Source organism: Dorea longicatena (genome assembly GCF_025150085.1).
Classification (GTDB): Bacteria; Bacillota; Clostridia; order Lachnospirales; family Lachnospiraceae; genus Dorea_A; species Dorea_A longicatena.
On record NZ_CP102280.1, the window covers coordinates 1,295,686 to 1,526,371 of the forward strand.

A 230,686-nucleotide genomic window follows, 5' to 3' on the forward strand; every position below is an offset into this window, starting at 1 on the left:
ATTATTCGGTGATGAAGAATATTACAGATGCGCCGATCAAAGTGCAGAAGCGTAAGAAAGAAGAGGTTTATAAAGAAGCAAGAGAGCTTTTAAAGAAGATGGGACTTTCCGATAAGGAAAATGCATATCCATGTCAGTTATCGGGCGGACAACAGCAGCGTGTATCGATTGCGAGAGCACTTGCGCTGAATCCGGACATTCTGTTCTTTGATGAGCCGACGTCGGCATTAGATCCGGAACTTACTGCAGAGATTCTGAAGGTCATTCGTGAACTTGCAATGGAACATATGACGATGGTAATTGTCACCCATGAGATGAATTTTGCGAGAAATGTATCTGATCATGTGATTTTTATGGACGGGGGAGTGATCGCAGTGGAAGGAACTCCGGAGGAAGTATTTGATTCATCGAATGAAAGAATGAAAGAATTTCTGGGGAAATTCAATGATTAATCGTCATGCGTTCAAAAGAGATTGTATGTTAAAATTCTAATGAATAAAACACGATTATAAGTAGAACTTATTAAAAGACGCGCTATAAATAATGTATCGGTACGAGTACAAGGCAGGTGGAAATATTGCTTTTCCTTCTGCCTTGTATTATACTAATATAGCAAAATGCTTTTTAAAGACAGTTTTGACAAATGAAAAATTTGAAAAGAATGGAGTCTGCATTTATGAGTGAATTTGAAAAAGTAACAACAGGACTGGGTGAAGAATGCGGTGTGTTTGGAGCCTATGATATGGATGGCGGAGATGTTGCACCATCCGTTTATTATGGACTTTTTGCATTGCAGCACAGAGGACAGGAAAGCTGTGGTATTGCGGTGACGGATACATATGGAGAGAGAAAAGTACATTCCAAGAAAGGCCTTGGACTGGTAAATGAAGTATTCGATGAAGAGTCGCTTCAGGAACTGAAGGGAAATCTTGGTGTCGGACATGTCAGATATTCGACGGCGGGCGGTTCCAGAGCAGAAAATGCGATGCCGCTGGTTATTAATTATGTGAAAGGAATTCTTGCGATCGCACATAATGGTAACCTGACCAATGCAATCGAGCTTCGCCATGAACTGGAGTACACAGGCGCAATTTTCCAGACAACGATTGATTCTGAAGTGATTGCATATCATATTGCCAGAGAACGTCTGAATGTAAAGAAGGCAGAAGACGCGGTGAAAAATGCGATGAAGAAGATCAAAGGTGCATATGCGCTGGTTGTTACCTCGCCGAGAAAATTGATCGGAGCAAGAGATCCGTTCGGACTGAAACCGCTCTGTATCGGAAAGAGAGATAATACATATTTCCTTGCTTCCGAAAGCTGTGCGATTGCTGCCGTTGGCGGAGAATTCGTAAGAGATGTAGAGCCTGGAGAAATTGTAAGCTTCACAAAACATGGAATGAAATCGGATAAATCCATGGCGATCGATCCGAAGAAGCAGGCAAGATGTATTTTTGAATATATATATTTCGCAAGAATGGACAGTGTGATTGATAATGTTAATGTCTATCATGCAAGAATTGTTGCGGGAAAGGCACTGGCAGAGTCGTATCCGGTAGATGCTGATCTGGTTGTTGGCGTGCCGGATTCCGGACTGGTTGCGGCAAAAGGATATTCGGAACAGTCTGGTATCCCGTATGGAATGGCATTCCATAAGAACAGTTACGTCGGAAGAACATTTATTAAGCCAAAACAAAGCCAGAGAGAAAGCAGTGTAAAGATTAAGCTGAATGTAATTGAAGAGGTTGTAAAAGGAAAACGTATTGTTATGGTGGATGATTCTATTGTACGTGGAACAACCTGTGCGAATATCATTAAGATGCTCAAGAAGGCCGGAGCAAAGGAAGTGCATGTAAGAATCAGTTCCCCACCGTTCTTACATCCATGTTATTTCGGAACAGATGTGCCTTCAAATGAACAGTTGATCGCACATTCTCATACAACGGAACAGATCCGTGAGATGATCGGGGCAGATTCGCTTGGATATATGGAAGTTGAAAAGCTGAAAGATATGGTTGGAGATCTGGCATTCTGTGATGCATGCTTCACGGGAAATTACCCGATGGAAGTACCGGGAAGAGATATTTCACTGGCGTTTGAATAAAAAACAGGTTAAAATAGTCAGGTAGAAGAATTGATGAAGGAGATTATGAGTATGAGTAACGACAGATATACAAGTCCACTTTCAGAAAGATATGCAAGTAAAGAGATGCAGTACATTTTTTCGCCGGATAAGAAGTTCCGCACATGGAGAAAACTCTGGATCGCTCTTGCGGAGACGGAAAAAGAACTGGGACTTGATATTACAGATGAACAGATTGAGGAATTAAAAGCACATGCAGATGACATCAATTATGATGTGGCAAAAGAAAGAGAAAAAGTAGTCCGCCATGATGTAATGTCTCATGTATACGCATATGGAAAACAGTGTCCGAAGGCAAAAGGAATCATCCATCTTGGAGCAACTTCCTGCTATGTAGGTGATAATACAGATATCATCCTGATGTCAGAAGCACTGGAAATCGTCAGAAAGAAACTGATCAATGTGATCGCCGAACTTGCAAAGTTCGCAGATGAACACAAGAATCTTCCGACACTGGCATTCACACATTTCCAGCCTGCACAGCCTACTACAGTAGGTAAGAGAGCAACGCTTTGGATGCAGGAATTTATGATGGATCTTGAAGATCTGGAATATGTGAAGGGAAGCTTAAAACTTCTTGGATCTAAGGGAACGACAGGAACACAGGCAAGTTTCCTGGAACTCTTTGACGGAGATCAGGAGACGATCGATAAGATTGATCCGATGATCGCCAAGAAGATGGGATTTGAGACCTGCTATCCGGTATCAGGACAGACTTATTCACGTAAGGTGGATACCAGGGTTGTGAATGTACTTGCAGGTATCGCAGCAAGTGCCCATAAGATGTCCAATGATATCCGTCTCCTTCAGCATCTGAAAGAGATTGAAGAACCGTTTGAGAAGACACAGATTGGATCTTCTGCAATGGCATATAAGAGAAACCCAATGAGAAGTGAAAGAATTGCTTCACTTTCCAGATATGTGATGGTGGATGCCATGAACCCGGCAATCACTTCTGCGACACAGTGGTTTGAAAGAACACTGGATGATTCAGCAAACAAACGTCTCAGCGTACCAGAAGGATTCCTTGCAATTGACGGTATTCTGGACTTGTGTCTGAATGTAGTAGACGGACTGGTTGTATATCCGAAAGTTATTGAAAAGAGACTTATGTCAGAACTTCCGTTCATGGCTACAGAGAACATCATGATGGACGCTGTAAAAGCCGGTGGAGACAGACAGGAACTTCATGAGAGAATCCGTGAATTATCTATGGAAGCAGGACGTAATGTAAAAGAAAAAGGACTGGATAATAACCTGCTTGAACTGATCGCAGCAGATCCGGCATTCAACCTTTCACTGGAAGAATTGCAGAAGACAATGGATCCTGCCAAATATGTAGGACGTGCACCGGTACAGGTGGAGGCATATCTGAATAATGTGGTAAATCCGATGCTGGAAGCAAATAAGGAAATCCTTGGCGTAACAGCGGAAATCAACGTATAAAAGGATATAAAGAAACTGCTAAAAAGAAAGTGGTATCTCGAGTGTGGCGAGATGCCACTTTCTTTCCTTAAGTACGTGCTTTATAATCATATATATAAACTATAAGTGAAATGTCAGGGAAGAAGGTGGATAGATGGGAATGAATATACAAAAGAGTGCCGGTGTAAAAGCAGATACATTTATATTAAAACGTAATAACATGGACAGATGGATCCGAATGGATGTGGCTATGTTGATTATATTGGCAATTTGTACCCGTCTTGTCGCAGGAATAATGAATGTGGAGAAGATGGATGCTTATACAGGATCCGGTGAAGGATTCTGCAAAGCAGTATCGGAAAGTCATGGCGTGGATATGGTAAAAGATTGTTTTGAATTAGGAACTCAGAAGGTTTTGGATGTAAAGAAAACTGCGAAAAGTGTATGTAAGTCTGTGACGATAAAGAAAACGATGCAGGATGTAATAAGACCGACGGAAACAGAAGAAATAATTCCGGAAGTAAAAGGTGTTCCGGAAGCAAAAGACGGGAAAGCTGCATGGGCAAATATGGACTCCGCGAAAACAGAGACCATAACGCAGGAAACAGTTACGGATAAGAGTGTTCCGGAATCTATAACAGGAAAAATAACAGAAGAACCTGCAGGAGAACCAATGACAGAAGACTTGTTGAACCTGGAAGGCTTTAAGGTGAATTCAGAAGGCGTGATAGAAGGATATGAGAATCTGGATCTGATTCTGTGTGATGGGATGATCATCTTTCCGGCAGATGAAAGATGCAGCGGAATAGGAGAACATGCACTGGATGGAATTTCGGATGCGGTAGAAGTCTATATTCCGGCGAATATTACTTTTGTTGCACCAGGAGTATTGGAGAAGATAGGCGGACTTATGTATATTGAAGTTGCACCGGATAATCCGGTGTATGAAAGCCGGGATGGGATGCTTTACAACAAGGGAGGAGAACTTATAAGCCGGCCGAATGGAAGATGATATAATTGGGGTAAAAAGGGTGTGCGAAAAGCACATCTTTTTTGCGAAAAAATGCTCTAGGATTTTAGAATGACAGGTGTTATAATAGGCAGGGTCAAGAATCAAAAAAGGAGCAGAACGAAAAATGAATATTCGACAGGTGACAGACGGGAAAGAAGATTATATAGAATTACTTCGAGCTGGTGACCCGGATGAATCCAGAATTCGAAAATTGCTGGAAAAAGGAGAACTGTTCTTACTGGAAGAACACGGAAAGCTCCGCACACTTTGTATAGTGATATTTTCAGAAGAAAAGAAATGTGAGATTAAGAATATCGTAACCATAAAAAAGGATCAGGGAAAAGGTTACGGCAGATATATGATACATTATATATGTGAACATTACTGTGCGCAGTATGACTGGGTATATATGAAGAAGGAACGTTGCCTGGACATCATGGAATTTTGCGAAAAATGCGGATTTTCTGATGAAGATGAGAAATATCTGAAAAAAGAACTGATGTCTGAGATTGATACAAAACGTGTGATCAATCTCGCGATGGAAGCAGGACGGATGCTTCTGAAAAACGGAGGAGAAATTTTTCGTGTGGAAGAGACGATGATGCGGATCTGTCATAGATTTGGAGTGAAATATGTAGATTTATTCACATTGAGTCACGGACTCTTTATTTGTGCAGGAACTGATAAAGAAAAATTATATACAAAAGTTAAACAAGTACCGCTTTCTTCTACACATCTGGGAATCGTAGCGGAAGTAAACGATCTTTCCAGAGAAATTGCAGCAGGGCATGTAGGGATAGAAGAGGCCTGGAAAAAATTAAAACAGATAAATAAAATGCCGACAAAAAGGATATCCTATCAGATTGCAGCCGCAGGTTTGAGTGCTGGGGGACTGGGATATCTGTTGGGAGGAACACCGATGGAGGCGTTTGTGGCGATTTTTGTCGGCTGTGTCGTGTTTGCGTGGTCATTGTTTGCAGGAAAACACGGAATTTCCAAAATCCTGGTTCACATTGTAGGAGGAATTATTATTGCTTCGATGGCGTTGGCAGCAATGCAGATACCGGCATTTGGAAATCTGCGGATGGAAGGAATTGTAACAGGCGGAATCATGCCATTGGTACCGGGACTTGCTTTTGTAAATGCAATCCGTGATCTGGCGGACAGTGATTATCTGGCGGGTACAGTGAAGATGATTGATGCGGTCATGGTATTTGTATATATTGCAATCGGAGTCGGGGCAGCTCTGACGGTTTATCATCATGTGTTGGGAGGCGTTTTGTGATGGTCATAAAAATTGTAGCAAATCTGGCGTGTTCGTTTATCGGGACGATAGCATATGCGGTCATGTTCCAGGTGCCCAGAAGATTTTATATAGGATGTGGAATTACGGGATCGGTGGGCTGGATGATATATAAGCTCGCTTCTGTATATTGTTCTGTTGCGGTAGCATCATTTATTGGAACAGTGTGTACTGTGCTGGTGGCAAGAATGTTGACGGTACGGCTTAAGTGTCCTATTACAATTTTCCTGATTTCGGGAATTATCACGTTAGTACCGGGTGCCGGAATATATTTTACGGCATATTATCTGGTGACCAATCAGCTTGCTATGGCAGCGGTAAAAGGATTGGGAGCGGTAAAAGTGGCTTTTGCAATCGTGCTTGGAATTGTGTGTATCGTGTCTATTCCGAGAGAAGTTTTCCAGAAAGAATATTGGATCGAGAGAAAACTCAAAAAACAGCAAAAAGGAAAGATATGATAGAAAAGGTTGCTGTCAGTTACAGACTTGTGCTACAATGAAAGGACGAATAGTGTTCTAATGTATGTAGTAATACATAGATTTCATACATTTAAAAACAATAAGAAACAGGAGATAATGATAGTTATGAGTAAGGTAAGAACAAGATTTGCACCAAGTCCTACAGGAAGAATGCATGTAGGAAACTTAAGAACAGCGTTGTATACTTATTTGATCGCAAAGCATGAAGGCGGAGATTTTATTCTCCGAATTGAGGATACAGATCAGGAACGTTTTGTGGAAGGAGCACTGGATATTATTTATCATACTCTGAAAGAAACAGGACTGGTTCACGACGAAGGTCCGGATAAAGATGGAGGAGTAGGTCCATATGTACAGAGTGAACGTAATGCACAGGGAATTTATCTGAAATATGCAAAACAGCTGATTGAACAGGGGGATGCTTATTATTGTTTCTGCGATAAAGAGCGTCTGGAATCGCTGAAGAGTAAAGTTTCAGATGAAGATGGCGGAACAGAGATTGTTGTATATGACAAGCACTGCCTGCATTTAAGTAAAGAAGAGGTTGAGGCGAATCTCGCAGCGGGAAAACCACATGTTATCCGTTTTAACATGCCTACAGAAGGCACAACAACATTCCATGATGAGATTTACGGAGATATTACAGTGCCGAATGAGGAACTGGACGATCTGATCCTGATCAAGTCAGACGGATATCCGACATATAATTTTGCCAATGTTGTCGATGATCACCTGATGGGAATTACACATGTAGTGCGCGGTAATGAATATCTGTCATCTGCACCGAAGTATAATAAGATTTATGAAGCTTTTGGATGGGATGTACCGGTATATGTTCATTGTCCGCTTATTACAGATGAGAACCATAAGAAACTGAGTAAACGTTGCGGACACTCTTCTTACGAAGATCTGATCGAGCAGGGATTTGTGACAGAGGCAGTTGTAAACTACGTAGCACTTCTTGGATGGTCACCGGAAGGAAATCAGGAGATCTTCTCACTGGAAGAACTGGTAAAAGCATTTGATTTCCATCGAATGAACAAGTCACCGGCTGTATTCGATCTTGGAAAACTGAAGTGGATGAATGGGGAATATATCAAGGCTATGGACTTCGATAAGTTTTATGAAAGAGCCGAGAAGTATGTCCGCGATGTTATTACAAAAGATTATGATCTGAAGAAGATTGCAGCACTGGTAAAATCAAGAATTGAGATTTTCCCGGATATCGAGGAACAGATTGATTTCTTTGAAGCAGTACCGGAATATGATACAGCTATGTACTGCCATAAAAAGATGAAAACGAATGAAGAAAATTCACTGGAAGTATTAAAAGAAGTTCTGCCGCTGCTGGAAGCTCAGGAAGATTACAGCAATGATGCATTATTTGCACTTCTTAAAAAGTATGTTGATGAGAAGGGCGTGAAAGTAGGATATGTAATGTGGCCAATCCGTACTGCAGTTTCCGGAAAACAGAGCACGCCGGGTGGTGCAACAGAGATTATGGAAATTCTTGGAAAAGAAGAATCTGTAAAACGTATTAAAGACGGAATTGAATTATTAAGCAAGTAAGGGGATTCTATGAGTTTAAATCATGCTCAGACAGAGGCAGTCGCCCATAATAAAGGACCATGTATGGTCCTTGCCGGTCCCGGTTCAGGGAAAACTCTAACCATTGCAAAGAGAATAGAATATCTGATCATGAAGCATAAGGTAAGGCCAGAAGAAATTCTGGTCATTACCTTTACTAAGTATGCGGCTTGGGAGATGAAAAACAGGACCCGAAGTATATGTGGTCCTTCTTCTTATGCAGTAACATTCGGCACATTTCATGGAATATATTATGGAATTTTGAAATGGGCGTATCGCCTGAATCAGTCGAATCTTTTATCGGATGAAGAAAAGTACAGGATATTAAGAGAAATTTTACCCGGAATTGACTGGGATCAGGAACCGGAGGCAGATGAAGAAAAAGATTATCTGCAGGAACTGGCGATCGAGATAGGAAATGTAAAAAATAACTGTATGGATATTGAAGAATATGAGCCGGTGAAATATACGACAGAGAAATTCCGCAAACTGTACAGAACCTATGAGGAGACAAAAAAGAAATATCGTAAAATTGATTTTGAGGATATGCTGATACAGTGCAGAGATCTTTTTATGAAACGGCCGGATATCCTGAAAAAATGGCAGGAAAAATTTCAGTATATTCTTGTAGATGAATTTCAGGATGTGAATCAGGCACAATATGATGTGGTACGGATGCTGGCGGCGCCTCAGGACAATCTGTTTGTGGTAGGGGATGATGATCAGTCAGTGTATGGATTCAGAGGGGCAAAGCCGGGAATCATGAAGGAATTTATGAAGGATTATCCAAAGGCCAGACAGATCCTTCTGGATGTCAATTATCGCAGCAGCGGATATATTGTAAAAGGGGCTCTGCGTGTGATCGGAAATAATAAAATCCGGTTTGAAAAAAAGATAGAGGCATTCAGGAAACCAGATGAGACAGTTCATGTTCAGGAAGTAAAAGATCCGGTGCAGGAAGCGGAATATGTGTTGGAAAGGATTCGCGAATACCGGGAAAAAGGTGTATCGTATACGGAAATGGCTGTATTGTACAGGACAAATGTGGATGCAAGGGCAATGTCAGAACTGATGACGGAGTATCAGATCCCGTTTGTGATGAAAGAACATTTGAATAACATTTATGAGCATTTTATAGCACTTGATATGATCAGTTATCTCCGTTTGTCACAGGGAGAATATGACAGAAAATATTTTCTCCAGATTGCGAACCGGCCAAACCGCTATCTTACAAGAGAGAGTATGAAGACGGGAAATGTTTCTTATGAATCACTCCGGAGATATTACCGGGATAAAGACTGGATGGTTGACAGAATCGATCAGCTGGAATGGGACATGAAGATGATCTGTGACAAGACACCGTATGCAGCCATTCAATATATACGGAAACGCATGGGATATGATGAGTTCCTGAAGGAATATGCAGCATACAGAAAGATTTCTTCGGAAGATCTTTTTGCAGTGCTCGAAGAAATCTGGCAGAACTCCAAGGGGTATGGCACCATAAAAGAATGGTTTGAACATATTGAAAGTTATGGAAAAATGCTGAAAGAACAGAATAAGAAAAACGGAGAAAAAGAAGGGGTAAACCTGATGACAATGCATGCTGCAAAGGGACTTGAGTTTGATACCGTATTTGTGATTGAAGCAAATGAGGGAAGCTGCCCATACAAGAAAGCAACTGCCAACGAAGAAATAGAAGAAGAACGCCGGCTTTTTTATGTGGCGATGACAAGAGCGAAGAGAAAGCTGGTTATCAGTTATGTAAAAGAAAAAAACGGGAAAGATCTTCTCCCTTCCCGTTTTGTATCCGAATTACTCCTCAATGTCTGATTCGTCGAATTCCTGGGAATCCATCCATTCATCAAATGCATCCGCTGCAATTTCATATTCTTCATCGTCTTCAATGTTGCCGAGGTCAGGTTCGCCGTCCTCGGTTTCATTATACTGATAAAGATAAACATCACCAGCTTCATTCGGCTCAAGATTTTCGTCCAGAGGCAGCAGGGCAATGTATTCCTTGCCTGCAGCTTCATATACTGTGAGGATTGCACATTCGATGACTTCGTCATTGTCAAGTGTAAGCTCTACTGTGGTGTAGCCTTCTGTTTCCTTTGTGTCGCTCATATCATAGTCTCCTTTACTAATTTTAAAACTTATCTTAACTTTAACAAAGAAAGCGATAAAAAGCAAGATGATAGTAGTCAAACAGACAAAAATGTTGTAAAATGTAGCTGTATGTAACGCAATAATAAGGAGGAATAACAACATGATGAAGAAGAGAATGTTAGGAGTGATCGCAGTATTACTCGTATGCATTTTCGCATTATCCGCATGCAAAAAGGAAGCAGGAAAACCAGTGGATAATGCAGTCAGTGAGGATACAACAGATGATTCGGAGGATACAGATCAGACAGATGATGCAGGAAAGTACAAATTTGGCTTTTCTGTAATTGATATGCAGAATCCGTATTTTATAACACTTGAAGAGGCCGTACAGCAGGTCGTGGATAAAGAAGAGTGCACAATGGTAGTAAAAGACCCGTCGTCGGATGCGGATACGCAGGCGGAGCAGATACAGGAGATGATCGATGAGGGGATTAATGCAATCTTTCTTTGCCCGGTAGACTGGGAAAAGATTACTCCGTCATTACAGGCTTTGCAGGAGGCTGGTGTGAAGATCATCAATATAGATTCACAGGTGAAAGATACAGACTATATAGATGCCTATGTCGGTTCTAATAACAGCGAAGCGGGTAAGCTCTGTGGTAATGACCTGATTGAAAAATATCCGGATGGCGGGACAGTGGCGATTCTGGAGGCAACAAAGCAGAATTCGATCAATGACCGTATTACGGGATTTGAGCAGACAATTGCCAAAGCGGAAAAAGGATTTGAAGTCGTAGCAAGAGAAGATACCAACGGAACGTTCGACAGTGCACTGGAAGCTGCAAAAAAGATCCTGAATGAACAGCCGGATATTACTGCGATTATGTGTGGAAATGATCAGATGGCCGTGGCAGCTAAGACTGCATTGAATCTTGCTGGAAATGATCAGACGGTTGTATACAGTATAGACGGCTCTCCGGATATAAAAAAAGAATTAAAAAAGGCAGATGGTCAGATTGCAGGAACCGTTGCACAGTCGCCGGTCAACATCGGAAAGAAAGCGGTTGATATTGCATTGGATATTCTGGAAGGGAAAGATTTTGAAAAAGAGACATCCGTAGATGTATTTATGATCAATAAAGAGAATGTTGAAATGTATGGCGCAGATGGATGGCAATAGGCGTCAGCAGACAATGGGAAGGAAATAATATGAGAGAGGTTCAGGGATATCCGTTACCGCTGGGGGTTCAGATCAGTGAGAACAAAATAAATTTTTCGATTGCAGTTCCGACAGAGAAAAAATGTCAGCTGTTAATATATCGTGCAGGAAGAAAACGACTGTACAGACAATTTGAGATGGAGACGGCAGTGGGAGAAGTACGCTGTATTGCACTTACGGATATCGAACCGGAAGAGTATGAGTATAATTATTTGATTAATGGTGAGGTTGTTGTGGATCCTTATGTGCAGGCGCTGGCCGGAAGAGAGCATTGGGGTGTAAAAAAAGAGACCGCCAGACATGAAATCAGAGGCCGTTTTCTGTCACAGGAGTATGACTGGGAGGGAGACCACACTTTACAGATTCCTTATCATCAGGTAATTGCCTACAGTCTGCATGTAAGGGGATTTACAAGACATGCTTCGTCGAAGGTAAAGTCGAAAGGAACGTTTCAGGGGATTATAGAAAAGATAGATTATCTTACAGATCTTGGAATTAATCAGATCCATTGTATGCCGGTGTATGAATTTGAGGAATGCCAGACATATAGAAATTACTGGGGATATGGAGAAGGGTTCTATTTTGCTCCTAAGAGTGCATATTCTTCGGATGGTGATGGGGCCAGAGGACTTAAGGATATGGTCAAAGCATGCCATAAAGCCGGAATAGAGGTTGTGCTTGAAATGCCGTTCTGTACAGGTGCAGATAAGATGATGATGCTGGAATGCCTGCGGTATTATGTGATGGAATATCATATAGATGGTTTTATACTGAACCCATTGGTCATTCCGATAGAAAGTGTTCATGCAGATCCGGTTTTGAAAAAAACAAAGATAATGGAACACGAACTGGGATTCCAGACAGTGATGCGTCGTTTCCTTAAAGGCGATGAAGGCATGATTCCGGATGTGATTTACTGGCTTAAGCATCATTCAGAGAAACAGGGAATATTTAATTGTATTACAGATCAGAACGGTTTTACTTTAAATGATCTTGTATCCTATGACTCAAAACACAATGAGGAAAATGGAGAAAAGAATCAGGACGGACCGGATTATAATTACAGCTGGAACTGCGGGGCGGAAGGGCCAAGCAGGAAAAAAGCTGTTACAGAACTTCGAAAACATCAGATTTATAATGCGTTTTTCCTGTTACTTCTTTCACAAGGAACACCATGTATACTGGCAGGAGATGAATTCGGTAACACCCAAAAGGGCAATAATAATGTTTACTGCCAGGACAATTCTGTCGGATGGACGGACTGGCGGGGGCTGGAAAAGAAAAAGATGTTACATGATTTTGTTAAAAAACTGATTTTATTTAGAAAAGAGCATGATCTTCTGACACCCGAGAGGGAACTTCAGGGGATTGATCTGAGTTGCTGTGGCGTTCCTGATGTATCGTATCATGGCGAGGAAGCTTGGCAGGTGCCGAAAGAAGTATCAAGCAGACAGCTTGGAGTATATTACAGTGGAGCCCGGACGAAGAATGCGGATTGCTATGTGGCATATAATATGCACTGGCTGGAGCACGTATTTGCGCTGCCGGCGTTGCCTAAGGGATATGGGTGGTATGTAAGAGCAACGACAGATCGTGGAATTCTGGATTACCCGGAACTTTTAAAAGACCAGAAAAAAGCAGAGTTAAAAGAGAGGTCGATCGCGGTGTTTACGGCGGACCGGATTGTGGAGGTTGAGACGAAGAAAAATGAAAGCATTACAACACTTACAGACGATCAATCATCATAAATATCTTGTTATGAAAGAATGTTTTGAAGTAGGACTTTATAAGCAGGGCCTTCTTCATGATATGTCAAAATATTCTCCGACGGAGTTCCTTGTGGGATGTAGGTACTATCAGGGAAATCGAAGTCCGAATAATGCGGAAAGAGAAGCAACCGGATATTCCTGGGCATGGCTTCATCATAAAGGACGGAATAAGCATCATTATGAATACTGGATTGATTATAGTGTGATACCGGGGGAGGGCATGGTTGGTTTGAAAATGCCGCTTCGGTACGTGGTAGAGATGTTCATGGATCGTATTGCAGCTTCAAAGACTTACCAGGGAGAAGCATACAGAAACTGGCATCCATTGGAATATTACGAAAAGGGTGCGGCAAGACTTGGAAAAATGATTCATCCGGATACGGCAAAACTTTTGCATGAATTGTTAGAGATGCTGGCCGAAGAAGGAGAGGAAAAAACTTTTTCATACATTAAGCATGTACTGCTGAAACAGAAGAAATATTAACAGTTTATGCAATAGTTCAAAAAAATTAAAAAATTTCAAAAAAACTGTTGACAGAATAACAATTCTCATGTATTATATATCTTGTCTTCGCGAGAGAGCAAAGATGAATGCGGAAGTGTCGGAACTGGCAGACGAGCAAGACTAAGGATCTTGTAAGCATTGCGCTTGTGTGGGTTCAAGTCCCATCTTCCGCAGTTACCTTTCCTGATAGGAAGGTGAAAATTACATAATGAATGCGCGGAAGTGTCGGAACTGGCAGACGAGCAAGACTAAGGATCTTGTAAGCATTGCGCTTGTGTGGGTTCAAGTCCCATCTTCCGCATTCATCATTAGAAAAGGACTTTCATTTATATGGAAGTTCTTTTTTTGCTTCTATATTCATAATACCCCAATATATCATTATACACGAAAAAGTCAATAAAAAAAGAAAAAAATTAAAGGAAAGCAAAAAGTTTTGTCGAATAATAATAATGAGGAGATTCAAAATGTATTATTCTGATGAGATTATTGAAGAAGTAAGATCAAGAAATGATATCGTAGATGTGATATCTACTTATGTAAAACTGCAGAAAAAAGGAAGCTCATATTTTGGCCTGTGCCCGTTTCATAATGAAAAGTCTCCTTCTTTTTCTGTCAGCAGACAGAAGCAGATGTATTATTGCTTTGGATGCGGGGCAGGAGGAAATGTATTTACATTTCTGATGGAGTATGAGAATTATACATTTGTTGAAGCGTTGAAATATCTGGCAGACCGGGCAGGAGTGGAACTTCCGGAGGAAGAGTATTCCAGAGAAGCAAAAGAACGTGCGGATACCAGAGCGATACTTCTGGAGATCAACAAAGCTGCAGCACAGTATTATTATATACAGCTTAAGAGCAGCCGGGGTGCGGTCGGACTGGAATATTTTAAAAAGCGTAAGCTTAGTGATGAGACCATTAAGGCGTTCGGTCTGGGTTATTCGAATAAGTACAGCGATGACCTGTATCGGTATCTGAAGTCCAAAGGGTATAAAGATGATATGATTGCCAAGGCGGGATTGATCAGCATTGATGAAAAGAACGGGGTGTATGACAAGTTCTGGAATCGTGTGATGTTTCCGATCATGGATGTCAACAGCCGGGTGATCGGATTCGGCGGCCGTGTTATGGGCGATGCAAAGCCAAAATACCTGAACTCCCCGGAGACAATGATCTTTGATAAAAGCCGGAATCTGTATGGCCTGAACCGGGCAAGGCGTACCAAAAAGCCATATTTCCTTTTGTGTGAGGGCTATATGGACGTGATATCATTGCATCAGGCAGGATTTACCAATGCGGTTGCATCACTGGGTACAGCACTGACACCGGGACATGCTGCACTGATTCACAGGTATGTACAGGAAGTGTATCTGACTTATGACAGTGACGGGGCCGGTACAAGGGCGGCATTAAGAGCGATGCCAATCCTGAGAGATGCCGGAATCACAGCAAAGATCATAAGAATGGAACCGTATAAGGACCCGGATGAATTTATTAAGAATCTGGGCGCAGAAGCATTTGAAGAGCGAATTGCAAGTGCGAGAAATGTATTCATGTACAGTCTGGAAGTCCTGGAGAAAGACTATGATATGAATTCACCGGAAGGAAAGACGGAGTTCATGAAGGAGACGGCAAGAAGGCTTACACAGTTTGAAGAAGAAATTGAACGTAATAATTACATAGAAGCAGTGGCAAAGGTCTATCATGTTGGATTTGAAGAGCTTCGAAAACTGGTCGGTAAGATGGCGGTACAGACAGGACTTGCAAAGCCTGCAGAAAGACCGAGGGAGATACAAAATAACAGGAAGAATAAAAAAGAAGACGGAATTTTAGTATCCCAGAAGGTGTTGCTTACATGGTTGATTGAAAGTGAAGAGATTTTTCACCAGATTGAAAAGTATATTACACCGGAAGATTTTTCGGAAGGACTTTTCAGAAAAGTGGCAGAACTTTTATATGAACAGTATGAAAAACATGAAGCCAATCCGGCGCAGATTATGAATCATTTTACAGATGAAGAGGAACATCGGGAAGTGGCAGGACTGTTCCACACGAAGATCAAAGAACTGACAACGGTGAAGGAGCAGGAAAAGGCACTGCAGGAGACAATTCTGAGAGTCAAGGAACACAGCATTGAAGAAGCAACAAAGAATCTGGATCCTACAGATATTCAGGGATTGCAGCGCCTGATGAATGAAAAAAGAAAGATGCAGGATCTTCGGACACTGCATATTTCCATTAATTAAGGATAAAATATAAACAAGCAATGAGAGGATGGACATTACATGGACGAAAATATTGTAAAATTCCAGGAAAAATTAAGAGAACTTGTATCACTTGGAAAAAAGAAAAAGGGAATCCTGGAGATTCAGGAAATTAATGATTTCTTCTCTGATATGGAACTGGATTCAGATCAGATGGAGAAGGTATTTGATTACCTGGAAGCAAACAACGTTGATGTGCTCAGAATCAGTAATGACGATGATGATATTCCGGATGAAATCGTAATGTCAGACGAAGATGATATTGATGTAGAGAAGATTGATCTTTCGGTACCAGATGGAATCAGTATTGAAGATCCGGTACGTATGTATCTGAAGGAAATTGGAAAGGTGCCGCTTTTGTCGGCAGAAGAAGAAGTTGAACTGGCCAAAAGAATGGCAGATGGGGACGAGGAGGCAAAGAAGAGACTGGCAGAAGCAAACTTGCGTCTGGTAGTAAGTATTGCAAAACGATATGTTGGTCGTGGCATGCTGTTCCTTGACCTGATCCAGGAGGGAAATCTGGGACTGATTAAGGCAGTAGAAAAGTTTGATTATCATAAAGGATTTAAATTCAGTACTTATGCTACGTGGTGGATCAGACAGGCTATTACAAGAGCAATCGCAGATCAGGCAAGGACAATCCGTATTCCGGTTCATATGGTTGAGACAATTAATAAACTGATCCGCGTATCCAGACAGTTACTGCAGGAACTTGGGCGTGAACCTACGCCGGAAGAGATTGCAGCTGAACTTGATATGCCGGTAGAAAGAGTAAGAGAAATCCTTAAGATTTCTCAGGAACCTGTTTCTCTGGAAACACCGATCGGTGAAGAAGAGGACAGTCATCTTGGAGATTTTATTCAGGATGATAATGTACCGGTACCGGCAGAAGCGGCAGCCCAGACACTTCTGAAAGAACAGCTTGACGAGGTTCTGGATACTCTGACAGAAAGAGAACAGAAGGTATTGCGATTAAGATTCGGTATGAACGATGGACGTGCACGCACACTGGAAGAAGTTGGAAAAGAATTTGACGTTACCCGTGAACGTATCCGTCAGATTGAGGCGAAAGCGCTCAGAAAGCTCCGTCATCCGAGCCGCAGCAGAAAATTAAGAGATTATTTAGATTAAGAAAAGAGGCGCCTATGGAACTATCAAAGAGACTGCAGGCAGTTGCAGATCTGGTGACAGAGGGCGCTTCTGTTGCAGATATCGGTACAGATCATGGTTATATTCCTATTTATCTTATAGAACACAATATAGCCGGAAAGGTGATCGCACTCGATATTAACAGAGGCCCGTTGGAGAGAGCCAGAATGCATGTGGTCGGACATGGACTGAAAGGGAAAATAGAGACAAGACTTTCGGACGGACTTGAAAAAGTGCTTCCGGGAGAAGTGGATACAATGATCGCTGCAGGCATGGGTGGAGGACTGGTGATTAAAATTCTGACAGAAGGATATCCGGTAGTAGAAATTTTGGATACAATGATCCTGCAGCCGCAATCTGAGATTGGTAAGGTGAGAAGATTTTTAAATGAACATAATCTTCAGATTACCGAGGAAAATATGGTTGAGGAAGATGGAAAATTTTATCCAATGATGAAAGTCATACACGGAAAAAAAGAAGAATATACAATATGTGAATATACATATGGCAAACGTCTGCTTTTGGAACAGCATCCTGTCCTGAAAAAATATCTGGACAGAGAGATGCAGATTAAAGAGAGTGTATTTCAACAACTTTTTAAACATCAGAACAGTGCAAGTGCTGCCGAGAGAATGGAAGAACTGAAACAGGAAATCATACTGACACAAGAGGCTTTAAAGTATTACGAGTAGAAGAAAGGGAGTATGTAAGATGTTGTGTAAAGATGTAATGTATGAGATTGAGAAAGAATATCCGCTTAATTATGCGCTGTCGTGGGACAATGTAGGACTTCTGGTGGGAAGAGATGATAAGGAAGTAAAAAGGATTTATATTGCATTAGATGCCACAGATGAAGTAATAGATGAAGCTGTCAGGACAGGAGCAGATATGTTGATTACACATCATCCGATGATATTTTCACCGATTAAGAGAATCCATAATCTGGATTTTGTCGGAGAACGTATCTTAAAACTGATACAGAACGATATTTCTTATTATGCTATGCATACGAATTATGATGTACTGGGAATGGCAGACCTTTCCGGGGATAAGATGAATATGAAGAATGCAGAAATTCTGGAAGTAACTGCAGAAGGGGATATTGGGAAAGAAGATGAACCCGAAGGGATCGGAAGAGTATCTGATCTTGAGACACCGATGACTCTCAGAGAATGCTGTGAAGATGTGAAGTCTGCATTTCATCTGGGGGCAGTAAAGGTATTCGGTAATCTGGAAGAAAAAGTAAAAAGAATAGCAATCTGTCCGGGTTCCGGTAAAAGTGTGATTCAGGCGGCACTGGATAAGAATGCGGATGTTCTGATCACAGGAGATATCGGACATCATGAAGGAATTGATGCGGTAGCCCAGGGACTGGCAATCATCGATGGCGGACATTATGGGATTGAACATATCTTTATTGAAGATATGAGACAGTATCTTGAAAAACATCTCAGTGAGGTTGAGATTGTTGCGGCACCGATCAGTCATCCGTTCCTGATCGTCTGATTCCATACATAACCCGGAGAGAAGAAATGAGGTGCAGGTATGAATGAAGTTTTTTATACAGTTCAGGTAGGGGACTGTGACAGAAAGTTTCGGGAAGGAACAACATATCTGGATATTGCAAAAGAATATCAGCATGAATATGAGCACGATATAGTATTAGTATTTGTTGATGGAAGGTTACAGGAATTATTTAAAACATTAAAAAAAGACTGTAAACTTGAGTTTGTGACGACTGCAGATTCGCTTGGATATAAAGCGTATCGCAGAAGTATGAGCCTGATGCTCGTAAAAGCGGTATATGATGTGGCAGAACATAAGAATATCGATAAAGTCCGTATTCATTATTCTGTAAGTAAAGGGTATTATTGTACGATAGAAGGCAATATAGAACTCACACAAGAGTTTCTGGATAAGGTAGAGAGACGGATGAGGACAATGGTAGAAAAGAATCTGCCGATTCAGAAAAAAAGTGTGCATACAGACGATGCGATTGCAATGTTTGGAGAGCATGGGATGCATGACAAAGAACGATTGTTTCATTATCGAAGGGTATCACGTGTGAATATTTACAGTATGAATGAATTTGAAGATTATTATTATGGATATATGGTTCCGAGTGCCGGATATTTAAAATATTTCAAATTATATTTGTATGATGAAGGGTTTGTAATTCAGATGCCGACCCAGGGTGAGCCGGAAAAAGTACCTCCGTTTGAACCACAGAACCAGCTGTTTCATGTGTTACAGGAATCAACGAAATGGGGAGATGCTCAGGGAATAGAAACGGTAGGTGATTTGAACGATAAAATTACCAGAAGTGATGTGAATGAACTGGTACTGGTACAGGAAGCGCTTCAGGAAGAAAAAATAGCGCAGATTGCGGAACAGGTCAGAGTACGTTCGGATGTTCGGTTTGTACTGATCGCGGGGCCGTCTTCCTCCAGTAAGACAACGTTTTCTCATCGTTTGTCTGTACAGCTCAGGGCGAATGGACTGTGCCCGTATCCAATTGCAGTGGACAATTATTTTAAAGAACGTGAAGAGACTCCGAAAGATGAGAATGGCAATTATGACTTTGAGGGGCTGGGAGCGGTAGATGTAGAACTGTTTAATCGTCAGCTTCAGGAACTTCTCGATGGAAAAGAAGTGGTAATACCAGAATTTAATTTTGTCACGGGACACAAAGAATATAAGGGCAGACCGAAAAAGTTAAAGGAAAATGAAGTGCTTGTAATAGAAGGAATTCATTGCCTGAATCCGGAATTAACCAGAAATCTTCCGGATGAGAACAAGTTTAAAATATATATCAGTGCACTCACGCAGCTGAATATTGATGAACATAATCGGATTCCGACAACAGATGGGCGTCTGATCCGCAGAATTGTCCGAGATGCGAGAACGAGAGGAACTTCTGCAAAAGAAACTATCCGTATGTGGCCGTCTGTACGAAAAGGTGAGGAGTGTAATATATTCCCATATCAGGAGGAAGCGGATGTGATGTTCAATTCTGCATTGATTTATGAACTGGCAGTATTGAAACCATATGTAGAAGCACAGCTTTTTGGAATTGAAAGAGAGTGTCCGGAATATCTGGAAGCGAAACGCTTGTTAAAGTTCCTGGATTATTTTGTAGGGATCGGAAGCGAGAATGTGCCGGCAAATTCACTTTTAAGGGAGTTTATCGGTGGCGGATGTTTCCATGTATAATGTATAAAGTATAAATGCAAAAGAACCTGTCATCGTCAGCTTCTTTTGCATTTTTTGGTATAACAAAGTATGCAAGAGAAGTTGCCGGTGGCAAGTTCTATGTATCAACATGCGTTCGGAAGAAGCAGTCACCTATTAAAGATAAATATTTTTGAGATATTCAATACGCGAAGTCATATTCTGCATCAGAAGATCTGTAAGTGTAATTGCAGCCATGGATTCCACTACAACAACCGCACGTGGAACGATAACCGGATCATGTCGTCCAGAAATAGCAATTTCGATGTTTTCTCCGGCAGTGTTTACTGTTTTCTGTGGTTGGGAAATAGAAGGTGTCGGTTTGATGGCTGCACGTAATATAATGGAACTTCCATCGCTGATACCGCCGAGAATCCCCCCACTATGGTTGGTCTGCTTCAAAACTTGTCCGTTTTCGGAGATGAAAGAATCATTGTTGATACTTCCTTTGGAAGATGTAACAGAGAATCCATCACCGATTTCTACACCTTTGACAGCCCCGATTGACATAACGGCTTTGGCGAGGGAAGCATCCAGTTTGTCAAAAACGGGCTCCCCGACACCTGCGGGCATACCTTCAATAATACATTCAATCAGACCGCCGGACGAATCCTGATCAGAAATACATTGTTCCAAATAGGCAGCTGCCTGCTGTGCGTATTCCGAATTTGGCATATAAAGGCGGTTTTCATTAATTACAGAATAATCATAGGCATCGGAAGGAATGGATACAGGACCGATTGCTTTGGTATAGGTAGTAAGTTTTATTCCAAGACATTCAAGAATGCGGGAAGCGACAGCTCCGCCGGCAACGCGTCCAATAGTTTCTCTTCCGGAAGTACGTCCGCCGCCGCGATAGTCGCGTAAACCGTATTTTTTATCAAATGTATAATCGGCATGCCCCGGACGATAGCAGTCTTTGATATTGCTGTAATCATGAGAACGCTGATCGTTATTACGGACTACGAGAGAAATAGGTGTTCCGGTCGTATACCCTTCAAAAACGCCGGAAAGAATCTCGACTGTATCCGATTCTCTGCGGGCAGTAGTGAATTTGCTTTGACCAGGTTTTCTGCGGTCAAGAAATGCCTGTATATAATCAGTGGTGAGAGGAATCCCGGCGGGACATCCGTCTACGACGACTCCGAGAGCCGGTCCATGGGATTCACCCCAGGTTGTGATCCTGAATAAAGTTCCAAAAGTTGATCCTGCCATATCTGTGTCTCCTTAGTTCGTATGTATTCGGTCATAAAAGATTGTGTTATTATATAAAATATATTATATAAAAAAAGCATCGAAGCCGCAATCATAAATTATTTATAAAATATCTTGTGAAAAAATTTGGATTTTATCTGTACTTTTCTATATATGCATATTATAATTAGAAAGCATGAACTTTATTATAAGCAGGTAAATTTCATTGTAGAGGAGTTAGAATTAATGAGCATTAGAGAAAAACATACAGATAAAATGGAAGAAATATTAGAGAAAGAAATGTATGCGGATGAGGGATTTTCAGAAATTGATGAAGAGGATCAGAGACCTGAAACACAGAAAGTAATGAAACAAGAAAGAAGACAACAAAGAAAAAACAGAAGAAAAAACTGGAAATTGCGTAATAAGATAGCAATTGTACTTTCGCTGATCGTTTCGGTCATTGCAATTGGTTATGTGGGTACGGCAGTATTTTACAGTACACATTTCTTTTCAAAGACTGTCATTAATGGAATAGACTGTTCGAATAAGAATGTAAAACAGGTAGAGGAATATCTGGAGAAAGAAGTTGCAGATTATAAACTGACATTACTTGAAGCCGATAATAAAACAGAAGTAATTGAAGGAAAAGACATATCATTAAAGTATGTACCCGGAAAACAGGTAGAAAAACTGATAAAAGGACAGAATCCGTTCCTGTGGATCGAGTCGTTATGGAAAGGCCGCAATATGAAGGCAAAGATCGGGGTAGAGTATGATGAAAGCGCATTAAAAACGCAGATTGCAAATCTGGAATGCATGAAAGAAGAGAATCAGATTGCACCGGTTAATGCACATCCGGAATTCAAGACGGACAAATTTGTGGTTGTACCGGAGACGGATGGTACAACGATCAAGACTGAAGAGTTCCGTAAGGCAGTAATAACCGCAGTGAACGGGGCAAATGAAAAGCTTGATCTTTTAAAAACAGGCTGCTATGAAAAGCCGGCTTACACATCAGATTCCAAAAAGGTAACAGAAGCCTGTGATGCAATGAACAAATATCTTGGAGCAACGGTTACCTATGATTTCAAACCGAATACAGAGGTTGTCGATTCTTCTATGATATCTAAGTGGGTTAAAGTTGACGATGATATGAATGTGACATTCGATGAAAGTGCTGTGAAAGAATACGTTCAGTCACTTGCAGCAAAGTATGATACAAAGGGAAAAGAAAGAACATTTACATCAGCAAGCGGTAATACCGTTACGGTTTCGGGTGGAAGTTACGGATGGAAGATTGATCAGGAAGCAGAGTACAATGCGCTGATCGCGAATATTCAAAAAGCGGAAACAGTAACAAGAGAGCCCAATTATTCAAGCCGTGCAGCAAGTCATGATGGAAATGATGTGGGAAATACTTACGCAGAGGTTAATCTGACAACACAGCATATGTATTATGTAAAAGATGGGCATATTGCTCTGGAGACAGATGTTGTAACGGGAAATCCAAATAAAGGAAATGCAACTCCGACCGGTGTCTATTCGCTTGCATATAAAGCAAAAGATCAGACGCTTAAGGGAACGAAAAAGGCAGATGGTACTTATGAGTATGAGACGCCTGTAAAATACTGGATGCCGTTTAACGGAGGTGTCGGTTTCCATGATGCATCATGGCAGCCTACATTTGGAGGCAGCAGGTATCAGACAAATGGATCACATGGATGTGTAAACATGCCGCCTGAGATGGCCGGAAAATTATTCGAACTTATTTCGGCAGGAACACCGGTGGTAGTACATAATTAGAGAAAAAGGAAATATAATCATGTATGAATTAATCAAAAAAGACGGCCTTGCAAAAAGAGGACGGCTGCATACGGTACATGGGGTCATCGAGACCCCCGTGTTTATGAATGTCGGTACGGCAGCTGCAATTAAAGGGGCTGTGGCAACTACGGATTTGCAGGAGATAAAGACGCAGGTAGAATTATCAAATACTTATCATTTACATGTGCGTCCGGGAGACGAAGTGGTAAAAAAATTGGGCGGACTTCACAAATTTATGAATTGGGACAAGCCGATTCTTACCGATTCGGGCGGATTTCAGGTGTTTTCACTTGCGGGACTGCGCAGAATCAAAGAAGAGGGAGTGTATTTCAATTCCCATATTGACGGACATAAAATATTTATGGGGCCGGAAGAGAGTATGCGGATTCAGTCGAATCTGGCATCTACGATAGCGATGGCATTTGATGAGTGCCCGTCGAGTGTAGCTGACAGGGAATATATAGAAAAATCTGTGGCGCGTACGACCAGATGGCTTGTACGATGTAAAAAAGAAATGGAACGCCTGAATTCGCTTCCGGATACAATTAATAAGCATCAGATGCTTTTTGGAATCAATCAGGGCGGAGTATATGAAGATATCCGTATCAAACATGCGGATGAGATTTCAAAACTGGATCTGGATGGATATGCGGTTGGCGGACTGGCAGTCGGTGAATCGCATGAAGAGATGTACCGGATCCTGGATGCAGTTGTTCCCCATCTTCCAGATCATAAACCGACTTATCTGATGGGAGTCGGAACTCCGGTGAATATTCTGGAAGCAGTTGACAGAGGCGTAGATTTCTTTGACTGTGTGTACCCAAGCAGAAATGGAAGACATGGACATGTGTACACGAATCATGGAAAACTTAATCTGTTCAATGCCAAATTTGAGCTGGATGACAGACCGATTGAAGAAGGATGCCAGTGTCCGGCATGCCGCAATTATTCAAGAGCATATATCAGACATCTGTTAAAAGCAAAAGAAATGCTGGGAATGCGTCTGTGTGTGCTTCATAATCTGTATTTCTATAATACAATGATGGAAGAGATCCGTGATGCAATCGATCATGACTGTTATAAAGAGTATAAAGAGAGAAAAATTGCCGCTGTAACGGGCAAGAATGAATAAAATAATGAAAAAAGCATAAAAAACCTTGCTGAATGTGAGGTTTTTGTGTATGATAGCAATAGTGTTTAAAGATGAGTAGGAGGAAAAGAGATGTTTTCATTAGCAGCACAGAGCTCCAGCGGTACAAGCTGGGTTATTTTAATTGTTGTATATGCAGTTATTTTCGGAGGATTCTACATGATCTTCATGAGACCTCAGAAGAAAGAACAGAAGAGAGTTCAGGCAATGATCAACGAGATGGAAGTCGGAGATACAGTACTGACAACAGGCGGATTTTACGGTGTACTGATCGATATCAGTGATGAAGATGTAATCGTAGAATTCGGAAGCAACAAGAACTGCCGTATTCCAATGCAGAAAGCAGCAATCGCACAGGTTGAAAAAGCATCTGCAGAATAAAATGCAAAAGAATGGAGAATCTGTATAATGTGCAGGTTCTTCTTTTTTATACAAAAATATGTAAGAGGGATCAGAATGCCAACGTCAGTTCCTCCACATCTTTTAGTGCCCAAAAGGTAAAATTGTGCCTGGAAAAATGCGAAATAAAGCGATATTGTTCGTATAAATATACACAAATTGCACAAAATTGCATACAAGGGCGATTTTGAAAACGATTATCAGAATAAGCCTTGATATTTTCTTCACGAAATGGTATACTGACGGCGCACAAGAAAATGAAAGATAGGAAAGGGGAACAAAAAGATGGCACATTTTGAGCAGTGGGCTGGTTTTAAAGGAAAAGAATGGGTGAACTCAGTTGACGTTCGCAGCTTTATCCAGGAGAACTATACACCATATGAAGGAGACGAATCCTTCCTGGAAGGACCAACAGAAGCAACCGATACATTATGGGGTAAGCTTCAGGAACTTCAGAAAGAAGAGCGTGCAAAGGGCGGCGTTCTTGATATGGAAACTGAAGTAGTATCTGGTCTTACAGCATATGGCCCAGGATACATCAGTGAAGAGACAAAGGATCTTGAGAAGGTTGTTGGTCTTCAGACAGACAAACCTCTGAAGAGAGCTTTTATGCCATACGGTGGAATTAAGATGGCTGAGCAGGCTTGTACAACTTACGGTTATCAGCCAAGCGAAGAACTTCATAAGATCTTTACAAAATATCATAAAACACACAACCAGGGAGTATTTGATATTTACACACCTGAAATGAAGAAAGCAAGACACAACAAGATCATCACAGGTCTTCCGGATACATACGGAAGAGGACGTATCGTTGGTGACTACCGTCGTGTAGCTCTTTATGGTATCGACTTCCTGATCGAGAAAAAACAGTATGACTTTGAGCGTTATGCAAGACACGGAATGAAGGGAACAGACTTCCGTCTTCGTGAAGAGCTTGCAGATCAGATCAAAGCTCTGAAAGAAATGAAAGAAATGGCAGCTGTATATGGCTATGACATTTCACAGCCGGCTAAAGATGCTCACGAAGCAGTACAGTGGCTGTACTTCGGATATCTTGCAGCAATCAAGACTCAGAACGGAGCTGCAATGAGTGTTGGACGTATCTCTACATTCCTTGATATCTATATTGAAAGAGACTTAAAAGCTGGAAAGATCACAGAAAAAGAAGCTCAGGAATTAATCGACCACATGGTAATGAAATTCCGTATGGTTAAGTTCGCAAGAATCCCATCATACAACGAACTGTTCTCAGGAGACCCTACATGGGCAACACTGGAAGTTGGTGGACTTGGACAGGACGGACGTTCTATGGTAACAAAGAACGACTATCGTTTCCTTCACACACTGAAGAACATGGGACCTTCACCAGAACCAAACCTTACAGTACTTTACTCTTCAAGACTGCCAGAGAACTTCAAGAAGTTCGCAGCTCTGATTTCGGTAGAAACAAGCTCAATCCAGTATGAGAACGATGATGTTATGCGTCCGGTATGGGGCGATGACTATTCAATCTGCTGCTGCGTATCTGCTACAGAGACAGGTAAAGAGATGCAGTTCTTCGGAGCTCGTGCAAACCTTGCTAAGTGTCTGTTATACGCTATCAACGGTGGTGTTGATGAAAAGAACAAAGTTCAGGTTGGACCTGCTTACAGACCAATCACATCTGAGTACCTTGACTTCGATGAAGTAATGGAAAAATACGATGCTATGATGGAATGGTTAAGCAAACTGTATGTTGATACACTGAACATGATCCACTATATGCATGACAAATACTACTATGAAGCAGCTCAGATGTCACTGATCGACACAGATGTTAAGCGTTCATTCGCAACAGGTATCGCTGGATTCTCTCACGTAGTAGATTCACTTTGCGCTATCAAATACGCTAAGGTTAAAGCTATTCGTGACGAAGACGGAATCACAAAAGATTTTGAGATCGAAGGAGACTTCCCAAGATACGGTAACGATGATGACCGTGCAGATGACATGGCTATCTGGCTTCTGAAAACATTCATGCACAAACTGAACAAGTGCCACACATACAGAAATTCTGTACCTACAACATCAATCCTTACAATTACTTCTAACGTAGTATATGGTAAGGCTACAGGATCTCTTCCAGATGGAAGAAAAGCAGGAGAACCACTTTCACCAGGTGCTAACCCATCTTACGGTGCAGAAAAGAGCGGACTTCTTGCATCTCTTAACTCTGTTGCTAAGCTGCCATACGAGCTGGCTCTGGATGGTATTTCTAATACTCAGACAATCAGCCCAAGTGCACTTGGACACACAGATGACGAGCGTAAAGAAAATCTTGCACGTGTAATGGACGGATACTTCGATCAGGGAGCACATCACCTGAACGTTAACGTATTTGGTACAGACAAACTGGTTGACGCTATGGAACACCCAGAGAAACCAGAATACGCTAACTTCACAATCCGTGTATCTGGATACGCAGTTAAGTTCATCGACCTGACTCGCGAACAGCAGTTAGACGTTATCGCAAGAACTTGCCACGATCATATGTAAAAGCTATGAGCTATGCATCAGATGAGACAGATGTTATAATCAAGCTTGCTTGAATTATGATATCTGGATCAGACGATATACGGCGACAGCCGTCAGCGAGATGAAGCAAAGCGGAATCGAGCTGCGCATGGCGGAGTACATGGCGAATTACATGTAATAAATAAGAAAAGGAGCAAAACTATGACCCAAGGATATATTCATTCTTTGGAAAGTTTCGGCTCCGTTGACGGTCCAGGTGTCCGGTATCTGATATTTACGACCGGCTGTGCAATGCGCTGCCAGTTCTGTCATAACCCGGACACATGGAACATGAATTCAGGGACTCTCTACACAGCAGATGAACTGATTGATAAAGCCTGGAAATACCGCACTTACTGGGGAAGTAAGGGCGGTATTACCGTCAGTGGAGGCGAACCGCTTCTGCAGATCGATTTTCTGCTGGAGTTGTTCCAGAAAGCCAAAGAAAGAGGAATCAACACGACACTGGATACCTGCGGGAATCCATTTACAAGAGAAGAGCCATTCTTCAGTAAATTCCAGGAACTTATGAAGGTGACAGATCTTGTGATGCTAGATATCAAGCATATTGATGACGAACAGCATAAGATCCTTACCGGACAGACGAATAAGAATATTCTTGATATGGCAAGGTATCTTTCTGATACCGGAAAACCAGTCTGGATCCGTCACGTCCTGGTTCCGGAAAGAAGCGATAAAGACGAGTATCTGCACAGACTTCATGACTTTATAGAAACACTTGATAACGTAGAGAAAGTTGAGGTTCTTCCATATCATACACTTGGTGTATATAAATGGAAAGAACTGGGAATCCCGTATCAGCTGGAAGGCATTGATCCGCCATCGAAAGAGCGTGTGGAAAATGCGAACCGGATTCTTGAAACAGCGAAATATCATGCATAGAATCTGCCGCTGGCAGTTGTATACTTTGGTATCTACAGGACCTGCCACTGGCAGCTCTTTACGAATGCATGGCAATAAAAATTACGGAGCACATAGAAATATGTGTTCCGTAATTTTTTTGTTATACCAAAGTATGCAAGAAAAGTTGCCAGTGGCAAGTTCTCTGTATCATGCAATTGTAAAAAGCTTCCGGTTATCAAAGAGATTGCAAGAATGTATCGAGTGGATAGAAATCAACAAAGTGTACAAGAAATATGATAAAAAGTCTTTTTTAGTATGTAAAATGTAGCAATTTGTCAATTTAGCCAATTAAAGTCTTGAAACATGCATAAAAATACGATAATATTATTTTTATAGATTTTTACCGAAGGAAGGAAGAAGAACTATGAATCTTAAAATTGGTGTGATTAAGGGAGACGGAATTGGCCCGGAGATTGTAACGGAGGCAATGAAAGTTCTGAATAAAGTTGCAGAAGTATATGGACATACCTGTGATTATACACAGTTACTCATGGGGGGAGCATCCATTGATGTTCACGGAGTACCGCTTACAGATGAGACGATCGCCGAGGCAAAAGCATGTGATGCAGTTCTGATGGGTTCCATCGGAGGAGATGCAAAGACATCTCCATGGTACAAGTTAGAGCCATCCAAGAGACCGGAAGCAGGACTTTTAAAGATCAGAAAAGCGCTGAATCTTTTCGCAAACTTAAGACCTGCAGTGCTTTATGATGAACTGAAAGGTGCATGCCCGCTGAAAGAAGAGATTACAGAAGGCGGATTTGACATGATGATCATGAGAGAGCTGACCGGCGGTCTGTACTTTGGAGAGAGAAAGACAGAAGAAGTAAATGGTGTAATGACAGCACAGGATTCTCTTACATATAATGAAGAAGAGATTAGACGAATTGCAAAACGCGGATTTGATATTGCAATGAAACGCCGTAAGAAAGTCACAAGTGTAGATAAAGCGAATGTACTGGATTCTTCCAGATTGTGGAGAAAAGTAGTAGAAGAAGTTTCAAAGGATTATCCGGAAGTAACAGTTGAAAATATGTTGGTAGACAACTGTGCAATGCAGCTTGTAAAAGATCCGAAACAGTTTGACGTTATCCTTACAGAGAACATGTTCGGAGACATTCTTTCAGATGAAGCAAGTATGGTGACAGGATCGATCGGAATGCTTGCAAGTGCCAGCTTAAATGAGACAAAATTCGGCTTGTATGAACCAAGTGGTGGATCTGCACCGGATATTGCAGGAAAAGGAATCGCGAATCCGATCGCAACCATCCTTTCAGCAGCAATGATGCTCCGTTTCAGCTTTGATCTGGACAAAGAAGCAGATTCGATCGAAGCAGCTGTTTCAAAAGTATTAAAAGACGGATATCGTACGATTGATATTATGTCGGACGGAAAGACTCAGATTGGTACAGAAGAGATGGGAAGTCTGATCGCAGCAAACATTCAGTAATTGTCTGCTGCATAGAATTACGGATTTACAGAGTTATATAGAAGAAATTGAATAGAAAGACAACAGGAGGATAAAAAAGAATGAGAAGTGATACAGTAACAAAAGGAAAACAGCAGGCGCCTCACCGCTCGCTGTTCAATGCACTCGGACTTACCGAGGAAGAGATGAACAGACCACTGGTCGGTATCGTATGTTCATACAATGAGATCGTACCTGGACATATGAATCTGGATAAGATCGCAAATGCAGTAAAACAGGGAGTTGCCATGGCAGGCGGTACACCGATCATGTTCCCTGCAATAGCAGTCTGTGACGGAATCGCAATGGGACATATCGGAATGAAGTATTCTCTGGTAACCAGAGACCTGATCGCAGATTCTACAGAGGCAATGGCAATGGCACATCAGTTTGATGCGCTTGTTATGATCCCGAATTGTGATAAGAACGTACCGGGACTTCTGATGGCTGCGGCAAGAATCAATGTTCCAACTGTATTCGTCAGCGGAGGACCGATGCTTGCAGGACATGTAAAAGGACAGAAGAGAAGTCTTTCCAGCATGTTCGAGGCAGTAGGAGCAAACGTTGCAGGAACGATGTCAGATGCAGATCTGTGCGAATTCGAGAACAAAGTATGTCCGACATGCGGATCATGTTCAGGAATGTACACAGCGAACAGTATGAACTGTCTGACAGAAGTACTTGGTATGGGACTTCGTGGAAATGGAACAATTCCGGCAGTTTATTCAGAAAGAATCCGTCTTGCAAAGCATGCAGGTATGAAGGTTATGGAACTTCTTGAGAAGAATATCCGTCCAAGAGATATCATGACGAAAGAAGCAATCCTGAATGCACTTACGGTTGACATGGCACTTGGATGCTCTACCAACAGTATGCTTCACCTCCCTGCAATCGCACACGAAGTAGGAATGGATTTCGAGATTGATTTTGCAAATGGAATCAGCGAAAAGACACCGAACCTCTGCCACCTTGCACCGGCAGGCCCGACATACATGGAAGATCTGAACGAAGCCGGCGGTGTATATGCAGTTATGGCAGAGCTGAATAAGAAAGGCCTTCTGCATACAGAATGTATGACAGTTACAGGAAAGACCGTTGGAGAGAATATCGAAGGCGTGGTCAACAAAGATCCGGAAGTAATTCGTCCAATTGATAATCCATACACACCAACAGGCGGGCTTGCAGTATTAAAAGGAAATCTTGCGCCGGACGGAAGCGTTGTAAAACGTTCCGCTGTTGTAGACGAGATGCTGGTACACGAAGGACCTGCAAGAGTATTTGACTGTGAAGAAGATGCAATTGCAGCGATCAAAGGTGGTAAGATCGTTGCCGGTGACGTTGTCGTTATCCGTTACGAAGGACCAAAGGGAGGCCCTGGAATGCGTGAGATGTTAAATCCTACATCTGCAATCGCAGGTATGGGACTTGGCTCAAGTGTAGCGCTGATCACAGACGGACGTTTCAGTGGTGCATCCAGAGGGGCATCTATCGGACACGTATCTCCGGAAGCAGCTGTTGGTGGACCAATCGCACTGGTAGAAGAAGGAGACCTGATCCAGATCGATATTCCGAACCTTTCTATTCATCTGGATGTATCCGATGAAGAACTTGCGAAGAGAAAAGCAAACTGGACTCCGAGAGAACCAAAAGTTACAACCGGATATCTTGCAAGATATGCGGCAATGGTTACTTCTGGAAACAGAGGAGCAATTCTCGAAGTTCCAAAAGCAAAATAAATCATGACAGGGGAATGAATGGTATGCAGTTAACAGGATCACAGATCGTAATTGAGTGTTTGAAAGAGCAGGGCGTCGATACCGTATTCGGTTATCCGGGCGGAGCGATTTTGAACGTATACGATGAATTATATAAGCATAAAGATGAGATTACACATATCCTTACGTCACATGAGCAGGGTGCTGCTCATGCGGCAGACGGATATGCAAGAGCGACAGGAAAAGTCGGTGTATGTCTTGCAACCAGCGGACCGGGTGCAACAAACCTTGTAACCGGAATTGCAACCGCATACATGGATTCGATTCCGGTCGTTGCAATTACCTGTAATGTAGGAGTATCACTTCTGGGAAAAGACAGTTTCCAGGAGATCGATATTGCAGGTGTTACAATGCCAATCACCAAGCATAATTATATTGTAAAAGATGTCAATAATCTGGCGGATACGATACGTAAGGCATTCGTGATAGCCAAAGAAGGAAGACCGGGACCGGTCCTGATCGATATCCCGAAAGATGTAACTGCGAACAAAGCAGAATTTACAGCACAGGAACCAAAGGTTGTAAAACCATCCGAAAATATCTGTGAAAAAGATCTGGAAAGTGCAGTACGTATGATCCGGGAGTCAGAGAAACCATACATATTTGTCGGTGGCGGAGCGGTATTATCAGGAGCCAGCAAAGAATTATATGAATTCGTAAAGAAGGTAGATGCTCCGGTTACCGATTCCCTGATGGGAAAAGGAGCATTCCCGGGAACAGATCCGTTATATACCGGAATGCTCGGAATGCATGGAACAAAGGCATCCAACTACGGAGTCAGTGAATGTGATCTTCTGATCGTCGCAGGAGCAAGATTCAGTGACCGTGTAACAGGAAATGCAAAGAAATTTGCCCAGAATGCAAAAATCTTACAGTTTGATGTAGATGCTGCAGAGATGAATAAAAATATTCTGATCACAGAAGGTGTGGTCGGTGATCTGAAAGTCGTTCTTCAGAAGATGAATGAGCGTCTGGAACAGCAGGATCACAAGGCATGGGTAGAACAGATCATGTCTTACAAAGAGAAATATCCGATGACCTATCATCCGGATGTGCTTAGCGGACCGTTTGTTGTAGAAGAGATCTACCGTCAGACAAATGGTGAAGCAATCATTTCGACAGAAGTCGGACAGCACCAGATGTGGGCAGCACAGTATTATAAATATACAGAGCCAAGAACACTCCTTACCTCAGGAGGACTTGGAACCATGGGATATGGTCTTGGAGCTTCACTTGGAGCCAAGGTCGGAAGACCGGAAAAGACCGTTGTCAATATCGCAGGTGACGGATGTTTCCGTATGAATATGAATGAGATCGCTACCGCGGCACGCCATAATATTCCGGTGATCCAGGTAGTGATTAACAACCATGTACTTGGTATGGTCCGCCAGTGGCAGAACCTGTTCTACGGACAGCGTTACTCGGCTACTGTACTCAATGATGCCGTAGATTTTGTAAAACTTGCAGAAGCTATGGGAGCAGAAGGAGTACGTGTGGCAACCCAGGAAGAATTCAAAGAAGCATTTGCGAACGCGTTAAAGAGCGGACATCCGGTGGTGATCGACTGCCAGATTGACAGTGATGACAAGGTATGGCCGATGGTTGCCCCTGGCGCCCCGATCAATGAAGCTTTTGATGAAAAAGACCTGGAAGCAAAAAATGCAGAATAGTAAAAGAAAAAAGTAAAGGAAAGTGGAGGAACAACAATGAGCAGAGTGTACAATTTTTCAGCAGGCCCGGCCGTATTGCCGGAAGAAGTATTAAAAGAAGCAGCAGCAGAGATGTTAGACTATCAGGGCTGTGGAATGTCGGTTATGGAAATGAGTCACCGTTCATCGGTGTTCCAGGAGATTATTGAGACAGCAGAAGCCGATATCCGTGAACTGATGCATATCCCGGATAACTATAAAGTATTATTTTTACAGGGCGGAGCGTCTCAGCAATTTGCCATGATTCCTATGAATCTGATGAAGAATAAAGTGGCTGACTATATCGTAACCGGACAGTGGGCGAAAAAGGCAGCCAAAGAAGCAGAAAAATACGGAGAGGTCCATGTGATCGCATCTTCCGAAGATAAGACATTTTCTTATATTCCGGACTGCTCAGACCTCGATATCTCTGAAGATGCAGATTATGTATATATCTGCGAGAATAATACGATTTATGGTACGAAGTTCAAAGAGCTTCCGAATACCAAAGGAAAGACACTGGTGGCAGATGTATCATCCTGCTTCCTGTCTGAACCGGTAGATGTGTCAAAATACGGCGTGATCTACGGCGGTGTTCAGAAAAATGTCGGACCTGCAGGTGTTGTGATCGCAATTATCCGTGAGGATCTGATCACAGATGATGTATTAGAAGGTACACCGACTATGTTGAAGTATAAGACGCATGCAGATGCCAAGTCTTTATACAATACACCACCGGCATATGGAATCTATATCTGTGGTAAAGTGTTTAAATGGCTGAAAAAACAGGGCGGACTGGAAGCAATCAAAGAGCGCAATGAAAAGAAAGCAAAGATTCTCTATGATTATCTGGATGAAAGCAAACTGTTCAAGGGCACGGTTGTTCCAAAAGACCGTTCGCTTATGAATGTTCCGTTTGTAACAGGTGATAAGGACCTGGATGCAAAATTCGTGAAAGAGGCAAAAAAAGCCGGATTCGAGAACCTGAAAGGACACAGAAGTGTCGGCGGTATGCGTGCAAGTATCTACAATGCGATGCCGATCGAAGGGGTAGAGAAACTGGTAGAATTTATGAAAGCATTTGAAAAGGAGAATCTGTAATCATGTATAAGTATCATAATCTGAACCCAATTTCACAGGTAGGACTGGATGAATTCACAAAAGACTATGCACCTGTAAGCACACCAGAAACAGCAGATGCGATCCTGGTAAGAAGTGCGGCAATGCACGAGATGGAATTTGCACCGGATCTGAAAGCTATTGCAAGAGCCGGTGCGGGTGTGAATAATATTCCGCTTGAGAAATGTGCAGAACAGGGAATCGTTGTATTTAACACACCGGGAGCCAATGCGAATGGTGTAAAGGAACTGGTAATTGCCGGTATGCTTCTTGCTTCCAGAGATATCATCGGCGGTATCAACTGGGTACAGGAGAACGAAGAAGACGGGAACATTGCCAAAGATGCAGAAAAAGCCAAGAAAGCATTTGCCGGACAGGAGCTGGAAGGCAAAAAGCTTGGTGTGATCGGTCTTGGTGCAATTGGAGTTCTGGTTGCAAATGCGGCAACACATCTTGGTATGGATGTATATGGATATGATCCGTATGTATCCGTAGATTCTGCATGGAGACTGTCAAGAAGTATCCATCATACAACAAATGTAGATGAAATTTATGAAAACTGTGATTATATCACGGTGCATGTACCGGCACTTGACAGTACGAAAGGCATGATCGGAAAAGATGCACTGGGTCTTATGAAAGAAGGAGTGATCGTGCTGAACTTTGCAAGGGATGTACTGGTAGATTCCGAGGCAATGGTAGATGCACTTGTAGCTGGAAAAGTAAAACATTATGTCACAGACTTCCCGACACCGGAAATCGCAGGTGTCAAAGGCGCGATTGTAATTCCTCATCTCGGAGCTTCTACAGAAGAGTCCGAAGATAATTGTGCGAAGATGGCAGTCAAAGAAGTGATGGATTATCTGGAAAATGGTAATATCAAACATTCCGTGAACTATCCGGACTGTGATATGGGACTGAGAGGCGATAAGACGCGTATTCTGGTATTACATCACAATGTGCCGAATATGATCGGTCAGATATCAGCGATCCTTGCCAAAGACAATATGAACATCGCAGACCTTACAAATAAGAGTAAGGGAAAATATGCATATACGATGATCGATGTAGATTCTGAGGTGCCGGATGGTGTTGTAGAGGAATTAAAACAGATTGGTGAAGTGTTACGTGTACGTGTCATATGTTAAATAAAACTTAATAAATTTGTAAGAATCCCTTAATTGCGAAATATGTCGAATTAGAGTATCCTAGGATTATGCAATGATATGAAATCTGGGGGGATACTAGGGATGGATAATACAGAAATTCGAAGAAGACGAAGGAATCGGAGAAGAGTAAGAAACATTCGGGTGGGTCTTACTCTTTTTACTATTTGTATAGTTGCGATTGCAATACCGGTAGTAAGAGGAATCCTGCGAAAACCGGCGCAGATAACCATACAGGTGGCGGATGTAGAGATTAAGCAGGGAGAACAGCTTCCGGCTTATTCGGCGGACATAAAGATCCGGGATAAAGATAGAAACAAATTAACAAAAGATTATACAGCAGAAGATTTCGCTAAAGATCTGAAAAAAGGAAAGAATATTACATTTTTAAGCAAAGCGGATGCGAATACAGAAGGAACGTATGTGATCATTGCGAAATTAAATTCCAATATTAAAAAAAATCTGGAAGGAGACTGGAAAAAGAAGGTACAGGTTACAATAAAGAACGGAACATGTAAGGTAAAGAATCCGACTGGTGTATGGGAAGGAAATAAATTTAAAAAATACGATGGAACATATATAACATCGGATTTTGTGGTATCAAAAGGAAATACATATTATTTTGATTCAGATGGAAAGAAAGTAACCGGCTGGCAGATGATAGAAGGTGCACTTTATTGCTTTGATAATAAAGGAATTATGCAGAGATCCGGCTGGGTGGCCAAAGATGATGGAAAGGCTTATCTGACAGATGAAGGAAAAGCACTGACCGGCTGGCAGACAATCAATGAAAAAGAATATTATTTTGATTCCAAAGGGATTGTAGCAACGGGAGAGGTAAAGATCGGACTTGAGAAATGCAAATTCAACGAAAAGGGTGAGCTGATTTCGAAAGAAAAAGTAGCAATAGATCCGAAAAAGCCAATGATCGCACTTACTTTTGATGACGGTCCGGGTCCAAGAACGTCAGAACTTCTGAATCAGTTGAAAAAGTATAATGCGCATGCGACATTTTTTATGCTTGGAAAAAATGTGAAATTATATCCTGATGCTGTAAAGCAGATGCTGAAAGACGGAAATGAACTGGGAAATCATTCATATGATCACCAGCAGCTGACAAAGATTGATGGTGCGGCAGTAAAAAAAGAAGTTGATGATACGAACCGGAATATAAAAAACATTTGTGGAAGTCCGGCAACGCTGCTCAGACCTCCGTATGGTGCAATCAATGATACGGTAAAGTCGAATGTGGGCATGCCAATGATTCTCTGGAATGTAGATACACTGGACTGGAAGACAAGGAACACGCAGAGCACGATTGACAGTGTAATGAAGAATCTGAAAGATGGGGATATTGTACTGATGCATGATATTCATAGTCAGACGATTGACGCAGCACTGGAACTTATCCCGAAACTTGAAGAAGAAGGTTATCAGCTTGTAACGGTTTCGGAAATGGCTGCGGCAAAAAAACAAGATCTGAAAGACGGAACGGCTTACAGTGATTTTACAAATTAAACAAAAGAACCTGCCAATGGCAGGTTCTTTTGTTATCACAGTATGCAAGAGAAGTCGCCGGTGGCAAGTTCTCTGTATTTTTACAAAGTACCGTTGTGTTTCTCAAGAAGACGGTGAATCTTCTCAGTTGGATCCATAACTTTTCCGATACTGATGTCATGATTCATAGAATCAATGATCAATGCAATGAATTTACTCATGTCTGCAATCAGGAAATAAGGTTTTTCCTTTGCTTCGGCAGGAAGATAAGTAAGATTGGTAGTAATCACACGGTCGATATATCCTTTTTCATAATATTCATCGAATTTCTCGAATCCGTCTGTAAAAAGTCCGAATGTAGTGCAGACAAATACGCGGTTTGCTCCACGGTCTTTAATCTGTTTTGCAACATCGAGCATACTTTCACCGGAAGAAATCATATCATCAATGATGATCGCATCTTTTCCATCAAGATGTTCACCTAAAAATTCGTGAGCGACAATCGGGTTTTTACCATTTACAACCGTTGAATAGTCACGACGTTTGTAGAACATACCCATATTCACGCCCAAAACGTTAGAGAAGTATACAGCACGCTGCATAGCTCCTTCGTCCGGACTGATGATCATTAAGTGTTCTTTGTCTACTTTAAGATCCGGCTCAGCTTTTAACAATGCTTTCATGAACTGATACGGAGGATTGAAACTGTCAAATCCGTGAAGTGGAATGGAATTCTGAACACGTGGATCGTGGGCATCAAATGTAAAGATATTAGATACACCCATATCGATCAGTTCCTGAAGTGCGAGGGCACTGTCCAGAGACTCACGTTTGGTACGCTTGTGCTGACGGCTTTCATAGAGGAAAGGCATTACAACGTTGACACGGCGTGCTTTTCCGTTAGCAGCAGCAATGATTCTTTTTAAATCCTGAAAATGGTCGTCCGGTGACATATGATTTAAATGACCATTTACAGAATAAGTAAGACTATGATTGCAGACATCTACCATGAGGAAAAGATCTGCCCCACGGATAGATTCTGTCAGAAGTCCTTTGGCTTCTCCACTTCCAAAACGTGGACACGGACAATCGATCAGGTAATTGTCACGCATGTAATTATAATATAATGGTGAATCTGTGTTCTTGTCCATTGTGCTTTTTCTGAATTGTACAATGTAATCATTTACTTTTTCACCAAGTTCGCGGCATGATTCCAGAGCACCGATTTTAAGTGGTGCAACAGGAAGACCGCTTTCCATTAATTTGATATTTGGCATAATAAAAACTCCTGTGTATTTTATATGATAAGTTACTCCTAATTATTTATATCACTTTTTCTATAAAAAGGTCAACTACTGATTGGACTATTTGACAAAGGTAATGTATAATAGTATCGTTAAGTGACAAATATAGAATGAAATATAGAGGAGAGTTAAGATGAGTAAACCAGTAGTTGCTATTGTGGGAAGACCAAATGTCGGTAAGTCGACCCTTTTTAATGTACTGGCGGGAGAGATGATTTCGATCGTCAAAGATACGCCTGGAGTAACAAGAGACCGTATCTATGCCGATGTTACATGGCTGGATAAAGAATTTACTATGATCGACACAGGGGGTATTGAACCGGAGAGCAAGGACATTATCCTTTCTCAGATGAGAGAACAGGCACAGATTGCCATTGATACTGCAGATGTGATTATTTTTATCACAGATGTAAGACAGGGGCTTGTAGATGCAGATTCCAAGGTTGCGGATATGCTTCGAAGATCCGGGAAACCAGTTGTACTGGCTGTGAATAAAGTTGACAATTTTGATAAGTTCATGCCGGATGTATATGAATTCTATAATCTGGGAATTGGTGATCCGGTGCCGGTATCGGCTGCTTCCAGACTGGGAATCGGTGATATGTTAGATGCAGTGATCGCACATTTCCCGGAACATGAAGCGGAAGAAAAAGAAGATGAACGTCCGAGAGTGGCAATCGTAGGAAAACCGAACGTAGGAAAATCTTCTATCATTAACAAGTTGACAGGAAAGCAGCGTGTGATCGTATCTGACGTAGCCGGAACGACCAGAGATGCAATTGATACAAACGTTAAGTATAACGGAAAAGATTATGTCTTCATTGATACTGCCGGACTTCGAAGAAAGAGCAAAATTAAAGAAGAACTGGAACGTTACAGTATCATCCGTACTGTAACGGCGGTAGAACGTGCAGATGTAGTACTGGTCGTGATCGATGCGACAGAAGGTGTCACCGAACAGGATGCCAAGATTGCAGGTATTGCACATGAAAGAGGAAAAGGTATCATTATTGTTGTAAATAAATGGGATGCCATTGAAAAGAATGACAAGACCATGAGAGAGTATGAGAATAACGTACGTCGTGTGCTTTCATTCATGCCATATGCAGAGATTATGTATGTGTCAGCAGAGACAGGACAGCGTTTGAACAAATTATATGATATGATCGATATGGTGATCGAGAATCAGACACTGCGTGTTGCGACCGGTGTCCTGAACGAGATTATGACAGAAGCAGTTGCGATGCAGCAGCCACCGTCAGATAAAGGAAAGAGATTGAAACTGTATTACATTACACAGGTAGCGGTAAAACCACCATCATTCGTAATTTTTGTAAATAATAAAGAACTGATGCACTTTTCTTATACCAGATATCTGGAGAATAAGATTCGTGAGGCCTTTGGATTCCGTGGTACAGCTTTGAAATTCTTCATCAGGGAAAGAAAGGAAAAGGATCAGTAATCATGGAACGGTTGATATGTGTGCTTGTCGGATATGTGTTCGGACTGATTCAGACCGGATATCTATACGGGAAAAAGAATGGTGTTGACTTAAGAAAAAAAGGAAGCGGAAATGCGGGAACAACAAATGCACTCCGTACTATGGGATGGAAAGCCGGAGGAGTTACGCTGCTGGGAGACTGTTTTAAATGTGTTGCGGCAGTAGTGGTTGTACACATGATCTATGGGAAGACTCATACGGATATGATGCCGTTACTTTCTATGTATGCAGGAATGGGCGTGGTTCTTGGACATAACTATCCATTTTATCTGAAGTTCAAAGGTGGAAAGGGAATTGCGGCAACGGCAGGACTTATCATCAGTACAACAAATATATGGATCGTACTGATCTGTCTTGCAGCATTTATTGCAATCGTCGCAACAACAAGATATGTATCACTTGGATCTATGACAGTTGTTACGATTTATCTGATCAGTGTGATTGTATATGGTCAACACGGAGGATTTCATGTGGAAAATGTAGCGTATCTGCATGAGATGTATGGGATTGCAACATTTTTGATGATACTGGCATTCTGGAGACACAGAGCGAATATAAAGAGACTTTTAAGCGGCACGGAAAATAAGATCAGTGTCGGGGGAAAAGATAAAAAATAGTCAGAGACGATAAAAGAAAGGACAGGCTCTTATGGCAAAAGTAAGTGTGATCGGAGCCGGAAGCTGGGGAACAGCGCTGGCACTGCTTTTATATAAAAACGGACATGATGTGACAGTCTGGTCATATCAGGAAGAAGAAGTCCGCATGCTGAGTGAGAAGAGAGAACATGTGAGTAAGCTTCCTGGAGTAAAGATTCCAGAGGGAATATTCTTTACCGCGGATATAAAAGAGGCAGTAGAAGAAAAGGATGTAGTTGTACTTGCAGTACCGTCAATCCATGTAAGAAATACCGCAAAAAAGATCAATCCATATGTAAAAGATGGACAGATCTTAGTGGATGTAGCAAAAGGAATAGAAGAAGATACGCTGATGACTCTGTCTCAGCAAATTGAAGAAGAGATACCGCAGGCAGATGTGGCGGTCCTTTCCGGACCAAGTCATGCCGAGGAAGTAGGAAGAGGCCTTCCCACGACGGTCTGCATTGGAGCACATACAGAGGCGACTGCAAAGTATTTACAGCAGCTCTTTATGAATGAAGTGTTCCGTGTATATATTAGTCCGGATATTCTGGGAATTGAGCTTGGTGGATCGCTTAAGAATGTTATTGCACTTGCGGCAGGAGTTGCAGATGGCATGGGATACGGAGATAATACCAAAGCAGCATTAATTACCCGTGGAATTGCCGAGATATCAAGACTTGGTGTAAAGATGGGAGGTGCGGCTGAGACATTTGGCGGTCTGGCAGGTATCGGAGATCTTATTGTAACCTGTGCAAGTGTACACAGCCGTAATCGCAAAGCCGGATATCTGATGGGACAGGGTAAAACTATGAAGGAAGCCATGGATGAAGTTAAGATGGTGGTAGAAGGCGTATATTCTGCAAAGGCAGCGGCAAAGCTCGGAAAGAAATACAATGTATCACTTCCGATTATTGAGGAAGTAAATAAGGTACTGTTTGAAGATAAGAGTCCGAAAGAAGCGGTAAATGAACTGATGCTGCGTGTCGGAAAAGCAGAACACACAGCTCTTCCGTGGGAATAATAAAAAGATTAAGCAGATATGATATAAAAATAACAGAGACGAAAGTTTTTTAACAATCTTTCGTCTCTGTTATTTTTTACAGGTCTGCGTGTTCGGTTACGTATTTTTTAAAGTCCATGATAACAGGCGCCTGATAAACATTCTTTAAAGTAGCCATATAAAAGAGTCTTTCCCAGGAAGGCTTTTCGATTTCGATAATGGATACAGGCATATAGGAAAGAACCGGCATCTTTGGAACAACTGCGATACCGAAGCCTGCACCGACAAGACCGGCAACTCCCTGGTCTTCTTCCATAGAGTAGGCAATTTGCGGATAACCTCCGCATTTTTTAAACAATTTGTCAATGACATGTCTTAAGCCGCTTCGCTTGGAAAATGCAATGTGCGGATAAGCAAGTGTATCTTTCAGATCAATAGAGCTGCGTCCTTCCAGTGGATGACCTTTGGGTACGATCAACACCAGTTCCTGCTTTGCGACAGGTGTGAATTCAATCAGCGGCTCATTGTCCATCATAGAGCAAAATGCGATGTCATATTTCCGGTCTTTTAATCCCTGAATCATATCAGAAGTAAGACCTGTGGAACTATGAAAATAAAAATCAATTTTTTTATCCGGCGTAGAATCCAGAAATCCTTTTACGAAATTGGGAACAACGGTACTGCTTAGAGCACGAAGTTCCACGATATCGATACGACCTTCGCCACGACCTGTCATCTGAAGCTTGTTAACGCTGGAATCAATCATATCCAAAGCCTGTTCAACATCAATAAGAAAAGCCTGTCCACATTTGGTAAGTGCTACATTACGGCCCTCCTTCTCGAAAAGTTTTACCCCTAGTTCCTTTTCAAGAGATGCAATAGCATGACTCAGACTTGGCTGAGTGATGGCAAGAATTTCAGCGGCTTTTGTGTAATGCTCCAGATGGGCCAGTGTGGCAAAATATCTTAGATGATACAGATTCATAAAGCCGGCCCCCTTTCTTTCGTTATATTTATATATGTTTATATCTTATCATGAACGGAAGGTAAAAACCTATGAATAAAATCTATAAATTAAAATAAAATAACTAATTTGTTTTTTATTTAACAAGGATATATAATCAAACCATAGCAAATATTACTAGATTGAACATTGAGAAAAAAGGGAATCTGTTCAATTTTAACAATGGAGGTAGAATTATGTCAAAAAAGAATCCAATCACAGTAAGTTCATGGACACTTGGAGATCAGTGCAAATTTGAAGATCGTGTTATCGCTGCAAAAGAAGCAGGATACGAAGGAATCGGTCTTCGTGCAGAGACTTATGTTGATGCTTTGAATGAAGGACTTCATGATGAAGACATTCTTGCAATTCTTGACAAACATGACATGAAAGTAACAGAAGTTGAGTACATCGTTCAGTGGTGTGAAGAACATCGTTCATACGAGCAGAAATACAAAGAGCAGATGTGCTTCCATATGTGTGAACTCTTCGGAGTTGGTCATATCAACTGTGGACTGATGGAAAACTACTCAGTAGAATATACAGCTCAGAAATTAAAAGAACTCTGCCAGAGAGCTGGAAAATATATCATCGGTGTTGAGCCAATGCCATACAGTGGTATTCCAAACCTTCAGAAAGGCTGGGAAGTTGTAAAAGCTTCTGGATGTGAGAATGCAATGCTTATCCTTGATACATGGCACTGGGTAAGAGCTAATCAGCCATATGACATCCTGACACCGGAAATCGCTAAGAAAGTTATTTCTATCCAGATCAACGATGCTTACGAGAGACCATACGCAGATTCAATCTTAAGAGATGAGTCAATGCATGATCGTCTTGCACCTGGAACAGGAGCAAAAGACACAGCCGGATTTGTTAAGATGATCAAAGATGCCGGAGTTGATCCAAAGGTTATCGGTGTAGAAGTAATTTCTGATGAGATCCTTGGAAGAGGACTTAAAGAAGCAGCTGCTTATACATATGAAAATACAGAAAAAGTATTAAAAGAAGCTTGGCCAGAAATGGTTGACTAATTTAGAAAACACATTTGATCAAAAGAGAGAGGTAAAAAAATAATGAAGTTCAAACATATGTTTTCTCCGATTCAGATCGGACCAATGACAGTAAAGAACCGTTTCGTAGTACCACCAATGGGAAACAACTTTGCAAAAACAGATGGAACATGGAGCGATGAGTCTGTTGCATACTATGCTGAACGTGCAAAAGGTCAGTTCGGTCTGATTACAATTGAAGCAACAGTAGTTCATAAAGGTGCAAAGGGCGGCCCAAGAAAACCTTGTCTGTATGATGATAACAGCATCGAGAGCCTGAAGAAGATTACCGATGCCTGTCATGCAGAAGGTGCTAAGATTTCTATTCAGCTTCAGAATGCAGGTCCGGAAGGAAATGCTAAGAATGCAGGAGCACCAATCCAGGCGGCAACATCTATTGCAGCAGCTGATGGAAGAGATATTCCGGAAGCAGTTCCTACAGAGCAGGTATATGAGCTCATTAAAGGATACGGAGATGCAGCAGTCCGCGCAATGAAGGGCGGAGCCGATGCAGTAGAAATTCACATGGCACATGGTTATCTTGTGAATTCTTTTATGTCACCAAGAACGAACAAACGTGTAGACGAATTTGGTGGAAACTTCGAAAACAGAATGAGATTTTCCCGTCTGATCGTTGAAGAAGTAAAGAAGAGAACAGAAGGTAAAATCGCAGTTCTTGCACGTATTAACAGTACAGAAGATATGTTTGGCGGTCTGGATAATCACGATATGTGTGCAATCGCTTCTTATCTTGAAGACTGTGGAGTCGATGGACTTCACGTATCACGTGCAGTGCATCTGAAAGATGAATATATGTGGGCTCCAACAGGAATTCATGGCGGATTCTCTGCAGAGCTCGTAGCAAATATCAAAAATTGTGTATCCGTTCCGGTTATCACAGTCGGACGTTACACAGAGCCACAGTTCGCTGAACAGATGGTAAAACTTGGAAAAGCGGATCTGGTAGCATTCGGACGTCAGTCACTGGCTGATCCTCATACTCCGGAAAAGGCTCAGGAAGAAAGACTGGAAGATATGACACCTTGTATCGCATGTCTGCAGGGATGCGTTGCCAACATGTATGCAGGTAAACCTCTTTGCTGTCTGGTAAACCCAGTACTTGGACGTGAAGTTGAGGGACTTCCGAAAGCGGAAAAAGCAAAGAAAGTATACGTTATCGGTGGCGGTGTAGCAGGTATGTGTGCAGCATTCACAGCTAAGAGACGTGGACATGATGTAACATTATTTGAAGCAACAGATAAACTTGGCGGAAACATGAGACTGGCTGCTTACCCGCCGGGAAAAGGTGACATCACAGGTATGATCAGAAGCTATATCGTAAAATGCGAAAAAGCCGGCGTAAATATCAAGATGAACACAAAAGTAACAGCTCAGATGTTAAAAGAAGATACACCGGATGCTGTTATCCTCGCAACAGGATCTGAAACATTAGTTCTTCCATTTATCAAAGGTATCCATAATCCTGATATCGTATATGGTGTGGACTGCCTGGAAGGAACACGTCCGGTAGGACATAAAGTTTTAGTTGTAGGTGGAGGTATGGTAGGTGCCGAGACAGCAGATTTCCTTGCTGAACAGGGACATGAAGTATCTGTTATCGAGATGAGAGATGCGATCGGACCAGACGTAATCCACGAGCATCGTATCTTCCTTATGGAAGCCTTCGAAAAATACGGAATCGAGCAGATTACAAGCGCTGCTGTATCTGAAATCTTCTCAGATGGAGTAAGCTACAAGAATGCAGCGGATAAGTCTGATGAGACTATCTATGAAGCAAGAGGATTCGATACTGTAGTTCTTTCTATGGGATTCAGCTCCCGTTATACACACCGCGATGGTCAGAATGTTGTATATGACTTCGCTGATGAATTAAAGGACATCGTTCCGGAAGTTCATGTAGTAGGTGATGCAGTAAGAGCACGTCGTGCACTGGATGCTACAAAAGAAGCTTATGATGTGGCATTAAAACTTTAATCATTATATATAGAAATTGTAAGAAATGTGTATGTGACAGCTCGTAGTATGCGGGCTGTTATGAATAAAAGAAAACCAGGAGGGTTAAGATCATGGAAAAAAGAATTTCCGGACATACAGGCTTAATGGCATTATTTGGAACACCAGTTGGACATTCAGGATCTCCTGCAATGTACAACTTCAGCTTCCAGCATGATGGCTTAGATTATGCTTATATGGCATTTGATGTAACAGAAGAGGAAATGCCAAAAGTATTCGAGTCTATTCGTTTATTAAATATGCGTGGTGGTAACTTCACTATGCCATGCAAGAACATCGCAGCACAGCTGGTAGATAAGCTGTCACCTGCAGCTGAGATTATCGGAGCCTGCAATGTATTTGTTAACGATGACGGAGTGATCACAGGACACATTACAGACGGTGTCGGATTTGTTAAGAATCTGGAACTCAACGGAGTACCTGTAAAAGACAAAAAGGTTGTTGTTCTTGGAGCAGGCGGAGCTGCTACAGCAATTCAGGTTCAGCTGGCACTGGACGGAGCAAAAGAAGTAAATATCTTCAATATTAAAGATAAATTCTTCGAAAGAGCAGAAGGAACAAAGGCCAAATTAGCTGAAAAGTGCCCAGAGTGTGTAGTTACAGTAGACGACCTTGACGACAAGGCAAAACTGGAAGAAGCAATCAAAGCATGTGATATTCTTGTAAATGCTACAATTATGGGAATGAAACCACACCAGGATGTAACACTGGTAGATAAATCATTATTCCGTAAGGATCTGGTTGTTGCAGATACTGTATACAGCCCGGAAAAAACAAAGATGATCCTGGAAGCAGAAGAAGCAGGATGCAAGGCAATCGGCGGAGTAGGAATGCTTCAGCAGCAGGGAGCAGTAAACTATGGGCTGTTCGTAGGAAAAGAAATGCCGCTTGCTGAGTATCAGGAATTTCAGAAAGCACAGGCAAAATAAAACAACTTGATAAAGGAGAATGAGGGAATGAAAGCAAAGAAATATTTATGGTCTATCATCTGTGTATATTTTTGCTATCTGACACATGGTATTCAGGCAATCATTTTAAGCCAGAATAATGTGAATTTCGCAAAACAGTGGGGATTCAATATGTCAGATCCGCAGTCGGCAGCATATGCAGCAGGACTTGCAGCAGTAAGTACCGCAGTAGCATGGACTGGATTTGGTAAATTCGTAAGCGTATGGATCGGTGGAGAGATCTCAGACCGTGTCGGACGTAAGAAACTGATGATCGGTGGAGCAGCGTTATATATTATCTGCTTCCTTGGATTCTTATTTACTAAGAATGCACTGGTTGCTTCTGTATGCGGTTTTGCATCTGGAGTTGCAACTTCTGGATTCTGGGATGCTTCAGGATATCCTGCAGTACAGGAAGCTTATCCGGCAGCACCTGGATCAGCACTTGTAGGAATCAAATTCTTCGTTTCACTGTCAGGTATGGTATATCCACTTCTGGTTGTACATAACGCAAACAGCGGAAACTGGAAATTAAATGTTATGATTCCGGTAGTTATGTCAATTATCTGTCTGGTACTTGCAATTATCGCACCATTCGTATATGATGATCAGAAGAAGGCATCAGAAGGAACTGATGGCAAATCAAAAGATGCAGTGCAGGCAGAGATCGATGCAGCGAAAGCAGCAATGCTTACAAAGCCAGGGAAATTTGTAGTATTTCTGGTAATGTTTTATGCATTCCTTTGCATGGCAATCATGTATGGTGCTCAGCAGTATACAAAAGCGTTCGGATTATCCGTATGTGGACTTTCTGAGATGCAGGCAGCAGGTATGACTTCTATCTATACGATTGGTTCTATCTGTGCAGTACTTTTCTGGGCATTCATGATGGCTAAATTAAAATGGAGCCCGCTGAAAGTTGTCTTGATTGATTCTATCTGTACTGCAGTAGCACTTGCAGGTGTTCTGTTTATTCATCAGGTAGCAATTATCTACATTGCAATTGCAATGTTAGGATTCTTTGCAGCAGGTGGTGCTCTTCAGACTGGTCTTGCAGTGGTTCAGTTATTCAACCCGGGACCAAAGGGAAGAAACACAGGTATTTATTACACATTTATGGGTGCAGCAAGCTACCTGATTCCGGTAGTAGCAGCACAGCTTACAAAAGCATCTGGTGAGGCAAATGCAGTATACAGCCTCATGATTATGTTATTAGTATTTGCAATCCTTGCTATTTTAAGTTCCCTCTACTTAGTAGCACAGCACAAGAAAATCTTCGGAAAGAGTGCATTGTAAAATATAATCAAGAATACAGAAAACCTGCCACCGGCAACTTTTCTTGTATATTTGGTATAAAAAGGGACTGTTGTTCCGAATAATGACGGATAGACAGTCCCTTTCTTTTAACATGGTATTGTTAAAAAAAAGACATTCATAGAAAATGTCGAAGAAATAGAGGAAAATACAGGTTATTCCATAGATATTTTTTATGGAATAACTGATATTATGTTATAGTAAATTTTTGATTCCTGAAGCATACGAAAAAATTGTATGTAAAAATTATTAAAACGAAGGAGGACGCTCAAAGATGAGTCCGAAAAAAGCAAAAAGAGCTAATGAACTTCCTTATATTCCTCTTGGACCATTTCAGTGGAGAATTCCTGGAATCCATTACAGAGTAGAATATGTGGAATTTTTTCAGGGTCTGATCCTTGGCGCTACAGCTTTAAGTTCCATTCCGTACCTGACTGATAATCTTGGACTTCCATATGAACTTGCATGGAGCTGTGTCATCATTGAAGTATTTATGTATATGCTTCATGGATGGTTAGGAGATCCGGTAGTCCCGGGATGGATTACTCCGACACTTCCATTTACCCTGGCGTATTTAAATGGGTTTGAAAAAGGACCAGACAGAATCCAGGCGATGATCGCATTGCAGCTTCTGGTCGCATTTGTATTTATATTTATGGGAATTACGAAACTGGCAGACAAATTTGTAAATGGTGTGCCAAATTCAATTAAAGGTGGTATCCTGATCGCAGCACCGATTACGGTATTGCAGGGACAATTATCAGATGGAAGCCAGCTTATGACGGCACCGGTAGCAACGCTTGCCGGTACATTATTACTTGCATTTTTAAGCTTTTCACCGTTCTGTGAAAAGAACAGAAGTAAATATAAGATATTAGATATTATGGCAAAATACGGCAACTTGTTCCCATATCTGATCGCTATGGTGGCAGGAGTTGCGCTTGGAGAATTATCAAAACCTGTATTAGAACTTGGAACAGTCATCAGAATTCCTGATTTCAGTAATATATTCCATACAGTCAGTATCTTTGCGGTAGGTTTTCCGCCGCTTTCGAAATTTATCAGTGCCATACCTCTGGCTTTGATCTGTTATGTACTGGCGTTTGGAGATTTTGTTACATCGAAGACGCTGGTAGAGGAAGCGCAGGAGAGCAGAAGTGATGAATATATCGACTTTAACTCAAGCAGATCTAATCTGATCAGTGGCTTAAGAAACCTGATCCTTGCAATTTTTGCACCATTCCCACCGCTGGCAGGACCGTTATGGGTTGGAATGACCGTATCAGTAGCGATGCGTTACAAAGAAGGAAAGAAAGCAATGAAATCATTGATTGGTGGAATGAGTTCTTTCCGTATGGCGACATTTATCAGTGTTATCCTGGTACCGATCGTATCTTTCATGAAACCAATCATGGGAGTCGGATCAGCAATTACATTATTGTTCCAGGCTTATGTCTGTGCCAGAATTGGTATGGAATACTGTCAGTCTAACACAGATAAGAGTATTGCAGGTGTTATGGCAGCGGTATTGGCGTTCAAAGGATCCGGATGGGCATTGCTCGTCGGCTTTGCAATGAACCTGTTACTTTCTAATATGGATTTCCAGAAGAAAAAACTGGGAGTGCTTACAACAGAGGAACTGGATCAGGTAGATGCCAAAAGAGATGAAGAAGCGCAGAGGCTTCTTACACAGAAAAAACAGGGATAAAAAATATGTGCCTGTGTTATGTTGTGTGGCAGGATAATATATTAAAATAAATGTAATAAATATAAAATGAGGGCCTGTGGGAATATCCATGGGCCCTCTCTCTTTTTTCGTTTTTTACAATGCATCGTGCACAATCTGAAGTGCCTGATGTAATTTTTCTGCTCCGATCTGTCCAGGTGCAGAAGCCTGTGCTCCGGAACCAAATGTCAGACAGGAACCAAATGCCTCGCAGGCAATACGGCTGATACTTCCAAGTCCAGCCATAGACATGGTGATGATCGGTCTGTCGGCATAGTCTGATGCCATCTCTTCAGTAGCAGAAAGAAGGGTCAGAACATCTTTTTTGGTCTGTGGCATAACAGCCATTTTAGGAATATCGGCCCCCATATCCTGCATTTTGCGGAGACGGTAAATGAGATCAGATTTGGCAGGTGTTTTGTCAAAATCATGATTAGAGGCAATGACCTTTGCACCGGAAGCGTGGATTGCATCAATCATCTCCCGTACAGTGTCATCTCCTGTAAAGATCTCTACGTCAATAATATCAGCATTGCCGGTTGCTGCAACTGCTTTGTTAAGTTCGGCATATTTTTCTGTGGACATTGGATGTACGCCGCCTTCTTTGTCTGTACGGAAGGTACAGAGAAGAGGAGTATCGCCCATTACATCACGAAGTTCTTTGACGAGTTCTGTGACTTTTGCAATATCTTCAACATCTTCGTACCAGTCCATCCGCCATTCCATCAGATCCATATGCATGTCAAGATATGTACGGGTAAGGGAAAGGATGTCTTCTTTTGCCTTTCCGACATTAGGAATGCAGATTGCCGGAATTCCATTTCCGAGTTCCAGATTTCTTACTTTTACAGTGTTCATAGAAAAATTCTCCTTAATCTTCATAAACGTAGGAAATTCCCAGTTTTTCTTTCATGTATTCACTGTCCACACGCTTGCCGAGGATCAGTTCGATAGCTGCAATTGCCTGGAAGAGCATCATGCCCTGTCCGTTCATTGTTTTACATCCGGCGTGTCTTGCCATTTTCAACATTGCTGTTTCGTGTGGGGCGTAGACAACGTCTGTGACGATAAGATCAGGACGGAAGAAAGAAGGATCAGGAATATAAGTGATTCCTTCGAGTGGCTTCATTCCAACGCCTGTGGCATTTGTGAAAAGATAAGAAGAATGCATCTCTTCTTTTAATTTATCCAGATCTTCTAGAGGGTAGAATGTTGCTTTACAATTGGTATTTTCGTTAATTTTCTTTACCGTATCGAGTGCATTCTGTTTGAACTTGTCATCTCTTGCGAAGATAGACATCTCAGCAACACCATCCAGTGCAGCCTGGATCTCAACAGCAGTAGCAGCTCCGCCGGAACCTACAATTGTTACTTTCTTTCCGGTAGGGTCAATGTCATTGTCCTTTAAAGACTGTACATAACCGATACCGTCTGTGATGTGTCCGACCAGGTAGCCGTCTTTATTGACGATGGTATTTACCGCACCACAGAGTTTGGCAGCCGGAGAGATTTCATCCAGATACTGATGTACGATTGTCTTATTTGGCATAGAAACATTGGCACCACGCATCTTCAGTGCGCGTAAGCCCTTGATTGCATCTTCAAGTTCAGGTGCATCTACTTCAAATGCAAGATTTACAATGTCAACACCTAGCTTTTCGTAAGCTGCATTATGTGTTGCAGGTGACTGCGAGTGGCGGATTGGATAAGCCAGAAGACCGATTAATTCGGTGTGTCCGGTAATCTGATGTCTTTCCATAATAAGAATCTCCTTTTTGTAATAAAACTTTATCTTTGCTTATATTTTAACAAATTACAGATGCATAAACAAATGCTAAACAGATACGGAAATGATAGAAAATGACTATTGATCTGTAGTGAAAGTTCTATAAAGAGCGAAGAAGTGCATATACTTTAACAGCACAACGGGAAGGAGCAGGGAAAGTGGACACAGAACAGTTATATAAAGATATAAAAGCGAGAACAAACGGAGAAATCTATATCGGCGTTGTCGGACCGGTAAGAACAGGAAAATCGACATTTATCAAACGCTTTATGGATGTAATGGTGTTGCCAAGAATGGAAGATGAACATAAGAAAGAGCGGACAAGAGACGAACTTCCTCAGTCTGCGGCAGGCAAGACGATTATGACAACAGAGCCCAAATTTGTACCGAAAGATGCTGCAGTGATACGTCTGAACCAGGATGTTGAAGTAAGGATCCGTCTGATTGACTGTGTCGGATATATGGTAAAGGGTGCTTCGGGACACGAGGAGGCCGGGCATGAACGTATGGTAAAGACTCCGTGGTATCAGGAAGAAATACCATTTACCAAGGCAGCGGTGATTGGTACACAAAAAGTGATTCATGAACATGCAACGATAGGAATCGTGGTAACAACCGATGGAACGATTACAGATATTCTGCCGGAAAATTATGAAGATGCGGAGGCACGGACTATAAGAGAACTTCAGTCTATCCGAAAACCATTTGTAGTACTGGTGAATTCAAAAAAACCACATGGCCAGGAGGCTAAGGAGAAGGCAAAAAAACTGGAAGATACATATGGAGTTAAAGCAATGACCGTAAATTGTGAACAAATAAAGGAAGAAGATATTTATCGGATTCTGGAGGCCGTTTTGTATGAATTCCCGATATCTGAGGTACAGTTTTATATACCGAAATGGGTGGAAATGCTTCCGGTTACACACAAGATCAAACAGGACCTTCTGGAACATATACAAAAAATCCTCGAACACCTGGAAGAGATCAAAGATGCGGCAGCTTTAACCGGAAGACCGGAAAGTCCATACATAAAAGACTGGTATGTAGAACAGATACAGATGGATACAGGCTGTGTTATCATTCAGATCCACATGTATGAAAAATATTATTATGAAATGTTAAGTGAGATGACAGGAACTACGATCACAGGCCAGTATGATCTGATAAAGACGATGCAGAAACTTTCAATCTTAAAGAATGAATATGAAAATGTAGAAGATGCATTTACTGCAGTCCGGATGAAAGGGTATGGAGTAGTCAGTCCGACAAAAGAAGAGATCGTACTGGATGAACCAGAGATTATCAGACAGGGAAATAAATATGGGGTGAAAATTCATTCGCAGGCGCCGTCCATTCATTTGATCCGTGCTAATATAGAGACGGAGATAGCCCCGATTGTTGGAAATGAGCAGCAGGCGAAAGATTTGATCCAGTATATTAAAAATGAGGAAAAAATGGAAGGAGGTATCTGGAAAACCAGTATATTCGGAAAGACAGTAGAAGAACTTGTCATGGACGGGATGAAGAATAAAATGGCAGTTATTAATGACGAAAGCCAGGAAAAACTTCAGGATACTATGCAAAAGGTTGTGAATGACAGTAATGGAGGCATGGTGTGTATCATTATTTAGAATTATGACTTAAAATTCAAAAAACACTTGAAATATAGAATAGAATGTGTCTATAATATGAATTAGGAATTGGTAAAGGGGCCATACTCGTCAGGGTGTGGTCTCTTTTTTTTACCATAATAGACAATAAGAATCTGGAGGATGATAAAAATGAAAGATTACACGTTCAAAGTACCGCAGGATATTGTATTTGGTGTAGGCTCTTTAAAAAGACTGCCGGAGCTTCTTGAAAAAAGCGGATCTAAAAAGATGATGGTAGTATCAGACAGAGGACTGGAGAAATTAGGAGTCATACAGAAAGTGCTGGATATTGTGGAGGCAGAAGGTATAGAAACAGTAAGTTTCCTTGATATTCTTCCAAACCCTACAGTAGATATGGTAAATGCGGCGACAAAGGTATATAAGGAATCAGGAGCGACAAGTATAGTTGCACTTGGAGGAGGAAGCCCGATGGATGTTGCCAAGGCAGTAGGTGTTCTGGCAAGATACGGCGGATCCATTACAGAGTATGAAGGTGCACATCTTGTTCCGGGACCGATCGAACCAATCATAGCAATCCCTACTACAGCAGGTACCGGAAGTGAAGTTACGGCGTTCTCCGTTATTACAGATACCTCCAGAAATTATAAATTAACGGTTTTTAGCTATGAATTACTTCCAAAATACGCACTGTTAGATCCGGAGATGATCATGTCTGTACCACCGATGGTTGCGGCTTCATGTGGAATTGATGCACTGATCCATGCATGGGAAGCATATACATCACTTGGCGCTTCACCGTTTTCTGATGCAATGGCAGAAAAAGCAATGGAACTGATCGGCGGTAATATCCGTAGATTTGTGGCAAACAGAAAGGACGAGGAAGCTGCATGTGCAATGATGTCAGGAAGTATGTTTGCGGGAATTGCATTTGCTTGGGCAAGACTTGGAGATGTACATGCCATGTCACATCCGGTCAGCGCATTCTTTGGTGTACAGCATGGAGTGGCCAATTCAATCCTTCTTCCGGTAATTGTAGAATATAATGCGCTGGCAGATCATGGACGTTACGAAAAGATTTACAATTATATCAGCGAAGAAAAAGAGCCGGTGAAAGATTTTAAACCGGAAATGCTGGTAGAAGAAATCAAGAAACTGAATGCATCTCTGGGAATTCCAAAAACACTTTCCGAGGTCGGTGTAACCGAAGATAAGATTCCACAGATGGCTGCAGATGCGATGAAGAGTGGAAATATTGCGGCTAATCCAAGACAGACAACATTAAAGGATGTGGAGATGTTGTACCGCAAAGCTTTATAGTATGATATTTTATTGATTCTGTATGTGTAAGATTGCATTATTTTCATAAAAGGGTTAAAATATAAAAGTATATGACTATCACAAATGAACGTTGGAGGTACGATATGAGAGTAGCAATTATTACGGCAAATACAGATATATACAAAGGAACGAAAGCGAATGAAAGCGGGGAAGCAGTGAAGCTTGTGGCAGAAGAAGCTGGACTTGAAGTTGTCTTTATGCGGGCACTTCCACTGGACAGAGAAGTATTGTCAACTGTTATGAAGCGCATGACAGATGGAAAAACAGCAGATCTGATCCTTACAACAGGCGGTGCGGGATGTAATCCAGGTGACTGTACACCAGAAGCAACAATGAATATTGTAGACAGACCGGTACCGGGGATTCCTGAAGCAATGAGAGCGCATACTATGAAACTGACAAGACGCAGTATGCTGAACAGAAGTGTGGCCGGAATCAGTGGAGATACACTGATTGTAAACCTTCCGGGAAAAGCACAGGCAGTAAAAGAAAGTCTCAGATTCTTACTTCCGGAACTTGTGCATGCTGTAAAGGTTATCAAGGGAGAGGCATAAAGAATGAAGATCACGTACCTGGATCACAGCGGTTTTGCTGTAGAATACAAAAAATATGTATTGATCTTCGACTGGTATAAAGGTAAACTTCCTGAATTTGATTCGGAAAAAGAAATTTATGTATTTTCCAGCCATTCACATTATGATCATTTTGACCGGAAAATATTTGAGCTGGAGAACATATATCCGAACGTAAGATATGTACTGTCGGCAGATATTACAGAAAAGCCGGTCCCTTCAAAGGTATGGTTTGTTATTGCCGACAAAGAATATCGGATTGGTAATCTGAAAGTACAGACACTTCATTCTACGGATGCGGGTGTAGCATTTCTTGTGTATGTAGATGATAGGATTATTTATCACGCAGGAGATCTGAACTGGTGGCATTGGGAAGAAGAAAGTGAATATTATAACGAACAGATGCGGATGGATTATCAGAAAGAAATCCATAAATTAAAAAATATACGGATTGATGTAGCATTTGTTCCGTTAGATCCAAGACAGGAAGAGCAATATTACTGGGGACTGGATTATTTCATGAAGCATACAGATACAGAACTGGTCTTTCCGATGCATATGTGGGGACACTATGAAGTTTATGAGAAACTTATGAATAATCCGCAGGCAGAATCCTATAAAGAACATGTAATGCATGTAAAGGTACCAGGACAGGTATTCGAATTGCCATAAGTCTGAAAGAAATTGTCTGATTATGAAATCGGAAAAAAGGTTTGTTATTTTGAATAAATAGTGCTATAATAATAAACGCTTTTGAAAAGTGCAAGTAAGACAGGTAATCGCAGCTGCAGATGCCGAAAGGCAGCAGGTGAGGAAAGTCCGGGCTTCACAGGGCAGGATGCCGGATAACGTCCGGTGGAGGCGACTCCAAGGATAGTGCAACAGAAATATACCGCCAGGATATAATTCTGGTAAGGGTGGAAGGGCAGTGTAAGAGACTACCGCCTTGCTGGTAACAGCAGGGGCATATGTAAACCCCATTCGAAGCAAGACCGGATAAAGACAATGTGGCGGCCCGTCACGTCTTAGGTAGGTTGCTTGAACCCATTGGTAACGATGGGTCTAGAAAGATGATTACCCAACGACATAACCCGGCTTATCGTTTTGCTTGCAATTTGAATGAATATAAAAATACCGTCTGATATTAATTATCAGGCGGTATTTTTTGCTTTATTTGCGTCTTCCGTCATATTTTTCTTCGCAGTATTTACAGCGGTAAACTTCTTTTTCAGGATCTGTAAGTACGAAGACATGATCCAGTCCCTGCTCAATCGAAGTGATGCAGCGAGGATTCTTGCAGTGAATCACGTTGCGGATTTCGTGAGGCAGATGGAGAGCTTTTTTGTCTACGATCTCAGAATTTTTTATAATATTTACGGTAATGTTATGATCGATAAAACCGAGGATGTCCAGATCCATAAAGTCGATCGGACACTCAATTTTCATGATATCTTTCTTTCCCATTTTATTACTCTTTGCATTTTTTATGATTGCAACGCAGCAGTCCAGTTTATCCAGATGCAGGTATTTATAGATATCCATGCTTCGCCCTGCCTGGATATGATCCAGAACAAATCCTTCTTCAATACGTCCGACAGTTAATGTATTTTTTACCATTGTTATCTTCCTCCTAAACTTCAATTCCCAAAAGTGTAAGTATCAGTGCCATACGGATGTAAACACCATATTGTACCTGTTTGAAATAAGCAGCTCTTGGGTCATTGTCTACTTCTGTGGCGATTTCATTTACCCTTGGGAGTGGATGGAGAATATACATATCATCTTTCGCAAGCTCCATTTTCTTGTTGTCCAGGATGTAGAAGTCTTTCATACGTACATAATCTTCTTCGTTGAAGAAACGTTCTTTCTGAACACGGGTCATGTAAAGAATGTCCAGATCAGGAAGGGCATCTTCCAGTCGTACTACCTCTTCGTAAGGAATATTCTGACGGTCTAATACATCGTTCTTGATATAGCTTGGAAGCTTTAATTCTTCCGGTGAGATCAGAACAAAACGGATCCCCGGATAACGTACCAGTGCATGGATCAGAGAGTGTACGGTACGGCCGAATTTCAGATCGCCACATAATCCGATTGTCATATTATCGAGTCGACCTTTTAAAGAACGGATTGTAAGCAGATCTGTAAGTGTCTGGGTCGGATGCTGGTGTCCACCGTCACCGGCATTGATCACCGGAATTGTGGCATGCTGGCTTGCAACCATAGCGGCACCCTCTTTTGGATGGCGCATTGCACAGATATCTGCAAAGCAGGAAATTACACGAATCGTATCTGCTACACTTTCCCCTTTGGAAGCAGAACTTGAATCTGCAGATGAGAAACCAAGAACGCTGCCACCCAGATTGATCATAGCTGCTTCATGGCTTAATCTGGTACGTGTGCTCGGTTCATAGAAAAGAGTGGCAAGCTTTTTGCCTTCACATGCGTGTGCATATTTTTTCGGATTTGCCTCGATATCTTTTGCAAGATCCATTAAATTGTCAAGTTCTTCCACAGAAAAATCCAGTGGACTTAATAAGTGTCTCATGTCAAAACCTCCTGTTTTATAAATAAGTTAATAAATCATCGACAGATTTTCTCTTAGGTGCATCAGGATCAATATCAGGATATCCGATGGCGATGAGAGCAGCAAGCTCCTGATCTTCCGGAATATGTAAAAGATCGGTGATGCCGTCTTCATCCCAGATGCCCATGATTACAGTTCCAAGACCAGCTTCGTGAGCGGCAAGGCAAAGTGTCTGACTTGCAACACCGACATCGAACATCTGCCAGCGGTCTTCTTTTTTGGTGCTGTAGGAACCGTCGCGTTCAAAACCGCAGCGCCCTTTTTTGAAAGTAACTGCAATAAGCATTGGTGCCTGCTTTATAATTTTTGCGTTGAAATCTGGAGTGTAATCAGTAACGATTTTATCAAGAATAGAAGAATCTTCGATTGCGATATATCGAGTGATCTGAGTGTTCTTCCAGGAAGGAGAATAAGATGCTGCACCGATCAGGGATTCTAAAGTTGCGTGATCTACAGGATCAGGCTTGAATTTGCGAATGCTTCTTCTTGTTTTGATACATTCTAAAGTATTCATGGTTTTACCTCCGTTTTCAAATCTCTCATACATCATATAATATTTAACGATGATTTTCAATGTCTTGAAAAATTTTTCGATGATTTTTTTAAAGCAGGATGGGTAGATTTTATTTTTGGAATGTATTATAATTTAATAAATACGCAGATTTCCTGCATAATATACAAAAAGGAGAGAGTAAATGACATCATTGGAAGAACTTAGAACGCAGTTAAGTGATGTTGATGATCAGATTACGGATCTTTATGAAAAGCGAATGAAGATTTGTGAGGATCTCGGGACCTGTAAGATTAAAAATGGTTATAAAACATTTGACCGTCAGCGTGAAAAGAATAAAATAGCAGAAGTGATGGGAAAAGTTTCATCAGACTTTAATAAAAAAGGAATCGGAGAAGTATATGAACTGCTTCTTGCGATCAGTAGAAAATTACAGTACAAGCAGCTTGTAGAAGCAGGTGCACTTGGAAGACTTCCGTTTATCGGCATTGATTCACTGGATAAGGATACAGCAAGGGTAGTATTTCAGGGAACAGAAGGGGCTTACAGTCAGGCGGCAATGGAACATTATTTTGGAAAAGGATGTAACAGCTATCATGTACATACATTCCGAGAGGCAATGGAGGCAATTGAAGAAGGCGCGGCAGATTATGCAGTACTTCCGATTGAAAATTCAACAGCGGGAGCAGTGAATGAAATCTATGACCTTCTGGTAGAATTTGAAAATTATATTGTCGGAGAGACGATCATCCCGATCAAAAATACATTGTCAGGATTACCGGGAACAGATATATCTGAGATTGAACGTGTATATTCCAAGGCGGAAGCACTTATGCAGGCATCGCATTTTCTGGGAGAACACGGGGACTGGCAGCAGATCAGTGTAGCGAATACCGCACTTGCTGCAAAGAAGATACTTGAAGACCAGGATAAACATCAGGCGGCTGTATGCAGTGCTTATGCGGCATCCGTATACGGACTTTCTGTGCTTGCAGATAGTATCAATGATGAAAAGAATAATTCGACCAGATTCATCGTTATCACAAACCAGAAAGTATTCTTAAAAGATGCGAAGAAGATAAGTATTTGTCTGGAGCTCCCTCATGAAAGCAGTTCTCTTTATCATCTGCTTTCACATTTTGCGTATAATGATCTGAATATGACAAAAATTGAATCCCGGCCGATGGAAGGAAAAAGCTGGGAATACCGCTTCTTTATTGATTTCGAGGGAAATCTTGCGGATCCCGCGGTGAAAAATGCAATCAGGGGACTTCGTGAAGAGGGAAGAAATTTAAGAATTCTTGGAAATTACTAGGCATAGCAGGTCGGATATAAAATTGGAGGAATGACAAATGAGAACAAATGAGTTGATGTTATATAAACATATGGAGGAAGGACAGATCCTTCAGGATATGACATTCTTAATGGAGAATTATCAGAATGATTACTATAACATGGAAGATATGAAGGGACTGTTATATGATGCGGTCAACGAGATTCTGGAGATGGCTGTAAGCCACGGATTCGAGGGAGATCTCTGGCATAATTATCTGACTTACCTGATGGCAAGTCATGAGAATGCTTACAGTACCTCCTGTGAGATCGTAGGACCGGTAGACGGAAGTATCAACCAGGTTGCACTGCATGATTTTGAAATCTTCAAAGAATTATTTGATTATGACTTTGCAGATCTGGAGAATGTGATGGGTGTTGACTGTATCTCTATGTTACATGATTATGTCGGAACCAGCGGACACGGAAGTGTGTTCAATCAGAGAATCCGCGACCGTATCTGTGATCTGAGCAAAGCACTTGCAGAAACTGAGACCGCGGTAGAATTCAAGGATATCATGACACAGTTCTACAAGGAATTCGGTGTAGGAAAGCTAGGACTTCACAAAGCGTTCCGTATCGCACATACAGAAGAAGGGGCATTGATCGAGCCGATCACGAAGATCGCACACGTACATTTGGATGATCTGGTCGGATATGAGATTGCCAAGAAAAAGCTGATCGATAATACAAAAGCATTTGTAGAAGGCAAGAAAGCCAATAACTGTCTGTTATTCGGTGATGCCGGAACAGGAAAATCGTCTTCCATCAAAGCAATCCTGAATCAGTATTACGATCAGGGACTTCGTATGATCGAAGTATACAAGCACCAGTTTAAGGATCTGAATGATGTGATCGCACAGATCAAGAACCGTAATTACAAATTCATCATTTACATGGACGATCTTTCTTTTGAAGAGTTTGAGATCGAATATAAATACCTGAAGGCAGTGATCGAAGGCGGACTCGAGAAGAAGCCGGATAACGTACTAATCTATGCAACTTCGAACAGAAGACACCTGATCCGTGAGACATTCAAAGATAAAGAAGACAGAGATGAAGAACTTCATACAAATGATACTGTTCAGGAGAAGCTGTCCCTGGTGGCAAGATTCGGTGTTACGATCTACTTTGGAAAACCGGATAAGAAGCAGTTCCAGGAGATCGTACGTGAACTGGCAAAGAAGAACGGAATTGATATGCCGGATGATGAATTATTGCTGGAAGCAAACAAGTGGGAATTAAGCCACGGAGGATTATCCGGAAGAACCGCCCAGCAGTTTATCGATTACCTGGCAGGAACCAGATAAGATTTGAAAAAAGATCTTACAACCGGAAATGTGACAAAGACAATGCTGCTGTTTGCAGGTCCTATGATCTTGGGAAACCTGCTGCAGCAGTGTTATAATATTGTGGACATGCTGATTGTCGGAAGGGCGCTTGGGGCGGGGGCTCTGGCGGCAGTAGGTTCGGCATACAGTCTGATGACATTTCTGACTTCGGTGCTGATCGGAATGTGTATGGGAAGCGGATCATTATTTTCTTATTCAATCGGAAAACGGGATACGGCGCGGCTGCAATATGAAATGACGGCATCATTTTCCTTTATTGGAATCGTGACGATCGTGATGAACATTGTTGTGTTTGTGTGTATGAAACCGATCCTGAATATTCTTCAGATACCGGAGGACATTTATGGAATGATGCAGGAATATGTATGGTATATATTCTGGGGCATCTTTTTTGTTTTTCTTTATAATTACTTTTCATTTCTGCTAAGAGCGGCGGGAGATTCGGTGGTGTCACTGGTATTCCTGGGAATTTCTTCGGGACTGAATATTGTGCTGGATCTTGCACTGGTGTATGGAATCCGTATGGGAATCAAAGGTGCGGCGATCGCGACAGTCATATCCCAGATTGTATCCGGGATTGGAATCTGTATTTATACATGGATGAAAATGCCGGAATTACGTTTTTCCCTGCGGCCGGAAAGAATAAAGGAAAGCCAAAGTGTAATGGGAGAAGTGGTGCGCTATTCGGCTGCGTCAAGTATCCAGCAGTCAGTGATGAATTTTGGAATCCTGATGATACAGGGTCTGGTCAACAGCTTTGGAACCGCAGTCATGGCGGCATTCGCAGCGGCTGTGAAGATTGATTCATTTGCTTATATGCCGGCGCAGGAATTTGCAAATGCATTTTCTATCTTCATTTCCCAGAACCGGGGAGCCGGAAAGGAAAAAAGAGTACAGAAAGGTGTCCGTAGTGCTGTAACGGTATCAGCGGCATTCTGTATCTGTGCGTTGGTGCTGATCTACTTTGGAGCCAGATATCTGATGCTGGCATTTATCGACGGCAGTGAGCATGAGATCATCCGCGTCGGGATACAGTATCTGCATATCGAAGGAGCATTTTACTGTGGAATCGGTATTCTGTTCTTGTGGTATGGGTATTACAGAGCGGTCGGAAGACCGGAGATGTCGGTGGTGCTGACGGTGATCTCGCTTGGAACGAGAGTGCTGCTTTCTTATACACTGGCACCGATAAAGTCGATTGGAGTGATTGCAATCTGGTGGTCAATTCCGATTGGATGGTTCCTGGCAGACGTGACAGGATATGTCTATTTGCAATATATGAATAAGAAGGCAAAAATGTGCAGGAATTAATCCTGCACATTTTTTATATTCGATATATCAGAATCGATGACGAGTGAATAGTTTGTATAGTAAACGACGAATCCCGGTTTTGCACCGTTTGGTTTCTTAACGTGTTTTTTCTGAATGTAGTCGATCTCTACTTTGTCAGCACCACGATTCTTAGAATAGTAAGCGGCCAGACGACCTGCTTCTTCAAAGGTACGGTCCGGAAGTTCATCCCCGCCGCTTTTGACGATAACGTGAGATCCCGGAGCACCCTTTGCATGGAACCACCAGTCATTGCCATTGGCAAAAGAAAAAGTAAGTTCTTCATTTTGCAGGTTGTTCTTTCCAACGTACATATCATAACCATCACTGGAAATGTAATGCATTGGTTTGCTGGTCAGTTTAACTTTTTTCTTTGTATGTTTTCTGCGGATATAGCCGCTCTGCATCAGTTCCTCTTTGATCTGGGCAAGATCCGCTTCGCTCAGAGCAATGTCAAGTGCGTTGCTGATAGATTCCAGATACTGGATATCATCGGCAGTTTCCTGGATCAGCTCCGTCAATGCTTCAAATGTACGCTTCTGTTTGTTGTATTTTGCAAAATAACGTTGCGCATTCTCGCCCGGAGTCTGTGTCGGATCAAGCGGGATAGTAATCTCTTCGTTGGTATAATAATTCAGGGCAGTCAGTTCTTTTGATCCCGGTTCCAGATTATAGCCGTAAGTATTGATCAGTTCTCCGTAAACTTTATATTTGTCACGCTTTTCCGTTCCCTTTAACTGCTTGGACTGAAGATCGTATTTTTTGCGGTTCCGTTCCAGTGCTGTCTGGACAACGTGCCGGAGATCTGCACTTTTCTGATGGATTCTGGTCAGTGTGTTACGTGTGGAATAATACGTATAGAGGACTTCCGAGATGGAAAAGAACTCTTTTTTTGTATATTCGTTAAAATGTGTGACCGGAAGGGCGCTGAATTCCTTTGGTGCATTTCCATTATAATAAATAGAAGGATGGAAATTTCCCTGTCTTACGTCCTCCATATAATAGGTAAACTGACGGTACAGATGTGTCAGTACATCTTCGGAAAGATCATGCGCCGTCATGGAAGAGTCCACACCTGCAAGATAACAGATCTCTTCGGCAATGACCGGGCTGATACCTGTCATGCTGGAATAGATTGCTTTGGATACCGGCATCGGTTTTGCAAGGATTGCCGAAATGAATTCTTCCTGCGTAGCCGTCATCGGATTCTTTTTCGACATCGTATCCGGAATAAAGTAATCGCGTCCCGGCAATACTTCACGTACCGAACTCATCTGTGCAGAGACGTGCTTGATACTGTCGATGATGCGTCCGTTCAGATCACAGAAAATAATGTTGCTGTGTTTTCCCATGATCTCGATGATCAGTTTTTTCCTGCACAAGTCACCCATCTCATCCAGATGCTCAATATCCAGGTGGATGATACGCTCGAGTGACGGCTGGGAGACTGCGGTGATCCGTCCGCCTCCGATATGCTTGCGCAGAAGCATGCAGAATCCAGGAGCTGTCATCGGACTTGGTTTGTTCTCGTTGGTTAAATAGATAAGTGGAAGAGAAGCACTGGCAGAGATATAGAGCCTTTTTTGTCCTTCATTTCCTTTTATTGTTAAAAGCAGTTCGTCATTTTCTGGCTGGGCGATCTTGGAGATACGTCCGCCGACCAGAGTATGTTCTAATTCCTGAACGACTGCTGCGACTGTGATTCCGTCAAAAGCCATACAAAGACCTTCCTTTCCTTACAGAATTTCATATTTGTCTAGTATAGCATAGTTGACGAACTTTGCCAAATGTCTTATAATAAATGCTGGTTTATTTTAAATAATGAATAAGAAGAGGATCATATCATGATTAAGAGTATGACAGGATTCGGACGCTGCGAAGCGGCTGATGAGGAACGTAAATTCACGGTTGAGATGAAGGGAGTGAATCATCGTTATCTGGATGCCAATATCCGTATGCCGAAGAAGCTTAATTTTTTTGAAAGTGCCATTCGAAGCCTTTTAAAGGAAAGTGTTCATCGTGGAAAGGTGGACATCTTTATTACATATGAAGACTTTTCAGAGAGTCAGGTCTCTTTAAAATACAATGAGACACTGGCAGCAGAATATCTGGAAAAGTTTAAAATGATGGAAGAAAAATTCTCACTGGAGAATGACATCCGTGTATCCACATTGTCCCGTTATCCGGAAGTCCTCACAATGGAAGAGAAGATGGATGATGAAGAAGAACTGTGGAAAGGACTTAAGAAAGCACTGGATGGTGCGATCGCACAGTTCGTACAGACTAGAACCGTAGAGGGAGAGAATCTGAAGAAGGATCTGATCGCGAAGCTGGACGGTATGCTTGAACTGGTCGGACAGATTGAAGAACGTGCACCGAAGATCATTGCGGAGTACAGAGAAAAGCTAGAAGGAAAAGTAAAAGAACTTCTGGAGGACACACAGATCGATGAGGGACGGATCGCATCAGAGATCGTGATCTTTGCGGACAAGATCTGTACCGATGAAGAAGTGGTACGTCTGAGAAGTCATGTGGAACATATGAAGGCAACCCTTCAGTCTGATGACAGTGGAATCGGACGTAAGCTTGATTTCATTGCACAGGAGATGAACCGTGAAGCGAATACGATTCTTTCGAAGGCGAATGATCTGGAGACTTCCAATATCGGAATCGAACTTAAGACAGAGATTGAGAAAGTCAGAGAGCAGATACAGAATATTGAATAAATCAGATTGTTAAGAAGATTAAAAGAGGGTATCGAAATGAGAGAAAAAGGGATTCTGATCGTTGTATCAGGTTTTTCAGGTTCCGGTAAGGGAACCATTATGAAAGAGCTGTTAAAACAGTATGATAATTATGCATTATCTATTTCCGCCACCACCAGAAATCCGCGTCCGGGAGAAGAAGACGGACGGGAATATTTCTTCAAAACTGTAGAAGATTTTGAAAAAATGATTGCGAAAGAAGAACTGATAGAGTATGCTAGGTACGTGGATAATTACTATGGAACGCCGCGTGCATATGTAGAGGAGCAGTTAGAGGCAGGAAAAGATGTGATTCTTGAGATAGAAATTCAGGGAGCGTTGAAAGTAAAAGAAAAATTCCCGGATACACTGCTTTTGTTTGTAACACCGCCGAGCGCAGAGGAACTTAAGAGCCGTCTGGTGGGCCGTGGAACAGAGACAATGGACGTGATCGAATTCCGCATGAACCGTGCGAAAGAAGAAGCACTGGAGATGGATCAATATGATTATCTGATCATAAATGATGACTTGCAGGAATGCGTAGAAGAGATGCATCAGATCATCCAGGGTGAGCACAGAAGAAGTTTCCGTAACGCTGAATTTATAGAGCATATGAAAGAAGAATTGAAAGGAGAATAAGTGTATGTTACATCCATCTTACACAGACTTAATGAAAGTAGTAAATAAAGACGTTGAAGAGGGCGAAACAAAGGTAGTTAACAGCCGTTATTCCATCGTTATGGCTACAGCAAAGAGAGCAAGAGAGATTATTGACGGATCTATGCCGCTCGTTGATGCAAAGGTTGGCGAAAAGCCGCTTTCTATTGCAATTGATGAGATGAATCAGGGAAAGATGACGATTATTGCACAGGATGAAGAGGAAGAAGAATAAAATCTGACACCTTAAGGATCCGTTGCAGACGGATTCTTTCAGACACATTGCTGACTGAGATACAAAAGGCAGATGCCGCAAGGTGTCTGCCTTTCTTGAACTGGATATAGCAAGATAGCAAAGATGTGTGTCGAATAGAATGCATACTGCAAAAATCAGAAATAAATAAAAAGGAGAACCGAATGAATATATTTTTCGTATCACTTGGCTGTGATAAGAACCTGGTAGATTCAGAGGTCATGCTTGGACTTCTGGATGCGAAAGGATACCAGATTGTTGATGATGAGACACTGGCAGATGTTATGGTGATTAATACCTGTTGTTTTATTCATGACGCAAAAGAAGAAAGTATCCAGACGATTCTGGATATGGCAAGATATAAAGAAGAAGGAAGATTAAAGGCATTGGTTGTAACCGGATGTCTGGCACAGAGATATAAGCAGGAGATTATTGATGAGATCCCGGAAGTTGATGTAGTGCTTGGAACGACTTCGTATGATAAGATTGTAGAAGCAGTAGAAGAAGCACTGGAAGGTAAATCAGAAGTAGAACTTGCCGATATCAATGCGCTGCCGCTTCCGGAGACAAAGAGACTTGTGACGACCGGAGGTCACTATGCATATCTGAAGATTGCAGAAGGCTGTGACAAACACTGTACATACTGTATTATCCCGAAAGTCCGTGGAAATTACCGCAGTGTACCGATGGAGCGTCTGATCAAAGAAGCACAGGAACTGGCTGACCAGGGCGTAAAAGAACTGATCCTGGTTGCACAGGAGACAACGGTATATGGACAGGATATTTACGGTGAAAAATCCCTGCATAAGCTTCTGAAAGAGTTATGTCAGATCAAAGGAATCCGCTGGATCCGCCTTCTGTACTGTTATCCGGAAGAGATTGATGACAATCTGATACAGGTAATGAAAGAAGAACCGAAGATCTGCCATTATCTGGATCTCCCAATCCAGCATGCAAGCGATGCGATCTTAAAGAGAATGGGAAGAAGAACTTCCAAGCAGCAGCTGATCGATACGATCACAAAACTGAGAAAAGAGATTCCGGACATCGCACTTCGTACAACGTTGATCACCGGTTTCCCAGGGGAGACACAGGAGCAGCATGAAGAAGTAATGGAATTCGTAGATGAGATGGAATTTGAAAGACTGGGCGTATTTACTTATTCGCCGGAAGAAGATACTCCGGCGGCGACCATGCCGGATCAGATCGACGAAGAAGTAAAAGAAGACCGTCAGGCAGATATTATGGAGCTGCAGCAGGAGATTGTATTCGATCAGGCAGAAGATATGATCGGAAAAGAAGTACTGGTTATGATCGAAGGAAAAGTTGCCGATGAGAATGCATATGTCGGAAGAACTTACCGCGATGCACCGAATGTAGACGGACTGATTTTTGTAAATACCGATGAAGAACTGATGACTGGTGATTTCGCAAAAGTGAAAGTTACCGGAGCAGCAGAATATGATTTGATAGGAGAGTTGATATAATGAATTTACCAAATAAGTTAACTGTTTTAAGAGTAATCATGGTTCCGTTTTTTGTATTTTTCATGCTGACAGGCGTGGGCGGAGCTGCAAACAAATGGATCGCATTGATTATTTTCTGCGTGGCAAGTCTTACAGATATGCTGGACGGAAAGATCGCCAGAGCCAGAAATCTTGTAACCAATTTCGGAAAGTTTATGGATCCGCTGGCAGATAAACTGCTTGTATGTTCGGCTATGATCTGCATGATCCCGCTTGGAAAACTGCAGGCATGGTTTGTAATCGTAATTATTGCAAGAGAATTTATCATCAGCGGATTCCGTCTGGTAGCAGCAGACAACGATATTGTGATCGCTGCAAGCTACTGGGGAAAATTCAAAACGGTATCCCAGATGTTCATGCTGATCCTTCTGATCGCAGATCTTGGCGGTGCATTTAACATGATCGCACAGGTACTGATCTGGGTATCTCTGGTACTTACAATCGTATCTTTGATCGATTATATTGCAAAGAATGTACAGGTACTGACACAGGGCGGTATGTAGGTTCAGAAGAAATTTGTAAAAAAGGCAGATAAGGATTCTTTTGAAAGAAAACAGGTCGAAAGAGATATGAGAAGGTTCTTCTTCGGGAATGGTATTTCCCAGAGAAGAACCTTTTGCAAATTGTGCCAAAAAAAGAGAAAATTCCATATAAAAATGTAGAGAAAAATCAATTGACGAATGTCGAAATATATGAGAAAATAAATACAAGTATGGATGTTAAAGAGATAACAAACCTTACGATAAGCAAACTTACATAGTTGAAAGGAGTTTTAAAATGATTTATTCACAGGAAGTAGAAATGATGTGTCCGGTAGCTCAGGGTGCAAACCACGGACCAGCTCCGATTCCGGAAGAAGCAAAATGGGTTCAGGCTAAGGAAATTAAAGATATCTCTGGTTTTACACATGGTGTAGGCTGGTGTGCTCCTCAGCAGGGTGCCTGTAAATTAACACTGAATGTTAAAGACGGTATCATCCAGGAGGCTCTCGTTGAGACTATCGGATGTTCAGGAATGACACATTCAGCAGCTATGGCTTCTGAGATTCTTCCAGGAAAAACTATTTTAGAGGCATTAAACACAGACCTTGTTTGTGACGCTATCAATACAGCAATGCGTGAGTTATTCCTGCAGATCGTATACGGAAGAACTCAGAGTGCATTCTCTGAAGACGGACTTGCTATCGGAGCCGGACTGGAAGACCTCGGAAAAGGACTTCGTTCACAGGTTGGTACAATGTACGGAACATTAGCTAAAGGTCCTCGTTACCTTGAAATGGCAGAAGGATATGTAACAGGTATCGCTCTTGATGAGAACGATGAGATCATCGGATATCAGTTCGTAAGCCTTGGAAAATTTACAGACTTCGTAAAAGCTGGAGACACTCCAAACGAAGCTTGGGAGAAAGCAAAAGGACAGTACGGACGTGTTGCAGATGCAGTTAAGATCATCGACCCACGTAAGGAGTAATCTCAATATTTTAAGGTAATTTAATCAGGAGGATAAATTAATGGCTTTATTTGAATCATATGAAAGAAGAATTGATAAAATCAATGAAGTATTGGCTGGTTATGGTATTTCTTCTATCGAAGAAGCACAGCAGATCACAAAGGATGCCGGACTTGATGTATACAATCAGATCAAAGGTATTCAGCCAATCTGTTTTGAAAATGCATGCTGGGCATACATCGTAGGTGCAGCAATCGCAATCAAAAAAGGATGTAAGACAGCAGCAGAAGCTGCAGCAGCAATCGGAGAAGGACTTCAGGCTTTCTGTATTCCTGGATCAGTTGCTGATCAGAGAAAAGTAGGTCTTGGACATGGTAACTTAGGAAAGATGCTTCTGGAAGAAGATACAGAGTGTTTCGCATTCCTGGCTGGTCATGAATCATTCGCAGCTGCTGAGGGTGCTATCGGTATCGCAGAGAAGGCTAACAAAGTTCGTAAGAAACCTCTTCGTGTTATCCTGAACGGTCTTGGAAAAGATGCTGCAAAGATCATCTCAAGAATTAACGGATTCACATATGTTCAGACAGAATATGATTACTACACAGGAGAACTGAAAGAAGTACAGAGAATCTCTTACTCTGACGGACTCCGTTCTAAAGTTAACTGCTACGGTGCTAACGACGTACGTGAGGGTGTTGCAATCATGCACAAAGAAGGCGTAGACGTATCTATCACAGGTAACTCTACAAACCCGACACGTTTCCAGCATCCAGTTGCAGGTACATATAAGAAAGAATGTATCGAGCAGGGCAAGAAGTACTTCTCAGTAGCATCAGGCGGTGGTACAGGACGTACACTTCACCCGGATAACATGGCTGCAGGTCCAGCTTCTTACGGTATGACAGATACTCTTGGACGTATGCACTCAGATGCACAGTTCGCAGGATCTTCATCAGTACCAGCTCACGTAGAAATGATGGGACTGATCGGAGCAGGAAACAACCCGATGGTTGGTATGACTGTTGCAGTTGCTGTATCCGTTGAAGAAGCAGCTCAGGCTGGTAAATTCTAAGGAATGGATTAAAATCAAGCTTTGTGGTATGCTTGAAAGTAGTATGAAAAATAGAATTATTTGACTATTGCTTGACAGCATACATTTGACAACTGTTAGATGAAAAAAGAGGATAAATATCAAATCTCATTTAGTTGAGTGACAGATATTCATCCTCTTTTTTGCTACATTTTTTCGGGCTTTTCGTAACCTTCCGCCATTTAATTCTTCAGGCATTCGATACCCACGGAATAAAAGTTAGGAATCCTTTCCAGTGAATGTAGAGGATTCCTAACTTTTATTCCGGTCCGGGTAACCGTCGTCTGATGTATTAAATCTCCAATTATTTATTCAAATTCTTATTCGCCGTAGAAAGCATCAACTTCAGTCGATTCAATTGGTTAACTTCACTTGCACCCGGATCGAAATCAATCGCTACGATATTAGATTCCGGATAGCGTCTGCGAAGTTCTTTGATAACTCCCTTACCTACGACATGGTTCGGCAGGCAGGCGAATGGCTGTGTACACACGATATTTGGTGCACCACTGTGGATCAGCTCTAACATTTCTCCTGTAAGGAACCATCCTTCACCAGTCTGGTTACCAAGAGATACGATGTCCGAAGCCATCTTTCCAAGATCCTGGATCTTAGCAGGTGGTGTGAAGTGCTTGCTGGCCGCAAATGCTTCGGTTGCCGGAGCACGGAACCATTCCAGAGCTTTGATACCAAGATTAGCTGTTGTGGCTTTTTTCTTTTCGAATCCAAGCTTTTCCACCTTGAAGTTCTGGTTGTAGAAGCAGTAGAGCAGGAAGTCCAGAAGATCCGGAACAACTGCCTCGGCTCCTTCGCTTTCCAGAAGATCTACCAGGTAGTTGTTGGCTGCCGGAAGGAATTTGACAAGGATTTCTCCAACGACACCAACACGAGGTTTCTTTATATCAAGTAATTCGATGTTATTGTCAAAGTCTTCAATGATCTCACGGCAGAGACGTTTGAATTTACGCCTGCTCGGGTAGCCGTTTGATACAAAGTCCTGGCATACCTTTACCCATTTTCTGTGCATTGCATTGACAGAGCCTGGAACAGCCTCATATGGACGCAGACGGTATACACACTTCATGAAGATGTCACCAAATACTGCACCATAGATACCTCGTAAGATCAGGTTCGGAGTCAGTTTGAATCCTGGATTATCCTCCAGACCACTTAAGTTGATGGAGATGACCGGAATGTGTCCGTAACCGGCCTTCTTAAGGGCACGGCGGATGAATCCGATGTAGTTGGAAGCACGGCATCCACCACCGGTCTGACTGATGATCACGGCAATCTTGTGTGTGTCATATTTACCGGAAAGGATAGCTTCCATGATCTGGCCGACTACCATCAGTGACGGATAGCAGGCATCGTTATTTACATATTTCAGTCCTACGTCAACGGCCTGTTTGTTGTCGTTCGGCAGAACCTGAAGGTTATATCCGGATGAATTAAATGCAGGCTCCAGAAGCTCGAAATGGATCGGAGACATCTGCGGGCAGAGAATCGTGTAATTCTTACGCATCTCTTTGGTAAATGCAACCTTTTTGATGGCGGAGGATTTGATCTCACGTTTATCTCCGCGCTTTTCTCGGACTCGGATCGCAGCAAGCAGTGATCTTACACGGATTCTTGCGGCACCTAAGTTGTTAACCTCGTCGATCTTAAGAGAGGTGTAGATCTTGTCAGAATCGTTCAGGATGGATGCAACCTGATCGGTTGTAACAGCATCCAGACCACATCCGAAAGAGTTTAACTGGATCAGATCCAGATTATCTACAGTCTTTACATAGTTTGCAGCAGCATACAGACGGGAATGATACATCCACTGATCCATAACATTTAATGGATGCTCTGCAGGATTTAAGTGGGAGATCGAATCTTCCGTCAGAACTGCAATATTATAAGAGTTGATCAGTTCCGGGATACCATGGTTTACTTCCGGGTCGATGTGGTACGGACGTCCTGCGAGAACGATACCACGGTTGCCGGTTTCATTTAAGAATTTGATTGTCTCTTCACCTTTTTTCTGCATATCTTTTCTGCATGCAGCGAGTTCTTCCCATGCAGTATGAGTTGCTTTTTTGATCTCATCTGCCGGGATGTGGAACTTCTCGGATAATTCTTCAACCAGTCGGTAAGAAATCGTATCTTCACTGGCAAATGAGATGAACGGATGAAGGAAATCAACCTCTCCGTGTACGATCGCATCAATGTTGTTCTTGATATTTTCCGGGTAGGAAGTTACAATCGGGCAGTTGTAATGATTGTTGGCTTCGGCAAATTCATTCCTTTCATATGGAATACTAGGATAGAAGATCGTCTTAATGCCATTGTTGATCAGCCATTGTACATGTCCGTGTGCCAGCTTCGCCGGATAACACTCGGATTCACTCGGGATGGAATCAATTCCCAGTTCGTATACCTTGCGGTTGGATACAGGAGAAAGGACAACCCGGAATCCCAGTTTATTAAAGAATGTGAACCAGAACGGATAATTCTCGTACATGTTCAGTACACGAGGGATACCAATGAGTCCGCGAGGAGCATTTTCCTCTGCCAATGGTTCATAATCAAAATATCGTTTTAATTTATATTCAAATAAGTTCGGAAGCTTGTTTGTTGTTTTCTGTTTTCCAAGACCACGCTCACAACGGTTACCTGTGATGAACTTACGTCCGCCGCTGAAATGATTGATCGTCAGACGGCAGTTATTCGTACATCCCTTACATTTGGTCATGGTAGTAGAATATTCCATGGCTTCAATGTCTTCAATGGAAAGCATGGTTGTGCCTTCGCAGTCAACGTAACGCTCACGTGCGATCAGTGCAGCACCGAATGCGCCCATGATACCGGCGATGTCCGGACGAATTGCTTCGCAGTTGGCGATCTTTTCAAAGCTTCGCAGTACGGCGTTGTTGTAGAAGGTTCCTCCCTGAACAACGATGTGTTTACCGAGTTCAGATGCATCGGATACCTTGATAACCTTAAATAATGCGTTCTTGATTACAGAATAAGCAAGACCAGCTGAAATATCAGCAACCTCCGCACCCTCTTTCTGAGCCTGCTTTACTTTTGAATTCATGAAAACAGTACAACGGGTACCAAGGTCAATCGGATTCTTGGCAAATAATGCTTCGTGAGCAAAGTCTTCGACGGTATAATTCAGTGATTTCGCAAATGTTTCAATAAAAGAACCGCATCCGGATGAACACGCTTCGTTTAACTGCACGCTGTCAACAGTCTGATTCTTGATCTTGATACATTTCATATCCTGGCCGCCGATGTCGAGGATACAGTCTACGTCTGGCTCAAAGAAAGAAGCGGCGTAGTAGTGAGAGACGGTCTCGACCTCTCCTTCGTCCAACAAGAGAGCGGCCTTGATCAGCGCCTCGCCATATCCGGTAGAGCAGGAGTGGACAATTTCCACGCCTTCCGGCAGTTTGCTGTAAATGTCTTTAATTGCAGAAATCGTTGTACCAAGCGGATCTCCATCGTTATTATGATAGAAAGAATATAATAAAGTACCGTCTTCGCCGACCAGGGCTGCCGTGGTTGTTGTAGAACCTGCATCGATACCGAGGAATGCTTTTCCCTGATAAGTTGCAAGATCTTTGACTGGCACCTGATGTTTTGCGTGACGTTCCTCAAATTCCTTAAAATCTGCTTCCGTTGCAAACAGCGGCTCCATACGGTCTACTTCGAATTCCATCTTGATTTTTCCTTCCAGACGGCGTTGCATATCGATGAGTGCCACGTCCAGATCTTTCTTGGAATTCAGAGCAGATCCGACTGCTGCAAACAGATGGGAATGTGTCGGGGCGATGATGTGTTCATCGTCCAGCTTCAGTGTACGGATAAATGCTTCGCGCAGCTCAGAGAGAAAGTGAAGCGGTCCTCCGAGGAATGCGACGTGTCCGCGAATCGGTTTACCACAAGCCAGTCCGCTGATCGTCTGGTTGACAACTGCCTGGAATATAGAAGCAGCAAGGTCTTCTTTGGCAGCACCGTCATTAATCAGAGGCTGGATATCTGTCTTGGCAAATACACCACATCGTGCGGCAATGGTATAGAGAGCTTTATAATTTTTCGCATATTCATTCAGTCCGGAGGCATCAGTCTGTAAAAGAGAAGCCATCTGGTCGATGAAGGATCCTGTACCACCGGCACAGACGCCGTTCATACGCTGCTCTACATTACCACCTTCAAAGTAGATGATCTTGGCATCTTCCCCGCCAAGCTCGATAGCAACGTCTGTCTGAGGTGCATAGTCCTGAAGAGCAGTTGATACGGCGATAACTTCCTGTACGAATGGTACTCCAAGGTGTTTCGCAAGTGTCAGTCCGCCGGAACCGGTGATGACCGGTGATGCATGGACAGGACCTAATTTATGTATCGCTCTTCCTAACAAATCGGAAAGAGTTTCCTGGATGTTAGCGAAATGCCTCTCATAATCAGAAAATACCACTTCATTATTCTCATCTAATATGGCAATCTTTACGGTCGTAGAACCGATGTCGATACCAAGTGTGTATAATTCCTTTTGATTCATATTATGTAACTCCTTATCATGTTAAAATATATGTCTTTCTTCTTATTAAATGCATTTTGCTTAATTGTGACCTGTAACATTATACGACAAAAGTGGCCAAAAGACAATTAACAAATGTTGAAGATATGTTAAAAAGAGATGAACTTTACTTGGCATAATTGACAAATATCTTTCAGGAAGGTAGAATATCTACAGTGTGAGAATAAACATAAAGGAGCAGTTATATGAACAATTGGTTAGACAAACTTGAACGGAAATTTAGCAGATATGCGATTCCAAATCTCATGACTTATATTATAATATTATATGCAGCCGGATTTGTGCTGAATCTGATCAATCCGACGTTCTATAGCCAGTTCCTAAGCCTGGATGCCGGTAAGATTCTTCAGGGGCAGATATGGAGAATCGTTACGTTTATTATCCAGCCTCCATCTGACAGCCTGATTTTTATTGTATTCGTACTGTATCTCTATTATATGATAGGGAAGCAGTTAGAGGCAGCGTGGGGGGCTTTTCGTTTTAATCTGTATTTCTTTTCGGGAATGCTCTTTATTGTAATAGGAGCCATACTGGCATTTTTACTGACAGGCGCTGTGTTACCGATGGATACATGGTATCTGAATCTGTCGCTATTCTTTGCATTTGCGGCACTCTACCCGGATATCCAGCTGTTATTGTTCTTTGTCATACCGATCAAGATCAAATGGCTGGCGATGCTGGATGGTCTGTATTTTGTGTATGCGATCGTACAGGCTTTTCTTCCGGCCTACGGCGGAGGTGTCTATGGCATATATTATAAGGCGAATGCACTTGCTGCGTTCATCTCGATCCTGAACTTTATCATTTTTTTCTTAAGTTCACGGAATATGAAGCCGTATTCACCGGGCCAGATGAAGAGAAAGAATGATTTCAAGCGCAAGATGAGACAGGCAGAAAGACCGGTGAATGTCTATGCAAATGGAGCAAAACACAGATGTGCAGTCTGCGGAAGAACAGAAATGGATGATCCGAATCTGGAATTCCGGTATTGCTCAAAATGTAATGGCAATTATGAATATTGCCAGGATCATTTGTTCACACATACACATGTTAAATAACTAAGAGAGGAATAGGGAAAATATGAAAAAAACAAAGATTATCTGTACAATGGGACCAAATACCAACGATGAATCTCTGATGAGAAAGTTAGTCCAGAATGGAATGGACATCGCAAGATTTAACTTCTCTCATGGTGATCATGAGGAGCAAAAAGGTCGTATGGATATGTTAAAGAAGATCCGCGAGGAAGAGAACAAACCAATCGCGATCCTTCTGGATACAAAAGGACCTGAGATTCGTACAGGTGTATTAAAAGACGGAAAGAAAGTACAGCTTGAAGCAGGCGAGACATTTACCCTGACAACAGATGAGATCGTAGGAGACAATAAGATCGTATCTATTACATATAAAGGTCTGGTAGAAGATGTCAAAGCCGGAAGCACAATCCTGATCGATGACGGTCTGATCGAGCTGAAGGTAAAAGATAAAAAGGGCAATAACATCAACTGTGAAGTTGTCAATGGCGGTGAACTTGGAGAGAAGAAGGGTGTTAACGTACCGAACGTAGCAATCCGTCTTCCTGCTATCACAGACAAAGATCGTGACGATCTGAAATTCGGTGTAGAACAGGGCGTAGACTTTATCGCTGCTTCTTTCGTAAGAAATGCAGAATGTATCCTGGAGATCAAATCATTCTTAAGAGAATGTAAAGCTCCATATATTCCGGTTATTGCTAAGATTGAAAACTTTGAGGCAATCAAGAATATCGATGAGATCATTCGCTGTGCAGACGGAATCATGGTAGCCAGAGGTGATCTTGGTGTTGAGATTCCTGCCGAAGAAGTTCCATACCTTCAGAAAACAATTATCCAGAAATGTAACGATAACTTCAAACCGGTTATCACGGCTACACAGATGCTGGATTCAATGATGCGTAACCCACGTCCAACAAGAGCAGAGGTTACAGACGTTGCCAATGCGGTATACGACGGAACAGATGCAGTGATGCTTTCCGGAGAGACCGCACAGGGTAAATATCCATTAGAAGCATTGCAGATGATGGTTCACATTGTTGAGAATACAGAGGAACACCTGGACTATGATATGATCCTCAGAAAAGCTGGAGAACACAGACTTAAGAGCGCATCCAGCGCACTTGCACATGCGACGGTAACAACAGCAAATAACCTTCGTGCAAAATGTATCGTAACACCTACTGTATCCGGTGCTACAGCAAGAGTTGTATCTAAGTTCAAACCAAAGACAGGTATTATCGGTATCAGCCCAGATGAAGCAACGCTGAGAAGAATGCAGATCAACTGGGGTGTCAGGCCACTGAAATCAGTTGCAGTATACACAACAGAAGATATCTGTGATAATGCGATCGATCTGATCTGTGCAAAACAGCTTGCAGAAGCAGGAGATATGGTTGTGTTAACACTTGGAATTCCATCTACGAATGTATCTGAGAACAGAACCGTAAGCAATATGATGAGAATCGCTATGGTAGATGACAGAAAATAGAAGATTATAAATGAGCATGGCAATACAGAGAACTTGTCACCGGCAACTTCTCTTGCATACTTTGGTATAGAAAAACAGAAAGCAAAGGGGCTTGAAATATTCGGGTCTGAAGCTTTCTGTTTTTTTGATTGTTTTCCAGTTGTTTTTGAGAAAGATTCTCCTTGACATACAGAGAAAATTCACTTATAGTGTTCCTGTAGAGAACTACTAATGAACCCAGAGGTGAATGATTAAGATGGAACAGACATCATTTACAGAGCGCCTGATGGAATTCGGACTTACAAGACAGGAGGCAAGCATTTATCAGTGCCTGCTGACAGAGGGAAAGGTAACAGGGTATGAGGTTGCAAAACAGACAGGAATATCCAGGTCTAATGCATATAATTCTCTGGCAAGTATGACAGAGAAAGGTGCGGCATATCTTGTGGAAGAGGCAAGTACCAGGAAGTATGTGCCTGTCCCGCTCAACGAGTTTTGCAAGAATCGTGTCCGCAAGCTGGAAGAATCCGCAAGATGGCTGCAGGAACATATGCCATCGGAAAAAGCATACGCAGAAGGATATATTACGATCGAAGGCGCAGAGAATATACTGAATAAGATAAAAAATCTGTTATCGCAGGTAGATCAGAGAGTTTATATCAGCTGTACAAGAAATTATCTGTTACTTCTGATCCGGGAACTGGATGCACTGATGGAAGCGAGAAAAAAGGTTGTGATCATTACGGATCAGCCGGCAACTTTCCACAATGCAAAAGTATATCTCGGAGAGAGCAGAGGAATGCAGGTCGGAGTCATTGCTGACTCCAAATATGTACTGACAGGTGAATACGGAGAAGGAAGCATGAATACGTGTCTTTATTCCGGACAAAAAAACTTTGTGGAATTATACAAGACAGCACTTGCGAATGAGATAAAATTATTATCGATACGAGAGGAGAACAGAGATTGATGAAAAAAGAACCATTTGTAACAAAAGCACAGTTGGATGAGATAATCAAAACATATCCGACACCATTTCATTTATATGATGAAAAAGGAATGCGTGAGAATATGAAAGCCTTAAAAGAAGCGTTTTCATGGAATAAGGGATACAGAGAATATTTTGCAGTAAAGGCAACACCGAATCCATTTCTGATCAATATTTTAAGAGAATACGGATGCGGATGTGACTGTTCTTCTTATACAGAACTGATGCTTTCCGATGCGATCGGGGCAACAGGAGAGGATATTATGTTTTCTTCGAATGATACACCTGCAGAAGAATTCGTACTGGCAGATAAGCTGAATGCGATCATCAACCTGGATGATATCACACACATTGATTTTCTTGAAAAAGCAATCGGACATATTCCGGAGACTATCAGCTGTCGTTACAATCCGGGCGGAATGTTCAAGATCAGTAATGATATCATGGATAATCCGGGAGATGCAAAATACGGAATGACAACTGAACAGCTATTTGAAGCTTTCAAAATTCTGAAAGCAAAAGGAGCAAAAGAATTTGGTATCCATGCATTCCTTGCAAGTAATACCGTAACAAATGAATATTATCCGATGCTTGCGAAAGTACTGTTTGAAGTTGCGGTAAAACTTCAGAAGGAAACAGGTGTACACATCAAATTCATCAACCTGTCCGGTGGTGTAGGTATTCCTTACAAACCAGATCAGGAGCCGAATGATATTCGTGCGATCGGTGATGGTGTCCGCCGTGTATACGAAGAAGTACTGGTACCTGCAGGTATGGGAGATGTCGCAATCTATACAGAGATGGGACGTTTCATGATGGGACCTTATGGATGCCTGGTTACAACTGCAATCCACGAGAAACATACACATAAAGAATACATTGGTGTAGATGCATGTGCGGTTAACCTTATGCGTCCGGCAATGTACGGAGCTTACCATCACATTACAGTAATGGGCAAAGAAGATACACCTTGCGATCACAAATATGATGTGACAGGATCTTTGTGTGAGAACAATGATAAATTTGCAATCGATCGTATGCTTCCGAAGATTGATATGGGAGATATACTGGTGATCCATGATACGGGAGCACATGGCTTCTCTATGGGTTACAATTACAATGGAAAATTAAAATCCGCAGAGGTTCTTCTGAAAGAGGATGGATCTACACAGCTGATCAGAAGAGCGGAGACGCCGGCAGATTATTTTGCCACATTTGATTGCTTTGATATTGGGAAAAAGCTGATAAAAGAATAGTTTCCAGTGTGAACAAATCTGGTATAATGATAGTATCTTTCTGATAATGGAAAGATACTATCACTTTTTAGAGGAGGATAAATTTATGAGGAAACGGGGCGTGTTGGCAGCAATGCTGACAGGAGTAATGCTTGTGTTGTGCGGATGTGGAGGCATGACGACAGATGAAGCAAAGGATTATGTAAAATCTGCACTGGATGCCGGTTACAAGGCAGAATTTAAAGAATATGCAGAAATAACAGACTCCACAGAAAAAGAGGCAAAGAAAGAATACGAGACAAATCTTGATAACAGTATGAAGGAAGCCGGATTTGATGAAACAGGTGTTTCAGATGAATTGAAGGCTAATTATCGTAAGCTTTTTGAAAAAATGTTAAAATCTGCCAATTATAAGGTTGGAGAGGTAAAAGAAGCTGGAGATGATGAATTTAAGGTATCCGTAGAAGTTCAGCCATTTACAGCATTTTCCACAGTATCTGAAGAACTTGACAATTGGGTAACAGATACATATTCAAATATCGAATATGTCCCAAGTGATGAAGAACTGAATGAAGCGATCATGAAAAAGATGTATGAACTTATGGATGAAAAAATGAATAATCCGACATACGGTGATAAGACTACTGTAACTGTCAATGTAAAAGTTGATAAAGACGGAGCTTATTATATTCCACAAAAAGATCTTACAGCAGTAGACGATGCACTTTTCCCGGAAGATGCACTTTAAAAAGTAATATACTGCTAAATAATAATTTAATAACACAGGTTTTAGGGATTGACATTCTTAGAACCTGTGTTGTATTATATACGAAAATACTTGAATGACATTCAGTTATTCAGTCTTTAATATCAATAAATGTTCAAAAAAGGCAGATCAGAATTCTTATATGATGTTGCCAGACAATCCATTTATATTTGTAAATATGTAAGAAAGTAATCCGGTAAAATGAACGTTGTTTTTTGAAGGGAGGTAGTGACAGCGGTCGGATTAATATTATAAATGAAAAAAGAAAGTGAGGAAACATATGACAAAGATGCATAGAGGCAAAAAGGCCGCAGCTTCTTTGATGGCAGGAATTTTATTGTGTCAGATGTTTGTTTTTGGTGTGTCAAAGACTTCTGCAGATGCCAGAGAAGTTGCAAAAAAGATGAGTTTTGAAGTTGTTGGAGAAGGAATAGTAACAGTGACAGATACAGCAGAAAGAACGCAGGAGATTACATCCGGAAGTGTGATAGAAGTACCAAAGGGAATGTGTGTGCGCGTACAGGCCGAATCCCCGAAAGAAACGGATATTGCAGTACATGTGTTGGATAAAGACGGAAATTATGAGTTGGAAGATGTATCAGAAGTGCAGGGAAAATGTTTCTGGCGAGACGTCACTGCTATGGAATTGGAGAAGAAAGTTGTAGTTACTTTCGGTAAAGAAGATAAGAAAATAAGAGCAGTAAGAACAGGACAGACACGTGGAAATTATAATAAACCGGAAGCAGGGGATGTGTTTACCGGAAATTGTGTAATCACTGCTGTAGATGGGGGAAATGGACATACCGTACATAGTGTAACGATAGGCGGATTTACCGGAATCCTGGCTGGAGTAACAGCTACTGGTGGCTGTGCGGATCACACAGCTGCGGCTCCGTATGTTGGCCAGGAGTATACATACAGATATACGGTTACCGGAGTTAATAAAGTTACCGGCGAAGTGATGGGGAATCTGTATTGTACCAGTGTTACAGGATCGACGGATGGCGTAACAAAAGACAGTGGCGGAAGACTGATCGGATATCAGAGAATCAGTGGTTCTGCGTTGATCTATTACAGCGGCTATGCGAAATTAAAAAAGGGGAAAACACAGACGGTGCTTACGAATGGGAATCCACAGTATTCTCTGGAAGACGCATGCTATGGAATTTACAAAGATCGGTCGGCGACCAATGAAGCAGCGACATTTACGACGGATAAAGAAGGAAATTCTAACACTGTAGAACTTGAAGAGGGAACTTACTATGTGAAAGAAAAGAAAGCGCCGAAAGGATACCGGCTGGATGAAACGGTTTATCCTGTGACTGTTGTTTCCGGCCAGACTGTTTCTGTAAACGTGAAGGATGTGCCGGTGTACTCGGATATGGAACTTATTCTTGAAAAGATTGATCAGGAATATAAAGCAGGAAAATCACATGGGGCAGGAAGTCTGGAGGGTGCCGAATTTACCGTATGTTATTATGCAGGCATATATGATCAGGCTACACTTCCAAAAACGCCGGACAGAACCTGGGTCTTAAAATCGAAAAAAGAAAAAGATAGATATGAAAGCAGATTGAATAAAGATTATCAAATTAGCGGGGATGATTTTTATTATGCAGAAGATGGAAAGATTCCGGTACTTCCGCTTGGAACGATCAGTATTGAAGAGACAAAAGCACCGGAAGGATATTCACTGGACGGAGCGTATATAGAAAGTGTAGAAGGGAAAACAGAGGGCACATATTATCTGACTAAAATTATACAGGACGGAAATCTTGCGAAGATACAGGGAGGCAATACATATAAAATTGCGGATCGTATATTCAGAGGAGATATAGAATTTCAGAAGAAAGATGAAGAAACACAAGAATCTATGGCAGGAATTCCGTTTCGAATCACATCTGTAACGACGGGAGAGAGCCACATGATTATGACAGATGCGAATGGATATTTTTCATCGGCCTCCAATTATGTAAAACACAGTGAAAATACCAATACAGGTCAGGCAGAAAGCGGAATTTGGTTTGGGCTTAATAGCGGCGGAGAGATGTCGGAAGTAAATGATGATAATGGTGCATTTCCTTATGATACTTATAAAATGGAAGAACTACGCTGTGGACAAAATGTGGACAAAGCATTGTACAAAGGAACATTTAAAATTTCCCGTGACAATTATATATTAGACTTGGGAACAATTATGAATCCTGATCTTGTGATCTCTACAGTGGCGAAGGATGAAGAGACAGGAACTCATTATTCTAATGCAGATGAGAGTGTAACGGTGATAGATACGGTTACTTATACAGGCCTTAAAAAGGGAAAAGAATACGTCATGAAGGGAATACTGATGGATCACAAAACGGGGGAGCCTGTTCTGGATTCAAAAGGGAAGAAAATATTCGGATTGCAGAAATTCATTCCTAAAACAGCAAAAGGCAGTGTGGAAGTAGAGTTTAATTTCGATGGAAATACATTAGCAGGAAAAAATATTACAGTGTTTGAAGAGTGTTATCTGAACGAGGAGCTGATCGCGGTACATAAAGATATTGAAGATGTCAGTCAGATGATACATTTTCCGGAATTGAAGACTTCTGTGAAAGACGATCAAACGGGAATACATATTATAAAGTCTGAAAAGGATATGCAGATTACCGATACGGTAGAATATCATAATTTAAAGAAAGGAAAGAAATATAAGATTACAGGAATCTTAATGGACAAAGATACCGGAAAGGCAGTAAAAGATGCAAACGGTGAGAAGATAACATCAAGTGTGGAGTTTGTTGCGGAAGATACGGATGGATCGGTAGATGTAAAATTTAATTTTGATGGAACGAATCTCGGCGGGAAGATACTGGTGGCATTTGAAAAGCTTTATTATGGCGAGAAATTATATGGTACACATGCGGATCTGGAAGATGAAGAACAGACTATGTATGTACCAGAGGTGGAAACGGTTGCGCTTAATAAAGAGACAGAAACGCATCATGCACTGGCAGATGGAACTGTAGAACTGCTTGATACTGTAAAATATAGGAATCTGCTGCCGGGTAGAAATTACACATTGCACGGAATGATCGTAGAAAAAGAAACGGGAAATCCGGTGAGTGAAGAAAGGACATTAGAATTTGTTCCGGAAAAATCAGAAGGAAGTGTAGAGCTTAGATTTGAAATCAGCGCCGATGAGCTGTGCGGAAAAACGATAGTTGTGTATGAAGAAATCAAAGCAGACGGTAAGAGCATAGCAGAGCATAAAGACCCGGAAGCGAAAGAACAAAGCATTTATTTCCCGGAAATTGGTACAAAAGCGTTGGACGAGAACTCAAAGACACAAGAAGGAGAGGCAAAGGAAAAGCAAAAAATTATAGATCAGATAACTTATAAGAATTTGTTGCCAGATGAAACCTATGTTTTGAAAGGTGTTTTGATGGATAAAGAAACCGGAAAAGAATTAGTTGATGAAAATGGAAAAAGAGTGACTGCCGGGATATCTTTTGTTCCAGAAAATGAAGAAGGAACGATTGAGATGACATTTGAACTGGATGCACGCAGGTTGGCTGGAAAATCAGTTGTAGTATTCGAAAGGCTTTATGATGAAGAAGAACACTTGATCGCAAAAGAAGAAGATATCGAAAATGCAGATCAGACTGTTTTGTATAGAAAACAGGAAATTCCGAAAAATACAATTGTAGAAAAGCCGGGGCATAATTCAAAGGAAGTTCGAAAATCTCCAAAAACAGGTGATGAAAATCGTATGGATTTATGGCTGGTAATGTTGTGTGCGTTTGGAATTGCAGTGGTAACAGAAATTGTAATTTATAAAAGAAGAAACAGATAAATATTTTATTGCTACCTAAGGATATGAACATTTTTTGTCTCCGTTGGTGTGCTATTGCCGGAAGTACAATATAAGTAACGGTGCAAGTAGAGGCGTTGTAGTTCATATGAAAGAAATCGGTAATAAAGAATACAAGAACATCAAGAAGGACACACTGATCGGAACCACCGGACAGAACAGAAGACTGGAAGCGATCCGGATCACCGGAAAGGAATCTTTCTATCTGTACAGAGTCCACCAGAAGAGTATTGGCTGGTCAGAATGGGCCAACAACGGAGAGTGGGCTGGTACGACCGGAAAAGGACTGCAGATGGAAGCACTGGAGATTAAGAAATCCATGTTCTCCGTCGAACCGCACGTACAGAGCAAAGGATGGGTGGATTACGGCATGATTACCAAAGATACGATTATCGGAACCGTAGGCGAAAAGAAACGTATCGAATGCTTATGCTTTGAAGGTGACTTTGAATATCGTGTTCATATCCAGAACTCCGGATGGACAGACTAGACAAGAGCCGATGGAGTAGCTACTCTTGGAACCGTAGGCCAGGAACTTAGAATCGAGGCTATTCAATTTAGATAATTGGATGGGATAAAACTGGCAGCAGTGAAGAGTGTGTTCTGGTATGACTATTTTTTTACGTTTATTGACTGCTGCCAGTTGCTGTTTTTCTTTAGGAAATTTGTGAACGGTCTTGCTGATATCAGTGATATAATTCATATCTACGTTATAGAACTGAGCCAACTTAATAAGTGAGTCTACAGGGATTCGTGTTTTGCCAAGTTCATAATCAGCATAGGTGTTCTGTCCAATATTAAGTAATCCTGCAATACGGGATTGCGTATAATCATTATCTTCACGTAATGCACGTATGCGTTCTTTGTAATCCATAGAAATTCACCTCAAAGATATTTGTCTAAGAGGAATAAACTCTATTGACGTTAGAGTTATAAACTCGACACTGAGAGAATAATCAGTATGACAAATTCTCTACCTAAATCAAAAGATCAGTTCGAGTATTGGTTGGGAGCGTTGCTGTTTTATAATAATGTAAAGGCAGAAGGGATTGGGCTATAAATGGATATATGTTATAATAAACATAATATATAGAAACGGAAAATACCAATATGGATGAAAAGAATGACTTGATAAAAGTTGGAAAATATGATTTGCGATATAATGAATTGTTAAGTATTGATATAGAAGAGTTAGACATATTTAGGTCAAAAGGTTTACCAGCACATATGGTTAAAAGAAAACATTTTAATTGTTTAAAGTATATTGATTATCTTCCGGAGATTATAGAAAATCCAGATTATGTAGGTGTTAATCCTAATGAAAATGATAAAAGTATTGGGTTTATAAAAAAGTATTCTAAGAATGTATTGGTTGGAGTAAAGTTGGAAAAAGATGGTCAATATTTATATGTTTCTTCGATGTATGATATCCAAGGTTCAAAGATAAGTAGACGTTTGTACAGTGGAAGAATAAAAAACGCAAATATTGACAATGACGAAAATGAATAGTATAGTATAAATGTAAACAACATACATTGATAATAAGCATAGTTATTTTTGAGGTCGGAAATGGTTCCCGACGCACTCTGAAAAGAGTACCTGAGATGATGGATACACCGCCCATCCAAAAGTAATTATGCTTTTTATATTTGACTATTAACGTGAATAATAGAAGCACACTTAAGGGAGAAACGCCTTTAGGTGTGCTTTTCTTTGTCCTGCTGCCGTTCGTGAATTTCTGATACACTCTTTTCAAGAGAAGCTTTATTCCATTGCTGACGGACAGTTTCATGTTCTGACTCAACAATTCGCCGACTCAGATAATCCATTGACAGATGATATGGCAAGGGTATTAAGAAAAGTAAAAGAGTTTGAATTTAAGAATGGCTGGTTAGGCGAGTATGTTTTTCAAGATGACAGGGGAAGAGTGTATGCTTCAAGAATATCAGACTGTGCAGTTAATAACACAACAACAGCAGAATTCCATAACAAGAAAAGTATCCATGCTATCAGAAGAACATTGAATTCTAATATGAAATGTGCCGGTGTATCTGGAACAGTAGCAGTGTCTTTGTTGGGTCATACGGAAAAAGTAAATGAAGAAAATTATACATACGATGTGAGTTCCATGGAAGAAAAGAGCAAATTCATGGAATGTGCTGGAAGAGTATAAAAAAAACATTTACTTCTTACGAAACCATAGTAACAAAAATAGTAAGAAAAGTAAATGTCTCTAATCGTTAAACCTCTTGATTTTACTGGGCTTTTTGAATGCGGATAGTGGGACTTGAACCCACACGAAGTCACCTCCGCAAGATTTTGAGTCTTGTGCGTCTGCCATTCCGCCATATCCGCATATATGTTGCTTACACAACAAAATAAATTATAACTATAAATGTAATGTCTGTCAATCCCCTTTTTCTAAAAATGAAAAGAAACCGTAGAAAGAAAATCAGTGAGAAAAATTAACCTTTTAAAAAGGCACAAATTGGTGTATAGTAAGATAGTGATTTTATAAGAAATGAACTATTTAGGTGGAGAGACAAAATGAGCAGTAAAATTGTTCTGATTGACGGCCACAGTATTCTTAACCGGGCTTTTTACGGGCTGCCGGATCTGACGAATGCCGAGGGCCTTCATACAAATGCAATATATGGATTTCTAACGATTATGTTTAAACTTCTGGAAGAAGAAAAACCAGAATATCTGACGGTGGCATTCGATGTTCACGCCCCGACTTTCAGACACAAGATGTATGCAGAATATAAAGGAACAAGAAAGCCGATGGCTGATGAGTTAAGGCAGCAGGTTCCGGTGATCAAAGAAGTGCTTCGCGCAATGAGGGTTAAGACGATTGAATGTGCCGGCCTGGAAGCCGATGATCTGATTGGAACATTATCCAATCGATGTGAGAATGAGGGTATGGAAGTTACCGTTATTTCCGGAGACCGCGATCTGCTGCAGCTTGCGACAGAGCATGTAAAAATCCGAATTCCGAAGACTAAGCAGGGCAAGACAGAAATTGAAGATTACTACGCTAAAGATGTTGAAGAACGTTATCAGGTGACGCCAAAAGAATTTATTGATCTGAAGGCACTGATGGGAGATACGGCAGATAATATTCCAGGAGTTCCAAGCATCGGGGAGAAGACAGCGACAAAGATCATTACACAGTATCATTCGATTGAAGAAGCGCATGAACATGTGGATGAGCTGAAACCGCCAAGAGCATCCAAGGCTTTAAGTGAACACTGGGATCTTGCGGTGCTCAGTAAAGAGCTGGCAACGATCAATGTAAAGGCTGATTTCCCGTATGAACTATCCGAAGCAAAGCTCGGTAATCTATATACGGAAGAAGCATATATCTTTTTCCAGAAACTGGAATTTAAAAATCTTCTTTCAAGATTCGATGTTTCGGCACCGGTCAACAAGGTCGAGGACGGATTTAAGATCATTACTTCCAAATCAGAAGCGGAGAAAGTCTTTGTACAGGCGGAAGAAGCAAGTACAATAGGCGCCGTAATCTTCAAAGATCTGGAAAATGTATTACCGTTGTTTGCAGATCAGGCCGGACTTGGAGGTATCGGACTGTGCTTTTCAAAAGAGGAAAGTTATTGTATCAAAGTTGAAAAAGACATAACCGGAGAATGGTTACTGAAAAAACTTGCGGATGTGGCTGAGAAGGCAGAAACGTATGCAATGTTCCATTTAAAAGAGTCTATGGAACAGGTAACAATCCGGAATCAGGCAAACTGCTTTGATGTTAGTGTGGCTGCATATCTTTTGAATCCACTTAAAAATAATTATACATGGGAAGATGTTGCAAGAGAACATCTGGGTCTGATGATTGATGAAAAGATCGATCAGGATATGAAAGCCTGCTATGAGTCTTATGTAAATTATGCGTCGGTAGAGGTTCTGCGGCAGAAATTACGGGATACAAAGATGGATACGTTGTTCCGGGATATTGAGATGCCGTTGGTATTCACATTGTTTGATATGGAACAAAATGGAATCCGTGTAGAAGCGGATGCTTTGAAACAGTATGGCGATCAACTCGCGGGTAAAATTGCCGAACTGGAAAAAGAAATTTACGAAGAAGCAGGTGAGACATTTAATATTAATTCACCAAAGCAGCTTGGAGTTGTACTGTTTGAAAATATGAAGCTCCCGGGTGGGCGCAAGACAAAGACAGGTTATTCGACTGCGGCAGATGTACTGGAAAAGCTTGCACCGGAACATCCGGTAGTCGCAAAGATTCTGGAATATCGTCAATATACCAAACTCAAGTCCACATATGCAGACGGGCTGGCGAATTATATTCAGGATGATGGGCGGATTCATGGAAAATTTAACCAGACGATTACGGCGACCGGAAGAATCAGCAGTACCGAACCGAATCTTCAGAATATTCCGGTAAGGATGGAACTTGGACGTCTGATTCGTAAAGTATTTATTCCGGAAGAAGGATATCGATTTGTGGATGCCGATTATTCGCAGATTGAACTTCGTGTTCTGGCACATTGCTCAGGAGATGAGCATCTGATCCAGGCATACAAGGAACAGAGTGATATCCATCGGATTACGGCATCACAGGTATTTCATATACCGTTTGATGAAGTAACTCCTCAGCAGAGGCGAAATGCAAAGGCTGTAAATTTTGGTATCGTGTACGGAATCAGTTCGTTCGGATTAAGCCAGGATTTAAGTATTACACGTAAAGAAGCTGCAAAATATATTGATGATTATTTTGCAACCTATCCGGGAATTAAGACATTTCTGGATCATGCAGTAACGCATGCCAAAGAAGAAGGTTATGTGGTGACGCTCTTTGGAAGACGCAGACCGGTACCAGAGCTTTCTTCCAGCAACTTCATGCAGCGTTCGTTCGGTGAGCGTGTGGCAATGAATTCACCGATTCAGGGAGCAGCAGCTGATATCATCAAGATTGCAATGATCCGGGTGAATCAGAGACTGAAAGACCAGAAGATGAAATCAAGACTTGTATTACAGGTACATGATGAACTTTTGATCGAGGCGTATGAGCCGGAGCTGGATGAGGTTCAGAATATCTTGAAAGAAGAAATGGAACATGCGGCAGAATTAAAAGTACCGCTTGAGATAGATATGCATACAGGAGATAACTGGTACGAAGCAAAATAAGAGGTGTGAAAGATGAAGATTATAGGAATTACCGGAGGAGTAGGCGCAGGAAAGACACAGATTCTGGAATATCTGAATAATAAGTATGGTGCGACTATTTGTATGACGGATGAAGTAGGAAAGAAACTACAGAAAAAAGGAACAGAATGCTTTGATGAAATTGTGGCTCATTTCGGGAATGAAATCCTGGATGAAAAAGGTGAACTGGATCGTGCGAAGCTTTCTGACATTGTATTTGCCGACAGAGTTGAACTTTCTGTGTTAAATGGAATTGTACATCCGAGGGTAAAAGAAGAGATTCAGAAAAAGATCACAAGAGAAGAACGCAAGAATACGAATCTGATGCTGATAGAAGGCGCACTTCTGATAGAAGATCATTATGAGGAAATTTGTGATGAACTCTGGTATGTGTATGTAGAGGATTCCATCAGAAGAAAACGTTTAAAATACGCAAGAGGATATGAAGACAGCAAGGTCGATCAGATTTTTGAAGCACAGCTTCCGAAAGATCTGTTCATGCGTCATTGTGACCGGGTGATCGATAACAGCGGACAGTTTGAAGAGACAAAGATCCAGCTGAATAAGATCGTGGAAGATTTATAGGAAAGGCAGATATTATTTAGTATGAGATTATGCAGCATTGCGAGTGGAAGCAGTGGAAATTGTATTTATGTAGGAGATGATCAGACACATCTTCTGGTCGATACAGGAATCAGCAAGAAAAGAATCGAAGAAGGATTATCAAAGTTGGAGATAAAAGGGGATGAGCTGGAGGGAATACTGATCACACACGAACATGTAGATCATATTCAGGGACTTGGTGTGTTCAGCAGAAAGTATGAGATTCCAATCTATGCAACGCCCGGAACCATTGAAGGAATCAGGAATTGTAAAAGTCTCGGAAAACTTCCGGAAGGCCTTTTACATGAGATAGAGATAGAACATCCATTTTCACTTGGAACATTGAATATAGATCCGTTTGCAATTTCCCATGATGCAAATGAACCGTCTGGTTACAGAATTGAAAATGGAAAAAAATCTGTTGCAGTTGCAACGGATCTCGGGGTATATGATGATTATACCGTAGAACATCTGAGCGATCTGAATGCGGTCGTTCTGGAAGCAAACCATGACATACATATGTTGGAAGTAGGACCTTACCCATATCCATTGAAACGAAGGGTAATGGGCGACAAGGGACATCTTTCCAATGAACTGTCTGGAAAGCTTCTTTGCGATATATTACATGATGACCTGCAATATGTAGTTCTGGGACATCTGAGTAAAGAGAACAATTACGAAGAACTGGCATACGAAACGGTCAAACTGGAGATCAGTATCGGTGACAATCCTTATAAAGGAGATGATATTCCGATGATGGTAGCCAAACGAGATCAGGTATCTGATATCATTACATTATAAGAATGAAGCAAAAATGTAAGAAACGATGTGAAGACAACAGGAGGAAAACAAATCATGAAGAAATGTGTAATTACAGTTGTAGGAAAAGACACCGTAGGTATTATTGCAAAAGTATGTGAATATCTTGCAGGAACTAACATTAATATCCTTGATATTTCGCAGACCATCGTGGATGGATACTTTAACATGATGATGATTGTTGATGTGACAAATTGCAGTAAAGAAGTAGCCGTAGTTTCAAAAGAACTGGAAGAGATCGGAACTTCTATTGGTGTTACTATTCACTGCCAGAGAGAAGAAATATTTGAAAAAATGCACAGATTATAAGTAAAATCACTGAAAGGCAGGAAAAAACACATGATAAACAGATATGAAGTATATGAGACAAATCAGATGATTGCTGAGGAAAATCTGGATGTACGTACGATCACTCTCGGAATCAGCCTGTTGGATTGCATAGATGCAGACCTTGATAAATTAAATGAAAATATTTACAACAAGATCACTACGGTTGCAAAAGATCTTGTAAAGACCGGAGAAGAGATTGAACAGGAATTCGGTATTCCGATTGTAAACAAACGAATTTCTATTACACCAGTGGCGCTGATTGGCGGTGCTGCATGTAAGAGTCCGGAAGACTTTGTGACAATTGCAAAGACATTGGACAAAGCGGCAAAAGAAGTCGGAGTGAATTTTATCGGCGGATATTCGGCACTGGTGTCAAAGTCTATGACAAAGAGTGATGAGAATCTGATCCGTTCTGTACCACAGGCACTCGCATGTACGGATCGAATCTGCAGTTCCATCAACGTAGGTTCTACAAAGACGGGAATCAATATGGATGCGGTGCGTCTGTGTGGTGAGATTGTTAAGGAAACAGCAGAAGCAACAAAAGAAAATGATTCTCTGGGATGTGCAAAACTTGTGGTATTCTGTAATGCACCGGATGATAATCCGTTTATGGCGGGAGCGTTCCTCGGTGTGACAGAAGGAGATGCAGTGATCAATGTAGGTGTCAGTGGACCGGGAGTTGTAAAACATGCAATTGAACAGGTACGTGGCAAAGGTTTTGAAGAATTATGCGAAACAATCAAAAAGACTGCTTTTAAGGTAACTCGTGTGGGACAGCTTGTTGCGGGAGAGGCATCGAAGAGACTTGGCATTCCGTTCGGAATCATCGATCTGTCACTGGCACCGACTCCGGCAGTAGGAGACAGTGTGGCTGAGATCCTGGAAGAAATTGGTCTGGAGCGTGTTGGAGCACCGGGAACAACAGCAGCACTTGCTATGCTGAATGATCAGGTGAAAAAAGGCGGCGTCATGGCTTCATCTTATGTAGGCGGCTTAAGTGGTGCGTTCATTCCTGTCAGTGAAGATAAAGGCATGATCGATGCAGTAGAGATGGGTGCTCTTACGATCGAAAAACTCGAAGCAATGACATGTGTATGTTCGGTAGGACTTGACATGATTGCAATTCCAGGTAAGACAACAGCTTCAACTATTTCGGGAATTATTGCAGATGAGATGGCAATCGGTATGGTGAATCAGAAGACAACAGCTGTACGTCTGATCCCGGTTATCGGAAAAGATGTAGGAGAGACTGCCGAATTTGGCGGACTGCTGGGATATGCTCCGATCATTCCTGTTAACGAATATGATTGTAGTGCATTTGTAAATAGAAAAGGAAGAATTCCGGCTCCTGTACATAGTTTCAAAAATTAAAAATAAATCCATGTAATGTATAATAAAATGTGCGGCGCATGATGAAATAAGTTCAGCTTCCATTCGCAGGAAGAAGATATTTCGTCATACGCCGCATGTTTTTGTATACAAAAGTATGCAAAGGGAAACGTAGAAAATATCATATGTCGAAGTACTATACACGTATAATCTGCTTTTGCTGTTCGCTTGTGAACGGTATGCCGAATTTATCGGAGATAACACTTTCGTACAGGTCGGAAGCAAAAGAAGTCTGGTTCAACATACGTGAAGCTTCCGGTGACAAAAGAGATGCTGATTTGCCTAGTTTGGTAATGATCGGTATGGAAGCATGATCTTTCATCGCGCGTAAGACATCGGTATGTTCTTTCCGGAAACCAAGAATACGCGCATATGAACAGGAATTGTCCTGGTATGCATGCATATCTTCTGTGGTTATGGATAGCAGAATATGCAGTAAACTTCTGCTGATACGGCTGTAAGTCAGTTCTTTTGTTTTTAAAAGGGTGCAGAATTGTCCGAAAGAGCGAAACTGATTCCGGTTCCGGATGATTCGGTTGGAAAGCTCTTCAGATACATCCTGGTATTTGCAAAGAGATTCATGGGGTTCGCTCAGCAGGCGGTATTTTAACAACAGTGAAAAATCATCTGCTTCCACAGGACAGGAAAAGTTCCATTCATTTTGTATAATAGATAAAGAACCGGGTGGTAATTGCTCGCTTAGCTGTGCGGATATGTTTTTTGGCAGGTACGGGGATGCCGGAATATTCATCAAGACTTTTCGGATTGCAGAAGCAGAACTGGAGCAGTCATGAAGTTCTGTGTCATGATATCCGGAAAATTCTCTTTTTAAGGTAAATGGAACAATCGGACTGTTCAGTTCTTTAAGAGCTTTCAGATATTCAATTCCCAGTATATTATTGGGATCAGAAAGAATCTGTGAAGCATAGGCATCGCCAGTCATTTTTTCGAGAGCGTGACATCTTGCTGCCGGAAAAGACATGCCATTTTTTAATGAACTCTGGAGATGGTGACGGTAGGTTTCTGGTTCGGCAGACAGAAGGTGTGCGATGGATGTTAAATGTTCCAGATTACCACATTCACTCCCAAAACAAAGCGCATCTATACAGCCAAGACCGTCTAAGACAGATACTGCACCCTTTGCAAAGAATTCTGCACTTGCGCAGGAATAACAGACCGGAAGTTCAAGCACAACAGATGCACCGTTTAAAAGGGCCATATGTGCCCTTGAATGCTTGGAAAGAACGGCGGGAGTTCCACGTTGCACATAGTCGCCGCTCATGATGACTATAACCCGGTCGGCACCGGTCAGTTCTTTTGCTTTTTCTATATGATAAAGATGTCCATTGTGAAATGGATTGTATTCTGTGATAAGTCCAACAGTTTTCATAAGAATCTCCTTGTATAACATTCTGGAATTGATTATACTATACAATAGTGGGGTACGCAAATGGGATGTTTACCCAGCAAAATTCGAAGAAAGGAGGATGCATATTGTTATGGAAGAGAAGATGAATGAGGAGCAGCCCCTGGAGGACGGACAGCGAGAAGAAGATGATATTGATTATGTAGAAGACAGAGAAGAACTGACTGAAGAACGTATCAAAGACATGCTGGATGCGAGAGAATATAAAGAACTGAAAGAAGAACTGGAAACAAATATGTATCCTGTAGACCTTGCGGAGATTCTGGAAGAGTTTGATCAGAAGCATATGGTGCTGGTATTCCGTTTGCTTGCAAAAGAAGAAGCTGCAGAGACATTTTCTTATATGGACAGTGATACGCGAGAGGACCTGATCAATGCACTGACGGATTCCGAGCTTGAAGAGATCATGGAGGAAATGTATCTGGATGATACCGTTGATGTGTTGGAAGAGATGCCTGCCAATGTAGTAGACAGACTTCTGATGGTTACAGATGAAGAAAAACGTCAACAGATCAATCAACTGTTACAATATCCGGAAGACAGTGCCGGAAGCGTGATGAATGTAGATTATATTGCGCTTCGCAGAGAAATGACGGTTGCAGAATCGATTCTGAAGATCCGCCAGGTTGGGCTGAACCGTGAGACAATCTATACCTGTTATGTTACAGAACAGCGCCATCTGATCGGTCAGGTTGATGTAAAAGAATTGCTGACAAGCAGTGAATCCAAGACAATAGAAGAGATCATGGATACCAATATGCTGTATGCACGTACAACAGACGATCAGGAAGATGTGGCAAATACCATTACCAAGTATGGACTGATCGCACTGCCAATCGTGGATCATGAAAATTGCATGGTGGGTATCGTAACGGTTGATGATGCCATGCAGGTATTACAGGAGGAGACAACGGAAGATATCAGTATCATGGCTGGTGTCAATCCGAATGAAGATTCGTATTTCGGGACATCGATATTTGAACATGTAAAGAGTCGTATTCCGTGGCTGCTGTTTTTGATGCTGTCTGCAACCGTAACACAGATGATCATGAACAGCTATGAAAATGCACTGGCACTGATGCCGCAGCTTGCGGGATTTGTTCCGATGCTTACCGGAACCGGTGGAAACTGTGGATCACAGAGCTCGACACTGGTGATTCGTGGGCTGGCAGTTGGAGAGATTGAATTTTCTGATCTGTTTAAGGTGATCTGGAAAGAGATCCGAATTGCATTCTGTATCAGCATTATCTTATCGGTAGTGAATGGAATCCGAATTATGCTGATGGGCCAGGGAGATGCCACCATGGCGTTTACCATTGGACTTACTATGGCATGTACCGTACTGATTGCGAAAGTGGTTGGATGTACATTACCATTGGTTGCGAAAAAGATTGGGCTGGATCCGGCGATTATGGCAACGCCTTTGATTTCTACATTGGTTGATATCAGTACGATCAGTGTGTATTTTGCGATCGTAAGTCACGTTTTTCAATTATAATGTCGTGAAAATGTAATATATCAGAAGCAAAATATAACGGATATTGTACATTGTACGCAAAAAGAGACATAAGATTACAGGAAGAACCCTTGTCCACAGGGGTTCTTTGTATTATAATGAAAATACTGAGAAAAATATTTGGAAAGGAGTCTATTTATCATGGGATTTATAGATGAAATCAAAGCAAAAGCAAAAAGTTGTAAAAAAACAATCGTTCTTCCAGAGAGCGAAGACATCAGAACTTATGAGGCAGCAGAGGCAATTTTAAAAGAAGGAACAGCTAACCTGATCCTGATCGGAAGCGAAGAAGAGATCGCTAAGAATAAAGGGGATTTCGACATCACAGGAGCTACAATCGTAGACCCTGCTACATATGAGAAGACAGACGAATATGTAGCAACACTTGTTGAACTGAGAAAGAAAAAAGGAATGACAGAAGAGCAGGCAAGAGAGATTCTTCTTACTAATTACTTATATTATGGTGTAATGATGGTTAAGATGAAAGATGCAGACGGAATGGTATCCGGAGCATGCCACTCTACAGCTGACACACTTCGTCCATGCCTTCAGATCCTGAAGACAAAACCAGGAACAAAGCTTGTATCTGCATTCTTTGTTATGGTAGTACCTGACTGCGACATGGGAGAGAACGGAACATTTGTATTCGCTGACTGCGGACTGAACCAGAATCCTACATCCGAAGAGCTTGCAGCAATCGCTCAGTCTTCAGCAGAAAGCTTCAAACAGCTCGTTGGTGCTGATCCAAGAGTTGCTATGCTTTCTTACTCAACAATGGGAAGTGCAAAACACGATGACGTAACAAAAGTACAGGAAGCTGTTAAGATCGCAAAAGCTGAGAATCCGGATCTTATGTTAGACGGAGAGATGCAGCTTGATGCAGCACTTGTTCCTTCTGTTGGAGCAGCTAAAGCACCAGGAAGCCAGGTTGCAGGAAAAGCCAATACTCTGATCTTCCCTAACCTTGATGCAGGTAACATTGGATACAAACTTGTTCAGCGTCTTGCAAAAGCAGAAGCTTACGGACCAATGACACAGGGAATCGCAGCACCTGTTAACGACCTTTCAAGAGGATGCAGTGCTAAGGATATTGAAGGTGTTGTTGCAATCACAGCAGTTCAGTGCCAGAATCAGTAAGAGATAAAGTAAGAGGAGAAATAATATGAAAGTATTAGTAATGAACTGCGGAAGTTCATCTTTAAAATATCAGTTGATCGACATGGAGAACGAGAGCGTTCTTGCAAAAGGTATCTGTGAAAGAATCGGAGCCGATGGATCTGTATTAACACACAAACCAACAGGAAAAGATAAATATGTTGTAGAGCAGGCAATGCCAGATCATGGTGTAGCAGTACAGTTAGTACTGGATGCTTTACAGGATAAAGAGCATGGTGTGATCGAAAGTGCGGATGAGATTACAGCAATCGGACACCGTGTACTGCATGCAGGTACTATTTACAGTGATGCAACACTTGTAACAGAAGACGTGAAGAAAGTTGTTCGTGACTGCTTCGACCTCGGACCTCTTCATAACCCTGCAAACCTGATCGGTATTGAAGCTTGCGAAAAAGCAATGCCTGGCAAACCGAATGTAGCAGTATTCGATACAGCATTTGGTATGAATATTCCAAAGAAAGCAGCTATGTATGCAATCCCATATGAATATTATGAGAAATACAGCATCAGAAGATATGGTTTCCACGGAACAAGCCATATGTTCGTATCTGGTGAAACTGTAAAACTTCTTGGAAAAGAAGATGCAAAGGTTATTGTATGCCACATTGGTAATGGTGCAAGTATCTCCGCATCTATCGGTGGAAAATGCGTAGACACAAGTATGGGACTTACTCCTTTGGAAGGACTTGTTATGGGAACACGTAGTGGAGATGTTGATCCTGCAGTTCTTCAGTTCATCTGCAATCATGAAGATATCAGCGTAGATGAGATGCTGAATATCCTGAACAAAAAGTCAGGACTTCTTGGAATCAGCGGTGTGTCTTCTGACTTCCGTGATGTAAGACAGGCAGCTGCTGACGGAAACGAAAGAGCACAGCTTGCAATGGATACTTACAAATACCGTGTTGCAAAATATATCGGATCTTATACAGCAGCAATGAACGGTGTAGATGCAATCACATTTACAGCCGGTGTTGGAGAGAATGCTCCGGACCTCAGAAAAGACATCTGTGATTACCTTGGATATCTTGGCGTAGAGCTCGACGAAGAAAAGAATGAGAATGTTCACGGAGAGACAACCGTAATTTCTACACCAGAATCAAAAGTAAAAGTAATTGTCCTTCCTACAAACGAAGAGTTAGCTATTGCTCGTGAAACAGCAAAATTAGTTTAAGACTAAATGACTAAAAGAATGTAAATTTCTGTTGACAAAATAATTTTACATGATATAATAGTCTAGTGTGTGAATAGGAGACGATACTATGATATTAAACCTATCCGACGTTCTGTCTGAGCAGCATAAAGCAATACATGAATCTGTTCCGATTGAAATGACTTGTTTCAAGTCTGAGATGGGAGATTATGCAATTACAGAGAAGACACCACTTGAATTGTCTGTAGAATATGCAGGTGACCGCAAGTTGAAAGTGACTGGTAAAGCTGAGATTACATCAGTTGCACCATGTGACAGATGTCTGGAAGATGTAGAAGTGAAGGTGACACTTGACTTCAAGCATAAGATTGATACAGAGTCAGATGCATATGATCAGTCAGAAGATTTAGACGAGAATAACTATATTGACGGATATAGCTTAGATGTAGAACAATTGGTCTACAACGAGTTATTGGTAGGGTGGCCGACGAAAATTCTATGCAGCGAAGACTGTAAAGGTATTTGCAACGTATGTGGTCAGAACCTGAATAAAGGTACCTGTAACTGTGAAGATACGGGGCTCGACCCTAGAATGTCAGTTATCCGTGATGTATTTAAGAATTTTAAGGAGGTGTAACCTATGTCAATTTGTCCAAAGAATAAATCTTCTAAAGCAAGAAGAGACAAAAGAAGAGCAAACTGGAAAATGAGCGCACCAAACCTGGTAAAATGCAGCAAGTGTGGCGAATTAATGATGCCTCACAGAGTATGCAAGGCTTGTGGTTCATACAACAAAAAAGAAATCATTGCTCAGGATTAATTTTTGAAAAATGATAAAAAAGAGACAATCAGTTTTGGTTGTCTCTTTTTTTGTCATGCATTCGGAAGAAGCTACCGTTGGCAGGTTCTGCAGATGCAATCTGAATATGCAGAAAATATTTTTCATTAAAGTTTTCTGTATATAAATTTTGTGAAAAATTTCGAAAAAAAGATAAAATAATTGCTTTTAGTGTTGCAACATTTCGCGAAAGTGTTATAATTTTAACCAGATATAGAGCGTAGTCTATAAATCAGATGCCGATGGGGAAATCTGTTTTACTGGCAGAAGAGGAAAGATTACGTAGCTAAGGAGGAAAACAAAATGACAGAAGTAGCAAAGCGTATTGAAAAGCTTCGCGCACTGATGGCAGAGCAGAATATCGATGCATATGTTGTGCCAACTGCAGATTTCCATCAAAGTGAGTATGTAGGAGAGCATTTCAAAGCAAGAAAGTTCATTACTGGATTCAGTGGTTCCTACGGAACAGCCGTAATCGCAAAAGATGATGCGGGTCTGTGGACAGATGGAAGATATTTCACACAGGCACTGACCGAGATGGAAGGCAGTGGTGTCCGCCTGATGAAGATGTTTGTTGATGATACTCCATCTACAACAGAATGGCTTGCCCAGAAGATCCCGGAAGGCGGTAAGGTCGCATTTGACGGCCGTGTTCTTTCTATGGGAGAAGGACAGGAATATGAAGAAGTATTGGGCGCAAAGAATATCACGATCGAATATGAAGTAGATCTGATCGACCAGATCTGGGAAGACCGCCCGTCTCTTTCTAAGAAACCTTGTTTCTTCCTGGAAGACAAATACACAGGAGAGAATGTTGCATCCAAGCTGAAACGAGTTCGTGAGAAGATGGCTGAATACGGAGCAACGGTACATTTGATTGCGTCTCTGGATGATAACGCATGGCTTCTGAATTTCAGAGGAGATGATATTGACTTCTTCCCATTGGTTCTGGACTATGTGATCGTACGTAAAGACAGTGTAGATCTGTATATCGATGACAGCAAACTGAATGACCGCATCAGAGAAGAGATGGCAAAGAATAATGTCAACATTCATCCATACAATGACATTTACGAAGATGCTAAGAAGATTGGTGCAGATGAGGTTGCACTGATTGACCCGATGAAGATGAACTATGCACTGTATAAGAGTCTTCCATGTAAGGTAGTAGAAGGAGCTAATCCGACTATCTTGATGAAAGCAATTAAGAATGCTGTTGAGATTGAAAATATCAAAAATGCAGAATTGAAAGACAGTATTGCACTGACGAAGTTCATTTACTGGGTTAAGAAAAATTATGACAAGATGGAGATTACAGAGCTTTCTGCTTCAGATAAACTGACAGCTCTGCGTGCAGAACAGGAAGGATATATCCGTGACTCATTCGAACCTCTGCAGGCTTTCGGTGAGCACGCTGCAATGATGCATTATGCACCGTCTAAAGAGACAGATGTTGTATTAAAAGAAGGCGGAATGCTTCTGAGCGATACAGGCGGCGGATATTATGAAGGTTCTACTGATATTACCAGAACAACAGTACTGGGACATATCACACCGGAACTGAAGAAATATTACACAGCTGTATACAGAGCAATGCAGCACTTAAGCGCAGCAAACTTCCTCTATGGTAACCACGGATGGTCTCTGGATGTATTGGCAAGACAGCCAATCTGGGATATGAACAAAGACTTCCAGTGCGGAACCGGACATGGTTTCGGATATCTTGGAAGTATCCACGAGCCGCCAACAGGATTCCGCTGGTACATCGTTCCTTCTAAGAACGAACATCATCAGTTTGAGCCTGGTATGGTAATTACAGATGAGCCGGGAATCTATGAAGAAGGAGATTTTGGTATCCGTATCGAGAACAACCTGCTTACTGTAAACGGTGAGAAGAATAAATATGGACAGTTCATGCACTTTGAGACTCTGAACTTCGTACCAATCGACCTTGATGGTATCGATCCGGAAGAACTGACAAGATCAGAGAAAGAATGGCTGAATGATTATCACAAAGCCTGCTACGAGAAGGTTGGTCCATATCTGACTGATGAAGAAAGAGAATGGCTGAAAGAATACACAAGAGCTATCTAATACTTCTAAAGTACATAGAAAAAGCTGCAAGTAAGTAACTTTACTTACTCATAAGAAAATTTAACTGACAAGGGGTGTCAGAAAATTATAATAAAAAAATGCCGCGGACCAGCGGTCTGCGGCGTCTTTTAAGAAAAGGAGAATAGGTAAAATGGCAAAAATTACAGAAGGATATATGCCTTTCCATGGCTATCAGACATATTACAGAATCGTTGGAGAACAGAAAGATAACGGAAAAGCTCCGTTGATCTGCTTACATGGCGGACCTGGATCTACACATAACTATTTTGAAGTACTGGATAATGTCGCAGATGATGATGATCGTATGATCATTATGTATGATCAGTTGGGTTGCGGTAAATCTTACCTGGATGGACATCCGGAGATGTGGACACAGGATCTTTGGCTGGATGAATTGGATGCATTAAGAGAACACCTCGGACTGGATGAATGCCATATCATTGGCCAGTCATGGGGCGGTATGATGCAGATTGCATATGCGATTGAACGTGGAGCAAAAGGTGTAAAATCATTCATCATTTCTTCCGGTCATCCAAGCAGCAGCCTGTGGGCAAGAGAAGGAATGCGCAGAATCAAGATGATGACAGAAGAAGATCAGGCAGCGATCAACGATGCGCTGGAGCGTAATGACTTCACAGGAGAAGCTTATCTGAAAGCTGTAGATAACTATATGGACAGATACTGCAATTACTGGAGAGAAGATCTTCCTGAGTGCTGTACAAGACCTAAGAAATCCGGTGGAGAAGCTTATCTGTATGGATGGGGACCGAACGAATTCGTTCCATCCGGTACACTGAAAGATTTTGAATATATCGACAGACTTCATGAGATTAAAGTTCCATCACTGATCATGAGTGGTATCTCTGATCTTTGTTCACCATTAGTTGCAAAGACTATGGCAGACGAAATTCCGGATACGAAATGGATTCTCTGGGAGAGAGCAAGACATACAACATTCGTAGACAGACACGATGACTACTGTGTAGAACTGATCAAGTGGATGAACGAATACGATAAATAAAATACATAAAATGATTTGAAAAAGATCTCCGTCATTTGACGGGGATTTTTTTCAAATGCGATATCTGTAAATTAATAGTGACTTTACTGCGTAAATGTGATAAAATAAATCGTCTGGCATATAAGAATAATCAATGTCTGATAATATAATCTGATAAGAAAGAGGGAAAGTTCTGATTGATTGTAATCATGGAAAATCGGAACTGAAAGAGAGATGGAAAAAGAAAAAAATAACAGAAGTTCCTTTTCAGGAAAAATAGGATTCGTTCTGTCTGCGGCAGGCGCATCCGTCGGTCTGGGAAATATCTGGAGATTCCCCTATCTGGCCGCAAAATATGGTGGAGGTATATTCCTCCTAATCTACATCCTGCTTGCGCTGACATTTGGTTATACAATGATCGTTGCGGAATCAGCTCTTGGACGTATGACAAGAAAGAGTCCGGTTGGTGCGTTTAAATTCTTTGGCAAAAAGGCCGGATGGTTGTCGTTCGGTGGATGGATCAATGCAATCATTCCTGTTTTGATCGTACCGTATTATTCTGTCATCGGAGGATGGGTAATTAAATATTTTGTGGAATACCTGAAAGGGAATGGCGCAAAATTAGCAGAAGATGGATATTTTTCAAAATTTATATCCAATGGCCTTTCTACGGAAATATGCTTTATTGTTTTCTGTATGTTCACATTGATCATTATCTATGCGGGTGTCCGTAATGGAATTGAGCGTGTTTCCAAGTTCATGATGCCGATACTGGTGGTATTGTCTGTGATCATTGCAATCTATTCGGTGACAAGACCGGGTGCGCTGGCTGGTGTGAAATACTTCCTTGTACCAAATCCTAAAAACTTTTCATGGATGACGGTTGTAACAGCCATGGGACAGATGTTCTATTCTCTGTCAATTGCTATGGGTATTTTGGTCACATTTGGCTCTTACATGAAAAAAGACACGTCCATCGAAGATTCGACAAGGAATGTTGAAGTATTTGATACTGCAATTGCAATTATGGCTGGTCTGATGATTATTCCGGCTGTATTTGCATTCTCAGGTGGAGATCCTGATACGCTGCAGGCAGGTCCGTCATTAATGTTTATTACAATTCCAAAGGTGTTTAACAGCATGGGATTTGGAACGTTTGCAGGAATCCTGTTCTTTTTACTTGTATTATTTGCTGCTGTTACGAGTTCTATCGCATTAACAGAAAGTGCAGTTTCTACAGTAGAAGATGAATTGAAATGGAGCCGTAAGAAATCCACAGTTATTGTGGGATTCATTATGATTATTCTCGGAACATTGTCATGCCTTGGATATGGACCATTATCATTCGTAAAGATTATCGGAATGCAGTTCCTGGACTTCTTTGACTTCCTTACCAATTCTGTAATGATGCCGATTGCTGCGTTGATGACAAGTTTATTTGTATCTAAAGTAGTTGGTGTGGATCGTATGGAAGAAGAAATCCGGCATGGGGAAAGTAAATTCCGCAGAAAGAAGATATTTGTCGTAATGATCAAGTATCTGTGCCCAATCTTTGCTATTATTATTCTGGTCAGTTCGGTAGCAAATGCATTTGGGTGGATTTCAATGTAAGTGTATTGGAATTTAATTTATTAACTGGGGAAGCGGCCTCTCAGTCCTTGAAGGAAACAATAGATAAGGCTTCTTGTTCAGGTTCCATACCATAAGAAACACTAAGAGAGTCAGAATCACCTAAAAGCAAAGGAACTACGCTCAAACTCGGCGTTCGCCTCAAACACGTTCGCTTCGTTCCTTTAACGGTGCTTCTGGCTCTCTAACTGTTTCTAACGGCATTCCACATTCACAATAATCCTTATCTATTGTTTCCTTCAAGTCGTGACTGGCAGCGAATGTTAATAAATGAAATGCCCGGAAGTCTAACCCGGTGGAAGCCACTACGGTTACGCATTTGCCATTTAGTACCATAAAAGTGTAGTTGTTAGAGAGGAATTAACTCTAACATCTACACTTATTTTATTATAATAAGGGAAGTAGTTGGTATGACATATTGCCATTAGGATTTTCACATCCGTGAATGAAACCGTCAGCCATCCCCTTATTATAAACATTCATTTAAGCAGGTTGAAACTCGCAGGAGCTTTCGCGTAACGAACTAAACTGAATCATAATAAGTGTAGATGGGATAAACAACTGCAATTCTATAAAAAGAAAAGGAGTATATTATGATCAGCGTAGGAATTGATGTATCAAAAGGGAAAAGTACAGTATGTATTTTGAAACCATATGGAGAGATTGTTAGTAAGCCTTTCAATATTACCCATACCCAAAAGGATTTAAGCGAATTATCTTCCATGCTTTTCAGACTAAATGATGAAGTCAAAATCGTTATGGAAGCAACCGGAATTTATCATCTTCCAGTTCTTACATATTTACAGGAAAAAGGATTTTTTGTTTCTGTAATTAATCCGTATCTTATGAAAAGTTATCGTAACGAAAGTCTGCGAAAAGCCAAAACCGACAAGATTGATTCCCGTATCATTGCTAATTATGGAATTGATCATTGGTTTAAAATGAAAGAATTTCAAATTTCTGGAGTGATTTATGAAGAGTTGAAGTTGCTTGGACAGCAATATCGGCATTATATGAAGCTTCATCTTTTATCTCTCGCTGAATTGACCCATCTTTTAGATTTGACCATGCCTGGAATAAAGAATCTTCTTGCAAGTTGGAATGAAACAAATCGGAAAGATAAAAGAAGTGATTTTGTGGAACGTTTTTGGCATTATGATGTAATAACATCTATGTCTGAACAGGAATTTACTGAAAAGTATATACTTTGGGCAAAAGAAAAGAAATACGTCCCAAGCCAGGAAAAAGCCAAAGTTATATACACCCTGGCTCAGGAAAGTATTCCCACATTACCTTCAGAAACCTCATCGGTCAAAATGCTGGTGACTGAAGCAGTTCGGGTGCTCAAGGAAGTTGATGCAACCCTTGGTCTAATTTTATCACGGATGCAGGAAATAGCCAAGACTTTGCCAGAATATTCGGTTGTAAGAGAAATGGGTGGAGTGGGAAATACATTAGCCCCAAAGTTAATTGCAGAAATAGGAGATGTTCGCAGATTTCGCAACGGGAAGGCATTGGTTGCATTCGCAGGAATTGATCCACCACCGTATGAATCTGGCCAATTTGTAGGTTGTAATAGGAAAATCTCGAAACGTGGTTCAGCATCATTGCGCAAAGTAGGATACGAAACAATGAGAAGTTTAAAAATGCGTTCCAGGCCAGAAGATCCGGTTTACCGATATGTTGTAAAAAAGGAATCAGAAGGTAAAAGTAAAAAATCAGCAAAGATAGCCGGATTAAATAAGTTTTTACGCATTTATTATGCTCGAGTAACCGAACTATATAAAAATATATAATCTTATATAAAATAAATAATTTTTTAGACTGCCAATCAGACAGTCTATTTGTGGTACGCAAATATATTTTGTGACAGAAAATAAAAAAGATAAAAATAATTATTGACTTTTCTTAGCAGGTTTCATTCGTAAGGCATTCGACACCCACGGAATAAAAAGTAGAAAGCCGTTCCAGTGAATGTGAAGAAGGTGTTGGAAATAGTTAAGCGTCAAAATTATGCGTTGGGTTTTCGAAATTTGCCTGTTTGAGCCGAATGGCGAGTTGCAAATTTCGGAAGCCCGTTTTTAGCATAATTTTGACGCTTTAGTATTTCCCGCCGACGGAACCTGAACAGGAACGGCTTTCTACTTTTTATGCAGGTCCGGGTCGTCGTGCCTTTCTGAATTAAATCCCAAATCGATTTAAATAACGGGTCGCACAGTGCGCCAGACACGCAGCCCCGATCGGACACACATCCTCATTAAACTGTACCTTTGGGTTATGTGCAGAATACTTCCCGCGATCATCCATATATCCGGCAGACAGATACATGAAAGCGGATGGTACTTGCTCTGCAATATTTGCAAAATCTTCAGAAGCACTTGCGGATATGCCTGGGTAAGGGGTTAGTTTCGGAATATCCAGTTCCTTCATGAAGCCGACGATCTGTTCGGTAAATTCCGGATTGCAGATCAGAGGCGGTACTTCCGAGATCATAGTGATTTTGGCTGTTCCTCCGAAAGTTTCGGCTGTCCGGATTGCCGTTTCTTTCATTCTTCGTACCAGAAGTTCTCTGGAATCTTTATCGTTCGTTCGAATAGTTCCTTCGAGAACGGCAGTATCAGGAATGATATTGGCGGCGGTTCCGGCCTGGAATTTACCGACGGTCATAAGACAGGCTTTGGAAGGATCTGTCTCACGGGCGATTACAGACTGCAGTGCAAAATATACATGGGCTGCAATATTGATCGGATCAACGGAATTCTGAGGATAGGCACCATGTGCTCCCTTTCCTTTGATTTCAATATGAAAACCGTCAACGGAGTACATCATAGTTCCTGTACTGTTATACATGTAAATTCCAACCGGCATCTGCCCTGGAGATACATGATAGGCCAGTGCCGCATCTACTTTCGGATTCTCCAGGATACCATGTTCTATCATATTTTTACTGCCTTCGAATGTTTCTTCCGCAGGCTGGAACATAAATTTGACTGTGCCTTTTAACTCGGCCTCATTTTCTTTTAGCATTTTTGCAGCGGTCAGTAACATGGCAGCGTGAAAATCATGTCCGCAGGCATGTGCTTCTTTTCCGGTCGGGCAGGCAAATGAAAGTCCGCTTTCTTCCGGCATCGGGAGCGCATCCATGTCGGCTCGTAATAATAAGACTTTGCCGCCGTTTCCGACAGTAGCGGTCACACCTTCACCACATCGGGAAGGTGTTAAGCCATATTTGGTCAATTTGTCCATCACATATGCACAGGCCATTGGCATATGAAGTCCCGTTTCTGCATTCGTGTGGAAGTAACGTCTGTTTTTAACTGTTTCATCATTGAGCTCAAGAGCTCTCTTATAATAATCCATTTATTAAATCCCTTCTTTTATATATATGCAATTTTGATGATAAAAGGTATTATATCAACCGGATCATATATTATCAAACTTCTGATAAATATTTTTGAAAATATTGATTTTTGCATGGATGTTTAGTAGAATAAATTCAGTAATATTAGGAGGAATCAATATGTCAGAAATTACGGTGATAGCATTGGACGCCATGGGCGGGGATAATGCACCGGGTGAAATGGTAAAAGGAGCAGTAGATGCTCTTGGACGTGAACAGGATATAAAGGTATATCTGCTTGGCAAAGAAGATATAGTGAATGCTGAATTGCAGAAGTATACTTATGATAAGAACAGACTGGAAGTTGTGAATACAACAGAAGTAATAGAGACTGCCGAACCTCCGGTGAATGCGATCAGAAGAAAGAAAGATTCTTCTATTGTAGTCGGAATGAAGATGGTAAAGGAAGGAAAGGCTGATGCATTTGTATCTGCTGGAAGTTCCGGAGCAATTCTGGTAGGCGGACAGGTAATCGTTGGAAGGATCAAAGGTGTAGAGCGGCCACCACTTGCGTCACTGATCCCGACAGAGAAGGGTGTAGCACTTCTGATCGACTGTGGAGCGAATGTAGATGCCAGAGCCTCACATCTGGTTCAGTTTGCCAAGATGGGTTCTATCTATATGGAACATGTAGTTGGTATTAAGAATCCGAAAGTTGGGATTGTAAATATCGGAGCAGAAGAAGAAAAAGGTAATGCACTGGTAAAGGAGACGTTTCCTCTTTTAAAAGAAGAAAAAGAACTGAATTTTATCGGAAGTGTAGAAGCAAGAGAGATTCCGCATGGACAGGCTGATGTCATTGTGACAGAAGCATTTTCGGGCAATGTAATCCTTAAGCTATATGAAGGTGTCGGAGCGGTACTGATCAGTAAGGTAAAAGAAGGACTGATGTCCACACTCAGAAGCAAGATCGGAGCATTGCTTATCAAACCGGCGTTAAAAACAACTTTAAAGTCATTTGATGCAAGTGAGTATGGCGGTGCGCCATTGCTTGGATTAAACGGTCTGGTCGTAAAGACACATGGAAGTTCGAAAGCAAAAGAAGTCAGCAATACACTGATCCAATGTGTGACATTTAAAAAGCAGAAAATTAATGAAAAGATCAAAGAAAGTATTCAATCGGAGCAAAAATCCGCTGAATAATATATTACTAACTATGATGAGAAAAGGAGATTTGATATGGAACTTGAAAAATTAAAAGAAATCATCGCTGATGTATTAAATGTAGAAGTGAATGATATTACAGAGGACACAACATTTGTAGATGATCTGGGAGCAGACTCCCTTGATATCTTCCAGATTATTATGGGAATAGAAGAAACATTTGACATTGAGATCGATAATGATGACGCTGAGCAGATCTCTACAGTTGGAGATGCTGTTGAGCAGATCAAGAATGCAACAAATAATAACTAGGCAGATATAAAAAGAACGAAAGAGCCCTGCCAGGGGCTTTTTTCGTTCTTTAGGATGGAGTTTACAATGAGCAAAGACCTTAAAGAATTAGAAGGAAAGATTGGTTACAAATTTGATGACTTTACCCTGTTTACAAAGGCGATGATTCACAGCTCTTATGCCAATGAAAAGCATCTGCCAAAGTATGAGTGTAATGAACGTCTGGAATTTCTGGGAGATGCAGTCCTTGAACTGGTGTCCAGCGAATTCCTGTTTCACAATAATCCGAAGCTTCCGGAAGGGGAACTTACGAAGACGAGGGCAAGTATGGTATGTGAACCGGCGCTGGCATTCTGTGCAAGAGATCTGGATCTTGGCGAATACCTTCTGCTTGGTAAAGGAGAAGATGCTACCGGAGGACGAAAGAGAGAATCTGTAACATCGGATGCAATGGAGGCTCTGATCGGAGCAATTTATCTTGATGGTGGTTTTGCTAATGCAAAAGAGTTTATACATCGATTTATTTTGAAAGATTTGGAGAACAAGAAACTCTTTTTTGATAGCAAGACTATCCTGCAGGAAATCGTGCAGGCGAATTTTAAAGAAGTAATCTCGTATCATCTGATTGGTGAAGAGGGACCGGATCATAATAAGATTTTCCGTGTTGCGGTACATATCGGAGAAGAAGAATACGGAGTCGGAGAAGGCCGGACGAAGAAAGCAGCAGAGCAGGAGGCTGCATATATCAGCATTTTGAAACTGCATGAAAAGAATATAAAGTAGGTGTGGAATGTATTTAAAAAGCATAGAAGTGCAGGGATTTAAATCATTTGCCAATAAAATTAAATTCGAATTCCATAATGGAATCACCGGCATTGTCGGTCCGAACGGAAGTGGAAAAAGTAACGTAGCAGATGCGGTCAGATGGGTGCTTGGGGAACAGCGTGTGAAGCAGTTAAGAGGCGGCAACATGCAGGATGTTATTTTTTCCGGTACTGAGAACAGAAAGCCGCTTAGTTATGCATCGGTGGCGATCACTCTGGACAATTCAGACCATAAGCTTCCGGTTGATTACGAAGAAGTTACGGTAGCAAGAAAGCTATACCGTTCCGGAGAAAGCGAATATCTGATCAATGGAAGAGCATGCAGATTAAAAGATGTAAATGAACTTTTCTATGATACAGGTATCGGAAAAGAAGGGTATTCGATTATTGGACAGGGACAGATTGATAAGATCTTAAGTGGTAAGCCGGATGAGAGGCGAGAGCTTTTTGATGAAGCAGCAGGAATTGTCAAATTCAAACGAAGAAAAAGTATGTCGGTCAAAAAGTTAGAAGATGAACGCCAGAATCTGGTTCGTGTCAATGATATTCTGTCTGAGTTGGAAAAGCAGGTTGGGCCGTTAGAACGTCAGTCTGAAAAGGCGAGGGAGTATCTGAAACGGAAGGAAGAATTAAAAACATACGATATCAACATGTTCCTGCTGGAAATGGAACGTATCCGAGATCAGATTCGGGGGCTGGAAGAGAAGCTTCGTATTACAAAAGGGGAGCTTGAAGAAGCAACCAGACAATATGCGGATACGAAGACGGAATATGAGGCGATTGAAGAACAGGTGGAAGTGATCGACGCTTCTGTCGAAAAGGCTAACCGTCAATTAAATGAGACGACGATTCTGAAGCAGCAGTTAGAGAACCAGATCGCACTGTTAAAGGAACAGATTCACAGTGCACGGATGAACGATGAACATTTCGAACAGCGGGCCAGCGTGATTGATTCCGAGATGGATGTCCGTGAAGGACAGATGAAAGAACTTCAGACGGAGAAGGATTCCATTGTAAAACAGATGGAAGAAAAACAGTCGGAAGAAGATCAGATTAAGAATGAACTGACGGAATTACAGGCGAAGATAGCACAGATTACAGGATCCGTTGATGAAAAGAAGAATCATATCATGGAGATACTGAATAACAGAGCATCTACGAAAGCTCAGATCCAGAAATTTGATACGATGATGGAACAGATCCAGGTTAGAAAGTCGCAGATCAACCGAGAGATCCTTGCTAATGACAGTGAGATTGCAGAAGAAAATGAAAATCTGAACAAGTATCAGATGGAATTAAAAGTTATCTCAGACAAGATCATAGCCCTGAACAATGAAAATAAAGAATATGAAAGTAACATTAAGACGTTACAGGCGCAGATATCCAGAGAGTCTCAGAAATTACAGATTGGTCAGTCTGCTTTCCACCGGGAGCAGTCAAGACTGGAATCCCTTAAGAATATTACAGAACGTTATGACGGATACGGTAACAGTATTCGTAAAGTTATGGATAATAAGGAGCGTGAGAAGGGACTTCTGGGTGTAGTAGCAGATATCGTAAAGGTTGAAAAAGACTATGAGATTGCTATTGAGACCGCACTTGGCGGTAATATCCAGAATATCGTAACCGAGGATGAAGATACGGCAAAACGTATGATCAATTTCCTGAAGAAGAATAAGTTCGGCCGTGCAACATTCCTGCCTTTAACATCAATCCGTGCGAATTCCGGGATTAATCGTCCGGAAGCCCTTAAAGAACCGGGAGTTGTCGGAACAGCCAACAAACTGGTTCAGGTAGAGAATAAATATAAAACTCTCGCAGATTATCTGCTGGGAAGAACACTGGTAGTAGATCATATTGATCATGCAACAATGATCGCAAGAAAATACCACCAGTCAATCCGTATCGTTACACTGGAAGGGGAACTGATCAATCCGGGTGGTTCCATGACCGGTGGAGCATTTAAGAATTCCAGTAATCTTCTGAGCAGACGAAGAGAAATCGAAGAGTTTGAAAAGACCGTTCAGAAATTAAAACAGGAGATGACGGAGACGGAACAGCAGATCTGTGGCCTGAAAGATGAACGCGCAGGGTATTATGAAAAGACTGACGCAATCAGTGCAGAGCTTCAGAAAGCGTATGTCGTACAGAATACCGCAAAGATGAATGCAGATCAGTCATCTGCAAAGATCCAGAGTTTCAAACAACAATTCGATAATCTGCGAAATGAAGCTGCAAAACTGGATATACAGATCAACGAGATAATGGACAATCAGGAGTCTATTAATATAGAACTGGATACGTCAGAAAGTCTGGAAAATGATCTGAATATCAACATTGAGAAAGAACAAAAAGAGCTGGAAGAGATCCACGCAAAGGAAAGCTTTAAGACCAGAAAATCAGAACAGATTCATCTGGAATATGCAGGATTAGAGCAGAAGTATACATTTATTACGGAAAATATTATCCGTATCCGTGAAGAGATGGATAAATTCCGGGCAGAATTGGAAGAACTGACAAAGAATAAGGGTGGAAATTCTCAGGAAATTGCCGAAAAAGAGAAGAAGATCCAGGAATTGAAAACAACAATTGATAATTCCGGGGATCTGTTTGATGAAATCAAACTTCAGATTGAACGTTCAAAAAGAGAACGTGAGGAATTGAATAAACGGCACAAATCATTCTTCGAAAAACGTGAAGAGATCTCAAAACATATGACAGATCTTGATAAAGAGGTTTATCGTCTGGAAAGTCAGAGGGAAGGGTACGAAGAAGCTTCTGAAAAGCAGATTAATTATATGTGGGAGGAATATGAACTCACACTGAATCACGCAAAAGAACTTAGGAATCCGAACCTGACCGATCTTGCAGATATGAAAAGACGGATCCAGGAGTTAAAAGGTGAGATCCGTGCACTGGGTAATGTCAATGTTAATGCGATAGAAGAATATAAAAGTGTATCCGAGCGTTATGAATTCCTGAAAGGCCAGCATGATGATCTGGTAGAAGCAGCCGAAACACTGGAACAGATTATCGAGGAACTTGATAATGCCATGCGTAAGCAGTTCAAAGAGCAGTTCGCCAGAATTGCAGCCGAGTTCGATCAGGTATTCAAGGAAATGTTCGGAGGCGGAAAAGGAACGCTGGAACTTATGGAAGATGAGGATATTCTGGAGGCGGGTATCCGGATCATTGCCCAGCCGCCTGGAAAGAAGCTGCAGAATATGATGCAGTTGTCCGGTGGAGAAAAAGCATTGACAGCGATAGCACTTCTTTTTGCGATCCAGAATCTGAAGCCGTCACCGTTCTGTCTGCTGGATGAGATCGAAGCGGCACTGGATGATAATAACGTAGACCGTTTTGCACAATATTTGCACAAGTTAACAAAGTATACGCAGTTCATAGTAATCACACATCGACGTGGAACAATGACGGCGGCAGACAGACTGTATGGTATCACTATGCAGGAAAAAGGTGTATCTACACTGGTATCTGTCAGCCTGCTTGAAAATGAACTGGATAAATAGGAGGAAGATATGGGATTTTTTGAAAAACTGGTTGCCGGTCTTGGTAAGACCAGAGACAATATTGTATCAGGAATGGACAGCATCTTTCACGGATTCTCCCGTATCGATGATGACTTTTACGAGGAGCTGGAAGAGGTTCTGATCATGGGAGATCTTGGTGTACAGGCAACATATGATATTCTGGATGATCTGAAGGCAAAAGTAAAAGAAAAACACATCAAAGAACCAATGGAATGCCGGGAACTTCTGATCGAAAGTATCAAAGAACAGATGGACATCGGAGAAACAGCATATGAATTTGAAAACCGCACATCCGTAGTGATGGTAATCGGTGTCAATGGTGTAGGAAAGACTACAACGATCGGAAAGCTTGCAGGAAAGCTTCGTGCAGAGAATAAGAAAGTTGTAATTGCAGCGGCCGATACATTCCGTGCGGCGGCCGGAGAACAGTTAAAAGAATGGGCGAACCGTTCGCAGGCAGAGCTGATCGGCGGACAGGAGGGATCTGATCCGGCATCGGTTGTGTTTGATGCTGTTGCGGCAGCAAAGGCGCGGCATGCAGATGTGCTGATGATCGATACAGCCGGACGTCTGCACAATAAAAAGAATCTGATGGAAGAACTCAGAAAGATGAATAAGATCATTGACCGGGAATTCCCTGAGGCATACAGAGAGACATTGGTTGTTCTGGATGCAACAACAGGACAGAATGCCCTGCAGCAGGCGAAGGAATTCAACGATGTGGCAGAGATTACAGGGATCGTTTTGACAAAGATGGATGGAACCGCAAAAGGAGGAATCGCAGTTGCCATCCATGCAGAGCTGGGCGTTCCGGTAAAATATATCGGTGTGGGAGAGACTATTGACGATTTGCAGAAATTTAATGCAGATGATTTCGTGAATGCGTTATTCGAAAGACCGAAAGATGATGAGGCTTCAGAAGAGGTTTCAGAAAACGAATAAGAGGAAGAGAGGAAGTACGAGATGTTAACATTAGAAAAATTCAAACAGGCGAGTGCAATCGTAAAAGAAGTAACCCTGCCAACTAAGCTGGTATACAGCGAATACTTAAGCAAACAGACAGGTGCTGATGTCTATCTGAAACCAGAGAATATGCAGTATACAGGTGCTTATAAAGTACGTGGTGCATATTACAAGATCAGTACAATGAGCGAAGAAGACAGAAAGAAAGGTCTTGTAACTGCGTCTGCAGGTAACCATGCACAGGGCGTGGCATATGCAGCAAAGAAATTCGGCTGCAAGGCAACGGTAGTTATGCCGACAGTTACACCACTGATCAAAGTAAATCGTACAAAGAGCTATGGAGCAGAAGTCGTATTACACGGAGATGTCTATGATGATGCCTGTGCATATGCAATGAAACTGGCAGAAGAAGAAGGATACACATTCGTACATCCTTTCGATGATCTGGATGTTGCAACGGGACAGGGAAGTATTGCAATGGAAATCTTTGAAGAACTTCCGGACGTAGATTATATTCTCGCACCAATCGGTGGCGGCGGTCTGATTACAGGAGTTTCGACACTTACCAAGATGCTGAATCCGAATGTCAAAGTAATCGGTGTAGAACCGGCTGCCGCTGCAAGCATGACAGAGGCATTGAAAGAAAGACATCCGGTAACACTTGCAAGTGCCAATACGATCGCTGATGGTACAGCTGTAAAACGTGTCGGAGAAAAGATCTTCCCATATGCAGAAAAGAATATAGATGAAGTTATTACAGTTGCAGATGATGATCTGATCGGTGCATTCCTCGATGTAGTAGAGAATCACAAGATGATCGTAGAAAATTCAGGCCTTCTGACAGTAGCGGCGCTCAGACAGCTTGATCTGAAAGGAAAGAAAGTCGTATCCATCTTAAGTGGTGGTAATATGGATGTGATTACAATGTCCTCGATCGTACAGCACGGACTGATCCAGAGAGACAGAATCTTCTCTGTATCTGTACTTCTTCCGGACAAGCCGGGTGAACTGGTACGCGTTGCAGCTACAATCGCCAAAGCAAATGGTAATGTAATCAAACTGGAGCATAACCAGTTCGTAAGTACCAACCGAAACGCAGCAGTAGAACTTCGAATCACTCTGGAAGCATTCGGAACCGAACACAAACACCAGATTATGAAAGCCTTAGAAGACGAGGGCTTAAGTCCGAGAGAAGTTAACGCAAAACTTTATTAATAATATATAAAAAATGATTATGGAATCCCCATAATCATTTTTTTTGAATAAATATCCATAATAGAACTTGACAACACATGTATTATTGTATACAATTATACATGTTGAATTTAGTACTTTACTACGAAAAAATATTTTAGAAAGCAGGCGATGGAAAATGGAAAACAGGAAAGTATACCTGGATGATCATACAAATTTATTGCAACTGGAAGAGCACATGTACCCGTTGGTGGATGTGAAGACACCGAATGTATTTCGTAATCTGTTCCATTATGACGAGATTCCGAAAATCGCATTCAATGACCGAATTGTTCCGCATTGTATGCCGGATGAGATCTGGATCACAGATACAACATTCAGAGATGGCCAACAATCACGTGCCCCGTACAGTACTGAGCAGATCGTAACATTATATGATTATTTTCATCGTCTGGGTGGTCCGAAGGGAAAGATCAGACAGTGTGAATTCTTCCTCTATAGTAAAAAGGACAGAGACGCAGTCTACAAATGCATGGAAAAGGATTATAAATTCCCGGAGATAACAAGCTGGATCCGTGCGAGCAAGAAAGATTTCGAACTGGTGAAAGAGATCGGAATGAAAGAGACTGGTATTCTGGTAAGCTGTTCGGACTATCATATATTCTATAAACTAAAGATGACAAGACGTGAGGCAATGGAACATTATCTGTCTATCGTAAGAGAATGTCTTGAGACAGGAATCAGCCCGAGATGTCATCTGGAAGATATCACACGTTCCGACATCTATGGATTCGTCATTCCATTCTGTCTGGAACTTATGAAACTGATGGATGAGTATAAGATTCCGGTCAAGATCCGTGTCTGTGATACCATGGGATACGGGGTCAACTATCCGGGAGCTGTAATACCAAGATCTATTCCGGGAATCATCTATGGACTCAGAGTACATGCCGGTGTTCCAAGCGAACTGATCGAATTTCACGGACATAATGATTTCTATAAGGCAGTCAGCAATTCATCGACAGCATGGCTTTATGGTGCGTGCGGTGTGAACTGTTCACTTTTTGGAATCGGAGAGCGTACCGGTAATACACCACTGGAAGCGATGGTGTTCGAATATGCACAGCTTCGTGGCACACTGGATGGGATGGATACAACAGTTATCACAGAGCTTGCAGATTATTATGAGAAAGAGATCGGATATCATATTCCTTCAAGAACACCTTTTGTTGGTAAGAACTTTAATGTAACAAGGGCTGGAATCCATGCAGATGGTTTATTGAAGAATGAAGAGATCTACAACGTATTTGATACCGGAAAATTCCTGAACCGTCCTCCGCTTGTTGCAATATCTAACACATCCGGACTTGCAGGTATTGCACACTGGATCAATACATATTTTAAGCTGCCGGAGGACAAGAAAGTAGATAAGAACTCAGAACTTGTAAGTTCTGTAAAAGAATGGGTAGATAAGCAGTATGAAGAAGGACGAGTAACCGTTCTTACAGACGATGAGTTGATCAGAGTTATCGACGAAAACTGTAAGAGAATTGGTGTGGAATTGATATAGCAGAGGTGTTTTTAATGGAAGAATATCAGGACAGATCCTTACGAGGAAGAGTGTTCCGGCATCTGCGGGAAGATATTCTGAATGGGGTATATAAAAATCATGAAGAATTAAGGGAAGTAACAATCGGTGAAGAACTGGGGGTAAGCAGAACACCGGTAAGAGAAGCCTTAAGACAATTGGAGTTAGAAGGACTGGTTACGATCATTCCGAATAAAGGTGCGTATGTGACAGCCATTACCAGAAAAGATGTGAAAGATATCTATAAGATACGTTCGCAACTGGAAGGGCTGTGTGCCAACTGGGCAACGAAATATATTACGGATGCGCAGATTGAAGAACTGGAAGAAGTGATTCTTCTGTCAGAATTTCATTTGCATAAGAAAGGATCCGGACAGATTGAACAGATGTCAGAAATGGATGGTAAGTTTCATAAGATATTGTATGAGGCATCCAACAGCAGGATCCTGGAACATGTATTAACAGATTTTCACAAGTATGTACAGCTTGCCAGGACGATGTCTATTGAAGCACCGGAGCGTGCCGAGAAATCAATAGAAGAACACAGAGAAATCCTGGAAGCAATCAAGGCAAAAGATGCGGCAAAAGCAGAACAGCTTGCAAATGAACATATATTACACGTGATGGAAAATCTGCATCTGGAAGAATAATAAAAGATGCCGCGAACAGATAGAAAGGAGACAAATACCATGGCAAAAATTAAAATGACAACACCGATTGTAGAGATGGACGGAGACGAGATGACAAGAATTCTCTGGAAGATGATCAAAGAAGATCTTCTGGAGCCATATATTGAACTGAACACAGAATATTATGATCTGGGTCTGGAACATAGAAATGAGACAGATGATCAGGTAACAATCGATGCTGCTAATGCAACCAAGAAATATAAAGTTGCAGTAAAATGTGCAACAATCACACCGAATGCGGCACGTATGAAAGAGTACGATCTGAAAGAAATGTGGAGGAGTCCGAACGGAACGATCCGTGCAATACTTGACGGAACTGTATTTCGTGCACCGATTGTTGTAAAAGGCATTGAGCCATGTGTAAAAAACTGGAAAAAACCAATCACTATTGCAAGACATGCATATGGAGATGTATATAAAAATACAGAGATGAAGATTCCTGGACCTGGAAAAGTAGAACTGGTATACACGGCAGAAGACGGCACAGAGACCAGAGAACTGGTACACAACTATGCAGGACCGGGTGTTGCACAGGGAATGCATAACTTATGCGGATCTATTGAAAGCTTTGCGAGAAGCTGCTTTAATTATGCATTGGATACAAAGCAGGATCTGTGGTTCGCAACAAAAGATACGATCTCTAAGAAGTATGACCATACATTCAAAGATATTTTCCAGGAAATCTTTGACAAAGATTATGCCGAGAAGTTCAAAGAAGCCGGAATTACATATTTCTATACTTTGATCGATGATGCGGTTGCAAGAGTTATGAAATCAGAAGGCGGATATATCTGGGCATGTAAGAACTATGACGGAGATGTAATGAGTGATATGGTTTCTTCCGCATTTGGTTCTCTTGCAATGATGACATCTGTTCTGGTATCACCGGATGGAAATTATGAATATGAGGCAGCTCATGGAACTGTACAACGTCATTATTACAAGCATCTGAAAGGGGAAGAGACTTCTACAAACTCTGTAGCTACAATTTTTGCATGGACAGGTGCTCTTAGAAAACGTGGTGAGATGGATGGAAATGCCGAATTGGCAGCATTCGCAGATAAGCTTGAAAAAGCAACCATTGATACCATTGAAGAAGGTAAGATGACGAAAGATTTGGCATTGATCACGACACTGGAAAATCCAACCGTATTGAACAGCGAAGGATTTATTAAGGCAATTGCTGAAAAATTAAAATAGATAATATATATCTACAGGACCTGCCACCGGCAGTTCCTTACGAATGCATGGCAATATAAAAGCCCGCCCCAGAAGCTTTCTGGAGCGGGCTAAAAAGTTGCAAATCAGGCGTTTAAGCGTCTTCTGCTAATTCCTCCCATTTCATGTATAATTCTTCTAATTCTTCCGCTATTGCGGCTTTTTCTTTTGCAAGTTCCTGGCATTTTACAGAGTTGGTGAAGATATCTTCCTGAATCATCAGGGCATCGATCTCACTATCACGGTCTTCCAGTTCGCCGATACGTTCTTCAGTCTTTTTAAGCTCATTCTGACGTTTGCGAAGTCTTGCCTGGGCTTCCTTTTGCTCCTGCCAGCTGAGTTTTGACTCGGATACATTCTTGTCTGTACTGTTATCTGAAACGGATGAAGGTGTAGAGGCTTCTCCGGCATATGCAGTAGTGAGTTCTTCTTTTTTCTCCAGATAATAGTCATAATTTCCGATATAATTTACAAATGTATGATTGACAAGATCCAGAATCCGTGATGCAGTTTGATTAATGAAATAACGGTCATGAGAGACATAAAGTACAGTACCGGTATAATCATTCAAAGCATTCTCAAGGATTTCTTTGGATGCGATGTCCAAATGGTTGGTCGGCTCGTCGAGGATCAGGAAATTTGCTTCAGAGAGCATCAGTTTCGCAAGAGATACACGTCCGCGTTCCCCACCGCTCAAAGAACTGATCTGTTTGAAGACATCATCACCGGTAAAAAGAAATGCTGCAAGCACATTCCGGATTTCCGTATTCGTAAGAGTCGGATAATCATCGGAAATCTCGTCAAAAATTGTTTTTTCCATATGAAGGACATGATGTTCCTGATCGTAGTAGCCAATCTTAACATTGGAGCCAAGTGTATAAGTACCGGAATCAGCAGATACCACTCGGTTTAAGATCTTAAGAAGCGTAGTCTTTCCTGTTCCGTTATCACCGATTACTGCGACATGTTCACCACGTTTGATCTCGAGATTAACGTCTGTAAAAAGTTCCTGTCCGGGGAAAGATTTGCTTAAATGTTCAATAGTCAGAACATCATTGCCACTTACACAGGATGGTTCCAGTTTCAGATGTATATCTGTATTAACTTCTATCGGTTTTTCGATGGTCTGCATTTTTTCCAACATCTTTTCGCGGCTTTCGGCACGTTTGATGGATTTTTCGCGGTTGAAAGAACGAAGCTTTTCGATAACCGCTTCCTGATGCTTGATTTCCTGCTGCTGGTTAAGATATTCCTTCAGGCGTATGTCGCGAAGCTGCTGCTTCTTTGCTGCATAGTCGCTGTAATTTCCCATATAAGTACGAAGTTCTCCAAGCTCGATTTCAAGAACTTTAGTGACAACTTTGTTCAAAAAATAACGGTCATGAGACACGATCAGCACAGCTCCCTGATAGTTTAGAAGATAGGTTTCAAGCCATGCAATTGAATTCAGATCCAGATGGTTGGTTGGCTCATCAAGAAGCAAAATGTCTGGTTTCGTTAACAGAAGCTTGCCGAGAGATACACGGGTTTTCTGTCCTCCGGAGAGAGTGTCGACGGGTTTGGTGAAATCATTTTCCGTAAATCCAAGTCCCTTTAACACACCGGTGATCTCACTTTCACAAGAATAGCCATTCTCACGTTCGAAAGCGGCCGTAAGGCGGTTGTAAGTTTCCAGACGGTCGTTCAAGGCGTCGCCGGAGAGATGCTTAAGTTCCATCTCGATCTCGCGGATACGGCGCTCCATAGCGATTATATCGGCCTTTGCGGTGCGGACTTCTTCGTAGATCGTATTACCGCTTTGCATCTCTTGATGCTGGGCAAGATAGCCAAGTGTCTTACCTTTTGTCAGGATGACGTTGCCGTCATCCGGGGCTGATTCGCCTACAATCATTTTGAGCAGAGTGGACTTACCGGCACCGTTCGGTCCGACAAGAGCTGCTTTTTCGTGATCTTCTATATGGAAGGATCCATCTCTGACGATGAGGTGTTCACCGAAAGATTTCTGGATCCCGTGACATGCTAATATCATATATTTCCTCCTGAGTTATGGATAATTGATACGTTGGTATTCTCAAAATGCATTTACACATGCTACTTTATTATAACGGAAATTGCATAAAATTCAACAATAGTTTGACAATAATCTTTCAATTTTATATAATTATTTTAGACTATGATTGGAAGGGTGAAAACATTGGAAGAAAGAGAGATTTCTCGTGCGGTCATAAGAAGATTGCCGAGGTATTACAGATATTTGGGCGAACTGTTGGAAAATGGTGTAGAGCGGATTTCTTCGAACGATCTGAGTAAGCGGATGAAAGTAACAGCATCCCAGATCCGTCAGGATCTTAATAATTTCGGAGGATTCGGACAACAGGGATACGGTTATAATGTTAAGTATTTATACACAGAGATTGGAAAGATATTAGGATTGGAAGAAGACCACAATATTATTATCATTGGTGCAGGTAATCTTGGGCAGGCACTGGCTAATTATGCAGCCTTCGAGAACCGTGGATTCATTCTGAAAGGAATCTTTGATGTGAATCCAAGACTTCAGGGAGTATCCATCCGTGGAGTTCCGATCCGTATGATGGATGATCTGAAAACGTTCGTTCAGAATAATGAGATTGATATTGCAGTTCTGACGATTCCGAAAGAGAAAGCAATTGAAGTTGCGAATATGCTGGTTGAGAACGGAGTACGTGCGATCTGGAACTTTGCACATACAGATTTGAACCTTCCGGATAATGTTGTTGTTGAGAATGTGCATCTGTCAGAAAGTCTGATGCAGTTGTCATACAATATCAGTCGTTACAAAGAGGACCATAAATAAACTATAATACAAGAAAGCGTGTAGGAGTAGTCTGGAATACGGACATATTTTTACACGTTCTTTTGTTGCAGAGATATATCTGATGGGAGATGAATGAATATATGAAACTTCTGGTTAATGCTGCGCAGATGAAGGCTGCCGATCAGTACACGATTCAGGAACTGGGCATCGCATCACTAGAATTAATGGAGTGTGCGGCAAATGCCTGTGTACAGACGATGCAAAGTGAGAATCTGGATCTTTCTTCTGTCTGTGTGGTATGTGGATCAGGAAATAATGGCGGAGATGGATTTGCCATCGCCAGGATCTTGAAGAATATGGGGTGTCCTGTGGATACTTATCTGGTCGGCAATCCAGAGCATTGTACACCGGAGACACGGGAACAGATAAGACGTCTTAAAGAATGTGGTGGTAAGATCACAGAAGATATCCCGCAGGATAACAGCTACAGCATAGTGATAGATGCCGTGTTCGGAGTCGGACTGAGCCGTAAGATTGAAGGTACATATCGTCAGGTGATTGAACGTATGAATCAGATGCAGGGTACAAAATTTGCAGTAGATATCCCATCAGGACTTTCAGCCTCTACGGGATGTGTGCTTGGTTGTGCATTCCACGCAGATGATACAGTGACATTCGAGGTGAAAAAGATCGGCCTTGAACTGGCGCAGGGCAGAGCATATGCAGGAAGAGTAACAGTAGCAGAGATTGGCATTTCGCATGAGCCGTTATTACAGGATGCAGATGTGATCCATTCTTTTGAAAGAGAAGAATATCGTAGAATGCTTCCGGAAAGACCGGAAGATTCTAATAAGGGAAGTTATGGAAGGCTTCTTGTGATCGCTGGAAGTAAGGGTATGGCAGGTGCGGCATATCTGAATGCCCATGCGGCTTATATGACAGGAGCCGGGCTTGTCAGAATCTATACACCAAAGGACAACCGCGAGATATTGCAGACACTTCTGCCGGAAGCGATCATAACGGCTTATGATGAATTTAATAAAGAAGAAGTACTAAAGCTTCTTAAGTGGGCAGACGGTGTGTGTATTGGTTCCGGCATTGGAAGAAGTACAACATCGGAGAAGTTATTGCGGACGGTTATAGAGTACGTGGATGTTCCATGCCTGATCGATGCAGATGGGTTAAATCTTCTGTCAGATAACAAAGATCTTCTTGATCGGCTGGCAGACCGGAAGTTCATATTTACGCCGCATATGAAAGAGATGTCTAGACTTACAGGCATCCCTGTGGAAGATCTTAGAGAAGACCGGATACAGATCCTGAAGAAATTCGCTGACGGATATCAGGTAACCTGTGTATTAAAAGATTCCAGAACACTGATCGCAGATAAGGCAAATGAAATCTGCCTGAATCTTACCGGGAACAGTGCGATGGCAAAAGCCGGTTCGGGAGATGTGCTGGCCGGTGTGATCGCAGGCTTTATGGTGCAGGAAAAAGATACGAAAAAAGCAGCCAGATTAGGTACATATGTACATGGTTTGGCCGGTGACCTTGCAAAATTTGAAAAAGGCGTATATAGTGTAATGGCAAGAGATCTGATAGAATATATCAGTAAAGCATTAATGAAACTGGAGGATGAATAGCAGTGAAACATTATACAAGAGTTTTAGCCAGAGTCGATTTAGATGCGGTTGAATATAATATAGAGATGATGAAGAAAAATATTCAGAAAGATACACAGATGATGGCAGTCATCAAGATGGATGGTTATGGACATGGTGCCGTTCAGATTGCAAAGCTTCTGGAACCCAAGGATTATATCTGGGGTTATGCAGTAGCTACGCTGGATGAAGCTATTTTATTAAAAGATGCATGTTTGAAGAAACCGGTATTGGTTCTTGGATGCATTTTCCCGGATCAGTGGGATACGATGATCCGCAATGAAGTACGTATGACTGTCTATAGTTATGAGATGGCAAAAGAAGTGTCAGAGCTTGCAGAAGCCATGGGCTGTAAAGTCTATGTACATATTAAGCTTGACACTGGAATGGCAAGACTGGGATTCCAGATTACAGAAGAGAATGCCGAAGAAATCGCAAAGATCAGTAAACTGCCGAACCTGGTAATGGAAGGAATGTTTACACATTTTTCCAAGTCTGATGAAGCAGATAAGACATTTACCAATGAGCAGCTTGATAAATATCTCTGGATGAAAGAAGAACTGAAAAAAAGAGGTGTTACGTTCCAGTATTATCATTGCTCCAACAGCGCAGGTATCATTGATCTGAAAGAAGCGAATATGGATATTGTACGTGCGGGTATCACTACATATGGCATGTATCCGTCAGATGAAGTAGAGAAAGAACGGGTTCCGTTAAAACCGGCAATGGAACTTATCAGTCATGTTGCCCATGTAAAATGGCTGACAGAAGGAAAGCCTGTAAGCTATGGCGGAACGTATGTTACAACCCGTCCGACAAAAGTGGCGACGATTCCGGTCGGTTATGGAGACGGATATCCAAGAAGTCTGTCTAATAAAGGATATGTGCTGATCCATGGGCAGAAAGCACCGATCATCGGACGTGTATGTATGGATCAGTTCATGGTTGATGTGACAGCTATCGAGGACGTGGAATTCGGAGATAAAGTTGTAATATTCGGACGTGACGGAAAGGAGTTCCTGTCAGTTGATACGCTGGGAGAACTTTCCGGAAGATTTAATTATGAATTCGTGTGTGTATTGAACAAACGTATTCCAAGAGAATATATCCGCCACGGAGAAGTCGTAGAACAGGTAGACAGTTTTTAATTGCCGTGCATTCGTACAGAAGCTGCCGGTGGCAGGTTCTGTAGATATCGTAAAACTTTGCAGAATACATCTGAGAAAAAAGGAAATACTTAGTATATCTTAAGAATCGGAGTGTGAAGCAAAGTGCAGGTGAAACGAGGAGATATCTATTATGCAGATTTAAGTCCGGTGGTGGGATCGGAACAGGGAGGAATCCGTCCGGTTCTGATCATTCAGAATGATGTGGGAAACAGACACAGCCCAACTGTTATCTGTGCCGCTATCACATCCCGGATGAATAAGGCCAAACTGCCAACGCATGTAGAAATCGATGCAAGAAGATATCATATTGTAAAGAATTCAGTGGTTTTACTGGAACAGATCCGCACGATCGACAAACAAAGACTTAGAGATCTGGTATGTCATCTGGATGAAGAGATAATGAACAAAGTAGATGAGGCGATCCGAATCAGTTTCGAGCTTCATACATAGAAGAAGGAGTTAAGGATAATTAATTATGGAAGAGGGAAGTTTGTTCCAACGAATGAAACAGATATTTCATGAAGATGAAATGGATGAAGAGATGCAGAAAGAAGCTGCAGCGCTGATCCGCAATATTTTCCGCTATATGGATAAAGATGCGAAAGACATTATGACCCACCGTAAGAACATTGTTGCAATTGACGGAGACTGGTCTCTGGAAGAAGCATTAAAATTCATGCTGGATGAAAGATTTTCAAGGTTCCCGGTATATCAGGAGGATATTGACGAGATCATAGGTATTATCCATTTAAGAGATGCAACATCCGGTTATCTGGATGAATCAAAGAGAGGCTGTCCGGTGAAAGAATTGAAAGAATATCTCCGTCCGGTTACATATATTCCTGAAACCAAAAGCATCGATACTTTATTTAAAGAGATGCAGTCCACAAAGAATCATATGGTGATTGTTCTGGATGAATACGGCCAGACGTCCGGACTTGTTGCTATGGAGGATATTCTGGAAGAGATCGTCGGAAATATCCTGGATGAATATGATGAAGAAGATGAGATGATCCAGAAGCAGAATGACGGAAGCATGATCGCAAATGGCCTGACAGAGCTTGAGGATCTGGAGGATCTCATTCCTGTTACATTCGACAAAGAAGATTATGAGACGTTAAATGGTTTTCTGATTGATGAACTGGAACACATTCCGGGTGAAGATGAAAAGTGCGTAGTAGACTATGAAGGATATCGTTTTACCGTTTTACAGGTAGATAATAATATAATTCAGACAGTTAAGATTGAAAAACTGCCCGAAGCGTGATAGAATAGATAAAGTGTGTAATAATACAATTTTTATAAAAGATAAAACAAAATAGATAAAGAGAGGTAAAAGACATGTCAGGACATTCAAAATTTGCCAATATTAAGCATAAGAAAGAGAAAAATGATGCTGCCAAAGGAAAGATCTTTACAAAGATCGGTAAAGAGATCGCAGTAGCAGTAAAAGAAGGCGGAAGTTCAGATCCTTCTAATAACAGCAGATTGAGAGATGTAATCGCAAAAGCAAAATCCAACAACATGCCAAACGATACAATTGAAAGAAATATCAAACGTGCATCCGGAGATATGAGTGCAGCAAACTATGAGCACATTACATATGAAGGATACGGACCGAACGGTACAGCTATCATCGTAGAAACTCTTACAGATAACAAGAACCGTACAGCATCTAATGTAAAGAATGCATTCACAAAGGGAAGCGGTAACGTAGGAACACCTGGATGTGTATCATTCATGTTCGACAAGAAAGGTCAGATCGTGATTGACAAAGAAGAATATGAAGGCGATGCAGATGAACTGATGATGCAGGTACTGGATGCAGGAGCAGAGGACTTTGTAGAAGAAGAAGACAGCTTTGAAGTACTGACAGATCCTGATGATTTCAGTGCGGTACGTCTTGCAATGGAAGAAGCAGGAATCCCGATGGTATCTGCAGAAGTAACAATGATCCCTCAGACATATGTAGAACTGACAGATCCAAAAGACATTGCCAATATCCAGAAGACGCTGGATATGCTGGATGATGACGATGATGTTCAGGATGTATATCACAACTGGGATGAATAAAATGTATGCAACACCTCCATACTAATAAAAAGTATGGAGGTGTTTTTATGAGCGAAGAGAAAAAAGAAAAAGAAAAAAGTGCAGAGCCGACAGAAGAATTAAAAGAAACCGGTAGTGCGAATCTTGAAGGAAGCCGGGACAACCACAGAATCAAACTTCTTACGATAGTGGGTGAAATTGAAGGACATGAAGCGGTATCCGGGAATACAAAGGCCACAAAGTATGAACATCTGCTTCCTATGCTGGCCGAAGTCGAAGACAGCAGTAAGATTGATGGTCTTCTGATTCTTCTGAATACACTTGGAGGAGATGTAGAGGCGGGACTTTCGATTGCAGAAATGATCGCTTCTTTGAGTAAACCTACAGTATCCCTGGTGCTTGGCGGCAGTCATTCGATCGGCGGACCACTGGCAGTGTCGGCCGACTATTCATTTATCGTGCCAAGCGGAACAATGGTGATACATCCGGTGCGGTCTAACGGGATGTTTATCGGAGTTCAGCAAAGTCTCGATAACATGATACGTACACAGGACCGGATCACAAGATTTTTGTCAGAACATTCTTCTATGAAGCAGGAGCGGATCGAAGAGTTAATGTTAAACCCTACAGAGCTGGTCAAAGATGTTGGGACACTTCTGGAAGGAAAGGATGCTGTAAGAGAAGGACTCATTGATGCTGTAGGCGGGTTAAGTGATGCATTGAATAAATTGCACGAAATGATCAGTGACAGAAATCAAAAAAAGAACGAAAATGTGTAATGACAGCAATTCCCCTAAATGCTATAATTATAATTAGTATTGCCATCATAAGGGGGAGTTTTCATGACGGCGAAGTCTACAAAGAGTAAGACGAACAGAAAAAAAACAGGTACGACTTCAAAAAAGTCGACTTCTAATAAAAAAACAACAAAGAAAAATACAAAAAAAACAACCAGATCTACCAGAACCGCAAAGTCCGGTAATAGTTTTCTGATGGATGAAATCCTGATATGGATAACACTTGCGGTCAGTATCATTCTTCTGATCAGTAATTTTGGTGTTGCAGGATTTTTAGGAGATGCCGTATCCGGAGTTTTGTGGGAGATATTTGGGGCCGTGGCCTATATCATTCCATTCGTTTTGTTTGGTCTGGTATCTTTTCAGGTGTCTAATAAAGGCAACCGGTATGCTTACATGAAGACAGTAATTGCAGTGCTTTTGCTGTTCCTTGCTGAAATTTTGCTGCAGCTCGTGGACGAACTTGGCGGAAAGATCGGAAAGGGACTGGCATCTGTATTAACGCCGGCAATCGGTGTAGCCGGAACATATGTTGTCACAGTGATCCTTATGATCATCTGTCTGGTGATCATTACAGGAAAGTCTGCATTAAAAGGTGTGAAGGCCGGCAGTGATAAAGCATATGCAAGGGCAAAAGAAGATGCAAAAAGACATAAAGAGCATGCAGAAGTCAGAAAACGTAAACGCATGGAACAACGTGAACAACGTGAAAAGGAACGTGCTGCGGCTGCGGCAGACAGCGGCATGCACAGGCGGAGAGACAAGCATGTGGAAGGAGTATCTTTCGATACGTCTATCGCTAAGAAATCTCCGGAAGTAAGAGAACTTCCAATCGATCCAAAGACAGCAAAAGGACCGGAGAAACCGGAATTTATCATACACCGTGCGGATCCTGAGCCGGCAGATTATGGAAAAGAAGACATGACGAATGAACCGGAAAAGAAGACTCCGGAATCTGAAAATGATCCAAAGACACAGGAAAAACCTGCAAGACGTAAGAATCCAAAGATGGGGGCGGCAGGAATGGCAGATGAAGTAGCAGATGTTGCTGCAAGCGTTGCCGCAGATTCTTTAAAGCCGAAAAAAGAGTATCAGTATCCGCCGTTATCTCTGCTTCAGAGAGGAAAACGCGGCGGAGGAGAATCAGATGCGCATTTAAGAGAGACCGCTATGAAGCTGCAGCAGACACTCGAGAACTTTGGGGTAAAAGTTACCATTACCAATGTAAGCTGTGGACCTTCGGTTACAAGATATGAATTACAGCCTGAAATGGGAGTCAAAGTCAGTAAGATCGTAGGTCTTGCCGATGATATCAAACTGAATCTTGCAGCGGCAGATATCCGTATTGAGGCTCCGATTCCGGGAAAAGCGGCAGTAGGGATTGAAGTACCGAACAAAGAAAACAGTGCAGTCATGCTCCGTGATCTTCTGGAATCGCCGGAATTTAAGAACAGTTCTTCCAAGATATCTTTCGCAGTAGGAAAGGACATCGGCGGAAAGACTGTGGTAGCAGATATTGCCAAGATGCCGCACGTACTGATCGCCGGCGCTACCGGATCTGGTAAATCCGTATGTATCAATACGTTGATCATGAGTGTCTTATATAAGGCAGACCCTAATGAAGTAAAACTGATCATGATCGATCCGAAGGTTGTAGAATTGAGTGTGTATAATGGTATTCCACACCTTCTGATTCCGGTAGTCACTGATCCGAAAAAAGCGGCAGGCGCACTGAACTGGGCAGTGGGAGAGATGTCAAGACGTTATCAGGCATTTGCCAAATATAATGTCAGAGATATGAAAGGATATAACGAAAAGATCAAAAGTCTTGGAGTCCAGACCGAAGAAGGCGATAAACTGGAGCTTATGCCACAGATCATTATTATTGTTGATGAGCTTGCGGATTTGATGATGGTAGCTCCGGGAGATGTAGAGGAAGCAATCTGCCGTCTGGCACAGCTTGCGAGAGCCGCAGGGATCCACCTGGTGCTTGCGACACAGAGACCGTCAGTTAACGTTATCACCGGACTTATCAAGGCGAATATGCCTTCGAGAATCGCATTCTCAGTATCATCCGGTGTAGATTCCCGGACGATTATAGATATGAACGGTGCAGAGAAGCTTCTGGGAAAAGGAGATATGCTTTTTTATCCGTCAGGATATCAGAAACCGGCCAGAGTACAGGGATCATTTGTTACAGATAAGGAAGTACAGCAGGTAGTAGAATATCTGCGTGAACATAACGGCGATGTTACATACAATCAGGATATAGAGACGCATATGAATACCATTCCTACCGGAAATCCGGCATCAGGATCCGGCGGAAGTGAAGGTAATGAAAATGATGCATATTTTGCAGATGCCGGAAGACTGATCATTGAGAAGGAAAAAGCATCTATCGGAATGCTCCAGCGAGCTTTTAAGATAGGATTTAACAGAGCTGCAAGAATCATGGATCAGTTATGTGAGGCAGGCGCCGTAGGACCGGAGGAAGGAACAAAACCTCGAAAAGTTCTGATGTCTTCGGAAGAATTTGAACAATATTTGAATGAGAAGAATGGATAAGAGATAGAATTCACAGTAGGAGGATGGCATAAGATGAGATGTAGGTATTGTGGTCAGAGAATACCTGAAGGGGAATTGTATTGCAGACATTGTGGAAAAGAGGTCCGCATTGTTCCGGACTACAACCCATTAGATGATATGCTTACAGCACAGATAAAAGGTGCAATAGACAGTGATGGCTATGAGGATGAGATGTATTATTCCCGGCCTTCACGTAACAGAGATGCAGCTGGAAGATCTACAACCGGCAGCCGTAGAGGAAATGAAAGACGCAGTACAGGTGTGGCAAGAAATAATACAAGAAACAGAAGCAGACAGATGAATGAGGATGAACGCAGACGCCGTAACCGTGAGCGTGCAAGACAAAAAGCACTTCGCAAAAAAAAGAAAAAGCGTGCACTGCTTCTTGCATTGTCCCTGTTACTTATCATAGGAATTGTTGGAATATTTGCTTATATGACATCATATATCGGTGCGGTCAACAAGGGAAATAAAGCACTCGAAAGAAATGATTATACAGAGGCAGAAGACTGCTTCAGAAATGCCATGGCAAAAGATGACACCAGACCGGAAGCATACACAGGCCTTTCAAAAGTTTATCAGGCACAGGATAATACAGAAAAAGCAGAGCGTCTGTTCTCGGATGCACTGAAAAAACAGGAAGATAATATCGAATTATATCGTGCGTGCATCAAATTCTATATCCGTTCTGAGCAGAACGAGAAGATTCCGGAGCTTCTGGATAATGCGACTTCGACGATCACAGATGAATTACCGGAATATGTAGTGAAGACTCCGAAATTCAGTCTGGATGACGGTGAGGATTATGATGATGTTCAGCAGTTAAAACTGACGGCAGAATCGGGAAATAAGATATATTATACGAAGAACAAGAAGAAGCCAACCACAGGCAGCCATAAGTACAATAGTCCGATTCAGATTGAAGAGGGAAACACAACGATCTATGCAATAGCAGTAAATAAGGCGGGCATTCCAAGCCTTCCGGTGAAAAAATCATATACCGTTGAACTTCCGATCGAAGATGCGCCGGCAGTGTCCCCATCAACCGGACAGTATAGCACTGCTCAGGAGATTGAGATTAAAGTACCGGATGGATATACGGCGTATTATACGACAGATAAATCAGAACCGACGACTTCTTCTACGAAGTACACCGGACCGGTAGAGATGCCGGAAGGAGAGACCATCTTTAAGGCAGTATTGGTCAATGCCAAGGGAAGAGTGAGCGGAATTACGACCAGAAATTATGTATTGAATTAAGATCAATATGCCACCGGGAGTTGTTGATTTCAATTTATTGAATGAAGTTTTGAGCTGGTGTCACCAGAATTGATAGAACTTTTGAAGTATATGGAACATAGTACGGATGAAGTGTCAGAAGTATGTAAAAGTGAACGAATTCAAAAGATACATAGACGGATTTGTCAGATCAAAGCAAGTGAAAAGACAGAAGTGAAATATATGCAGTCGTGGGAAGAAAAGATACTTATAAAACAGGAAGGTATTGCAGAAGGAAGATTAGAAGAGAAGCAAGAATTTATGAAAAAGTTGTCTAATAAATTCTCAATCGAACAAATTGCAGAAATGCTGGAAATTGATATTTCTGAAGTAGAAAATATAATAAAAGAACTTGCAAAATAATAAAAGCGATCAGATATATTCCGGAAGATATGTCTGATCGTTTTTATCGTTATGCGTTCAAAAGATGCTTCCGATTTCAGGTTCTGTAGACGTCAAAGTATGCAAGAGAAGTATAAGTCGAATTGTGTAATGTTTTTAACAAACTTCAAATGCGTAAAAGAAAAATTAATACTGTGATCGGTTCTGCATATTTTGAATTTTTGTAAAAAGTACATACAAATAAATGAATTTCAACTGGGGAAGTAGAAAAAAACACAAATTTAACATTTCAAACACTTGAAAAATAAATTCCTTAGTAGTACAACTATGTTAAAAGATTAACGATGCTTTGTTGATAAAAAATATTATCAAGTTATACAATGCATCAATACATAATAAAAGGAGCGTGTTTGATATGGCAAGATTTACACTGCCAAGAGTTGTTTCAGGCTTCTTTTTTTAGCTATTAAAGATTATTAAAGAGTATTAAAAAGCCTTATTTAATCACATTTTTGGGAAGGATTGATAAAGAATAATAAAGATCAATAAGGTTGCAAATCTGGATTTTTGTTGCAAAAGTGTTGTAGATGTCTTCAAAAAATATTTGAAACAACAGTTAGAATCAAATTCAATAAAATGACATGAGAGTAAAATCTTGTGTCTTTTTTAGTATTTAACTATAAGTATATGAACCAAAAAAGGAAATACACAATAGATACAATTAAGAAATAAGATCAGAAGTCTTTTACACCAGAAAATAGATTTACAAGAAAAATAATCTATTATTGAACCGAAAAATTTGGGTGAATTGGATTATTATCATATAATAGTATATAAAGATTGAAAAAGGACATAATTATGGTATAATTAAACCATAAAAGGAGGTGCTGATTATGCCACAAATAATTCCTATAAAAGAATTGAAAAATACTTCTGAAATTTCTGAGATGTGTCATAGGACAGAGGAACCTATCTATATTACAAAAAATGGATATGGAGATATGGTTATCATGAGTATGGAGAATTATGAATCGACAATGAAACAGCTTGCAATGTATCGCGATATTGAAATATCTGAAAGGCAGATCGAAACAGGGCAGGTAAAAGATGCAAGAAAGGCACTGGGTGAAATGAGGGCAAAGTATGGTTTATAAATTAAATGTTACAGATCATGCAGACGAATTACTTGATAATCTTGTGTATCATTTGATTTACCGCCTGAAAAACAAAGAAGCTGCAAAACATTTGTTAGATGGTGTAGAAAGTATTTATGACCGATTGGTGGAGAATCCATACCAATTTCCGAAAAGTCGGGATATGTATTTGGCAAAAAAAGGATATTATGAGGCGGTTATTCCACAAATGAATTATATCGTGATATTTGATGTAAGAAAAGATATTGTAAATATAGTTGGTATTTTTCATCAATTAGAGAATTATCTAAGCAAATTGTAATATAAGAAAATGATGTATTATATTAAAGAGCAATTGACATAAATTTGTATGAAGTTTATTGTAATAATACCAACAGGCAACTTGAGTGTCTGTTAAGCGAAGAAGTAAGGTGTTGTGCCGGAGGATTAATGCCTTGCAAGTTTTATAAGGGTTTGGCATTTATCACAATCTGGCTAGAGAATGCAGACTCTCAAAAGAAAATGCCAGAGGCTCTGTTTTATACAGGGTCTTTCTTTTTGACTAAATTGCATGAAAGCAATTCGCGAGGGCTTGCCCAGTAGGAAAAGAGAGAAACTGATCATAATCTTTGATAAAAAAGTCAGGTTGATTATATTTAATCTTCCTGACTTTTCTACATACATATAATTAGGTATTACTATAGCTCATTTAAAACGTACTCTCGTGGCAGATTCCTCTTCGCACCGACAATATAAAGAATTGCCGGCATATAACAGGAGAAAAAGATAATAACCTGCATAAGAAGCGGAAGCTTATAATTAAAATGTCCTACAGACGCTCCAGCATTAAAAATCATATAAAGAGTAACTACGATATCGAAGATAACTGCAGTTACCAACAAAATCTTCCCATTATTCACGAGCTGTGCAGATTTTTCGGTTGCGCCACAATTGCGTTCGGCGATATTTCCAAATGATAAAGATAGCCAAAAGAAAGTAAGACCAATTGCCGCAACAAATAATACAAGTAATCCGGTTTGTGCAAGTTCAGACGGAATTATAATTGTATAAAATAATGCAAGTAATAGGATTAGTGAAAAAAGTGCTGTTCCAAGAATTCCTGTTAATTGATAATAAATTCCGGCACCTTTTAACAGATAGCGACCACCCGGAGCCTTGCTGCCACCGATAGAGTAAAGCAATTCATCACAAAATTCAGTTGGGGTCATGTCCAAAACATCTTCAAAATCTTCTCCACGTTTTTCAGCTTCAAGAGCCATTCCGGTAAGATCCCGTTCAAGTTGCTTAATTTCAGAATCTGATAAAGGAAATGTACGAATATGGCGTATCATTTGCCGTATGATTCTTTGATCTTTTTTATTTAACATGATTTTATACCTCCGTATCAAATATCTGGTTTACAGATTGGGATATCTGCTTCCAGTTTGTTTTAAATTCGTTCAAATATTCTACTCCATCTGGTGTAATGGAATAATATTTCCTACTTGGACCCAGTGGAGAAGGGCGCATCTCAGAGGTAATAATTCCTTTTTTTTCAAGACGGACTAATAATGGATAAATAGTTCCTTCTTTTATATCTTTAAATCCATACCCCAGAAGAGTTGTAACAATTTCATAACCATAAGATGTACTTTTTGATAGTATTTTTAAAATACATCCTTCTAATGTTCCACGCATTAATTGAGATTTATCATACATTGCATCACCTGATATTTTCTAATCTATTTATCAATATTATAACATAGCCAGAAAACATGACAATAGATAAGTAATCGAATTGACAATAACTACTATGTGGTGTAAAGTAGAACTATACTATTATGCGGAGCAAAGTAGCTAGTTGCAGATTACAAAATGAAGAGGGGAATGAAGATGTTAACAAAAATAATCTATAAAAATTTTCGAAGTAATTTAAAGAATTATATTTTGTTTTTCTTGAGTAATATTGTTGCAATTATGGAGCTATTCGTATTTCGTGGATTAAAAGAGATTGTATTGCAAATTGTAAAAGATACCGAAACAGCATTTCTTTTTAGAATTGACTTTACTATGGCTTTAGGAATGATTTCTGTTATTACCATAATGTTGATGGCGTATGCTATGATTTATTATTTAAAATCAAGAATAAGAGATTATGGATTATTTATTATGATGGGAATGCACAAACGAGAGGTATTTAGTTTGATGTTGATAGAATATGTTCTTGGCTGGGTATTCTCATCAATACTAGGACTTATTCTTGGAACTGGTATATTGTATGGCATTCAGTTTTTATTACACAAAATTGCACCTTTATATTTTGTACGAATAGTAACGGCAAATTTGAATATATATGTGTATTCAATAAAATTTAGTATCGGAATTATGATTTTTACGTTTTTTGCTGTCATAGTATGGATTGAAAATCATAATCTGAGTTCACTGATACAAGCTGAAGAAAAGATTCAGAAATGTCCGCAAAAAGGATATTGGACAATTGCAGTTATTATAGGAATTATATTGAGTGTAATTGCCTGGTTTATGTTTCCAAGCTATGAAGAAGTGCATTATGATGCATATTTTATATGGATAATTGGTGGATTTTTAATTTTAACTTTTGGCATGGGTGTATTACTGGAAGAAATAAAAAAACACGAACAATTTTTTTACTTGAAAAATGTATTACAAATAAATCAATTTAGCAGTAAATATCAAAATAACCTAATGCTGTTATTAATGTTTTTTGTTATTCATTTTTTTGCACTTACATATATAAGCACAGAAATTTCTTCATTATTACCAATAGAACACTATAAAGCGAAAAATTATCCATATGATATGTTGTGGATGGCAAGCACAAGTGAACAGAAGTATATAGATTCTCTGGCTGCTAAAACGAAAATAACAGAAATTCCAATGATGAGGGTTACTTCCGTTAGTCGCGATCAGCAAATCGGTATTTCAGAAAGTTATTACAATAAATTGACTGGAAAGACATTACATTTAAAAAATAAACAAATAGTAGTAGCAATGCAAGATCAAAATCATCCCAATAGAATCGTAAAGGATCGAACATTTCAAGAAAATTATAGAATTATGTATACAGGAAGATATTCAGATGATAAAAGTGAAGAACTCCATTCAATTGTAGTAAAAGGGAAAAGAAATGAAAATTCCGCTCAATCCAAACGCCATCTATATAAAATCAAGAAAATGTATACAGAAAATGTGATTGGACAATATACAACAAACAGATGGTCAGAATCCTTGATTATATTCTCTGATAAATATTTTGAGAAAGAATATAAAAGAATAGAACAGACAAAAAATGAACCGTCTAAATTGATTTTAATTAAATTTAATCAGGAAAATAAACGTAATCTCTGGAAAGAAATAAGAACTTATTCCACAAAACATGGAACAAAAATTATTAATGATGGAAATGAACAAAACATTATATATTACACAGAATCTTTTGTAAAAACACAGCAAACATTATTGATGTTTCGTTTATTAAGCAAGGTGTTTATTTTAACAGCATTATTTTTAAATTCGATTTTTATTATGGAAATAAAGGTTGAATCAGAAATCCCATCCTATAAAAAGAAACAGGAATTTTTACGTTGTATGGGAATGCAAAAAAAAGAACGTAAAGCTCTTTATCTCTTGGAAATGCAAAGTGTCGGAATGATTTCATTAGCAGCCGGTATTTTTATGTCCGTCATACATTTTATTGCATGTTTATTACGAATGGAAAAAGCAGGGGAAGTTAATAAATGGAATTTTACAAAGTATTGGCTGGTTGCCTGCTTAGGATATATTGCATTAGAGTTGCTTGTGCAAAGAGGTTTTGCACTATATATTACACGTAAAATTGAAGGAGGATTAAAAGATGAGGAGAAATGTATTAGAAGTTAAAGATTTGGTAAGAAACTATAGAAAATCTGTAATAAAAGAAAGCGAAGAAGATGTAAAGGTTTTAAAAGGAATCAGCTTTCAAGTTGCAGAAGGTGAATTTGTTGGAATCATGGGAAAATCCGGATGTGGTAAGACAACGTTGCTTAAGACACTCGGAATGATTGATAAACCGACGGATGGAACGATTAAATTTATGGGAGAAGATACCAGTGAACTATATGGGGATAAACTTGCGGATATCCGGAACAGTAAGATAGGATTTATTTTTCAGGACTTTTATCTGATGGACAGCCTCTCAGTGGAAGAGAATATCATGCTGCCGATGATCATAAGCAAACAGAATATTAATAAGATGATTGCAGAAGCAAAGAAATATGCAGAACAATTTCAGATAGAACATCTGTTAAAGAAAAACCCTTATGAATTATCCGGTGGTGAAAAGCAGAGAGTTGCCATATGTCGTGCGTTAATCAATAATCCTGATCTGATACTTGCTGATGAGCCGACCGGAAATTTGGACTCAAAGTCAGGAAAAATTGTAATTGATGCATTGAATAAGATTTCATCGGAATATAAGAAGACGATTGTCATGGTAACACATGATCCGCAGATGGCAAGTTATTGTGACCGGATTATTCTGTTGAAGGATGGAAAGATTTTGGAAGAATTAAAGAAGGGTAGTAACAGAGAAACATTTTATCAAACAATCCTTTCCAAAATGGCGGAATTATAAAAAGACCAATGCCAGTATCAGCTATATTTGAATTCAAGATTATTGTAAGGGGTGGGAAGGTATATGCTGCATAAAATAATTTACAAAAATTTTAAAAGCAATATACGGAAATATATTTTATTTTTTGTCAGTAACATTATAGCCGTAGCAGAATTATTTATCTTTTGGGGATTGAATGATGTTGTAGTGCGGGCAGTTACAGAACCTTCGATTATGATGGGAATAAAAAGTGATTTTATGATAGCGGTTGGATTAATAACTGTTGTTACAATACTTTTGATGGTATTTTCTATGCGCTATTATATTAAACTCCGGGCAAAAGATTATGGAACTTTTATTATGCTTGGGATGAAAAAGAAGATGTCTTATATGCTTCTTTTTGCGGAATACATTATAGGATGTATAGGTTCACTTTTAATTGGTATTTTGTTAGGAAATCTGCTCCTATATGGAATTTTATATTGCTTAAATCAATACAATCCTCAGATTATTACATTACAAAAAGTGGATCCGGTCGTATATAAAAATACAATTCTTTTGTGTCTGGGAGTTATGCTTGGAATCTTTATAATTCTCCTGGTGTGGATGGACGGAAGAAATTTAAGCTCTTTAATGATGAAAGAGGAAATAAAGGAAAAACGTCCCGTCAGTTCAAAATGGCTGTTGTTTACAGTGTTAGGGATTGTATTTATAATACTTGCAATTAAACAATATAAGCCAGGAACATGGGGATATTATTTTGCACATATATATTTTCTGATAGGCGGAATTCTTATTATCACTTTCAGTGGTGCATTTATTCTTGAACAGGCGAAAAAAGAACCTTTTTACTTTCGGTATGCATTGAAAATCAATCAACTTGATAGTAAATATCAAAGTAATATATTAATTATTCTGATGTTATTTGTAATACATTTTTTTGTTCTTTCTTATATCGGTACACAAATAGTAGAGATTCTGCCTCTTGACAAGACAAATAGTAATTATCCTTATGATATAATCTGGATGGCACGCCAGAACGATGAAAAATACAGTGAAAAAATAGCTGAAAAATATAATGGGACAGTTAAACATATTCCGATGATCCGGGCAACAATGTTTTATTCACAGGAAGAAATTGGAATATCTGAATCCACATATAAAGAACTAACAGGGAAGGCTTATGGTTTGTCTGGGAAAGAAATTGTTATAGGAATTGAGGACCAGAATTATCAAAGGGAAGAAAAAGTAACTGATAAGGTTCTTTATGATTTATTTGGATGGCTGTATATTGGTAAATTTAATCCGAATAAAAAGGAATTTGAATCTTCCAATATTTTAAAAGATGCGAATTATCAGTATAGGATAAAAGAAATTCATACACAAAACGTATTTGGAAAATTCGTACCAGAAGATGCCGGTGAAGGTTGTGAAGATACAGTTATATTTTCGGATGAATATTTTGATAAACAATGGGAAAAACAGGCAGCAGATGATGAAGAAGTTTCAATGTTAGAAGCATTTTCTTTTCCAAAAACAAAAGAGCAGATGGCCTGGAAAGAGATAAAAGATCATGCAGATAAAGAGGGAATTACTGTATTTCAACCAGATGACAGTCATTCGCCACATGCTATATGCTATGATAAGACTGTGTTTTTAAAAGAGCAGAAAGCAAGTAATATATTTTTACTTTTTAGCAAGCTGTTTATTCTGATAACACTTTTGATTAGTGGTACTTTTATTATGGTTGTTAAAAATCTGGCCGAAATGTCTTCTTATCAAAGACGTTATGAATTTTTTCATTCTATGGGCATGAAACAAAAAGAGCAAAAGAAGATCTTAAGTTTTGAGATTTGCAGCGTAGCAAATATAGCATTAGGTACAGGTATTTGTTTAGCTCTTTTATATGTAATGACTTATTTACATTGGTATGATGCGATGGGTGAAAAAATATCAACCACTTTTTGGAGCTACTGGCTTAAGCTCGTTGGAATTTATATAATTATTCAGATAGTTGTGCAGAAATTATTTGTAAGGTATGTGAACAAAAGAATTTAGAAGAAAGGCTCAGACGAGGTTTGTTGTGTCAAATTTTGAATGCGATATAAAAATACGCATATAATATTTTACTGACAAATGTTTGCAAAAATCACTTGCCTTTTGCAAAGGTTCGTGATAGAATTTTTGTCAGTGATCAGGTTGCAGAAACTTGCGATGCCTGCGACCGGACGGAGGACCTGAGGGCCCTCCGTTTTTCTATATATGCAGATTTTTATAGAAGGTGAAAAATGACAGAAAAAGCGTTAAAACCGATAAAACCGTTTTTGAATTATGAAGAACAAATCAATAATCTCATCGAGCAAAAAGGAATGATTGTTAATGATCATAAATTTGCTGTGTCCAAATTAGAAGATATCAGTTATTTTGCTTTAATAGATGGATATAAAAATCTGTTTTATAATCCTATGACAAGAAAATATAAGGAAGGCACAACCTTTGAGGATCTTGTTGCTTTATATGAATTTGATGAAAAACTTCGTACATTGATCTTCCGGTATCTTTGTCATTTTGAGCAAAAAATGAGATCGCTGATTTCTTATCATTTTTGTGATACTTATTCAGAAAAACAGGAAGATTATCTGAATGCTGTACATTATAATAACTCGGGAGCAAATAAAAAGAAAATTGCTGCTTTAATAGCTATACTGGATAGAGAAGCAAAGAAAAGCACAGATCACGCTTATGTAGTTTATCAAAGAAAAACATATGGAAATGTTCCTATGTGGGTCATTATGAAAACTTTAACATTTGGACAGATGTCAAAGATGTATTCATTTCTGACGACCAGTATGAAAACGAAAATTAGCCGACATTTTGATTATGTAAGTGAAAAAGAACTAATTCAGTACATGAAAGTGCTTACCTTATATAGAAACGTCTGTGCTCATAATGAAAGGTTATTTTCATATAAGAGCAGGTTTGATATCCCTGATACAATATTACATAGAAAAATGAAACTTCCGCAAAATGGAAATAAATACAAATGTGGAAAAAACGATTTGTTTTCTGTTGTGATTGCTTTTCGAATGTTGCTGGCAAAAGAAGATTTTGCTGAATTTAAAAAATCTTTGAATCAGATAATTAACCAGTATATGAAAAAGACGGGCAATCTAAACCAGGATTTATTTTTCAAAGCAATGGGATTCCCGGAAAACTGGAAGAATATAAGTAGATATAAATTATAAAATAATCAATATAGTACGAACCGAGGATTCAAAATGAAAACCACGGAAAACAGATAAATATATAAATGGTCAGGAAGGTCAATATTTTGATTTGCCTGACTTATTTTTTTTATATCCAAATATGTAAGAAAAGTTGCCGATGGAAAGTTCTTTGCATTTTATTTGTAACATTTATCAAATTGAATAGTTAATATTATAAAGGAAAGGAGGACAGCACATGGATTTTGATTGTATATATAAATCATATTACCTGGACGTATATCATTTTTTGTGTGGTTTATCATCGAACAAAGAAATTGCAGAAGATATTACACAGGAAACTTTTACAAAAGCATTGACGGCAATTAATTCATATGATGGAAGAAAAGATATACGTGCATGGTTATTTACAATTGCAAGAAATACATATTTTACATATTGTAAGCGTGAGAAAATCTATGTGGAATGGGAGCCTCCAACGGAGCAGGTCGATATTCAGACGGAGTTTATTGACAATCTAATAAATAAAGAACAGGTTGAGAAAATACATAATTTTTTGAAAAATATGAAAGATCCATACAAAATAGTATTTGAATTAAGAATACATGGGGAACTTTCATTTGAAAAGATTGGAAGAATTTTTGGAAAAAGTTCTGGCTGGGCAAGAGTAACTTATTATAGAGCCAAAATGAAAATATTAGAATATATGGAGGCAGAGAATAATGAATAAAATAACATGTAATGTAATTAAAGATATTCTTCCGCTTTATATAGATGGGGTGGTAAGTGAAGATACACAAAAAATAGTGGATGAACATTTAGCGGAGTGCAGTTTATGCAGGGATGAAATGAATAAATTAAAAAAAACGTTAGTTATTCCAACAAATGAAGAAATACAACAGGAGACTGTCAATGTATTGGAAAAAAGTATTTCTTCTATTGAAAGAACTGTAGTTAAAAAATTTATCCATTATTCATCGTATTTCGATCTGATATTTAATATCGGAATGATTCCGTTTATATATTGGCTGTATGTGATTTGGATAAAAAAAGAAACGTCTCTTTTGAATATATATGTGTTTATCAAAAAATATAGCCGAATAAGCGGGGACTTATTAAGCTTTGCTTTGTTTTTTGTAATATTTATTTGTTGCGATATTATCCATATTGTTTTAACCATGAAAAAGAAACAATTGAATATTATGGATTCGGTAGTTGTGATGTCAATTATGGTAAAGTTATTTCTTATTCTTATTCTAATGGCATTTTTAACGGCAGGTATATTAATGTAAGGGGGAGAATTCATGTTCAAAGTTGTATGGAAAAGCTTTAAGTATAATAGGAAAAATTTTCTTTCTTTTTTTATGAGTGAAATATTATCAGTTGCAGTTATATTTATGCTTATTTATATTCAAGAGGCATTGTCACAAGTTCCAGGAATAAAAACTGAAGCGTTACAATTTGCATATCAAAGTGAATTAAGAAAGCAGTTACGCATAATCATTCCATGTATTATTTTAATTATGATTCTGGTAACGGGATATTCTGTTAAAGCGTATATAAACACAAGAATATGGGATTATAAATTATTTCAATTATTAGGAATACGCAAGAAAAATTTAAAAGTAATGATTGGTCTGGAATATGTAATAAGCGGTATGCTTGCATGTGGTTTTGGAATTCTGTTTGGTTTAATTGGAACGAAAATTATAAAAGAAATTCTTCATACTAGAATAAATGCAAGATTTGTCAAAGGCATTTCGATGTCAAGAGTTTATCTTGTGTTGATTCTAAGCTGTCTGATCATGACGATAGGCGTATATATTACATTGCAAATATTATTAGATACCAGAACGAATTTAGGAGATAAGATATTCAAGATTAAGGAATCTCGAATCCATTCGATGATATCAGTTATTTACTTTATAGTGGGTATTTTGGTTATTAGTAGTGGTTATCTGTTGGTGAATAATGATCCAATGATGGCTTATATGGCACTTATATGTATTTTGACAGGTCTTATAATTCTTATGATATTCGGAACTGGATTTTTTATGGAAAAATTCAGTGAGTCGAAATATTATAAAAAGCATATATTAGCTTGGAATGATTGCTACTGTTACATAAAAAAACATGGATTTCGGATGCTAATGCAGATATTGTTGGGAATCATTTTAATATTTAATACATTTTTAATGCTTCGAGGTACAATTCATGACAGATATATGCCAAATGATTTTGTGTGTATCGGCAACTCAAAAGAAACGACAGCAGTAAATACTGTGGTAACAGCTCGATTTAATGGTCTTACAAAACAATTCCCGTTTCTGTGGTTTAATGAGATGGGAGGTGATTCCTGGGTTGCTATATCACTTAGCGACTATAATAAAATTTACAATAAAAATGAATCGTTAAATAAAAATGAAATAATAAGAATTTGGAGAAAAGAAGGGAGCCGTAAATCGGATCTAAGTGATAAACAACATAGAAAAATAAAATCAATCGCACTTGGTAAATGCGGAAATATGGATGAAGAGGGATTGGAATATAAATACAATTTCCAGATAAAGAAAGAGCAAATCAAAGAGATGATCGGCTTTTCTATGACCGGTCTTGTAATTATTCCAGATAATATATTCACGCAGGCAGAAAAAGAAAGTGATTATAAAAAAATGTTTATGATTATAAATCTGCCAAAAAAGAACCTGACAGTTTCAACACGATACATAGAAAAAAAATTGCAACAAGGAAAACTAGATGAGGCTTTTTGTAAGTTGACAATTCAGGGTATTGATAAAAAAGAAAACGTATTAAATCAAATGGTAGTAATCCTCGTAGCGATTATTATTTTAATTTTTACGATGTTTATAACATGGTTAATGCTGCAGAATGATCAGGAGCATTTAAAACGAAAATATCAGATAGGTGCTATTCTTGGTGTGAAGAGGAAGGAAGGACATTTATCCGTTGTGAAAGAAATATCCAGAGACATGTGTTGGCCTCTTTCAATTGTGGCCGTTATAAGTGGAATGTTTTGCGGAGTATTTATAAAATCTTATTATTACGGAACAATGGAAATTGTTTTGATACAAAAGGAAGTTGCAATGTTAGGATGGATTTTATGCATATATGGAATTATTTTTATGATATTTATTATTTTTTCAACCAGGCGTTTATGGAAAGAAATTTCAAAAATATGGGGTGATAAGAATTGATGAGAAATATATTAGAAGTTAAAAATCTTGTAAGAAGTTACAATACAGCAACTTTTAGGGATTCAAAAAATAATGTGAATGTGTTAAAAGGAATCAGCTTTCAAGTTGCGGAAGGTGAATTTGTTGGAATCATGGGAAAATCCGGATGTGGTAAGACAACGCTGCTTAAAACACTCGGAATGATTGATAAACCGACGGATGGAACAATTAAATTTATGGGGGAAGATACCAGTGAACTGTACGGGGACAAGCTTGCGGATATCCGGAACAGCAAGATAGGATTTATTTTTCAGGACTTTTATCTGATGGACAGCCTCTCAGTGGAAGAGAATATCATGCTGCCGATGATCATAAGCAAACAGAATATTAATAAGATGATTGCAGAAGCAAAGAAATATGCAGAACAATTTCAGATAGAACATCTGTTAAAGAAAAACCCTTATGAATTATCCGGTGGTGAAAAGCAGAGAGTTGCCATATGTCGTGCGTTAATCAATAATCCTGATCTGATACTTGCTGATGAGCCAACCGGAAATTTGGACTCAAAGTCAGGAAAGATTGTAATTGATGCATTGAATAAGATTTCATCGGAATATAAGAAGACGATTGTCATGGTAACGCATGATTCGCAGATGGCTAGCTATTGCAGTCGGTTAATTCTGTTGAAAGATGGTGTAATACTAGAGGATTTGAAGAATAGCGGAAATCAGGATGCATTTTATCAGGAGATCCTCGGAAAGATGAAAGAGCTGTAAAAGATTCACAAAAAATTGACATTGCTGACTTGAAAAAGTAAATTCCAGTGCAAGAGTAAATTCCATCATGTTTTAAATTTTACCGAAATTACGAGAGATTTTCTTTTTGACCAAATTGCATGAAAGCAATTCGAGAGGTTTTGCCCAGCAGGAAAAAAGAGAAAAATACAGCTGATAACGGGTGTAGATTGTATCGCTCCATTTATACCATTTTTGTTCATGGAATATGTGATTGTTCCGGGGCGAAAGGGTACTGTAATGAAACGGATCATAACCTTTGATAAAAAGTCAGGTTGATTATATTTAATCTTCCTGACTTTTTGCTGATACTCCGAAAAAATAAAAGCGATCAGATAAAAATTATTTCTATCACCATGCATTCGGAAGGAACTACCGGTAGCAAGTTCCGTAGATATGTCGAAGTATGCAAAAAAGATTGTTATAAGGGTATTTAGGGAAAATTCATGGTCAGAAAACCGGGTATTCATGGCCACTATCACACCAAGGAAGAAAAGGCATGCTATAATAAGCCAAGAAATTAATACGGAGACAAACAAAATGAAAGACTGGTCAAGAAAAAGAAAAACAGATTTTATAATAGGAGTAGCTTTGCAAATATACCTCCTTTTCCCATGGGTACAGCATTATACAATATATGGCTATTTATTTAATACATTGAAAATAAATGATTACGTCCAAATGTATAACAAAACATTATTGCCATCATTAAAAGAAAAATCATGGGGCTATACAAAAATGTCAGCATTTGTCTTTTTAATTATCATTATTCTATTAATGGTTTTTCAATTAATTGAATTAATGCGAATATATCACATAACCACAAATGAAAGGACAAGTGATTATCGTGGATTTTTCTGGATTATATATTTAATCTTTTTTTCGATATTTATAGATAAGGTAGAGTTTGTAGATTATTCTTTGATTCCTGCTTATGTAGAAGTGTATATGATTGTACTATTAGTTTTTTTAGGATTGTGGATTTTAATTGATGCAATGCTAGATACATGGGAATCAGAACATCAGATATTAATTTCTCAATTAGAGGAACAGGAAAAGCTCGCATTACAAACGAAAGTCAAGATTTTAGAAGAACGCTATCAAGAAATGTTAAAAAGCCGAAAAGTGGTTCATGATATGAAGAACCATATTCTGGCACTCAAGAACTATGATCAGGAGCAAAACTGGTCCGGATTGCATGAATATTTGAATGAGCTTAGCGATGATATGCTGGAATATAATTTTCATATCTGGACTGGAAATCATATGCTGGATATGATCTTAAACCAAAAGGAAAAGGATGCACAGAATCAAAATACTGTTATGCAGATTGATACAGAAGTCTTTTCGACACTCCCTTTTACAGACCGGGAGATCATATCACTTTTCGGAAATCTATTGGATAATGCGTTGGAAGCCTGTGAAAAAATCAATGATAAAGAGCGTTGGATAAAGATTAAGATAAAAAAGAAAAACCTATTGTTATATATTGAAATTGCAAATGCATTAGAGCAAAGGCCAAAGCAAATTCAGAAAAAATTTGTTTCAAATAAAAAAGATAATGGACTTCATGGATATGGAATGAAGAATATACAGGATATTGTAAAAAAGTATGATGGAATCTTCCAATATAAGGTATATGAAGATCAGCTGATATTTATGATTTCTATCTATACTGATATGCACAGAGATTGCTATTAAATATTATTTTATGTGAGTGGGTGAGTGAAATGAAAAAAGACAAGTTATTTTTTCAGATAATGAAAAAAATATTTTTGGGGCACCATAAAGAATTAAGAATTCTGATTTTATGCGAAACAATACTGACGGCAATTTCATATGCTATAGTCAGCGGATATCAGATGTTTTCCAACGGACATTCCTCAGAATATTTTATGCAGGAAGACGGAATAAGCAAAAGCTTTCTTTCCGCCGGAACAATTCTATTATTCTGCGGAATTATACTGATTATCACAGTTCTCATATCATATCTTGGAAAGCGTATTCCGGAATATGTATTTTTACAAAGAATGGGAATATCAAAGAAAGATTTAAAAACGATGGTTTTATATGAGGCAGCAATTTCGTATCTGGTATCCATCATAGCAGGATTTTTCGTTGGAAAAATATTGACCGAGGGATTAAAGATCCTTATGGTTCGTGCTTTGCATATAAATTTTAAATTAGGAAGGGTGGCTTTCTTTACATATCCGTCTATTTGTATCCTCATTTTATTTATATATGGGCTCAGTTTCTTGCTGGTAAAAGAATTGCAATCCGATTTTCTGATCATTACAAATATGAATGAGACAGCAAGAATAGAAAAGCTGGAAGGAAAATTCAGAGTTCCTAAAATAATGATCGGAATCATACTTTGTATTTATTCCGTTTATGCATATTCTAAAATATACCATTATGAGAGTGCATATCTAATCATCGCTTTCTTTGCCGGATTGTATTTAAGCTTAAGAAATATATTTTCTATTTTTTTAGAACGTATAAAGCACAAAAAGCAGAAAAAATATTATAAGAATCTTTTGATGAATCATCGGTTTTATTACCGTATGAATACCGTGAGCAGATATATTTTATTCTTTTCACTGATGAGTTTTTTAAGCTGCTTTTATTTCGGAATACAATTTATCAGTACGATAAATGCCGAAAAAGCAGAAAGTTTATATCCGTATGATTTTATGTGTGTTGCAGATAAATCAGACGATAAGCTTTTTGAAAAAATAAAAGAAAAGTATCATGCTACATTAACTGAATATCCAATGGTAAGAGTTGCAAACGCAGATAAGACGGAACATTTAGAGGGACGAGGGGAAATTATTATCCAGGGACAACAGATTGGTATCTCGGAGTCTACTTATTACAAGTTAAAAAAAGCTGTAGATCCATTGTATAAAAAGAAATCCTTAAATCTAGATAAAAATGGAAAGAAAGTATATGTTGTCCATCAACAGGACCGGGCAACAAAGGCTCAGCCGGTCGACTGGTACTATAACAAAAAGACACCGACTTTACATATCGGACTCCCTTGTGAATATTGTGATTATGCTGATCATGAGACAACATACGATAAGAAAATAGTTGCCGGAGAGGAGATCTCCAGTCTTACAGGGTGTTACAGTACACCAAAATGTGAAAATCTGATCGTTTTTTCCGATGAATATTTCAAAAAAGCTCAAAATGAATGGAAGGATATAGAAGCTTTGACTGGTTTTAAATTGGAACGGTATAAGGCAATGTATGGTGATGATGGAGAACCTTATATTATTGAAGGACCAACAAAACTGGTATTCATCCAGACAAATAAAAAGTACATAGATCAAATCGATAAAGAATTGGAGTCAAAAGAAGAGAGACATAAATATATCGGCAATTATGATTCTACGGTAAAATTTCATTATTTATCAAAAACAGCAATTACGGATATGAAAACCGAAAGAGCCGTTAAGTCGATGATCTGTGTATATATTATCATTACATTAAGCATATTGAATTGGATCATGCTATATGCCATGAACGAAATGGAGAAAAAAGAAAAAGCAGAACGCGAGAAATTCCTGGTATCCATGGGAATGGACCGAAAAGAACGGAAGAAAATGAATAAAAGAGAATGGTACATATATTGGATTGTCCCGACAATTATTCTTATCATTTCAACCATATTATTTATGCGAGATACCATGACTGCGAGAATGTATCCAGATGATATCCGGAAAATCTGTGAATTACAGGAAGCAGTGGTTATAGCAGTGTGGATCGTAATAAATGGAATATATTTTTGGATTATGAATCGAAAGGCAAGAAGGGGGTAGAAAATCATGACAAATAATACAGAAATACTGCGGACAGAAGGGTTAAAGAGATCATATCTTGTTAATGAAACGAAAATAGATGTATTAAAAGGAATCAATCTGACCATTAATAATCAGGAATTCATAGCCATTATGGGAAAATCTGGATCTGGGAAAACAACACTCTTAAAATTATTAGGACTGCTGGACCGGCCGACGGAAGGAAAAGTCTTTTTTAAAGGTGAAGACAGTAATTCGTTAAGAGGGGACAGGCTTGCCATGATCAGACGCCGTGAAATTGGATTCATATATCAGGATTACTATCTTATGGACAGTTTATCGGTAAGAGAAAATATCATGCTGCCGAAGATTCTAGATCACAGTCCAGTAAAAGAGAGTATAACGGAAGCAGAAAAACTAGCCGATATTATGGGGGTTCGTGCTTTACTGGATAAAAAAATCTTTGAATTATCAGGAGGCGAAAAACAAAGGGCAGCGATCTGCCGGGCGTTGATGAATCATTCGGATCTGATCCTTGCCGATGAACCGACCGGAAATCTGGATTCTGCTTCATCAGAAACAGTAATGGAATACCTGCAGATGATCAATAAAGATTTGAAAAAGGCTGTTGTTTTGGTAACGCATGATGCATATGTTGCAAGCTTTTGTGACAGGGTGATTTTTGTAAAGGATGGGAATATTGAAGTTCAATTAAGGAAAAAAGAAAAACAGGATGTTTTCTGCGATAAGATTATGAAAGCACAAAAAGATATCTTGAAAAACAAATGAATGATATAGGAAAGACAATCATCATGGTCACACATGATCTGCAGATGGCAAGCTATTGTAGCCGGTTGATTCTATTGAAAGATGGAGTGATATTGGAGGATTTAAAGAATAGTGGGGATCAGGAGGCGTTTTATCAGGAGATTCTCGGAAAGATGAAAGAGCTGTAAAAGATTCACAAAAAATTGACATTGCTGACTTGAAAAAGTAAATTCCAGTGCAAGAGTAAATTCCATCATATTTTAAATTTTGCCGAAATTACGCGAGATTTTCTTTTTGACCAAATTGCATGAAAGCAATTTGAGAGGTTTTGCCCAGCAGGATAAAAGAGAAAAATACAGCTGATAACGGGTGTAGATTGTATCGCTCCATTTATACCATTTTTGTTCATGGAATATGTGATTGTTCCGGGGCGAAAGGGTACTGTAATGAAACGGATCATAACCTTTGATAAAAAAGTCAGGTTGATTATATTTAATCTTCCTGACTTTTTGCTGATACTCCGAAAAAATAAAAGCGATCAGATAAAAATTATTTCTATCACCATGCATTCGGAAGAAACTACCGGTAGCAAGTTCTGTAGATATGTCGAAGTATGCAAAAAAGATTGTTATAAGGGTATTTAGGGAAAATTCATGGTCAGAAAACCGGGTATTCATGGCCAGTATAAGGCGGAAGAAGAAAAGGCATGCTATAATAAGCCAAGAAATTAATACGGAGACAAATCAAATGAAAGACTGGACAAGAAAAAGAAAAATAGACTTTATAATAGGCGTAGCTTTACAAATATATTTTCTTTTCCCATGGATACAGCATTATACAATATATGGATATTTATATAATGTGTTGAAAATGAATGACTATGTCCAAATGTATAATGAAACGATATTGCCATCATTAAGAGAATCCTGGAACTATACAAAAATGACAGCATTTGTTTTCTTAGTTATCATTATTCTAATTGCACTTTTTCAATTGACTGAATTAGCACGAATATATCACATATTAAAAAATGAACAGTCAAGTGATTATCGTGGATTTTTTTGGATTATATATTTAGCTATCTTTTCGAGGTTTTTTGAGAAATTTGCTTATGTAGATCCTATAGATAATTCTTTGATTCCTATATATGTAGAAATATATATATGTGTATTGTTGGTTTTTATCGGTCTATGGATTCTAATTGATGCAATGCTGGATACATGGGAAGCAGAACATCAGATATTAATATCTCAATTAGAGGAACAGGAAAAGCATGCATTACAAACGAAAGTCAAGATTTTGGAAGAACGCTATCAAGAAATGTTAAAAAGCCGAAAAGTGGTTCATGATATGAAGAACCATATTCTGGCGCTCAAGAACTATGATCAAGAGCAGAACTGGCCCGGATTGCATGAATATCTGAATGAACTTAGTGATGATATGCTGGAATATAATTTTCATGTCTGGACTGGAAATCATATGCTGGATATGATCTTAAACCAAAAGGAAAAGGATGCACAGAATCAAAATACCGTTATGCAGATTGATACAGAAGTCTTTTCGACACTCCCTTTTACAGACCGGGAAATCATATCCCTTTTCGGGAATCTATTGGATAATGCGTTGGAAGCCTGTGAGAAAATCAATGATAAAGAGCGTTGGATAAAGATTAAGATAAAAAAGAAAAATCTATTGTTATATATTGAAATTGCAAATGCATTAGAGGAAATGCCGAAGCAAATTCAAAAAGAATTTGCTTCAAATAAAAAAGATAATGGACTTCATGGATATGGAATGAAGAATATACAGGATATTGTAAAAAAGTATGATGGAATCTTCGAATATAAGGTATATGAAGATCATCTGATATTTATGATTTCTATCTATAATAACTGATAAGGATAAGGGGATGAAAAGTATGTTGAAAAAAATATTTTTTAAACTGCTGGGAGAAAGGAAAAAGGATTACATAAGAGTTATTTTAAGTGGAATCTTCTGTATATCGGTCGTATTTTTTTCTACGTCTGTTGGCAGCAGTCTTGTTTATATATCAACGGGACGACGGGCAACTATGACAGAATTAGTAATGGAAGTTGAAAAGAATTTTATTTTGCCGTATGTGTTACTGATCTTTCTCATGATTTTAATTATACTCGGATATATTCGTAAACGATCCAGCGATTATGCAATGCTCAATATACTGGGAATCAAAAGGAAACACAGATATATGTATATTGGCTGTGAATATCTCGGAATCATTTTAGGATCAATTGCAGGAGGATTGATTCTTGGAATATTGGAAGCAATGATCGTAAAAAAGATACTGGAAAATATTTTTCAGAATTATGTAAGCAATATATATTTGGGAATATCACCGTTAATTCTCACACTAATTATCAGCGTAATCATGTTTGGAATCGGCTTCGCCTTTTGTGATCAGTATATTGCCTGTATCGGAATTGACCATATAGTATCGGGAGGAAGTAATCATAACAGAACAAGTAAGAATACATTGCTATTTTGTCTTATAGGAGTTGCAGTATTTATTCTTACATTAGTTTCTATTGTTACATATTGGGGACAAATCGGATATACGATTCCGACAGCTCTGGGAATCATAACGGCAGTTATTTTTACTTTATTTGGCTGTAGATTATATCTTGAAAAATTAAGAAAACAAAAGAATAAATATTATAAAAAAATCCTTTGGCTCGATAACTGGTACGATCAGTTTTTCAGTCATGCTAATATCAGTTATATTGTCAGTGCTTTTCTGATTGTTATTCTGTTTGGATTTAATATTGTATTGGTAGACAATCTTCCTGTAAAGCAGCCGGAAAATTATCCGTATGACATAGTCTGGGGTGCCAATACAAAAGATAAAGCATTTATCGAAAAGTTAAAAGAAAAGTATAATGTTCAGACAGAATTCATTCCATCTATCAGAGTGACTTCAGGAAACTGTGCAGAACATACTGGAATTTCTGCAACAGAATATAAACGCCTTACAGGAAAGCAGGTTCATTTAAAAAATAATGAAATATACGTTATATACCAATGGGACCGAAGCGAATATGGAACAATTGGTCTGGATTTCGGAAAGCTGAAACCAAGATTATACACCGGATGCGCTACTGCAGATATCTGGATTTATACTGCGAGAACATTACCAGGTAATAAATTTACAAGAAAATATACAATTAAGGGAAATGACAGAAGAATCATTACCGGGAATTTTAAAACAAGGGTTTTGAGTACCAGCAATATGAATACGGATGTGTTTGAAGATATAATTGTATTTTCGGATCATGAATATGATAAGATCAGTCAAAAAGCCAAAGGGTCAAACCTTACAGTATTAATGAACGTAGCACAGAATTATGATGCTGTTGTAAATAAAATAGCTAATTATGCAGCAAAACATTCACAGATTAATTTCTTTGATTATCATGACGGAAATCTGATTTATGATAAAAAACCGTGCACAATAGAAAATCAGGAAAACCGAATGTTAAATGTAAGTGCGATGTTGATTGATATGCTTGTGTTATTTATCAGCATAATCTTTATCTTACTAGAGAAAATATCCAGTGATTACGAAGCACTGGAATGGAAGTATTTATTCTATTACCGTACAGGAATGCCGGAGAAAAAACGAAGAGAAAGTATTTATAAAGAAATAACCATGACATCCAAAGTTGCCTTGATAACAGGAATATTTATAGCAGCAGTAATGATATTGGTGAAAATATTATATAAGAAAATGCCGGTATATTGGACAAAGATTTATCTGGCAGAAGCCGCAGTAATGATTATAGGTATGACCGCTATTATCATAGTAATCGTAAGAATTGCAGCATGGCGTTCATTTAAGCGCAGTGAGAGGAGAAATAAGGATGAATAAAGAAAATATATTAGAAATTGATAATCTGGAAAGAAGCTATTCAACAGTCATGCCGGACGGAGCGACAAAGGTTTATTCTGTGCTAAGAGGAATTTCATTTCAGGTAAAACGAGGGGAATTTATTGGTATTATGGGAAGTTCCGGATGTGGGAAAACCACACTTTTGAAAACTATCGGAATGCTTAATAAGCCAAATGGCGGAAAAGTGCTCTATAACGGCGAAGATACAACAGAAATTTATGGAGATCATCTGGCAGAAATACGCCGGACGCAACTGGCGTTTGTTTTTCAGGATTTTTACTTGATGAATAGCTTAACTGTTCGTGAGAATATTATGATGCCATTGATATTAAATGAAGATGATCCTGTGGAAAGTTCTAAAACCGCAGAAACTATGGCAGAAAAACTTGGAATTTACAAGCTGTTAGATAAAAAACCTTACGAACTGTCTGGAGGTGAGAAACAGAGAACGGCGATTTGCAGAGCAATGGCAGAAAATCCAGAATTGATACTTGCAGATGAGCCGACCGGGAACCTTGATTCTAATTCATCCAAACAGGTTATCCATACATTGTCCTACATTAATCAGGAATTCGGGAAGACGATTGTCATGGTAACACATGACCCGCAAATGGCAAGCTATTGCAGTCGGTTAATTCTGTTGAAAGATGGTGTAATACTAGAGGATTTGAAGAATAGCGGAAATCAGGATGCATTTTATCAGGAGATCCTTGGGAAGATGAAAGAATTATAAAAAACAGAAGTAAACGTATTAGATATATCTACGTTTACTTCTGTTTTTCAATTGTGTAGGATGCTTTGAAGGAAACAGTAATTCCAGAAGATATATTTTATCAAGTATCGTACCTTTTCTTACATACTATTAATATAAGGTAAGAAACACGTACATTAACCAATGGCTGGAAGCATACAATTAATATATTTGATTATAAAGAAAATCTTGAATATAATAAATTGGTAAATTTGAATTTTTGCAATAGTTATTTATTGAAATTTCCTTTAAAAAAGGAGGAAAATTCAATGAAAGAAACTAATATTATATATGATTCAGTTTCTAATACCTGGAGTATTATCGTAAAGGTGGTGAATAAAAGTTTGCTTCAAATAGAATATCCTGAATTAACAGGATATAAAACAAAAGAAGACGCAGAAATTGCTTATCATAAGGCAATGCATCAATTTGCTATGGATATGGAAAATATTAAAAGCATAACGGGCGTAAAATACACATTGTCTTCTTATATAGAACATTGGTATGTTGATATTTTCAAACAATATACAACGAGCCCTTCTTATCTTCAAACTACGGATTGGGCAATTCAACGGGTAATCCTGCCATCTATTGAAGAGGATCATTTATTAATCAATCTGACACCAGAATACATAAATGATATTTTACAAAGATGTGCAAAACTTCCATATCGGACAGCTGGAATCGTAAGCAGGAAAATTCTGTGCACGATTCTGAAAACGGCAGAAGCGGAAGAACTTTTAGATATTAAATTTTCGTTTGAAAGTATTATAACTTTTCCAAGGATTCCACCGAAATATATTGCTTATGAAAAAGAAGATATATGCAAGCTGTTAGAAATAGCCAAAAAAAGTGATGCAATTTACCTTGAAATACTTTTATGTCTATTTGCCGGATTACGTATAGGTGAGGTTCGAGGACTTAATTATGATCATGTTGATTTTCAAAATAATACAATCACAATCATGCAACAGATTCCAAATGAATCATATATAGAGATTAAAACTGAAAGTGATCGAATGGAGGATGATGATTACGCAATTCCATTTAATTCTGTTATGAGCAAAGAACAGGTAGACGGTTCATACAAATTGTTCACGATCTGGGGCTGGGATACCTTCCAAAAGAAACATGAAATTGATATCTCTTTTGCAATTCAGTTCCATAGAACGAGAAGAATAGTCCCCGTTCATGTAAGAGTAAAGTACAATCTTCAGAAGTGTTTTTGGCGATACTGAATTTATTCTTTCATAGGTAGAATACAGGTCAGTCAAATCCATTCCCTCCACAAACTGACTTAGTAATCGCACAGAATCATCTTCCGGAATGATTGTTTCCAAATTTAAAGGAAGTTTTAGTTGATATCCTCCTTCATTCAAAGTATAATTCTTATGTAAAAATATAGGTTTTCGCATACTTATATTTTACACCAACAGCCGGACTTTTCGAAGCCCGGCTGTATTTTTTCATCGAAAAGAGGCTGCGCACTAATTGCTTAGTGCGACAGCCCCTTATAGCGATAAATACCTTATCTTGAATTCCGTATAAACAGGTTATAAATTTAACCTTATCACAAAAAACACGGGATACTATTTTGATTCATACAGAGAGAGAAACCTATAAAAACACGGGATAAAACATTTATCGCTATAACATAAGCGTCAGATAAGAACGTGTAGAGACAAGCAGCGATTATAGAAAACTCCCCTGCTACTTAAAATGGGAGCAGGGGAGTTGAGATGTCAATGACAATAAAATAATCTTTAAAATGCAGTTTTCCATTATTTCTCTCATCATCTGGTGATTATTCACATGTCTTTTCCTTATATTAGAAAAATTAAGCTTTAATCCATTTGCCAATCCATTTCCTTGTTGTTTGATTATATCTACATTTATACAAGACGCCATTTAAGGTTTTATATTTCCAAACAATAGTGTGCGAAGCCGGACTGATTTCTGGAGGCGTAGCATCCGTCGAAGCAGCATAAACATTTGAAGTAATAAGCGTATGATTAGCAAAAGCTATAGATGATGGCGTTGTCAGACTAAAAATAAAGCTGCAGATTAAAGTGATAAATAGTGTTTTAGTCGTTTTCATGAATTGGTTCCCCTTCCTTGTAGCGTGGCAATCTTTTTAAGTCTTCAGAGAGGTGGTCGATGTCGGCAAAGAACCTTCCTTCGTAATAAATGGTATATTGTTTGGTTCCGTGATCAATGATATAAGCGTTATCTTCACGGAGCTCTACTGCGCCGTCTGTCACCGGATACAGCTCCCGAAAATTAGGTTCAGGGACGCAGAAAACAGAGAATATGACCACAGCAAATATGGCCGTATGGCACAGATACCCGTGTACACGCTTAAAACGGGAAGTATTTTCCTGATTATTTAAGATAAAGTAGATTCGTGTACTTAGTACAGAGGTATCATTTACGGCAAAGTGCATCATGCGGCTGGGCTCTGCGAGCCTGGCGCTTTGTATTCTTTTTGCGGTTTTTACAATCAGTTCAGCGTAATCGGTGACACTGAATTTCGGGTTGGATTGTATCAGGAAAAAGTCGTTGGAAAGCTCCAGAAAGAGCATAAATTCTTTTTTTAAATGCTGTACAAAAGGATTCCACCAGTGTATGCGGCAGATAATTTCCATCAGAAATCCAAGCCATAGGTGATGCTCTTTATAGTGCGCAATCTCATGCAGGCAGATGTACTTAAGCTCCGTTTCGGAAAAGCTTTGCCCATCGGGCATTATCAAAATCGGATGTAATAATCCAGTAATGGCCGGAGAGATTGGCTCCGGGATAAGGGCAATCCGTATCGGTTTGGCAAGGTATTCCTGTAAAAACTCGTACAGATATGCATATGCGCCTTCTTTTTCAACAAAAAATGCAGAGAGCGCATGGTGCAGCCGTATATACTGAACCAGGAGCCGCAACAGCAGGATAAAAGCGACCGTAAACCAGATTGAAAATATCAGCGTATCCACCCGTAGACGGCAGCCAGCAATATTTTGTGTTGTAAAGTCTAATATCCTTGGCAGGACCTGATAAGACTGAAACGAATAGGTAAAAGGAAAATTGAAAGGTATACTCATGCGGATTAAAATAACAAGTATACCGATTAACGAAAATTGTATCGTGCGTTTGTGGAAAACGGATGTGTGGTGCATGATGATATGCAGGTACACCGTGAGAAAAAGCGTTACGATAAAGCAAGTAAAAAAAGGTCCAAATGAAAGCGCCATATTTAATTTCCTCCGTTGATAAGAATGTGTTTGCGCTGGGCTATCATCTCTTCCAGATGCTCTAATTCATCCAGGTCTGTTTCAGTATCGATCAATGAAGCAATTAACGCAGATTTCTGCCCGTCTCCGAGTATATCTGTACAAGTATTGCCAAAATACTCATCACGGGAAATGACTGGCGCATAGCTTCTGGTAAGCACCGTACCGCTGTAGACGATATCTGCCACTTTAATAGAATGGTTCGCAATCAGTGAGCGGAGACATGCCTGTACGGTATTGATATTCAATGTATCGTCTTTCCTGACAATATCGGATGCAACCATTGGCGTATCGCTTTCCCACAGAACCTTCATAACATCCAGTTGCTTTTTTGTAAATCGTTTCTTCATTATTATATCACCTCGCTTTTTATGATAATTGTTCGGATAGCATAATCATTGCATAAAAAAGAAAATATGTCCATACTAAAAAAAGATAAAAATAAAAAAAGAATATTTTTTTAATAAAATAAAAAAATTTGATTGACAAAACAAAAAATAAATGACATATTAAAAAAGTAATTACAAAGGAATTCCGAAACAACTTAAAAGAAAAAAGGAAGAACAATTATGGGTAACTTTAAAGATTTTGATCTTGACTTAAGGAATGTAGCATCAGGTGGGGAAGCGGAGCCAAATGGATTATCAAAGATTACGACTAAGATTACGATCGGCGTATCCAAAATGTCATTAAAGAACAAGTGTAAATCTGTTGATACGCCGACAACAGGAAGGTCAGCGATATGCTGCAAGAGGACGAATGCTGCGGCTGAACCTCAGTGTATCTAAAATGTAAGAGCGTGGCATTTTGCTGCGCTCTTTTATAAAAAAGAATCAAAGGGAAGGTGTGAATATGGAGACAATTTTATTTTCAAAAACAGATAAAATAAAAATCGTTACATTTGTAGCTGTAGCTTTTGGATTGCCGTGGTTACTGTTACCGCAGATACGGGTAGAGGGGATTTTGGCGTACAATATACCGGCGTCGTACATGATGATTCTTCCGACTTTCGGTATTATATTGGGAAGAATTATCTGTGAGCGAAAAATTCATGGGTGGTTTCATTGGATTTATACAATTGCTTTTATCGAGAGTACTGCGGTGATGGTATTGTGTGCGGCGAAAGTAATAACCGGGAAAGCGGCAGATGATATGCTGACGGTTTCTTCTATGGCATTGAGCATCGTTCTTTTATTGGGCAGGATGATTGACGAGCAGGAACTTTATCCGTTTAAAGATTTAAAAAAGGCCATTGGCATTTATATTATGTTTGTAGCCATTGCGCAGATATCAAACCTTCCGCAGCTTATACATGCCGGAGCCTTGCGCACGGCAGATGAGATTGTTTCCAATCTACTGTTTACGCCAATCGACATTTTCGTGGTGCAAAGTATATATTTTTTCGGGGAAGAATATGCATGGCGGGGGTGCCTGCAGGGACGGCTGCAGAATATATTCGGGAAGCGCATGGGCGTTATTTTGCTGGGAATTATATGGGAGCTGTGGCATATGCCGCTGTGGTTCCAGATCTCTGAGCCGGGGCAGGGGAAGCTGATTGTACTGCTTGTTTTGATGCGTATGCCGTATGTTATTGCGCTAGCTGTATTTTTTGGATGGGCATATATGAAGACAAATAATATCTGGCTCTGTGTTTTGATTCATGGAGTCAATAATGCGGCGGTGGCAGCATTTGATTCTGATTTAGTAACTGTCGCCGATACGGTTGAAAGTGTAAGCGTCTTTGACGGTATTATGACCGCTGTTGCTGTGATTGTTATGCTGCTATTTCTTTTTACGAAGGAATACAGAAAAGGGGAAAGAGTATGAAAGTAGTTGGTTATGCAGGAAGTCGCTCCGCGTTTTCAAAAAGCATCTGTCTGGGAGAAAAATTGAAAACAATGCTGCGAGAGAAGAACATAGAAATGGAACTGTATACAGCCAGAAACAATGTAGTGGAGGAGTGTCGGGGATGCGGAAAATGTTTTGATGAAGGGTTATGTCCGCAGGATCAAGAGGATAGTATGGAATACATTAGAAAAAAAATTCTAGAAGCAGATTTAATTGTTTTACTGTCGCCAGTCTATTTGAATAATGTGTCCGGCGCGATGAAAACATTTCTTGACAGGATTGGATCTTGGGTTCATACTTTGCGGAAAAGAGCATAGAAAGAAAATTCGCTGAAGATTTGGATGCAGCCGAAGAAGTATGCGTATATGCAAAACTTCCGAGGACATTCCAAATTCCTACTCCAGTCGGTAATTATTCCCCTGACTGGGCGATTGCGTTTTATGAAGGAAAGGTTAAGCATATCTTCTTTGTGGCTGAAACCAAAGGTACTATGGAAAGTCTTGAACTCAGACCGATTGAACAGGCAAAGATTTCTTGTGCAAAGAAATTGTTTAATGAAATGTCAACAAGCAAAGTAAGATATCATGATGTTGACAGTTATCAGAACTTGCTTGCTGTGATAAATTCAATAAAATAATAATGTGTCAAAATTGAATAATACTAAAAAAGAAGTAAAAAAAACAGAAACGAGATTCGTTTTGGGAAGCTTATGGATGATATTTTTGATGATCATAACAAGAATTGAAGAGAGGCAGGGTAAAATCCGTTGCCTCTTTTCAATTTCAATAAATGACATTAATCCAACTCCGCTCCTAACTCATACCTCCAATACTCTGCCGCCGCATACTCCCTGGGTTCTGAGAGTATCGGAACGGTAAAGAGTTCAACCGGAACACCGAGCGTTGATGCGAAGAGTTTCATAAGATCCTCTTTCGGTGTTCGGACATCGCTTTCATACTGAGCAATCCGGACATCAGCACAGCTGTCGGGAAATCCAACAGCCATGCCAAGTTCTTTCTGGGTGAGTTGATTTTTTTGTCTTAAGTGTTTTAATTTTCTTCCAAATGTAATCATAGTATTATTTTCCTGTGCTTCCGAAGGCCCCGGTTCCTCGTTCTTCACCGAGGTCCAGGACAAAGTCTGCGATCACGACTGGTGTAATCACCAGCTGACCGACGCGTGTGTCTTTATGAATGGTCTGAGAAGATGTGCTCACGTTGCTGATGATAGCATGGATCTCACCACGGTAACCGGAGTCAATCGGTGGAAGTTCGCATACCAGTCCTTTTGCTGCCATGCTGCTTCGTGGAAAGACATATCCGGCAAATCCATCCGGTATGATGAGACCGACCAAGTGGAATCCTAGCAACCTCGCCTGGCTTTAATATGCACTCATAAGGCATGAATCATCTCCAGAAATTCAGCTTCTGTAAGAATTGGAATACCAAGGCTCTGGGCTTTTGCCAGTTTGCTGCCGGCTTTTTCCCCGCAGATTAGGTAATCGGTTTTCTTTGTTACAGAGCTGCCAGGTTTGGCACCAAGCTCCAGAATCTTATCGTTGATACCGTCTCTGGTAAAATGCTCCAGTTTCCCTGTTGCTACGATGGTACATCCTGTAAATTTGTTTTCTTTTGTCATAATGGGCTCTTCCTTTCTTTGTTCAAATGTGAATTCGTTCTGTAAGTTTTTCCATAAATCAAGATTTGCTTCATCTGCAAACCAGGAATGGATGTTGTGATTTAAGATTTTGCCAAAATCCTCCAACTGAGTGAAGTCGTAATCTCCGACAGCCGCCTGTTCAAATGCAGTTAAATTTCCGGAAAATACGGTGTCCAGAATCCGGCTTTTGGTTCTGCCAATCATAGGAATATCCATGGAAACCAGATAGCGGACAAAGCTGGTCCTCCGGCTGGCGTTGATGGATTCCCATAAGCGGTCGAAAGATTTCTCACCATATCCGTCCAGTGCCACAATTTCTTCCCGGTGTTCCTCCAGATGATAGATGTCCTGAAAAGAGTGCAGATAGCCCAGATTCAGGAATTTTTCCAAAGTGGCTTCTGACAGTCCTTCGATGTTCATTGCCTTCTTGCTGGCAAAATGGACAAACCTTCTTGTAATCTGGCTGTCGCACTGCGGATTATTACAATGCAGAGTTTCTACGGTGCGACCGTCGCTGGTCTTACGGCTGTAGGTTCTGGTTTTGGAACCACAGCAGGGGCAGACCGGAGGCGTGATGTCGGTATACCTTCCGCGATCCAGATTATCCTCTATATGTGGGATGATCATGTTTCGTTTGGAAACAAGAATCCGGCATCCGGGTACAAGCTCCAGATTTTTGATAAAGGTCAGATTATGAAGGGAAGCTCTGGAAACATCGCAGCCGTCAATCTCCACGGTATCGAAGATGCCGACCGGAGCAATCTCGCCAAAACGGGTTGGAGTCCATTCAATTTCTCGCAGGACTGTCTCATAGGTGTCATTCTCAAACTTATAGGCGAGGCCGTCCTTATAGTGGTGTCCGGTCTTTCCGCAGCTTTTGGAGTAGCTGAGACTGTCAAAAATCATGACAATGCCATCGATAGGAAGATGTAAATTAGCTGCTGTGGATACCAATTCCTGAATGAATTTCTCCGCATATTCTCTTGAAAGTCCGGTTCCTGAAATTGAGAAAAACGGGCAGTAACCAAAGCCCAAGTGTGTTAAACCTTCTAATTTGCAGGCTCTGCTGTCCGGGAAGGGAACATCCTCCATTCCTTCTAATACATTGAACGGAAGAAAGCGAACACAACGTCCGATACAGTTCTTCGGATCAAGACTTCGTACTGATCCGGAAGCAAAATTACGTCCGTTTTTATAAGGTTTTCCATTTCCATCACGCAGAGTATCTTTCAGACGTTCAAAATCATTGGTTGGTATAAAAGACTCACCGGTAATGACCAGACGTTCTTTGTGTGGAATGGTAAGCGGTACATTTAAAAATGCCGGGATATTGTGTGTAATATCTTCCCCCACTTCACCATCTCCACGGGTAGAAGCCTGAATCAGTTTGCCGTCTTCGTAAATGAGTTTGGTAGTCAAACCGTCCAGTTTCAGCATAAAGAGAACTTCCTGTCCTTTCATGAAATCTAAAAGCTCTGAAATCAGTTTTGTTTTCTCAAGCGAGAGCAGCGGAGTCGGATGGGTGACTTTGGCAAGTTCACTGACCGGATAATATCCAACCGTCTGTGTCGGAGAATTTGACAGGATGAAACCAGTCTGTTCCTCCAGTTTCTTCAGTTTGTCAAAGAGCCGGTCATACTCGGCATCGGATACCAGAGGGGCATCCTGATTGTAGTAGGCATGACGGTATTCATTGAGTTGTTTTACAAGGTTCTTAATTCTTTTGATTGACATAGAGTCTCCTTTCTTTTGTGGCGTGCCAGTTCCGGAATCATTTGTTCCCGTAATCCTCCTTTCCCTGCGTTCAGGCATAAAAAAAGAGAATGACGCTTATGTTCATTCTCAAAATAGATGCAGTTTCCTGCAAAATAAAAAAAGCCAGAAGTCCCTGCTGCTTGTTGGGCATAGGAATACTCCTGACTACGTTTCAAACCTAAACTGCGTGTGATAAATCCTTTCCGGATTGACACAAATAATTGATACAAGAACAGTGTAACACTAGATATAGTATATGTCAAATTGAAATATACTAAATAAGCAATAGCAAAACAATATAGAAAGGACACAGAAAGTTCACAAAAATATTAGCACTCACTATTGACGAGTGCTAATATACGTGCTATAGTACATATAGAACAAAGAAGAAGGAACAACAAAGAGAGTTAAAAAGATTCTCTTGAGTTTCTTATAACATCCCAGTTCCAAAGAAACAAGGTAAACATGCATAGAAAAAAGGAGAGATGACTTATGTTAATGCCTAGTATTTTTGGAGAAAACTTATTTGATGATTTTTTTGATTATCCATTCGTAAAAAATGAAGCGGAGTCAAATGGTTTGATGAAGACGGATGTGAAGGATACCGAACATGGATATGAGATTACAATGAACCTTCCGGGAGTAAAAAAGGAAGATGTAAAGGCAGCATTGAAGGATGGTTATCTGACAATCAGTGCTACTTCAGATTCCAAGAAGGAAGAGAAAAATGATAAAGGACAGTACATCCGTCGTGAACGTTACACTGGTTCCTGCAGCAGAAGCTTTTATGTTGGTGATGCGGTAACTGAAGAAGATATCAAAGCCAAATTTGAAAACGGTACATTGAAGATGCTGGTTCCGAAAAAAGAAGAGCAGAAGGCTGTGGAAAATAAGAAATACATTGCCATTGAAGGATAATGTATTCATGACATAGATGTTCAATCTGCCGGACTTCCAAAGGAAGACCGGCTGACATGACAGGTTCATAAAAAGGAGGAATGACGTATGTTAATGCCTAGTATTTTTGGAGAAAATTTGTTTGATGATTTTATGAGTGATTTTCCATTCTTTGATGATAGAGATCTGAGAAAGACAGAAAGAAAACTGTACGGACACAATGCAAAACGCCTGATGAAGACTGATATCAAAGAGACAGATTCCGGCTTTGAACTGGAAATGGATCTTCCGGGATTCAAGAAAGACGAGATCAAGGTTTCACTGGACAACGGTTATATGACCGTCAGTGCGGCGAAAGGCCTGGACAAGGATGAGCAGGAGAAGAAATCCGGAAAATATATCCGCAGGGAGCGTTATGCCGGAGCCTGCGAGCGTTCCTTCTATGTAGGAGAGAATGTTACGGAAGCGGATATCAAAGGAGAGTTTAAACATGGTATTCTGAAACTGCTTGTTCCGAAGAAAGATAAACCGGCAGTAGAAGAAAAGAAATACATTGCCATTGAAGGCTAATGCGAAGATACAGGTGAGCGGGGGAGCGAAGAAATGCTCCTCCGCTCTTGTGCTATTTGGAGAGAAAATGAACGAGAGGTGACGGTGATGAAACAATATATACTGGATACCCGGATGGGAACCATACAGGAAGAACCGATACAGGGAAAAATGGGCTGGGATGGAACAGAAAACCAGCAAGAGAATACGTGTCTGATACTGGCAGCAACACTAAAGGAATTTGAAGCAAGTGAAATCCTGCATCCCTGTAAAAAGGAGCTGCTTCACAGTCTGAACTGTGAGAAATACTGCAAAGTAGAGTTCTTTCATAATTGTATTCAGGGAATTATCCGGTCACCGTTGACAGATGGGCACAGGCAGAAGCCGTTCCTTTTTGGATTCCTGCTGTATCAGAACATGCTGTGGTTTGTGAGTGATGATGCAAAACTGCCGAACATGGTGGAACAGATTCGGGAAGAACTATATGAGGGGTTCTCTATTCAGGATTTTCTGCTTGCCTTTTTTAATCATCTGATTGAGAAGGATATGAGCTTCCTTCAGAAAATTGAAGATGGGCTGGAACGTATGGAAGAAAAAGTGCTTGACAGGAAAGAAGCCCACCTCAATGAAGCAATCATGCAGAACCGCAGGGAGTTATCACAGCGACACGGCTACTATCCTGGAATATGTATCTGCGATTCAGGCCATCATGATGCAGAAATCTGGAGGCAGGGGAACAGACCCGATGCAGTGTTCGGAAAGTCTGTATAATACAAGATTCTCACACAGTCCCGGTTCTATTACCGATCCGAATTATTCGATAGAGGTGGGAGTGCAGACCTTTGCAGACTGTATCAGTCAGGCAGGATGCAGCAGCCCACAGGATATGGATAAGTTAAGACTTGCATGACAGGGATATAACTATGGAAACGGATACATAGGATGGGCGCTGCAAAGAGGCGGATACACAGAAGCCAATGCTTTACAATTTTCACAGGAACAGGAAGCTTCGCAAGGATGGAGCAGTTACGGAGATCCCCAATACGTTCCCCATGTGATGCGGTATTATTCCGGTGGCAGCCTGTTTTCTGGTTTGTTTGGAAATCAGCAGATCGTATCGGTTGCAATGGGGCAGCTTGGAAACAGTGGTGGTCAGAAGTTCTGGAGCTGGTATGGATTTGAAAGCCGGGTAGAATGGTGTGCCTGTTTTGCATCATGGTGTGCAGAACAAAGTGGAATGGTTGCATCTGGACAAGTATTGAAGTTCTCAAGCTGTGCTGTAGGAGCAAGTTGGTTTCAGGGACAAGGAAGATGGAAAGGAAAAGGCTATACACCATCCGCAGGAGACTTTATCTTTTTTGATTGGAATAAGGATGGACAGGTGGACCATGTAGGGATTGTTGTGAATGTAGCGAATGGACGAGTGAATACGATTGAAGGAAATACAAGCAATATGGTGGCAAGAAGAAGTTATCAATTTGGGGGAATAGTGATAGTGGGATATGGATATATATAAAATCTATTGACAAAATATCCTCCTTGTTATATATTTATAACAATAAATGTTATAAATATATAACAAGGAGGAGTAATATGAAAAAAAGAATTAATCCGATATCCTATCTTGGATGGTTAGGAATAGTGGGAGTGATAGGTATTAATACAGGAGATTTTATGTTGCAATTGTTCTTGATATATTTCATTTTTTTTACATATAGAAATATGCCAGCTGATGAATTATTTTGGTTGAATATAAGAAAATCAGCAACTAGAGCGTTTATATTGGAGATTATTTTAAATAGTGTGATGATTATTCTAATTACAATATTGGAAAAATATAATATATCTAGTAGTGCGATAAGAATTTCAATTATCAGAGGATTTGGAATAATATTTTTAATAGCGCTTTTGTTTTTTATTGTAATGTTAGCATGGTACGGAAAACAAGAACGAAAGAGTGTTGAAGACATATATGATAATAACAAATATTAAAGAGTTTAGAGAACAAAATAAGATGAGTCAAACGGAGTTGGCTCAATTAGTTGGAGTGAGAAGAGAAACAATAGGTCATTTAGAAAATGGACACTATAATCCATCATTAGTGTTAGCAGCGAAAATTGCAAAAGTATTTAATGTCACAATTGAAGATATGTTTATAATTATAGATGAATAACCAGAATTATACATATTATACTAATTCAGAGAAAATATTATTAAAATGCTAAATTAGTAAAAGAACAGGGGAGGGGATTACCGTGAAAAAAGTTTTTTTTGGTGGTTTAAAAAATCATTGGAAAGATTATATACTTGTACTAATATGTGGTATATTCATGGTCACAATTATCTTTTTATCAAATTCTTTAAGTGATTGTTTACAGTGGATAATTGATGGACAGATAACAGGTAATGCGGAAGAAAGTTATAGCTTTTTTGATTTTTCAATAACTTACCTTCTTCTGGTTTTTATGATGATTCTGATTATTTTTTCGTATATACGAAAAAGATCTTATGATTATGTTTTGCTAGATGTAATGGGAATTCAGAAACGGCATAAGTACATATTTATTGGATGTGAATATTTAGGAATTGTTGTGATTTCTATATTAGGCGGAATATTGTTTGGGGCAATATTATCTGAAATTATAAAGATTGAACTGGAAAAAATCTTTGCAAATATAATTTTTACAGAGATAAATTATGGATTTTCGCCTTTCCGGATGACTATAATTATCGGTTTTTGTGTTTTCGGACTTTTGTTTATTGTGTTTGATGAAGCAATCTCTTGCTTGGGGATGGATTCTCTATTGTCTTGTGGGAAAAAAAGTGGAAAACCTGTAAAAACAAGACCTAAAGTGTTTATTCTAGGAATGACATTTATGTTTCTTGCGTATATTAGTTTATGGTTTTATTGGGGAAAAGTTTCAAAAGGGATACCGTTAATTTTGTTGAGTATTGGAATACTGTTGGGAATGATTTCTATAGGGGCATATTATTTGTGCTATCTAAGAAAAAAGGAAAATAAATATTATAAAAAAATTACATGGTTAGATAATTGGTATCATAGATTTTTTTATAATATTAATATGTCTTTTATAATTACTGAATTTATTATAGTTACATTATATGGGTTTTCTATAGTTATATTCGATAATATTCCGGTTAATGAACCACAGAATTATCCTTATGATGTAGTATGGATGGCAAGTGACAAAGATATAGCATTTATAGACGAACTGAAACAAAAGTATGAGATAAAAGTAAAAAAACAACCTTGTATTAGAGTGACAACAACTGATCAAGGGGAGCATATGGGAATTTCTGCTTCAGCATATGAAAAATGGACAAAAGAATCATTAGATTTGAAAGACAATGAAATATATGTTGTTTATCAGAGAGAAAGATCAGAAAGAAATTATTTGGGAATTGATTTTGGTACAAAGAAACCAAGAATTTATATGGGGGAAGCAAAGGATGATCTATGGCAGTATATAACTGGAGTCCCTACGCCAAGTAACAAATTTGATACATCTTTTAATATTGTAGGAGAAGAAGAAAAAATTCTTACAGGTGTGTTTGGAAATAAAATTTCGGAACATATTATTGTGTTCTCAGATTCATATTATCAAAAGGTATGTAATAGGGTTGAGGGTCCCAACCTTATAGTTATGGTGCAGATACCGAAAAATTATGAGAAGGTTATTGAAGAAATATGTGCTTATACAAATGGGAGCGGAATCGTTTACGAGAAAAAAAATTTATTGTTACAAATAAGTAAAACAAAAATTATTAATGTATCGGCGGCAATTATTAATATATTCGTTCTTTTAATATGTTCCTTTTTTGTTTTAAGCATTAAGATGGAATGTGATTTCCCAGAACAGAAAGGGAAATATATATTTTATTCTCAAGGAGGCATGACGCATAGGAATATAAGAAAAAGTATTATGAAAGAAAGTTTTTGGACAGGAGGAATTCCAATTATATTTGGAGTAGTAATTTCAACTATTTTTATGGGGACAGAGGTATATTTAAAGAAATTATCGCTAGAATGGATCAAGCAATATGCGGTGAAATTAATGGGGACGATAACTGGAATTATATTTCTTTTTCTTTTTATTAGTATTTGTTTTGGAATTAGAAATATTATAAGAATTGAAAGAGAGGAGTAAAGATGAAGCCGGTAGAATATCAAAACATTTTAGCAGTAGATCATTTGGAAAAAGGTTATAATTATATATCGAGTAAGGGGGAAAAAGTGAGTTGTCCTGTATTAGAAAATATTTCTTTTCAGATAGAACCCAAAGAATTTGTTGGTATTATGGGACGTTCAGGATGTGGAAAAACAACATTATTAAAAGTTCTAGGGATGCTTGATAAACCTGAAAAAGGAACGGTGTTTTATAAAGGAAAAGATACAAAAGAAATATATGGAACAGAACTGGCAAAAATCAGACGAACAGAACTTTCTTTTATTTTTCAGGACTTTTGTCTTATGGACAGTTTATCGATAAAAGATAATATTTTGCTTCCACGAATATTAGATGAAGCAGAAATAGAGGAAAGCAAGAAAATTTGTGAAAATCTAACAAAAAAATTTAATATTAATAAATTGCTAAATAAAAAACCATATGAGTTATCTGGTGGAGAAAAACAAAGGGTTGCCATTTGCAGAGCATTAATTAATAATCCTCAAATTATTTTAGCAGACGAACCTACTGGAAATTTGGATTCAAATTCTTCAGAAGTTGTAATGCGTACTTTGGAAAGCATAAATGGAGAAATGGGAAAAACAATTCTTTTGGTAACTCACGATCCTATGATTGCTAGTTTTTGTAAAAGGATTATCTTTTTAAAAGATGGACAAGTAATTGAAAATTTGAAAAGAGCTGATAATAAGGAGATGTTTTATCAAGAGATATTAAAGAGGATGAAAAATTTATAAAATAAGCAAAAGATAAGATATAATAATTTTATGTTAATATAAAATTATATATGAAATATGTATAATGGCTTGATATATTAGACTCGAAGAATGATATTTCATTTATTGAGTGGTGCGAATTGTTTGCGGATCAATATAAATTAAAAAAGCTTGTGATGGGTGAAGAAATTTAAGGGAGTTAGAGTTTTATGGCGTAGTAGTTTAATTGCTACGCCATTCTTTTTTGAGCATGAATAAGATATTGGTTTTATAGGACTAAATATTCTAGTTTATAAATAAAGCTTTAGAATTTATCGAAAATATAGAGTGAATCAAATTATTATATGTAATGAGCATATAGATTCATGGGGGATTTTTTTATCAAGAGAGAAAATATAACATAATTCTACTGTTTTTTTACATGTGAAAAAAAACAGTAGGATTATGTTATATTATTATACTTACAAAAATTGTATATACCATACAGAGAGTTTGGAGTTGTTGGTATATACAAAAAAATAGGAGGAAAAGCAAATGGAAAGTGGATTACAAGAGTTAAAATTTTCAAGGTACAATCAAAAAGTAGAATTATCGGGCAAATTATTTCTATATAACGCATTGACGGGTGGGTATGCTAGTGTTGATGAGGAGTATAGAGATAATTTTGATAAATGTGATTTTAAAAAATTAGATTCGATGAAAGAGTTAGCAGAACTTCCAAACGCAATAATTAATCAATTAATGGAAGGAGGTTTTATAATTCCTAAGAATTTTGATGAGTTTAATGTTATTAAATCTATGCATTATAGAGGAAGATTTGGTGCGAATAAAGCATTAACAATGACTCTAATTCCGACAATGAATTGCAATTTTAGATGCCCATATTGTTATGAAAAAGATAAAAAATATCCAGTAAAAAAAATGACAACAGAGGTAATGGATTACTCATCTTGCAAGAAAGGCAGGGTGAAGCTATGAATAAGAATCAAAAACAATTTATTCGTCCACCTTATGATTCACGATTTGACCAGTTAAATATTATTAACTGGAATTTTCCGCAAAACCCGACTTTTCAACATGGAAAATACTGTATCCGTTTTACTCTGATTTTGGGTGATGGTTCTACATTGAACCGTCAAAAGGGTGGGTTTGCTTCTGCGAAGGAAGCTATGAAATATCGTGACAATCTAATTGTAAAACTTACCAAAAATCAATATATGCCATACCGATTTACTTTAAAGGAATTTTACAATTTCTGGTTATATTACTACATTATAGATGGATGTAAATATGCTTATAATACGTTTAAATACTATGCAACACCGGTTAAAAGGTTTTGTGAATATTTTAGACCAGACACCTATATGGATTCTATAACCACAACAGATTTAAAAAATTTCATCAACAAGTGCGAAACTTTTAGCGCATACAAAGCTATGATGCAAATGATTCAAAATTCTTTTCAATATGCAAAGAATCAGCAGATTATTATATCAAATCCGGCACCACTGGCAATAGAAATTTGCAAAAAAGAAAAGAAGATTACTAAACCACCTACTAAGAAAAACGCATTTACGCTGAACGAACTTATGAATTTATTATTGACCGCAAGAAAAATGGATTATACATTCTATTTATTTTTACTGCTGTCTGCTTCAACAGGAGCACGTGTAAGTGAAACAAGAGCGATCTGTTTTTCAAAAATCGACTTTCAAAAAAAACAACTCTTAATCGACTGTCAGTTGGGAAGAGGATATGATAATGAGGGGTTCGATGACAATACGTTACTTTCTCAAAAGAGGACATTAAAAACTCGTAACAGTAAAAGATACGTCCCGCTTCCTGATTTTATTATGGATGAGCTGTATCTGGCAAGAGCACGATATGAAGAAACACTGAAAAATGATCCGGAATTTGATGAAAACTTAGATTTTGTTTTGTTTAGGGATCACGGGAAGGCAATCGCAAGACCGTATTATTACTTTAAGAAACTAATGAAGAAATGTAATATTGATTGTACAAAACATGTATGGCACGATTTACGGCACACTTATGCAACACTGTTAGATCAAAACAATATGAATATGAAAGTAGTATCGGAGATATTAGGTCATTATTCAGAAGAATTTACAAATGAAGTTTATGTCATTCATAAACCAGAGGTCATCATCTATGATACAAGTGAAGTAATGAACTCATTTATTGAGTCATTAAAACTGGACTCAACAGAAATAACCATACCTGTATATGATATTTCGTTCATTCAGGAATATTTATTTTAAACTATTCTGACAATTCAAATTTTTATTTATTAATTTAATTTTAGTGTTACATTTTTAACAAAGCTTTTGGCAAAAATATGTAATACTTAATGCTTATCAATGATTTTTAATCGTTATTAAATAAGCGAAATCTTTTGAAACAGAAAAGAATTTTTGCAGATTTTAAAATTTTTAAAACTAAGATATTTTGTTACAACAGAAAAGCAACAAAAATACAACTAAAAGTAGTTAAGATAAGAGATATTTTAACAAACATCAAAAAGCTATAAATCGGAAAAAAATCTTCTAAATATACATTTGTTATATAGAAGTAACAAACAGATAGAAGAAATACACTATAATATTAAAAAAATCACAATTTTATCGCCCCAAAGACTTGAAAAAGAAATTCGCGAGTAGTACAATTGTGTTAAAAGATTAACACAATATTTTAAAAGGAGCGTGTTTGAAATGGCAAGATTTACATTACCAAGAGATGTTTATCACGGAAAAGGATGTTTATCCGAATTAAAGAATCTGAAAGGTAAAAAAGCTGTCCTCGTAGTTGGCGGCGGATCTATGAAGCGTCAGGGATTCCTGGACAAAGCAGTGAACTACCTGAAAGAAGGCGGAATGGAAGTTAAACTGATCGAAGGTGTTGAACCGGATCCGTCTGTAGAGACTGTTATGAAGGGCGCAAAAGTAATGCAGGAATTCGAGCCTGACTGGATCGTAGCAATGGGCGGTGGATCTCCAATCGATGCGGCTAAAGCTATGTGGGTATTCTATGAGTATCCGGATGAGACATTTGAGAATATCATCACGCCATTCAGTTTCCCTGAACTTCGTCAGAAAGCAAAATTTGCAGCCATTCCATCTACATCAGGAACTGCAACAGAAGTAACAGCATTCTCCGTAATCACAGATTACAATACAGGAATCAAATATCCTCTGGCAGACTTTAACATCACACCGGACGTTGCAATCGTTGATCCTGAACTGGTAGAAGGACTTCCTCAGAAACAGGTTGCTTACACAGGAATGGATGCACTGACACATGCGATCGAAGCTTATGTATCAACACTCAACTGTCCATTTACAGATCCACTTGCACTGCAGGCAATCGAGATGGTTCTGGATTATCTGCCGGCATCTTATAACCTGAATATGGAAGCAAGAGAGCAGATGCATTATGCACAGTGCCTGGCTGGTATGGCATTCTCGAATGCATTACTTGGAATCGTACATTCTATGGCTCATAAGACAGGAGCAGCATTCTCAACCGGACATATTCCTCACGGATGTGCTAATGCGATCTATCTGCCATATGTAATCAAATACAATGCAAAAGATAAAGTGGCTGCATCACGTTATGCAGAGATTGCACGCAGAATGGGACTTCCTGGAACATCAGAAAAAGCTCTGATCAACAGCTTGTGTGCAAAGATTGATGAGTTCAATGCAAAGATGAATATTCCTAAGACTCTGAAAGAATTCGGAATCAACGAAGAGGAATTCAAAGAAAAACTGGATAAGATTGCAGAACTTGCAGTTGGTGATGCCTGTACAGGATCTAATCCAAGAGCAATTGATCCTGCAACAATGGCTAAATTATTTACATGTACATATTATGGAACAGAAGTTGATTTTTAAATAACAAAAATCAGATAACGGCGGCTGTCACATAGGTTTATGTGGCAGCCATTTTGCGTACTTTGGTATAAAAATCAAAATCTATTCCATATACAATAAAACGAATCTTGAACAATTTTATCGACATTTTTTGAAAAATATGGTTTTACTTGCGAAATAGAACAAGCCGTATTATGATAATAGTAATATTGGGAATTAGGAGGAAATAAGATGTACAAGATTTTAAAAGCAGAACAATTAACTGCTAACATCTTTCTGATGGATGTAGAAGCTCCTCGTGTAGCAAGACATTGTGAACCGGGACAGTTTGTCATTGTAAAGATGGATGAAAAAGGGGAAAGAATCCCACTTACAATCTGTGACTATGACAGAGAAGCCGGAACGATCACAATCGTATTCCAGCCGGTCGGAGCATCCACAACAAAAATGAAAGAATTAAAAGCAGGAGATTATTTCCGCGATTTCACAGGTCCGTTAGGAAATGCTTCAGAACTCGTAGAAGAAGATATCGAAGAACTGAAGAAGAAAAAGATCCTGTTCGTAGGAGGCGGTGTCGGAGCAGCACCTGTCTATCCACAGGTAAAATGGCTGCATGAGCACGGCGTAGATGCGGATGTTATCATCGGTTCCAAGACAAAGGATATGCTGATCCTTGAAAAAGAGATGGAAGCAGTATCTGGTAATTATTATCCATGTACGGATGACGGTTCTTACGGTCATGCCGGAATGGTTACGACAATGGTAGAAGAACTGGTAGAAAAAGGTAATAAATACGACGTATGTATCGCGATCGGTCCAATGATCATGATGAAATTCGTATGTCTTCTTACAAAGAAACTGGGAATCCCTACTGTTGTAAGTATGAACCCGATCATGGTAGATGGAACCGGTATGTGCGGAGCCTGTCGTCTGCATGTAGGCGATGAGATCAAGTTCGCATGTGTAGATGGTCCGGAATTTGACGGACACCTTGTCAACTTCGATGAGGCTATGAAGAGACAGCAGATGTACAAGACTCAGGAGGGTCGTGCAATGCTGAAATTACAGGAAGGCGACACACATCATGGCGGATGTGGTCAGTGCGGAGGTGACGAGTAATGGCAGATGTATTAAAGAAAGTTCCTGTAAGAGAGCAGGAGCCAAAGGTTCGTGCTACGAATTTTGAAGAAGTATGTTATGGATATAATAAAGAAGAAGCAATGGAAGAGGCAACAAGATGTCTGAACTGTAAGAATGCAAGATGTATCCAGGGATGTCCTGTATCCATCAATATTCCTGCATTCATTGCACAGATCAAAGATGGCAATATTGAAGAAGCTTACAAAGTGATCGGACAGTCATCTGCACTTCCTGCTATCTGTGGACGTGTATGTCCTCAGGAGTCACAGTGCGAGAGCAAATGTGTCCGTGGTATCAAAGGGGATGCAGTATCCATCGGTAAACTCGAAAGATTTGTTGCTGATTATGCACTGGAAAATGATATCAAACCAGAAAAACCAGAGAAGACAAATGGTCATAAAGTGGCAGTCATCGGTTCCGGCCCGTCAGGACTTACCTGTGCCGGAGATCTTGCAAAACTCGGATACGAAGTAACCGTATTCGAAGCACTGCATGAACTCGGCGGCGTTCTGGTATATGGTATTCCTGAATTCCGTCTTCCAAAGCAGAAAGTTGTTAAGAAAGAAATCGAGAAAGTAAAAGAACTTGGCGTTAAATTCGAGACAAACGTTGTTATCGGTAAATCTACAACAATCGACCAGTTAATGGAAGAGGAAGATTTCGAAGCTATATTTATCGGTTCCGGAGCAGGACTTCCAATGTTCATGGGAATCCCTGGCGAGACAGCTAACGGAGTATTCTCAGCAAATGAATACCTGACAAGAAGTAACCTGATGAAGGCATTCGATGATTCTTACGATACACCAATCGCAGCAGGCAAGAAAGTAGCCGTTGTCGGTGGTGGTAACGTAGCTATGGATGCTGCCAGAACAGCACTTCGTCTTGGCGCAGAAGTACATATCGTATATCGTCGTAGTGAAGCAGAGCTTCCTGCACGAGTAGAAGAAGTACATCACGCAAAAGAAGAAGGCGTACAGTTCGATCTTCTTACCAATCCAAAAGAAATCCTCGTCGATGAAAATGGATGGGTAAAAGGTATGAAAGTAATCAAGATGGAACTCGGTGAGCCGGATGCTTCCGGAAGAAGACGTCCGATCGAGATCCCTGGATCTGAATATGAGATTGAATTAGACACTGTTATCATGTCTCTTGGAACATCTCCAAACCCATTGATCTCTTCTACAACAAAGGGACTTGAGACAAACAAGAGAAAATGTATCGTAGCAGAGGAAGAGAACGGACAGACTTCAAAAGCTGCCGTATTCGCAGGTGGAGATGCCGTAACAGGTGCTGCAACTGTAATTCTTGCTATGGGTGCAGGTAAAGCAGGAGCCAAAGGTATCCACGAATATCTGTCTAAAAAGAATGCTTAATTCTTTGTGCACAGTGAAAAGATGATGTTATAAGCATTCATAAATATGTACAACACGTAATTATATAAGAGATATACATGAGAATGATTCTGGTGTATATCTCTTTTTGCTTGCCATGCGTTCGTAAAAAGCTGCCAGTAGCAGGTCCTGCAGACAGTACATCCGGACTTGAATAAAAACATATATATGTGGTATGATTGTAAGACACATTTAATGCTGAAAACAGCTGAAAATCAATCCTGCTGATATGTAAGGATAAAACAAAAAAGACAGGTTGGAGATTATGACAGAATTAGATTTAACAGACGGAAAGATATTTTTAAATAAAGTAACAGAGAAGATCCGCACACGCCTGGCCGAAGTAGATGCATCCATCGAAGCCGGACAGAAAGACATCCAGAGTATGAATGAATACTACTGGGAGAATTACACCGAGATGGATGAATACGGTTATGAAAATTATGACAACCAGCAAGCTCTTTTACACCAGGTCAATGACAATCAGGAAAAACTGAAGATGCAGCACCGGCTTCGTAAAATGCTGGAAGCTCCGTTTTTCGGACGTGTGGATTTTATCTATGATGGCGAAGACGAACCGGAGATATTCTATATCGGCATCGGTAACTTTGCGGAACGTACGGGTATGCTGCCTTTGATCTATGACTGGAGAGCACCGGTCAGCGGGCTTTTTTACGATTATGACAAAGGCCCTGGATCTTATGAGGCACCAGCCGGGCTGATCGAAGGTGAAATTGCTGCCAAATGGCAGTACAAAGTGAAAAATGGAAAGATGGTCTATGCATTCGAAAGCGATACCAAGATCGATGATGATATTTTAAAGCAGGAGCTGGGAACCAACAGTGATGTACAGCTCAAAAACATCGTCCGTACGATCCAGAAAGAACAGAATGCGATCATCCGTAATACACATGACCGTATCCTTGCGATCCAGGGTGCTGCCGGAAGCGGTAAGACTTCCGTTGCTTTACACCGGATTGCCTATCTGTTGTATCATGACAGAGAGCATTTGAAATCCTCTAATGTACTGATCCTTTCTCCAAACAGTGTATTTTCAGATTACATTTCCCATATTCTTCCGGAACTGGGCGAGGAAAATATTCAGGAGATGAGTTTTGACCTGTTCGCATACCGGGAATTGAAAGGTATCGTTCCGGACTGTGAAGACCGCTATGACCAGCTGGAAAGAACCATGAAGCTTCAGGACCCGTATCTGACAGAACGCTTTGAAGAGAAGCAGTTGGAAGGCTTTGTCGGAATGATGGAAGGATTCCTTGCAAGACTGGAAGATGAACTGATGGATTTCCGTGCAATCGAATATAAAGGAATTCAGAAGACAAAAGAAGAACTGATCAATCTCTTTTATTTCAAATTCCAGAATGCACCTCTGCTCAGCCGGGTGGATGCAATCAGAGATTATTGTGTTGATGAATACGAGACATTACTTGGACGTGATCTTTCGGAAGAAGAGCTCCTGATCGTACAGGAGAAATTCGATAAGATGTATGTAACAAAGGACATCTACAAGATATACGGCTGGCTTCTGGAAGAATGCGGATACCCGTCACTTCCGGATGTCGAATATGAAAAGCGCAAACTGGAATACGAAGATGTATTTCCTGTATTGTATCTGAAGTACCGCCTGACCGGAAAAGCTGTGCATAATCACATCAAGCATCTGGTTATTGACGAAATGCAGGACTATTCTTATCTGCAGTATGTGATCCTGAATCAGATCTTCAAATGCCGGATGACCATTCTCGGTGATAAAGCACAAACTTTAGATGAACAGATGCGTGATGTATTGCAGTTCCTTCCGGGCGTATTTGATCAGAAGATCCGCAAGATCGTGATGAATAAAAGTTACCGGAATACAATGGAGATTGCCAGATATGCCGAAAAACTGACTGGTGTCAAAGACGTAGAACTCTTAAAACGTCATGGAAAAGAAGTGGTAGAAGAACAATTCCAGACAGAAGATGCAGTTCTGGATGAAATCCTTTCAAAAGCCAAACTTGGAGAAGACGAGTATGAGACTGCTGCCATTATTACCATGACGGAAGCAGAGGCATCCACCTTATACCAGATATTAAAAGCCCGCGGCGAAGAAGTGCATTATATCGACCGCAACAGTTCCGTATTCAAAAAAGGACTTACCGTCACGACCTTTTATCTTGCAAAAGGTCTGGAATTCGACCAGGTATTCGGTGTGTTCCAGGATTCCGGAAACCCGATGTTGAATCAGGCAAAATATATCTGCGCAACAAGAGCATTACATGAATTATATATGTATCAGATAACAGAATAGAAGAACACTAATCACTAAGGCAGAAAAATTATTAGCAGAATAGATGTGCAGAAATTAGTTTTTCGAAAGATTATTAATTATAGTTAAAATTAAAAAAAGCAGAGATAGAAAGAACAATAGAATGAAGATAACATTAATCACAGTGGGAAAGATAAAAGAAAAATATTTAAAAGATGCAATCGCAGAATACAGCAAACGTCTAAGCCGCTACTGTAAGCTGGAGATCATCGAGGTGGCAGATGAAAAGACTCCGGATAATGCAAGTGAGACCGTAGAAGATGGTATCCGCGACAAAGAAGGAGAGCGGATTCTCAAATATGTCAAGGACGATGCCTACGTCGTTACACTTGAAATCAAGGGAAAACTTCTGACCTCAGAAGAACTGGCAGAAAAGATTGACAAGCTTGGGATCCAGGGAACCAGTCACATTATATTTATCATCGGCGGCTCGATCGGACTTGGAAAAGAAGTGCTGAAACGCTCGGATTATGCACTAAGTTTTTCAAAGATGACATTTCCACATCAGCTGATGCGGGTGATCCTCCTGGAACAGATCTACAGAAGCTACCGGATCATCAGCCATGAACCATATCATAAGTAAAATGCCGAAATAAAAGAAAATATTATAGAAACAATTGTAGATATATAAAAGATATTATAAAAAATTCTTGTTTCAAAAGATATCATCCTTTATACTAATAAGGATGAAAATGTCAGGAGAGGATATACTATGAAGCAAGTGAATTTAAAAAATCTGTGTATGATCTTGTTGGGGAATACAGTTTATGCACTGGCGATCGTCATGTTTATTCTGCCAAATGATATGATCACGGGCGGAACGACAGGACTGGGTATTGCAATCCACCATTATTTCGGGCTTCCAATCCATACATTTGTATTAATCTTCAATACATTGATGTTCTTACTTGGAGCGGCTGTCCTTGGAATGAAATTTGCACTTACAACACTGGTCAGTACATTCTATTACCCGGTTATTCTGGGTGTGCTCGAACAGATACCGGCACTTCAGAATGTAACAGACGATAAGATGTTATCAACAATCTGCGGCGGTCTGATGATCGGAATGGGAATCGGAATTGTAATACGCTGCGGCGCATCGACCGGGGGAATGGATATTCCGCCGTTGGTTCTCAACAAAAAGTTCGGACTTCCGGTATCTGTGATGCTGTATGTATTTGATTTTATAATCCTGATCTCACAGATGCTTTTCACCAACAAAGAAGAGATTGTATACGGTATCTTACTGGTACTGATCTATACCGTCATTCTGGACAAGGTACTGCTGATGGGATCTACCAGAACAAAAGTAGAGATCATGACTGAAAAATACGAAGAACTGAACCGTCTGATCCAGGAACGTCTTGACCGCGGAACGACACTGGTCTATACACAGACCGGATATCTGAGAAACGATCAGCCGATGATCCTTACCGTAGTTTCCAATCGTGAACTTATGCGCCTGAACCAGCTGGTACAGGAGATCGACCCACATGCATTTATGATCATTGGAAATGTAAATGAAGTGCGAGGAAGAGGATTTTCACAGCAGAAAGTTTATAAGAAAGAAACTATCGAAAAATAAAAATACGCAGAATAATACAGAAAACAAAACCGACAGACTGTGCCCGGCAAATCTGCTTCGAATGAAGCAGATTCCCGTATGGTACAGATTGTCGGTTTTCCTGATTTTTAACCTTTTTTCTTGCGCTCTATACATTTCCATTCGGAATTCTCACAGATGAAGTGCCAGTATTCCAGAAGCTTTTCAGATGTCTTTCTGTCCTTTCCGCGGACGATGAACCAGAGGTCATCTGCGAATGTTCTTGATTCTGTTTCTTTTTCATTCTGTCCGTCTTCCGGATTTGACATCTTTACAGGTGACGCCGTTGTAAGTTTGATATCTTTGTAACGGATGATCCTCTCGATTTCATCCTGAATCTTCAGATATTGTTCTGTAATACCAAGTTGGCGGTATTGCTCTGCCAGGCGGATTCTTTTATTTCTCCCGGATAAAATAACATACGTGACAACAGATGTTATGATTGATGCAATAATCACAATTGCCAATATGATCAACACAAGAAGTGGTGTAGCCATAGATAATCGCCTCCTTACATAATATGGCTCATTATAACACCGATATCCTAGAAAAACCACCGTGAAATTGTCCGTATTTTCCTCGGTTTATGAATGGATTTTCTACAAAACTACTGTTATAATAGATAAATATATCAGGCGGATATAATTACTATGTTACTTTGGTATCTGCCAAAAGATAAAAAACACGGAGGTACAACATGAAAAAATTTGGGAAGATCTTAGGTGGAATCATACTTGGAATTGTATTGATTCTCCTGGTGGCTGTTGCCATTCTGACAGCGCTGGAATACCGTCCGGATCAGATAGAGACTTTGAACACAACCAGTGGAAAACAGTCCATATCTACAGGAGATTCGATGACGATCCTGACCTATAATACCGGATATGCCGGACTTAGCAAAGACGAAGATTTCTTTATGGACGGCGGAAGTAAAGTCATGCCGGAGACGAAAGATCTGGTAAAACACAATATGAAAGGAATTGCCGGCATTCTGAATGATGCAGATGCCGATGTCTGTTTTCTTCAGGAAGTAGACATTGATTCCAAACGATCTTATCACATCAACGAAAAAGCTTACTACGAAAAAGCACTGGGTGTAGATGGAATCTTTGCATGTAATTTCAAATGCGTATATGTCCCATACCCGCTTCCGACGATCGGTAAAGTTGAAAGCGGCCTGGTAACATATTCTGATTGCAAAGTATCGGAGGCTTCCAGAATCGCACTTCCGGAATCTTTCAAATGGCCGGTAAAAACCTGCAATCTTAAGCGCTGTATGCTGGAAACAAGAATTCCGATAAAAGGCAGTGACAAAGAGCTGGTTCTGATCAATTTTCATCTGGAAGCTTATGACAGCGGAGAAGGTAAGATCGCGCAGCGGAAAGTTCTGGTGAAGAAGTTAAAAGAAGAGTATGAAAAAGGAAATTATGTGATTGCCGGCGGGGACTTTAACCAGACATTTGATGGAATGGACACCTATCCGATCCACGATAAAGACAGCTGGGTTCCGGGAAAGGTCGGAAAAGAAGATATCCCGGAAGGATTTTCTTATGCAGTATCAGATAATGTACCGACCTGCCGCCTGTTAAACGGACCATACAGCGGTAACTATGATGATTCACAGGTATATGTACTGGATGGCTTCATCGTTTCGGATAATCTGAAGATCGATCAAGTGGAAAATATCGACACACAGTTCGAATATACCGATCATCAGCCGGTAAAATTAAATGTAACATTAAAATAATATACCAAAATATAATCTGTTTATCAGCCTGCCTTTCCCGGCGGGCTGATTTAACATAGATTTAACATATATCTAATATAAGTCGGGGAATGCTATGCTATATTAGGAATACTGGAATGAATATTTCGGAAAAGAAAAAAGTAAAAAATACACAGAGAAAGGTGAGAAAACACTATGAGCAGCATATATATGAACCGGGAACTTTCCTGGCTGAAATTCAATGAACGTGTACTGGAAGAAGCTGAAAATCCAGAAGTCCCATTATGTGAGAGACTGACATTTGCATCGATCTATCAGAGCAATCTGGACGAGTTTTTCATGGTACGTGTGGGATCATTATATGACCAGACACTTCTTGACAAAAAGATCCGTGAAAATAAGACAGGCATGACATCACAGGAGCAGATTGATGCAATCTTAAAACGCACAAAACAAATCAATAAACGCAAAGAAGCGGTCTATGAAGAACTGATGGAACGTGTGGCAGAACAGGGCATCCGCATTTTACGTTTCAATGAACTCGATGAAGAAGGGGCTGCATATCTCGAGCGTTATTTTGAATCCGAGATTGCACCATTGATCTCGCCTACTGTTGTAGGAAGAAGACAGCCATTCCCATTCCTTAGAAATAAAGAAATCTATGCCGTAGCCGTACTTGGCTCCAAGGGCAAGAAAGACCGTCTGGGAATTATTCCATGCACCAGCAACATCTTCGGACGCCTGATCGCAGTTCCGGGAATGCAGGGCACCTATATGCTCGCCGAAGAACTGATTCTGCATTTCGCACCGGCGGTATTCAAAGGATATAAGATCAAATCAAAATCTTTACTCCGTATCACAAGAAATGCCGATATCGATGCAGATGCATTGTACGATGAAGATCTGGACTACCGTGAATTTATGGAAGGGCTGATTAAGCAGAGAAAGAAACTGGCACCGATTCGTCTGGAACTTTCCAGAGATATCGACAAAAAAGGAATTGTCGTATTATGTGAATATCTGGAGCTGGATGATAGCCATGTATTCATATCTTCAACACCACTGGATCTGTCGTTTGTATTCCAGATCCAGGATCTTCTCAGAAAGCATACGGAATTATATTTTCCAAAACGTACACCGCAGCGCTCTGACCAGTTCCAGGATGGAAAAAGTATCATAGAACAGATCCGGGAAGAAGACAAACTGTTATCTTACCCATACGAATCCATCCGTCCGTTCTTACATCTGCTGACGGAAGCGGCCGAAGATCCGGATGTCATCTCCATTAAGATGACCCTGTATCGTGTGGCGAAGCAGAGTAAAGTGGTAGAGGCACTGATCGAAGCAGCCGAGAATGGAAAAGAAGTTGTCGTACTGGTAGAACTGAGAGCCCGTTTTGATGAGGAAAATAATATCGGCTGGTCCAGACTTCTGGAGGATGCTGGCTGTCAGGTGATCTATGGACTGGATGGTTATAAAGTACACTCCAAACTGTGTCTGATCACCCGCAAAAACGGAGGTCAGGTAGAGTACATTACACAGATCGGTACCGGTAATTACAATGAAAAGACATCCAGATTGTACACCGACCTTTCTCTTATGACAGCTAACGTAGAGATCGGACTGGAAGCTTCCAATGTATTCCAGGCTTTGTCAAAGGGTGAAGTTGTAGAGCACAGTGAACATCTTCTGGTTGCACCGAAATGTCTGCAGAATAAAGTACTTGCCATGCTGGATGAAGAGATTGCACATGCAAGAAATGGAGAAGAAGCTTATGCTGGATTTAAGCTCAATTCTCTTACAGATAAGAAGATCATCGATAAACTGATCGAAGCTTCCGAAGCAGGTGTGAAGATCGATATGGTTGTCCGTGGAATCTGCTGCCTGATCCCTGGTGTGGAAGGAAAGACAGAAAACATTCGTATCATCAGCATTGTCGGAAGATTCCTGGAGCATTCGAGAATCTATATATTCGGAAACAGTAAGCGCAGGAAATACTATATTGCATCCGCAGATTTTATGACAAGAAATACAGTCAGACGTGTGGAAGTGGCAGCGCCTGTATACGATGAAAGACTGCAGAATAAATTACAGGATATGTTCGATATTATGCTTGCAGACAACCAGAAAGCAAGATATCTGGATGCAGAGGGGAATTATCATCGTGTAATTAATGAGGAGGCACCACTGAATTCACAGGAGTATTTTTACGCACAGGCATATCACGAACTTTAAAAAGAGGTAACTGAATTGCTATGCATATATTCCGGCGAAAAAGCATAGAGTAATACAAATTACCAGCACGGTATTTTTATGAAACGTCAGGAATGGAAAGAAAAAGCGGCGGAGATGTCGGGAGTCCCAAAAGATGTAGCAATGGGGCTCCCGATTCTTACGATTACCGGAACAAATGATCTTTGTGTGGAAAATTACAGAGGAATGACAGAATATACAGATCAGATAATAAGGCTTCAATCCAAAAGTGGTCAGATCAAAATCACTGGGAAAAAACTGGAAGTTATATATTATACAAATGACGAGATGAAGATTCACGGTCACATCAGAACAATTGAGTATCAACTATAGGAGGGGACCGTCGTGTTTGAACAGCTGATCTGGTACTTGAAAGGTTATGTCAGGATACGGGTAACCGGATATTCGCCGGAACGTTTTCTGAACGCCTGCCGTTATAAAAATATTTATATATGGGATCTGAAGCGGGTCTGCGGTTCATATGAGATGAATCTTACGATTGATGGTTTTCGCAGACTGAAAGAGATCGTAAGGAAGACCGGTACGAAGGTTTGCATCATACGCCGCAGTGGTCTTCCTTTTCTTTTAGACAGATACCGTAAACGTCACATACTGCTGTCTGGTTTTCTTATCTGTGCCGGTCTGATCCTTTTTATGACACGTTTTATCTGGGGCATAGATATCAGTGGGAATCTCTCTTATACAGATGATACGCTGAAAAGATTCCTTTCGTCCGAAAACGTCAAAGACGGTATGAAAAAATCAGATGTAAACTGTAGAAAGATTGTGCAGGATCTCAGAAAAAAGTACGACAGGATCATATGGGTTTCTGCTTCCGTGGATGGATGCCGTCTTGTCATTCGGATAAAGGAAAATGAAGACGATTTTACGGACAGTTCAAAAATCAGTTTAGACAATAACGAAGAAGGAAAAGATATTATTGCAGATACGGACTGCACAATTGTAGATATTATAACGCGTACCGGCACTCCTATGGTACAACGGGGGACAAAAGTGAAAAAAGGAGCTATCCTTGTGTCTGGTCAGATTCCAATCTGTAATGATGAAAAAGAGATTACCGGTTACAGATTGAAAAATGCAGATGCAGACATAACAGGAGAAAAAGCCATTACATATCAGAAAGAGTTAACCAGACAATATATACAGAAAAAATATTACCGTTCAAGATTTTACTTTCTCCAGAAAAGAAATTACGGAATCCGTCTTGGCAGGCATTATTTCACGACTGAATCTAAAAACAATCAATATCCGGTCTTCGAAAAATATGTAGTTCAGAAAAAATATCAGATTGCCAATGTAATTCCGGTGACATTAGAAAAAAGCACGATAACGCCTTACCGCAAAATGTATAAGAAGTATACCAAAGCAGATGCCAGAATGATATTATCGGCAGATTTTCAGGATTACTGTAAAGAATTGGAGAAAAAAGGGGTAGAAATTATCCAGAATGATGTTAAAATATACACAGGGTCTGAGACGTATTATGCAAAGGGAACACTAAAGATCAGATGTTCCGTTGGCAGAAAGATGCCGTCTGTACCGATTCCGATAGAAAATTCTTCGGAAGAAGAAACAAAGAATGGAGATTAATGCATGGGATTAATGGAAACAGTCATCGATATACCTGCAGAACATGAAGCGAATGTGTTCGGGCAGTTCGATGTATATGCAAAGAAAATAGAACGGGCTCTTCATGTAACACTGATCGCGAGAGGTGAAAGTGTAAAGATCATGGGAGATGCTCTGAAGGTGGAAAAAGCAAAAAAAGTGCTGGATCAGCTTGTTGAACTTTCCAAAAGAGGCAACACGATTCAGGAACAGAATGTAGATTATACACTGGCGCTTGTAATGGAAGACAGTGAAGAAAATGTTCTGGAGATCGATAAGGATATTATCTGCCATACATTACAGGGAAAGCCGATCAAACCCAAAACCCTTGGGCAGAAAAAATATGTAGATGCAATCCGCAAACAGATGATCGTCTTCGGACTTGGGCCTGCCGGTACCGGTAAGACATATCTTGCGATGGCAATGGCAATCACTGCATTTAAAAATAACGAAGTTGGAAGGATTATTCTGACACGTCCTGCAATCGAAGCAGGAGAAAAACTCGGATTCCTTCCGGGAGATCTTCAGAGTAAGATCGATCCGTACTTACGTCCACTTTATGATGCACTGTATCAGATCATGGGCGCAGAAAGTTTTATGAAGAATTCTGAAAAAGGTCTGATTGAAGTGGCACCGCTTGCTTATATGCGTGGGCGTACGCTTGATAATGCATTTATTATTCTGGATGAAGCTCAGAATACCACCCCGGCACAGATGAAGATGTTCCTTACACGAATCGGATTTGGCTCAAAAGTTGTCATTACAGGTGATGCAACACAGAAGGATCTGCCATCCGGTCAGGTATCGGGACTTGATGTGGCAACAAGAGTTGTAAAAGATATCGAAGATATCAGTATCTGCCACCTTACCAGCAAAGATGTTGTACGTCATCCGCTGGTACAAAGAATCGTAAAAGCATACGAAGATTATGAAAGCAAACACGAAAACCGTCGTGGAAATGATGCTAAATACAAAGGAAAAGATAAGAGGCGAAGATCATGACATTATATTTTGAAGAAGAAGGGGATGTGAAACTTCCACTTGAATGTGAAGCACTTGCAAAAAGAGTAGTAGAAGAAGCCCTGGATTATGTAGGCTGCCCTTATGAGGCAGAAGTAAACCTGCTCCTGACAGAAAATGCACAGATTCATGAGATGAATAAGGAATTCAGAGGAATCGACAGAGCAACTGATGTATTGTCTTTCCCTATGATCGATTATCCGGAACCCGGAACATTTGACTTCCTGGAAGAACAGGAAGATTGTTTCGATCCTGAAAGCGGAGAGCTGACGCTTGGTGATATTGTGATATCAAAAGAGAAAGTTCTTGCACAGGCAGAAGAGTACGGACACAGTCCGATGCGAGAATATGCTTTTCTTATTGCGCATTCTGTGTTACACTTAACAGGTTATGACCATATGGAAGATGAAGAACGCCAGGTGATGGAACAAAAACAACGAGAGATTATGGAACGCCTGGATATTCTGAGATAACAATTGATCTTACTAATTTATACAAAATGATGGAGTTAAAGATGTATGTCTGAACAACGTAAAAAAAATGAGAAGAATTTCCTCGTACAGGGATCGATTCTGGCGATAGCAGGAGTTATCACAAAGCTGATCGGAGCATTTTACCGCATTCCGCTGCTTAATATTATCGGAACGGAAGGAAACGGATACTATTCCGTAGCGTTCTCAATCTATTCCGTGGCTTTGATGTTGACTTCTTACAGCCTCCCTTTGGCAGTATCAAAACTGGTATCCGCAAGAGTCGCCGTAGGAGAATACAAAAATGCACATAAGATTTTTCGTGGAGCCATAACATTTGCATTGCTCGCCGGTGGTTTTGTAGCTCTGCTTGTATTCTTTGGAGCTGATTTTATTGCAACGACGATCATGCATCTGGATATGAGTGCATATGCGCTCCGTGTATTGGCACCGTGTATTCTGATCGTTGCATTACTTGGAGTTTTGAGAGGATTTTTTCAGGGAATCGGTTCCATGGTCCCGACTGCAATTTCACAGGTTATTGAACAGATCATAAATGCAGTTGTATCTATTGCGGGAGCCTATGTATTATTAAATGCAGGAAAAGCCGTAGGAAAAACGAGAGGTGACAAATCTTTCGGTCCGGCATTTGCCGCAGCCGGAGGAACACTTGGTACTGTTCTTGGAGCATTCAGTGCATTAGTATTTGTTGGTCTTGTATTTCTTGCATATAACAAAGTCTTCAAACGCAAAATGAGACGTGACCATTCGAAAAAACGCGAAAGCTATAAGACGGTATACAAAGTTCTGTTTGTAACGATCGCACCGGTTATTTTAAGTGCAACTGTATATAATATCAGTGACTTCGTAGATACGGCGCTTTTTAATAACGTAATGGCTGCACAGGGGTTCAGTAAAAAAGAATATGCAAGTCTTTTGGGAATCTTTCAGGGACAGTACAGTACAATGATCAATGTACCGCTTTCTATTTCCAGTGCACTGGCGGCATCTCTGGTGCCAAGTCTGGTTGCAACAGTACAGACTGGTAGCAGAAAACAGGTACATAATAAGATCAATACGGTAAGCCGTTTTAATATGGTGATCGCAATTCCATGTGCGGTTGGTTTTATTACGCTGGCAAAACCAATCCTGAATATGTTATATTTTACTCAGGATAATACAACGGCTGCACTGATGCTTCAGATGGGAGCTCTTTCGGTTGTATTCTTCTGTCTGTCAACTGTTACCAACTCTGTATTACAGGGCCTTGATGACATGATGACTCCGGTAAAGAATGCTGCAATTTCCCTGGTGATCCATATTGTGACATTGTTCCTGATGCTGGTAGTATTGAAATGGAATATCTATGCCGTAGTATTAAGTAAGATTATTTTCTCCGGAGCAATCTGTGTATTGAACGCAAAAGCACTGCGTGACAGGATTGGATATGTGCAGGAAAAGAAGAAGACTTTTGTAATCCCTGCACTGGCTTCACTGATCATGGGTGTGATCGCTGTTTTGGTCCACCTGATTTTCGAATTGTTCGCAGGCCCATATATTGCGACGATCATCGCACTTCTTGCAGCAGTGGTAACTTATGGTGTGGCTATTGTTGTACTTGGAGGAATTACAGAAGAAGAATTACTTGGCATGCCAAAAGGAGCTACCCTTGTGACATTATGCCGTAGATTACATTTGATAAAAGGGGAATACAGGTAAGTTATGAGACCAGTAAAAAAGATTGCACTGTTACACGATATATGCGGTGTAGGAAAAGCAGCCATGATGAATATGACACCTATCTTAAGTATGATGGGAATTGAAGCGTGTCCCATCCCGACTGTGTTGTTATCGACACATACCGGAGGTTATGGAACACCTGCCATATATCATGTACCCGGAGAATATATACGTACGTGTGCGGATCACTATAAGAAAGAAAACATTACATTTGACGCGATTTTTGTAGGATACCTTGGTAATGTTGACGTGATTGATTCTGTTATTTATTTTATCAGTCAATTTCCGGATACCAAAGTAATCCTTGACCCAATCATGGGTGATCACGGGAAATATTATTCTAATTTTGATGGATCTTACGGTACATCGATGAGAAGGCTTTTGCCTTATTCGGATGTAATTCTGCCAAATCTGACAGAAATGTATCTGCTCGCCGGAAAAGAGTATCAGATCACAGGGAATCACCGAAATGTCCTGCATCTGTGCGAAGAACTGCGCAAAATGGGTGCCAAAGATATAATCATCACCAGTGTTCCGAAAGATGACTGCAAAAAAGGTATCGTATTATATGAAGACGATGCATTTCTCTATATCGGGAACGGTGAAGTATTAAAAGAATTTCACGGAGCCGGTGACGCATTTGACGGAATGTTTCTTGCCAGACTCCTGCAGGGTAACACACTTCTGGAAAGTGTCCAGGCTTCTCATGCATTCGTATGTGCATGTATCAGAGAAAGTGAAAAGTATGATTATCCGGAGCGGGAGGGGCTTCTTATCGAAAAAACATTGAGAAAAATCGTATAAATACAATGTTATAAGCTAATACTGTACTCAAAAAGGAGTAATCACTATGAAAAATAAGTATGGTATTGGCTTTTTACTGTTTCTGATCCTTGTAGTATTTGGAATTACCTGTGCTTATCAGCTGAGTTTGAATAAAGGAAAGCGTGAAATCCAGGCCGAAATAAATGCGAAGGAACAGAAAGAAATGAACAACACTTCTGTGGCAGCAGACGGACAGGCTCTTAAAGACGACTGTTATTATCTGAAGGAATTAAATGGATATGTGGTTGTATATCTTAGTGATAAAAAGACAGTATATGAATATACAGATATTTCACTGGAGGGCCTTCCGGAAAATCTTCAAAAAGAAATTCAGAATGGAAAATATATAGAAACATCAGAAAGCTTATATGGTTTTCTGGAAAATTATTCCAGTTAAACCTGAAACTTACAGAAAGGACAAAAGATAATGGATGATAAAAAAGTAGCAAGAATCAATGAATTATATCACAAATCAAAATCAGAAGGTCTGACACCGGAAGAACTAAAAGAACAGCAGATCTTGAGAAAAGAATATATAGATTCTTTTAAAAGGAACCTGCGTGGGCAGTTGAACAACATTTCTATAAAGGAAAAAGACGGAAGTATTACGAATTTAGGTGAGAAATTTGGAAACAAAAAAGGAAATTAGACATAAGATCATCCGTCTCAGAAAAGAGATGGATCCACTTGTGTGGCAACAGGCAACCAACGACATTACCGAAAGAGTTATCAATCATCCGCGATTTTTAGAAGAGACCGATATATACTGTTATGCAAATTATAACGGAGAAGTGGGAACCTCTTCCATCATGGAGGAAGCCTGGAAGCTCGGAAAAAGTGTGTGGTTTCCGAGAATTGAGGGAAGCGAAATGAATTTTTACCTGGTAGAAAGTAAAGATGACTTACAGCCGGGCGCATACGGGATTCTGGAACCAACCGGCGATCATATAGCAGACGGAGAAGACGGACTTTTGATCATGCCTGGAGTCGCTTTTGATGAAGAATGCCACAGGATTGGATATGGCGGCGGCTTTTATGACAAATATCTGGAAAAACATCCGAATCTGCATGCAATTGCAATTGCATTCGAATTGCAGATGTACAGAGAACTTCCTTTTGAGGAACATGATATAAAGCCAGAGAAAGTTGTGACAGAAAAGCAGAGTTATCCGCTTGATACAGAAGAGAAAAGTCTTATATAACAAAAAGGAGTGAACAAAAGATGGCAAATGGGTTACCGAAAGATCCTATGCTGTTACTTAGTGTAGTCAATACAAAACTCAGAGATTATTATCACAATCTGGATGCTTTATGTGATGATATGAATGTAGAAAAAGAAGAAATTGTGAATACTTTAAAAACCATTGATTATGAATATGACGAAAACAGACATCAGTTTGTCTAAATCCATGATTACTAATTGATTCTAAAATAATACAAAGGAGCAAAAAGAATGCTTAATAATGTTAATTACGATATAGATATTACAAAAGAGCCGCCGGCGGATGATACTGCCCGTCAGTATTATTTCATCGAAAAGGCAAAGGCATATGTACAGCGTGAATCCGAAGAACTTGGTCGTCCGCTGACGTTCTGCGTTACAACCTTTGGTTGTCAGATGAACGCGAGAGACTCTGAAAAGCTTTGCGGAATCCTGGAAAAAATCGGTTACGTAGAAGCTGCGGAAGATGAGGCTGATTTTATCATCTTTAATACCTGTACAGTAAGAGAAAATGCCAATATGCGTGTCTACGGACGACTTGGCCAGTTAAAACCAAGAAAAAAGAAAAATCCTCATATGATGATCGGTCTTTGCGGATGCATGATGCAGGAACCGGAAGTCGTAGAAAAGTTAAAGACGAGTTATCGCTATGTAGATATTATTTTTGGAACGCATAATATTTTTAAATTTGCCGAACTCATCGTCACACGTTTTGAATCGCAGCGTATGGTGATCGATATCTGGAAAGATACCGATAAAATTGTTGAAAACCTTCCGAATGACCGTAAATTCTCCTTCAAATCCGGAGTAAATATCATGTTTGGATGTAATAACTTCTGCAGTTACTGTATCGTACCATATGTACGTGGAAGAGAAAGAAGCCGTGATCCTGAGGCGATCATATCCGAAATCCGCCAGCTTGTTGCAGATGGTGTTGTTGAGGTTATGCTGCTCGGCCAAAATGTCAATTCTTATGGTAAGAATCTGGAACATCCGATTACATTTGCCCAGCTTCTTGAAAGAATTGAACAGATCGAAGGACTGGAACGCATTCGCTTTATGACGTCTCATCCAAAGGATCTATCCGATGAACTGATCGAAGTCATGGGCAAATCCAAAAAGATCTGCAAACATCTGCATTTACCGGTACAATCCGGAAGCAGCAAGATTCTGAAGAAGATGAATCGTCATTATACAAAAGAACAGTATCTGGAACTGGTAGAAAAGATCAGAAGATCAGTACCGGATGTTTCTCTTACTACCGATATCATTGTTGGTTTCCCTGGTGAGACAGAAGAAGATTTTGAAGAGACAATGGATATCGTAAGAAAAGTCCGCTATGACAGTGCATTTACTTTTATCTATTCAAAACGTACCGGAACACCGGCTGCAGTTATGGAAGATCAGGTGCCTGAAGATGTGGTCAAAAATCGTTTTGACAGATTATTAAAAGAAGTTCATTCCATCGCATCAGAAGTATGCTCTGTTCATGAAGGAACTGTTCAGACAGCATTGATCGAATCAGTCAGTGAACACGATCCATCCATGGTGACCGGACGTTTAAGCAACAATCTGCTGGTACATATCAAGGGAGATAAAGGAATGATCGGACGTCTGGCAGATGTCAGACTGACTGAATGCAAAGGTTTCTATTATCTGGGAGAACTGGCAGAATAAATGTATTATAATTAACCATAAAAGCGCTCAAACTATGTAGTATCAACAAGATAGTGAGGGCGTTTTTATATGAAAAAAATCAGTGAGTATTTATTTTTATGGGGTATCGGAGGATGGATCTACTATTCGCTGGAAATCATCTTCCGTGGATTTTCACATTGGTCCATGTTTGTACTGGGCGGAATCTGTATGATGTTTTTCACGTACCAGGGAGAACTGGTACACTGGCAGGATGATTTTCTAAGGCAGGTGCTGCGGTGCAGTATCTTTGTAACAGCAATGGAATTTATCACAGGTATCATTGTAAATAAATGGTTTGCACTTCATGTATGGGATTACAGCTGTATGCCATTTCAGTTATTCGGGCAGATTTGTCTGCCGTTTGTGATATTGTTTGCCTGTCTTTGTGCTGTTGGAATCTATCTGAGTGCCAATATTCTGCATTTGTTATATGGAGAAGACAAACCACAGTTTGTGAGAAAAACTATCCTTTTAAATTCAAAATATAAATGCTATAATGAAATGTAAAAATAAAATGACAAGAGGAGAAGAAAAGTGGCAGAATTAACACCAATGATGCAGCAGTATATGCAGACGAAAAAAGAATATCCGGACTGCATCCTCTTTTATAGATTGGGAGACTTTTATGAGATGTTCTTTGATGATGCACTGACCGCATCCAAAGAACTGGAGATTACATTAACCGGAAAAAACTGTGGACTCGAAGAACGCGCACCGATGTGTGGTGTGCCATATCATGCAGTAGACGGATACCTGAACCGACTGGTATCCAAAGGTTATAAAGTAGCAATCTGCGAACAGATGGAAGATCCGGCAACTGCAAAGGGACTGGTTAAAAGAGATGTTGTAAGAATCGTAACACCCGGAACCAATCTGGATACTCAGGCATTAGATGAGACAAAGAATAATTATATTATGTGTATCGCCTATGCATCAGATCATTACGGCGTATCAGTTGCCGATGTATCAACCGGCGAATACATGGTAACCGAGATCGAAAATTCAGAAAAATTATTTGATGAGATCTACAAATTCATGCCTTCAGAACTGATCTGCAATGAAGCGTTCTATATGAGCGGAATGGATTTTGAATTATTGAAAGAAAAACTTGGAATTACCGTATATTCCCTGGATTCCTGGTATTTTGATGATGCAATCTGTGAACGGATATTAAAGGAACATTTCCATGCAGGGACAATTGAAGGATTGGGACTTGCCGACTATGACTGTGGCGTGATCGCAGCCGGCGCACTCATGCAGTATCTGGTAGAGACACAGAAAAGAGATTTATCACACATTTCTCATCTGACAATCTACGCAGCCGGAAAATATATGCTTCTGGATAGCTCGACGAGACGTAATCTGGAGTTGTGTGAAACACTGCGCGACAAGCAAAAACGTGGTTCCCTTCTCTGGGTACTGGATAAGACAAAGACCGCAATGGGCGCAAGAACATTACGCAAATACATTGAACAGCCGTTAATTGACAAAAATGCAATTGAAAAACGACTGGATGCCGTAGATGAACTGATGAAAAATGCGATTTCCAGAGAGGAGATCAGAGAATATCTTTCACCGGTTTACGATCTCGAACGACTGGTATGCAAAATCACATATCAATCTGCCAATCCAAGAGATCTGATCGCATTCCAGACTTCACTTGCCATGCTTCCACATATTAAGTGTATCTTAAGTGACATGCAGACACCGCTTTTAAAGGAACTGTATGAAGAGCTGGATACATTGGAAGATCTGTGCAAGCTGGTTAGTGATTCTATCAGGGAGGATCCACCGATCGCCATGAAAGAAGGCGGTATCATAAAAGATGGATACAATGCAGAAGTCGACAAACTCCGCAATGCCAAATCCGACGGGAAGGACTGGCTTGCCAAACTGGAAACAGATGAGCGGGAAAAGACAGGAATCAAGAATCTGCGTATCAAATACAACAAAGTATTTGGCTATTATCTGGAAGTTACCAATTCTTTTAAAGATCTGGTACCGGATTATTATACAAGAAAGCAGACTCTTGCCAATGCAGAGCGTTATATCATTCCGGAATTAAAAGAACTGGAAGACACGATTCTTGGTGCGGAAGATAAACTGTACGCACTGGAATACCAGCTTTATTCTGAAGTCAGAGATACGATTGGAAAAGAGGTCGTACGTATTCAGAAGACAGCCAAAGCTATTGCAAAATTAGATGCATTTGCCTCACTTGCACTGGTTGCGGAGCAGAATAATTACGTCAGACCGAAGATGAACGATAAAGGACTGATCGACATCAAAGACGGAAGACATCCGGTAGTAGAAAAGATGATTTCCAATGACATGTTTATTTGTAACGATACATATCTGAATGATAAAAAGGATCGTATTTCCATTATCACAGGACCAAATATGGCCGGTAAATCAACCTACATGAGACAGACTGCGCTGATCGTCCTGATGGCGCAGATTGGTTCATTTGTTCCGGCTTCATCCGCTAACATCGGTGTGGTTGACCGCATCTTTACACGAGTGGGTGCATCAGATGACCTTGCAAGCGGCCAGAGTACTTTCATGGTCGAGATGACGGAAGTTGCTAATATTCTCCGTAATGCGACAAGTAAGAGTCTTCTGATCCTTGATGAGATCGGTCGCGGAACCAGTACTTTTGACGGTTTAAGCATTGCCTGGGCAGTGATCGAGTATATCAGCAACAGCAAATTGCTTGGGGCAAAGACGTTATTTGCAACACATTATCATGAACTGACTGAGCTTGAAGGAAAAATTGAAAATGTCAATAATTACTGCATTGCCGTAAAAGAAAAAGGTGATGATATCATTTTCCTGCGTAAAATAGTAAAAGGTGGTGCTGATAAGAGCTACGGAATTCAGGTCGCAAGACTTGCCGGAGTTCCGCAGTCAGTTACGGACAGGGCGAAAGAAATCGTAGAAGAACTGGTGCAGGCAGATGTAACCGGACGTATCAAGGACATTGAAGTGCAGGGACAGGAATCTTCCAAACAAAAAACAAAGCATTTTGATGAGGTAGATCTTGCCCAGATGTCATTATTTGATACCGTAAAAGACGACGACGTAATTAAGGAGATTAAGGATCTGGATCTAGCCAATCTGACTCCGATCGACGCATTAAATACATTATATCAGCTTCAGAACAAGCTGAAAAACAGGTGGTAAACGATGAGTAAAATTCAGGTGTTAGACCCGATTACAATTGATAAGATAGCAGCAGGAGAGGTCATTGAAAGACCCGCTTCTGTTGTAAAAGAACTGGTAGAAAATGCCATCGACGCAGGTGCTACGGCAATTGTGGTAGAGATAAAAGAGGGCGGGATTTCCTTTATGCGCATTACAGATAACGGATGCGGGATTGAACGGGATGACGTCCGTTCTGCATTCTTACGGCATTCAACGAGTAAAATCCGTTCTGTAGATGATCTGGTCCATATCGGTTCACTGGGCTTTCGCGGTGAAGCGTTATCCAGCATCTCTGCAGTTGCACAGGTAGAACTGATTACCAAGACCAGGGACCAGACCTTCGGAACTTTATATCGTATCGCAGGCGGCAAAGAGGAAGACCTTGAAGATACCGGAGCACCGGACGGAACGACATTTATTATAAGGCAGTTGTTCTATAATACTCCGGCCAGAAGAAAATTTTTAAAGACACCTATGACTGAAGCAAGTCATGTAGGAGATCTGATGACAAGACTTGCACTTTCGCATCCACACATTTCTTTTCAGTTTATCAACAACGGACAGTCGAAATTGCATACATCCGGCAACGGCAAACTCAAAGATGTGATCTACCATATCTATGGACGTGATATCGCAGCAAATCTTCTAAAAGCAGAATACGATGCAAAAGGCCTGAAAGTCACAGGATTTCTCGGGAAACCAATCATTTCCAGAGGAAACCGTAATTTTGAAAATTATTATGTCAATGGAAGATATGCCAAGAATAATATCATTTCCAGAGCCATTGAAGACGCATATAAAGATTTTACCATGCAGCACAAGTATCCGTTCGTGGTACTGCATATCGAGATTGACGGTGAACATGTAGACGTCAATGTACATCCAACTAAAATGGAACTGCGTTTTAATAACCAGCAGGAAGTATATAATGCCATCTACTCAGCGGTTGATCAGGGTCTTCACGAGAAAGAACTGATCCCGCATGTGGAGATGCCGGAACCAAAGCCGGTTGTTTCCAATACACCGGCATATGCGCCGAAACCAAAGACTGGATCTGTTTCTCAGACCCCGGCGGCGGTCCAGACAGGAGCAACATCAGGAATGACTGGTGGTGTAACATCCGCATCGATGCCGCAACGGAAAAAAGCAATTGTGCCGCCTCCGCAGGAGCGTGATCTGGAATACTTCATGTCCAGGATGAAAGAACGGGTTCTGGCAGAGCATGAAGAGAAGAAGAGAAGAGAAAAGATTGCAACAAAGCAAGCAGTACATACGACAGAAAATATAGCAGAAAATATTTCGGTAAAAGAAAGCCCGTCGTTTTCTTCTGCTTCAACACCTTCAAACGTAGCAGAAGAAAAAATACCTTACATGCAGAATGCATCCAGCAAATCAAAAATAACAATGTCGACGAATACAGACGAAACAACTAAACCAGAACCGTCTCTTACGGAAACACCGAAACAGATGGAGCTTTTTGAAGATCATCTGCTTACAAGAGAGGCCATGCAGAAATATAAAGTCGTTGGTCAGGTATTTGAAACCTATTGGCTGGTAGAATATGATAACAGCCTGTACATCATCGACCAGCATGCGGCGCACGAACGGGTTCTGTATGAAAAGACTTTAAAATCCATGAAAACCCGGGAATTCACCTCACAGATGATCAGCCCTCCGATCGTACTGAACTTAAGCATGCAGGAAGCAGAGCTTCTGAACACCTACATGGATCAATTTACAAGGATTGGATTCGAGATTGAGGAGTTTGGTCAGGATTCTTATGCCGTCCGCGCCGTACCAGATAATCTGTTCAGTATTGCAAAGAAAGAACTGCTGATCCAGATGTTGGACAGTCTTTCGGATGAAATTACCAGAAATCAGTCTCCGGATCTCATCGACGAAAAGATTGCTTCGATGTCATGCAAAGCTGCCGTAAAGGGCAACATGAAACTGTCGGTGCAGGAAGTAGATGCGCTGATCGGTGAACTGCTATCACTGGACAACCCGTATCACTGCCCACACGGAAGACCTACCATTATCGCAATGACAAAACGAGAACTGGAAAAGAAATTCAAGAGGATTGTGTAAAATGAAAAAGAAACCATTAGTAGTACTAACAGGGCCTACGGCCGTTGGCAAAACAAAAGCCTCCATTGGACTTGCAAAAGCCATCGGAGGAGAAATCATTTCTGCTGACTCCATGCAGGTGTATGAATATATGGATATCGGTTCCGCGAAGATACGTCCAGAAGAGATGCAGGGGATTCCTCATTATCTGGTAGACGAATTAAAGCCATGGGACGAATTCCATGTAGTCCGTTTCCAGCAGATGGCAAAAAAAGCTATGGAACAAATCTACGCTAACGGTCACATTCCAATCATTGTAGGAGGGACCGGATTCTATATCCAGGCATTACTATATGACATTGATTTTACCAGCACTTCACAGGATGACAATTATCGTCAAGACCTGGAAAATCTGGCAAAAGAAAAAGGGGCGGAATATCTGCACAATATGTTACGCGAAATTGATCCAAAGTCCGCTGAAGATATTCATGCCAATAATATAAAACGTGTGATCCGTGCGCTTGAATATTATCATCAGACCGGTCAGAAAATGTCCAGACACAATGAAGAAGAGCGTCAGAAAGAGTCTCCGTATGAATTTGTTTATTTTGTTCTCAACGCACCAAGGGAACAGCTTTATCAGAGAATTGACCGACGTGTGGATCAGATGATGAGCGAAGGGCTTGTTGAAGAAGTAAAACGGCTGAAAGAGATGGGCTGTACCAAAGAGATGGTTTCAATGCAGGGATTAGGATACAAAGAAATACTGGCATATCTGGACGGAGAGTATGCTCTTGACGAAGCAGTATATACAATCAAACGCGATACCCGGCATTTCGCCAAGAGACAGCTTACCTGGTTCCGGCGTGAGCGGCAGGTCACATGGATCCAAAAAGAAAAATATGATTATGACGAAGAAAAAATCTTAGAAGCAATGATTTCACATCTGGAGGGAAAAATATGCTAAAGAAAAAACTGAGGGGTAAATCAAAGTTTTTGCGAAAAATGAATGAATTAATGGAAATTTATTCACGCAATCAGGATACAGCATTTGCATATCGCGAACTTCTCGGACTGGAACCGCTGATCAAGTACGAGGGAGAGAGGGCCATGTTCGATCTTAACAGAGCTTCGCTCTTATATGATATGGAAAGATACCGCGAAGCGGAAAATGTGCTTCGCCGCATTCCGTCCATCAATCCGATGTTTGATGCGATGTGCGAATCCCTGCGGTTTAAAATTTTAGATGCAAAATAAACAGATGATAAATTTTTCAGAAAGAAGGATAACAGACAATTATGATACCAATGAACACAATTTATAATGAAATGGGCATTCGTGAAACAGTCCTTTCATTTGGAAAAAATATAGAAAAAAATCTGAAAGACAGATTCGAAAAGATAGATGAGATTGCAGAATACAATCAGTTGAAAGTAATAAAAGCCATGCAGGACAACCGTGTCAGTGCCGGATGTTTTAATTATGCCAGCGGATATGGTTATGATGATCAGGGCAGAGATACACTTGAAAAAGTATATGCGTCTATTTTTCACACAGAAAGCGCACTTGTACGTCCGCAGATCACTTGCGGAACACATGCTCTGTCACTCGCACTTGCGGCAAATCTAAGACCCGGAGATGAACTTCTGGCACCTGCCGGAAAACCGTATGATACTTTGGAAGAAGTGATCGGTATCCGGCCGTCAAACGGTTCGCTTGCTGAATACGGCATCTCATATTCCCAGGTAGACCTTCTGGCAGATGGCACTTTTGATTATGAAAACATCAAAAAAGCAATCAATGATAAGACAAAAATGGTAGCAATCCAACGTTCCAAAGGTTACCAGACCAGGCCGAGTTTCTCCGTAAAGCAGATTGGAGAACTGATCACATTTGTAAAAGGGATCAAACCGGATCTTGTCTGTATGGTTGATAACTGTTATGGCGAATTCGTTGAAACAATTGAGCCAAGTGATGTCGGAGCAGATATGACCGTTGGATCTCTGATCAAAAATCCGGGCGGCGGTCTTGCTCCGATCGGTGGATATATTGCAGGACGTGAAGATTTAATTGATGCCTGCGGATATCGCCTGACTTCTCCTGGACTCGGAAGAGAAGTAGGCGCATCGCTTGGTGTGATGAAGGATTTCTATCAGGGATTATTCCTTGCGCCGACAGTATCTGCATCCGCATTAAAGGGCGCAATTTTTGCAGCAAATATTTATGAAAAACTTGGTTTCCCTGTAATTCCAAACGGGACAGAAAGCCGGCATGATATTATTCAGGCAGTAGAATTCGGAATTCCCGAAGGTGTAATTGAATTCTGCAAAGGAATTCAGGCGGCCGCTCCGGTGGATTCTTATGTTACACCTGAACCGTGGCCGATGCCTGGATATGATTCGGATGTTATTATGGCCGCCGGTGCATTTGTCCAGGGATCGTCTATTGAATTGAGTGCAGATGGTCCGATCAAGCCTCCATATGCGGTATATTTTCAGGGCGGACTTACCTGGCCACATGCAAAACTGGGAATTCTGATGTCTTTAGAATATCTGGTCCGCGCAGGAATCGTAACCTTATAAATTTATAAAAATCTATGCAGAAAAAGAGGATTTGCAGATGAAGAAAATAGCAATCATTGGCGGCGGTGCTTCCGGTCTTGTAGCTGCGATTGCAGCTGCAAGATCAAACCAAAAAGTTCAGATTACGATATATGAGCAAAAAGATTCTGTCGGGAAAAAGATTCTCGCAACAGGAAACGGAAGGTGTAATCTGACGAACAAAGATATGAAATCTTCTTATTACCGCAGTGAAAATATTCCATTTGTTGAAGAAGTGTTAGAGCAGTTTGGGTATGAAGATACCATACGCTTTTTCTCATCTCTCGGACTTATGGTCAAAGAAAGAGGAAATTATGTCTATCCACATTCAGATCAGGCATCTACCGTTCTGGAATTATTAAAACTGGAACTTCACCGGCTTGGCATCAAAATTCTTACCGGTGTTCAGGTAACGGATATTACCCCGATATCGTCCGGCTTTATGATAAAGCTAAATACAGGAAAACAGAAAGCGGATGCTGTAATTCTGGCCTGTGGTGGAAAGGCCAGTTCAAAACTGGGATCTGATGGCAGCGGATACACACTGGCAAAGGGCCTGGGACATACAATGGTTCCCGTGGTTCCGGCGCTGGTACAGCTTAAGGTCAGGAAAAATCTATTCGCCAAAGCAGCCGGTGTCCGAACCGATGCTTCCGTAACCGCAATCTGTGACGGGAAAGCCATTGCTTCTGACCGCGGAGAATTACAGCTTACAGCGTATGGAATTTCCGGAATTCCTGTATTTCAAATCAGCCGCTATGTTGCGAAAGCTTTATATCTCAAGCAAAATGCAAAGGTTAAAATTGACTTTCTGCCTGAGATGTCAGAAAACGAATTTTTATCCTTTCTTTTAGAAAGAAAAGAAGGGCGGGAGCAAATGACCTGTGCGGATTATCTTCTTGGGATCTTCCACCAGAAACTAATACCGAGATTTTTAGAGCAGGCCCGCATCCGTATGCACACGCTGGTTCAAGAGTTGTCCGAAACGCAGTTCAAAAGCTTTGTGCAAGCGGTTAAGCAAAACGTAGTACTAATTGATACTACTAACGGTTTTGACAATGCACAAGTGTGTGCAGGAGGGATTTCCACTATAGAGCTTAGTGCCAGGACAATGGAATCCAGATATATAAAAGGCCTGTATCTTACAGGCGAACTTCTGGATGCAGATGGAATCTGCGGTGGTTATAATCTTCAATGGGCATGGGCAACCGGCTATCTGGCCGGCAAGGCAGCTGCGGATACGCAGTGATTTTTACAAAGATAACAAAAAGGAGTAAAACATGATACGGATCAATCAGTTAAAATTAAACATTGCACATACACAATCAGATCTGGAACGAAAGATTTTGAAAACACTTCATATGAAAAAAGAATATCTTCAGGGATACAAGATCAGACGCCAGTCCATTGACGCACGTAAAAAGCCAGATCTTTATTATGTTTATTCCGTGGATGTCCTGGTAAAAGATGAGGCAAAAATCAAAAAAAGCATCAAGAGTAATCAGATTCAATTTCAGGCGAAAGAAGATGCTTATAACTTTCCTGCAAACGGAACCAGAGAGTTCCAGCACCGTCCTGTTATCATCGGGACCGGACCTGCGGGACTATTCTGCGGATATATGCTTGCAATCCACGGATACCGGCCAATCCTTCTGGAAAGAGGGGCCGATGTCGATCAACGCACTAAAGACGTAGAAACCTTCTGGAAGACCGGAACATTAGACCCTTCATCGAATGTTCAATTCGGTGAAGGCGGTGCTGGAACATTCTCTGACGGAAAACTTAACACTCTTGTTAAAGACAAATCAGGGCGGAACCACGAAGTTCTCCGCATCTTTGCCAGACATGGTGCTCCGGAAGCGATCACATATCAAAGCAAGCCGCATATAGGAACAGATATTTTGTCCCGGGTTGTAAAAGAAATGCGTGAATGTATCTGTGCGCATGGCGGAGAAGTACGGTTTCATTCACAGGTCACTGATATCCAGACCGTTACAACAGGGAACACAAAAGTGCTCCGCAAATTAGAAGTATACGATCTCAAAAAGCAGGAAAAATATGTTCTCGATACAGAGCTTGCTGTTTTTGCAATCGGTCATAGTGCCCGTGATACATTTGCCATGCTGCACCAACACGAAGTACCTATGCAGCCAAAAGCATTTGCAGTAGGAGTCCGCATGGAGCATCCTCAGGAAATGATTAATAAAGATCAATATGGAGAGCATTATCCGGACTTTCTGCCCGCAGCACCGTATAAACTTACGACAAATCTGAAAAACGGAAGAGGTGTATATACATTTTGTATGTGTCCCGGTGGATATGTAGTAAATGCCTCTTCCGAACCTCATCGCCTTGCTGTTAACGGAATGAGTTATAGCAAGCGAGACGGACAGAATGCCAATACCGCCGTTATCGTTACCGTAACCCCGGAAGATTTTGGAAGCAGCCATCCACTTGCCGGCGTTGAATTCCAAAGAAAATTAGAAGAAAATGCATATCGGGAAGGAAACGGCAAGGTTCCGGTACAGTTATTCGGTGATTTTTGTAAAAATATACCTTCGCAAAAATTAGGTGATATTATTCCACAGATAAAAGGTATGTATCAGCTTGCTAATGTCAGACGCATTTTTCCTGAGATCATTGCGGATTCATTACAGGAAGGGGTATGCATATTTGATCAGAAGCTTCCTGGATATGCAAGAAAGGATGCTGTCATTTCAGGAGTTGAAAGCAGAACATCTTCGCCGGTCAGAATCATAAGAGATGATTCTCTGCAAAGCGAGATCCGCGGAATCTATCCTTGTGGAGAAGGCGCGGGTTATGCCGGCGGCATTACATCTGCAGCCATGGATGGAATAAAAATTGCCGAAATGATTGCCGGCACATATCGCCCGTTAGAGACAAAAAAATAAAAATTTTTTATGAAATATGCTCACTTTATGTAGAAAATTGAAAAGAAGTTTAAGAATTTTTTAATATCATAAACCTATACACTTTTTCTGAAATGTGATAAAATGTATTGAGTTTTTTAGATAGGAAAAACGAGGAGGAGTACATATGAAAGGTGCAGGGAGTAAGAACGCCTGGGCTTTATTTCTGCTTATTCTGGCAGGAGTAGTTCTTGGTGGCTTTATCGGGATGCTGGCAAAAGGGGTGCCGGCCTTATCCTGGCTGAGTTATGGACAATCCTTTGGAATAGACGAGCCGATCGTCCTGGACCTGGGAGTGTTAGTCATAACATTTGGTCTGTCGATAAAGATAACCATGGCAAGTATCATTGGCGTGATTCTTTCCATTATCATATATCGTTTCTTATAGTTTACAGAAAGGTAGGTCCCTGACTTTACTTCTGTGAACGTCGTGCGAATCTAAAGAAAATATGAATCAATCTAATACCATGAGAGAAATGCCGAAAGACGAGCGGCCATATGAAAAATGTGCACGTCTGGGAGCGGACAGTTTAAGTGACGTTGAATTATTGGCGGTATTATTAAGAACAGGAACTCAGGGTGAAAATGCAGTAGACCTTGCAAGAAGGGTCCTGTATCATGCCGGCGAAAACGGAATCCTCGGGATTCACCAGTTTAATGTTGAACGTTTGAAAAAGATCAAGGGAATCGGTCAGGTAAAAGCAATTCAGATATCCTGTATATCGGAACTTGCAAAAAGGCTTTCCAAAGCTTCATATGAAGAAACCGTATGTTTTACCGAACCGAAAACGATTGCACAATATTATATGGAAGATTTAAGACACGAGAAACAGGAACATATGAAATTATTGATGTTAAACTCGAAGGCAAAGCTTCTCGGCGAAACCAATATTTCAAAAGGGACAGTAAATGCATCCCTTATTACACCGAGAGAGCTTTTTATAGAAGCATTGCAGAAGAATGCGGTATCAATTATAATTTTACATAATCATCCAAGTGGTGATCCGACTCCAAGCCGTGAAGATATGTTGACAACAAAAAGAATTCTGGATGCGGGTGCGCTTATAGGAATTGATTTGTTAGATCATATTATTATTGGCAATAATTGCTATATGAGTTTTCGTGAGGAGGGCATGCTGTAAATTCTGCAAACAAGATAGAAGAAAGGATTCTGTCAGATGGCAAGAAATGTATACGGGCTGGACCTTGGTTCTTATGATATAAAGGTCTACGATAAGAAAAAAGATACGATCTGGAAAGAGAAAAATGTAATTGCATTTAAAGATAACCGGGATCGCGATATTTTTGCAGTTGGAGATGATGCATTCAGTATGTATGGAAAAGCACCATCCAATATAGAAATCACATTTCCTATGGAGGCAGGTGTCATTTCCAGATTTAATGACATGCAGTTTCTGCTTCAGAACCTGTTAAAAAGGGGACGTCAGTTTTCGCGTGGTTCTGAATATGTGATTGCTGTTCCAACGGATGTAACAGAAGTAGAAAAGAAAGCATTCTTTGATCTGGTAATCCATTCAACGGCAAAAGCAAAAGAAGTAAACATTGTAGAGCGGTCTATTGCTGATGCAGTAGGTCTGAATCTTGATATTCAGAATACAAAAGGTATCATGATTGCGAATTTTGGAGGCGAAACAACCGAGTTATCTGTACTGGCCGGTGGAGGTATGGTTTTAAACCGCCTTGTAAAGGTCGGCGGTCTGACGTTTGACCAGGGGATCATCAATCTTGTAAAACACAGTCACGATTTTTTGATCGGACGGCAGACGGCAGAAGTACTTCGAAGAAATTTCAATGTATTTACGGGTGATTCCGATTCTATATTATCGGTGGCCGGAAGAGATCTGATCACAGGTGTACCGATGCGAAAGCCTATTTCTATTATGCTTGTCCGTGCGGCAATGAAGGATCCTCTGCTTGAATGTGTAAAAGCAATACATTCTCTTTTAGACAGGACACCTCCTGAGGTTCGCAAAGCAATTTATGAAAACGGGATTTTCCTCACAGGTGGACTTGCAAATATGCCAGGCCTCGAAATATATATCGAGCAGATGGTTGGAATCAAATCAAGGACAGCTCTGGAACCGGATACCTGTGCGGTAAATGGGCTGAAGCGTATTATTATGTCAAAAGATTTGAGAAAACTTACATTTTCAATGATAGAAGATAATTATAGGTGGATGAGATAATGAAGACAAAAAATCAATCTTCCCTTCCAAGTAAATACTGGCTGATCATCGTAATCGTCATCTGTGTTATTCTGATGGGGGTAGAACGTATTACCGGAGGGAACGGACCAATCAGTTTCATTGCAAATTATACAGTAATTCCTATGCAAAAAGGTATCGGATATGTAGGACGTTATATGAGCGATCTTTCCGATAATTTTGAGACACTGCAGGATATGAAAAAGGAAAACAAAAAATTACAATCCAAAGTAGATGATCTTACAATAGACAACACCAGACTCCGTCAGGATCAGTATGAACTGGAAAGACTCCGTGAATTATATAAACTCGATGAAAATTATTCGGATTATAAAAAAATCGGCGCACATGTAATTTCCAACAGCGGTTCTAACTGGTTCAGCGACTTTACGATCGACAAAGGGAGCAAAGACGGAATCAAGAAAAACTGTAATGTTCTTGCAGGCAGCGGCCTTGTGGGAATTGTAACAGAAGTCGGACCTCATTACGCCCGGGTACGTTCTATTATAGATGATGAAAGTAATATCAGTGCAATGCTTCTTTCTACTTCAGATACCTGTGTGGTAAGAGGTGATTTAAAACAGATGGAAAATGGAAGAATCCGTTTTGAAAAGCTTGCTAATAATGATAATAAGATTGAAGTTGGAGAACAAGTCGTTACTTCGCATGTCAGCGACAGATTTCTTCAGGGACTCTTTATCGGATATGTCAGTGATGTAAAAGTAGATTCCAATAACCTGACACGTTCCGGATACATTACACCTGCTGTTGATTTCAGCAAACTTCAGGAGGTTCTTGTTATTACAACGACCAAAAGCGAACTCATCAAACAGGAATCCGGAAACACCAAGGGAGAGTAGCATATGAAAAGAAAACTTATCACATTTTTCATTATCATTATCTGCTTTTTATTAGAATGTACCGTTTTTCACAGATTGGCATTCGCAACGATCAAACCCAATCTGTTGATTATCGTTACTTCTTCGTTCGGATTTATGAGAGGGAAAAAAGAGGGCCTTGCCGTTGGATTTCTGTCCGGTTTCCTGACAGATGTATTCTGGGGAAACACTCTCGGTTTTTACACCCTGCTTTTTTCGGTAATTGGTTACATGAACGGGTCATTTCGAAGACTCTTTTACGATGATGATATCAAACTTCCTATCGCACTTATTGCGATCAGTGAATTGATATACGGTTTAGTTACATACTTCTGTATGTATCTTTTGCAGGGGGATTTTGCTTTTGAAGCATACCTGAGACAGATCATTATGCCAGAACTTGTGTATACCATTCTGGTTACTCTGATTCTGTATCAGATCATATTACACATTAACAAGAAACTGGAAGCAGAAGAGCAAAGGAGTGCAAGTAAATTTGTATAGTTTATGGGAACGGATCAAATCCGGCATTGCAGAATTCGTACAATCTCGAATATTTGTATTAATTATTGTCTTTTGTATTACATCGGCAATCCTGGTACAGAGAATATTCTATCTTCAGATTGTCAAAGGGCAGGAATATCTTGATGATTATAAACTGCAGATTCAGAAAACAAAAGAAATACAGGGTACCCGTGGTAATATCTATGACCGGAACGGTAATCTGCTGGCATATAATGAATTGGCATATTCCGTTACAATCGAAGATAACGGATCTTATGACAGCATAGCACAACAGAATAAAGTTTTGAACAAGACGATTTCTTCTGTTATTAAAATGGTCGAATCGAACGGAGATACCGTTATCAATAACTTCGGAATCATTTTGGACAGTAATAACAATTATCAGTTTGTTGCGCAAAATGAGACTCAGAAATTACGTTTTATTGCCGATGTATATGGAAAATCAACCATCGACCAGCTTTCTAAAAAACAGAAAGCAACAACGGCAGATGAACTTATTCATTATCTCTGTACGGATAAACAAAAGTTCGGAATTAATGAAAAGGAGATGGACAAGTCCACTGTACTAAAACTGATCAATATTCGTTATCAGATCTGGCTGAACAGTTATCAGAAATATATCTCAACCACAATCGCTGAAGATGTCAGCGATGCCACAGTTGCGGATATTATGGAAAATCTGGACAAATTATCAGGAATCAATGTAGAAGAAGAATCACTTCGTAAGTATGCTGACAGTAAATGTTTTGCAAATATTATCGGATATACCGGTCAGATCTCGCAGGAAGAGTATGATGCTTTAAGCGATGCCGATCAGGAACGATACAGCAAAACTGATACTGTAGGTAAGGCAGGACTTGAAAAGGCGATGGATTCTCAGCTTCAGGGTAAAAAAGGAAGCGAGAAACTCTATGTTAACAACGTAGGTAAAGTTATCAAAACCGTAAAAGGAACAAATCCGAAAGCCGGGAATGATCTTTATCTGACGATTGATGCCAATCTGCAGAAAGCTGCCTACAATATTCTCGAGCAGGAACTTGCAGGAGTTCTTCTCGCCAAAATTCAGAACTCTCTTGATTTTGACCGCAATAAGGTAGAAGATGGAAGTGACGTTATCATCCCGATCGGTGATGTATATAACGCAATGATCAATAATGATGTGCTTGACATGACACACTTTACGGATCCCGATGCCGGAGAAGCTGAAAAAGAAGTTGCCTCTGCATTTTCTATAAGAAAAGAAGAAGTTAAAAATACACTGACAAAAGTGCTGAATGATTCAAAAGCTGCCGCATACAAAGATCAGCCAAAAGAAGTCCAGGCGTATCTGACATACCTGGTATCTGATGTACTGACTAACGGTACAGGCGTCTTGATGTCAAAATCCATTGATACTAAAGATGCTACGTATAAAGCCTGGAAAGATGAAGAATCTATTAATGTTTATACGTATTTGAATTATGCAATTTCAAAGAACTGGATAGATACTTCTTTATTAAAAGACTATATAAAATCCAACGAACAATATTCCGATTCCGGAGAAGTATATCAGGGAATCATAAATTATATTCTGGATTATATAAATACCGATAACAATTTTGACAAACTGATCTACCGTTACATGATAAAATCAGGAACTATTACCGGCAGACAGATATGTATGATGTTATATGAGCAGAATATTCTGGATAAAAAAGATAATCAGTACGACAGCTTAAAAGCCGGAAGCATCGGTGCTTATGATTTTATCCGCAGCAAGATCCAATCACTGGAAATTACCCCGGGACAGCTTGGACTTGAACCATGTACCGGATCTTTAGTTGCAACAGATCCGAATACTGGTGAAGTACTGGCCTGTGTATCATATCCGGGATATGACAACAACCGTCTTGCAAATACTATGGACTCCGATTATTATAGTAAACTGCTTACAAATCAGTCTCGTCCATTTTATAATAATGCAACTCAGGAAAAAACAGCACCAGGTTCTACCTATAAGCCGTTATCTGCTATCACCGGTCTGACAGAAGGTGTTATTGATGTAAATACTTACCTTCCGTGCGCAGGTGTATATAAAAAAGTTACACCAAATCCAAAGTGCTGGATTTATCCGTCTGCTCATGGCAACCTGAATGTATCGCAGGGAATTCAACATTCTTGTAATGATTTCTTCTATGAAGTCGGATACAGACTTGGCCTTAACAGTACAGGGAATTCAAAATTAGATAATGATACTTCTGACGGAAAGAGTACTCAGAATTACTATTCAAGTGAAAGAGGAATTGCAAAACTGCAGAAATATGCAGAAGAATTCGGACTTGGAGATACTTCCGGTATGGAAATTCCGGAATCAGATCCGCAGATTTCCGATGACAACTCTGTATTATCCGCTATCGGACAGGGAACCAACAACTATACAACCAGTCAGCTGGCAAGATATATTACAGCTGTTGCAAATAAGGGTACTGTATATAATTTAAGTCTTTTAGACAAAGTGACTAATCCGAAGGGAAAGACAGTAAAAGATTATACACCGGAAGTAAAAAATAAAGTAACCGATGTATCATCTACTACATGGCAGGCAGTTCACGAAGGTATGAGAGCAGTGGTAACATCCGAAGACAAAGATATTTTCACAAAATTAAATGCCAGCGGTGTACAATTATCCGGTAAAACAGGAACAGCTCAGCAAAGTCAGACTCACCCAGATCATGGTCTTTTTGTAGGATTTGCTCCTAGTGACAGTCCACAGATTGCATTTGCAATACGTATCGCCAATGGTTACAGTTCAACTTTTGCAGCTGAAGTTGGTAATAATGTCATGGAGTATTATTATAAAGTTACTCCGGAAAATGAACTGATCACCGGAGAGGCTTCCAATATCGGAACTGGATCAAACGGTGGAGATTAAAGAAAGGATGATTCTATGTGAAAGATGATGTTCTCATCAAGAGCAACAAATACGGCATTACGATTTATTTTAATTCCGACAATTCATTTGAAGAATTGCTTGATGACGTAAAAAACAAATTTCAATCTGCCGCCAAATTTTTTAATCATGCAAAAATGGCGGTAGAATATGAAGGCCGTTCTTTCACAGAAGAAGAAGAGCGGCAGCTGACAAGAGCGATTGAATCAGCTGCCGGTATTGAAATACTATGCATTATTGAAAAGAATACTGCTACAGAACAAGTCCATAAAAAATTACTGGACGAAAGCCTTGAAGCTATCCATGAAAGGGACGGACAGTTCTATAAAGGTACATTAAGAGGAAGACAGGTTCTGGAGTCGGAACAGAGCATCGTGATCATCGGAGATGTTGAAGAGGGTGCAACGGTTGCATCAAAAGGAAATGTAATCGTGACAGGTACTATATACGGAACCGTGATTGCAGGTGCCGCCGGCAGGACAGATGCTGTCATAGCAGCACTCCATATGCAGCCTAAAAAACTGCGGATCGGAGGGATTAAAGTAAAACCAGTTATAGGAGGAAGTTATTCATGGGCGAAGTTATTGTAATTACATCAGGAAAAGGCGGTGTTGGAAAGACAACAACAACGGCAAATATAGGTGCAGGATTATCTAAGCTTGGCAAAAAGGTAGTGATTATTGATACTGATCTCGGTCTTCGCAACCTTGATGTTGTTATGGGCATGGAAAATCTGGTTGTATATAATCTTGTTGATGTTGTTGAGGGAAGCTGCCGGCTTAAACAGGCACTGATCAGAGACAGCCGATATGAGAATCTTTATTTACTGCCATCCGCACAGACAAAAGATAAATCCGCAGTTTCTCCGGGACAGATGAAGAAACTCACCGCAGAATTAAAAGAAGAATTCGATTACATACTTCTGGATTGTCCTGCAGGAATTGAGCAGGGCTTCCAAAATGCAATTGCCGGTGCTGACCGTGCACTTGTAGTTACAACTCCGGAAGTATCATCCATCCGTGATGCCGACCGTATCATCGGACTTCTGGAACAGAACCAGATCCATACAATCGATCTTATCATTAATCGTATCCGGATGGATATGGTGAAAAGAGGAGATATGATGTCGGTTGACGATGTCACAGAGATTCTTGCCGTTCCGCTGATTGGGATCCTTCCTGATGACGAACAGGTTGTAATAGGAACGAACCAGGGGGAACCGGTAATCGGATTGGATTCAAAAGCCGGAAAGGGATATCTTAACATTTGCAAACGAATCACGGGCACGGAAGTCTCTTTTATGAATCTTGACACAGGCAAAGGGTTATTTTCCAGAATTTCCCATGCTTTCAGGAAGAATTAGGAGGATTTATTATGCTGAAAAACTCTTCCGTATCCATTGCAAAGAATCGTCTGCGCACGTTGGTCATATCAGATCGTGTACAATGTACTCCTTCGGCTTATGAACATATTTGCAAAGATTTATACGAAACACTTTCCAAATATATGGAACTTACAGAAGATGATTTTCAGGTAGAGATTAACCGTTCACAGATAGTGATAAAAATAGCAGGAGAAGAAACGTGAGATCACATAGATTTACTAAACCATACAATTTAAAAAATTACAAATTTGGAATCGTAACACTTGTCGGGATTTTGTCTGTTCTGGGTATTTTAGTTGTCGGCAGTGCAAAGGAATCACTTCAGAGCAAACAGATTCTTGGTGTTATCATAGGCTTTACTGCAATGATTGTTGTTTCCTTAATTGATTACATGTGGATTATGAATTTTTACTGGGTTTTGTATGCATTGTCTATCATTATGCTTGCAGCTGTAAAATTATTCGGAGAAAATGTAAATGGGGCAACCCGTTGGATTAAAGTAGGATTTATTCAGTTCCAGCCATCTGAACTGGCAAAAATATTGCTTATTATTTTCTTTGCCAAATTCCTGATGGAACATGAAGAGGATATTAATGATAAATTTACATTAATTAAATATGCCGTTCTGGCAGGAATTCCTCTTGCTTTAATTTTAATTGAGCCAAACTTATCTACTACGATATGTCCGGCACTTATGATCTGCCTTATGATCTATATTGCCGGACTCAGTTATAAGTTTATCGGTACGGTATTGATTATACTAGTCCCGATCGCAGTAATATTTTTGAGTATTGTTGTTCAGCCGAATCAGAAAATCCTCAAAGATTATCAGCAGAAACGTATCCTTGCTTTCATTGAACCAGAAAAATATGAAAGTGATGAAGCATATCAGCAGAAAAATTCTGTAATGGCTATAGGATCCGGACAGTTAACAGGAAAAGGACTGGATAACAATACAACTACTTCCGTAAAAAACGGTAATTTCATTCTGGAACCTCAGACAGACTTTATTTTCGCGATCATCGGAGAAGAATTAGGTTTTGTCGGAGGGTGTATAATTATTGCGTTATTACTATTGATTGTGATACAATGTATCTTAGTTGGGATACGATCGCAAGACCTTGCAGGAAGAATCATATGCTGCGGTGTTGGCGGCCTGATCGGCATACAAAGTTTTATCAACATTGGTGTTGCCACCAAAATTTTGCCAAATACCGGAGTTCCATTACCTTTTGTAAGTTATGGTCTGACTTCTCTTGTAAGTTTATATATTGGAATTGGATTAGTCTTGAACGTAGGATTACAACCGAAAAAATACCAGTAAGGAGTGAATGATATGAATATAGGTCTGATAGCACATGATTCAAAAAAAGCATTGATGCAAAATTTCTGTATCGCTTATAGAGGGATTTTAAGCAAACACAGTCTTTATGCTACAGGAACGACCGGAAGATTAATTGAAGAAGTTACGAACCTGAAAGTTCATAAATATCTTGCCGGTCCTTTAGGTGGCAAACAGCAGCTGGGAGCTCAGATTGCGCAAAATGACATTGATGCGCTTATCTTTTTGAGAGAACCCTCTAATCCAAAGCCACATGATCCAGATTTAAATGACGTGATTCGGATGTGTGATACTTATAATATCCCGTTAGCTACGAACCTTGCAACAGCAGAGATTATTATTTTGGCAATTGACAGAGGAGATTTGGACTGGCGTGAAATGTATCGGTAAATATTCAAAATTAATTTCTGTACTGTTATTAACGGTTGTCATGGCAACCGGATGTGGAATTACAGATCTGCTTGGAACGAAGAATGTAGTCTCTGAATACGAGGCAGAAAATTATAACAAAGACCTTTACACCGGAAAATTATTTGCTTCAGATTTATGTGTAGCTTCCGGTGATATCAGTCTCAGTGGCATATCTTCGGATGAGACTAATACATTACATTCTGCTGCGCTGTTTGATGTGGACAGAAAGAAAGTAGATTTTTCTTATCAAATGTTTGACAAAATATATCCTGCAAGTACAACAAAGATCATGACGGCACTTGTAGCCTTAGAAAATGCGGATCTTTCCGATGTTGTAACCGTTTCCCAGAATGCGGATATGAACAGTTTTGCTGCGGATGAAGCAACTTGTGGAATAAAAGCTGGAGATAAAATTACTTTATCCGATTTATTATATGGTCTGTTATTACATTCAGGTAATGATAATGCTACTGCTATAGCAGAATATGTAGGCGGAAGTATGGATGGATTTGCTGAAATGATGAATAAAGAAGCAGCTAAATTAATGGCAACCGGCACACAATATGCTCGAAGCATCGAAGGTTCCTGATATCGTAGAAATTGCGATTTCCACACGTCCGGACTGCATCCGTGAAGATTATCTTGATGTTTTAAATAGGATTCGCGAAACAACGGGAATTCAGATTGCAATAGAACTTGGACTTCAGACAGTAAATTATCATACTCTGAAAAGAATATCGCGCGGTCATACTCTTGCAGAATATATTGACGCCGTTCTTCGTATCAGCAGATATGGTTATGATATCTGTACTCATGTGATTTTAAATCTGCCAGGAGATGAGATGGATGATTCGATTGAAACCGCCAAGATATTATCGGCTCTTCCCGTTCAGATTGTAAAAGCACATTCTCTCTATATAGCCAAAGACACACGGTTGTGCGATGACTATGAAAATGGTACAATATCTCTATGCGAAAAAGAAGAATATCTGAACAGACTGATTGCTTTTCTTGAACATCTAAATCCGGATATTGCCGTAGAGCGTCTGTTTAGCCGTATTCCTGAAAAAGATGCCGTATTCTGCAACTGGAACACAAGTTGGTGGAAATTACGTGATGAACTTCTTTTAAGAATGGAAGAGCAGAATAGTTTTCAAGGAAAAAAACTGAACTATCTGGATGGAGCGGCATTGCGTTTATTGGACAACAAAGAATAGGAGGCCCGTATTTTGGCTGCAAATATTACTTCTTCAAATATAAAAGTTTATCAAAAGAAAAAACATTTAAATATCGGAATCGTCATTTTTGGGGTTATATTTATTTATCTTCTTGTGACGGTTCTGATGTATCTGACCGCAAAGCACATTTCTGTTTATGAAGTACGTGAGGGTTCGATCGTAAAAGATACTTCTTACACCGGTCTAGCCATTCGTAACGAAACGGTCGTACATTCCAAAGGGAAGGGTTATGTTAATTACTTTATTTCAGAAGGAAACAAAGTCGGTGCCAAAACACAGGTTTATTCCCTGTCTGACCAGAAACTTCAATTTGAAACAAATACAAACAACACACAAAAATTAACCTCCAGTGAACAGTCGGCAATCAGTCAGAAGACACAGACTTTCTGCGAAAATTATACCGACGGAACCTTTGGGGATGTATATACTTTAAAGAACAATATTTCCGGAGTTCTTGAAGGCAAGTCTAATCAGAATCGTCAGACGCAGATCGCGGCTTTGACGGAATCAGATCTTGATGGTTTGAAAGTATATACCGCTGAGTCCGACGGAATTATCAGCTATTCTGTAGATGGTTTTGAAAATACAAAAGCAGAAGATATAACCCCTGATATGCTCAACAAAGAAAACTACAATAAAAAAGAGCAGAAGAATAATACGAAAATCAAATCTGGTGATTCAGTATATAAATTGATCAAAGATGATGACTGGACACTTGTGATTGCTCTAAGTAAACAATCAGTAAAAGATTTAACTGATGCTTCCAGCGTTCAGGTCCGTTTTCCGAAAGATAACGAAACTATGACAGCGGCTTTTTCCATGAAAAAAGTAAAAGGCACCTGGCTTGGATATCTGGCATTTGATAATTCTATGGTTCGTTATGCCCAGGATCGTTTTGTAGATGTAGAGCTTATTATGGCAGATCATACCGGACTTAAAATACCAAAATCTGCAGTCACCAAAAAGAATTTTTATGTGATCTCAGAAGACTATCTTACACAGGGTGGTAACAGCAACAGCACAGGAGTATTGATCGATACCGGGAAGGAAAATGCACAGTTCCAATCAGTCGATATCTATTACCGAGATACATCAACCGGTTCTGTTTATATAGATCCTGATGATTTTGAAGAAAATACAACACTTAGAAAGCCTGATTCATCGGATACCTGCCAGTTAAACAAAACCCGGAAGTTAAAAGGTGTATATAATATTAACCGTGGTTATGCCGTATTCCGACAGGTACAGATTCTGTGCGAAAGCGATGAATATTATATTGTTCAAAGTGGTGATGACTACGGACTTTCCAATTATGATCACATTGCTCTGACGGGTAAGGACGTACATGAGGGCGATGTAATATCCTGACACACACAATAACAGATTATACAAGGAGTGGACAATTATGTTAAAAGAAAATCTGGAAAAAGTAGAAGAAAATATACAGGCTGCATGTGACCGTGCCGGACGTAAAAGAGATGAAGTTACTCTGATCGCCGTAAGCAAAACAAAACCTGTAGAAATGCTGCAGGAGGCCTATGACCTTGGAGTCCGTATAAACGGAGAAAACAAAGCACAGGAACTGGCTTCTAAATATGAAGTCCTTCCAAAGGATATTCACTGGCATATGATTGGGCATATGCAGCGTAATAAAGTAAAATACATTATTGATAAAGTTGATCTGATTCATTCTGTAGATTCTGTCCGACTCGCAGAAACAATTGATAAAGAAGCAGAAAAGCACGGTGTTATTGCCAATATATTGATTGAAGTAAATGTCGCAAAAGAAGAAAGTAAATTTGGTCTCATGCCGGAAGAGGTTCCTGAATTTGTAGAAAAGATTGCCGGATTTCCTCATATCCGCGTAAAGGGATTAATGACAATTGCTCCATTTGTAGAAAATCCAGAAGAAAACAGACCGATTTTTGCACATTTAAGAAAATTATCTGTTGACATCGCAAAGAAAAACATTGATAATATTACTATGAGTATTCTTTCTATGGGTATGACAAATGACTATCAGGTGGCCATAGAAGAAGGAGCTACCATGGTCCGTGTGGGAACCGGAATTTTTGGAGCACGTGATTATACTCATCAAGTATAAACGGAAGATAGGAGATTTATTAAAAATGGGAGTATTAGATAAGTTCTTAAGTATCATGAAGTTAGACGACGGAGATGATGAATACGATGAGGATGAATTCTTCGACGATGACGAATATGATGATGATTATGAAGAAAAGCCCAAGAGAAGCCTCTTTCATAAAAACACCAAAGACAATGATAAAGATTTCGATGAAGACGATGAAGACGATTACACAGCACCTGTGAAGTCCAAATCTGCATTCTCTAATAATAAAGTAACTCCGATGCGTCAGCCTTCAAGAAGAAGCAGTGTAAATATGGAGGTTTGCGTGATCAAGCCAACTTCTGTAGAAGATTCAAGAGAGATTACAGAGACTTTATTAAGTGGACGTACCGTTATTTTGAATCTTGAGGGACTGGATCTTGAGATTGCTCAGCGTATTATTGATTTTACTTCAGGAGCTACATTTGCAATCAGTGGTAACCTGCAGAAAATTTCTAATTACATATTCCTGGTAACACCTACAAATGTTGATATATCTGGAGATCTTCAGGATTTGCTTAACACTTCTCTGGATTCTTCATCTATGAGGTCAAGATTTTAATTATGAATAAAGAAGAAAGTATGTTACAGAAACGTCTGGTGGAACTCTCCAGACTGGCATATAACAGAGGGATTGTTATATTTTCCGACTTTCTTAATTTGAATGAATTAAATATTCTTCATACCACACCAAAAGACATGTTTTTATCTCAGTATAAAACTTATGGTGGATATGACTTATCAGAGCGTCAGATGGCTGTTTTTCTACCTGATGCTCTTTATTATGATTATGAATATCCCATTCAGATTATAGAAGTCACTCCGTCAAGCAAAAGATTTGCCGAAGATCTTACACACAGGGATTATCTTGGAGCACTTATGAATCTTGGCATCGAGCGCTCCAAAGTTGGAGATATTATTGTTGAAGATCAGAAAGGATTGATTTTTGTCAAAGAAGAACTCGCTGAATATATTGCAGATAATCTGACTGTGGTTCGTCATACGAACGTAAATACCTCCATAGGAAAAGGGGTTAAAGTAGATTATGAACCAAGATTTGAAGAGCTGAAAGGAACCGTATCTTCCATTCGTCTGGACAGTGTACTTGCTCTTGCCTATCCACTTTCCAGAAGTAAGATTACTGCACAGATTGAAGCCGGAAAAGTCTTTGTAAATGGAAAACTTATCACGAGTAACGGTTATCGTTTAAAAGACAATGATATTATCTCTGTAAGGAAAATGGGACGTATTGCATATGATGGTATTCTCTCAGAAACAAAAAAGGGACGCTACCTGATCTCTGTACGCAAATACATTTAGGACAATAATTTAAATAATTTATACAGTTAATTTATAGAAGGAGTATCATGAAGACAAATACAAAACGAATCACACATTATATAATGGCATTGGTAAGTATCGTTGTACTGGTATTATTGGATCAGATTACAAAACATCTGGTTGTATTACATCTTAAGGATCGGTCTGCCTATGTACTGATTAAAGATGTATTTCAATTAGAATATCTGGAAAACAGGGGTGCAGCCTTCGGTGTGCTGCAAAATCAACGTATATTCTTTTATATCAGTGTACTTTTGATTACAATTGCTGTTATCTGGTTTTACCACAAAGTACCTATAGAACATAAATATCTGCCGCTTCGTATCTGTGCAGTGTTAATTCTTTCCGGTGCTTTCGGCAATTGTATAGACCGGATCCGTCTGAATTATGTAGTCGATTTTTTATACTTCAAGCTGATCAACTTCCCGATTTTTAACGTTGCTGATATCTATGTAACCGTTGCAGCATTTCTGCTGGTTATATTAATACTCATTTACTATAAGGAGGACGACCTTGAAAGAATTTTCCATTGATCGCAATACAGAAGGCCAGCGGATAGACCGCTATCTTTCAGATGAATTAGAAGACAGATCAAGATCTTATATACAGAAAATTATGAAAGAAGGATATGTAAAAGTCAACCAGAAGCCTGTAAAATCCAATTACAGGCTTTCTTTTGGCGACAGCGTGGAAGTTACCCTTCCGGAGGCAAAAGAGCCTGATATCGTACCAGAGAACATTCCTTTGGATATCCTTTATGAAGACCAGGATATCATCATGATCAACAAACCAAAACAAATGGTCGTACATCCGGCTCCCGGACATTATAGCGGGACACTGGTAAATGCTTTGATGTATCATTGCGGTGATGAGCTGTCCGGTATTAACGGCTGTATGAGGCCTGGAATTGTCCACAGGATTGATATGGATACGACAGGATCATTAGTTGTATGTAAGAACGATAAAGCTCATCAAAGCCTTTCGGAACAGTTAAAAGTACACTCTATACGGCGTATCTATGTTGCTATCGTACATGGAAATATCAAAGAAGATTCCGGTACGGTCAATGCTCCAATCGGACGCCATCCAACAGACCGAAAGAAAATGAGCACCCATTGTAAAAACGGACGGGATGCAGTCACACATTATAAAGTTCTGGAGCGATTCGGCGATTACACATATATTCAGTGCGAACTTGAAACCGGGCGTACACATCAGATTCGCGTCCATATGGCAAGTATCGGACATCCTCTGGTTGGTGATGAGGTCTATGGTCCGAAAAAATGCCCATTCAAAGGATTACAGGGGCAGACCCTGCACGCACGCACACTTGGAATCATTCATCCAACCACAGGAAAATATCTGGAAGTAAATGCACCTCTCCCAGAATATTTCATTGAACTATTAGACAGACTAAGGAATATTTATAACTGAATTATGAGAAAATTCTATACATTTGTCTAAGTTTGCTGTATAATATGTTTATATTAATTCTTGTTTAGGAGCGTGATTTATATGGCAAAGACAAATACAATCATTACAATCGGTCGTGAATATGGTAGTGCCGGACGCCAGATCGGATATAAAGTTGCGGAAGATCTTGGAATCAAATTATACGACAAAGAAATGCTGGAACGCGCAGCAAAAGAAAGTGGTATCTGTGAAGAACTTTTTGAGACACATGATGAGAAACCTACCAACAGTTTTCTGTATTCTTTGGTTATGGATTCTTATTCTTTCGGGTATCCTTCATCCAGTTACACAGATATGCCAATTAATCATAAGATTTTTCTTGCCCAGTTCGATACAATCCGTAAGATAGCGTCTGAGGGACCATGTATTCTAGTCGGACGTTGTGCTGATTATGCATTGGAAGAATTCGATAATGTTTTAAGCGTATTCATTCATGCCGATATGGATGCCAGAATCCGCAGAATTGCACGTATCTATGATCTGACAGATGCAAAGGCGAAAGACTTGATCAAAAAAACGGACAAGAGACGTTCCAGCTATTATAATTATTACAGCAATAAAAAATGGGGAGCTGCCGAAAGCTATAATATCTGCCTTGACAGTTCACTTCTGGGAATTGATGGTACTGCAAAGGCCATTGAGCAGCTGGTTGAATTAAAAGAGAACATTACAGATAAAAAATTATAATCTAATTAAGCTAATAAATAAAAGGATCTCCGACATATATTATTTACTATATGTTGCCGGAGATTCTTTTTTCATTTAAATTAAAAATAGATGAACAAGAAGAACACACCTGTCACTGTGACAAAAAAGTTCCATTACATTTTATATTTCTCGTAATTTGACCGCAGAAGCAGCTTTACGGCGTCGGTTATCATCAATCGCTGCATAATGCTTTTTTGTCGTGTTAACATCTTTATGTCCCAGGACATCCGCTACCAGATAAATATCCCCAGTCTCTTTATAGAGAGAAGTACCATATGTACTGCGCAGTTTATGCGGCGTGATTTTTTTGTTCGGTGTTACCTGCCTGGCATATTTTTTCACCATATTTTCAACAGCCTGGACACCCATGCGTTTTCTCTGTGTTGACAAAAACAATGCCTGTTCATGGCCGGGAAGGGGAGTAGCGGCCTCACGGTCACCTGCCATATAATTCTTAAGCGCCTCCGCAACCTCATCACCGAAATAGACAACCATCTGATTTCCACCTTTTCTTGTAACCATAATTCCATTGTTCTTAAAATCTACATCCTTTATATCCAGTCCGACACATTCGGATACACGGATTCCGGTTCCTAATAATAATGTGAGAATAGCAATGTCACGGTCACGCGTTTTCTTATAATAATTCAGTGCCTGCCCGGTCAGATGTTCGCCTGCAGATTCCACAAAATCCAATAACAGCGCAACTTCATCAGTATCCAGACGTATGATTGCCTTATCATGTAATTTAGGCATATCTACCAGAAGTGTCGGATTTTTCTGAATGATCCGGTGCTTGAAGTAATATCCATAAAAACTTCTAAGGGCAGACATTTTTCGTGCCAGACCTTTTTCCCCATTGGTGATCAGTTCGCCGTCCTCATCACGTTTGTATACTTTCAGATATTCCAGGTATTCCTCAATATCTACAGGCTCAAGATTCTCAAGATCCTGAGGCGTAAATCTGTCAATTGTATAATTCTTGTATACAGGATTGTTTTCCATAAGAAAGTGGAAAAACACACGGATATCGTAAGCATAGTTAATACGGGTACGTGCCGATGATTTCGGTTCCATAGCACGGAAATAGTCCTTAACAAAAGGCGGTAAAGTCTTCAAAACTTCACGGAGCCGTAACGTCTGGTCGATCTGGCTCTGTTCATGATAATTATGCGGTTTGTTTGACGATGTATTGGCCAGATTTGTAGATGAATCAATCATGTAAGAAAAAACCTCCTTAAAATAATAAATATAAAAAGCATAAGTGTATGATAGTATGTATATATACATATTTTTACAAAACGTATTGTAAAGAAAACATATCGTAAATACCTTACAAAACAGTATAATTATAGCAGAATGAGTCCTTTTCGTCCACATCTTTTGGAAAAATCGGTATTTGTCGTATAGATATGAGTTACTTAAAAAAACTATTCTCTACCATTTTTTCAAAGTTTTATTTATCTCATCCATCATATCAGCTATCATTCCATAATAATAAAAATGGCAATGAACTACTATTTTTCATTCATTGCCGTGGGTGAGTATATTATATATAAGCCTTTTCAGCATATATATCAAATTTGTCCTGTTTTGAAGAATACCAAACTATTTATTATAACTATAATACGGAACCATCAGATACTGACTGTCCTGAATTTGATCAGAAGAAAGTTTGTTAATCTTTTTCACTTCTGTAATATAATCATTAACCGACTCATAATCATCTGACATATTTTCTTCGGCGATATTCCACAAGGTGTCTCCACAATGAATCTGAATGCTTTTATAATATTTATATCTGATTGAATTATCCTTTGCATTGTCATGTGCACTCACAAGACCACTTCCGTAAAACGCGCTAAGGCCCAGAATCATGATAATAGAAAAGAAACCAGCAAATAACTTCTTCACATACAAGCTTCTCTTTCTCCGGATGCTTACTCTGTTATAACCGGAATAATTGTTTCCCACATAAATCTTTTTATCCGCATTTTCGTCAGTTTCCTTCAATCCTTCCAAGTATATTCTTCTTGTGCTCATCCTGTACCCCTCCATCATTTCTTCAAAACAGTTGTCTACGAACATGTGTTCCTTGTACTGTTTATTATATATCTCGAACACATGTTTGTCAATAGATTCAATGCTATATTTCGAACATATTTTCTAAACATCTGTTTGCGTTTTCCTATATACTGTGTTATCATTAAATATATAAAAATTAACGGAAAGAAAGCCCACTTAAGGAGGACATACATATGGCACAAGGTAAGATAAGTGCAAAGCAGGAAGAAATATTGGAATATATAAAATCCCAGATACTGGAGCGTGGATTTCCACCATCGGTCAGAGATATCTGTGAGGCAGTACATCTGAAGTCTACTTCTTCTGTCCACTCTCATCTGGAAACTTTAGAGAAGAATGGATACATTCACAGGGATCCAACTAAGCCTCGTGCAATCGAGATTTTGGATGATTCTTTTAATTTTAATCGCAGAGAGATGGTAAACGTACCTGTGATCGGGCATGTTGCTGCAGGAGAACCTCTTCTTGCCGAACAGAATATAGAAAACTACTTTCCTATCCCGATGGAATACATGCCGAATAAGCAGACTTTTATGCTTAAGGTACACGGAGAAAGCATGATCAATGCCGGAATCCTTGACGGTGACCTCGTATTAGTTGAACAATCTTCTGTTGCCGATAACGGTGATATTGTAGTTGCATTACTCGATGACAGCGCTACTGTCAAAAGATTTTACAAAGAAGAAGGCATCTTCCGCCTCCAGCCGGAAAACGATGCACTGGAACCAATTATCGTCCGTGATCTTCAGATCATGGGAAAAGTAATCGGAGTCTTCCGTTTCTTCGCTTAAACACAAACAATTCCAAGCATTCAAGCGTTCATTCAATATTTATTTGTTGTTGCAAAATCAATAACGTTCAAAAGCCCCGTGCAATATATAAAATATAAAACAGATAACTTCGAACGAAGTGAGCGGAATCAGTTTTATATTTTATATGCACGGGGCTTTCATAAAATCTTTTACAACAATAAACTTTTATTAAAATTCATTTACATCATCAATTTTCTTTCCATCATTCCAGATCCGTTCCAGATTATAGAACTGACGGTTTTCTCTATCAAAAATATGCACGATCACATCACCGAAGTCAATCAATACCCATGCTCCGCTTCTGTGTCCTTCTGTCTCTTTTGCAGCGTAGCCTGCTTTGTGCATCTTTTCCTCTACATTCTCAACAAGTGCACGTACCTGGCTGTCGCTGTTACCATTTGCAATTACAAAATAGTCTGCAAGTACAGATACCGCTGAAATATCAATCGCACATACATCTTCACCTTTTTTATCCTCTAACGCTTCAAAAGCAATTTTTGCCATTTCTTTTGCCTGATCCATATTAATCCTCCTTTCCCATTTCTTTTTTATAATAATCATAAGTTCTTTGTGTCATAGGGTCCACTGTAATATTCTTACTATCCAGATATATCAGTGAATCTTTTAAAATCCGGTAAAGACATTCATCAATGTCCCTAAAAGCAAGCTGTCTTACATCTGCCATATTCGGCAGTTCTCTTCTACCCGGCTCGATATAATCCGCAATGTAGACGATCTTCTCCAACATGCTCATACCCGGACGTCCGGTTGTATGGCTTTCAATCGCATAAATGATTTCTTCATCCTTCACACCATATTTTTCATGAGCCAGATACGCACCGAGTCTGGCATGTAACAGACTTGGATTTTCCCTTTCTACAGATGACACTGGAAGGCCGTATTTCTCGCACAGACGGATTTTCTTATCGCTAGGGATACATTTTGCACAATCATGCAGTAATCCCGCGTAAAGTGCCTTCTGTACGTCTACATCGTAACGCATGGCCATTGAAGCAGACGTGTACATCACACCAAGTGTATGATGATAGCGGTTTTCATCCAGTTCTTTCTTTAACGTATGCTGTATTTTTAAAATTTTTTCATCCATCATCGTTTTCCTCTTTTGCTTTTTCACATGCTTTTTCAAAGCTGTTACCGGTATAACTGGTGTTCCTTTATATAACCGCACACAGCATCCGGAACATATGCCGAGACAGATTCACCGGCCTGAAGACTGGCACGCAGTTCATGAGAGGATACTGGCATAAGCGGTGTCTCCATAAGCAGGACCTGCGCCCCATATTTCTCAGACAGATGATGAATCTGCTGATCCATCTCTTCTTTCGTCTTTATCTCGTCACGGTACGTCGCAAGGATCGTACACGTTGGGAAGATCCGCTCCGGATGTACCCAGGTCTCAATTGCCATAAGCGAATCTGCGCCGATAATAAAGTAAAATTCATCCTCCGGATACATTTCCTTAAAATATTCCATCGTCTGATAAGAGCAGGATACTTCCTCTCTCAATGCCTCATACGGCTGCAACACAAACTCTGGGAACGGTGCAATTGCAAGACTGGTCATCTTCATCCGGTCCTCAGCAGTAGATTTTATTGTCTCACTCTTTTTATGAGGAGGATTTCCATTTGGCATAAACCAGATCTGATCCAGAGAAAATGTCTCATATGCAGCATGTCCCAGCATCAAATGTCCGTTGTGGATCGGATCGAAGGTTCCTCCCATAATCCCTATCTTCATTCAAATCTCCTACCTGTATTTATTTTGGCAGTTCGATCTTCTTATGTTTATCTTTGCCTTCTTTATATAATACAATCTTCTTACCGATTACCTGAACTACCTGTGAACGTGTACGTTCTGCAATCACTTCTGCAAGCGCACGCGGATCATCTGCACAGTTCTTAAGCACACTGATCTTAATCAGTTCTCTTGCGTCCAGTGCTTCCTGGATTGCTTTGGTAACTTCCGGTGTCATGCTGTTCTTTCCAATCTGGAAGATTGGATCTAAATTCATGGCAAGACCTTTTAAATAAGCTCTTTGTTTTGTTGTCATCTTTAATCTCCTCTTTATCACAATCAACGGACCGCAATTGATCTTTTATTTATAATAATCAAACTGCAGGCCATACATACGTACTGTATCACCCTCCTGGATACCAGCTTCTTCAAGTTGTTCCAGAATACCAGAATCTTTGAGGAATTTCTGGAAGAATGCAAATCCTCTTTCGGAATCCAGATTCGTATAACCAAGCATTTTTTCAATCTTTGGTCCCTCTACCACATACATATCGTCTTCCTTTTCAACTGTGTATGGAAGATCATTCATCGGGATCTCTTCCTCTGGGAAATATTCCTGCTCAAATACGATCGTATCCTGTTCCAGATGCTGCAATTCGTTCGATACATAGTAAAGCAATTCCTTGATCCCCTGTCCGGTTACCCCGGAAATCGGGAATACCTTTACTCCCTGTGGCTCAAATTCATCTTTCAGACGCTGTACTGGATCATCATCGGTAAAGATCGCATCAATCTTATTCGCTGCGATCACCTGTGGACGGTTCGCAATATCCGCATTATATGCTTTTAACTCATTGTTGATTTTATAGATATCATCTACCGGATCACGTCCTTCGGTTCCGGCTGCATCTACTACATGGATCATCAGTTTGGTACGTTCGATATGGCGCAGGAACTGATGTCCGAGTCCGACACCTTCCGATGCACCTTCGATCAGTCCCGGAATATCAGCGATTACGAATCCGTTCGCATCCGGAAGATCCACGACACCAAGGTTTGGATTCAATGTTGTGAAATGATAATTGGCGATCTTCGGCTGTGCATTCGTCACACGTGATAAGAATGTAGATTTCCCGACATTTGGGAATCCTACAAGTCCTACATCCGCGATCACTTTCAATTCCAGATCTACATATAATTCTTTCGCCGGCTGTCCTGGCTGTGCATATTTTGGAACCTGCATGGTTGCAGTTGCAAAATGCTGGTTACCAAGACCACCCTTACCACCTTTTAAGATGATCTGTCTGCGATTATCTCCGGACATATCTGCAATGACTTTACCGGATTCTGATTCTTTGATAACCGTTCCTTCCGGAACTTTCAGGACAATATCTTCCCCATCTGCACCATGGCATCTGCGTTTTCCGCCCTGTTCGCCGTCTTTTGCTGTAAATTTTCGTTTATGTCTGTAATCCTGAAGTGTATTCAGTCCTTCATCGACTTCAAATATAACGTCACCGCCGCGTCCGCCGTCTCCACCATCTGGGCCGCCATTCGCCACGTACTTCTCGCGCCGGAAACTCACATGACCGTCTCCGCCTTTTCCTGCTCTAATAAATATCCTTGCTCTATCTGCAAACATACTGTATTCCTTTCATCTATATAAATAAACGGAAGTTAAAAAAAGCGCGCTGCATCATAACCGAAAGAAGTTAATCATTGCAACGCACTTTTTCAACTCATAATTAAGCTACTGGATAGATAGAAACCTGTTTCTTATCTTTTCCTTTTCTTTCAAATCTTACAACGCCATCAACGAGTGCGAATAATGTATCGTCACCGCCGCGTCCTACATTGATTCCTGGGTGAATCTTTGTTCCGCGCTGTCTGTAAAGAATGTTACCAGCTTTTACAAACTGTCCGTCAGCTCTTTTAGCACCAAGTCTCTTAGACTCAGAATCTCTACCGTTCTTTGTAGAACCTACACCTTTTTTATGAGCGAAAAACTGAAGGTTTAATTTCATCATGGTTGTTACACCTCCTCGAATGTTAAATCAATATATTCTGCATAGTTGTCATCATCTACCATCTGTTCCAGACCAAGGATCATTGTGTTCAGCAAAAGCTGTGCATCTTTTGAAGGATGATTCAGATGATAGGAAATCATTCCCATCTCATCTTCCGAAATCAGACTCGCATCATCTTCCGTAAATTCTTCAATTGCATTGATTGTGTTAATCACCAGGATAGAAGCAGCGGCACATACAATATCCTGTCCTGGATCTGCATATTCAGCATGTCCTTCCGTCTGAAAACCTACACATTCTTTATACTTGTTCTGAAAGATCGTTACATGAATCATGGATGCTCTCCAATATTAAGCGTTGATTTTTTCAATCTTAACTGCAGTATACTGCTGTCTGTGACCGTTTTTCTTATGGTATCCAGTCTTTCTCTTGTACTTGTAAACGATAACTTTTTTAGCTTTACCGTTCTCAACTACAGAAGCTTCAACTGTTGCACCTGCAACTGTCGGGTTACCAACTTTTAATCCGTTGTCACTTACTGCAAGAACCTGGTCAAATGTAAAAGTTTCTCCAGCTTCTACACCAAGTTTCTCTACTTTAATGATATCGCCTTCGGCTACTTTGTACTGTTTACCACCTGTTGCTATAATTGCGTACATATGGCACCTCCTATTATCATTACTCGCCAGTTACGGTGTCTGACTGATAATTTCAGCAGAACTTCAACCTCACTGTGCGGCATACTAGAAGATAATAGCATACGTTTTTCCAAAATGCAAGTGGTATCCGGAATATTTTTTATTTTTTTACATTTTTTGTATCATCAACATTTTGCAGCCTTCTTTTCTTACTTCTGTCTGCTATATTCCCAGCAATTTCTTTGCATTTTCTGAAAAGATGGCAGCCTTCTCTTCCTCTGTCAGTGGCATATGCTCTAACAACGCCACAAAATTCTTCTGATCTGCCCACGGAGAATCTGTTCCAAACAGAATCCTGTCTGCACCATGCATATGTACGATCCGTAAGAACTGTTCCTGCGGCATTGTATCCAGTATGACTCCTGTATCAAAATATACGTTCTGTCCCACCAGATACCGTTCCACATCATCCCACATTTCATTGCCGCCCATATGTGCAAGCACCAGTTTCTCCGGTTTTACATCATCCAGAACCTTTCTTGCCATCTCCGGTGTACAGTGTACATCCTCCGGACATTTTGGATCAACACCCGCGTGCACCACTGTGATCAGTCCCAGTTCTGATGCTGCATCAATAATACGTTCATAGCGGATATTGTCAAAATACATATCCTGATAATCCGGATGCAGCTTAATCCCCTTCAATCCCAGATTCTTTATTTCTTTTAATATCTCTTTATAATTCTCACATTCCGGATGAATCCCGCCAAAAGAGATGACAGGTCCTTCCGTATACGCAGATGCAAACCGGTTGATCGCTGCAACCTGCGATATCTTCGTCACAGCCGGAAGTGCAATGGAAATATCAACTGCTCCTTTTCCCATAGAATTACAAAGTCCCGTATATGTTCCATCCGCAAACGGACTTGCTCCAAAAATGCCAGAAAGATAGTCGAGCGTACGCCCGGCTATCTTATCTGGAAACATATGTGTATGAAAATCAATGATCATCTTGTGTCCCATATTCTTTCAATTTGTCATAACAGTAACCAATAATGTCTCGTCTGGTAATAATACCGATAAAATGTTCCTGGTCGTCGATAACAGGTACAAAATTCTGTTCCATCGCACGGCCGATCAGATCTTCTATGTCTGACTCAGCAGTTACACACTGATAGTCTACACGGCGTTTGATCTTCATAATACTGATATCTTCTGCTTCCTTTATATTAAAGATATCCAGCTTTTTTAATGCCCACAGGACATCACCTTCCGTGATCGAGCCGACATATTTCCCCTCTTTATTCAGTATCGGCACACACGAATACTTGTGATATTCCATGATCTCCATAGCCTGTCGGAGTGTGTGATAGTCATAGATATATGCCAGCTCACTCTTTGGCTTCAGGAAAAACATAATATTCATTGCTAATAATAGCCTCCCCAATTCTTAATTACAATTTACAAGCATTGTAATGTTCTTACTTGCAAAGTTAAATATCTTTCTTGTTATCTACGCGAGATCCTAAATCATTGTTTTTACGAAAATATCATAAATCGCGTTGATTGCGGCATCAAAATCATGACTTCTGACACCAATGATAATATTCAGCTCACTGGATCCCTGATCGATCATCTTGACATTGACATTCGCATGTGCGAGTGCAGCAAAGATACGTCCGGAAGTTCCTCTGGTTGCACGCATACCTCTTCCCACAACAGCGATCAACGCCAGATCTGATTCCAGTTCCAGGAAGTCAGGCTCTACGGCTCTGTGGATTCCGGCAATGACATCCTGTTCTTTTTCTTCAAATTCATCTCTGTGAACGAAGATTGTCATCGTATCAATTCCTGACGGCATATGTTCAATGGAAATATTATTATTTTCAAACACCTCCAGAACCTTGCGGCAGAATCCGACTTCGGAATTCATCATCGCTTTTTCAATCGTGATAGAAGCGAAATCCTTCTTACCTGCGATACCTGTAATTGTAAAACGAGGTTTTCTGCAAGTATCTTCTACGATCAGAGTTCCCTTATCTTCCGGTGCATTGGTATTGCGGATATTGATCGGGATACCTTCTTTACGTACCGGGAAGATTGCATCTTCATGAAGTACAGTTGCTCCCATGTAAGACAACTCTCTCAATTCTCTGTATGTAATCACATCGATCGGCTTTGGATTCTTGATGATTCTTGGATCAGCGATCAGGAAACCAGATACATCTGTCCAGTTTTCATACATATCGGCATGTACAGCCTTTGCAACGATCGAACCTGTGATATCAGAACCACCACGGGAGAATGTCTGAATACTTCCGTCTGGCTTTGCACCATAAAATCCAGGAATAACTGCACGCTCTGTATTCTCCAGCCTTTCAGAAAGGATCTTGTGTGTCTCATCTCCGTCAAAATTACCATTTTCATCAAAGACGATTACTTCCGCAGCATCGATGAATTCATATCCAAGATATGCAGCCATGATGATACCATTCAGATACTCTCCACGGGAAGCCGCATAATCTCTGCCGATTTTCTTGCTGAAGTTTGTACGGATTGTTTTAAATTCCTCATCCAGGCTCAGATCCAGGTTCAATCCTCTGATGATGCTGTTATATCTCTCTTTGATTGCCTCTAACTGTTCTTCAAAATCTCTTTCCGCATCTTCTCCAAGAATTGCCTGTCCATAACAGCTGTATAACATATCTGTTACCTTTGTATCATCCGGCGTACGTTTACCAGGTGCAGATGGAATGACATATCTTCTGGATTCCTCTTTTCTGATAATGTTACCTACTTTTTTAAACTGCTCGGCACTTGCAAGCGAACTACCACCAAATTTTACAACTTTTTTCACTTTTCGTATTCCTCCAACCAAGTATTTTCTGAAATGTATTCATATTCTTCCGCTATAAAAACGTAACTGTATTTATCTTACATCATTTTCGTGCGCACTTCAATGCAATAATGTGTTAATATGCACGTGAATAGCGGATGATTTTTAGAACTACTGCATAAATATACATACTTTTCGTCTATACACAGATGCTCTGCACACCATCACCACATCTGGTTATGGACGGATCACATCTGCAAATTCTGCTTTTGCAACCTTTTGAAGGTCTAACGGTGCAAGCCTGATCTGCATTCCAAGCTTTCCGCCGCTGACATGCATATATTCCAGCTCTTTTGCATCTTCCTGGATTACGGTAGGAAACTGTTTCTTCATGCCAATCGCCGTGCAGCCGCCGCGCACATATCCGGTTACTTTGGTCAGATCTTTTAAATGCAGCATCTCCAGCGATTTTTCACCGACAACTTTTGCTGCCTTTTTAAAATCAATCTCTGCTTCGATCGGAATTACGAATACATAATGGTTTCCCGTCTTCCCTGTTGTTACAAGTGTCTTATAGACCAGTTTGTGGTCATATCCAAGTTTGTCTGCGGTCTGGATACCGTCTGTAAAATCATCGCATTCATATTCTTCATATGTATACGAGACTTTTGCACGGTCCAGCATACGCATGGCATTTGTCTTTACTTCCTTTTTGCTCATTGTTTTATCACTCCTGTCAGATTAATGGAAGTTCGTTATATCTGTATCATTTTAGTAATCACTGTAAATGATCTCTGGATTTATTTTATAAAATATCTTTTCCAAGACCTTCCAGTGTTATAAACTCGGTCTGTCCTTCTGCCGCCTCCGGATTCTTTGCATACACATCAATGCGGTGGATATGCACCGGTATTTCTTCCGGATCTTCTCCTGCGAATTTTAAGAACGCTTCTGCCACCAGATCCGGCTTCAGATTCTGCTCACTTCCTGTTGCAAGGTACAGATAGATGCCATCGTCCAATGCAGTCATTTTGTAGATCATTGGTTTGATATCGACTTCTTTTTCACTTCGCTTTGTCTTCTTTAACACAACGATCTCCGGCTGTGCCATAAATGCATCCACCTTCTCTTTCCAGCTCTCCGGAAGTGTACGAATCTCTTCCGCATGCTGGAATGTCTCAGGAAATGTCACTTTATAATCTGCTGCAGCCACAATCGTCATACCGCTTGCTTTCTTATCCGATGAGATTTCGCGGAAGCTTATGACTTCTACGCCCTCCACCATCACTGCATTTAACTGGGCAACCGCCTTCTCGGAAGAAATCGGTTCCGTAATCTCGATATCAAAATATTCTCCGTCACTCGTCACGCCAACTCCAAGCGGCTGCGCAAACGACATGATCATATGCGGACTGTATCCGGTTGTAAATGCGATCGGTATCTCTGCGCGCCGGATTGCTTTCTGGAAATAACGCATCACGTCCAGATGTCCGATGAAACGCATGACTCCATATTTACGGAATTTAATTCTTACTTTCAACACAGACACCTCCTTTCCATTTTGCGACACCGCAGCCGGAACATTTCATACGGCAGTTCGGTGTTACTTCGGCATTCATTGCCTGATTCCATTCTCTCTTCAGGAATTCTTTCGTTACGCCGATATCAATGAAATCCCACGGGAACACTTCATCCAGCGGACGCTCCCTGTGATTATAGAATGCGATATCAATGCCTGTATTTTCAAACGCCTGCATCCATTTCTCATTATCAAATTGATCGCTCCAGGAGTCATACAGACATCCCAGACGATACGCTTCTTTAATTACTGCTGCCGTCTTTCTGTCCCCTCTTGCAAAGACACCCTCCAGCACAGTAACCTCTGCATCATGCCAGTTATATCTCAGGCTCTTTCTGTTAAGCTGTTCATTAAATGCATGCTTTACGATCGCTGCTCTTGAAATATATTCTTCATTCGTATACATTCTTGCCCACTGGAACGGGGTGAATGGTTTTGGAATAAAGAACGACGTACTCGTTGTAATCTGACACTTTCCATTCCGCTGATCCTTCGGAATCTCGTAATAACGTCTGGCGATTCTGTCAGCAAGTTCCGGAATGGCTCTCATATCTTCTTCCGTCTCTGTCGGAAGTCCAAGCATGAAATAAAGCTTTACCTTATTCCAGCCGCCATCGAACGCCTGTCCGGCACCTCCGAGGATATCATCCTCTGTAAGCCCTTTATTGATCACATTACGCATACGCTGTGATCCGGCTTCAGGCGCAAATGTCAGACTGCTCTTTCTGATATCCTGTACCTGTCCCATCACATCCAGAGAAAATGCGTCAATACGAAGCGACGGAAGACTGATGTTGATTCCCTGCGACTTAAAGTTCTCGATCAGGAACATTACAAGCTCTCTTAAGTGGCTGTAATCACTGGAACTTAAGGAGCTTAAAGAAATCTCTTCATGTCCTGTATTCTTCAGCATCTTGTATGCATATTCTTTTAATACTTCTACATCCTTCTCACGGGTCGGGCGGTATAACATTCCCGCCTGGCAGAAACGGCATCCGCGGATACATCCTCTCTGAATCTCAAGCACGACACGGTCCTGTGTTGCCTTGATAAACGGAACGACCGGCTTTTCCGGATACGTTGCACTGCTCATATCCATGACTACCTGTTTCTTGATCTTTTCTTTTGCATGCGGATTATTTGGACGGAAGCTTTCAATCGTACCGTCTTCTTTATAAGTCACATCATAGAATGCCGGAACATAGATTCCTTCGATCTCTGCTGCCATCTCCAGAAATTCTTTCCTCGTTCCGCCACGCTTCTTATTCTCCTTATAGGC

The 230,686-nt window shown here is 40.1% G+C and carries 208 protein-coding genes, 3 tRNA genes, 1 other RNA gene and 3 pseudogenes (2 of these 215 running past the window's edge); 173 read left to right on the top strand and 42 right to left on the bottom strand.

Annotated features, from left to right (window positions below; all coding sequences use genetic code 11):
* The 8 genes from NQ508_RS06135 to NQ508_RS06170 all read left to right on the top strand — a co-directional run.
* A protein-coding gene (locus tag NQ508_RS06135; protein WP_006426766.1) for an amino acid ABC transporter ATP-binding protein crosses the window boundary here: on the top strand, positions 1–452 show its 3' portion. 232 nt of this gene lie to the left of the window's left edge; only the last 452 of its 684 coding nucleotides appear in the window; the start codon falls outside the window, past its left edge; it ends in the stop codon at positions 450–452.
* Positions 453–676: 224 nt separating this feature from the next.
* Positions 677–2,104: an amidophosphoribosyltransferase gene (purF, locus tag NQ508_RS06140; protein WP_044919621.1), complete on the top strand. Its 1,428-nt coding sequence runs from the start codon at positions 677–679 to the stop codon at positions 2,102–2,104.
* A gap of 51 nt (positions 2,105–2,155) precedes the next feature.
* On the top strand, positions 2,156–3,589 hold the full coding sequence (gene purB, locus NQ508_RS06145; RefSeq protein ID WP_022416053.1) for an adenylosuccinate lyase: 1,434 nt from the start codon (positions 2,156–2,158) through the stop codon (positions 3,587–3,589).
* A gap of 139 nt (positions 3,590–3,728) precedes the next feature.
* Positions 3,729–4,580 (top strand): hypothetical protein, encoded by an 852-nt coding sequence (locus NQ508_RS06150; protein ID WP_161158753.1) that lies wholly within the window; start codon positions 3,729–3,731, stop codon positions 4,578–4,580.
* A 124-nt stretch (positions 4,581–4,704) separates the two neighbouring features.
* The gene (locus NQ508_RS06155) at positions 4,705–5,865 is read left to right on the top strand and encodes a threonine/serine exporter family protein (protein WP_006426761.1); all 1,161 of its coding nucleotides are present in this window, start codon (positions 4,705–4,707) and stop codon (positions 5,863–5,865) included.
* Positions 5,865–6,341 carry a threonine/serine exporter family protein gene (locus tag NQ508_RS06160; RefSeq protein ID WP_006426760.1) on the top strand — a complete coding sequence of 159 codons (477 nt, stop codon included), beginning with the start codon at positions 5,865–5,867 and terminating at the stop codon, positions 6,339–6,341. Before NQ508_RS06155 ends, NQ508_RS06160 begins: the two co-directional genes overlap by 1 nt.
* Positions 6,342–6,467: 126 nt before the next feature.
* Complete coding sequence (gene gltX, locus NQ508_RS06165; RefSeq protein WP_022416055.1) at positions 6,468–7,931, top strand: glutamate--tRNA ligase; 1,464 nt, start codon at positions 6,468–6,470, stop codon at positions 7,929–7,931.
* Positions 7,932–7,940: 9 nt separating this feature from the next.
* Positions 7,941–9,782 carry an ATP-dependent helicase gene (locus tag NQ508_RS06170; protein ID WP_006426757.1) on the top strand — a complete coding sequence of 614 codons (1,842 nt, stop codon included), beginning with the start codon at positions 7,941–7,943 and terminating at the stop codon, positions 9,780–9,782.
* Here NQ508_RS06170 and NQ508_RS06175 read toward each other — a convergent pair.
* Entirely contained in the window at positions 9,765–10,076 is a 312-nt protein-coding gene (locus NQ508_RS06175; RefSeq protein ID WP_022416057.1) for a DUF1292 domain-containing protein, read from the bottom strand. The genes NQ508_RS06170 and NQ508_RS06175 overlap by 18 nt on opposite strands.
* 142 nt (positions 10,077–10,218) lie before the next feature.
* Between NQ508_RS06175 and NQ508_RS06180 the strand changes: the two genes are divergently transcribed.
* From NQ508_RS06180 to NQ508_RS06225, 10 genes are all read left to right on the top strand, one after another.
* A complete protein-coding gene (locus tag NQ508_RS06180) occupies positions 10,219–11,238 on the top strand; it encodes a sugar ABC transporter substrate-binding protein (RefSeq protein WP_006426755.1) in 1,020 nt (339 codons plus the stop codon).
* Positions 11,239–11,267: 29 nt separating this feature from the next.
* Positions 11,268–13,025: an alpha-amylase family glycosyl hydrolase gene (locus NQ508_RS06185; protein WP_080543119.1), complete on the top strand. Its 1,758-nt coding sequence runs from the start codon at positions 11,268–11,270 to the stop codon at positions 13,023–13,025.
* Positions 12,985–13,530 carry a DUF5662 family protein gene (locus NQ508_RS06190; RefSeq protein ID WP_006426753.1) on the top strand — a complete coding sequence of 182 codons (546 nt, stop codon included), beginning with the start codon at positions 12,985–12,987 and terminating at the stop codon, positions 13,528–13,530. The genes NQ508_RS06185 and NQ508_RS06190 overlap by 41 nt, the downstream gene beginning before the upstream one ends.
* A 109-nt stretch (positions 13,531–13,639) precedes the next feature.
* Positions 13,640–13,724 (top strand) — tRNA-Leu (locus NQ508_RS06195).
* A gap of 43 nt (positions 13,725–13,767) precedes the next feature.
* Positions 13,768–13,852, top strand: a tRNA-Leu gene (locus NQ508_RS06200).
* 163 nt (positions 13,853–14,015) lie between these two features.
* Positions 14,016–15,794, top strand: a complete 1,779-nt coding sequence (dnaG, locus tag NQ508_RS06205) for a DNA primase (RefSeq protein ID WP_044919619.1) — start codon at positions 14,016–14,018, stop codon at positions 15,792–15,794.
* A gap of 39 nt (positions 15,795–15,833) precedes the next feature.
* Positions 15,834–16,943 carry an RNA polymerase sigma factor RpoD gene (rpoD, locus tag NQ508_RS06210; protein ID WP_006426751.1) on the top strand — a complete coding sequence of 370 codons (1,110 nt, stop codon included), beginning with the start codon at positions 15,834–15,836 and terminating at the stop codon, positions 16,941–16,943.
* A 14-nt stretch (positions 16,944–16,957) separates the two neighbouring features.
* Positions 16,958–17,653 (top strand): tRNA (adenine(22)-N(1))-methyltransferase, encoded by a 696-nt coding sequence (locus NQ508_RS06215; RefSeq protein WP_006426750.1) that lies wholly within the window; start codon positions 16,958–16,960, stop codon positions 17,651–17,653.
* A 19-nt stretch (positions 17,654–17,672) separates the two neighbouring features.
* Positions 17,673–18,467 carry a Nif3-like dinuclear metal center hexameric protein gene (locus NQ508_RS06220; RefSeq protein ID WP_006426749.1) on the top strand — a complete coding sequence of 265 codons (795 nt, stop codon included), beginning with the start codon at positions 17,673–17,675 and terminating at the stop codon, positions 18,465–18,467.
* A 39-nt stretch (positions 18,468–18,506) separates the two neighbouring features.
* Positions 18,507–20,174 carry a nucleoside kinase gene (locus NQ508_RS06225; RefSeq protein WP_022416063.1) on the top strand — a complete coding sequence of 556 codons (1,668 nt, stop codon included), beginning with the start codon at positions 18,507–18,509 and terminating at the stop codon, positions 20,172–20,174.
* Positions 20,175–20,309: 135 nt separating this feature from the next.
* On the opposite strand, the gene aroC is transcribed toward NQ508_RS06225, so the two are convergent.
* The gene (gene aroC / locus NQ508_RS06230) at positions 20,310–21,407 is read right to left on the bottom strand and encodes a chorismate synthase (protein ID WP_006426746.1); all 1,098 of its coding nucleotides are present in this window, start codon (positions 21,405–21,407) and stop codon (positions 20,310–20,312) included.
* A 225-nt stretch (positions 21,408–21,632) separates the two neighbouring features.
* Between aroC and NQ508_RS06235 the strand changes: the two genes are divergently transcribed.
* The 11 genes from NQ508_RS06235 (at position 21,633) to NQ508_RS06285 (ending at position 36,976) form a co-directional block, all read left to right on the top strand.
* Positions 21,633–23,192: a L,D-transpeptidase family protein gene (locus NQ508_RS06235; protein WP_155115955.1), complete on the top strand. Its 1,560-nt coding sequence runs from the start codon at positions 21,633–21,635 to the stop codon at positions 23,190–23,192.
* A 19-nt stretch (positions 23,193–23,211) separates the two neighbouring features.
* Positions 23,212–24,345: a tRNA guanosine(34) transglycosylase Tgt gene (tgt, locus tag NQ508_RS06240; RefSeq protein WP_006426744.1), complete on the top strand. Its 1,134-nt coding sequence runs from the start codon at positions 23,212–23,214 to the stop codon at positions 24,343–24,345.
* Positions 24,346–24,435: 90 nt separating this feature from the next.
* Positions 24,436–24,744: a preprotein translocase subunit YajC gene (yajC, locus tag NQ508_RS06245; protein ID WP_006426743.1), complete on the top strand. Its 309-nt coding sequence runs from the start codon at positions 24,436–24,438 to the stop codon at positions 24,742–24,744.
* A 303-nt stretch (positions 24,745–25,047) separates the two neighbouring features.
* A complete protein-coding gene (gene pflB, locus NQ508_RS06250) occupies positions 25,048–27,300 on the top strand; it encodes a formate C-acetyltransferase (RefSeq protein ID WP_006426742.1) in 2,253 nt (750 codons plus the stop codon).
* A gap of 180 nt (positions 27,301–27,480) precedes the next feature.
* A complete protein-coding gene (gene pflA / locus NQ508_RS06255) occupies positions 27,481–28,221 on the top strand; it encodes a pyruvate formate-lyase-activating protein (protein ID WP_022416067.1) in 741 nt (246 codons plus the stop codon).
* Positions 28,222–28,606: 385 nt separating this feature from the next.
* Positions 28,607–29,692, top strand: coding sequence for a 3-isopropylmalate dehydrogenase (leuB, locus tag NQ508_RS06260; RefSeq protein WP_006426738.1), 1,086 nt, complete (start codon positions 28,607–28,609; stop codon positions 29,690–29,692).
* 80 nt (positions 29,693–29,772) lie between these two features.
* On the top strand, positions 29,773–31,446 hold the full coding sequence (ilvD, locus tag NQ508_RS06265; RefSeq protein ID WP_006426737.1) for a dihydroxy-acid dehydratase: 1,674 nt from the start codon (positions 29,773–29,775) through the stop codon (positions 31,444–31,446).
* 23 nt (positions 31,447–31,469) lie between these two features.
* Positions 31,470–33,155, top strand: a complete 1,686-nt coding sequence (gene ilvB, locus NQ508_RS06270) for a biosynthetic-type acetolactate synthase large subunit (protein ID WP_044919617.1) — start codon at positions 31,470–31,472, stop codon at positions 33,153–33,155.
* 36 nt (positions 33,156–33,191) lie between these two features.
* Complete coding sequence (serC, locus tag NQ508_RS06275) at positions 33,192–34,274, top strand: 3-phosphoserine/phosphohydroxythreonine transaminase (protein ID WP_006426735.1); 1,083 nt, start codon at positions 33,192–33,194, stop codon at positions 34,272–34,274.
* 2 nt (positions 34,275–34,276) lie between these two features.
* Positions 34,277–35,440, top strand: a complete 1,164-nt coding sequence (locus NQ508_RS06280) for a phosphoglycerate dehydrogenase (RefSeq protein ID WP_006426734.1) — start codon at positions 34,277–34,279, stop codon at positions 35,438–35,440.
* 102 nt (positions 35,441–35,542) lie between these two features.
* Positions 35,543–36,976 (top strand): polysaccharide deacetylase family protein, encoded by a 1,434-nt coding sequence (locus tag NQ508_RS06285; protein WP_055181004.1) that lies wholly within the window; start codon positions 35,543–35,545, stop codon positions 36,974–36,976.
* A gap of 80 nt (positions 36,977–37,056) precedes the next feature.
* Here the strand turns inward: NQ508_RS06285 and NQ508_RS06290 are convergent, their stop codons facing one another.
* Positions 37,057–38,232 (bottom strand): ribose-phosphate pyrophosphokinase, encoded by a 1,176-nt coding sequence (locus NQ508_RS06290; protein ID WP_006426732.1) that lies wholly within the window; start codon positions 38,230–38,232, stop codon positions 37,057–37,059.
* A 160-nt stretch (positions 38,233–38,392) separates the two neighbouring features.
* Between NQ508_RS06290 and der the strand changes: the two genes are divergently transcribed.
* Genes der through NQ508_RS06305 form a run of 3 tightly spaced genes read left to right on the top strand, consistent with a single transcriptional unit; the run spans position 38,393 to position 41,419 of the window.
* Positions 38,393–39,721 (top strand): ribosome biogenesis GTPase Der, encoded by a 1,329-nt coding sequence (der, locus tag NQ508_RS06295; RefSeq protein WP_006426731.1) that lies wholly within the window; start codon positions 38,393–38,395, stop codon positions 39,719–39,721.
* A gap of 2 nt (positions 39,722–39,723) precedes the next feature.
* Positions 39,724–40,377, top strand: coding sequence for a glycerol-3-phosphate 1-O-acyltransferase PlsY (gene plsY, locus NQ508_RS06300; protein ID WP_006426730.1), 654 nt, complete (start codon positions 39,724–39,726; stop codon positions 40,375–40,377).
* A gap of 31 nt (positions 40,378–40,408) precedes the next feature.
* On the top strand, positions 40,409–41,419 hold the full coding sequence (locus NQ508_RS06305; RefSeq protein WP_006426729.1) for an NAD(P)H-dependent glycerol-3-phosphate dehydrogenase: 1,011 nt from the start codon (positions 40,409–40,411) through the stop codon (positions 41,417–41,419).
* Between the two features lie 76 nt (positions 41,420–41,495).
* On the opposite strand, the gene NQ508_RS06310 is transcribed toward NQ508_RS06305, so the two are convergent.
* The gene (locus tag NQ508_RS06310; RefSeq protein ID WP_006426728.1) at positions 41,496–42,383 is read right to left on the bottom strand and encodes a LysR family transcriptional regulator; all 888 of its coding nucleotides are present in this window, start codon (positions 42,381–42,383) and stop codon (positions 41,496–41,498) included.
* Between the two features lie 215 nt (positions 42,384–42,598).
* Between NQ508_RS06310 and NQ508_RS06315 the strand changes: the two genes are divergently transcribed.
* From NQ508_RS06315 to NQ508_RS06335, 5 genes are all read left to right on the top strand, one after another.
* A complete protein-coding gene (locus tag NQ508_RS06315; RefSeq protein ID WP_006426727.1) occupies positions 42,599–43,435 on the top strand; it encodes a sugar phosphate isomerase/epimerase family protein in 837 nt (278 codons plus the stop codon).
* Between the two features lie 42 nt (positions 43,436–43,477).
* On the top strand, positions 43,478–45,448 hold the full coding sequence (locus NQ508_RS06320; protein WP_006426726.1) for an FAD-dependent oxidoreductase: 1,971 nt from the start codon (positions 43,478–43,480) through the stop codon (positions 45,446–45,448).
* Positions 45,449–45,540: 92 nt separating this feature from the next.
* Positions 45,541–46,416 carry a shikimate dehydrogenase gene (locus NQ508_RS06325; protein ID WP_006426725.1) on the top strand — a complete coding sequence of 292 codons (876 nt, stop codon included), beginning with the start codon at positions 45,541–45,543 and terminating at the stop codon, positions 46,414–46,416.
* 27 nt (positions 46,417–46,443) lie between these two features.
* Positions 46,444–47,730 (top strand): MFS transporter, encoded by a 1,287-nt coding sequence (locus NQ508_RS06330; RefSeq protein ID WP_006426724.1) that lies wholly within the window; start codon positions 46,444–46,446, stop codon positions 47,728–47,730.
* A gap of 292 nt (positions 47,731–48,022) precedes the next feature.
* Complete coding sequence (locus tag NQ508_RS06335; protein WP_022416075.1) at positions 48,023–49,456, top strand: hypothetical protein; 1,434 nt, start codon at positions 48,023–48,025, stop codon at positions 49,454–49,456.
* Between the two features lie 114 nt (positions 49,457–49,570).
* Here NQ508_RS06335 and aroD read toward each other — a convergent pair whose 3' ends face one another.
* Entirely contained in the window at positions 49,571–50,332 is a 762-nt protein-coding gene (gene aroD / locus NQ508_RS06340; RefSeq protein ID WP_044919615.1) for a type I 3-dehydroquinate dehydratase, read from the bottom strand.
* 13 nt (positions 50,333–50,345) lie between these two features.
* Positions 50,346–51,233, bottom strand: coding sequence for a shikimate dehydrogenase (locus tag NQ508_RS06345; RefSeq protein WP_006426721.1), 888 nt, complete (start codon positions 51,231–51,233; stop codon positions 50,346–50,348).
* A 185-nt stretch (positions 51,234–51,418) separates the two neighbouring features.
* Between NQ508_RS06345 and spoIVA the strand changes: the two genes are divergently transcribed.
* The 5 genes from spoIVA (at position 51,419) to rnpB (ending at position 55,898) form a co-directional block, all read left to right on the top strand.
* Entirely contained in the window at positions 51,419–52,891 is a 1,473-nt protein-coding gene (spoIVA, locus tag NQ508_RS06350) for a stage IV sporulation protein A (protein ID WP_044919613.1), read from the top strand.
* Between the two features lie 150 nt (positions 52,892–53,041).
* Complete coding sequence (locus NQ508_RS06355) at positions 53,042–54,190, top strand: iron-containing alcohol dehydrogenase (protein ID WP_044919612.1); 1,149 nt, start codon at positions 53,042–53,044, stop codon at positions 54,188–54,190.
* Positions 54,191–54,294: 104 nt separating this feature from the next.
* Positions 54,295–54,765 carry a MogA/MoaB family molybdenum cofactor biosynthesis protein gene (locus NQ508_RS06360; protein ID WP_022416079.1) on the top strand — a complete coding sequence of 157 codons (471 nt, stop codon included), beginning with the start codon at positions 54,295–54,297 and terminating at the stop codon, positions 54,763–54,765.
* A 3-nt stretch (positions 54,766–54,768) separates the two neighbouring features.
* On the top strand, positions 54,769–55,455 hold the full coding sequence (locus NQ508_RS06365) for an MBL fold metallo-hydrolase (protein WP_006426716.1): 687 nt from the start codon (positions 54,769–54,771) through the stop codon (positions 55,453–55,455).
* A 91-nt stretch (positions 55,456–55,546) separates the two neighbouring features.
* Positions 55,547–55,898, top strand: an RNA gene (rnpB, locus tag NQ508_RS06370) — RNase P RNA component class A.
* A 55-nt stretch (positions 55,899–55,953) separates the two neighbouring features.
* Here rnpB and NQ508_RS06375 read toward each other — a convergent pair.
* From NQ508_RS06375 to NQ508_RS06385, 3 genes are read right to left on the bottom strand one after another with little or no spacing between them, the layout of a single operon-like run.
* Complete coding sequence (locus NQ508_RS06375) at positions 55,954–56,400, bottom strand: aspartate carbamoyltransferase regulatory subunit (RefSeq protein ID WP_022416081.1); 447 nt, start codon at positions 56,398–56,400, stop codon at positions 55,954–55,956.
* 13 nt (positions 56,401–56,413) lie between these two features.
* Positions 56,414–57,331 (bottom strand): aspartate carbamoyltransferase, encoded by a 918-nt coding sequence (gene pyrB, locus NQ508_RS06380; protein WP_006426711.1) that lies wholly within the window; start codon positions 57,329–57,331, stop codon positions 56,414–56,416.
* 16 nt (positions 57,332–57,347) lie between these two features.
* Positions 57,348–57,884: a nitroreductase family protein gene (locus tag NQ508_RS06385; protein WP_022416082.1), complete on the bottom strand. Its 537-nt coding sequence runs from the start codon at positions 57,882–57,884 to the stop codon at positions 57,348–57,350.
* A gap of 181 nt (positions 57,885–58,065) precedes the next feature.
* On the opposite strand from NQ508_RS06385, the gene pheA reads away from it, so the two are divergent.
* Genes pheA through NQ508_RS06400 form a run of 3 tightly spaced genes read left to right on the top strand, consistent with a single transcriptional unit; the run spans position 58,066 to position 61,876 of the window.
* The gene (gene pheA / locus NQ508_RS06390; RefSeq protein WP_006426709.1) at positions 58,066–59,196 is read left to right on the top strand and encodes a prephenate dehydratase; all 1,131 of its coding nucleotides are present in this window, start codon (positions 58,066–58,068) and stop codon (positions 59,194–59,196) included.
* 37 nt (positions 59,197–59,233) lie between these two features.
* Positions 59,234–60,523, top strand: a complete 1,290-nt coding sequence (locus NQ508_RS06395) for an ATP-binding protein (protein ID WP_006426708.1) — start codon at positions 59,234–59,236, stop codon at positions 60,521–60,523.
* 3 nt (positions 60,524–60,526) lie between these two features.
* Positions 60,527–61,876 (top strand): MATE family efflux transporter, encoded by a 1,350-nt coding sequence (locus tag NQ508_RS06400; RefSeq protein ID WP_207635646.1) that lies wholly within the window; start codon positions 60,527–60,529, stop codon positions 61,874–61,876.
* On the opposite strand, the gene NQ508_RS06405 is transcribed toward NQ508_RS06400, so the two are convergent.
* Positions 61,873–63,612: an Rqc2 family fibronectin-binding protein gene (locus NQ508_RS06405; RefSeq protein WP_006426706.1), complete on the bottom strand. Its 1,740-nt coding sequence runs from the start codon at positions 63,610–63,612 to the stop codon at positions 61,873–61,875. The genes NQ508_RS06400 and NQ508_RS06405 overlap by 4 nt on opposite strands.
* Positions 63,613–63,738: 126 nt before the next feature.
* Here NQ508_RS06405 and NQ508_RS06410 point away from each other — a divergent pair, with 126 nt between their 5' ends.
* From NQ508_RS06410 to NQ508_RS06440, 7 genes are all read left to right on the top strand, one after another.
* Positions 63,739–64,620 carry a YicC/YloC family endoribonuclease gene (locus NQ508_RS06410; protein WP_006426705.1) on the top strand — a complete coding sequence of 294 codons (882 nt, stop codon included), beginning with the start codon at positions 63,739–63,741 and terminating at the stop codon, positions 64,618–64,620.
* Positions 64,621–64,656: 36 nt separating this feature from the next.
* Positions 64,657–65,277, top strand: coding sequence for a guanylate kinase (gmk, locus tag NQ508_RS06415; RefSeq protein ID WP_006426704.1), 621 nt, complete (start codon positions 64,657–64,659; stop codon positions 65,275–65,277).
* A gap of 4 nt (positions 65,278–65,281) precedes the next feature.
* Complete coding sequence (rpoZ, locus tag NQ508_RS06420) at positions 65,282–65,530, top strand: DNA-directed RNA polymerase subunit omega (RefSeq protein ID WP_022416085.1); 249 nt, start codon at positions 65,282–65,284, stop codon at positions 65,528–65,530.
* Positions 65,531–65,712: 182 nt separating this feature from the next.
* Positions 65,713–67,035, top strand: a complete 1,323-nt coding sequence (rimO, locus tag NQ508_RS06425; protein ID WP_006426702.1) for a 30S ribosomal protein S12 methylthiotransferase RimO — start codon at positions 65,713–65,715, stop codon at positions 67,033–67,035.
* Positions 67,035–67,577, top strand: a complete 543-nt coding sequence (gene pgsA / locus NQ508_RS06430) for a CDP-diacylglycerol--glycerol-3-phosphate 3-phosphatidyltransferase (protein ID WP_006426701.1) — start codon at positions 67,035–67,037, stop codon at positions 67,575–67,577. The genes rimO and pgsA overlap by 1 nt, the downstream gene beginning before the upstream one ends.
* 274 nt (positions 67,578–67,851) lie before the next feature.
* On the top strand, positions 67,852–68,544 hold the full coding sequence (locus NQ508_RS06435; RefSeq protein ID WP_006426700.1) for an iron-sulfur cluster assembly scaffold protein: 693 nt from the start codon (positions 67,852–67,854) through the stop codon (positions 68,542–68,544).
* A 40-nt stretch (positions 68,545–68,584) separates the two neighbouring features.
* Positions 68,585–69,595, top strand: coding sequence for a GGGtGRT protein (locus tag NQ508_RS06440; RefSeq protein WP_006426699.1), 1,011 nt, complete (start codon positions 68,585–68,587; stop codon positions 69,593–69,595).
* A gap of 322 nt (positions 69,596–69,917) precedes the next feature.
* Here the strand turns inward: NQ508_RS06440 and NQ508_RS06445 are convergent, their stop codons facing one another.
* Complete coding sequence (locus NQ508_RS06445; protein ID WP_006426698.1) at positions 69,918–74,162, bottom strand: 2-hydroxyacyl-CoA dehydratase; 4,245 nt, start codon at positions 74,160–74,162, stop codon at positions 69,918–69,920.
* A 224-nt stretch (positions 74,163–74,386) separates the two neighbouring features.
* Here NQ508_RS06445 and NQ508_RS06450 point away from each other — a divergent pair, with 224 nt between their 5' ends.
* From NQ508_RS06450 to NQ508_RS06480, 7 genes are all read left to right on the top strand, one after another.
* Positions 74,387–75,259: a rhomboid family intramembrane serine protease gene (locus tag NQ508_RS06450; protein ID WP_006426697.1), complete on the top strand. Its 873-nt coding sequence runs from the start codon at positions 74,387–74,389 to the stop codon at positions 75,257–75,259.
* A gap of 22 nt (positions 75,260–75,281) precedes the next feature.
* The gene (gene pyk, locus NQ508_RS06455; RefSeq protein WP_006426696.1) at positions 75,282–76,724 is read left to right on the top strand and encodes a pyruvate kinase; all 1,443 of its coding nucleotides are present in this window, start codon (positions 75,282–75,284) and stop codon (positions 76,722–76,724) included.
* Positions 76,725–76,959: 235 nt separating this feature from the next.
* Positions 76,960–77,673 (top strand): TrmB family transcriptional regulator, encoded by a 714-nt coding sequence (locus NQ508_RS06460; RefSeq protein WP_044919609.1) that lies wholly within the window; start codon positions 76,960–76,962, stop codon positions 77,671–77,673.
* Positions 77,673–78,947, top strand: a complete 1,275-nt coding sequence (locus tag NQ508_RS06465) for a diaminopimelate decarboxylase (protein WP_006426694.1) — start codon at positions 77,673–77,675, stop codon at positions 78,945–78,947. Before NQ508_RS06460 ends, NQ508_RS06465 begins: the two co-directional genes overlap by 1 nt.
* An 85-nt stretch (positions 78,948–79,032) precedes the next feature.
* Positions 79,033–79,674, top strand: a complete 642-nt coding sequence (locus tag NQ508_RS06470) for a hypothetical protein (protein ID WP_044919606.1) — start codon at positions 79,033–79,035, stop codon at positions 79,672–79,674.
* Positions 79,675–79,972: 298 nt separating this feature from the next.
* A complete protein-coding gene (locus NQ508_RS06475; RefSeq protein WP_006426691.1) occupies positions 79,973–83,530 on the top strand; it encodes a VaFE repeat-containing surface-anchored protein in 3,558 nt (1,185 codons plus the stop codon).
* A gap of 106 nt (positions 83,531–83,636) precedes the next feature.
* Positions 83,637–84,038 carry a hypothetical protein gene (locus NQ508_RS06480; protein ID WP_006426690.1) on the top strand — a complete coding sequence of 134 codons (402 nt, stop codon included), beginning with the start codon at positions 83,637–83,639 and terminating at the stop codon, positions 84,036–84,038.
* Here the strand turns inward: NQ508_RS06480 and NQ508_RS14435 are convergent.
* Positions 83,976–84,422 (bottom strand): helix-turn-helix domain-containing protein, encoded by a 447-nt coding sequence (locus NQ508_RS14435; RefSeq protein WP_242654654.1) that lies wholly within the window; start codon positions 84,420–84,422, stop codon positions 83,976–83,978. The genes NQ508_RS06480 and NQ508_RS14435 overlap by 63 nt on opposite strands.
* A gap of 236 nt (positions 84,423–84,658) precedes the next feature.
* Between NQ508_RS14435 and NQ508_RS06490 the strand changes: the two genes are divergently transcribed.
* Positions 84,659–85,057, top strand: a complete 399-nt coding sequence (locus NQ508_RS06490) for a PBECR3 domain-containing polyvalent protein (RefSeq protein ID WP_006426689.1) — start codon at positions 84,659–84,661, stop codon at positions 85,055–85,057.
* Between the two features lie 331 nt (positions 85,058–85,388).
* Positions 85,389–85,721, top strand: a complete 333-nt coding sequence (locus NQ508_RS06495) for a hypothetical protein (protein WP_006426688.1) — start codon at positions 85,389–85,391, stop codon at positions 85,719–85,721.
* 99 nt (positions 85,722–85,820) lie between these two features.
* On the opposite strand, the gene NQ508_RS06500 is transcribed toward NQ508_RS06495, so the two are convergent.
* Positions 85,821–85,903, bottom strand: a tRNA-Leu gene (locus NQ508_RS06500).
* Positions 85,904–86,095: 192 nt separating this feature from the next.
* Between NQ508_RS06500 and polA the strand changes: the two genes are divergently transcribed.
* From polA to NQ508_RS06525, 5 genes are read left to right on the top strand one after another with little or no spacing between them, the layout of a single operon-like run.
* Entirely contained in the window at positions 86,096–88,711 is a 2,616-nt protein-coding gene (polA, locus tag NQ508_RS06505; RefSeq protein ID WP_006426687.1) for a DNA polymerase I, read from the top strand.
* Positions 88,712–88,723: 12 nt separating this feature from the next.
* The gene (gene coaE, locus NQ508_RS06510; protein WP_006426686.1) at positions 88,724–89,314 is read left to right on the top strand and encodes a dephospho-CoA kinase; all 591 of its coding nucleotides are present in this window, start codon (positions 88,724–88,726) and stop codon (positions 89,312–89,314) included.
* Positions 89,315–89,335: 21 nt separating this feature from the next.
* On the top strand, positions 89,336–90,133 hold the full coding sequence (locus tag NQ508_RS06515; protein ID WP_006426685.1) for an MBL fold metallo-hydrolase: 798 nt from the start codon (positions 89,336–89,338) through the stop codon (positions 90,131–90,133).
* Positions 90,134–90,187: 54 nt separating this feature from the next.
* A complete protein-coding gene (locus NQ508_RS06520) occupies positions 90,188–90,460 on the top strand; it encodes an ACT domain-containing protein (protein ID WP_006426684.1) in 273 nt (90 codons plus the stop codon).
* Between the two features lie 30 nt (positions 90,461–90,490).
* Entirely contained in the window at positions 90,491–91,855 is a 1,365-nt protein-coding gene (locus tag NQ508_RS06525) for a PFL family protein (RefSeq protein WP_006426683.1), read from the top strand.
* Between the two features lie 154 nt (positions 91,856–92,009).
* On the opposite strand, the gene NQ508_RS06530 is transcribed toward NQ508_RS06525, so the two are convergent.
* The gene (locus NQ508_RS06530; RefSeq protein ID WP_022415682.1) at positions 92,010–93,263 is read right to left on the bottom strand and encodes a nucleotidyltransferase; all 1,254 of its coding nucleotides are present in this window, start codon (positions 93,261–93,263) and stop codon (positions 92,010–92,012) included.
* Between the two features lie 196 nt (positions 93,264–93,459).
* Between NQ508_RS06530 and mgtE the strand changes: the two genes are divergently transcribed.
* From mgtE to NQ508_RS06575, 9 genes are all read left to right on the top strand, one after another.
* On the top strand, positions 93,460–94,797 hold the full coding sequence (mgtE, locus tag NQ508_RS06535; RefSeq protein ID WP_195389664.1) for a magnesium transporter: 1,338 nt from the start codon (positions 93,460–93,462) through the stop codon (positions 94,795–94,797).
* Between the two features lie 159 nt (positions 94,798–94,956).
* Positions 94,957–95,952: a phosphate acetyltransferase gene (pta, locus tag NQ508_RS06540; RefSeq protein ID WP_006426680.1), complete on the top strand. Its 996-nt coding sequence runs from the start codon at positions 94,957–94,959 to the stop codon at positions 95,950–95,952.
* A 25-nt stretch (positions 95,953–95,977) separates the two neighbouring features.
* Positions 95,978–97,165 (top strand): acetate kinase, encoded by a 1,188-nt coding sequence (locus NQ508_RS06545; protein ID WP_006426679.1) that lies wholly within the window; start codon positions 95,978–95,980, stop codon positions 97,163–97,165.
* An 88-nt stretch (positions 97,166–97,253) separates the two neighbouring features.
* Positions 97,254–97,781 (top strand): YceD family protein, encoded by a 528-nt coding sequence (locus NQ508_RS06550; protein ID WP_006426678.1) that lies wholly within the window; start codon positions 97,254–97,256, stop codon positions 97,779–97,781.
* 3 nt (positions 97,782–97,784) lie between these two features.
* Positions 97,785–97,964: a 50S ribosomal protein L32 gene (gene rpmF / locus NQ508_RS06555; protein ID WP_005332600.1), complete on the top strand. Its 180-nt coding sequence runs from the start codon at positions 97,785–97,787 to the stop codon at positions 97,962–97,964.
* Positions 97,965–98,285: 321 nt separating this feature from the next.
* Complete coding sequence (locus tag NQ508_RS06560; RefSeq protein ID WP_006426676.1) at positions 98,286–100,076, top strand: aminopeptidase P family N-terminal domain-containing protein; 1,791 nt, start codon at positions 98,286–98,288, stop codon at positions 100,074–100,076.
* Positions 100,077–100,227: 151 nt separating this feature from the next.
* A complete protein-coding gene (gene pepI, locus NQ508_RS06565) occupies positions 100,228–101,118 on the top strand; it encodes a proline iminopeptidase (protein WP_006426675.1) in 891 nt (296 codons plus the stop codon).
* A 213-nt stretch (positions 101,119–101,331) separates the two neighbouring features.
* Positions 101,332–102,708, top strand: coding sequence for a sodium-dependent transporter (locus tag NQ508_RS06570; protein WP_006426674.1), 1,377 nt, complete (start codon positions 101,332–101,334; stop codon positions 102,706–102,708).
* 611 nt (positions 102,709–103,319) lie between these two features.
* The gene (locus NQ508_RS06575; protein WP_006426109.1) at positions 103,320–104,522 is read left to right on the top strand and encodes an IS110 family RNA-guided transposase; all 1,203 of its coding nucleotides are present in this window, start codon (positions 103,320–103,322) and stop codon (positions 104,520–104,522) included.
* 385 nt (positions 104,523–104,907) lie between these two features.
* On the opposite strand, the gene NQ508_RS06580 is transcribed toward NQ508_RS06575, so the two are convergent.
* Positions 104,908–106,086, bottom strand: a complete 1,179-nt coding sequence (locus NQ508_RS06580; RefSeq protein ID WP_006426673.1) for a M20 family metallopeptidase — start codon at positions 106,084–106,086, stop codon at positions 104,908–104,910.
* A 160-nt stretch (positions 106,087–106,246) separates the two neighbouring features.
* Between NQ508_RS06580 and plsX the strand changes: the two genes are divergently transcribed.
* The 9 genes from plsX to NQ508_RS06625 all read left to right on the top strand — a co-directional run bounded on the left by plsX (position 106,247) and on the right by NQ508_RS06625 (position 117,527).
* Entirely contained in the window at positions 106,247–107,269 is a 1,023-nt protein-coding gene (plsX, locus tag NQ508_RS06585; protein WP_022415976.1) for a phosphate acyltransferase PlsX, read from the top strand.
* Positions 107,270–107,305: 36 nt separating this feature from the next.
* Positions 107,306–107,542 carry an acyl carrier protein gene (gene acpP / locus NQ508_RS06590; RefSeq protein WP_006426671.1) on the top strand — a complete coding sequence of 79 codons (237 nt, stop codon included), beginning with the start codon at positions 107,306–107,308 and terminating at the stop codon, positions 107,540–107,542.
* A 66-nt stretch (positions 107,543–107,608) separates the two neighbouring features.
* Entirely contained in the window at positions 107,609–108,304 is a 696-nt protein-coding gene (gene rnc, locus NQ508_RS06595) for a ribonuclease III (protein WP_022415977.1), read from the top strand.
* Positions 108,305–108,311: 7 nt separating this feature from the next.
* Positions 108,312–111,872 carry a chromosome segregation protein SMC gene (gene smc, locus NQ508_RS06600; RefSeq protein WP_006426669.1) on the top strand — a complete coding sequence of 1,187 codons (3,561 nt, stop codon included), beginning with the start codon at positions 108,312–108,314 and terminating at the stop codon, positions 111,870–111,872.
* 9 nt (positions 111,873–111,881) lie between these two features.
* Complete coding sequence (gene ftsY, locus NQ508_RS06605; protein ID WP_006426668.1) at positions 111,882–112,835, top strand: signal recognition particle-docking protein FtsY; 954 nt, start codon at positions 111,882–111,884, stop codon at positions 112,833–112,835.
* Between the two features lie 21 nt (positions 112,836–112,856).
* Positions 112,857–114,071 carry a threonine ammonia-lyase gene (gene ilvA / locus NQ508_RS06610; RefSeq protein WP_006426667.1) on the top strand — a complete coding sequence of 405 codons (1,215 nt, stop codon included), beginning with the start codon at positions 112,857–112,859 and terminating at the stop codon, positions 114,069–114,071.
* Between the two features lie 157 nt (positions 114,072–114,228).
* Positions 114,229–115,620, top strand: coding sequence for a beta/alpha barrel domain-containing protein (locus NQ508_RS06615; RefSeq protein ID WP_006426666.1), 1,392 nt, complete (start codon positions 114,229–114,231; stop codon positions 115,618–115,620).
* 14 nt (positions 115,621–115,634) lie between these two features.
* Positions 115,635–116,288 carry a GntR family transcriptional regulator gene (locus tag NQ508_RS06620; RefSeq protein ID WP_006426665.1) on the top strand — a complete coding sequence of 218 codons (654 nt, stop codon included), beginning with the start codon at positions 115,635–115,637 and terminating at the stop codon, positions 116,286–116,288.
* Positions 116,289–116,327: 39 nt separating this feature from the next.
* The gene (locus NQ508_RS06625; RefSeq protein WP_044919604.1) at positions 116,328–117,527 is read left to right on the top strand and encodes an NADP-dependent isocitrate dehydrogenase; all 1,200 of its coding nucleotides are present in this window, start codon (positions 116,328–116,330) and stop codon (positions 117,525–117,527) included.
* Positions 117,528–117,639: 112 nt separating this feature from the next.
* Here NQ508_RS06625 and abc-f read toward each other — a convergent pair whose 3' ends face one another.
* Complete coding sequence (gene abc-f, locus NQ508_RS06630; RefSeq protein ID WP_006426663.1) at positions 117,640–119,574, bottom strand: ribosomal protection-like ABC-F family protein; 1,935 nt, start codon at positions 119,572–119,574, stop codon at positions 117,640–117,642.
* 165 nt (positions 119,575–119,739) lie between these two features.
* Here abc-f and NQ508_RS06635 point away from each other — a divergent pair, with 165 nt between their 5' ends.
* From NQ508_RS06635 to NQ508_RS06690, 12 genes are all read left to right on the top strand, one after another.
* Positions 119,740–120,381: a redox-sensing transcriptional repressor Rex gene (locus tag NQ508_RS06635; protein ID WP_044919602.1), complete on the top strand. Its 642-nt coding sequence runs from the start codon at positions 119,740–119,742 to the stop codon at positions 120,379–120,381.
* A 101-nt stretch (positions 120,382–120,482) separates the two neighbouring features.
* Positions 120,483–121,985, top strand: coding sequence for a bifunctional ADP-dependent NAD(P)H-hydrate dehydratase/NAD(P)H-hydrate epimerase (locus NQ508_RS06640; RefSeq protein WP_044919600.1), 1,503 nt, complete (start codon positions 120,483–120,485; stop codon positions 121,983–121,985).
* Between the two features lie 2 nt (positions 121,986–121,987).
* Positions 121,988–123,151, top strand: a complete 1,164-nt coding sequence (gene alr, locus NQ508_RS06645) for an alanine racemase (RefSeq protein WP_022414949.1) — start codon at positions 121,988–121,990, stop codon at positions 123,149–123,151.
* A gap of 123 nt (positions 123,152–123,274) precedes the next feature.
* Positions 123,275–123,622: a type II toxin-antitoxin system PemK/MazF family toxin gene (locus NQ508_RS06650; protein ID WP_022414948.1), complete on the top strand. Its 348-nt coding sequence runs from the start codon at positions 123,275–123,277 to the stop codon at positions 123,620–123,622.
* A gap of 25 nt (positions 123,623–123,647) precedes the next feature.
* Positions 123,648–124,439 carry a hemolysin family protein gene (locus NQ508_RS06655; RefSeq protein ID WP_006426658.1) on the top strand — a complete coding sequence of 264 codons (792 nt, stop codon included), beginning with the start codon at positions 123,648–123,650 and terminating at the stop codon, positions 124,437–124,439.
* 74 nt (positions 124,440–124,513) lie between these two features.
* Positions 124,514–125,245: a YebC/PmpR family DNA-binding transcriptional regulator gene (locus tag NQ508_RS06660; protein ID WP_006426657.1), complete on the top strand. Its 732-nt coding sequence runs from the start codon at positions 124,514–124,516 to the stop codon at positions 125,243–125,245.
* Between the two features lie 47 nt (positions 125,246–125,292).
* Positions 125,293–126,003 carry a ClpP family protease gene (locus NQ508_RS06665; protein WP_022414945.1) on the top strand — a complete coding sequence of 237 codons (711 nt, stop codon included), beginning with the start codon at positions 125,293–125,295 and terminating at the stop codon, positions 126,001–126,003.
* Positions 126,004–126,066: 63 nt separating this feature from the next.
* Positions 126,067–128,586 carry an FtsK/SpoIIIE family DNA translocase gene (locus NQ508_RS06670; RefSeq protein WP_006426655.1) on the top strand — a complete coding sequence of 840 codons (2,520 nt, stop codon included), beginning with the start codon at positions 126,067–126,069 and terminating at the stop codon, positions 128,584–128,586.
* 33 nt (positions 128,587–128,619) lie between these two features.
* On the top strand, positions 128,620–129,867 hold the full coding sequence (locus NQ508_RS06675; protein WP_044919599.1) for a chitobiase/beta-hexosaminidase C-terminal domain-containing protein: 1,248 nt from the start codon (positions 128,620–128,622) through the stop codon (positions 129,865–129,867).
* 57 nt (positions 129,868–129,924) lie between these two features.
* Positions 129,925–130,248, top strand: coding sequence for a hypothetical protein (locus NQ508_RS06680; RefSeq protein ID WP_049940504.1), 324 nt, complete (start codon positions 129,925–129,927; stop codon positions 130,246–130,248).
* Between the two features lie 872 nt (positions 130,249–131,120).
* Positions 131,121–131,381 carry a type II toxin-antitoxin system Phd/YefM family antitoxin gene (locus NQ508_RS06685; protein ID WP_006426651.1) on the top strand — a complete coding sequence of 87 codons (261 nt, stop codon included), beginning with the start codon at positions 131,121–131,123 and terminating at the stop codon, positions 131,379–131,381.
* Positions 131,371–131,682 (top strand): type II toxin-antitoxin system RelE/ParE family toxin, encoded by a 312-nt coding sequence (locus NQ508_RS06690; protein ID WP_006426650.1) that lies wholly within the window; start codon positions 131,371–131,373, stop codon positions 131,680–131,682. Before NQ508_RS06685 ends, NQ508_RS06690 begins: the two co-directional genes overlap by 11 nt.
* A gap of 376 nt (positions 131,683–132,058) precedes the next feature.
* Here the strand turns inward: NQ508_RS06690 and NQ508_RS06695 are convergent, their stop codons facing one another.
* Positions 132,059–132,748: a hypothetical protein gene (locus tag NQ508_RS06695; protein ID WP_006426648.1), complete on the bottom strand. Its 690-nt coding sequence runs from the start codon at positions 132,746–132,748 to the stop codon at positions 132,059–132,061.
* 4 nt (positions 132,749–132,752) lie between these two features.
* Entirely contained in the window at positions 132,753–133,079 is a 327-nt protein-coding gene (locus NQ508_RS06700) for a PadR family transcriptional regulator (RefSeq protein ID WP_006426647.1), read from the bottom strand.
* 174 nt (positions 133,080–133,253) lie between these two features.
* Here NQ508_RS06700 and NQ508_RS06705 point away from each other — a divergent pair, with 174 nt between their 5' ends.
* The 15 genes from NQ508_RS06705 to NQ508_RS06775 all read left to right on the top strand — a co-directional run bounded on the left by NQ508_RS06705 (position 133,254) and on the right by NQ508_RS06775 (position 152,431).
* Entirely contained in the window at positions 133,254–135,278 is a 2,025-nt protein-coding gene (locus NQ508_RS06705) for an FtsX-like permease family protein (protein WP_044919598.1), read from the top strand.
* Positions 135,253–136,011: an ABC transporter ATP-binding protein gene (locus NQ508_RS06710; RefSeq protein ID WP_006426645.1), complete on the top strand. Its 759-nt coding sequence runs from the start codon at positions 135,253–135,255 to the stop codon at positions 136,009–136,011. The genes NQ508_RS06705 and NQ508_RS06710 overlap by 26 nt, the downstream gene beginning before the upstream one ends.
* 63 nt (positions 136,012–136,074) lie before the next feature.
* Positions 136,075–138,048: an FtsX-like permease family protein gene (locus NQ508_RS06715; RefSeq protein WP_006426644.1), complete on the top strand. Its 1,974-nt coding sequence runs from the start codon at positions 136,075–136,077 to the stop codon at positions 138,046–138,048.
* A gap of 230 nt (positions 138,049–138,278) precedes the next feature.
* On the top strand, positions 138,279–139,235 hold the full coding sequence (locus NQ508_RS06720; protein ID WP_006426643.1) for an Abi family protein: 957 nt from the start codon (positions 138,279–138,281) through the stop codon (positions 139,233–139,235).
* Between the two features lie 217 nt (positions 139,236–139,452).
* Complete coding sequence (locus NQ508_RS06725) at positions 139,453–139,944, top strand: RNA polymerase sigma factor (RefSeq protein ID WP_006426642.1); 492 nt, start codon at positions 139,453–139,455, stop codon at positions 139,942–139,944.
* Positions 139,937–140,506 (top strand): zf-HC2 domain-containing protein, encoded by a 570-nt coding sequence (locus NQ508_RS06730; protein WP_006426641.1) that lies wholly within the window; start codon positions 139,937–139,939, stop codon positions 140,504–140,506. Before NQ508_RS06725 ends, NQ508_RS06730 begins: the two co-directional genes overlap by 8 nt.
* A gap of 12 nt (positions 140,507–140,518) precedes the next feature.
* Positions 140,519–142,429: an FtsX-like permease family protein gene (locus tag NQ508_RS06735; RefSeq protein WP_006426640.1), complete on the top strand. Its 1,911-nt coding sequence runs from the start codon at positions 140,519–140,521 to the stop codon at positions 142,427–142,429.
* Positions 142,429–143,184 (top strand): ABC transporter ATP-binding protein, encoded by a 756-nt coding sequence (locus tag NQ508_RS06740; protein ID WP_006426639.1) that lies wholly within the window; start codon positions 142,429–142,431, stop codon positions 143,182–143,184. The genes NQ508_RS06735 and NQ508_RS06740 overlap by 1 nt, the downstream gene beginning before the upstream one ends.
* Positions 143,185–143,742: 558 nt before the next feature.
* Positions 143,743–144,903 (top strand): sensor histidine kinase, encoded by a 1,161-nt coding sequence (locus tag NQ508_RS06745; protein WP_242654653.1) that lies wholly within the window; start codon positions 143,743–143,745, stop codon positions 144,901–144,903.
* An 839-nt stretch (positions 144,904–145,742) separates the two neighbouring features.
* Entirely contained in the window at positions 145,743–147,026 is a 1,284-nt protein-coding gene (locus NQ508_RS06750) for a hypothetical protein (protein WP_167528843.1), read from the top strand.
* A 6-nt stretch (positions 147,027–147,032) separates the two neighbouring features.
* Positions 147,033–147,794: an ABC transporter ATP-binding protein gene (locus tag NQ508_RS06755; RefSeq protein WP_006426635.1), complete on the top strand. Its 762-nt coding sequence runs from the start codon at positions 147,033–147,035 to the stop codon at positions 147,792–147,794.
* On the top strand, positions 147,791–147,961 hold the full coding sequence (locus NQ508_RS06760) for a hypothetical protein (protein WP_006426634.1): 171 nt from the start codon (positions 147,791–147,793) through the stop codon (positions 147,959–147,961). The genes NQ508_RS06755 and NQ508_RS06760 overlap by 4 nt, the downstream gene beginning before the upstream one ends.
* 559 nt (positions 147,962–148,520) lie before the next feature.
* On the top strand, positions 148,521–149,669 hold the full coding sequence (locus NQ508_RS06765) for a sensor histidine kinase (RefSeq protein ID WP_242654652.1): 1,149 nt from the start codon (positions 148,521–148,523) through the stop codon (positions 149,667–149,669).
* A gap of 175 nt (positions 149,670–149,844) precedes the next feature.
* Complete coding sequence (locus tag NQ508_RS06770; RefSeq protein ID WP_167528842.1) at positions 149,845–151,677, top strand: ABC transporter permease family protein; 1,833 nt, start codon at positions 149,845–149,847, stop codon at positions 151,675–151,677.
* Positions 151,670–152,431 carry an ABC transporter ATP-binding protein gene (locus tag NQ508_RS06775; protein ID WP_006426630.1) on the top strand — a complete coding sequence of 254 codons (762 nt, stop codon included), beginning with the start codon at positions 151,670–151,672 and terminating at the stop codon, positions 152,429–152,431. Before NQ508_RS06770 ends, NQ508_RS06775 begins: the two co-directional genes overlap by 8 nt.
* A 1,106-nt stretch (positions 152,432–153,537) precedes the next feature.
* Here NQ508_RS06775 and NQ508_RS14250 read toward each other — a convergent pair.
* The 4 genes and pseudogenes from NQ508_RS14250 to NQ508_RS06795 all read right to left on the bottom strand — a co-directional run.
* A pseudogene (locus tag NQ508_RS14250) lies at positions 153,538–153,864 on the bottom strand (transposase); the annotation flags it as partial.
* Between the two features lie 422 nt (positions 153,865–154,286).
* Positions 154,287–154,547 (bottom strand): hypothetical protein, encoded by a 261-nt coding sequence (locus tag NQ508_RS06785; RefSeq protein ID WP_049940502.1) that lies wholly within the window; start codon positions 154,545–154,547, stop codon positions 154,287–154,289.
* The gene (locus tag NQ508_RS06790; RefSeq protein WP_006426628.1) at positions 154,534–155,688 is read right to left on the bottom strand and encodes a M56 family metallopeptidase; all 1,155 of its coding nucleotides are present in this window, start codon (positions 155,686–155,688) and stop codon (positions 154,534–154,536) included. The genes NQ508_RS06785 and NQ508_RS06790 overlap by 14 nt, the downstream gene beginning before the upstream one ends.
* Positions 155,689–155,690: 2 nt before the next feature.
* A complete protein-coding gene (locus tag NQ508_RS06795; RefSeq protein ID WP_006426627.1) occupies positions 155,691–156,077 on the bottom strand; it encodes a BlaI/MecI/CopY family transcriptional regulator in 387 nt (128 codons plus the stop codon).
* A 219-nt stretch (positions 156,078–156,296) separates the two neighbouring features.
* Between NQ508_RS06795 and NQ508_RS06800 the strand changes: the two genes are divergently transcribed.
* The 4 genes from NQ508_RS06800 to NQ508_RS06815 all read left to right on the top strand — a co-directional run bounded on the left by NQ508_RS06800 (position 156,297) and on the right by NQ508_RS06815 (position 158,212).
* Positions 156,297–156,515, top strand: coding sequence for a hypothetical protein (locus tag NQ508_RS06800; RefSeq protein ID WP_006426626.1), 219 nt, complete (start codon positions 156,297–156,299; stop codon positions 156,513–156,515).
* Between the two features lie 64 nt (positions 156,516–156,579).
* Positions 156,580–157,554, top strand: a complete 975-nt coding sequence (locus tag NQ508_RS06805) for a CPBP family intramembrane glutamic endopeptidase (protein ID WP_006426625.1) — start codon at positions 156,580–156,582, stop codon at positions 157,552–157,554.
* The gene (locus NQ508_RS06810) at positions 157,551–157,892 is read left to right on the top strand and encodes a flavodoxin family protein (RefSeq protein WP_006426624.1); all 342 of its coding nucleotides are present in this window, start codon (positions 157,551–157,553) and stop codon (positions 157,890–157,892) included. Before NQ508_RS06805 ends, NQ508_RS06810 begins: the two co-directional genes overlap by 4 nt.
* A complete protein-coding gene (locus tag NQ508_RS06815) occupies positions 157,862–158,212 on the top strand; it encodes a restriction endonuclease (RefSeq protein WP_006426623.1) in 351 nt (116 codons plus the stop codon). The genes NQ508_RS06810 and NQ508_RS06815 overlap by 31 nt, the downstream gene beginning before the upstream one ends.
* 158 nt (positions 158,213–158,370) lie before the next feature.
* Here NQ508_RS06815 and NQ508_RS06820 read toward each other — a convergent pair whose 3' ends face one another.
* From NQ508_RS06820 to ligA, 3 genes are read right to left on the bottom strand one after another with little or no spacing between them, the layout of a single operon-like run.
* A complete protein-coding gene (locus NQ508_RS06820; RefSeq protein ID WP_006426622.1) occupies positions 158,371–158,649 on the bottom strand; it encodes a helix-turn-helix domain-containing protein in 279 nt (92 codons plus the stop codon).
* A 4-nt stretch (positions 158,650–158,653) separates the two neighbouring features.
* Entirely contained in the window at positions 158,654–158,929 is a 276-nt protein-coding gene (locus NQ508_RS06825) for a dUTP diphosphatase (RefSeq protein WP_226853331.1), read from the bottom strand.
* Positions 158,930–158,967: 38 nt separating this feature from the next.
* Positions 158,968–160,968, bottom strand: coding sequence for an NAD-dependent DNA ligase LigA (gene ligA / locus NQ508_RS06830; protein ID WP_044919591.1), 2,001 nt, complete (start codon positions 160,966–160,968; stop codon positions 158,968–158,970).
* Between the two features lie 513 nt (positions 160,969–161,481).
* Here ligA and NQ508_RS06835 point away from each other — a divergent pair.
* From NQ508_RS06835 to NQ508_RS06910, 16 genes and pseudogenes are all read left to right on the top strand, one after another.
* Complete coding sequence (locus NQ508_RS06835) at positions 161,482–161,907, top strand: Hsp20/alpha crystallin family protein (RefSeq protein WP_006426619.1); 426 nt, start codon at positions 161,482–161,484, stop codon at positions 161,905–161,907.
* Between the two features lie 87 nt (positions 161,908–161,994).
* Positions 161,995–162,456 carry an Hsp20/alpha crystallin family protein gene (locus NQ508_RS06840; RefSeq protein WP_006426618.1) on the top strand — a complete coding sequence of 154 codons (462 nt, stop codon included), beginning with the start codon at positions 161,995–161,997 and terminating at the stop codon, positions 162,454–162,456.
* Between the two features lie 87 nt (positions 162,457–162,543).
* The gene (locus NQ508_RS06845; protein WP_044919589.1) at positions 162,544–163,206 is read left to right on the top strand and encodes a magnesium transporter CorA family protein; all 663 of its coding nucleotides are present in this window, start codon (positions 162,544–162,546) and stop codon (positions 163,204–163,206) included.
* Positions 163,112–163,951: pseudogene (locus tag NQ508_RS14255) on the top strand (lysozyme family protein); the annotation flags it as partial. The gene NQ508_RS06845 and the pseudogene NQ508_RS14255, both read left to right, overlap by 95 nt.
* 77 nt (positions 163,952–164,028) lie before the next feature.
* Positions 164,029–164,427 carry a DUF3796 domain-containing protein gene (locus NQ508_RS06855; protein WP_006426614.1) on the top strand — a complete coding sequence of 133 codons (399 nt, stop codon included), beginning with the start codon at positions 164,029–164,031 and terminating at the stop codon, positions 164,425–164,427.
* Complete coding sequence (locus NQ508_RS06860) at positions 164,408–164,608, top strand: helix-turn-helix transcriptional regulator (RefSeq protein ID WP_006426613.1); 201 nt, start codon at positions 164,408–164,410, stop codon at positions 164,606–164,608. The genes NQ508_RS06855 and NQ508_RS06860 overlap by 20 nt, the downstream gene beginning before the upstream one ends.
* A gap of 82 nt (positions 164,609–164,690) precedes the next feature.
* Entirely contained in the window at positions 164,691–166,604 is a 1,914-nt protein-coding gene (locus NQ508_RS06865) for an FtsX-like permease family protein (RefSeq protein WP_044919586.1), read from the top strand.
* 2 nt (positions 166,605–166,606) lie between these two features.
* Positions 166,607–167,377 (top strand): ABC transporter ATP-binding protein, encoded by a 771-nt coding sequence (locus tag NQ508_RS06870; protein WP_006426611.1) that lies wholly within the window; start codon positions 166,607–166,609, stop codon positions 167,375–167,377.
* A gap of 513 nt (positions 167,378–167,890) precedes the next feature.
* Positions 167,891–168,334 carry a hypothetical protein gene (locus NQ508_RS06875; protein ID WP_006426610.1) on the top strand — a complete coding sequence of 148 codons (444 nt, stop codon included), beginning with the start codon at positions 167,891–167,893 and terminating at the stop codon, positions 168,332–168,334.
* The gene (locus tag NQ508_RS06880) at positions 168,331–169,638 is read left to right on the top strand and encodes a site-specific integrase (protein WP_006426609.1); all 1,308 of its coding nucleotides are present in this window, start codon (positions 168,331–168,333) and stop codon (positions 169,636–169,638) included. The genes NQ508_RS06875 and NQ508_RS06880 overlap by 4 nt, the downstream gene beginning before the upstream one ends.
* Before the next feature lie 450 nt (positions 169,639–170,088).
* Positions 170,089–171,270 carry an iron-containing alcohol dehydrogenase gene (locus tag NQ508_RS06885; protein WP_006426608.1) on the top strand — a complete coding sequence of 394 codons (1,182 nt, stop codon included), beginning with the start codon at positions 170,089–170,091 and terminating at the stop codon, positions 171,268–171,270.
* Between the two features lie 210 nt (positions 171,271–171,480).
* Positions 171,481–172,368 carry a sulfide/dihydroorotate dehydrogenase-like FAD/NAD-binding protein gene (locus NQ508_RS06890; protein WP_006426607.1) on the top strand — a complete coding sequence of 296 codons (888 nt, stop codon included), beginning with the start codon at positions 171,481–171,483 and terminating at the stop codon, positions 172,366–172,368.
* Positions 172,368–173,762, top strand: coding sequence for an NADPH-dependent glutamate synthase (gltA, locus tag NQ508_RS06895; RefSeq protein ID WP_006426605.1), 1,395 nt, complete (start codon positions 172,368–172,370; stop codon positions 173,760–173,762). Before NQ508_RS06890 ends, gltA begins: the two co-directional genes overlap by 1 nt.
* Positions 173,763–174,045: 283 nt before the next feature.
* A complete protein-coding gene (locus NQ508_RS06900; RefSeq protein WP_006426604.1) occupies positions 174,046–176,088 on the top strand; it encodes a HelD family protein in 2,043 nt (680 codons plus the stop codon).
* Between the two features lie 121 nt (positions 176,089–176,209).
* On the top strand, positions 176,210–176,689 hold the full coding sequence (gene rlmH / locus NQ508_RS06905; RefSeq protein WP_006426603.1) for a 23S rRNA (pseudouridine(1915)-N(3))-methyltransferase RlmH: 480 nt from the start codon (positions 176,210–176,212) through the stop codon (positions 176,687–176,689).
* Between the two features lie 129 nt (positions 176,690–176,818).
* A complete protein-coding gene (locus tag NQ508_RS06910) occupies positions 176,819–177,691 on the top strand; it encodes a YitT family protein (protein ID WP_006426602.1) in 873 nt (290 codons plus the stop codon).
* A gap of 107 nt (positions 177,692–177,798) precedes the next feature.
* Here NQ508_RS06910 and NQ508_RS06915 read toward each other — a convergent pair whose 3' ends face one another.
* Positions 177,799–178,206, bottom strand: coding sequence for a hypothetical protein (locus NQ508_RS06915; protein WP_006426601.1), 408 nt, complete (start codon positions 178,204–178,206; stop codon positions 177,799–177,801).
* 200 nt (positions 178,207–178,406) lie between these two features.
* Between NQ508_RS06915 and NQ508_RS06920 the strand changes: the two genes are divergently transcribed.
* The 41 genes and pseudogenes from NQ508_RS06920 (at position 178,407) to NQ508_RS07120 (ending at position 217,654) form a co-directional block, all read left to right on the top strand.
* Entirely contained in the window at positions 178,407–179,456 is a 1,050-nt protein-coding gene (locus tag NQ508_RS06920) for an endonuclease/exonuclease/phosphatase family protein (RefSeq protein WP_006426599.1), read from the top strand.
* Between the two features lie 174 nt (positions 179,457–179,630).
* A complete protein-coding gene (gene ppk1, locus NQ508_RS06925; protein ID WP_044919582.1) occupies positions 179,631–181,670 on the top strand; it encodes a polyphosphate kinase 1 in 2,040 nt (679 codons plus the stop codon).
* Positions 181,671–181,748: 78 nt separating this feature from the next.
* Positions 181,749–182,021, top strand: coding sequence for a YabP/YqfC family sporulation protein (locus tag NQ508_RS06930; protein WP_006426596.1), 273 nt, complete (start codon positions 181,749–181,751; stop codon positions 182,019–182,021).
* Between the two features lie 12 nt (positions 182,022–182,033).
* The gene (locus NQ508_RS06935) at positions 182,034–183,299 is read left to right on the top strand and encodes a sporulation protein YqfD (protein WP_044919578.1); all 1,266 of its coding nucleotides are present in this window, start codon (positions 182,034–182,036) and stop codon (positions 183,297–183,299) included.
* Positions 183,300–183,302: 3 nt separating this feature from the next.
* Entirely contained in the window at positions 183,303–184,319 is a 1,017-nt protein-coding gene (locus NQ508_RS06940; RefSeq protein ID WP_006426594.1) for a PhoH family protein, read from the top strand.
* On the top strand, positions 184,316–184,810 hold the full coding sequence (gene ybeY, locus NQ508_RS06945; RefSeq protein ID WP_006426593.1) for an rRNA maturation RNase YbeY: 495 nt from the start codon (positions 184,316–184,318) through the stop codon (positions 184,808–184,810). The genes NQ508_RS06940 and ybeY overlap by 4 nt, the downstream gene beginning before the upstream one ends.
* Before the next feature lie 45 nt (positions 184,811–184,855).
* Complete coding sequence (locus NQ508_RS06950; RefSeq protein ID WP_006426592.1) at positions 184,856–186,526, top strand: putative polysaccharide biosynthesis protein; 1,671 nt, start codon at positions 184,856–184,858, stop codon at positions 186,524–186,526.
* Positions 186,527–186,529: 3 nt separating this feature from the next.
* A complete protein-coding gene (locus NQ508_RS06955; protein WP_006426591.1) occupies positions 186,530–187,351 on the top strand; it encodes a pyridoxamine kinase in 822 nt (273 codons plus the stop codon).
* A 46-nt stretch (positions 187,352–187,397) separates the two neighbouring features.
* Positions 187,398–187,769, top strand: coding sequence for a hypothetical protein (locus tag NQ508_RS06960; RefSeq protein WP_006426590.1), 372 nt, complete (start codon positions 187,398–187,400; stop codon positions 187,767–187,769).
* Between the two features lie 30 nt (positions 187,770–187,799).
* Entirely contained in the window at positions 187,800–188,021 is a 222-nt protein-coding gene (locus tag NQ508_RS06965) for a DUF896 domain-containing protein (RefSeq protein ID WP_006426589.1), read from the top strand.
* Positions 187,990–188,574 (top strand): 5-formyltetrahydrofolate cyclo-ligase, encoded by a 585-nt coding sequence (locus NQ508_RS06970; protein ID WP_416387607.1) that lies wholly within the window; start codon positions 187,990–187,992, stop codon positions 188,572–188,574. Before NQ508_RS06965 ends, NQ508_RS06970 begins: the two co-directional genes overlap by 32 nt.
* 20 nt (positions 188,575–188,594) lie before the next feature.
* Entirely contained in the window at positions 188,595–188,777 is a 183-nt protein-coding gene (locus NQ508_RS06975) for a DUF4250 domain-containing protein (RefSeq protein ID WP_006426587.1), read from the top strand.
* 48 nt (positions 188,778–188,825) lie between these two features.
* The gene (gene miaB / locus NQ508_RS06980; RefSeq protein ID WP_006426586.1) at positions 188,826–190,271 is read left to right on the top strand and encodes a tRNA (N6-isopentenyl adenosine(37)-C2)-methylthiotransferase MiaB; all 1,446 of its coding nucleotides are present in this window, start codon (positions 188,826–188,828) and stop codon (positions 190,269–190,271) included.
* A 69-nt stretch (positions 190,272–190,340) separates the two neighbouring features.
* On the top strand, positions 190,341–190,799 hold the full coding sequence (locus NQ508_RS06985) for a putative ABC transporter permease (protein WP_006426585.1): 459 nt from the start codon (positions 190,341–190,343) through the stop codon (positions 190,797–190,799).
* 27 nt (positions 190,800–190,826) lie between these two features.
* Positions 190,827–193,475, top strand: a complete 2,649-nt coding sequence (gene mutS, locus NQ508_RS06990; RefSeq protein WP_330370975.1) for a DNA mismatch repair protein MutS — start codon at positions 190,827–190,829, stop codon at positions 193,473–193,475.
* A 3-nt stretch (positions 193,476–193,478) separates the two neighbouring features.
* Complete coding sequence (gene mutL / locus NQ508_RS06995) at positions 193,479–195,584, top strand: DNA mismatch repair endonuclease MutL (protein ID WP_006426583.1); 2,106 nt, start codon at positions 193,479–193,481, stop codon at positions 195,582–195,584.
* Position 195,585: 1 nt separating this feature from the next.
* Positions 195,586–196,530 (top strand): tRNA (adenosine(37)-N6)-dimethylallyltransferase MiaA, encoded by a 945-nt coding sequence (gene miaA / locus NQ508_RS07000; protein ID WP_006426582.1) that lies wholly within the window; start codon positions 195,586–195,588, stop codon positions 196,528–196,530.
* Positions 196,524–196,820, top strand: a complete 297-nt coding sequence (locus NQ508_RS07005; RefSeq protein WP_006426581.1) for a hypothetical protein — start codon at positions 196,524–196,526, stop codon at positions 196,818–196,820. Before miaA ends, NQ508_RS07005 begins: the two co-directional genes overlap by 7 nt.
* Before the next feature lie 41 nt (positions 196,821–196,861).
* Positions 196,862–198,145, top strand: a complete 1,284-nt coding sequence (locus NQ508_RS07010) for a methionine gamma-lyase family protein (RefSeq protein WP_006426580.1) — start codon at positions 196,862–196,864, stop codon at positions 198,143–198,145.
* 37 nt (positions 198,146–198,182) lie between these two features.
* Complete coding sequence (locus tag NQ508_RS07015; RefSeq protein WP_006426579.1) at positions 198,183–199,412, top strand: BaiN/RdsA family NAD(P)/FAD-dependent oxidoreductase; 1,230 nt, start codon at positions 198,183–198,185, stop codon at positions 199,410–199,412.
* Positions 199,413–199,443: 31 nt separating this feature from the next.
* On the top strand, positions 199,444–201,075 hold the full coding sequence (locus NQ508_RS07020; protein ID WP_006426578.1) for an NAD(P)/FAD-dependent oxidoreductase: 1,632 nt from the start codon (positions 199,444–199,446) through the stop codon (positions 201,073–201,075).
* A 145-nt stretch (positions 201,076–201,220) separates the two neighbouring features.
* Positions 201,221–201,481, top strand: a complete 261-nt coding sequence (locus tag NQ508_RS07025; protein ID WP_006426577.1) for a DUF4321 domain-containing protein — start codon at positions 201,221–201,223, stop codon at positions 201,479–201,481.
* Positions 201,482–201,542: 61 nt separating this feature from the next.
* Positions 201,543–202,235, top strand: a complete 693-nt coding sequence (gene radC, locus NQ508_RS07030) for a RadC family protein (protein ID WP_006426576.1) — start codon at positions 201,543–201,545, stop codon at positions 202,233–202,235.
* 36 nt (positions 202,236–202,271) lie between these two features.
* A complete protein-coding gene (locus NQ508_RS07035) occupies positions 202,272–203,300 on the top strand; it encodes a rod shape-determining protein (RefSeq protein WP_006426575.1) in 1,029 nt (342 codons plus the stop codon).
* On the top strand, positions 203,300–204,178 hold the full coding sequence (gene mreC, locus NQ508_RS07040; protein WP_006426574.1) for a rod shape-determining protein MreC: 879 nt from the start codon (positions 203,300–203,302) through the stop codon (positions 204,176–204,178). The genes NQ508_RS07035 and mreC overlap by 1 nt, the downstream gene beginning before the upstream one ends.
* 3 nt (positions 204,179–204,181) lie before the next feature.
* A complete protein-coding gene (mreD, locus tag NQ508_RS07045) occupies positions 204,182–204,700 on the top strand; it encodes a rod shape-determining protein MreD (RefSeq protein WP_006426573.1) in 519 nt (172 codons plus the stop codon).
* A complete protein-coding gene (locus NQ508_RS07050) occupies positions 204,693–207,632 on the top strand; it encodes a penicillin-binding transpeptidase domain-containing protein (RefSeq protein WP_242654651.1) in 2,940 nt (979 codons plus the stop codon). The genes mreD and NQ508_RS07050 overlap by 8 nt, the downstream gene beginning before the upstream one ends.
* Before the next feature lie 17 nt (positions 207,633–207,649).
* A complete protein-coding gene (locus NQ508_RS07055; protein ID WP_022416120.1) occupies positions 207,650–208,240 on the top strand; it encodes a septum site-determining protein MinC in 591 nt (196 codons plus the stop codon).
* Positions 208,222–209,013 (top strand): septum site-determining protein MinD, encoded by a 792-nt coding sequence (gene minD / locus NQ508_RS07060; RefSeq protein ID WP_006426570.1) that lies wholly within the window; start codon positions 208,222–208,224, stop codon positions 209,011–209,013. Before NQ508_RS07055 ends, minD begins: the two co-directional genes overlap by 19 nt.
* Before the next feature lie 11 nt (positions 209,014–209,024).
* Positions 209,025–209,237 carry a cell division topological specificity factor MinE gene (locus NQ508_RS07065; RefSeq protein WP_006426569.1) on the top strand — a complete coding sequence of 71 codons (213 nt, stop codon included), beginning with the start codon at positions 209,025–209,027 and terminating at the stop codon, positions 209,235–209,237.
* Entirely contained in the window at positions 209,234–210,358 is a 1,125-nt protein-coding gene (locus NQ508_RS07070; protein ID WP_044919570.1) for an FtsW/RodA/SpoVE family cell cycle protein, read from the top strand. Before NQ508_RS07065 ends, NQ508_RS07070 begins: the two co-directional genes overlap by 4 nt.
* Before the next feature lie 12 nt (positions 210,359–210,370).
* Entirely contained in the window at positions 210,371–210,766 is a 396-nt protein-coding gene (mgsA, locus tag NQ508_RS07075; protein ID WP_006426567.1) for a methylglyoxal synthase, read from the top strand.
* Positions 210,767–211,037: 271 nt separating this feature from the next.
* Positions 211,038–211,376 (top strand): D-alanyl-D-alanine carboxypeptidase family protein, encoded by a 339-nt coding sequence (locus tag NQ508_RS14260; RefSeq protein ID WP_242654676.1) that lies wholly within the window; start codon positions 211,038–211,040, stop codon positions 211,374–211,376.
* Positions 211,351–212,004, top strand: a pseudogene (gene mnmL, locus NQ508_RS07085) (tRNA modification radical SAM protein MnmL/YtqA); the annotation flags it as partial. The gene NQ508_RS14260 and the pseudogene mnmL, both read left to right, overlap by 26 nt.
* Before the next feature lie 12 nt (positions 212,005–212,016).
* Positions 212,017–213,393, top strand: coding sequence for a biotin/lipoyl attachment domain-containing protein (locus NQ508_RS07090; RefSeq protein WP_044919567.1), 1,377 nt, complete (start codon positions 212,017–212,019; stop codon positions 213,391–213,393).
* Between the two features lie 37 nt (positions 213,394–213,430).
* Complete coding sequence (locus tag NQ508_RS07095; RefSeq protein WP_006426563.1) at positions 213,431–214,129, top strand: YggS family pyridoxal phosphate-dependent enzyme; 699 nt, start codon at positions 213,431–213,433, stop codon at positions 214,127–214,129.
* 25 nt (positions 214,130–214,154) lie between these two features.
* Positions 214,155–214,715, top strand: a complete 561-nt coding sequence (locus NQ508_RS07100; RefSeq protein ID WP_006426562.1) for a cell division protein SepF — start codon at positions 214,155–214,157, stop codon at positions 214,713–214,715.
* 2 nt (positions 214,716–214,717) lie between these two features.
* Positions 214,718–215,473 carry a YlmH family RNA-binding protein gene (locus tag NQ508_RS07105; RefSeq protein WP_006426561.1) on the top strand — a complete coding sequence of 252 codons (756 nt, stop codon included), beginning with the start codon at positions 214,718–214,720 and terminating at the stop codon, positions 215,471–215,473.
* A 47-nt stretch (positions 215,474–215,520) separates the two neighbouring features.
* Positions 215,521–216,027, top strand: a complete 507-nt coding sequence (gene lspA / locus NQ508_RS07110) for a signal peptidase II (RefSeq protein WP_006426560.1) — start codon at positions 215,521–215,523, stop codon at positions 216,025–216,027.
* Entirely contained in the window at positions 216,008–216,928 is a 921-nt protein-coding gene (locus NQ508_RS07115) for an RluA family pseudouridine synthase (RefSeq protein WP_022416128.1), read from the top strand. Before lspA ends, NQ508_RS07115 begins: the two co-directional genes overlap by 20 nt.
* Before the next feature lie 81 nt (positions 216,929–217,009).
* A complete protein-coding gene (locus NQ508_RS07120) occupies positions 217,010–217,654 on the top strand; it encodes a cytidylate kinase-like family protein (RefSeq protein WP_006426558.1) in 645 nt (214 codons plus the stop codon).
* 141 nt (positions 217,655–217,795) lie between these two features.
* Here the strand turns inward: NQ508_RS07120 and NQ508_RS07125 are convergent, their stop codons facing one another.
* Together NQ508_RS07125 and NQ508_RS07130 are read right to left on the bottom strand one after the other, a co-directional pair.
* The gene (locus tag NQ508_RS07125) at positions 217,796–218,896 is read right to left on the bottom strand and encodes a tyrosine-type recombinase/integrase (protein WP_006426557.1); all 1,101 of its coding nucleotides are present in this window, start codon (positions 218,894–218,896) and stop codon (positions 217,796–217,798) included.
* Positions 218,897–219,283: 387 nt separating this feature from the next.
* Positions 219,284–219,718, bottom strand: coding sequence for a hypothetical protein (locus tag NQ508_RS07130; protein ID WP_049940499.1), 435 nt, complete (start codon positions 219,716–219,718; stop codon positions 219,284–219,286).
* A 215-nt stretch (positions 219,719–219,933) separates the two neighbouring features.
* On the opposite strand from NQ508_RS07130, the gene lexA reads away from it, so the two are divergent.
* Entirely contained in the window at positions 219,934–220,551 is a 618-nt protein-coding gene (lexA, locus tag NQ508_RS07135; RefSeq protein ID WP_006426555.1) for a transcriptional repressor LexA, read from the top strand.
* A gap of 189 nt (positions 220,552–220,740) precedes the next feature.
* On the opposite strand, the gene rsfS is transcribed toward lexA, so the two are convergent.
* The 14 genes from rsfS to NQ508_RS07205 form a co-directional block, all read right to left on the bottom strand.
* Positions 220,741–221,094 carry a ribosome silencing factor gene (gene rsfS, locus NQ508_RS07140; RefSeq protein ID WP_022416131.1) on the bottom strand — a complete coding sequence of 118 codons (354 nt, stop codon included), beginning with the start codon at positions 221,092–221,094 and terminating at the stop codon, positions 220,741–220,743.
* A 1-nt stretch (position 221,095) separates the two neighbouring features.
* On the bottom strand, positions 221,096–221,680 hold the full coding sequence (gene yqeK, locus NQ508_RS07145; protein WP_044919708.1) for a bis(5'-nucleosyl)-tetraphosphatase (symmetrical) YqeK: 585 nt from the start codon (positions 221,678–221,680) through the stop codon (positions 221,096–221,098).
* Positions 221,681–221,724: 44 nt separating this feature from the next.
* On the bottom strand, positions 221,725–222,330 hold the full coding sequence (nadD, locus tag NQ508_RS07150; protein ID WP_006426552.1) for a nicotinate-nucleotide adenylyltransferase: 606 nt from the start codon (positions 222,328–222,330) through the stop codon (positions 221,725–221,727).
* Between the two features lie 19 nt (positions 222,331–222,349).
* Positions 222,350–222,643, bottom strand: a complete 294-nt coding sequence (gene yhbY / locus NQ508_RS07155) for a ribosome assembly RNA-binding protein YhbY (protein WP_006426551.1) — start codon at positions 222,641–222,643, stop codon at positions 222,350–222,352.
* Between the two features lie 45 nt (positions 222,644–222,688).
* Positions 222,689–223,969, bottom strand: a complete 1,281-nt coding sequence (gene obgE, locus NQ508_RS07160; protein ID WP_006426550.1) for a GTPase ObgE — start codon at positions 223,967–223,969, stop codon at positions 222,689–222,691.
* Positions 223,970–224,072: 103 nt separating this feature from the next.
* Entirely contained in the window at positions 224,073–224,354 is a 282-nt protein-coding gene (rpmA, locus tag NQ508_RS07165) for a 50S ribosomal protein L27 (RefSeq protein ID WP_006426549.1), read from the bottom strand.
* Between the two features lie 5 nt (positions 224,355–224,359).
* The gene (locus NQ508_RS07170) at positions 224,360–224,689 is read right to left on the bottom strand and encodes a ribosomal-processing cysteine protease Prp (RefSeq protein WP_006426548.1); all 330 of its coding nucleotides are present in this window, start codon (positions 224,687–224,689) and stop codon (positions 224,360–224,362) included.
* Positions 224,690–224,704: 15 nt separating this feature from the next.
* Entirely contained in the window at positions 224,705–225,013 is a 309-nt protein-coding gene (rplU, locus tag NQ508_RS07175; RefSeq protein WP_006426547.1) for a 50S ribosomal protein L21, read from the bottom strand.
* Between the two features lie 201 nt (positions 225,014–225,214).
* Positions 225,215–226,003: an amidohydrolase family protein gene (locus NQ508_RS07180; RefSeq protein WP_006426546.1), complete on the bottom strand. Its 789-nt coding sequence runs from the start codon at positions 226,001–226,003 to the stop codon at positions 225,215–225,217.
* Entirely contained in the window at positions 225,993–226,418 is a 426-nt protein-coding gene (locus tag NQ508_RS07185; RefSeq protein WP_006426545.1) for a CBS domain-containing protein, read from the bottom strand. Before NQ508_RS07185 ends, NQ508_RS07180 begins: the two co-directional genes overlap by 11 nt.
* Before the next feature lie 99 nt (positions 226,419–226,517).
* A complete protein-coding gene (locus NQ508_RS07190) occupies positions 226,518–227,849 on the bottom strand; it encodes an aspartate kinase (RefSeq protein WP_044919562.1) in 1,332 nt (443 codons plus the stop codon).
* 216 nt (positions 227,850–228,065) lie between these two features.
* Positions 228,066–228,548 (bottom strand): Cys-tRNA(Pro) deacylase, encoded by a 483-nt coding sequence (gene ybaK, locus NQ508_RS07195; RefSeq protein WP_006426543.1) that lies wholly within the window; start codon positions 228,546–228,548, stop codon positions 228,066–228,068.
* An 85-nt stretch (positions 228,549–228,633) separates the two neighbouring features.
* A complete protein-coding gene (locus NQ508_RS07200; RefSeq protein ID WP_044919560.1) occupies positions 228,634–229,368 on the bottom strand; it encodes a TIGR03936 family radical SAM-associated protein in 735 nt (244 codons plus the stop codon).
* Positions 229,352–230,686, bottom strand: the 3' portion of a protein-coding gene (locus NQ508_RS07205) for a TIGR03960 family B12-binding radical SAM protein (protein WP_006426541.1). The gene runs 531 nt beyond the window's last position; only the last 1,335 of its 1,866 coding nucleotides appear in the window; its start codon lies off the right edge, out of view; it ends in the stop codon at positions 229,352–229,354. The genes NQ508_RS07200 and NQ508_RS07205 overlap by 17 nt, the downstream gene beginning before the upstream one ends.

Bases quoted from the DNA above. Each gene is read 5' to 3' on its own strand.
- purF (WP_044919621.1), top strand. From the start codon at position 677: ATGAGTGAATTTGAAAAAGTAACAACAGGACTGGGTGAAGAATGCGGT.
- purB (WP_022416053.1), top strand. From the start codon at position 2,156: ATGAGTAACGACAGATATACAAGTCCACTTTCAGAAAGATATGCAAGT.
- NQ508_RS06150 (WP_161158753.1), top strand. From the start codon at position 3,729: ATGAATATACAAAAGAGTGCCGGTGTAAAAGCAGATACATTTATATTA.
- NQ508_RS06155 (WP_006426761.1), top strand. From the start codon at position 4,705: ATGAATATTCGACAGGTGACAGACGGGAAAGAAGATTATATAGAATTA.
- NQ508_RS06160 (WP_006426760.1), top strand. From the start codon at position 5,865: ATGGTCATAAAAATTGTAGCAAATCTGGCGTGTTCGTTTATCGGGACG.
- gltX (WP_022416055.1), top strand. From the start codon at position 6,468: ATGAGTAAGGTAAGAACAAGATTTGCACCAAGTCCTACAGGAAGAATG.
- NQ508_RS06170 (WP_006426757.1), top strand. From the start codon at position 7,941: ATGAGTTTAAATCATGCTCAGACAGAGGCAGTCGCCCATAATAAAGGA.
- NQ508_RS06175 (WP_022416057.1), bottom strand. From the start codon at position 10,076: ATGAGCGACACAAAGGAAACAGAAGGCTACACCACAGTAGAGCTTACA.
- NQ508_RS06180 (WP_006426755.1), top strand. From the start codon at position 10,219: ATGATGAAGAAGAGAATGTTAGGAGTGATCGCAGTATTACTCGTATGC.
- NQ508_RS06185 (WP_080543119.1), top strand. From the start codon at position 11,268: ATGAGAGAGGTTCAGGGATATCCGTTACCGCTGGGGGTTCAGATCAGT.
- NQ508_RS06190 (WP_006426753.1), top strand. From the start codon at position 12,985: ATGAAAGCATTACAACACTTACAGACGATCAATCATCATAAATATCTT.
- dnaG (WP_044919619.1), top strand. From the start codon at position 14,016: ATGTATTATTCTGATGAGATTATTGAAGAAGTAAGATCAAGAAATGAT.
- rpoD (WP_006426751.1), top strand. From the start codon at position 15,834: ATGGACGAAAATATTGTAAAATTCCAGGAAAAATTAAGAGAACTTGTA.
- NQ508_RS06215 (WP_006426750.1), top strand. From the start codon at position 16,958: ATGGAACTATCAAAGAGACTGCAGGCAGTTGCAGATCTGGTGACAGAG.
- NQ508_RS06220 (WP_006426749.1), top strand. From the start codon at position 17,673: ATGTTGTGTAAAGATGTAATGTATGAGATTGAGAAAGAATATCCGCTT.
- NQ508_RS06225 (WP_022416063.1), top strand. From the start codon at position 18,507: ATGAATGAAGTTTTTTATACAGTTCAGGTAGGGGACTGTGACAGAAAG.
- aroC (WP_006426746.1), bottom strand. From the start codon at position 21,407: ATGGCAGGATCAACTTTTGGAACTTTATTCAGGATCACAACCTGGGGT.
- NQ508_RS06235 (WP_155115955.1), top strand. From the start codon at position 21,633: ATGAGCATTAGAGAAAAACATACAGATAAAATGGAAGAAATATTAGAG.
- tgt (WP_006426744.1), top strand. From the start codon at position 23,212: ATGTATGAATTAATCAAAAAAGACGGCCTTGCAAAAAGAGGACGGCTG.
- yajC (WP_006426743.1), top strand. From the start codon at position 24,436: ATGTTTTCATTAGCAGCACAGAGCTCCAGCGGTACAAGCTGGGTTATT.
- pflB (WP_006426742.1), top strand. From the start codon at position 25,048: ATGGCACATTTTGAGCAGTGGGCTGGTTTTAAAGGAAAAGAATGGGTG.
- pflA (WP_022416067.1), top strand. From the start codon at position 27,481: ATGACCCAAGGATATATTCATTCTTTGGAAAGTTTCGGCTCCGTTGAC.
- leuB (WP_006426738.1), top strand. From the start codon at position 28,607: ATGAATCTTAAAATTGGTGTGATTAAGGGAGACGGAATTGGCCCGGAG.
- ilvD (WP_006426737.1), top strand. From the start codon at position 29,773: ATGAGAAGTGATACAGTAACAAAAGGAAAACAGCAGGCGCCTCACCGC.
- ilvB (WP_044919617.1), top strand. From the start codon at position 31,470: ATGCAGTTAACAGGATCACAGATCGTAATTGAGTGTTTGAAAGAGCAG.
- serC (WP_006426735.1), top strand. From the start codon at position 33,192: ATGAGCAGAGTGTACAATTTTTCAGCAGGCCCGGCCGTATTGCCGGAA.
- NQ508_RS06280 (WP_006426734.1), top strand. From the start codon at position 34,277: ATGTATAAGTATCATAATCTGAACCCAATTTCACAGGTAGGACTGGAT.
- NQ508_RS06285 (WP_055181004.1), top strand. From the start codon at position 35,543: ATGGATAATACAGAAATTCGAAGAAGACGAAGGAATCGGAGAAGAGTA.
- NQ508_RS06290 (WP_006426732.1), bottom strand. From the start codon at position 38,232: ATGCCAAATATCAAATTAATGGAAAGCGGTCTTCCTGTTGCACCACTT.
- der (WP_006426731.1), top strand. From the start codon at position 38,393: ATGAGTAAACCAGTAGTTGCTATTGTGGGAAGACCAAATGTCGGTAAG.
- plsY (WP_006426730.1), top strand. From the start codon at position 39,724: ATGGAACGGTTGATATGTGTGCTTGTCGGATATGTGTTCGGACTGATT.
- NQ508_RS06305 (WP_006426729.1), top strand. From the start codon at position 40,409: ATGGCAAAAGTAAGTGTGATCGGAGCCGGAAGCTGGGGAACAGCGCTG.
- NQ508_RS06310 (WP_006426728.1), bottom strand. From the start codon at position 42,383: ATGAATCTGTATCATCTAAGATATTTTGCCACACTGGCCCATCTGGAG.
- NQ508_RS06315 (WP_006426727.1), top strand. From the start codon at position 42,599: ATGTCAAAAAAGAATCCAATCACAGTAAGTTCATGGACACTTGGAGAT.
- NQ508_RS06320 (WP_006426726.1), top strand. From the start codon at position 43,478: ATGAAGTTCAAACATATGTTTTCTCCGATTCAGATCGGACCAATGACA.
- NQ508_RS06325 (WP_006426725.1), top strand. From the start codon at position 45,541: ATGGAAAAAAGAATTTCCGGACATACAGGCTTAATGGCATTATTTGGA.
- NQ508_RS06330 (WP_006426724.1), top strand. From the start codon at position 46,444: ATGAAAGCAAAGAAATATTTATGGTCTATCATCTGTGTATATTTTTGC.
- NQ508_RS06335 (WP_022416075.1), top strand. From the start codon at position 48,023: ATGAGTCCGAAAAAAGCAAAAAGAGCTAATGAACTTCCTTATATTCCT.
- aroD (WP_044919615.1), bottom strand. From the start codon at position 50,332: ATGAACACTGTAAAAGTAAGAAATCTGGAACTCGGAAATGGAATTCCG.
- NQ508_RS06345 (WP_006426721.1), bottom strand. From the start codon at position 51,233: ATGGAAAGACATCAGATTACCGGACACACCGAATTAATCGGTCTTCTG.
- NQ508_RS06355 (WP_044919612.1), top strand. From the start codon at position 53,042: ATGAAAGATTACACGTTCAAAGTACCGCAGGATATTGTATTTGGTGTA.
- NQ508_RS06360 (WP_022416079.1), top strand. From the start codon at position 54,295: ATGAGAGTAGCAATTATTACGGCAAATACAGATATATACAAAGGAACG.
- NQ508_RS06365 (WP_006426716.1), top strand. From the start codon at position 54,769: ATGAAGATCACGTACCTGGATCACAGCGGTTTTGCTGTAGAATACAAA.
- NQ508_RS06375 (WP_022416081.1), bottom strand. From the start codon at position 56,400: ATGGTAAAAAATACATTAACTGTCGGACGTATTGAAGAAGGATTTGTT.
- pyrB (WP_006426711.1), bottom strand. From the start codon at position 57,331: ATGAGACACTTATTAAGTCCACTGGATTTTTCTGTGGAAGAACTTGAC.
- NQ508_RS06385 (WP_022416082.1), bottom strand. From the start codon at position 57,884: ATGAATACTTTAGAATGTATCAAAACAAGAAGAAGCATTCGCAAATTC.
- pheA (WP_006426709.1), top strand. From the start codon at position 58,066: ATGACATCATTGGAAGAACTTAGAACGCAGTTAAGTGATGTTGATGAT.
- NQ508_RS06395 (WP_006426708.1), top strand. From the start codon at position 59,234: ATGAGAACAAATGAGTTGATGTTATATAAACATATGGAGGAAGGACAG.
- NQ508_RS06405 (WP_006426706.1), bottom strand. From the start codon at position 63,612: ATGGCTTTTGACGGAATCACAGTCGCAGCAGTCGTTCAGGAATTAGAA.
- NQ508_RS06410 (WP_006426705.1), top strand. From the start codon at position 63,739: ATGATTAAGAGTATGACAGGATTCGGACGCTGCGAAGCGGCTGATGAG.
- gmk (WP_006426704.1), top strand. From the start codon at position 64,657: ATGAGAGAAAAAGGGATTCTGATCGTTGTATCAGGTTTTTCAGGTTCC.
- rpoZ (WP_022416085.1), top strand. From the start codon at position 65,282: ATGTTACATCCATCTTACACAGACTTAATGAAAGTAGTAAATAAAGAC.
- rimO (WP_006426702.1), top strand. From the start codon at position 65,713: ATGAATATATTTTTCGTATCACTTGGCTGTGATAAGAACCTGGTAGAT.
- pgsA (WP_006426701.1), top strand. From the start codon at position 67,035: ATGAATTTACCAAATAAGTTAACTGTTTTAAGAGTAATCATGGTTCCG.
- NQ508_RS06435 (WP_006426700.1), top strand. From the start codon at position 67,852: ATGATTTATTCACAGGAAGTAGAAATGATGTGTCCGGTAGCTCAGGGT.
- NQ508_RS06440 (WP_006426699.1), top strand. From the start codon at position 68,585: ATGGCTTTATTTGAATCATATGAAAGAAGAATTGATAAAATCAATGAA.
- NQ508_RS06445 (WP_006426698.1), bottom strand. From the start codon at position 74,162: ATGAATCAAAAGGAATTATACACACTTGGTATCGACATCGGTTCTACG.
- NQ508_RS06450 (WP_006426697.1), top strand. From the start codon at position 74,387: ATGAACAATTGGTTAGACAAACTTGAACGGAAATTTAGCAGATATGCG.
- pyk (WP_006426696.1), top strand. From the start codon at position 75,282: ATGAAAAAAACAAAGATTATCTGTACAATGGGACCAAATACCAACGAT.
- NQ508_RS06460 (WP_044919609.1), top strand. From the start codon at position 76,960: ATGGAACAGACATCATTTACAGAGCGCCTGATGGAATTCGGACTTACA.
- NQ508_RS06465 (WP_006426694.1), top strand. From the start codon at position 77,673: ATGAAAAAAGAACCATTTGTAACAAAAGCACAGTTGGATGAGATAATC.
- NQ508_RS06470 (WP_044919606.1), top strand. From the start codon at position 79,033: ATGAGGAAACGGGGCGTGTTGGCAGCAATGCTGACAGGAGTAATGCTT.
- NQ508_RS06475 (WP_006426691.1), top strand. From the start codon at position 79,973: ATGACAAAGATGCATAGAGGCAAAAAGGCCGCAGCTTCTTTGATGGCA.
- NQ508_RS06480 (WP_006426690.1), top strand. From the start codon at position 83,637: ATGAAAGAAATCGGTAATAAAGAATACAAGAACATCAAGAAGGACACA.
- NQ508_RS14435 (WP_242654654.1), bottom strand. From the start codon at position 84,422: ATGGATTACAAAGAACGCATACGTGCATTACGTGAAGATAATGATTAT.
- NQ508_RS06490 (WP_006426689.1), top strand. From the start codon at position 84,659: ATGGATGAAAAGAATGACTTGATAAAAGTTGGAAAATATGATTTGCGA.
- NQ508_RS06495 (WP_006426688.1), top strand. From the start codon at position 85,389: ATGGCAAGGGTATTAAGAAAAGTAAAAGAGTTTGAATTTAAGAATGGC.
- polA (WP_006426687.1), top strand. From the start codon at position 86,096: ATGAGCAGTAAAATTGTTCTGATTGACGGCCACAGTATTCTTAACCGG.
- coaE (WP_006426686.1), top strand. From the start codon at position 88,724: ATGAAGATTATAGGAATTACCGGAGGAGTAGGCGCAGGAAAGACACAG.
- NQ508_RS06515 (WP_006426685.1), top strand. From the start codon at position 89,336: ATGAGATTATGCAGCATTGCGAGTGGAAGCAGTGGAAATTGTATTTAT.
- NQ508_RS06520 (WP_006426684.1), top strand. From the start codon at position 90,188: ATGAAGAAATGTGTAATTACAGTTGTAGGAAAAGACACCGTAGGTATT.
- NQ508_RS06525 (WP_006426683.1), top strand. From the start codon at position 90,491: ATGATAAACAGATATGAAGTATATGAGACAAATCAGATGATTGCTGAG.
- NQ508_RS06530 (WP_022415682.1), bottom strand. From the start codon at position 93,263: ATGAAAACTGTTGGACTTATCACAGAATACAATCCATTTCACAATGGA.
- pta (WP_006426680.1), top strand. From the start codon at position 94,957: ATGGGATTTATAGATGAAATCAAAGCAAAAGCAAAAAGTTGTAAAAAA.
- NQ508_RS06545 (WP_006426679.1), top strand. From the start codon at position 95,978: ATGAAAGTATTAGTAATGAACTGCGGAAGTTCATCTTTAAAATATCAG.
- NQ508_RS06550 (WP_006426678.1), top strand. From the start codon at position 97,254: ATGATATTAAACCTATCCGACGTTCTGTCTGAGCAGCATAAAGCAATA.
- rpmF (WP_005332600.1), top strand. From the start codon at position 97,785: ATGTCAATTTGTCCAAAGAATAAATCTTCTAAAGCAAGAAGAGACAAA.
- NQ508_RS06560 (WP_006426676.1), top strand. From the start codon at position 98,286: ATGACAGAAGTAGCAAAGCGTATTGAAAAGCTTCGCGCACTGATGGCA.
- pepI (WP_006426675.1), top strand. From the start codon at position 100,228: ATGGCAAAAATTACAGAAGGATATATGCCTTTCCATGGCTATCAGACA.
- NQ508_RS06570 (WP_006426674.1), top strand. From the start codon at position 101,332: ATGGAAAAAGAAAAAAATAACAGAAGTTCCTTTTCAGGAAAAATAGGA.
- NQ508_RS06575 (WP_006426109.1), top strand. From the start codon at position 103,320: ATGATCAGCGTAGGAATTGATGTATCAAAAGGGAAAAGTACAGTATGT.
- NQ508_RS06580 (WP_006426673.1), bottom strand. From the start codon at position 106,086: ATGGATTATTATAAGAGAGCTCTTGAGCTCAATGATGAAACAGTTAAA.
- plsX (WP_022415976.1), top strand. From the start codon at position 106,247: ATGTCAGAAATTACGGTGATAGCATTGGACGCCATGGGCGGGGATAAT.
- acpP (WP_006426671.1), top strand. From the start codon at position 107,306: ATGGAACTTGAAAAATTAAAAGAAATCATCGCTGATGTATTAAATGTA.
- rnc (WP_022415977.1), top strand. From the start codon at position 107,609: ATGAGCAAAGACCTTAAAGAATTAGAAGGAAAGATTGGTTACAAATTT.
- smc (WP_006426669.1), top strand. From the start codon at position 108,312: ATGTATTTAAAAAGCATAGAAGTGCAGGGATTTAAATCATTTGCCAAT.
- ftsY (WP_006426668.1), top strand. From the start codon at position 111,882: ATGGGATTTTTTGAAAAACTGGTTGCCGGTCTTGGTAAGACCAGAGAC.
- ilvA (WP_006426667.1), top strand. From the start codon at position 112,857: ATGTTAACATTAGAAAAATTCAAACAGGCGAGTGCAATCGTAAAAGAA.
- NQ508_RS06615 (WP_006426666.1), top strand. From the start codon at position 114,229: ATGGAAAACAGGAAAGTATACCTGGATGATCATACAAATTTATTGCAA.
- NQ508_RS06620 (WP_006426665.1), top strand. From the start codon at position 115,635: ATGGAAGAATATCAGGACAGATCCTTACGAGGAAGAGTGTTCCGGCAT.
- NQ508_RS06625 (WP_044919604.1), top strand. From the start codon at position 116,328: ATGGCAAAAATTAAAATGACAACACCGATTGTAGAGATGGACGGAGAC.
- abc-f (WP_006426663.1), bottom strand. From the start codon at position 119,574: ATGATATTAGCATGTCACGGGATCCAGAAATCTTTCGGTGAACACCTC.
- NQ508_RS06640 (WP_044919600.1), top strand. From the start codon at position 120,483: ATGAAACTTCTGGTTAATGCTGCGCAGATGAAGGCTGCCGATCAGTAC.
- NQ508_RS06655 (WP_006426658.1), top strand. From the start codon at position 123,648: ATGGAAGAGGGAAGTTTGTTCCAACGAATGAAACAGATATTTCATGAA.
- NQ508_RS06660 (WP_006426657.1), top strand. From the start codon at position 124,514: ATGTCAGGACATTCAAAATTTGCCAATATTAAGCATAAGAAAGAGAAA.
- NQ508_RS06665 (WP_022414945.1), top strand. From the start codon at position 125,293: ATGAGCGAAGAGAAAAAAGAAAAAGAAAAAAGTGCAGAGCCGACAGAA.
- NQ508_RS06670 (WP_006426655.1), top strand. From the start codon at position 126,067: ATGACGGCGAAGTCTACAAAGAGTAAGACGAACAGAAAAAAAACAGGT.
- NQ508_RS06675 (WP_044919599.1), top strand. From the start codon at position 128,620: ATGAGATGTAGGTATTGTGGTCAGAGAATACCTGAAGGGGAATTGTAT.
- NQ508_RS06685 (WP_006426651.1), top strand. From the start codon at position 131,121: ATGCCACAAATAATTCCTATAAAAGAATTGAAAAATACTTCTGAAATT.
- NQ508_RS06690 (WP_006426650.1), top strand. From the start codon at position 131,371: ATGGTTTATAAATTAAATGTTACAGATCATGCAGACGAATTACTTGAT.
- NQ508_RS06695 (WP_006426648.1), bottom strand. From the start codon at position 132,748: ATGTTAAATAAAAAAGATCAAAGAATCATACGGCAAATGATACGCCAT.
- NQ508_RS06700 (WP_006426647.1), bottom strand. From the start codon at position 133,079: ATGTATGATAAATCTCAATTAATGCGTGGAACATTAGAAGGATGTATT.
- NQ508_RS06705 (WP_044919598.1), top strand. From the start codon at position 133,254: ATGTTAACAAAAATAATCTATAAAAATTTTCGAAGTAATTTAAAGAAT.
- NQ508_RS06710 (WP_006426645.1), top strand. From the start codon at position 135,253: ATGAGGAGAAATGTATTAGAAGTTAAAGATTTGGTAAGAAACTATAGA.
- NQ508_RS06715 (WP_006426644.1), top strand. From the start codon at position 136,075: ATGCTGCATAAAATAATTTACAAAAATTTTAAAAGCAATATACGGAAA.
- NQ508_RS06720 (WP_006426643.1), top strand. From the start codon at position 138,279: ATGACAGAAAAAGCGTTAAAACCGATAAAACCGTTTTTGAATTATGAA.
- NQ508_RS06725 (WP_006426642.1), top strand. From the start codon at position 139,453: ATGGATTTTGATTGTATATATAAATCATATTACCTGGACGTATATCAT.
- NQ508_RS06730 (WP_006426641.1), top strand. From the start codon at position 139,937: ATGAATAAAATAACATGTAATGTAATTAAAGATATTCTTCCGCTTTAT.
- NQ508_RS06735 (WP_006426640.1), top strand. From the start codon at position 140,519: ATGTTCAAAGTTGTATGGAAAAGCTTTAAGTATAATAGGAAAAATTTT.
- NQ508_RS06740 (WP_006426639.1), top strand. From the start codon at position 142,429: ATGAGAAATATATTAGAAGTTAAAAATCTTGTAAGAAGTTACAATACA.
- NQ508_RS06745 (WP_242654653.1), top strand. From the start codon at position 143,743: ATGAAAGACTGGTCAAGAAAAAGAAAAACAGATTTTATAATAGGAGTA.
- NQ508_RS06750 (WP_167528843.1), top strand. From the start codon at position 145,743: ATGAATCATCGGTTTTATTACCGTATGAATACCGTGAGCAGATATATT.
- NQ508_RS06755 (WP_006426635.1), top strand. From the start codon at position 147,033: ATGACAAATAATACAGAAATACTGCGGACAGAAGGGTTAAAGAGATCA.
- NQ508_RS06760 (WP_006426634.1), top strand. From the start codon at position 147,791: ATGAATGATATAGGAAAGACAATCATCATGGTCACACATGATCTGCAG.
- NQ508_RS06765 (WP_242654652.1), top strand. From the start codon at position 148,521: ATGAAAGACTGGACAAGAAAAAGAAAAATAGACTTTATAATAGGCGTA.
- NQ508_RS06770 (WP_167528842.1), top strand. From the start codon at position 149,845: ATGACAGAATTAGTAATGGAAGTTGAAAAGAATTTTATTTTGCCGTAT.
- NQ508_RS06775 (WP_006426630.1), top strand. From the start codon at position 151,670: ATGAATAAAGAAAATATATTAGAAATTGATAATCTGGAAAGAAGCTAT.
- NQ508_RS06785 (WP_049940502.1), bottom strand. From the start codon at position 154,547: ATGAAAACGACTAAAACACTATTTATCACTTTAATCTGCAGCTTTATT.
- NQ508_RS06790 (WP_006426628.1), bottom strand. From the start codon at position 155,688: ATGGCGCTTTCATTTGGACCTTTTTTTACTTGCTTTATCGTAACGCTT.
- NQ508_RS06795 (WP_006426627.1), bottom strand. From the start codon at position 156,077: ATGAAGAAACGATTTACAAAAAAGCAACTGGATGTTATGAAGGTTCTG.
- NQ508_RS06800 (WP_006426626.1), top strand. From the start codon at position 156,297: ATGGGTAACTTTAAAGATTTTGATCTTGACTTAAGGAATGTAGCATCA.
- NQ508_RS06805 (WP_006426625.1), top strand. From the start codon at position 156,580: ATGGAGACAATTTTATTTTCAAAAACAGATAAAATAAAAATCGTTACA.
- NQ508_RS06810 (WP_006426624.1), top strand. From the start codon at position 157,551: ATGAAAGTAGTTGGTTATGCAGGAAGTCGCTCCGCGTTTTCAAAAAGC.
- NQ508_RS06820 (WP_006426622.1), bottom strand. From the start codon at position 158,649: ATGATTACATTTGGAAGAAAATTAAAACACTTAAGACAAAAAAATCAA.
- ligA (WP_044919591.1), bottom strand. From the start codon at position 160,968: ATGTCAATCAAAAGAATTAAGAACCTTGTAAAACAACTCAATGAATAC.
- NQ508_RS06835 (WP_006426619.1), top strand. From the start codon at position 161,482: ATGTTAATGCCTAGTATTTTTGGAGAAAACTTATTTGATGATTTTTTT.
- NQ508_RS06840 (WP_006426618.1), top strand. From the start codon at position 161,995: ATGTTAATGCCTAGTATTTTTGGAGAAAATTTGTTTGATGATTTTATG.
- NQ508_RS06845 (WP_044919589.1), top strand. From the start codon at position 162,544: ATGAAACAATATATACTGGATACCCGGATGGGAACCATACAGGAAGAA.
- NQ508_RS06855 (WP_006426614.1), top strand. From the start codon at position 164,029: ATGAAAAAAAGAATTAATCCGATATCCTATCTTGGATGGTTAGGAATA.
- NQ508_RS06860 (WP_006426613.1), top strand. From the start codon at position 164,408: ATGATAATAACAAATATTAAAGAGTTTAGAGAACAAAATAAGATGAGT.
- NQ508_RS06870 (WP_006426611.1), top strand. From the start codon at position 166,607: ATGAAGCCGGTAGAATATCAAAACATTTTAGCAGTAGATCATTTGGAA.
- NQ508_RS06875 (WP_006426610.1), top strand. From the start codon at position 167,891: ATGGAAAGTGGATTACAAGAGTTAAAATTTTCAAGGTACAATCAAAAA.
- NQ508_RS06880 (WP_006426609.1), top strand. From the start codon at position 168,331: ATGAATAAGAATCAAAAACAATTTATTCGTCCACCTTATGATTCACGA.
- NQ508_RS06885 (WP_006426608.1), top strand. From the start codon at position 170,089: ATGGCAAGATTTACATTACCAAGAGATGTTTATCACGGAAAAGGATGT.
- NQ508_RS06890 (WP_006426607.1), top strand. From the start codon at position 171,481: ATGTACAAGATTTTAAAAGCAGAACAATTAACTGCTAACATCTTTCTG.
- gltA (WP_006426605.1), top strand. From the start codon at position 172,368: ATGGCAGATGTATTAAAGAAAGTTCCTGTAAGAGAGCAGGAGCCAAAG.
- NQ508_RS06900 (WP_006426604.1), top strand. From the start codon at position 174,046: ATGACAGAATTAGATTTAACAGACGGAAAGATATTTTTAAATAAAGTA.
- rlmH (WP_006426603.1), top strand. From the start codon at position 176,210: ATGAAGATAACATTAATCACAGTGGGAAAGATAAAAGAAAAATATTTA.
- NQ508_RS06910 (WP_006426602.1), top strand. From the start codon at position 176,819: ATGAAGCAAGTGAATTTAAAAAATCTGTGTATGATCTTGTTGGGGAAT.
- NQ508_RS06915 (WP_006426601.1), bottom strand. From the start codon at position 178,206: ATGGCTACACCACTTCTTGTGTTGATCATATTGGCAATTGTGATTATT.
- NQ508_RS06920 (WP_006426599.1), top strand. From the start codon at position 178,407: ATGAAAAAATTTGGGAAGATCTTAGGTGGAATCATACTTGGAATTGTA.
- ppk1 (WP_044919582.1), top strand. From the start codon at position 179,631: ATGAGCAGCATATATATGAACCGGGAACTTTCCTGGCTGAAATTCAAT.
- NQ508_RS06930 (WP_006426596.1), top strand. From the start codon at position 181,749: ATGAAACGTCAGGAATGGAAAGAAAAAGCGGCGGAGATGTCGGGAGTC.
- NQ508_RS06940 (WP_006426594.1), top strand. From the start codon at position 183,303: ATGGGATTAATGGAAACAGTCATCGATATACCTGCAGAACATGAAGCG.
- ybeY (WP_006426593.1), top strand. From the start codon at position 184,316: ATGACATTATATTTTGAAGAAGAAGGGGATGTGAAACTTCCACTTGAA.
- NQ508_RS06950 (WP_006426592.1), top strand. From the start codon at position 184,856: ATGTCTGAACAACGTAAAAAAAATGAGAAGAATTTCCTCGTACAGGGA.
- NQ508_RS06955 (WP_006426591.1), top strand. From the start codon at position 186,530: ATGAGACCAGTAAAAAAGATTGCACTGTTACACGATATATGCGGTGTA.
- NQ508_RS06960 (WP_006426590.1), top strand. From the start codon at position 187,398: ATGAAAAATAAGTATGGTATTGGCTTTTTACTGTTTCTGATCCTTGTA.
- NQ508_RS06965 (WP_006426589.1), top strand. From the start codon at position 187,800: ATGGATGATAAAAAAGTAGCAAGAATCAATGAATTATATCACAAATCA.
- NQ508_RS06975 (WP_006426587.1), top strand. From the start codon at position 188,595: ATGGCAAATGGGTTACCGAAAGATCCTATGCTGTTACTTAGTGTAGTC.
- miaB (WP_006426586.1), top strand. From the start codon at position 188,826: ATGCTTAATAATGTTAATTACGATATAGATATTACAAAAGAGCCGCCG.
- NQ508_RS06985 (WP_006426585.1), top strand. From the start codon at position 190,341: ATGAAAAAAATCAGTGAGTATTTATTTTTATGGGGTATCGGAGGATGG.
- mutL (WP_006426583.1), top strand. From the start codon at position 193,479: ATGAGTAAAATTCAGGTGTTAGACCCGATTACAATTGATAAGATAGCA.
- miaA (WP_006426582.1), top strand. From the start codon at position 195,586: ATGAAAAAGAAACCATTAGTAGTACTAACAGGGCCTACGGCCGTTGGC.
- NQ508_RS07005 (WP_006426581.1), top strand. From the start codon at position 196,524: ATGCTAAAGAAAAAACTGAGGGGTAAATCAAAGTTTTTGCGAAAAATG.
- NQ508_RS07010 (WP_006426580.1), top strand. From the start codon at position 196,862: ATGATACCAATGAACACAATTTATAATGAAATGGGCATTCGTGAAACA.
- NQ508_RS07015 (WP_006426579.1), top strand. From the start codon at position 198,183: ATGAAGAAAATAGCAATCATTGGCGGCGGTGCTTCCGGTCTTGTAGCT.
- NQ508_RS07020 (WP_006426578.1), top strand. From the start codon at position 199,444: ATGATACGGATCAATCAGTTAAAATTAAACATTGCACATACACAATCA.
- NQ508_RS07025 (WP_006426577.1), top strand. From the start codon at position 201,221: ATGAAAGGTGCAGGGAGTAAGAACGCCTGGGCTTTATTTCTGCTTATT.
- radC (WP_006426576.1), top strand. From the start codon at position 201,543: ATGAATCAATCTAATACCATGAGAGAAATGCCGAAAGACGAGCGGCCA.
- NQ508_RS07035 (WP_006426575.1), top strand. From the start codon at position 202,272: ATGGCAAGAAATGTATACGGGCTGGACCTTGGTTCTTATGATATAAAG.
- mreC (WP_006426574.1), top strand. From the start codon at position 203,300: ATGAAGACAAAAAATCAATCTTCCCTTCCAAGTAAATACTGGCTGATC.
- mreD (WP_006426573.1), top strand. From the start codon at position 204,182: ATGAAAAGAAAACTTATCACATTTTTCATTATCATTATCTGCTTTTTA.
- minD (WP_006426570.1), top strand. From the start codon at position 208,222: ATGGGCGAAGTTATTGTAATTACATCAGGAAAAGGCGGTGTTGGAAAG.
- NQ508_RS07065 (WP_006426569.1), top strand. From the start codon at position 209,025: ATGCTGAAAAACTCTTCCGTATCCATTGCAAAGAATCGTCTGCGCACG.
- mgsA (WP_006426567.1), top strand. From the start codon at position 210,371: ATGAATATAGGTCTGATAGCACATGATTCAAAAAAAGCATTGATGCAA.
- NQ508_RS14260 (WP_242654676.1), top strand. From the start codon at position 211,038: ATGTTTGACAAAATATATCCTGCAAGTACAACAAAGATCATGACGGCA.
- NQ508_RS07095 (WP_006426563.1), top strand. From the start codon at position 213,431: ATGTTAAAAGAAAATCTGGAAAAAGTAGAAGAAAATATACAGGCTGCA.
- NQ508_RS07100 (WP_006426562.1), top strand. From the start codon at position 214,155: ATGGGAGTATTAGATAAGTTCTTAAGTATCATGAAGTTAGACGACGGA.
- NQ508_RS07105 (WP_006426561.1), top strand. From the start codon at position 214,718: ATGAATAAAGAAGAAAGTATGTTACAGAAACGTCTGGTGGAACTCTCC.
- lspA (WP_006426560.1), top strand. From the start codon at position 215,521: ATGAAGACAAATACAAAACGAATCACACATTATATAATGGCATTGGTA.
- NQ508_RS07120 (WP_006426558.1), top strand. From the start codon at position 217,010: ATGGCAAAGACAAATACAATCATTACAATCGGTCGTGAATATGGTAGT.
- NQ508_RS07125 (WP_006426557.1), bottom strand. From the start codon at position 218,896: ATGATTGATTCATCTACAAATCTGGCCAATACATCGTCAAACAAACCG.
- NQ508_RS07130 (WP_049940499.1), bottom strand. From the start codon at position 219,718: ATGAGCACAAGAAGAATATACTTGGAAGGATTGAAGGAAACTGACGAA.
- lexA (WP_006426555.1), top strand. From the start codon at position 219,934: ATGGCACAAGGTAAGATAAGTGCAAAGCAGGAAGAAATATTGGAATAT.
- rsfS (WP_022416131.1), bottom strand. From the start codon at position 221,094: ATGGATCAGGCAAAAGAAATGGCAAAAATTGCTTTTGAAGCGTTAGAG.
- yqeK (WP_044919708.1), bottom strand. From the start codon at position 221,680: ATGGATGAAAAAATTTTAAAAATACAGCATACGTTAAAGAAAGAACTG.
- nadD (WP_006426552.1), bottom strand. From the start codon at position 222,330: ATGAAGATAGGGATTATGGGAGGAACCTTCGATCCGATCCACAACGGA.
- yhbY (WP_006426551.1), bottom strand. From the start codon at position 222,643: ATGACAACAAAACAAAGAGCTTATTTAAAAGGTCTTGCCATGAATTTA.
- obgE (WP_006426550.1), bottom strand. From the start codon at position 223,969: ATGTTTGCAGATAGAGCAAGGATATTTATTAGAGCAGGAAAAGGCGGA.
- rpmA (WP_006426549.1), bottom strand. From the start codon at position 224,354: ATGATGAAATTAAACCTTCAGTTTTTCGCTCATAAAAAAGGTGTAGGT.
- NQ508_RS07170 (WP_006426548.1), bottom strand. From the start codon at position 224,689: ATGATTCATGTAACGATCTTTCAGAACAAGTATAAAGAATGTGTAGGT.
- rplU (WP_006426547.1), bottom strand. From the start codon at position 225,013: ATGTACGCAATTATAGCAACAGGTGGTAAACAGTACAAAGTAGCCGAA.
- NQ508_RS07180 (WP_006426546.1), bottom strand. From the start codon at position 226,003: ATGATCATTGATTTTCATACACATATGTTTCCAGATAAGATAGCCGGG.
- NQ508_RS07185 (WP_006426545.1), bottom strand. From the start codon at position 226,418: ATGAATATTATGTTTTTCCTGAAGCCAAAGAGTGAGCTGGCATATATC.
- ybaK (WP_006426543.1), bottom strand. From the start codon at position 228,548: ATGAGCAAAAAGGAAGTAAAGACAAATGCCATGCGTATGCTGGACCGT.